General features: G+C 66.2%; 227 protein-coding genes and 6 tRNA genes (2 of these 233 running past the window's edge). 121 read left to right on the forward strand and 112 right to left on the reverse strand.

Features of this window, described 5'->3' with window-relative positions; translation table 11 throughout:
- Positions 1 to 1236, reverse strand: the 5' portion of a protein-coding gene (gene fdhF, locus ATJ93_RS08210) for a formate dehydrogenase subunit alpha (protein ID WP_120245218.1). The gene continues 900 nt to the left of window position 1, outside the view; only the first 1236 of its 2136 coding nucleotides appear in the window; its start codon is at positions 1234 to 1236; the stop codon falls past the left edge of the window.
- A gap of 231 nt (positions 1237 to 1467) precedes the next feature.
- On the opposite strand from fdhF, the gene ATJ93_RS08215 reads away from it, so the two are divergent.
- Positions 1468 to 2058 (forward strand): HhH-GDP family DNA glycosylase, encoded by a 591-nt coding sequence (locus ATJ93_RS08215; RefSeq protein ID WP_120244190.1) that lies wholly within the window; start codon positions 1468 to 1470, stop codon positions 2056 to 2058.
- A 282-nt stretch (positions 2059 to 2340) separates the two neighbouring features.
- Here ATJ93_RS08215 and ATJ93_RS23595 read toward each other — a convergent pair whose 3' ends face one another.
- Positions 2341 to 2514 carry a hypothetical protein gene (locus ATJ93_RS23595; protein WP_170155543.1) on the reverse strand — a complete coding sequence of 58 codons (174 nt, stop codon included), beginning with the start codon at positions 2512 to 2514 and terminating at the stop codon, positions 2341 to 2343.
- Positions 2515 to 2730: 216 nt separating this feature from the next.
- On the opposite strand from ATJ93_RS23595, the gene ATJ93_RS08220 reads away from it, so the two are divergent.
- Positions 2731 to 3039 (forward strand): hypothetical protein, encoded by a 309-nt coding sequence (locus ATJ93_RS08220; protein ID WP_245977533.1) that lies wholly within the window; start codon positions 2731 to 2733, stop codon positions 3037 to 3039.
- A 354-nt stretch (positions 3040 to 3393) separates the two neighbouring features.
- On the forward strand, positions 3394 to 3609 hold the full coding sequence (locus tag ATJ93_RS08225) for a hypothetical protein (RefSeq protein ID WP_120244191.1): 216 nt from the start codon (positions 3394 to 3396) through the stop codon (positions 3607 to 3609).
- Between the two features lie 164 nt (positions 3610 to 3773).
- Here ATJ93_RS08225 and gvpM read toward each other — a convergent pair whose 3' ends face one another.
- The 8 genes from gvpM to ATJ93_RS08265 all read right to left on the reverse strand — a co-directional run bounded on the left by gvpM (position 3774) and on the right by ATJ93_RS08265 (position 8719).
- The gene (gene gvpM, locus ATJ93_RS08230) at positions 3774 to 4118 is read right to left on the reverse strand and encodes a gas vesicle protein GvpM (RefSeq protein ID WP_120244192.1); all 345 of its coding nucleotides are present in this window, start codon (positions 4116 to 4118) and stop codon (positions 3774 to 3776) included.
- Positions 4115 to 5143: a gas vesicle protein GvpL gene (gene gvpL, locus ATJ93_RS08235; RefSeq protein WP_120244193.1), complete on the reverse strand. Its 1029-nt coding sequence runs from the start codon at positions 5141 to 5143 to the stop codon at positions 4115 to 4117. Before gvpL ends, gvpM begins: the two co-directional genes overlap by 4 nt.
- Positions 5140 to 5484, reverse strand: coding sequence for a gas vesicle protein K (locus ATJ93_RS08240; protein WP_120244194.1), 345 nt, complete (start codon positions 5482 to 5484; stop codon positions 5140 to 5142). The genes gvpL and ATJ93_RS08240 overlap by 4 nt, the downstream gene beginning before the upstream one ends.
- A 1-nt stretch (position 5485) precedes the next feature.
- Positions 5486 to 6097 carry a gas vesicle protein GvpJ gene (gvpJ, locus tag ATJ93_RS08245; RefSeq protein ID WP_120245220.1) on the reverse strand — a complete coding sequence of 204 codons (612 nt, stop codon included), beginning with the start codon at positions 6095 to 6097 and terminating at the stop codon, positions 5486 to 5488.
- Between the two features lie 108 nt (positions 6098 to 6205).
- The gene (locus ATJ93_RS08250) at positions 6206 to 7135 is read right to left on the reverse strand and encodes a hypothetical protein (protein WP_120244195.1); all 930 of its coding nucleotides are present in this window, start codon (positions 7133 to 7135) and stop codon (positions 6206 to 6208) included.
- Complete coding sequence (locus ATJ93_RS08255) at positions 7132 to 7785, reverse strand: Hsp20/alpha crystallin family protein (protein ID WP_120244196.1); 654 nt, start codon at positions 7783 to 7785, stop codon at positions 7132 to 7134. Before ATJ93_RS08255 ends, ATJ93_RS08250 begins: the two co-directional genes overlap by 4 nt.
- The gene (gene gvpF, locus ATJ93_RS08260; RefSeq protein WP_120244197.1) at positions 7785 to 8039 is read right to left on the reverse strand and encodes a gas vesicle protein GvpF; all 255 of its coding nucleotides are present in this window, start codon (positions 8037 to 8039) and stop codon (positions 7785 to 7787) included. Before gvpF ends, ATJ93_RS08255 begins: the two co-directional genes overlap by 1 nt.
- A gap of 50 nt (positions 8040 to 8089) precedes the next feature.
- Complete coding sequence (locus ATJ93_RS08265; RefSeq protein WP_120244198.1) at positions 8090 to 8719, reverse strand: GvpL/GvpF family gas vesicle protein; 630 nt, start codon at positions 8717 to 8719, stop codon at positions 8090 to 8092.
- Positions 8720 to 9215: 496 nt separating this feature from the next.
- On the opposite strand from ATJ93_RS08265, the gene gvpA reads away from it, so the two are divergent.
- From gvpA to ATJ93_RS08285, 4 genes are all read left to right on the forward strand, one after another.
- Complete coding sequence (gene gvpA / locus ATJ93_RS08270) at positions 9216 to 9503, forward strand: gas vesicle protein GvpA (protein WP_013878361.1); 288 nt, start codon at positions 9216 to 9218, stop codon at positions 9501 to 9503.
- Positions 9504 to 9508: 5 nt separating this feature from the next.
- Positions 9509 to 10540: a gas vesicle protein GvpN gene (gvpN, locus tag ATJ93_RS08275; protein WP_120244199.1), complete on the forward strand. Its 1032-nt coding sequence runs from the start codon at positions 9509 to 9511 to the stop codon at positions 10538 to 10540.
- Between the two features lie 100 nt (positions 10541 to 10640).
- Complete coding sequence (gene gvpO / locus ATJ93_RS24345) at positions 10641 to 11219, forward strand: gas vesicle protein GvpO, halophile-type (RefSeq protein WP_120244200.1); 579 nt, start codon at positions 10641 to 10643, stop codon at positions 11217 to 11219.
- A gap of 210 nt (positions 11220 to 11429) precedes the next feature.
- Positions 11430 to 11783, forward strand: coding sequence for a CHY zinc finger protein (locus ATJ93_RS08285; RefSeq protein ID WP_120244201.1), 354 nt, complete (start codon positions 11430 to 11432; stop codon positions 11781 to 11783).
- A gap of 27 nt (positions 11784 to 11810) precedes the next feature.
- Here ATJ93_RS08285 and ATJ93_RS08290 read toward each other — a convergent pair whose 3' ends face one another.
- Positions 11811 to 13406, reverse strand: coding sequence for a helix-turn-helix domain-containing protein (locus tag ATJ93_RS08290; RefSeq protein ID WP_120244202.1), 1596 nt, complete (start codon positions 13404 to 13406; stop codon positions 11811 to 11813).
- A 165-nt stretch (positions 13407 to 13571) separates the two neighbouring features.
- Here ATJ93_RS08290 and mutS point away from each other — a divergent pair, with 165 nt between their 5' ends.
- Positions 13572 to 16337 (forward strand): DNA mismatch repair protein MutS, encoded by a 2766-nt coding sequence (gene mutS, locus ATJ93_RS08295; protein ID WP_120244203.1) that lies wholly within the window; start codon positions 13572 to 13574, stop codon positions 16335 to 16337.
- Positions 16338 to 16416: 79 nt separating this feature from the next.
- Here mutS and ATJ93_RS08300 read toward each other — a convergent pair whose 3' ends face one another.
- The 3 genes from ATJ93_RS08300 to ATJ93_RS08310 all read right to left on the reverse strand — a co-directional run bounded on the left by ATJ93_RS08300 (position 16417) and on the right by ATJ93_RS08310 (position 18060).
- Positions 16417 to 16608, reverse strand: coding sequence for a hypothetical protein (locus ATJ93_RS08300; protein ID WP_120244204.1), 192 nt, complete (start codon positions 16606 to 16608; stop codon positions 16417 to 16419).
- A gap of 68 nt (positions 16609 to 16676) precedes the next feature.
- On the reverse strand, positions 16677 to 17198 hold the full coding sequence (locus tag ATJ93_RS08305) for a GNAT family N-acetyltransferase (RefSeq protein ID WP_120244205.1): 522 nt from the start codon (positions 17196 to 17198) through the stop codon (positions 16677 to 16679).
- Between the two features lie 124 nt (positions 17199 to 17322).
- Entirely contained in the window at positions 17323 to 18060 is a 738-nt protein-coding gene (locus ATJ93_RS08310; RefSeq protein ID WP_120244206.1) for a sporulation protein, read from the reverse strand.
- A 285-nt stretch (positions 18061 to 18345) separates the two neighbouring features.
- Here ATJ93_RS08310 and ATJ93_RS08315 point away from each other — a divergent pair, with 285 nt between their 5' ends.
- Positions 18346 to 18807, forward strand: a complete 462-nt coding sequence (locus ATJ93_RS08315; protein WP_120244207.1) for a YbhB/YbcL family Raf kinase inhibitor-like protein — start codon at positions 18346 to 18348, stop codon at positions 18805 to 18807.
- Between the two features lie 267 nt (positions 18808 to 19074).
- Here the strand turns inward: ATJ93_RS08315 and nucS are convergent, their stop codons facing one another.
- Positions 19075 to 19830 (reverse strand): endonuclease NucS, encoded by a 756-nt coding sequence (gene nucS, locus ATJ93_RS08320; RefSeq protein ID WP_120244208.1) that lies wholly within the window; start codon positions 19828 to 19830, stop codon positions 19075 to 19077.
- Positions 19831 to 19955: 125 nt separating this feature from the next.
- On the opposite strand from nucS, the gene ATJ93_RS08325 reads away from it, so the two are divergent.
- Positions 19956 to 20552, forward strand: coding sequence for a hypothetical protein (locus ATJ93_RS08325; protein ID WP_120244209.1), 597 nt, complete (start codon positions 19956 to 19958; stop codon positions 20550 to 20552).
- 36 nt (positions 20553 to 20588) lie between these two features.
- Here ATJ93_RS08325 and ATJ93_RS08330 read toward each other — a convergent pair whose 3' ends face one another.
- Positions 20589 to 21074 carry a hypothetical protein gene (locus ATJ93_RS08330; RefSeq protein WP_120244210.1) on the reverse strand — a complete coding sequence of 162 codons (486 nt, stop codon included), beginning with the start codon at positions 21072 to 21074 and terminating at the stop codon, positions 20589 to 20591.
- 380 nt (positions 21075 to 21454) lie between these two features.
- Between ATJ93_RS08330 and ATJ93_RS08335 the strand changes: the two genes are divergently transcribed.
- Both ATJ93_RS08335 and ATJ93_RS08340 read left to right on the forward strand, forming a co-directional pair.
- A complete protein-coding gene (locus ATJ93_RS08335) occupies positions 21455 to 23389 on the forward strand; it encodes a beta-CASP ribonuclease aCPSF1 (protein WP_120244211.1) in 1935 nt (644 codons plus the stop codon).
- Positions 23390 to 23522: 133 nt separating this feature from the next.
- Complete coding sequence (locus ATJ93_RS08340) at positions 23523 to 23936, forward strand: EamA family transporter (RefSeq protein WP_120244212.1); 414 nt, start codon at positions 23523 to 23525, stop codon at positions 23934 to 23936.
- 99 nt (positions 23937 to 24035) lie between these two features.
- On the opposite strand, the gene ATJ93_RS08345 is transcribed toward ATJ93_RS08340, so the two are convergent.
- Genes ATJ93_RS08345 through ATJ93_RS08360 form a run of 4 tightly spaced genes read right to left on the reverse strand, consistent with a single transcriptional unit; the run spans position 24036 to position 28117 of the window.
- Positions 24036 to 24845 carry an ABC transporter permease gene (locus ATJ93_RS08345; protein ID WP_120244213.1) on the reverse strand — a complete coding sequence of 270 codons (810 nt, stop codon included), beginning with the start codon at positions 24843 to 24845 and terminating at the stop codon, positions 24036 to 24038.
- A complete protein-coding gene (locus ATJ93_RS08350; protein WP_120244214.1) occupies positions 24838 to 25779 on the reverse strand; it encodes an ABC transporter permease in 942 nt (313 codons plus the stop codon). The genes ATJ93_RS08345 and ATJ93_RS08350 overlap by 8 nt, the downstream gene beginning before the upstream one ends.
- A 2-nt stretch (positions 25780 to 25781) precedes the next feature.
- On the reverse strand, positions 25782 to 26921 hold the full coding sequence (locus ATJ93_RS08355; RefSeq protein ID WP_120244215.1) for an ABC transporter ATP-binding protein: 1140 nt from the start codon (positions 26919 to 26921) through the stop codon (positions 25782 to 25784).
- Between the two features lie 23 nt (positions 26922 to 26944).
- Positions 26945 to 28117, reverse strand: coding sequence for an ABC transporter substrate-binding protein (locus tag ATJ93_RS08360; RefSeq protein WP_120244216.1), 1173 nt, complete (start codon positions 28115 to 28117; stop codon positions 26945 to 26947).
- Between the two features lie 265 nt (positions 28118 to 28382).
- Here ATJ93_RS08360 and ATJ93_RS08365 point away from each other — a divergent pair, with 265 nt between their 5' ends.
- The 3 genes from ATJ93_RS08365 to ATJ93_RS23600 all read left to right on the forward strand — a co-directional run bounded on the left by ATJ93_RS08365 (position 28383) and on the right by ATJ93_RS23600 (position 30192).
- Positions 28383 to 29132: a competence/damage-inducible protein A gene (locus ATJ93_RS08365; protein WP_120244217.1), complete on the forward strand. Its 750-nt coding sequence runs from the start codon at positions 28383 to 28385 to the stop codon at positions 29130 to 29132.
- A gap of 132 nt (positions 29133 to 29264) precedes the next feature.
- Positions 29265 to 29975 carry a helix-turn-helix domain-containing protein gene (locus ATJ93_RS08370; RefSeq protein WP_120244218.1) on the forward strand — a complete coding sequence of 237 codons (711 nt, stop codon included), beginning with the start codon at positions 29265 to 29267 and terminating at the stop codon, positions 29973 to 29975.
- Between the two features lie 61 nt (positions 29976 to 30036).
- On the forward strand, positions 30037 to 30192 hold the full coding sequence (locus ATJ93_RS23600; protein WP_170155544.1) for a hypothetical protein: 156 nt from the start codon (positions 30037 to 30039) through the stop codon (positions 30190 to 30192).
- A gap of 65 nt (positions 30193 to 30257) precedes the next feature.
- Here the strand turns inward: ATJ93_RS23600 and ATJ93_RS08375 are convergent, their stop codons facing one another.
- The 4 genes from ATJ93_RS08375 to ATJ93_RS08390 all read right to left on the reverse strand — a co-directional run bounded on the left by ATJ93_RS08375 (position 30258) and on the right by ATJ93_RS08390 (position 35180).
- Positions 30258 to 31334 (reverse strand): GIDE domain-containing protein, encoded by a 1077-nt coding sequence (locus tag ATJ93_RS08375; RefSeq protein ID WP_120244219.1) that lies wholly within the window; start codon positions 31332 to 31334, stop codon positions 30258 to 30260.
- 127 nt (positions 31335 to 31461) lie between these two features.
- Complete coding sequence (gene gcvH / locus ATJ93_RS08380) at positions 31462 to 31845, reverse strand: glycine cleavage system protein GcvH (protein WP_120244220.1); 384 nt, start codon at positions 31843 to 31845, stop codon at positions 31462 to 31464.
- Between the two features lie 15 nt (positions 31846 to 31860).
- Positions 31861 to 32985 (reverse strand): glycine cleavage system aminomethyltransferase GcvT, encoded by a 1125-nt coding sequence (gcvT, locus tag ATJ93_RS08385; protein WP_120244221.1) that lies wholly within the window; start codon positions 32983 to 32985, stop codon positions 31861 to 31863.
- A 134-nt stretch (positions 32986 to 33119) separates the two neighbouring features.
- Complete coding sequence (locus tag ATJ93_RS08390; RefSeq protein WP_120244222.1) at positions 33120 to 35180, reverse strand: S8 family peptidase; 2061 nt, start codon at positions 35178 to 35180, stop codon at positions 33120 to 33122.
- Between the two features lie 304 nt (positions 35181 to 35484).
- Here ATJ93_RS08390 and ATJ93_RS08395 point away from each other — a divergent pair, with 304 nt between their 5' ends.
- From ATJ93_RS08395 to ATJ93_RS08415, 5 genes are all read left to right on the forward strand, one after another.
- Positions 35485 to 35949: an NYN domain-containing protein gene (locus tag ATJ93_RS08395; RefSeq protein WP_120244223.1), complete on the forward strand. Its 465-nt coding sequence runs from the start codon at positions 35485 to 35487 to the stop codon at positions 35947 to 35949.
- Positions 35950 to 36057: 108 nt separating this feature from the next.
- Complete coding sequence (locus ATJ93_RS08400; RefSeq protein ID WP_120244224.1) at positions 36058 to 36837, forward strand: alpha/beta fold hydrolase; 780 nt, start codon at positions 36058 to 36060, stop codon at positions 36835 to 36837.
- A gap of 71 nt (positions 36838 to 36908) precedes the next feature.
- A complete protein-coding gene (locus ATJ93_RS08405; RefSeq protein WP_120244225.1) occupies positions 36909 to 37130 on the forward strand; it encodes a hypothetical protein in 222 nt (73 codons plus the stop codon).
- Positions 37131 to 37406: 276 nt separating this feature from the next.
- The gene (locus tag ATJ93_RS08410; RefSeq protein WP_120244226.1) at positions 37407 to 38060 is read left to right on the forward strand and encodes a helix-turn-helix domain-containing protein; all 654 of its coding nucleotides are present in this window, start codon (positions 37407 to 37409) and stop codon (positions 38058 to 38060) included.
- Positions 38061 to 38161: 101 nt separating this feature from the next.
- Positions 38162 to 38509 (forward strand): DUF7344 domain-containing protein, encoded by a 348-nt coding sequence (locus ATJ93_RS08415; RefSeq protein ID WP_120244227.1) that lies wholly within the window; start codon positions 38162 to 38164, stop codon positions 38507 to 38509.
- 303 nt (positions 38510 to 38812) lie between these two features.
- On the opposite strand, the gene panB is transcribed toward ATJ93_RS08415, so the two are convergent.
- Positions 38813 to 39625, reverse strand: coding sequence for a 3-methyl-2-oxobutanoate hydroxymethyltransferase (gene panB / locus ATJ93_RS08420; protein ID WP_120244228.1), 813 nt, complete (start codon positions 39623 to 39625; stop codon positions 38813 to 38815).
- A gap of 200 nt (positions 39626 to 39825) precedes the next feature.
- On the opposite strand from panB, the gene ATJ93_RS08425 reads away from it, so the two are divergent.
- The 3 genes from ATJ93_RS08425 (at position 39826) to ATJ93_RS08435 (ending at position 41428) form a co-directional block, all read left to right on the forward strand.
- Complete coding sequence (locus tag ATJ93_RS08425; protein WP_147376638.1) at positions 39826 to 40233, forward strand: hypothetical protein; 408 nt, start codon at positions 39826 to 39828, stop codon at positions 40231 to 40233.
- 12 nt (positions 40234 to 40245) lie between these two features.
- On the forward strand, positions 40246 to 41118 hold the full coding sequence (locus ATJ93_RS08430) for an ABC transporter permease subunit (protein WP_120244230.1): 873 nt from the start codon (positions 40246 to 40248) through the stop codon (positions 41116 to 41118).
- A 76-nt stretch (positions 41119 to 41194) separates the two neighbouring features.
- Positions 41195 to 41428: a DUF5822 domain-containing protein gene (locus ATJ93_RS08435; protein ID WP_120245221.1), complete on the forward strand. Its 234-nt coding sequence runs from the start codon at positions 41195 to 41197 to the stop codon at positions 41426 to 41428.
- A gap of 32 nt (positions 41429 to 41460) precedes the next feature.
- Here the strand turns inward: ATJ93_RS08435 and ATJ93_RS08440 are convergent, their stop codons facing one another.
- From ATJ93_RS08440 to ATJ93_RS08450, 3 genes are all read right to left on the reverse strand, one after another.
- The gene (locus ATJ93_RS08440; protein WP_245977565.1) at positions 41461 to 42009 is read right to left on the reverse strand and encodes an HAD family hydrolase; all 549 of its coding nucleotides are present in this window, start codon (positions 42007 to 42009) and stop codon (positions 41461 to 41463) included.
- A gap of 220 nt (positions 42010 to 42229) precedes the next feature.
- Complete coding sequence (locus ATJ93_RS08445; protein ID WP_120244232.1) at positions 42230 to 42907, reverse strand: helix-turn-helix domain-containing protein; 678 nt, start codon at positions 42905 to 42907, stop codon at positions 42230 to 42232.
- A gap of 281 nt (positions 42908 to 43188) precedes the next feature.
- Entirely contained in the window at positions 43189 to 44472 is a 1284-nt protein-coding gene (locus tag ATJ93_RS08450; RefSeq protein WP_120244233.1) for an HAD family hydrolase, read from the reverse strand.
- 187 nt (positions 44473 to 44659) lie between these two features.
- Here ATJ93_RS08450 and gfcR point away from each other — a divergent pair, with 187 nt between their 5' ends.
- Positions 44660 to 45310: a transcriptional regulator GfcR gene (gene gfcR / locus ATJ93_RS08455; protein WP_120244234.1), complete on the forward strand. Its 651-nt coding sequence runs from the start codon at positions 44660 to 44662 to the stop codon at positions 45308 to 45310.
- A 387-nt stretch (positions 45311 to 45697) separates the two neighbouring features.
- Here gfcR and ATJ93_RS08460 read toward each other — a convergent pair whose 3' ends face one another.
- The gene (locus ATJ93_RS08460; RefSeq protein ID WP_006108914.1) at positions 45698 to 46660 is read right to left on the reverse strand and encodes a transcription initiation factor IIB; all 963 of its coding nucleotides are present in this window, start codon (positions 46658 to 46660) and stop codon (positions 45698 to 45700) included.
- A gap of 162 nt (positions 46661 to 46822) precedes the next feature.
- On the opposite strand from ATJ93_RS08460, the gene rnhA reads away from it, so the two are divergent.
- Both rnhA and ATJ93_RS08470 read left to right on the forward strand, forming a co-directional pair.
- Positions 46823 to 47416 (forward strand): ribonuclease HI, encoded by a 594-nt coding sequence (gene rnhA / locus ATJ93_RS08465; RefSeq protein ID WP_120244235.1) that lies wholly within the window; start codon positions 46823 to 46825, stop codon positions 47414 to 47416.
- A gap of 126 nt (positions 47417 to 47542) precedes the next feature.
- A complete protein-coding gene (locus ATJ93_RS08470; protein WP_120244236.1) occupies positions 47543 to 47950 on the forward strand; it encodes a hypothetical protein in 408 nt (135 codons plus the stop codon).
- A gap of 162 nt (positions 47951 to 48112) precedes the next feature.
- Here ATJ93_RS08470 and ATJ93_RS23605 read toward each other — a convergent pair whose 3' ends face one another.
- Entirely contained in the window at positions 48113 to 48253 is a 141-nt protein-coding gene (locus ATJ93_RS23605) for a hypothetical protein (RefSeq protein WP_170155545.1), read from the reverse strand.
- A gap of 227 nt (positions 48254 to 48480) precedes the next feature.
- Between ATJ93_RS23605 and ATJ93_RS24535 the strand changes: the two genes are divergently transcribed.
- Complete coding sequence (locus ATJ93_RS24535; RefSeq protein ID WP_394338796.1) at positions 48481 to 48591, forward strand: phosphohydrolase; 111 nt, start codon at positions 48481 to 48483, stop codon at positions 48589 to 48591.
- Between the two features lie 98 nt (positions 48592 to 48689).
- On the opposite strand, the gene ATJ93_RS08475 is transcribed toward ATJ93_RS24535, so the two are convergent.
- The 3 genes from ATJ93_RS08475 to ATJ93_RS08485 all read right to left on the reverse strand — a co-directional run bounded on the left by ATJ93_RS08475 (position 48690) and on the right by ATJ93_RS08485 (position 50169).
- On the reverse strand, positions 48690 to 49493 hold the full coding sequence (locus tag ATJ93_RS08475) for a hypothetical protein (protein ID WP_120244237.1): 804 nt from the start codon (positions 49491 to 49493) through the stop codon (positions 48690 to 48692).
- 283 nt (positions 49494 to 49776) lie between these two features.
- Positions 49777 to 49851, reverse strand: a tRNA-Val gene (locus tag ATJ93_RS08480).
- Positions 49852 to 49878: 27 nt separating this feature from the next.
- Positions 49879 to 50169 (reverse strand): DUF7553 family protein, encoded by a 291-nt coding sequence (locus ATJ93_RS08485; RefSeq protein WP_120244238.1) that lies wholly within the window; start codon positions 50167 to 50169, stop codon positions 49879 to 49881.
- Between the two features lie 187 nt (positions 50170 to 50356).
- Here ATJ93_RS08485 and ATJ93_RS08490 point away from each other — a divergent pair, with 187 nt between their 5' ends.
- Together ATJ93_RS08490 and ATJ93_RS08495 are read left to right on the forward strand one after the other, a co-directional pair.
- Positions 50357 to 51025, forward strand: a complete 669-nt coding sequence (locus ATJ93_RS08490; RefSeq protein WP_245977535.1) for a helix-turn-helix domain-containing protein — start codon at positions 50357 to 50359, stop codon at positions 51023 to 51025.
- A gap of 63 nt (positions 51026 to 51088) precedes the next feature.
- Positions 51089 to 51397: a DUF7344 domain-containing protein gene (locus ATJ93_RS08495; RefSeq protein WP_120244240.1), complete on the forward strand. Its 309-nt coding sequence runs from the start codon at positions 51089 to 51091 to the stop codon at positions 51395 to 51397.
- 23 nt (positions 51398 to 51420) lie between these two features.
- Here the strand turns inward: ATJ93_RS08495 and ATJ93_RS08500 are convergent, their stop codons facing one another.
- Positions 51421 to 51954, reverse strand: a complete 534-nt coding sequence (locus tag ATJ93_RS08500; RefSeq protein ID WP_120244241.1) for a cob(I)yrinic acid a,c-diamide adenosyltransferase — start codon at positions 51952 to 51954, stop codon at positions 51421 to 51423.
- A 132-nt stretch (positions 51955 to 52086) separates the two neighbouring features.
- Between ATJ93_RS08500 and ATJ93_RS23610 the strand changes: the two genes are divergently transcribed.
- Positions 52087 to 52260 (forward strand): DUF7838 family putative zinc beta-ribbon protein, encoded by a 174-nt coding sequence (locus ATJ93_RS23610; RefSeq protein WP_170155546.1) that lies wholly within the window; start codon positions 52087 to 52089, stop codon positions 52258 to 52260.
- Positions 52261 to 52416: 156 nt separating this feature from the next.
- Here ATJ93_RS23610 and gcvPB read toward each other — a convergent pair whose 3' ends face one another.
- Together gcvPB and gcvPA are read right to left on the reverse strand one after the other, a co-directional pair.
- Positions 52417 to 53952, reverse strand: coding sequence for an aminomethyl-transferring glycine dehydrogenase subunit GcvPB (gene gcvPB / locus ATJ93_RS08505; protein WP_170155547.1), 1536 nt, complete (start codon positions 53950 to 53952; stop codon positions 52417 to 52419).
- Positions 53949 to 55295: an aminomethyl-transferring glycine dehydrogenase subunit GcvPA gene (gene gcvPA / locus ATJ93_RS08510; RefSeq protein ID WP_120244242.1), complete on the reverse strand. Its 1347-nt coding sequence runs from the start codon at positions 55293 to 55295 to the stop codon at positions 53949 to 53951. Before gcvPA ends, gcvPB begins: the two co-directional genes overlap by 4 nt.
- Before the next feature lie 188 nt (positions 55296 to 55483).
- On the opposite strand from gcvPA, the gene ATJ93_RS08515 reads away from it, so the two are divergent.
- Complete coding sequence (locus ATJ93_RS08515) at positions 55484 to 56203, forward strand: DUF2270 domain-containing protein (protein ID WP_120244243.1); 720 nt, start codon at positions 55484 to 55486, stop codon at positions 56201 to 56203.
- A gap of 15 nt (positions 56204 to 56218) precedes the next feature.
- On the opposite strand, the gene ATJ93_RS08520 is transcribed toward ATJ93_RS08515, so the two are convergent.
- The 3 genes from ATJ93_RS08520 to ATJ93_RS08530 form a co-directional block, all read right to left on the reverse strand.
- Entirely contained in the window at positions 56219 to 57541 is a 1323-nt protein-coding gene (locus ATJ93_RS08520; protein ID WP_120244244.1) for an AI-2E family transporter, read from the reverse strand.
- Between the two features lie 102 nt (positions 57542 to 57643).
- Positions 57644 to 60175 (reverse strand): heavy metal translocating P-type ATPase, encoded by a 2532-nt coding sequence (locus tag ATJ93_RS08525; protein WP_120244245.1) that lies wholly within the window; start codon positions 60173 to 60175, stop codon positions 57644 to 57646.
- Between the two features lie 36 nt (positions 60176 to 60211).
- Positions 60212 to 61048, reverse strand: coding sequence for a sulfite exporter TauE/SafE family protein (locus tag ATJ93_RS08530; protein WP_120244246.1), 837 nt, complete (start codon positions 61046 to 61048; stop codon positions 60212 to 60214).
- Positions 61049 to 61372: 324 nt separating this feature from the next.
- On the opposite strand from ATJ93_RS08530, the gene ATJ93_RS08535 reads away from it, so the two are divergent.
- Complete coding sequence (locus ATJ93_RS08535; protein WP_120244247.1) at positions 61373 to 61732, forward strand: DUF7344 domain-containing protein; 360 nt, start codon at positions 61373 to 61375, stop codon at positions 61730 to 61732.
- A gap of 1 nt (position 61733) precedes the next feature.
- Here the strand turns inward: ATJ93_RS08535 and hmgB are convergent, their stop codons facing one another.
- From hmgB to ATJ93_RS08555, 4 genes are all read right to left on the reverse strand, one after another.
- On the reverse strand, positions 61734 to 63071 hold the full coding sequence (gene hmgB / locus ATJ93_RS08540) for a hydroxymethylglutaryl-CoA synthase (protein ID WP_120244248.1): 1338 nt from the start codon (positions 63069 to 63071) through the stop codon (positions 61734 to 61736).
- A gap of 86 nt (positions 63072 to 63157) precedes the next feature.
- On the reverse strand, positions 63158 to 65449 hold the full coding sequence (locus tag ATJ93_RS08545; protein ID WP_120244249.1) for a hypothetical protein: 2292 nt from the start codon (positions 65447 to 65449) through the stop codon (positions 63158 to 63160).
- A 77-nt stretch (positions 65450 to 65526) separates the two neighbouring features.
- Positions 65527 to 66108 carry a DUF2150 family protein gene (locus ATJ93_RS08550; RefSeq protein WP_120244250.1) on the reverse strand — a complete coding sequence of 194 codons (582 nt, stop codon included), beginning with the start codon at positions 66106 to 66108 and terminating at the stop codon, positions 65527 to 65529.
- Between the two features lie 157 nt (positions 66109 to 66265).
- Positions 66266 to 67120: a TatD family hydrolase gene (locus ATJ93_RS08555; protein WP_120245223.1), complete on the reverse strand. Its 855-nt coding sequence runs from the start codon at positions 67118 to 67120 to the stop codon at positions 66266 to 66268.
- A 208-nt stretch (positions 67121 to 67328) separates the two neighbouring features.
- Here ATJ93_RS08555 and ATJ93_RS08560 point away from each other — a divergent pair, with 208 nt between their 5' ends.
- On the forward strand, positions 67329 to 67577 hold the full coding sequence (locus tag ATJ93_RS08560; protein ID WP_120244251.1) for a DUF7127 family protein: 249 nt from the start codon (positions 67329 to 67331) through the stop codon (positions 67575 to 67577).
- On the forward strand, positions 67574 to 69838 hold the full coding sequence (locus ATJ93_RS08565; protein WP_120244252.1) for a CDC48 family AAA ATPase: 2265 nt from the start codon (positions 67574 to 67576) through the stop codon (positions 69836 to 69838). Before ATJ93_RS08560 ends, ATJ93_RS08565 begins: the two co-directional genes overlap by 4 nt.
- A 94-nt stretch (positions 69839 to 69932) precedes the next feature.
- On the opposite strand, the gene ATJ93_RS08570 is transcribed toward ATJ93_RS08565, so the two are convergent.
- From ATJ93_RS08570 to priS, 5 genes are all read right to left on the reverse strand, one after another.
- Positions 69933 to 70265 (reverse strand): HalOD1 output domain-containing protein, encoded by a 333-nt coding sequence (locus ATJ93_RS08570; RefSeq protein ID WP_170155548.1) that lies wholly within the window; start codon positions 70263 to 70265, stop codon positions 69933 to 69935.
- A gap of 123 nt (positions 70266 to 70388) precedes the next feature.
- Positions 70389 to 70889, reverse strand: coding sequence for an Lrp/AsnC family transcriptional regulator (locus ATJ93_RS08575; protein WP_120245224.1), 501 nt, complete (start codon positions 70887 to 70889; stop codon positions 70389 to 70391).
- A 160-nt stretch (positions 70890 to 71049) separates the two neighbouring features.
- Entirely contained in the window at positions 71050 to 71541 is a 492-nt protein-coding gene (gene bcp, locus ATJ93_RS08580; protein WP_120244253.1) for a thioredoxin-dependent thiol peroxidase, read from the reverse strand.
- A gap of 171 nt (positions 71542 to 71712) precedes the next feature.
- Positions 71713 to 72744, reverse strand: coding sequence for a DNA replication complex subunit Gins51 (locus tag ATJ93_RS08585; protein ID WP_120244254.1), 1032 nt, complete (start codon positions 72742 to 72744; stop codon positions 71713 to 71715).
- Positions 72741 to 73916: a DNA primase small subunit PriS gene (gene priS / locus ATJ93_RS08590; protein ID WP_120244255.1), complete on the reverse strand. Its 1176-nt coding sequence runs from the start codon at positions 73914 to 73916 to the stop codon at positions 72741 to 72743. The genes ATJ93_RS08585 and priS overlap by 4 nt, the downstream gene beginning before the upstream one ends.
- A 210-nt stretch (positions 73917 to 74126) precedes the next feature.
- Here priS and ATJ93_RS08595 point away from each other — a divergent pair, with 210 nt between their 5' ends.
- Positions 74127 to 74819 carry a LiaF transmembrane domain-containing protein gene (locus ATJ93_RS08595; RefSeq protein WP_120244256.1) on the forward strand — a complete coding sequence of 231 codons (693 nt, stop codon included), beginning with the start codon at positions 74127 to 74129 and terminating at the stop codon, positions 74817 to 74819.
- Positions 74820 to 74899: 80 nt separating this feature from the next.
- Here the strand turns inward: ATJ93_RS08595 and ATJ93_RS08600 are convergent, their stop codons facing one another.
- Genes ATJ93_RS08600 through ATJ93_RS08610 form a run of 3 tightly spaced genes read right to left on the reverse strand, consistent with a single transcriptional unit; the run spans position 74900 to position 77697 of the window.
- Positions 74900 to 75574, reverse strand: coding sequence for an MAM33 family protein (locus tag ATJ93_RS08600; RefSeq protein WP_120244257.1), 675 nt, complete (start codon positions 75572 to 75574; stop codon positions 74900 to 74902).
- 5 nt (positions 75575 to 75579) lie between these two features.
- A complete protein-coding gene (locus ATJ93_RS08605; RefSeq protein ID WP_120244258.1) occupies positions 75580 to 77478 on the reverse strand; it encodes a heavy metal translocating P-type ATPase in 1899 nt (632 codons plus the stop codon).
- A gap of 6 nt (positions 77479 to 77484) precedes the next feature.
- Positions 77485 to 77697, reverse strand: a complete 213-nt coding sequence (locus tag ATJ93_RS08610) for a heavy-metal-associated domain-containing protein (protein ID WP_120244259.1) — start codon at positions 77695 to 77697, stop codon at positions 77485 to 77487.
- 153 nt (positions 77698 to 77850) lie between these two features.
- On the opposite strand from ATJ93_RS08610, the gene ATJ93_RS08615 reads away from it, so the two are divergent.
- Positions 77851 to 78408 (forward strand): winged helix-turn-helix domain-containing protein, encoded by a 558-nt coding sequence (locus ATJ93_RS08615; RefSeq protein ID WP_120244260.1) that lies wholly within the window; start codon positions 77851 to 77853, stop codon positions 78406 to 78408.
- A gap of 30 nt (positions 78409 to 78438) precedes the next feature.
- Here the strand turns inward: ATJ93_RS08615 and ATJ93_RS08620 are convergent, their stop codons facing one another.
- Positions 78439 to 78915, reverse strand: coding sequence for a GNAT family N-acetyltransferase (locus tag ATJ93_RS08620; protein ID WP_120244261.1), 477 nt, complete (start codon positions 78913 to 78915; stop codon positions 78439 to 78441).
- 267 nt (positions 78916 to 79182) lie between these two features.
- On the opposite strand from ATJ93_RS08620, the gene ATJ93_RS08625 reads away from it, so the two are divergent.
- From ATJ93_RS08625 to ATJ93_RS08640, 4 genes are all read left to right on the forward strand, one after another.
- Complete coding sequence (locus ATJ93_RS08625) at positions 79183 to 79653, forward strand: archease (protein ID WP_120244262.1); 471 nt, start codon at positions 79183 to 79185, stop codon at positions 79651 to 79653.
- Positions 79654 to 79735: 82 nt separating this feature from the next.
- The gene (locus ATJ93_RS08630; RefSeq protein ID WP_120244263.1) at positions 79736 to 80017 is read left to right on the forward strand and encodes a hypothetical protein; all 282 of its coding nucleotides are present in this window, start codon (positions 79736 to 79738) and stop codon (positions 80015 to 80017) included.
- A gap of 186 nt (positions 80018 to 80203) precedes the next feature.
- Positions 80204 to 81241 carry a DoxX family protein gene (locus ATJ93_RS08635; protein ID WP_245977566.1) on the forward strand — a complete coding sequence of 346 codons (1038 nt, stop codon included), beginning with the start codon at positions 80204 to 80206 and terminating at the stop codon, positions 81239 to 81241.
- A gap of 99 nt (positions 81242 to 81340) precedes the next feature.
- Positions 81341 to 82807 (forward strand): RtcB family protein, encoded by a 1467-nt coding sequence (locus ATJ93_RS08640; RefSeq protein ID WP_120244265.1) that lies wholly within the window; start codon positions 81341 to 81343, stop codon positions 82805 to 82807.
- Between the two features lie 5 nt (positions 82808 to 82812).
- Here the strand turns inward: ATJ93_RS08640 and ATJ93_RS08645 are convergent, their stop codons facing one another.
- Complete coding sequence (locus ATJ93_RS08645) at positions 82813 to 83037, reverse strand: hypothetical protein (protein ID WP_120244266.1); 225 nt, start codon at positions 83035 to 83037, stop codon at positions 82813 to 82815.
- Between the two features lie 109 nt (positions 83038 to 83146).
- A complete protein-coding gene (locus ATJ93_RS08650; RefSeq protein ID WP_120244267.1) occupies positions 83147 to 83815 on the reverse strand; it encodes a helix-turn-helix domain-containing protein in 669 nt (222 codons plus the stop codon).
- A gap of 182 nt (positions 83816 to 83997) precedes the next feature.
- Between ATJ93_RS08650 and moaA the strand changes: the two genes are divergently transcribed.
- Entirely contained in the window at positions 83998 to 85032 is a 1035-nt protein-coding gene (gene moaA / locus ATJ93_RS08655) for a GTP 3',8-cyclase MoaA (protein ID WP_120244268.1), read from the forward strand.
- 43 nt (positions 85033 to 85075) lie between these two features.
- Here the strand turns inward: moaA and ATJ93_RS08660 are convergent, their stop codons facing one another.
- Genes ATJ93_RS08660 through ATJ93_RS08670 form a run of 3 tightly spaced genes read right to left on the reverse strand, consistent with a single transcriptional unit; the run spans position 85076 to position 88703 of the window.
- Complete coding sequence (locus tag ATJ93_RS08660; protein ID WP_211334037.1) at positions 85076 to 85735, reverse strand: DUF7519 family protein; 660 nt, start codon at positions 85733 to 85735, stop codon at positions 85076 to 85078.
- Positions 85732 to 87726: a DUF58 domain-containing protein gene (locus ATJ93_RS08665; RefSeq protein ID WP_211334038.1), complete on the reverse strand. Its 1995-nt coding sequence runs from the start codon at positions 87724 to 87726 to the stop codon at positions 85732 to 85734. Before ATJ93_RS08665 ends, ATJ93_RS08660 begins: the two co-directional genes overlap by 4 nt.
- On the reverse strand, positions 87723 to 88703 hold the full coding sequence (locus ATJ93_RS08670; protein WP_120244269.1) for a DUF4129 domain-containing protein: 981 nt from the start codon (positions 88701 to 88703) through the stop codon (positions 87723 to 87725). Before ATJ93_RS08670 ends, ATJ93_RS08665 begins: the two co-directional genes overlap by 4 nt.
- Positions 88704 to 89013: 310 nt before the next feature.
- On the opposite strand from ATJ93_RS08670, the gene ATJ93_RS08675 reads away from it, so the two are divergent.
- From ATJ93_RS08675 to ATJ93_RS24350, 14 genes are all read left to right on the forward strand, one after another.
- Positions 89014 to 89096 (forward strand) — tRNA-Ser (locus ATJ93_RS08675).
- Positions 89097 to 89168: 72 nt separating this feature from the next.
- Positions 89169 to 89690 carry a 30S ribosomal protein S13 gene (locus ATJ93_RS08680; RefSeq protein ID WP_120244270.1) on the forward strand — a complete coding sequence of 174 codons (522 nt, stop codon included), beginning with the start codon at positions 89169 to 89171 and terminating at the stop codon, positions 89688 to 89690.
- Positions 89690 to 90211 (forward strand): 30S ribosomal protein S4, encoded by a 522-nt coding sequence (locus ATJ93_RS08685; RefSeq protein ID WP_013878283.1) that lies wholly within the window; start codon positions 89690 to 89692, stop codon positions 90209 to 90211. The genes ATJ93_RS08680 and ATJ93_RS08685 overlap by 1 nt, the downstream gene beginning before the upstream one ends.
- A gap of 3 nt (positions 90212 to 90214) precedes the next feature.
- The gene (locus ATJ93_RS08690; protein WP_005579703.1) at positions 90215 to 90604 is read left to right on the forward strand and encodes a 30S ribosomal protein S11; all 390 of its coding nucleotides are present in this window, start codon (positions 90215 to 90217) and stop codon (positions 90602 to 90604) included.
- A gap of 3 nt (positions 90605 to 90607) precedes the next feature.
- Positions 90608 to 91357, forward strand: a complete 750-nt coding sequence (locus ATJ93_RS08695) for a DNA-directed RNA polymerase subunit D (protein WP_120244271.1) — start codon at positions 90608 to 90610, stop codon at positions 91355 to 91357.
- A 160-nt stretch (positions 91358 to 91517) separates the two neighbouring features.
- A tRNA-Leu gene (locus tag ATJ93_RS08700) sits at positions 91518 to 91602 on the forward strand.
- A gap of 189 nt (positions 91603 to 91791) precedes the next feature.
- On the forward strand, positions 91792 to 92145 hold the full coding sequence (locus ATJ93_RS08705) for a 50S ribosomal protein L18e (protein WP_120244272.1): 354 nt from the start codon (positions 91792 to 91794) through the stop codon (positions 92143 to 92145).
- Positions 92142 to 92591, forward strand: a complete 450-nt coding sequence (locus ATJ93_RS08710) for a 50S ribosomal protein L13 (RefSeq protein ID WP_120244273.1) — start codon at positions 92142 to 92144, stop codon at positions 92589 to 92591. Before ATJ93_RS08705 ends, ATJ93_RS08710 begins: the two co-directional genes overlap by 4 nt.
- The gene (locus tag ATJ93_RS08715; protein WP_013878279.1) at positions 92585 to 92983 is read left to right on the forward strand and encodes a 30S ribosomal protein S9; all 399 of its coding nucleotides are present in this window, start codon (positions 92585 to 92587) and stop codon (positions 92981 to 92983) included. The genes ATJ93_RS08710 and ATJ93_RS08715 overlap by 7 nt, the downstream gene beginning before the upstream one ends.
- A 12-nt stretch (positions 92984 to 92995) precedes the next feature.
- Positions 92996 to 93190 (forward strand): DNA-directed RNA polymerase subunit N, encoded by a 195-nt coding sequence (locus tag ATJ93_RS08720; protein ID WP_120244274.1) that lies wholly within the window; start codon positions 92996 to 92998, stop codon positions 93188 to 93190.
- 15 nt (positions 93191 to 93205) lie between these two features.
- Complete coding sequence (locus ATJ93_RS08725; RefSeq protein WP_013878277.1) at positions 93206 to 93385, forward strand: DNA-directed RNA polymerase subunit K; 180 nt, start codon at positions 93206 to 93208, stop codon at positions 93383 to 93385.
- Positions 93386 to 93392: 7 nt separating this feature from the next.
- Complete coding sequence (gene eno, locus ATJ93_RS08730; RefSeq protein ID WP_120244275.1) at positions 93393 to 94604, forward strand: phosphopyruvate hydratase; 1212 nt, start codon at positions 93393 to 93395, stop codon at positions 94602 to 94604.
- Positions 94601 to 95401 carry a 30S ribosomal protein S2 gene (gene rpsB, locus ATJ93_RS08735; protein WP_120244276.1) on the forward strand — a complete coding sequence of 267 codons (801 nt, stop codon included), beginning with the start codon at positions 94601 to 94603 and terminating at the stop codon, positions 95399 to 95401. The genes eno and rpsB overlap by 4 nt, the downstream gene beginning before the upstream one ends.
- A gap of 179 nt (positions 95402 to 95580) precedes the next feature.
- Positions 95581 to 95706, forward strand: a complete 126-nt coding sequence (locus tag ATJ93_RS24350) for a hypothetical protein (protein ID WP_281271537.1) — start codon at positions 95581 to 95583, stop codon at positions 95704 to 95706.
- An 11-nt stretch (positions 95707 to 95717) separates the two neighbouring features.
- Here the strand turns inward: ATJ93_RS24350 and ATJ93_RS08740 are convergent, their stop codons facing one another.
- Positions 95718 to 96653: a thiamine-phosphate synthase family protein gene (locus ATJ93_RS08740; RefSeq protein ID WP_120244277.1), complete on the reverse strand. Its 936-nt coding sequence runs from the start codon at positions 96651 to 96653 to the stop codon at positions 95718 to 95720.
- Positions 96654 to 96758: 105 nt separating this feature from the next.
- On the opposite strand from ATJ93_RS08740, the gene mvk reads away from it, so the two are divergent.
- The 4 genes from mvk (at position 96759) to idsA3 (ending at position 101224) form a co-directional block, all read left to right on the forward strand.
- A complete protein-coding gene (mvk, locus tag ATJ93_RS08745) occupies positions 96759 to 97745 on the forward strand; it encodes a mevalonate kinase (RefSeq protein WP_120244278.1) in 987 nt (328 codons plus the stop codon).
- Entirely contained in the window at positions 97742 to 98500 is a 759-nt protein-coding gene (locus tag ATJ93_RS08750) for an isopentenyl phosphate kinase (RefSeq protein WP_120244279.1), read from the forward strand. Before mvk ends, ATJ93_RS08750 begins: the two co-directional genes overlap by 4 nt.
- Before the next feature lie 274 nt (positions 98501 to 98774).
- Positions 98775 to 100127 (forward strand): ribonuclease J, encoded by a 1353-nt coding sequence (locus tag ATJ93_RS08755; protein ID WP_120244280.1) that lies wholly within the window; start codon positions 98775 to 98777, stop codon positions 100125 to 100127.
- Positions 100128 to 100138: 11 nt separating this feature from the next.
- Positions 100139 to 101224: a geranylfarnesyl diphosphate synthase gene (idsA3, locus tag ATJ93_RS08760; protein ID WP_120244281.1), complete on the forward strand. Its 1086-nt coding sequence runs from the start codon at positions 100139 to 100141 to the stop codon at positions 101222 to 101224.
- A gap of 61 nt (positions 101225 to 101285) precedes the next feature.
- Here the strand turns inward: idsA3 and ATJ93_RS08765 are convergent, their stop codons facing one another.
- From ATJ93_RS08765 to ATJ93_RS24020, 3 genes are all read right to left on the reverse strand, one after another.
- Entirely contained in the window at positions 101286 to 101771 is a 486-nt protein-coding gene (locus ATJ93_RS08765) for a TspO/MBR family protein (RefSeq protein ID WP_120244282.1), read from the reverse strand.
- A 61-nt stretch (positions 101772 to 101832) separates the two neighbouring features.
- Positions 101833 to 102147 (reverse strand): TSUP family transporter, encoded by a 315-nt coding sequence (locus ATJ93_RS24015; protein ID WP_245977536.1) that lies wholly within the window; start codon positions 102145 to 102147, stop codon positions 101833 to 101835.
- Positions 102144 to 102581 carry a sulfite exporter TauE/SafE family protein gene (locus tag ATJ93_RS24020; protein ID WP_245977537.1) on the reverse strand — a complete coding sequence of 146 codons (438 nt, stop codon included), beginning with the start codon at positions 102579 to 102581 and terminating at the stop codon, positions 102144 to 102146. The genes ATJ93_RS24015 and ATJ93_RS24020 overlap by 4 nt, the downstream gene beginning before the upstream one ends.
- Before the next feature lie 355 nt (positions 102582 to 102936).
- Here ATJ93_RS24020 and ATJ93_RS08775 point away from each other — a divergent pair, with 355 nt between their 5' ends.
- A complete protein-coding gene (locus ATJ93_RS08775) occupies positions 102937 to 104199 on the forward strand; it encodes an Nramp family divalent metal transporter (protein WP_120244283.1) in 1263 nt (420 codons plus the stop codon).
- 106 nt (positions 104200 to 104305) lie between these two features.
- Entirely contained in the window at positions 104306 to 106033 is a 1728-nt protein-coding gene (locus ATJ93_RS08780; protein ID WP_120244284.1) for a glutamate--tRNA ligase, read from the forward strand.
- Positions 106034 to 106165: 132 nt separating this feature from the next.
- Here the strand turns inward: ATJ93_RS08780 and ATJ93_RS08785 are convergent, their stop codons facing one another.
- The 3 genes from ATJ93_RS08785 to ATJ93_RS08795 all read right to left on the reverse strand — a co-directional run bounded on the left by ATJ93_RS08785 (position 106166) and on the right by ATJ93_RS08795 (position 108532).
- Positions 106166 to 106894, reverse strand: a complete 729-nt coding sequence (locus tag ATJ93_RS08785; protein ID WP_211334039.1) for a cupredoxin domain-containing protein — start codon at positions 106892 to 106894, stop codon at positions 106166 to 106168.
- Positions 106895 to 107062: 168 nt separating this feature from the next.
- Entirely contained in the window at positions 107063 to 107959 is an 897-nt protein-coding gene (locus ATJ93_RS08790; RefSeq protein ID WP_120244286.1) for a carboxypeptidase regulatory-like domain-containing protein, read from the reverse strand.
- Positions 107960 to 108046: 87 nt separating this feature from the next.
- Complete coding sequence (locus tag ATJ93_RS08795) at positions 108047 to 108532, reverse strand: DUF456 domain-containing protein (protein ID WP_120244287.1); 486 nt, start codon at positions 108530 to 108532, stop codon at positions 108047 to 108049.
- A 76-nt stretch (positions 108533 to 108608) separates the two neighbouring features.
- Between ATJ93_RS08795 and ATJ93_RS08800 the strand changes: the two genes are divergently transcribed.
- Together ATJ93_RS08800 and ATJ93_RS08805 are read left to right on the forward strand one after the other, a co-directional pair.
- Positions 108609 to 109346: an SDR family NAD(P)-dependent oxidoreductase gene (locus tag ATJ93_RS08800; RefSeq protein WP_120244288.1), complete on the forward strand. Its 738-nt coding sequence runs from the start codon at positions 108609 to 108611 to the stop codon at positions 109344 to 109346.
- Between the two features lie 158 nt (positions 109347 to 109504).
- Positions 109505 to 109693 carry a hypothetical protein gene (locus tag ATJ93_RS08805; protein WP_120244289.1) on the forward strand — a complete coding sequence of 63 codons (189 nt, stop codon included), beginning with the start codon at positions 109505 to 109507 and terminating at the stop codon, positions 109691 to 109693.
- A 25-nt stretch (positions 109694 to 109718) separates the two neighbouring features.
- On the opposite strand, the gene tmcA is transcribed toward ATJ93_RS08805, so the two are convergent.
- The gene (gene tmcA / locus ATJ93_RS08810; RefSeq protein ID WP_394338798.1) at positions 109719 to 112088 is read right to left on the reverse strand and encodes a tRNA(Met) cytidine acetyltransferase TmcA; all 2370 of its coding nucleotides are present in this window, start codon (positions 112086 to 112088) and stop codon (positions 109719 to 109721) included.
- A 71-nt stretch (positions 112089 to 112159) separates the two neighbouring features.
- Between tmcA and ATJ93_RS08815 the strand changes: the two genes are divergently transcribed.
- The 8 genes from ATJ93_RS08815 to ATJ93_RS08850 all read left to right on the forward strand — a co-directional run bounded on the left by ATJ93_RS08815 (position 112160) and on the right by ATJ93_RS08850 (position 118929).
- Entirely contained in the window at positions 112160 to 112489 is a 330-nt protein-coding gene (locus tag ATJ93_RS08815) for a YbjQ family protein (protein ID WP_120244291.1), read from the forward strand.
- A 233-nt stretch (positions 112490 to 112722) separates the two neighbouring features.
- Positions 112723 to 113085, forward strand: coding sequence for a 50S ribosomal protein L7Ae (rpl7ae, locus tag ATJ93_RS08820; protein ID WP_120244292.1), 363 nt, complete (start codon positions 112723 to 112725; stop codon positions 113083 to 113085).
- Between the two features lie 11 nt (positions 113086 to 113096).
- A complete protein-coding gene (locus ATJ93_RS08825) occupies positions 113097 to 113321 on the forward strand; it encodes a 30S ribosomal protein S28e (RefSeq protein WP_004214009.1) in 225 nt (74 codons plus the stop codon).
- A gap of 3 nt (positions 113322 to 113324) precedes the next feature.
- The gene (locus ATJ93_RS08830; RefSeq protein WP_120244293.1) at positions 113325 to 113696 is read left to right on the forward strand and encodes a 50S ribosomal protein L24e; all 372 of its coding nucleotides are present in this window, start codon (positions 113325 to 113327) and stop codon (positions 113694 to 113696) included.
- On the forward strand, positions 113693 to 114157 hold the full coding sequence (ndk, locus tag ATJ93_RS08835; RefSeq protein WP_120244294.1) for a nucleoside-diphosphate kinase: 465 nt from the start codon (positions 113693 to 113695) through the stop codon (positions 114155 to 114157). The genes ATJ93_RS08830 and ndk overlap by 4 nt, the downstream gene beginning before the upstream one ends.
- A 245-nt stretch (positions 114158 to 114402) precedes the next feature.
- Positions 114403 to 114861 carry a DUF7344 domain-containing protein gene (locus ATJ93_RS08840; RefSeq protein ID WP_120244295.1) on the forward strand — a complete coding sequence of 153 codons (459 nt, stop codon included), beginning with the start codon at positions 114403 to 114405 and terminating at the stop codon, positions 114859 to 114861.
- Positions 114862 to 115074: 213 nt separating this feature from the next.
- Positions 115075 to 115677, forward strand: a complete 603-nt coding sequence (gene sod / locus ATJ93_RS08845) for a superoxide dismutase (RefSeq protein ID WP_120244296.1) — start codon at positions 115075 to 115077, stop codon at positions 115675 to 115677.
- A 171-nt stretch (positions 115678 to 115848) separates the two neighbouring features.
- Positions 115849 to 118929, forward strand: a complete 3081-nt coding sequence (locus ATJ93_RS08850; protein WP_120244297.1) for an FAD-binding and (Fe-S)-binding domain-containing protein — start codon at positions 115849 to 115851, stop codon at positions 118927 to 118929.
- Positions 118930 to 118946: 17 nt separating this feature from the next.
- Here the strand turns inward: ATJ93_RS08850 and ATJ93_RS08855 are convergent, their stop codons facing one another.
- On the reverse strand, positions 118947 to 120728 hold the full coding sequence (locus tag ATJ93_RS08855; protein WP_120244298.1) for a sensor histidine kinase: 1782 nt from the start codon (positions 120726 to 120728) through the stop codon (positions 118947 to 118949).
- Positions 120729 to 120872: 144 nt separating this feature from the next.
- Here ATJ93_RS08855 and ATJ93_RS08860 point away from each other — a divergent pair, with 144 nt between their 5' ends.
- The 5 genes from ATJ93_RS08860 to ATJ93_RS08880 all read left to right on the forward strand — a co-directional run bounded on the left by ATJ93_RS08860 (position 120873) and on the right by ATJ93_RS08880 (position 126522).
- Positions 120873 to 121172, forward strand: a complete 300-nt coding sequence (locus tag ATJ93_RS08860) for a DUF5827 family protein (RefSeq protein WP_120244299.1) — start codon at positions 120873 to 120875, stop codon at positions 121170 to 121172.
- Positions 121169 to 122005 carry an ATPase gene (locus tag ATJ93_RS08865; RefSeq protein WP_120244300.1) on the forward strand — a complete coding sequence of 279 codons (837 nt, stop codon included), beginning with the start codon at positions 121169 to 121171 and terminating at the stop codon, positions 122003 to 122005. Before ATJ93_RS08860 ends, ATJ93_RS08865 begins: the two co-directional genes overlap by 4 nt.
- A gap of 216 nt (positions 122006 to 122221) precedes the next feature.
- Positions 122222 to 123391, forward strand: coding sequence for a thiamine ABC transporter substrate-binding protein (locus ATJ93_RS08870; RefSeq protein WP_120244301.1), 1170 nt, complete (start codon positions 122222 to 122224; stop codon positions 123389 to 123391).
- A gap of 54 nt (positions 123392 to 123445) precedes the next feature.
- Positions 123446 to 125368 (forward strand): ABC transporter permease, encoded by a 1923-nt coding sequence (locus ATJ93_RS08875; RefSeq protein ID WP_211334040.1) that lies wholly within the window; start codon positions 123446 to 123448, stop codon positions 125366 to 125368.
- The gene (locus ATJ93_RS08880) at positions 125365 to 126522 is read left to right on the forward strand and encodes an ABC transporter ATP-binding protein (RefSeq protein ID WP_120244302.1); all 1158 of its coding nucleotides are present in this window, start codon (positions 125365 to 125367) and stop codon (positions 126520 to 126522) included. Before ATJ93_RS08875 ends, ATJ93_RS08880 begins: the two co-directional genes overlap by 4 nt.
- A 28-nt stretch (positions 126523 to 126550) precedes the next feature.
- On the opposite strand, the gene ATJ93_RS08885 is transcribed toward ATJ93_RS08880, so the two are convergent.
- The gene (locus ATJ93_RS08885) at positions 126551 to 127138 is read right to left on the reverse strand and encodes an MBL fold metallo-hydrolase (RefSeq protein WP_120244303.1); all 588 of its coding nucleotides are present in this window, start codon (positions 127136 to 127138) and stop codon (positions 126551 to 126553) included.
- 164 nt (positions 127139 to 127302) lie between these two features.
- Between ATJ93_RS08885 and ATJ93_RS08890 the strand changes: the two genes are divergently transcribed.
- Complete coding sequence (locus tag ATJ93_RS08890; RefSeq protein ID WP_120244304.1) at positions 127303 to 128733, forward strand: helix-turn-helix transcriptional regulator; 1431 nt, start codon at positions 127303 to 127305, stop codon at positions 128731 to 128733.
- A gap of 146 nt (positions 128734 to 128879) precedes the next feature.
- A tRNA-Glu gene (locus ATJ93_RS08895) sits at positions 128880 to 128954 on the forward strand.
- Positions 128955 to 128993: 39 nt separating this feature from the next.
- On the opposite strand, the gene ATJ93_RS08900 is transcribed toward ATJ93_RS08895, so the two are convergent.
- Entirely contained in the window at positions 128994 to 130007 is a 1014-nt protein-coding gene (locus ATJ93_RS08900; RefSeq protein WP_120244305.1) for an SDR family oxidoreductase, read from the reverse strand.
- Positions 130008 to 130219: 212 nt separating this feature from the next.
- Positions 130220 to 130468 carry a hypothetical protein gene (locus tag ATJ93_RS08905; protein WP_120244306.1) on the reverse strand — a complete coding sequence of 83 codons (249 nt, stop codon included), beginning with the start codon at positions 130466 to 130468 and terminating at the stop codon, positions 130220 to 130222.
- 655 nt (positions 130469 to 131123) lie between these two features.
- Here ATJ93_RS08905 and ppc point away from each other — a divergent pair.
- Positions 131124 to 133814 carry a phosphoenolpyruvate carboxylase gene (ppc, locus tag ATJ93_RS08910; protein WP_120244307.1) on the forward strand — a complete coding sequence of 897 codons (2691 nt, stop codon included), beginning with the start codon at positions 131124 to 131126 and terminating at the stop codon, positions 133812 to 133814.
- 108 nt (positions 133815 to 133922) lie between these two features.
- Positions 133923 to 134234 (forward strand): zinc ribbon domain-containing protein, encoded by a 312-nt coding sequence (locus tag ATJ93_RS08915; RefSeq protein WP_120244308.1) that lies wholly within the window; start codon positions 133923 to 133925, stop codon positions 134232 to 134234.
- Positions 134235 to 134278: 44 nt separating this feature from the next.
- Here the strand turns inward: ATJ93_RS08915 and ATJ93_RS08920 are convergent, their stop codons facing one another.
- Complete coding sequence (locus ATJ93_RS08920) at positions 134279 to 135694, reverse strand: tetratricopeptide repeat protein (RefSeq protein ID WP_147376639.1); 1416 nt, start codon at positions 135692 to 135694, stop codon at positions 134279 to 134281.
- Between the two features lie 170 nt (positions 135695 to 135864).
- Positions 135865 to 136821 carry an AAA family ATPase gene (locus ATJ93_RS08925; RefSeq protein ID WP_120244310.1) on the reverse strand — a complete coding sequence of 319 codons (957 nt, stop codon included), beginning with the start codon at positions 136819 to 136821 and terminating at the stop codon, positions 135865 to 135867.
- A 129-nt stretch (positions 136822 to 136950) separates the two neighbouring features.
- Between ATJ93_RS08925 and ATJ93_RS08930 the strand changes: the two genes are divergently transcribed.
- From ATJ93_RS08930 to ATJ93_RS08940, 3 genes are all read left to right on the forward strand, one after another.
- Positions 136951 to 137035 (forward strand) — tRNA-Ser (locus tag ATJ93_RS08930).
- Between the two features lie 344 nt (positions 137036 to 137379).
- Complete coding sequence (locus ATJ93_RS08935) at positions 137380 to 138819, forward strand: 4Fe-4S ferredoxin N-terminal domain-containing protein (RefSeq protein ID WP_120244311.1); 1440 nt, start codon at positions 137380 to 137382, stop codon at positions 138817 to 138819.
- 75 nt (positions 138820 to 138894) lie between these two features.
- Positions 138895 to 139092 (forward strand): hypothetical protein, encoded by a 198-nt coding sequence (locus ATJ93_RS08940; protein WP_120244312.1) that lies wholly within the window; start codon positions 138895 to 138897, stop codon positions 139090 to 139092.
- Between the two features lie 82 nt (positions 139093 to 139174).
- On the opposite strand, the gene ATJ93_RS08945 is transcribed toward ATJ93_RS08940, so the two are convergent.
- From ATJ93_RS08945 to ATJ93_RS08955, 3 genes are all read right to left on the reverse strand, one after another.
- On the reverse strand, positions 139175 to 140707 hold the full coding sequence (locus ATJ93_RS08945; RefSeq protein ID WP_120244313.1) for a (R)-citramalate synthase: 1533 nt from the start codon (positions 140705 to 140707) through the stop codon (positions 139175 to 139177).
- Positions 140708 to 140914: 207 nt separating this feature from the next.
- Positions 140915 to 141283, reverse strand: a complete 369-nt coding sequence (locus ATJ93_RS08950; protein WP_120244314.1) for a DUF192 domain-containing protein — start codon at positions 141281 to 141283, stop codon at positions 140915 to 140917.
- Positions 141284 to 141384: 101 nt separating this feature from the next.
- Complete coding sequence (locus tag ATJ93_RS08955; RefSeq protein WP_120244315.1) at positions 141385 to 144021, reverse strand: methyl-accepting chemotaxis protein; 2637 nt, start codon at positions 144019 to 144021, stop codon at positions 141385 to 141387.
- A 147-nt stretch (positions 144022 to 144168) separates the two neighbouring features.
- Here ATJ93_RS08955 and ATJ93_RS08960 point away from each other — a divergent pair, with 147 nt between their 5' ends.
- Both ATJ93_RS08960 and ATJ93_RS08965 read left to right on the forward strand, forming a co-directional pair.
- Positions 144169 to 144696, forward strand: coding sequence for a DUF7097 family protein (locus tag ATJ93_RS08960; protein WP_120245228.1), 528 nt, complete (start codon positions 144169 to 144171; stop codon positions 144694 to 144696).
- A gap of 78 nt (positions 144697 to 144774) precedes the next feature.
- Positions 144775 to 145935, forward strand: a complete 1161-nt coding sequence (locus ATJ93_RS08965) for a saccharopine dehydrogenase family protein (RefSeq protein WP_120244316.1) — start codon at positions 144775 to 144777, stop codon at positions 145933 to 145935.
- 54 nt (positions 145936 to 145989) lie between these two features.
- Here ATJ93_RS08965 and ATJ93_RS08970 read toward each other — a convergent pair whose 3' ends face one another.
- Positions 145990 to 146784 carry an SRPBCC family protein gene (locus tag ATJ93_RS08970; RefSeq protein WP_120244317.1) on the reverse strand — a complete coding sequence of 265 codons (795 nt, stop codon included), beginning with the start codon at positions 146782 to 146784 and terminating at the stop codon, positions 145990 to 145992.
- A gap of 148 nt (positions 146785 to 146932) precedes the next feature.
- Between ATJ93_RS08970 and ATJ93_RS08975 the strand changes: the two genes are divergently transcribed.
- From ATJ93_RS08975 to ATJ93_RS08985, 3 genes are all read left to right on the forward strand, one after another.
- Entirely contained in the window at positions 146933 to 147454 is a 522-nt protein-coding gene (locus ATJ93_RS08975) for a hypothetical protein (protein ID WP_120244318.1), read from the forward strand.
- Between the two features lie 130 nt (positions 147455 to 147584).
- Positions 147585 to 147938, forward strand: a complete 354-nt coding sequence (locus tag ATJ93_RS08980) for a hypothetical protein (RefSeq protein ID WP_120244319.1) — start codon at positions 147585 to 147587, stop codon at positions 147936 to 147938.
- A 4-nt stretch (positions 147939 to 147942) separates the two neighbouring features.
- Positions 147943 to 148128 carry a hypothetical protein gene (locus tag ATJ93_RS08985; RefSeq protein WP_120244320.1) on the forward strand — a complete coding sequence of 62 codons (186 nt, stop codon included), beginning with the start codon at positions 147943 to 147945 and terminating at the stop codon, positions 148126 to 148128.
- A gap of 41 nt (positions 148129 to 148169) precedes the next feature.
- Here the strand turns inward: ATJ93_RS08985 and ATJ93_RS08990 are convergent, their stop codons facing one another.
- The gene (locus ATJ93_RS08990) at positions 148170 to 148367 is read right to left on the reverse strand and encodes a DUF5800 family protein (RefSeq protein WP_013878228.1); all 198 of its coding nucleotides are present in this window, start codon (positions 148365 to 148367) and stop codon (positions 148170 to 148172) included.
- A gap of 317 nt (positions 148368 to 148684) precedes the next feature.
- On the opposite strand from ATJ93_RS08990, the gene ATJ93_RS08995 reads away from it, so the two are divergent.
- Positions 148685 to 149548, forward strand: coding sequence for a polymer-forming cytoskeletal protein (locus ATJ93_RS08995; protein WP_120244321.1), 864 nt, complete (start codon positions 148685 to 148687; stop codon positions 149546 to 149548).
- A gap of 136 nt (positions 149549 to 149684) precedes the next feature.
- Here the strand turns inward: ATJ93_RS08995 and ATJ93_RS09000 are convergent, their stop codons facing one another.
- Positions 149685 to 150914 carry a mechanosensitive ion channel family protein gene (locus ATJ93_RS09000; protein ID WP_120244322.1) on the reverse strand — a complete coding sequence of 410 codons (1230 nt, stop codon included), beginning with the start codon at positions 150912 to 150914 and terminating at the stop codon, positions 149685 to 149687.
- Positions 150915 to 151053: 139 nt separating this feature from the next.
- On the opposite strand from ATJ93_RS09000, the gene ATJ93_RS09005 reads away from it, so the two are divergent.
- On the forward strand, positions 151054 to 151701 hold the full coding sequence (locus ATJ93_RS09005) for a helix-turn-helix domain-containing protein (RefSeq protein ID WP_120244323.1): 648 nt from the start codon (positions 151054 to 151056) through the stop codon (positions 151699 to 151701).
- A 195-nt stretch (positions 151702 to 151896) separates the two neighbouring features.
- Here ATJ93_RS09005 and phoU read toward each other — a convergent pair whose 3' ends face one another.
- The 7 genes from phoU to pstB (ATJ93_RS09040) all read right to left on the reverse strand — a co-directional run bounded on the left by phoU (position 151897) and on the right by pstB (ATJ93_RS09040) (position 159820).
- On the reverse strand, positions 151897 to 152568 hold the full coding sequence (gene phoU / locus ATJ93_RS09010; RefSeq protein WP_120244324.1) for a phosphate signaling complex protein PhoU: 672 nt from the start codon (positions 152566 to 152568) through the stop codon (positions 151897 to 151899).
- 150 nt (positions 152569 to 152718) lie between these two features.
- Positions 152719 to 153576 (reverse strand): phosphate ABC transporter ATP-binding protein PstB, encoded by an 858-nt coding sequence (gene pstB / locus ATJ93_RS09015; protein ID WP_120244325.1) that lies wholly within the window; start codon positions 153574 to 153576, stop codon positions 152719 to 152721.
- 66 nt (positions 153577 to 153642) lie between these two features.
- Complete coding sequence (locus ATJ93_RS09020; RefSeq protein WP_120244326.1) at positions 153643 to 155460, reverse strand: cache domain-containing sensor histidine kinase; 1818 nt, start codon at positions 155458 to 155460, stop codon at positions 153643 to 153645.
- 274 nt (positions 155461 to 155734) lie between these two features.
- The gene (gene pstA / locus ATJ93_RS09025; protein ID WP_120244327.1) at positions 155735 to 156637 is read right to left on the reverse strand and encodes a phosphate ABC transporter permease PstA; all 903 of its coding nucleotides are present in this window, start codon (positions 156635 to 156637) and stop codon (positions 155735 to 155737) included.
- Entirely contained in the window at positions 156637 to 157572 is a 936-nt protein-coding gene (pstC, locus tag ATJ93_RS09030; RefSeq protein WP_120244328.1) for a phosphate ABC transporter permease subunit PstC, read from the reverse strand. The genes pstA and pstC overlap by 1 nt, the downstream gene beginning before the upstream one ends.
- Positions 157569 to 158546 (reverse strand): PstS family phosphate ABC transporter substrate-binding protein, encoded by a 978-nt coding sequence (locus ATJ93_RS09035; RefSeq protein WP_120245229.1) that lies wholly within the window; start codon positions 158544 to 158546, stop codon positions 157569 to 157571. Before ATJ93_RS09035 ends, pstC begins: the two co-directional genes overlap by 4 nt.
- Before the next feature lie 455 nt (positions 158547 to 159001).
- Positions 159002 to 159820 (reverse strand): phosphate ABC transporter ATP-binding protein PstB, encoded by an 819-nt coding sequence (pstB, locus tag ATJ93_RS09040; protein ID WP_245977567.1) that lies wholly within the window; start codon positions 159818 to 159820, stop codon positions 159002 to 159004.
- Between the two features lie 563 nt (positions 159821 to 160383).
- Here pstB (ATJ93_RS09040) and ATJ93_RS09045 point away from each other — a divergent pair.
- The gene (locus tag ATJ93_RS09045; protein WP_120244330.1) at positions 160384 to 161379 is read left to right on the forward strand and encodes a phosphate signaling complex PhoU family protein; all 996 of its coding nucleotides are present in this window, start codon (positions 160384 to 160386) and stop codon (positions 161377 to 161379) included.
- Positions 161380 to 161524: 145 nt separating this feature from the next.
- On the opposite strand, the gene ATJ93_RS09050 is transcribed toward ATJ93_RS09045, so the two are convergent.
- The 3 genes from ATJ93_RS09050 to ATJ93_RS09060 form a co-directional block, all read right to left on the reverse strand.
- The gene (locus ATJ93_RS09050) at positions 161525 to 161899 is read right to left on the reverse strand and encodes a 30S ribosomal protein S8e (protein ID WP_120244331.1); all 375 of its coding nucleotides are present in this window, start codon (positions 161897 to 161899) and stop codon (positions 161525 to 161527) included.
- Positions 161900 to 162003: 104 nt separating this feature from the next.
- Positions 162004 to 163437: a PQQ-binding-like beta-propeller repeat protein gene (locus ATJ93_RS09055; protein WP_120244332.1), complete on the reverse strand. Its 1434-nt coding sequence runs from the start codon at positions 163435 to 163437 to the stop codon at positions 162004 to 162006.
- Between the two features lie 111 nt (positions 163438 to 163548).
- On the reverse strand, positions 163549 to 165804 hold the full coding sequence (locus ATJ93_RS09060) for an NADP-dependent malic enzyme (RefSeq protein WP_120244333.1): 2256 nt from the start codon (positions 165802 to 165804) through the stop codon (positions 163549 to 163551).
- Positions 165805 to 165937: 133 nt separating this feature from the next.
- On the opposite strand from ATJ93_RS09060, the gene ATJ93_RS09065 reads away from it, so the two are divergent.
- From ATJ93_RS09065 to ATJ93_RS09100, 7 genes are all read left to right on the forward strand, one after another.
- Positions 165938 to 166474 carry a phosphopantetheine adenylyltransferase gene (locus ATJ93_RS09065; RefSeq protein ID WP_120244334.1) on the forward strand — a complete coding sequence of 179 codons (537 nt, stop codon included), beginning with the start codon at positions 165938 to 165940 and terminating at the stop codon, positions 166472 to 166474.
- Positions 166475 to 166530: 56 nt separating this feature from the next.
- Positions 166531 to 166737, forward strand: a complete 207-nt coding sequence (locus ATJ93_RS09070) for a DUF1918 domain-containing protein (protein ID WP_120244335.1) — start codon at positions 166531 to 166533, stop codon at positions 166735 to 166737.
- Between the two features lie 87 nt (positions 166738 to 166824).
- Positions 166825 to 167286 carry an RNA-binding protein gene (locus ATJ93_RS09075; RefSeq protein ID WP_120244336.1) on the forward strand — a complete coding sequence of 154 codons (462 nt, stop codon included), beginning with the start codon at positions 166825 to 166827 and terminating at the stop codon, positions 167284 to 167286.
- Between the two features lie 125 nt (positions 167287 to 167411).
- On the forward strand, positions 167412 to 168065 hold the full coding sequence (locus tag ATJ93_RS09080; RefSeq protein WP_245977568.1) for a TetR/AcrR family transcriptional regulator: 654 nt from the start codon (positions 167412 to 167414) through the stop codon (positions 168063 to 168065).
- Positions 168062 to 169570 carry an MATE family efflux transporter gene (locus tag ATJ93_RS09085; RefSeq protein ID WP_120244337.1) on the forward strand — a complete coding sequence of 503 codons (1509 nt, stop codon included), beginning with the start codon at positions 168062 to 168064 and terminating at the stop codon, positions 169568 to 169570. Before ATJ93_RS09080 ends, ATJ93_RS09085 begins: the two co-directional genes overlap by 4 nt.
- 181 nt (positions 169571 to 169751) lie before the next feature.
- Positions 169752 to 170990 carry a cation:proton antiporter gene (locus ATJ93_RS09095; RefSeq protein ID WP_120244339.1) on the forward strand — a complete coding sequence of 413 codons (1239 nt, stop codon included), beginning with the start codon at positions 169752 to 169754 and terminating at the stop codon, positions 170988 to 170990.
- A gap of 85 nt (positions 170991 to 171075) precedes the next feature.
- Complete coding sequence (locus tag ATJ93_RS09100) at positions 171076 to 172266, forward strand: SPFH domain-containing protein (RefSeq protein WP_170155549.1); 1191 nt, start codon at positions 171076 to 171078, stop codon at positions 172264 to 172266.
- A 26-nt stretch (positions 172267 to 172292) separates the two neighbouring features.
- On the opposite strand, the gene ATJ93_RS09105 is transcribed toward ATJ93_RS09100, so the two are convergent.
- Positions 172293 to 173276, reverse strand: a complete 984-nt coding sequence (locus ATJ93_RS09105) for a calcium/sodium antiporter (RefSeq protein ID WP_120244340.1) — start codon at positions 173274 to 173276, stop codon at positions 172293 to 172295.
- A 145-nt stretch (positions 173277 to 173421) separates the two neighbouring features.
- Here ATJ93_RS09105 and ATJ93_RS09110 point away from each other — a divergent pair, with 145 nt between their 5' ends.
- On the forward strand, positions 173422 to 175200 hold the full coding sequence (locus ATJ93_RS09110) for a YcaO-like family protein (protein WP_120244341.1): 1779 nt from the start codon (positions 173422 to 173424) through the stop codon (positions 175198 to 175200).
- Between the two features lie 4 nt (positions 175201 to 175204).
- Here ATJ93_RS09110 and ATJ93_RS09115 read toward each other — a convergent pair whose 3' ends face one another.
- A complete protein-coding gene (locus ATJ93_RS09115; protein WP_120244342.1) occupies positions 175205 to 175714 on the reverse strand; it encodes a hypothetical protein in 510 nt (169 codons plus the stop codon).
- Positions 175715 to 175863: 149 nt separating this feature from the next.
- Here ATJ93_RS09115 and cmk point away from each other — a divergent pair, with 149 nt between their 5' ends.
- Together cmk and ATJ93_RS23615 are read left to right on the forward strand one after the other, a co-directional pair.
- Positions 175864 to 176481, forward strand: coding sequence for a (d)CMP kinase (gene cmk / locus ATJ93_RS09120; RefSeq protein ID WP_120244343.1), 618 nt, complete (start codon positions 175864 to 175866; stop codon positions 176479 to 176481).
- 149 nt (positions 176482 to 176630) lie between these two features.
- Positions 176631 to 176792: a hypothetical protein gene (locus tag ATJ93_RS23615; RefSeq protein WP_170155550.1), complete on the forward strand. Its 162-nt coding sequence runs from the start codon at positions 176631 to 176633 to the stop codon at positions 176790 to 176792.
- A 38-nt stretch (positions 176793 to 176830) separates the two neighbouring features.
- Here the strand turns inward: ATJ93_RS23615 and guaB are convergent, their stop codons facing one another.
- On the reverse strand, positions 176831 to 178330 hold the full coding sequence (guaB, locus tag ATJ93_RS09130; protein ID WP_120244345.1) for an IMP dehydrogenase: 1500 nt from the start codon (positions 178328 to 178330) through the stop codon (positions 176831 to 176833).
- 264 nt (positions 178331 to 178594) lie between these two features.
- Between guaB and ATJ93_RS09135 the strand changes: the two genes are divergently transcribed.
- From ATJ93_RS09135 to ATJ93_RS09165, 8 genes are all read left to right on the forward strand, one after another.
- Positions 178595 to 179563, forward strand: a complete 969-nt coding sequence (locus ATJ93_RS09135; RefSeq protein ID WP_120244346.1) for an acetamidase/formamidase family protein — start codon at positions 178595 to 178597, stop codon at positions 179561 to 179563.
- Positions 179564 to 179837: 274 nt separating this feature from the next.
- Complete coding sequence (locus tag ATJ93_RS09140) at positions 179838 to 181013, forward strand: bacterio-opsin activator domain-containing protein (RefSeq protein ID WP_245977538.1); 1176 nt, start codon at positions 179838 to 179840, stop codon at positions 181011 to 181013.
- A gap of 47 nt (positions 181014 to 181060) precedes the next feature.
- Positions 181061 to 181393: a HalOD1 output domain-containing protein gene (locus ATJ93_RS09145; RefSeq protein WP_120244347.1), complete on the forward strand. Its 333-nt coding sequence runs from the start codon at positions 181061 to 181063 to the stop codon at positions 181391 to 181393.
- 432 nt (positions 181394 to 181825) lie between these two features.
- The gene (locus ATJ93_RS09150; RefSeq protein ID WP_120244348.1) at positions 181826 to 182770 is read left to right on the forward strand and encodes a DUF5794 domain-containing protein; all 945 of its coding nucleotides are present in this window, start codon (positions 181826 to 181828) and stop codon (positions 182768 to 182770) included.
- Between the two features lie 48 nt (positions 182771 to 182818).
- Positions 182819 to 182992 (forward strand) — tRNA-Trp (locus ATJ93_RS23620).
- Between the two features lie 300 nt (positions 182993 to 183292).
- Positions 183293 to 183535: a hypothetical protein gene (locus ATJ93_RS09155; RefSeq protein WP_120244349.1), complete on the forward strand. Its 243-nt coding sequence runs from the start codon at positions 183293 to 183295 to the stop codon at positions 183533 to 183535.
- A 71-nt stretch (positions 183536 to 183606) separates the two neighbouring features.
- A complete protein-coding gene (locus tag ATJ93_RS09160; protein WP_120244350.1) occupies positions 183607 to 184620 on the forward strand; it encodes a Cdc6/Cdc18 family protein in 1014 nt (337 codons plus the stop codon).
- Between the two features lie 293 nt (positions 184621 to 184913).
- A complete protein-coding gene (locus ATJ93_RS09165) occupies positions 184914 to 185948 on the forward strand; it encodes a tyrosine-type recombinase/integrase (RefSeq protein WP_120244351.1) in 1035 nt (344 codons plus the stop codon).
- Positions 185949 to 186138: 190 nt separating this feature from the next.
- On the opposite strand, the gene ATJ93_RS23625 is transcribed toward ATJ93_RS09165, so the two are convergent.
- From ATJ93_RS23625 to ATJ93_RS09180, 4 genes are all read right to left on the reverse strand, one after another.
- Positions 186139 to 186300 (reverse strand): hypothetical protein, encoded by a 162-nt coding sequence (locus ATJ93_RS23625; protein WP_170155551.1) that lies wholly within the window; start codon positions 186298 to 186300, stop codon positions 186139 to 186141.
- Between the two features lie 97 nt (positions 186301 to 186397).
- Positions 186398 to 186649: a hypothetical protein gene (locus ATJ93_RS09170; RefSeq protein WP_120244352.1), complete on the reverse strand. Its 252-nt coding sequence runs from the start codon at positions 186647 to 186649 to the stop codon at positions 186398 to 186400.
- A gap of 133 nt (positions 186650 to 186782) precedes the next feature.
- Positions 186783 to 186998: a hypothetical protein gene (locus tag ATJ93_RS09175; RefSeq protein WP_120244353.1), complete on the reverse strand. Its 216-nt coding sequence runs from the start codon at positions 186996 to 186998 to the stop codon at positions 186783 to 186785.
- A 145-nt stretch (positions 186999 to 187143) separates the two neighbouring features.
- On the reverse strand, positions 187144 to 187668 hold the full coding sequence (locus ATJ93_RS09180; protein ID WP_120245232.1) for a hypothetical protein: 525 nt from the start codon (positions 187666 to 187668) through the stop codon (positions 187144 to 187146).
- A 234-nt stretch (positions 187669 to 187902) separates the two neighbouring features.
- Here ATJ93_RS09180 and ATJ93_RS09185 point away from each other — a divergent pair, with 234 nt between their 5' ends.
- On the forward strand, positions 187903 to 188643 hold the full coding sequence (locus ATJ93_RS09185) for a helix-turn-helix domain-containing protein (protein WP_120244354.1): 741 nt from the start codon (positions 187903 to 187905) through the stop codon (positions 188641 to 188643).
- A 471-nt stretch (positions 188644 to 189114) separates the two neighbouring features.
- Here ATJ93_RS09185 and ATJ93_RS09190 read toward each other — a convergent pair whose 3' ends face one another.
- Complete coding sequence (locus ATJ93_RS09190) at positions 189115 to 189579, reverse strand: hypothetical protein (protein ID WP_120244355.1); 465 nt, start codon at positions 189577 to 189579, stop codon at positions 189115 to 189117.
- Between the two features lie 191 nt (positions 189580 to 189770).
- On the opposite strand from ATJ93_RS09190, the gene ATJ93_RS09195 reads away from it, so the two are divergent.
- Entirely contained in the window at positions 189771 to 190502 is a 732-nt protein-coding gene (locus ATJ93_RS09195; RefSeq protein ID WP_120244356.1) for a GNAT family N-acetyltransferase, read from the forward strand.
- Between the two features lie 84 nt (positions 190503 to 190586).
- Here ATJ93_RS09195 and ATJ93_RS09200 read toward each other — a convergent pair whose 3' ends face one another.
- Positions 190587 to 191012 carry a DUF2267 domain-containing protein gene (locus ATJ93_RS09200; protein ID WP_120244357.1) on the reverse strand — a complete coding sequence of 142 codons (426 nt, stop codon included), beginning with the start codon at positions 191010 to 191012 and terminating at the stop codon, positions 190587 to 190589.
- Between the two features lie 57 nt (positions 191013 to 191069).
- Positions 191070 to 191441, reverse strand: a complete 372-nt coding sequence (locus tag ATJ93_RS09205; RefSeq protein WP_120244358.1) for a 2Fe-2S iron-sulfur cluster-binding protein — start codon at positions 191439 to 191441, stop codon at positions 191070 to 191072.
- Between the two features lie 136 nt (positions 191442 to 191577).
- Here ATJ93_RS09205 and ATJ93_RS09210 point away from each other — a divergent pair, with 136 nt between their 5' ends.
- A complete protein-coding gene (locus tag ATJ93_RS09210) occupies positions 191578 to 192756 on the forward strand; it encodes a redox-regulated ATPase YchF (protein WP_120244359.1) in 1179 nt (392 codons plus the stop codon).
- 39 nt (positions 192757 to 192795) lie between these two features.
- On the opposite strand, the gene ATJ93_RS09215 is transcribed toward ATJ93_RS09210, so the two are convergent.
- On the reverse strand, positions 192796 to 193185 hold the full coding sequence (locus ATJ93_RS09215; RefSeq protein WP_120244360.1) for a hypothetical protein: 390 nt from the start codon (positions 193183 to 193185) through the stop codon (positions 192796 to 192798).
- 109 nt (positions 193186 to 193294) lie between these two features.
- On the opposite strand from ATJ93_RS09215, the gene ATJ93_RS09220 reads away from it, so the two are divergent.
- On the forward strand, positions 193295 to 194155 hold the full coding sequence (locus ATJ93_RS09220; protein ID WP_120244361.1) for an ArsR/SmtB family transcription factor: 861 nt from the start codon (positions 193295 to 193297) through the stop codon (positions 194153 to 194155).
- 22 nt (positions 194156 to 194177) lie between these two features.
- Here ATJ93_RS09220 and ATJ93_RS09225 read toward each other — a convergent pair whose 3' ends face one another.
- Entirely contained in the window at positions 194178 to 194645 is a 468-nt protein-coding gene (locus ATJ93_RS09225) for a GNAT family N-acetyltransferase (protein ID WP_120244362.1), read from the reverse strand.
- Between the two features lie 180 nt (positions 194646 to 194825).
- Between ATJ93_RS09225 and ATJ93_RS09230 the strand changes: the two genes are divergently transcribed.
- Positions 194826 to 195104, forward strand: a complete 279-nt coding sequence (locus ATJ93_RS09230) for an amphi-Trp domain-containing protein (RefSeq protein ID WP_120244363.1) — start codon at positions 194826 to 194828, stop codon at positions 195102 to 195104.
- A gap of 12 nt (positions 195105 to 195116) precedes the next feature.
- Here the strand turns inward: ATJ93_RS09230 and ATJ93_RS09235 are convergent, their stop codons facing one another.
- Entirely contained in the window at positions 195117 to 195977 is an 861-nt protein-coding gene (locus ATJ93_RS09235) for a UbiA family prenyltransferase (protein WP_120244364.1), read from the reverse strand.
- A 148-nt stretch (positions 195978 to 196125) separates the two neighbouring features.
- On the opposite strand from ATJ93_RS09235, the gene ATJ93_RS09240 reads away from it, so the two are divergent.
- Entirely contained in the window at positions 196126 to 197844 is a 1719-nt protein-coding gene (locus ATJ93_RS09240; RefSeq protein ID WP_120244365.1) for a thiamine pyrophosphate-binding protein, read from the forward strand.
- A 12-nt stretch (positions 197845 to 197856) separates the two neighbouring features.
- Here ATJ93_RS09240 and ATJ93_RS09245 read toward each other — a convergent pair whose 3' ends face one another.
- Positions 197857 to 199290, reverse strand: coding sequence for an FAD-binding oxidoreductase (locus tag ATJ93_RS09245; RefSeq protein ID WP_120244366.1), 1434 nt, complete (start codon positions 199288 to 199290; stop codon positions 197857 to 197859).
- An 82-nt stretch (positions 199291 to 199372) separates the two neighbouring features.
- Here ATJ93_RS09245 and ATJ93_RS09250 point away from each other — a divergent pair, with 82 nt between their 5' ends.
- Positions 199373 to 199672, forward strand: a complete 300-nt coding sequence (locus ATJ93_RS09250; protein WP_120245233.1) for a hypothetical protein — start codon at positions 199373 to 199375, stop codon at positions 199670 to 199672.
- Between the two features lie 14 nt (positions 199673 to 199686).
- Here ATJ93_RS09250 and ATJ93_RS09255 read toward each other — a convergent pair whose 3' ends face one another.
- Complete coding sequence (locus ATJ93_RS09255; protein WP_120244367.1) at positions 199687 to 200652, reverse strand: NADPH:quinone reductase; 966 nt, start codon at positions 200650 to 200652, stop codon at positions 199687 to 199689.
- Positions 200653 to 200918: 266 nt separating this feature from the next.
- Between ATJ93_RS09255 and ATJ93_RS09260 the strand changes: the two genes are divergently transcribed.
- Together ATJ93_RS09260 and ATJ93_RS09265 are read left to right on the forward strand one after the other, a co-directional pair.
- On the forward strand, positions 200919 to 202124 hold the full coding sequence (locus ATJ93_RS09260) for an ABC transporter substrate-binding protein (RefSeq protein WP_120244368.1): 1206 nt from the start codon (positions 200919 to 200921) through the stop codon (positions 202122 to 202124).
- A gap of 1 nt (position 202125) precedes the next feature.
- The gene (locus tag ATJ93_RS09265) at positions 202126 to 203313 is read left to right on the forward strand and encodes an ABC transporter substrate-binding protein (protein WP_120244369.1); all 1188 of its coding nucleotides are present in this window, start codon (positions 202126 to 202128) and stop codon (positions 203311 to 203313) included.
- A gap of 49 nt (positions 203314 to 203362) precedes the next feature.
- Here the strand turns inward: ATJ93_RS09265 and ATJ93_RS09270 are convergent, their stop codons facing one another.
- Positions 203363 to 204484, reverse strand: coding sequence for a pyridoxal phosphate-dependent aminotransferase (locus ATJ93_RS09270; RefSeq protein ID WP_120244370.1), 1122 nt, complete (start codon positions 204482 to 204484; stop codon positions 203363 to 203365).
- Positions 204485 to 204646: 162 nt separating this feature from the next.
- Here ATJ93_RS09270 and ATJ93_RS09275 point away from each other — a divergent pair, with 162 nt between their 5' ends.
- Positions 204647 to 205303 (forward strand): DUF6517 family protein, encoded by a 657-nt coding sequence (locus tag ATJ93_RS09275; protein WP_120244371.1) that lies wholly within the window; start codon positions 204647 to 204649, stop codon positions 205301 to 205303.
- A gap of 185 nt (positions 205304 to 205488) precedes the next feature.
- Here ATJ93_RS09275 and ATJ93_RS09280 read toward each other — a convergent pair whose 3' ends face one another.
- The gene (locus ATJ93_RS09280) at positions 205489 to 206355 is read right to left on the reverse strand and encodes a 2-oxoacid:ferredoxin oxidoreductase subunit beta (RefSeq protein ID WP_120244372.1); all 867 of its coding nucleotides are present in this window, start codon (positions 206353 to 206355) and stop codon (positions 205489 to 205491) included.
- Positions 206352 to 208106 (reverse strand): 2-oxoacid:acceptor oxidoreductase subunit alpha, encoded by a 1755-nt coding sequence (locus tag ATJ93_RS09285; RefSeq protein ID WP_120244373.1) that lies wholly within the window; start codon positions 208104 to 208106, stop codon positions 206352 to 206354. Before ATJ93_RS09285 ends, ATJ93_RS09280 begins: the two co-directional genes overlap by 4 nt.
- A gap of 226 nt (positions 208107 to 208332) precedes the next feature.
- On the opposite strand from ATJ93_RS09285, the gene ATJ93_RS09290 reads away from it, so the two are divergent.
- On the forward strand, positions 208333 to 208989 hold the full coding sequence (locus ATJ93_RS09290) for a ferredoxin--NADP reductase (RefSeq protein WP_120244374.1): 657 nt from the start codon (positions 208333 to 208335) through the stop codon (positions 208987 to 208989).
- A gap of 221 nt (positions 208990 to 209210) precedes the next feature.
- Here the strand turns inward: ATJ93_RS09290 and mce are convergent, their stop codons facing one another.
- The 7 genes from mce to ATJ93_RS09330 all read right to left on the reverse strand — a co-directional run bounded on the left by mce (position 209211) and on the right by ATJ93_RS09330 (position 218038).
- A complete protein-coding gene (gene mce, locus ATJ93_RS09295) occupies positions 209211 to 209594 on the reverse strand; it encodes a methylmalonyl-CoA epimerase (RefSeq protein ID WP_120244375.1) in 384 nt (127 codons plus the stop codon).
- 107 nt (positions 209595 to 209701) lie between these two features.
- Positions 209702 to 210541, reverse strand: a complete 840-nt coding sequence (locus tag ATJ93_RS09300; protein ID WP_120244376.1) for an aldo/keto reductase — start codon at positions 210539 to 210541, stop codon at positions 209702 to 209704.
- A 92-nt stretch (positions 210542 to 210633) separates the two neighbouring features.
- On the reverse strand, positions 210634 to 212895 hold the full coding sequence (locus tag ATJ93_RS09305) for a PQQ-dependent sugar dehydrogenase (protein ID WP_120244377.1): 2262 nt from the start codon (positions 212893 to 212895) through the stop codon (positions 210634 to 210636).
- Between the two features lie 203 nt (positions 212896 to 213098).
- Positions 213099 to 214781 (reverse strand): acyl-CoA mutase large subunit family protein, encoded by a 1683-nt coding sequence (locus ATJ93_RS09310; RefSeq protein WP_120244378.1) that lies wholly within the window; start codon positions 214779 to 214781, stop codon positions 213099 to 213101.
- A gap of 97 nt (positions 214782 to 214878) precedes the next feature.
- Entirely contained in the window at positions 214879 to 215478 is a 600-nt protein-coding gene (locus tag ATJ93_RS09315; RefSeq protein ID WP_120244379.1) for a GNAT family N-acetyltransferase, read from the reverse strand.
- Positions 215479 to 216021: 543 nt separating this feature from the next.
- Entirely contained in the window at positions 216022 to 216987 is a 966-nt protein-coding gene (locus ATJ93_RS09325; RefSeq protein ID WP_120244381.1) for a M48 family metallopeptidase, read from the reverse strand.
- Between the two features lie 124 nt (positions 216988 to 217111).
- Positions 217112 to 218038 (reverse strand): hypothetical protein, encoded by a 927-nt coding sequence (locus ATJ93_RS09330; protein WP_120244382.1) that lies wholly within the window; start codon positions 218036 to 218038, stop codon positions 217112 to 217114.
- A gap of 161 nt (positions 218039 to 218199) precedes the next feature.
- Here ATJ93_RS09330 and ATJ93_RS09335 point away from each other — a divergent pair, with 161 nt between their 5' ends.
- Positions 218200 to 219193: the 5' portion of an aldehyde ferredoxin oxidoreductase C-terminal domain-containing protein gene (locus ATJ93_RS09335; RefSeq protein ID WP_120244383.1), read on the forward strand. It continues 674 nt past the right edge of the window; 994 of the gene's 1668 nt are visible here — the first part of the coding sequence; its start codon is at positions 218200 to 218202; its stop codon lies off the right edge, out of view.

A 219193-nucleotide genomic window follows, 5' to 3' on the forward strand; every position in this document is an offset into this window, starting at 1 on the left:
GTACAGTCCCTTGACCGCCTCGCCGAACTGGTGGGAGATCTCGACGTTCGTCAGCCCCGGCTCGTCGGGAACCTCGAAGCCCCAGACGTCCTCGACGCGCGTGCGCGCCTCGTCGTCGTCGACCAGTTGGTAGCCCGGGAGGACGTTCGGCATCGCGCCGACGTCGCAGGTCCCCTGGACGTTGTTCTGGCCGCGCAGCGGGTTGACGCCCGTGCCGGGCCGGCCGAGGTTGCCGGTGATCAGCGCCAGGTTGATCTCGTTTTGCACGTTGTCGACGCCGCAGGCGTGCTGGCTCATCCCCATGCCGGTGAAGATGGCCGCGTTGTCGGCCTCGGCGTACTTCTTCGCGGCCAGTTCGATGTCCTCGAGCGGGAGGCCACACTCCTCGGCGGCGGCTTCCTTGTCGAAGTCCTCGAGAGTCTCCTGCAGGTGGTCGAACCCCTCCGTGCGGGCCTCGACGAACTCCTCGTCGATCCAGCCGTCCTCCGGATGCTCCTCGTGGTGCTCCAGGATCGTCTTGAGGACGATATTGAGTAGGGGGATGTCGGTCCCCGGATTCAGTTGCAGGTGCTGGTGGCGGTCGGTGTCGTCGATCTGGAACGAGCGGGTCGTCTTGTTGGCGTGAGGGTCGACCTGGATGACGGTCGCGCCGTCCAGCACGGCCTGGCGGAAGTACTGGCTGTTCGCGATGGGGTGTTGTTCGCCCGGATTCGCCCCTTGGATCCAGAACAGGTCGCACTCCTCACGGAGGTCGCGCATGCTGTTGGTCATCGCGCCCGCGCCGAGGCTGGTCCGCAGCGCCCAGACCGTCGAGGCGTGGCACATTCGGGTGCAGTTGTCGACGTTGTTCGTCCCGTACCGGCGGGCGAGTTTCTGGAGGAGGTAGTTCTCCTCGTTCATCGTCTTCGAGGAGCCGAAAAAGCCCGTCGCGTCCGACCCGTACGACTCGCGGATGCGCTCGAGTTCGTCGACGATGTACTCGAAACACTCCTCCCAGGTGGCTTCGCGGAACTCGCCGTCTTCCTTGATGAGCGGGTCGGTCAACCGATCCTCGTGGTCGACGACCTCGGTCGCCGCGCCGCCCTTGATACAGACCCGACCCTCGTTGACCGGGGCCTCGCCCCAGGGCATGAACTGTACGTCGCCCGGTTCCTCACCCTGCCGTACCTGGATTCCACAGCCGACGCCGCAGTACGGACAGATCGTCTTGACAGTGTCTTGGTTGTCGCTGGACATTGGTGTCGCCTCCGCGGTTTGCGGTCGAATCGCGTCACGAACGGTGACTACGTCGACGTCCATGAGTCTTTCTAACACTTATCACGAATATGCGCGGCTGCCGGACGGCTGAGTGGTGCTCGAGTCACTCACATCGCCTCTCCTCCCGCCTGCTTCCTCCGACCCGCTCGCGGTCTGGAAAGGTCGCAAACGGTAACGGCTACGGCGCTGGGTCGCGTGGGAAATCCCACCATGGAACTCACGCGGTCGCTGATCGAGACGAAAGCGGCCGAGTACCGGGCGCAGGAACCGCTCTATCCGGTCGAACGGGAACAGATCGAAACCCTGCCGACGGCGCTCGAGCGCGGCGCGTACGGCCGGCGGGACTGCGAGTGGATCGTCAGGTGGTACTACCGGCGCACGCTCGGTGCCGTCCCGGACGACGAGCGGCGGCCAGCCGAAGAACGGTTCGAGCGAAACGCGTTCGAGACCGTCCGGAGCGCCATTGATGACGTTCTCGAGCGACTGGACTCGGAACGGGACGACGTCGCGACGGTAGTTGATCGCCTCACGGCCCTCGAGGGCGTCGGGGTCGAAGTCGCGTCGGCGTTCTGCTTTTTCCTCGATCCCGACCGGTACATCGTCGTCGGTGAGCGCGAGTGGCGGGTCTTACGGGAGGCCGGTGAACTCGACGCGCCGTATCCCGACTCCGAGCCGTCGGTCGACGCGTACGAGACCTACCTCGAGCGCTGCCGCGACGTTTGCGACCGTTTCGAGTGCGATATGTGGACGCTGTACCGGGCGCTCTGGCGGTGCTGGAAGGAGCAGTTCGAGAAGGCGTGACGCCGCAACTCGGTGCGGCGGAATCGGGCGGGGGCGGGGGCCCGCCCTCATGAGAGACATGAGCGTACTCGAAGCGGGGGCGAGTCCACTTCCGAGCGATCCGGGCACGAACGCACGCAATCGGCTGGTCAGCGCGTCGTCTGGCCAGGCGCGTACCCGACGGGGCGTGTCACCCCGCAGGCCGACGTTTGCAAGGGTGACCCTTTGTTATGGAGCCGGTTTGGCGACCGTAGCGTCACCCCAGCAGTAGCAGGGGCCGGATACTGCGGCTATAGGTCGAAACTACGCGGTCTGGGACGGCCCGTCACCCAGCAGTCGGAGGGAGTTACTGCCACACGAACAGCCGCGGCGCTGGCCGATCGGACTCGCGGTGCCGTCGTTCGATACCCAGACCGCGACCGCCTTCCCGCAGCCCTCACAGACTGCGGCCGTCTTCGAGCCGGTGTGAAGCGTCATCATCGACTCGAGGCCCCGGCCCGAGATAAAGCGAGCGCGAGTAACGCCGCAGTGACGGCCCTGCGGTCACGACCGTAACAACACCCGTTCGGCGCCCACCGGCGAGATCGGCCGCGGAGACATCAGAACGCGACAGCGAACCGTCGGCCGCATTCCAGAAAGCATACGGTGGCCCTCCGTCGACTCGTCTCGACGAATGACTGCCACGGTGAGCGAATGACCGACCACACCGTCCGCCGCGTCGGCTGGACCGTCGCCGGCGTCGGCTACGCCGGCTGGCTCGCGACCACGGCGTATCTCGCCTACCGCGTGCTCGTCGTCGGCCTCTCGCCGGCGCAGCGACGCGCCGCCGAGCAGTTTCCGGCCCGTCCGATCGAGGCAGCCACCAGCGACCCGCTGGTCGCACTGCTGTTCCTGACGTTGGTCGCGGGACTGCTCATCGAGGGCGCAGTGCTGTACTACGGCTACGCACAGTGGCGGGCCGCCCGTCGCCGTCGGATCGAACTCGAGCGCCCCGCCGAATAGCCACAGCAGTGAGGCCGCTCACGATCGTGAAACTGCTCTCTCGAGATCGACCCACGCCCGATCCGGATTCGACCGTCGGACCCCTCCGTAAGCAACTGACTAACCGCAGTTTACCGCCGGTTATGCTTGTGTTTGCGATGCCTACCGACCCGAAATCAGGCGGCGGATGGCTGCCGGTAACGGTCGAGTAAGAGCGCCTTACCGCGTTACGGCCGGTTTTAGAAGTGTGGCAATCATTAACATACATCGTCGATCTTCAGCCACCGGTTTGCCGGCCGGTAATTCGGGCGTAGAACGGGCTGGCTTTCGGTTACAAGCCGGATAACTACAATTGGTGGACGCGACCGGTCGAATATGATCACCTGCACCAACTGCGAAACCCCACAGTTCCTGCAGATCACGCAGAGCCGGGTCTACTTCGAGGACGGTGAGGTCATCAACGAGATCTCCGAGACCTACGAGTGCACCCTCTGCGGATCGACCGGCCAGTACGTCTACGACGACGACCACGACGAGGAGACCGTCACCGGCGACGTCGAACTCACCAAGGAACGACCGAAGTACGCGTGACCGCGACGCACGACTCTACGAGACCACACGACTCGTCTCGATTCGGTCCGAGACAACTCGCCACAGTGTACTCGACTGCTCCGGTGATCGATTGCAGTTCGCGGCTAGTTTCGAAGCGATCGACGTAATTCGAATCCGAACTCGGATGCCGATTCGATTTGCGGTCAGTCCGGCCCGCTTCGCTCTTCCGTCTCCTCGCGACTCCCGTCTTCGCTTTGCTCGAGCGGAACCTGCTCGTCGGTCCCCGTCTCGAGCGGTTTCCGCGCCTTCCGCCGTCCTTTTCCGCGGTGGCGGCGCGTGATCGCCGTCCGCCGGTGCTCGAGGTCCCACTCCTCGAAGAGGCCGTACTCCTGCATCGTTCGCATCCCCGCGATGGCCGCGGTGAGTTTGATCCCGACCAGCGGAATGTCCGCGACCGAGACGATCACGTCGGCTCGCAAGATCGCGCCGTCCCGGAGCAGCACGTCGAGGACGTCCACGAGCGCTTCGTCGTCTTTTCGCGGCCTCATGGCTCTCGTCGTTGCTCCCGACCGCGAGTCTGGCCGTCGCCCGATTCGTCGCCGCCGCCGAGTTCCGGCGCGAACGTGTACGGCGGCCACGGGCCCGTAAACCGAACCTCGAGGCCGTCTTCGGCCGCGACGTCGTCGAGAATCGAGCCGATCTCGCTCTCGGCGTCCTCGTGGGCGAGCAGGGTGAGTCGACAGAGGGTTTCGCCGTCGTTGACGCCGTTGCCGCCCGCTCCGCCCTCGCCGCTCTCGTCCGTCACCGCGTCGTCGAGCGACGCCGTCGGCGACCGCTCGAGCGAGTGGACTTCCCGCGCGGCGTCGGCGAGTCGGTCCTCGAGGTCGGCGGTCAGCGACTCGCGGCGGGCCGCTCGCACTTCCTTGAGTCGCTGGGTGAGTTTCTTCTCGAGCAGGAAGGCCGTTCCCTCCCCGGAGTCGCCGATCTTCGCGTCGAGTTCGCGCAGTCGCTCGTCGCGCTCGATCAGTGTCGCGTCGTCGATCGGGTCGCGCTCGACGACCTCGACGCGGTACTCCCAGTGGTCCGCCAGTCCCGACAGGGCGCGCTCGAGGGTCTCCCGTTCCTCGTGGAGCCACTCGCGGACGCGCTCGTCGTCGCCCCGAAGAATAGTGTCGAACTGGAACGGGATCGGCGTCCCGAAGGCTTGGCCGGCCTCGTCGACGACCGTCTGGTGGCGCACGAGCCACCGCCGGACCTGCGCGAGGTCCGCGGAGTCGTAGATGCCGTCGCAGGCGTGAACGACCGCGCCGATGCCGTCCTCGACGATCACCGAGACGGGTTCGCCGTCGACGCCAGTGGTGTCGAGGGCCGCGGACGGGTCGCCCTCGGAATCGGCATCCTCTGTGTTGCCAGTCTCCACCTGGACGATGCAGTAGAGGTATCGCCCTTCGTCGATCGCCGGCACCTCGCCGGCGTCGGCGTCGCTCCCCTCGAGTCGCTCGTTCGGGTCGACGCGGTCGGCTCGGTCGGTCCGTTCGGATTCGGCCTCCGAGCCGGGGCCGTTCGTACTCACTGTTCCTCACCTCCGAACACGGAGTAGCCGGGTTCGCGGGTCATCGTCGGTTCGCCGTGGAGTTGCTCGATCGCGTCGTTGACCAACCCGTCCAGATCGCCGCGCAGATCCTCGACGCCGTCTTCGATCCCCTCGTCTTCTTTGAGTTGCTCGATCTCCGCCTCGATCGTCGCGAGTTGCTCGCCGAGCCGTTCGATCTCCTCGTCCGCGAGGTTGCCCGACTCCATGCGCCGGACCGCCTCGCGCTCGAGGGCGTCCATCAGGATCTCGACGACGGTGACGACGAGCGTGACGAGTCCCTGCCGGGCGTCCTCACCGTCGCCGACGTCTATCTTGGTCACGTTAGTTCCCCTCCGTTGCGTCGGAGTCGGTTTCGTTCTCGGCGTTCTCGCTCTCGCCGCTCGAATCGCTCGAGTCGCCGTCGGTTCCGCCGTCGTCGCTCGCGTCGTCGCCGCTGATCAGATCGAAGCCGCCGCTGGTCGGCCGGTCGGGATTCGGGCGCGCACCGACGCGTTCGCTGCCGCGGGCCGGCGGTTCGTAGCTCTCGGTGCCGCCGTCTGCGCTCTCCGATTCGCTTGCGCCGTCGGCGTCGCCCTCGCTCTCTCCTTCTCCCGCCCCCTCGAGCCGTTCCTCATCGACGTAGCGCTCGTCGGCCGTCGCGTTGACACCGCGGGTCGGATCGATCGGCGGTTTCGGCCGCTCCATCTCCGCCAGTTCCGGCTCGCCGACGGCTTCGGCGACCCGGCGCATATCCGTTCCCTCGGGGAACTCGAGGCCGTACTTCGCCGCGGTCTCGAAGGAGGCGATCGCGGCCCGCACCTGGACGCCGAGAAGTTGCGTATCGCCGATCGAGACGGCGATGTCGGCGTTGATGACGATCCCCTTGTCGAGCAGCATCTCGACGACTTCGGCGAGGTCGGCCTTCTGTCGGCTGGGCTGGAAGTCGTCAACCACGGTGGTCACCTCCTGCGGTCGTCGTCGCCGTCGGCGCTCGTCGGTCGATTCGCTCGGTCACCTCGTTTACCGCCGTCCGTCGTGCTGGTGTTGGTGCTGGTGGATCGATCATCGTTGAGAGTCCTCCTGATTCCGTCGTCGCTGTTTCTCGCGTTCGATCTCGAACCGCCGGCCGTAGATCCGCTTCCGCGTGGGCGCCGTCGAGTACTTGACCGACTGCGGAACCGTCGAGTACCGAGCGCCACCCCCGAGGTCGCGGCGGTCGACCGGCACCGTCGAGGAGGCCGTCGGATTCCGCGAGTTCGTACTCATGTCCTGCCGCCGCATCCGCTCGCGGTTGAACTCGTAGAGTTGCTCGAACTTCTCGTGCGTCTCGAGCAGCGCCGAACGGAAGGCGTCGATCCCTTCCATCGCCTGCTGCTGGATCGCCACCTGATAGGCCTCCGGATCCCGCGCGATGTCGATATCGCCGAGGGCTTGCTTTGCCTCTTCGGCCCCGAACTCGGTCCCGAGGAAGTCCTCGTCGTCGTCCCCGAGCAGCGACTCGTCGTCGGTGAGATCCGAGATGGCGTCTTCGACCATCCCGGCGTCCTCGCCGTCGCCGAGTTCGTCGATGGCGTCCTCGAGTTCTTGTTTCTCCTGCCAGAGGGCGCTCAAATCCGTCGCGTCCCAGGCGTTCAACAGGTTGATCGCCCGGAACAGCTGGGTGAAATTCACGAGATCGCTGGCCCCGGCATCCTCGTCGGTCAGCACCTCGGGAATCTCGCCGATCTCGATGGCATCGAGGAGTTCGTCGGCGTCGACTGCATCCGGTAGGTCGGTGAAATCGATCGCCTCGATCAGGTCCCCGGTCTCCGTCGCGACTCGCGCGAGGGTCTCGACGTCGCCGATCAGTTCCTCGAGCGTGTCGTTCTCGAGGTTCTCGAGGTTCTCGACGCCGCCCAGACAGTCCTCGACGTTCGTGAGACAGTCCTCGGCCTCCGCGAGGAGGGCGTCGAAGTCGAGTTCGTCGGCGTCGGCGGATTCGGTGTCGCTCATTCGTCCTCGCCTCCGGTTTCGGATTCGTCGTCTTCGCTTCCGGATTCGGACTCGGACGCTGACTTCGGCACAATCTGTACCGCGAGCACGCCGTTTTTGATCGTCGCCCGTGCGCGCCGCTCGTCCCAAGGTACGTCGACGCGCTCGAGTTCGTGATCGGAGACGCCGATGACGAGCGTCGATCCGTCGAAGCCGACCGTCACCTCGTCGGGATCGACGCCGGCGACGTCGGCCGTGACGAGCAGTTCGTCGTCGTAGGCCCGCGTCGTCACGTGGTGGTCGCTCGAGGGGACCGACGAACTGTACCGCCGGCCGGTCGGACCCGCTCGACCGTCGTCGCGGCGACTCGGTCGCTCCCGGTTGCGGTCGCGCCCGAACGGCGCCCGCTCACCGCTGCGCCTCGCATCGTCCAGCAGGTCCTCTCCGGACCGGATCGAGACGTCGTAGTCGATCACGGAGCGATCGCCGCGGCGCCGACCGCTCGATCTGTACTCGTCGTCGCCATCACCCTCGCCCGTCCCCTTCCGGTCGTCCTCGAGCGAGAGCAGGGCGTCGAGCAGGCTCGTGAGCCAGTGGTCGTCGCGCGACGCGTCTCGGTCGGGATCTCGATCTCGGTCCCGATCCCGGTCGTCCGATGGATTCTCGGTCATTACGATTTCACCTCTACGCGGCCGCTCGCGAGTCGTTCGTGGACCTCTTGGGCGAACTCGATCTCCGCCTCGAGTTCCTCCTTGCGGCGCCGGTACTCCTCCTCGGAGCGTTCGCCGAGTTCGTACAACAGTTGGTTCTCCTTGAGGTCGGCTTCCAGCGCCTCGAGGTCGTACATTTCGTCGAGCGCCATCGTGTGGAGCGTGTCGACGATGCCGACGAAGGGCCGGAACAGGAGGTCGTCGAGGATGAACATGGGTTGGCTGTGTGTCTTGAGTCGCGTTCGATCGTTCGGTCGGCTGATCGTTACTGCTGGGCGCCGATTTTGACGTCGACGAAGCTGTACGGCGCGAACGGGCCCGTGTACCGGAACGTCAGGTCCTCGCGTTCCTCTTCCAGTCGCGCGACGGCCTCGTCGAACGCCTCGCGCTCGTCGCGGTCGACGAGGTAGGAGCGGTTGAGCACGAGCCGGTCGCTGAACAGGTCGTTCGGCACCGACTGAGCCGCGATCGGCTCGAGTTCGTCGGCGACGGTCTCTTCGACCGCGTCGGTGTCGACGTCGGCGTCCTCGTCGCGGACGACCTTGAGCCCCAGTTCGAACCGGCCCTCGACGTCGTTCATCGCGCGCCGGAACGCGGGCCGTGCGCCCCGGAGGACGTTCTTCAGCGTGCGGTCGCTCTCGAAGGCCATCCCGAACTGCATCGGCACGACCGATCGGCCGCCGTCGTACTCCATGATCTCTCGGAGAACGTCGTCGTGGCGCTGTGCGTCCTCGTCCGTCTCCTCGGGATCGGTCGTATCGATGTCGGAGACGACGGCCCCGATGCGGCGATGCGAGATCGTGTAGACGCGGTCGGCGCCTCCGACGGCGTCGGTCTCGAACTCGATCGGTTCCGCCGTGCCGTCGATGATGCCGTAGACGTATCGGTTACTCATCGGCGGATCACCCACATCGCGCTGTCGTCCGCGGTCGTCGGCCGCGACCACGCTGTGGTGCGTGCGCGCGACCGACTGTCCCCGCGGCTGCTACCGCTGTGGCTGCTGTCGGTCGGATCGTCGGCGTCGAAACGGATCGGTCGAGCGGATATCATGGGATGGCGAGGGAGTCGAATCGGTGTCGGCGCGACTCGAGGTCGCCGCAGCCGTCGAACGCCACCGCGCAGCACCGACCGGCTCGCGCGGGCGGACCGGCCTGGCGCCACCTGCGGGTAGTCGACCTCGAGCGACCGATCACGGTCGTCGTGTGCGTTTCATCACTCCGGGGTGTCACCGTGGTGCTTGCAGTCGCCGTGTGGGTCCGGGTAACCGCCACAATCGAGACCGCCGAATGCGCCGGGACGGACGACTCGAGGCTCGACGCTCGAGTACGCGGCGTCTAGCTTGCAGACGCAGCGCCAGCCGTGTTACGACCCCGTCGAGAACCATGGGTCGTATGGCACAACCACAACGAAGGCCCGATTCCTCGAGTCTGGCGGAAGTACTGGACCGGATCCTCGACAAGGGCGTCGTCATCGACGTCTGGGCGCGGATCTCCGTCGTCGGGATCGAGCTACTGACGATCGAGGCGCGCGTCGTGGTCGCCTCCGTGGACACGTTCCTGCACTACGCGGAGGAGATCGCAAAAATTGAGCAAGCGACCGCGGAGGGCGACCTCGAAGAACTGGAGGAGCTCGAGGTCGAACCGCGGCCCGAATCATCGCCACAGTCCGCCGCCGAATAATCCACATGGCCGACGACTCCGCGCGCAAGCGCAAGGTCCGCGGTCGGAAGATCAGGGACGACAGGTCCTCGAAGGAGGGACGGCGAGCGAAGAAGGAACTCGCGCGGAAGGCGTCGAACGCTCGGGAGCGCAACGGCGACAGTCCCCTCTCGGATCCCAGCGAGGTCGAACCCGACCCGTTCATCGAAACCGACGCCGTGCAGTCGCTGCGCGGTCGTATCACGGGCTGGCTCGAGGCCGATCAGCCGGTTCACCTGATCGGCCCGACCGGCTGCGGGAAGACGGCGCTCGCGCTGTCGGCCGCCGCCGAGCGCGGCCGACCGGTCGTCTGGATCAACGGTGACGAGGCGGTCGACACCGCAGCCCTCGTCGGCGACCACGCCGGCGGCGAGCGCTACAAGGAGGACGACCGCTTCGTCAGCGGCGTCAGCAAGCAGACCGAGATCGTCCGCGAGCGGTGGGTCGACAACCCGCTGTCCGTCGCCGTCCAGGAGGGCGCGACGCTCGTCTACAACGAGTTCTCGCGCTCGGACCCCGCCGCCCACAACGTCCTGCTGTCGGTCTTCGAGGAGGGCGTCTTAGAGCGGCCGGGCAAGCGCGGCGACGACCGGTCGATCGACGTCCACCCCGAGTTCCGGGCGATCTTCACGTCCAACGACGTGGAGTACGCGGGCGTCCACCAGCAACAGGACGCCTTGCTCGACCGGTTCGTCGGCGTCCACGTCGACTACTACGACGACGAGACCGAACGCGAGATCGTCCGGTCACACGTCGACCTCTCCGACGAGGGCGTCGAGGCGGTCGTCGACGCAACGCGTGCGCTGCGGGACGACCTCGACATCGTCGTCGGGACCCGCGCGGCGATCACGGCCGCGAAGGGGCTGGCGGTTTTCGACGGCGACGGCAAAGAAAGCGAAAACGGCCAGTTCGACGACGACCTGCTCGCGGAGGTCTTCACCGACGTCCTCTCGCCGAAGGTGACCGGCGACCAAACCGACGTCGACGACCTGCGATCGCGGATCCGCGAGGCGATCTGACGACGCGACCGGACTCGAGGCGAGGCGCACAGGTGTGCAAACGACAGCGATCGCGAACCGTACGAAACCCGAGGAAACAGCGACCACCAGGCCCGGACCAATGGCCAACGCCGAAACACAGCAAACGACCGATCAGTGCAAGGCGCTCACCGCGGACGGCGAGCGCTGTTCACGTCCGGCCCAGGACGACGGGTTCTGCTTCCAACACGACGAGAGTGATCCAACCGTGAGCGACAGTCAAGCAGTCGAAGAGGAACAGGCCGACGAAGACGAACAGAGTGAGCAGGCGGCCGACGCCGACCAAGAACAAGAAAGCGGAGAGGAACCCCGAAGCCGCGACCTCGGCGCCGACATGACCGCCGAGGAGAAAACCGACCCCGACGAGGTCGACGCGGACGTCGACACCGATCACGAAGAGATCGAGGGCGTCCTCGCCGTTCGCCGCACCGTCCAATCGTCGGCGGGGGAACTCATCGGCCGCGAGTTCGACGCGGTCAGCGAGATCGCGCCGACCGACGACGGCTGGCGGGCCGTCGTCGAGGTCGTCGAACGCCGTGCCGTCCCCGACACGCAGGACATCATCGGCCGCTACGAGATCGAACTCAACGAGAACGCGACCGTCCACGGCTACCGCCGCCTCGACCGCTACCGACGCGGGGATACGGCGGCGTTCGAGTAGTCACCGGCGGCATCGGACGGAACCGTTCGGTGCTGACTGGCGCTCTCGACCCTCGTCGTTCTCGTCGTCCCGGTAGCGGTCGCTGTCGGTCTCTCGCTGCCTCGATTTTTGCCTTCCGGCCCTCGAACCTCGCCATCGCCCTGCCTTCTGGAGCAGACGAGCTGCGACCGCAACGTCGAAGTTCAACGGCAGCATCGATTCGACCCACCCGTGACCGATCGGTCTCGCTCGAGTTCCGACGCTCCGGCCGTTCGCGGCCTCGAGGTCGACGACGACACCCGCTGCGCGCACTACCACACCGACCGCGACGTCGTCGCCTTCCGGTTCGACTGCTGCGACGGCTACTTCCCCTGTTTTCGCTGCCACGAAGAACTGACCGATCACGAGGCCGTCCCGTGGTCCCGCGAGCGGTTCGACGAGCCGTCCGTGCTCTGTGGCGTCTGCCGGACCGAACTCACCGTGCCCGAGTATCTCGAGTGCGAGTATCAGTGTCCGTCCTGCGGGACTGCGTTCAACCCCGGCTGCGCGGCGCACGCCGAACTATACTTCGAGGTCGAGGAGTGACGAACTCACGAAACGCGAACCGGGCGCTCAGTCGTCCGCCGGCGACGGCATCGACGGCCGCGGCCCGTCGCCCTCCTCGAGCGCGCTGGACTCGCCGCGAATCGCCGCCTCGGCGTCCGCCGCGAGGTCGTTGACGACCGCACGGCCGTCGCGCTCGCGGACCACCAGGCCGTCGTCCTCGAGTGTGGAGAGGTGGTGCGAGACGGTGCTCGGATCGCGCTCGAGTGCCTCGGCGAGTCGGCCGTTGGGGACCGGCCCGAGGTCGGCCAGTGCCTCGAGCACGTCGCGTTTCGCCGAGTCGGCGAGCGCCGCGTGGAGCGCGGCGTCGGCTTCGTCCTCGGCGGTGAAGTACCGCCGCTTGCCGTCGATCGTAACCGAGGCGATCAGGCCTTCCTCCTCGAGAATTCGCACGTGGTGGCGCACGGTCGACAGCGAGACGTCCTGCCGGTCGCTCACCTCGGAGAGGTAGCAGCCGGGTTCCGCTCGGATCAGGTCGTAAATGGACTCACGGCGGTCGTTCTCGAGCGGATCGGAGTCGTCGTACCGGCTGTAGCCGAGGACGGAGAGGAGTTCGGCGGGCGCCAGCGAGAGGAGACGGCGGAGCCACCGCCTCTGGGTCGAGTGCAGCCAGTTCGTCGCGAGGTTGCTCGCGGTGCCGCCGAGGCCCGCGCCTGTTCCGGCGCCAGCCCCAGCGCCAGCTCCAGCGCCTGCTCCGGCGCTCGAGGCCCCCGCAGCGGCCGCACTCGAGGCCGTAATCGTCCCCATGAGTCCGACGAGCACCGCGTCCGCCGCCGTCCCGCCGTTCGACGACGGTGGCGGCGAACCGGCGTCGGACTGCGCGTTCGAATCCGATTCGCCGGTCGACCCCGCCGCAGTCGACCGCTGTCCGGAGCCGGCGGCCGCCGATCCGCGGCCGTTCGCTCCAGTACCCGGCTCCCCGGACTCGAGTCCGGCCGACGCGTTCAGCATCGTGTTCTCGGAACCGATCACGCCGAGCGTCACGCCGACCCGGGCGTCCGTCTCGAGGAGCGCGGTATCGTCGATCGTCGACGTCGTATTCTCAACCTCCTCGACGGAGTCCTCGAGTTCGGCCGTCGTTTCGTTCGTGGTATTCTCGAGCGGCTCGGTGACGTCGTCCGTCGCGTTCTCGAGTCCGTCGGTCGTCTCGTTCGTGGTGGACTCGAAACCTTCGGACGTCTCAGTTGTCGCGTCCTCGAGGCTCTCCGTCGTCTCCTCGAGGTCGTCGAGGTCCGTTTCAGCATCATCGGACTCGGTGTCGCTGCCGTTCGATGAGCTATCGGTATCCTCGAGCGAATCGTCCGGTTCGCTATCGTTGATCGACCCGTCGGTCTCGTCGCTCGTCGTGGTATTGTCGATCGAGCCGTCGGTTTCCGTTTCACCGTCGACGAGCGAGTCGTTGGTATCGCCGTCAGACGCCCCCTCGAGCGTCGTCTCGTCCTCGATCCCATCGGTGAGCGACGCGCTGATCCCGTCGCTCACTGACTCGGTTGACGGTTCACCGTCGGATAACGGAACGCCGGCCGCGGGCGCCGCGAATCCGCCGATCAGGGCGAGGGCAGCGACGACGATCGCGATCGCTCGCGTCGACGGCCTCGAGTACATGGCGTATCCGTCCCTGCGAGAGCGATCGTAATACGCTTTTCCGGTTTCGTGACTGTCAGCAGAGCGAGTAGATTCGACGCGAGAGCCGACTGACCGGCTCCGAAACAGGTCGGCGGAGCGGCCGATCCAGCAAGGTATTTCCGCGTCGGGCGGCGGAATTCGAGTATGGATCCGGCGCTTGGCCCTCCCGAGGAGATGGCCGAGAAACGCGACGAGTTGACGCCGATGATGCGTCAGTACCACGATCTCTGCGAGCGCTACGACGACGCGATCGTCCTCTTCCAGGTCGGCGATTTCTACGAAACCTTCTGCGGTGCGGCGGAGCGAACGGCGCGGGTGCTGGAGGTCGCTCTGACCAGCCGCGAGGACTCGACCGGCGAGTACCCGATGGCCGGCATCCCGATCGACAACGCCGAGTCGTACATCGAAGAACTGCTGGAAGCCGGCTACCGGGTCGCCGTCGCCGACCAGGTCGAAGAGCCCGGCGAGACCTCGGGGGTCGTCGAGCGGGCCGTCACGCGGGTCATCACGCCGGGCACGCTCACCGAGGACGAACTGCTGGCCAGCGACGACAACAACTTCGTCGCGGCCGTCGCCCGCGGCCCCGACAACGGCGACTCGGGTCCCGACGCCGAACTCGCGCTGGCCCTGCTCGACGTCTCGACCGGCGACTTCCTCGCGACGAGTTCGACCTCGAGCGAGTCCATCGCGGACGAAGTGAGCCGATTCGATCCCGCCGAGGCCGTCGTCGGGCCGGACGCGCCGACGGAACTGTTCCCGGCCGAGTGCATGGTCACGCCGTACGACGAGCGGACGTTCGACCGCGAGCGCGCGGGCGAGAAGCTCGCGACGTACTTTCGGAACCCCGACGCCTTGCTGGCCAGCGACGCCGAGATTCGGGCCTGCGGGTCGCTGCTGTCCTACGCGGAGTACGTCCGCGGCGGCGCACACGAGGGCGAGCGCGGCGAGGAGGACGACGCCGAGGAGCGCGACCCGGCTAACGAACCGCAGGACGGCAACCCCCTCGAGTACATCACCCACCTCACGCGGTACGACCCCCGCGAGTACCTCCTGCTCGACGCCGTCGCGCTGCGCAGCCTCGAACTGTTCGAACCCCGGACCGTTCACGGGCGCGACGACGCGACGCTGGTCGGCGTCCTCGACGAGACCGCAAGCGCCCTGGGCGGGCGAAAGCTGCGCGACTGGCTCCGGCGGCCGCTGCTCGAGCCCGAGCGGATCGAGGCGCGGCTCGATGCGGTGGAAGAACTGACGAGCGCCGTCCAGACCCGCGAGCAACTCCACGAACTGCTGCGGGAGGTCTACGACTTAGAGCGGCTGATCGGCCGCATCTCCCGCGAGCGAGCGAACGCGCGGGACCTGCGCTCGCTGCGGGACACGCTGGCGGTCGTCCCCGACATCCGCGCGGAGATCGCCGACGCGGACTGCGAGCGGCTCCGGCGGCTCCACGAGAGCCTCGATCCGCTGGCCGACGTACGCGAACTGATCGACGACGCCGTCGTCGAAGATCCGCCGATCGAGATCACCGAGGGCGGGATCATCGCCGAAGGGTACGACGACGACCTCGACGAGCTACGGTCGACCGCCCGCGACGGCAAGCAGTGGATCGACAACTTGGAGGAACGCGAGCGCGAGCGCACCGGGATCGACTCGCTGAAGGTCGGCCACAACTCCGTCCACGGCTACTACATCGAGGTGACGAACCCGAACCTCGATGCGGTGCCCGACGACTACCAGCGCCGTCAGACCCTGAAGAACTCCGAGCGGTTCGTCACGCCCGAACTCAAGGAGCGCGAGGACGAGATCGTCGGCGCCCAGCAGCGCGCGGACGACCTCGAGTACGAACTCTTCCGAGAGGTCCGCCGCGGGGTCGCCGAGGAGGTCGAGCGCGTCCAGCACCTCGCCGACGCGCTCGCCACCCTCGACGCGCTGGTCTCGCTGGCGACGGCCGCGGCGCAGTACGACTACTGTCGGCCCGACATTCTCGAGCGCGGCGACGGAAGCGACGGCGGTGGTACCGGCGTCGACGGACGCGTCCTCGAGATCGAGGGCGGGCGCCACCCCGTCGTCGAGCGCACGCAGGAGTCGTTCGTCCCGAACGATGCGCACTTCACAGACGACCGCCGGCTGGCAGTCATCACGGGCCCGAACATGTCGGGCAAGTCGACCTACATGCGCCAGGTCGCCCAGATCGTCCTGCTCGCGCAGGTCGGCAGCTTCGTCCCAGCCAGATCGGCCCGATTGACGCCCGTCGACCGGATCTTCACCCGCGTCGGCGCCAGCGACGACATCGCCGGCGGCCGCTCGACGTTCATGGTTGAGATGGACGAACTCGCGACGATCCTGCGCGAGGCCGACGAAAACTCGCTCGTACTGCTGGACGAAGTCGGCCGGGGCACCTCGACCGCCGACGGGATGGCCATCGCACAGGCGATCACCGAACACCTCCACGACGCTGTCGGCGCGACGACGCTCTTTGCGACCCACCACCACCCGCTGACCGAACTCGCCGACGACCTCGAGGGCGCGTTCACGCTCCACTTCGAAGTCGACCAGGAAGACGGCGAGGTCGTCTTCTACCACGAGATCGCACCCGGTGCAGCGACCGGCTCCTACGGCGTCGAGGTCGCGACCGCGGCTGGCGTCCCCGAGGATGTGGTCGAGCGCTCGCGGGAACTGGTCGCCGAAGCGGCTGACGAGGACACGCTCGAGGGGGCGGACGGGACGGCCGACTCGAGTCCGGATGCGCCGATCGAGGCCGGCGACGAAACCGACGCCGCGCCGGCGACCGCCGACGGCGGCGACGTGCCGACCGACGTCGCTGCCGAACTCCGCGGGCTCGACCTCGCTCACCTCACGCCCGTCGAAGCGCTGACGGAACTCGATCGGCTGAAGCGACTGCTCGAGGAGTGAGTCTCACGGCAGAGTGCGATAGCTTCCACGATCCGCCGGTTTCCGGTGATCGCCGTCCCGAAGTGGCGTCCGTTCCGCTCTACTGCTCCGGTCGTAGCCCGGCGACCACCCCGTAGAATCCGATGATGACGCCTCCTGCCATCCACGTCGTCATATTACCTATAAGGTCCCACTCGGAGAGGAAATACGTGTCTGATACCGAATGGAACCCTCCAAACAGCACTAGTGTAATTCCGACAAGCTCGACGAGTATCGCTTTTTGTGTATTCATCTCTGGAACTAATTCAGTAGGTGTTGGTTATCGATCTTCGTACCACGAACCACAGGGGCCGCTCGCAGTTATTTTGTCAGCGATTTTCGGTAGACGAGTAGGTCGAAGGGCTCGTCGAACGCCTCGATCCGTTCTCGGCACCGTTCGTCGAAGCCGTTCGACTCGTAGAGCCCGCGGGCCGCCGTCTGCCTCGCCATCGTATCGAGGACGATCGTCGTATATCCCCGGTCTCGAGCGCGCGCTTCGAGTTCGTCGTAGATTCGCTGTCCGTAGCCCCGCCGTTGCCGCGCCGGCTCGACCCGCATTCGCGTCAGGATGACCGCCGAGTCCGGGAGGGCCGCAAGGAACTGCCGAATGTAGTGATCGTCCGGCACCGGGCGAAACGCGCCCATCGCGACGATCCGATCGTCGACCGTTCCGACGAGGAACTCGCCGCCGCGTTCGAGGTACGTCTCGGTAACGGACTCGAGGTCGTCGTCCGCCGGTTCGTCGGCGTAGGCGCCGACGTCCCGCATGGCGACTTCGTGGAGTTCGTGGATGCGAGGGCCGTCGCCCGGCCGAAACCGGCGGACGGATAACTCGTCGGTCATCGTCGGAGACGAGTTCCACGTCTCGACGCTGCACGAAAATAGTGTCGGTCAGTCATCACGAGGGCGTCGAGCGGCGCCGGGTGGGCACTGACCCGCGACGGGTTCCGTCCTGCTGTGCGGACCGTTAGACGTGCTTCTCGATGAGCGCCGCTAATTCGTCGCGGACCGTTTTTCGATTAGTCGAGCGGATCGTCGTGCGTGTTTTGCGTTCGTCCATGTCGGCCATCTCGCTGAGGAGGCCGCCCCGGCGGTCGATTTCGACGAACAACTCGAGTTCGTCGGGGCCGGGCTGGGCGACGAGTTCGACTTCGTCGAGGTCGCCGCGGAACCGCCCGTCGATCGCGTCGAACTCGAACTCCTGAATGAACCGTCGGCCGACGGCGTACCGGCCGTACGGATCGGCCTCGCACTCCGCCGTTCGCAGCGAAAACCCGAGGTCGTCCATCGCGTCGAAGACGGTCTGCAGGCGCGGCGTCGGCCGAACCTCGAGATAGTCCTTGTCTTCGGGATCGACGGCGAGGTCGATGTCGAGTTCGGTTTCGACCCAGACGTCGATGCCGCCGACCGTGACCGGTGTCTCGTAGGGAATATCGATCGATACCGATCGGGTCTCCTCCTGGTCGGGTTCGATCGTGAGTCCGTCCGTCAGCGTGAACCGGTCGATGTCGACCTCCCGGTACCCGTCGTCGGTCAGGTACCGCGTCTCGAGTTCGAAGCGGATCGTCCCGATCTCCTGTTGCGCGTTCCCGCCGGCGATGTGGACGTCCGCATCGATCGTTTCGCCCGGCCGGACGGTCTCGGACGGGAGGACTGTATCTACGGTCGCGTTACCGATACCGATGCTCGCGAGGACCTTCTTCATGGCTCCAGTCGTACATTTATGAGATAGATTATAAATTTAGTAATATTGATCCGAATTGAACCGGCAGACGCGACGTGCCGACGAGGTCGACTCTCATCGCTCATCGCCCGGAACCGAGTCCGCGACGAGCGGACGGCCGCCGACCGGGACCGCTGTAGTCACTGTAAGGTTATTTTGTATCGCCGTCGAACAGTCGCGTACGACGATTTCGGTCGGTGAACGGCCGATGTATCGGATCCGACGAGTCGCCGTCAACGCACCAAATCACCGCACGGAGGGATACGCATGGCAGATCTCACGCTCACGAGCCCCGAATTCGACGACGGCGAACGGATTCCAGACCGCTACGGTTACGACGCGGATAACGTCAATCCGCCGCTCGAGATCGAGGACGTGCCGGACGACGCCGAGTCGCTGGCGCTCGTCATCGACGACCCCGACGCGGTCGAGCCGGCGGGCAAGGTCTGGGATCACTGGATCGTCTGGAATATTTCGCCAGACCGGACGACGATCCCCGAGGACTGGGATCCCAGCGTGGACGGCGCCGCGGAAGGGACCAACGACTACGGCGAGACCGGCTACGGCGGGCCGAAGCCGCCGGACCGGGAGCACACCTACCGGTTCAAGCTGTACGCCCTCGAGTCGTCGCCGGCGCTCGATTCGGACGCCGGCGCCGACGATCTCGAATCCGCTATCGAGGACGACCTCGTCACGGAGGCGCGCCTCGAGGGGACGTATCCGGCCTAAAGAGCCCTCGGCTCGAGGCGTCGGATTGCTTCGTTTTAGGCGGGAAACAGAGCGGTTGAATCCTGAACTCGAGGGGGACTGAAACGAAAGATCCCGTGCCGTATCGTGGCAACGGGGAGCTGCCACGTCCTCCCCAACCGATTCGCTCGTTGTACTCGTTCATCCCTCGCACAATGGGATCGGCTGTCCTCGCTGTCGCTCGGCCAGCCGTCAGCGCGCGCCACCGCACGATGGATTGGTCGGCGGTTCGACGTCGATTGAGCGGAGTCACTCCGCCGGCGGCTCGAGCGAGACGAACTCGAGGCCGTGTTCGACCAGCAGTCGGTCGGCCCGATCCGTCACCGACGGCGCGACCAGAATTCCGCGAACGGTCGCGTCGGCGTGCAGATCGCGCTCGAGGGCGTCGACGTACCGGCGAAGCTGGCTCACCGCGTCCGGTCCGACGCGGCGTCGCTTTAGTTCGACGACGACCGTCCGCTCCGCCGAGTCCTTGCCGTAGATGTCCACGGCGCCCGCGGGCGTCTCGCGCTCGGTCGCCAGCGGCGTGAAGCCGGGCTCGAGCAGGTCCGGTTCCGTCAGGATGCGCTCGCGGAGGTCTTCCTCGGTGCCGACGAGCGCGAGGTCGTTCTCGTCGGTGCCGGAGAACGCCGACACCTGCAGGACGGTCCCGAAGCTGACCCGCAGGCGCTCGTCGGGCGTCGAGCGCACGCTCTCTATGACGAGCCGGTCGTCCGCCTCGTCGCGGTACACGTCGTGCTCGCAGCCAGGCGGCTGCCAGTTGACCGGCTGCTGGCCCTCGTCGGTGTGGACCAGCGCCGCGCCGTCGGGTTTGAGCATGACGTGTCGATCGCCCGCCTCGAGCCGACTCGAGGCGCGACCCTCGTAATCGACGGTACAGCGGCCGAAGACCGTCACGAGGGCGCCGCGTGCGATGCCGTCGGCGATCGCTTCGCGCGCCGCCGCGAGGGCGGGTCGCTCGAGCGTTTCGACGCGGGTACCGTCACCGTCCGGGAATTCGCTCACCGGATCCAGCTAACGGGGGCGCGGATAAAAGTGGCGCGACGACGCCCGACGGCGGCGCCCGACTCGAGCACACTTGTCCGGATAACAAGGCTTATTCCCCGTCCCGCCCGCGTTCCAAAAACACGATGTCGAATCTGCCCTCGCGCCGTCGCTTTCTCGCGCTCACCGGCACCGGAACGACGGCGGCCCTCGCCGGCTGTTCACAGCTCGAATCGCTGACCCAATCGGACGACGGGACCAACGGCGAGGCAGGCGGTGCGGTCACCGTCGCCGTCTCACCGCCGCAGGAGGAATTGGAGAGTCTCAACCAACAGCTCCAGAGCGGCGAACTCAACCGCACGGAGGCGCTCGACGAACAACAGGCGCTAAACGAAGACGCCACCGCCGCCTTCGAAGACGCCGCAAGCGACCGCGGGATTTCGGTCGAGGACTCCGCAGCCGAGTTCGGTCTCCTTCAGGTCTCCGGCGACGACAGCGCGATCATGGATGCTCTCCGCAACGGCGATATTCAGGGTATCTATCCCGGCGACCAGTACGACGCCTTCGTCCAACAGGAACAGCAACGGGCCCAGCAACAGCGGATGATCGCGGAACAACAGCAACAACAGCAGGACCAGCAGGACCAGCAGACGGACGAAACGAACGACTCCGACGACGACTCCACCGACGACACGTCGGACGCCGACAACACGTCGGAGTCGGGCAACGAGTCCACCGAATAACTCGCGGTCCTTCTCGTCCGTCGATTCTCGCGGTCGTTACCGCTCGACGCTGAACGGACTCTCCCGTTCGGTCCAGTTCCAGCCCGGCAGTCGCTCCTGAAACCCCGCTGCGAGCGCCGCCTCGAGGTCGTCGACGCCGGCGTTCTCGTCCTCGTGACCGTGAACCTGGAGATCCGCGTAGTGGAAGGTCGCCTCGCCGAGCGTCCGCAGCGGTTGGGGCCCGGCGATGGTCGCGGCTAGTTCGCGACCGAGGAGTTCGTCCACGACGAAGCCCGGGTAGTCCCCCTCGACGTCGAGATCTCGCAGGATCGAGACCATCGCAGCGACGTTGACGGCAAGATCGCCGTCGGCGAAGACGGCGTCGACCTCAGCCCGGTACTGGTCCTCGGTGACGCGATCGACGTCCGTCTCGAAAATCTCGCCGAGGTCGTCTCGGACGTCGTTGATGATCGGCACGACGCGGTCGGCGCGGTCGCGAACCCACTCCCGTTCGGCGGCGACGCGGTCCGGTGTCAGACGCATACGGGCCGTCCGTGGTCGACCGCCCTATCGTTTGCGAAGGCTTTTATACCACGCAAAGAATAGCCTCGAGTAAGCGGGTTCTCCCTGGAATCTTCCCGCACGGACCAGGATAACCGCCCTGGGAGCGTGTTCGTCACGGCACGGGATGACATGATACGGAAACGGAGACGGCCGACGGCGTCCTGCGCGGGACGCAGTTCGGCTGGACGATCGGCACAGATACCGATCGAGAGCCGCCACGTCTCGACACCTTCCGTTCGGTTGCGGTCTCGAGTTTCGTTTCCGGTTCCGTTCTCGGTTCCCGTTTCCCTCGGTTCTCGAAGCCGGCCGGGCGCGATCGCTCCCGGGCGACGAGTTCACGCAAGCCAATTCGGCGACATATGAGCACTGTAGAGCAGCAACTCGACGATTTGCAAGCAGAGATCACGAGCGAGTTACCGAGCGATATCTCGGTCTCCTCGGTGAAATACGAAGGCCCCGAACTGGTGGTCTACACGCGCGATCCGAAGAAGTTCGCCCAGCAGGGTGACCTCATTCGGCAGCTCGCGAGCAAACTGCGCAAGCGGATCACCGTTCGCCCGGACCCGAGCGTCCTCTCCCAACCCGAGGAGGCTCGCGAGGAGATCATGAACGTGATCCCCGAGGAGGCCGGCGTCACGGATCTCGATTTCCACGCCGACACCGGCGAGGTCGTCATCGAGGCCGAAAAGCCGGGCATGGTCATCGGCCGCCACGGCTCGACGCTCCGCGAGATAACGAAGAACGTCGGCTGGACGCCCGAAGTCGTCCGCACGCCGCCCATCGAGTCCTCGACGGTCTCGAACGTCCGCAGCTTCCTCAAGCAGGAGCGCGACGATCGCCGCGACATTCTCGAGAAGGTTGGCCGCCAGATCCACCGCGAGGAGATGTCCGACGACGAGTACGTCCGCATCTCCACGCTGGGCTGCTGTCGCGAAGTCGGTCGGGCTTCCTTCATCCTCTCGACGCCCGAGACGCGCATCCTCATCGACTGCGGTGACAAACCCGGCGCCGAGGGCGAGGTGCCGTACCTCCACGCGCCCGAGGCGTTCGGCGCGGGCCCCGAAACCATCGACGCGGTCGTGCTCACGCACGCCCACCTCGACCACTCCGCCTTTATCCCGCTGCTGTTCAAGTACGGCTACGACGGCCCGATCTACTGTACCGAGCCCACGCGGGATCTGATGGGGCTGCTGACGCTCGACTACCTCGACGTCGCCGCCAAGGAAGGTCGCACGCCGCCGTACGACTCCGAGCAGGTCCGCGAGGCCATCAAACACACTATCCCGCTCGAGTACGGCGACGTCACCGACATCGCGCCGGACGTCAAGCTGACGCTGCACAACGCCGGTCACATTCTGGGCTCGGCCGTCTCGCACTTCCACATCGGCGACGGCCTCTACAACGTCTGTTTCTCCGGCGACATCCACTACGAGGACACCCGCCTGTTCAACGGCGCGGTCAACGACTTCCCGCGGGTCGAAACGCTCGTCCTCGAGTCCACCTACGGTGGGCGCAACGACTACCAGACCGATCAGGAAGACTCCGAGAAGAAGCTCAAGGAGGTCATCAACGAGACCTACGACCGCGGCGGGAAGGTCCTCATCCCGGCGTTCGCCGTCGGTCGCTCCCAGGAGATCATGCTCGTCTTAGAGGAGGCGATGCGCAACGGCGACATCCCCTCGATGCCGGTCCACTTAGACGGCATGATCTGGGAGGCGACGGCGATCCACACGACCTACCCCGAGTACCTGCGTGACGATCTGCGCGACCGGATCTTCCACGATGACGAGAACCCCTTCCTCGCCGACGAGTTCAACCACATCGACGGCGGCGAGGAGGAGCGACAGGACGTCGCCGACGGCGAACCCTGCATCATCCTCTCGACCTCCGGTATGGTCACCGGCGGTCCGATCATGTCCTGGCTCTCCCACATCGGTCCCGATCCGGACTCGACGCTGACCTTCGTCGGTTACCAGGCCCAGGGAACCCTCGGGCGACGCATTCAGAACGGCTGGGACGAGATCCCGACCAGCGAAGTCGGCGCCATGGGCGGCGACAACGGCCGCGGCACCCTCTCGCTGAACCTCAACGTCGAGACCGTCGACGGCTTCTCCGGCCACGCCGACCGCGCCGGCCTCGAGAATTTCGTCAAGACGATGAACCCCCGACCCGAGAAGGTGCTCTGTGTCCACGGCGACGAGCGCTCGACGCAGGACCTCTCTTCCGCCCTCTACCACAACTACGACATGCGTACCTTCGCGCCGAAGAACCTCGAGACCTTCCGCTTCCTGTAAAAAGCCCTCACGAGCGCTTGGCAGCGCTCGAGACGGCCGCGCGGCCGATCGGGCAGCGGACTGCGACGTGCCCGGCGGCGGACTGAACTGGAGACCGACGATTTCTTGAAAGGGCCGCAGAGAGGGTGGGCGTATGGCGAGTGTAGCGATAGCGTTGGCACTTGCGACCTTACTGTTGTTCGGCGGCTGGGCGGTCGCGGCGGACGTCGCGACGCGGTCGCTGTCGGCCGTGAACGCGGTCCTGCTGTCGTACGTGGCGAGTATCGGACTCGTCGGCGGATACGCGGTCCTGTCGCGACGTCCGATCGCCGGAACGAGTACCGACATCGCGTTCGCGTTGGGGTCGGGCGTGTTTCTCGCGGCCGGGACCCTCGCGTTCTACGCGGCGCTGACGCGGGGGAGTATGGCGGTCGTCTCGGCCATCGCCGGCCTCTACTTCGTCGTCCCCGTCGTCGTCGGCGTCGTCTACTTCGAAACGGCACTGAGCACCGCGAACGTCGTCGGGTTCGCGCTCGCGGTCGTCGCTGTCGTTCTCATCGCCTCCTGATTTCGGTCGCTCGGCGGTTCGCATCGTCGCGACGGTGTTCTCCGAGTGATGAATCGACGAGCGACGAAAGAACCCGAAAAACAGCGCCGAAGATCGCCGTCAGGACAGTTGCTTCGCGACCCACTGCAGGTTCGTCGCGATGACGGCGACCAGCAGTGCGATCAGCGAGATGAGGATCAGGAACGTCGAGACGACGCTGACCATCGGGTCCAGCGAGTCCCGCAGCGTGTTCCAGGCGACGACCGGGATGGTCGCCGTGCTGTCGCCAGAGAGGAACAGCGCCATCACGAACTCCTGTAAGCTGATGATGAAGGCCAGCAGTGCGCCGACGAAGATGCCGTGCTTGACGTTCGGCAGGACGACGTGGACGAACGATCGAACCGGCCCGGCGCCGAGGTCTCGAGCCGCGTCCAACTGCTGCCAGTCGAAGCGGCTGAACACCGATCGCATGACGAAGTACACGAGCGGCGTCGCCCACAGCGTGTGCGCGAGGATGAGGCTCAGGTAGGTGTCCTGCAGCCCGAGTTCGTTGAAGTAGACCAGCAGCGTGACCCCGAAGATGACCGGCGGGATCAGCAGCGGCAGGAGCACGAGCGGGACCAGCACGCGGCCGGCCGCGCCGTCGTCGAGTTCCTGCCCGAACGCCGCCGTCACGCCGAGGCTCGTCGCGACGACCGTCGTGCCGAGGCCCACGATCAGGCTGTTGTCGAACGCCTCGAGCCACGCGTCGTTTTCGAAGAACGCGAGGTACGACGCCATCGAGTAGCTCTCCGGCGGGAAGACCAGCTGGCTCGAGGCCGAGAACGACGTCACGACGACCACGAGCAGCGGGAGCAGCAGGAACGCCACGATGGCCGCGTAGCCGAGTCGGAACGCGGCGGTACCGAGTCGCTCGCGGGCGTTACGCATAGTCGAACTCACCTCCGAAGCGGCTGAGCACGCCGACGATCGCGGCGATGCTCACGAGCATCAGAACGATCATGATGACCGAGAGCGCCGTCGCCTCGGGCCACTGGAAGTTCTGGAGCAGTTGTTTCTCCACGCGGACGGCGAAGGAGATGTCGCCGCCGGCCAGCAGGAACGGCGCGGCGTAGGCGCCGACGCTCCAGGCGAAAGAAATCACCGTCGCGACGATGATCCCGGGCATGGCGCGGGGGACGACGACCTCGAGAACGGACCGTGGTCGGCTGGCACCGAGGTCGCGGGCGGCCTCGACCAGTTGCCAATCCATCGTCGCCATGACGCTGTAGATTGCCAGCACGGCGTAGGGCAGCACGATGTAGACCTGGCCGATGATCGCGCCGGCCGTTCCGGGGACGATCGAAACGGGTTCCGAGATCACGTGCAGTCCCATCAGCACGTCGTTGAGCGTCCCTTCGGGCGTCAACAGCGGTCGGAACGCGTACGTCTTGACGACCAGCGTGGTCAACAGCGGGAGCACGACGGAAAACAGTAGAATCGACTGGACGACACCGTTGGCTCGCCAAATCGCGTACGCGTAACACAGGCCGAGCGCGATCGTGATGACCGTCACCGCGGCGCCGATCGCGAACGAATACTGGATGACGTCCCACGCGAGGCCGCTCCCGAGCACGCTCGTGTACGCCTCGAGCGACCAGGTGCCGGGCTGGTAGGCCGCGGCCGTCGCCCCCTCGGCGAAGCTGATCCGCAACAGCATGAGGAACGGGACGACGAAGATCAGCGCCTCGAAAACGAGCAGCGGCGCCATCAACAGCAGCGCTCGGCGGGAACTCGGAGCCGCAGCCAGCGGCGCGCGGAGTCGCTCGAGGACGCCGCTACCGGTACCGGCATCCGCGGCCGTGGATGTGTGGGTTCCCGACATCGTTATCCGCGGTGTTCGATGCGGCGCCCGTCCTCGCGGAACGCGAGCACGTCGGTTTCGTCCCACCCGATGCGGATCTCGTCGCCGGCGTCGAACGACCCCGCGTCGGCGACGCTGCGCTCGACGAACAGCGAACTGCCGTCGACGTCGACCGCGTAACGGACCGTCGAGCCGCGGTAGATGACGTTCTCGACCGTCCCGACGGTTGCAGTTTGCGACCCGCCGTCGGCGATCGGCTGTGCCTCGTTCGCGACCGGTGTCGCATCAGCGGCCGCCTCGATCGAGAGCACTTCGGGACGCAGCGACAGCGTTACGCGCTCCCCGCCGGAAAGCGTCTCGTCGCCGGTCGAAATCTCGAGCGTCTCCTCGAGTTCCGTCGCGATGCGGACGCCGTCGGCGGTCGAGTCCGTGACCTCGCCCGAGACGAAGTTGGTGTCGCCGAGGAACCCCTCGACGAACCGGTTTTTGGGGTTCTCGTAGACGTCGTGAGGATCGCCGATCTGGACGAGTTCGCCGTCGGCCATGATGCCGATCCGGTCGGCCAGCGTGAACGCCTCGTCCTGGTCGTGGGTGACGTGGACGAACGTCGTCTCGACGTCCTCGTGGATCTCCCGGAGTTCGATCTGCATGTCCTCGCTGAGCCGCTTGTCGAGGTTCGATAGCGGCTCGTCGAGCAGCAGAACGTCGGGTTCGACGGCCAGCGAGCGCGCGAGCGCGACGCGCTGTTTCTGCCCGCCGCTCAGATTCGTCGGGTCCTGATCGCCGTAGTCGCCCATCTCGACGCGCTCGAGCATCGCTCGGGCTCGCTCGCGACGTTCGTCCTTCGGCACGTCGTGCATCTTCAGCCCGAACGCGACGTTCTCCAGCACCGTCTTGTGGGGGAACAGCGCCCAGTCCTGGAACACCGTTGCGGTGTTTCGGTCGTAGGCGGGCTGGTCGGTCACGTCCTCGTCGCCGATCCGGATCCCGCCGTCGGTCGGTGTCTCGAGGCCGGCGATCATCCGCAGCGTCGTCGACTTGCCGCTGCCGCTCGGCCCGAGCAGACAGAGCAGTTCGCCGTCCTCGATGGTCGCCGAGACGTCCTCGACCGCGAGCGTGTCGCCGTAGCGCTTCTCGAGGCTGTTGAGTTCGATTGTAGCCATTGTCGATAGTAGCGTGTAGTGAACTAGTTGTCCGTCCGAATCGCGCTGTACTCCTCGTCGAACGTCTCGTAGTAGTCCTCGAGGTAGCCCCAGTCGGGGAAGGCGATTTGCTGGGCTTCCTCGCTCGTCGTCGGCAGTTGCTCGCCCAGGTCGTTGGCGTACTCCATCTCCGCGTTACAGAAGAGGGCGGGGCTGGACTCGGACCACGTCGTCTGCGTCTCGGCGGCGAGCAGGAAGTCGAGGAACTCCTCGGCCTGATCGCGGCGTTCGGTCCCGTCGACGACGCACCAGTTGTTCAGGTAGCCGGTCGTCTCCTCGGGGAGCGTGTGGGTGATCCCGTCGTGGTCGTCGATGTCGTAGGCCGTCTGCTCGAAGTACCACTGGGCGACGTCGATGGTGCCGTCGTCGAACGCCTGCCAGATGTCCTGGCCCGAACTGGCCCAGCTGTTGATGTTCCAGCTCCGGAGTTCGTCGAAGACCGCATCGTGGAGCGACTCCTCGTAGAGTTCGCCTGCGAGCTCGCGGTCGTCCATGCCGACCGCGGCGGCGTGGACGGGGAACCACCAGAAGCCGGTGTCGATCCCGATACCCGTGCTGTTATCGACGGGATCGGCGCCGAGATCGGCCCACGTTTCGGGCTCGAAGTCCATGTCCTCGCGGTAGATGATGTTGCAGGGCGCGCCGTCGACCGGGACGCCGTACTCCGTCGTTCGGATCTCGGTGTAGTGGTCGATCGCCGCGTCCAGGTTCGACACGTTGTCCTCGCGGATCGGCTCGAAGAGCCCTTCCTGCCGACCGACGTGGTAGAAGTAGCCGTCCGCGACGGTCACGTCGTACGGCGGTTCGCCGCTCGACTGGCGGATGTCGACGAGAATGTCGTTCCAGCCGCCGTGTAGTTGGACGTCGACGCCGTACTCGTCCTCGTACAGCGGCACGACCGATTCCTCGAACCGATCGTAGTAGTTGCCGCTCCAGACGCAGACGTCGAGCACGTCGTCCGAACTCGTCGTGTCGCTACCGAAGATTTTCGCGCAGCCGGCGAGCGCGGTCATCGATCCGGCGGCAACGCCGGACAGTGCGCGGCGACGTGAGAGAGAGCGAGATGACGATTTAGTACCCGTTTCGACATCAGTTGAAGACTCGTGATTCGACTCGCAGCCGCTGGTTTCTGCAACCCGTGCTGGGTCGGCAGCCATTGGTACCCCGGTTTACTCTGATGCCTACATAAAATCGTTGTGAAGTCCTGAAATCCACCTAGTTATACATGTAAGACAGCGTACGAGCCGATTTGATCGAACTATCGTCTCTGAACCGCTATCCGGACCGCTAAAAGTCTCTCCCTCCTCCGCGCTCGCCGATTTCGTTTCCGGGATCGTTACGACGGTAGTGACCGAGCGCCACAGCAACCGACGAGGCTGCCGCCGGCGGAGCGGCTAACTGCCTCGAGACCCAACCGCGGCCATGAACGTCGCGATCGTCTCGGTCGGCGACGAACTGCTCGCAGGAACGACGACGAACACGAACGCCGCCTGGCTGGCCGGGCGCCTCACCGAGCGCGGCAGCACCGTCGGCCGAATCCTGACGATCCCCGACGACCGCGCCGAAATCGCCGACTACGTCGGCCGGTGGCGCGACGAGTTCGACGCCGTCATCGTCACCGGCGGCATCGGCGGCACGCCCGACGATATCACCGTCGAAGCCGTCGCCGAGGGGCTAGCTCGGGACCTCGTCGTCCACGAGCGGATTTACGACGATCTCCGCGAGAAGGCGGCCGCGTTCCGCGAGGAAAACCCCGAAATGGTCGAAGAGTACGACCTCGAGTTGGATCTCGAGGCCGCCGCCTCCCTCCCTGAAGGCGCGACGCCGATCGTCGTCGACGAGGCGTGGGCGCCGGGGTGTGTCGTCGAGAACGTCTACGTCTTCGCGGGCATCCCCGAGGAGATGCAGGCGATGTTCCGCGAGGTCGAAGCCGAGTTCCGCGGCGACGCGACCGCGCGAACGATCTACACGCCGGCGCCGGAGGGATCGCTCCACGGCGTCCTCGAGCGCGCCGGCGACGAGTTCGACGTAACCGTCGGTAGCTACCCGCGCGGCGAGTCGCGGCCGGGCCGGATCCGCGTTACGGGGACCGACGAGTCGACGGTCGACGCGGCGATCGAGTGGCTGCGCGAGCGCGTCGAGACGACGGCGCCGCCGTCGGAGTCGGACTAGTCCGCTCGCCGTCCGACAGTGAATTCGGTCGCGAGCACGACGAGAGGGGCGATCGAGAGGCACTTCCAGCGCGGCTCGAGAGCGGGATCGGATATTCGGTAGCTACTTGGGTCGACCGTCCAACCGACGTGTATGGGCGGACGTGGGCCGAAACGCGAACTCGCGGAGAAGATAGCCGGGGAGATCACGCTGAGCGACGATCCCGGCGCCACGTTGCGCAAGTGGCGAACCGATTTCGACGTCTCGCAGACAGACCTCGCCGAAGAGTTGGGGGTCTCCTCGTCGGTCATTTCGGACTACGAGAGCGGCCGCCGGGAGAGTCCGGGTATCGGCGTCGTCGGACGGCTCGTCGAGGGACTGCTCGCGATCGACGAACGGCGCGGCGGCGACCGCATTCGCCAGTACGGCCGCGTCCTCTCGGCCGGGTTCGACAGCGACGTCGTCCTCGACCTGCGCGAGTACGCGACCTCGATTCCCCTCGCGACGCTCTACGACGATATCGACGCCACTGAAATCGCAACCGGCGACACCGACCGCGTCAGCGGCCACACGGTCATCGACAGCATCGAGGCGATCACCCGCCTCTCGAGCGAGGAATTCTTCCGACTGTACGGCCAGAGTACGAACCGCGTCCTGGTGTTTACGGGCGTCACTCGCGGCGAATCGCCGCTGGTCGCCCTACGGGTCGTCAATCCGACGCCCAACGCGGTCGTCCTCCACGGCCTCGACGAGGAGGATCTGTGGCCCCACGCGGCCGATCTCGCCCGGATCGACGGCTACTCGCTGGCAGTATCGAACGCGCCGCTCGACGACCTGCTCGATCGGCTCGTCTCGCTCGAGTAATTGCGAGCGACGGACGGCGACCGGGCCGGTTCGTTGCGCCCTCGCCACTCCCTCGACCACTATGGATCGCACAGAACGCAGGACAGTCGTACTGCTCGTCGGCGATCTCGGCACGCTCGCAGCGACGGCCGCGATCGACGAGCCCGCCGTCTGGCTCGCATGGGCGGCCGCAACGGCAGTTGTCGCTGGGGCTGCACTGATCGTATTCAATCGGTAGCCGTCGGTAGTTGGTTGTTCTCGAGTCGAAGGACGCGGAGCCGACGTTGCGTTTCGAGGCGACGGTTAGTATCCTGCAAGCAGCCAGAGGAGTCCGAACCCGCTGCCGATCGAAGCGAGTGCCGCGAGCGCACAGCCGAAGAGGGTCACGAGATAGTGGCGATCGATCCCGTCCGCACGGACAGGGGAGATGATGAACTCGCTCGAGGACTCACCGGCAGTTATCAGCGGCACGTTGCTGTTGTCGCCGCTCTCGCCTGCCACCGCTCGGTCCTCGGGTGCGACCGCGACACCGAGCACGGAGACGGTTGCCCCCGGCTCGAGCACCGCCTCGTGGTACACTCGATCCTGATCGCGTCGCTCGTCACCGTCGTCGACCGCCTCGCGGAGCCGCGTCGCGATCGGCTCCGGTGGCCGTTCATCGGTGGCTACGGGTTGAGACGCGGTCCGCTCGAGGCGCAGTTCGGCCCCGCCCGGATCGACGAGCACGCGGCCAGTGTCGTCCCGGAGCCAGAACGGCCGGCGGCGGTCCGCGACGCGTTCGGTCCCGTCGACCAGCGACGAGAGCAGCCCCGTCGTCGCTGCGCCGGCACCCGCGTCGGTCTCGAGCGAGTCCTCGAACGCGACCTGAGTCTGGGACAGCTGGTAACAGACCGCGTCACTACCCGAGAGCGGCGCCTCGAGCGGGTCGTCTGCCGGTACGATCTCACCCGTTATCCGGACGCGGCTCGAGTCGACTGTCTCGGCGTCGACCGGGTCGGTTAGCCGGAACGCGAGATACGAGCGGACGTTAGTGATGACCCCGCCGAGGAAGTAGAAGCCGCTGCCGACCAGCAATCCGCCGGCCGCGACGGGGATGAGCACGGTTCGCGACCGTCCGAAGGGGTTGTTCGCTCCGAACGGGTAGCCGCCCAGCGTGAAGGGGAGCCAGACGACCACCACCGCGAGGAACATCAACGCGCCGTAGAGCCGGTTGCTCATGTGGATCCGCTGATCGACCCACGCGACACCCGTCTGGGCCTCGTCGTTCCAGACGGCCAGTCCGACGACGAGCAGCCAGAGATGGAGGAGCAAGAGCAAGACGAGCACGTCGATGCCGGTGATCGTCGCAGCAGGGAGCGGCGTCAGCGAGGCGGTCGACATGGAAGCATGCCACCTTCTCCTGTTCTCTACCTAACAGTTTCGGCAGGAGAGAACGCGCGGCAGTCGCTACGCCGTCTCGGACGAGCGCTGTCGAACTGAGAAGCAGCGGTATCGAACGGCGCCGCGATCAGGCGATCTGGTCCTCGTACTCGTCGGCCGAGAGCAGTTCCTCGAGTTCGGCCGTATCGTCCGGCTCGATCTCGAGCATCCAGCCCTCGCCGAAGGGATCCTCGTTGACGAGTTCGGGCGCGTCGAACAGGTCCTCGTGGACCGAGACGACCTCGCCGCTGACGGGCGCGTAGAGGTCGGAGACGGCTTTGATCGATTCGATGACGCCGAACTCCGCCTCCTGTTCGACCTCGTCGCCCTCGTCGGGGAGTTCGACGAAGACCACGTCGCCGAGTTCGTCCTGCGCGAAGTCGGAGATACCGACGCGGACGACGCCGTCAGTCTCGAGTGCCCACTCGTGCGATTCCAGATACCGTCGATCGTCGGGAACGTCGAAGCTCATGTGTTGTGTGCTGTGTTACTGCGTGTCGATAAATGGCGTCTGCTCGACTCGTGCCTTTTTCGACTGGCCGCGGACGACGACCTGCAGCGTCGTGCCCGGGTCAGCGTACTCGACCGGGACGTAGCCGAGGCCGATCGCCTGCTCTAAGGTCGGACTCATCGTGCCGCTGGTGACCGTGCCGATGACCCGACTCTCCGGATTCGTGATGTCGTAGCCGTGCCGTGGAACGCCGCGGTCGATCAACTGGAAGCCGACGAGTTGCTCCTCGACGCCCTCCGCCTCGATCTCGGCGAGGGCGTCGCGGCCGACGAACTCCGTCTCGAGGTCGACCGTGAAGCCGATGCCGGCCTCGTAGGGCGTCCGCGGGTTGTCTTCGGGGTTGAAATCCTGGCCGGCGAGTAGGAGGCCGGCCTCGATACGGAGCGTGTCTCGCGCGCCGAGCCCGCAGGGCTGACAGTCGAAGGCCGACCAGATGCGCTCGGCCTCGGTCCACGGGACGAGCAGTTCGAAGCCGTCCTCGCCGGTGTAGCCCGTGCGGGCGGTCCAGCACTCGACGCCGTCGATCGTCGACTCCGTCGCCTCGAACCGCGAGAGGTCCGTCACCGAGCCGTCGATGGCGTCAGCTGTGTCGGCGGTATCGACGACGTCGTCCACCAGGGTAGCCGCGTTCGGCCCCTGCACGGCGAACATCGCGTACTCGTCCGTTCGGTTGTCGACGGTCGCCTCGAGGTCCCATTCGTTACGGTAGCTGATCCAGCGTTCGTGGGTCGACTCGTCGGTGCCGGCGTTCGGGATGAAGAGGTACGTCGCCTCCCCGCCCTCGTCCGGCAGCCGGTAGATCACCGTATCGTCGATGATGGTGCCGTCCTCGTCGGTGATCGCGGCGTACTGGGCGTCGCCGACGCTGAGGCGGCTCACGTCGTTGGTCGTGAGCCGCTGCATCAGTTCCGTCGCGTCCGGGCCGGTGACGTGAATCTGGCCCATGTGCGAGACGTCGAAGATGCCGACATCCTCGCGGACGGCCGCGTGTTCCGTTCGGATCGAGTCGAACTCGACCGGCATGTCCCAGCCGCCAAACTCCGTAAACTTCGCTCCGCGCTCGTCGTGGATCCCACGTAACGGCGGCGTCTGAAGCGGCATAGTCGGGTGGACACTCCGCTGGTAGTAATGTCTTTTTGTCAGCGCGATTCGGTCGACGCCACAATGGACCCCCGTACCGCTCGAGCGGGTCAAAAAAGGAACAAATTGGGGCCGGGTGTCGCGTACCGAACCGTCTACAGACCGAGTTCTTCGATCGACAGCGTGTAGTCGCTGTTACCCGAGACGGCGTGCACCTGCAGCCCGAACTGCTCGTCGCCTTCGAGCGAGACCGTGATCGGCTCACCGTCGCCGGACGTACTCTCGTCGTAATCCCACCGCGAGGGGCGGCGGCCGTCGAGAGTTACGTAGAGGTTGAACGAGGCCTTGTCGGGCACCTCGAGCTCGAGCGTCGCCGAGCAGGGGTTCTCGGTGTGCAGCGAGTACGTGTACCGGTCGCTCTCGCCCCACCAGCCGCTGCCGTCGAGGGTGCCGTCGGCGCTGGCGGTGATGGTTTCGTCGCCGCAGGTCGGTTCGTCCGTTTCACCGTCGTCTTCGTTCTCGTCCTCGTCAGGTCCGCCGCCCGTCTCCCTGATAACCTCCTCGACCGACTTCTCCTCGCCCTCGAGTTCGACCCACATCACGTCGGGCTGGTCGATATCGATCGAGGTGACGGCGCCGTCGACGCGGAAGGCGTCGCCGTAGCCGCCGCCGGTGAGGCCGCTGACTCGGTAGGTTCCGTCGGACTCGGTGATCGTGTCGTTGCCGTTGCCGCCGATGCTCCGGCCCGATGGGGAGTCGTAGGGCGCGTCGGTGATCTCGACGGGGCCGTCGGCGGTGAACTCGTACTCCGCGAGGGAGGCGTCGGGTTCGGTGACGAACGCGAGGAGGTGCCCCTCGCTCTCGTCGCCGTCGGAGTCGTCGGAGTCGTCGGTATCGTCGTTCTGCTCGTCCTCCTGAGGCTCGTCGCCGGTACCCTGCTCGCCGTCGTAACCGTCCGGGACGGTGTTGACCGCGGCGGCAGCGTTGACTCTGCCGGCACCCTGTGCGTACGACGAGAGCCCGACGTCGACGGCGGTGTCTTTCAGATGCTGGCGGAGTTCGCTACCCGAGAGATCGGGGTAGGCCGACAGCACGAGGCCGGCGACGCCGGAGACCACCGGTGCGGCCATCGAGGTGCCCGACATGCGCCCGTAGCTGTTCCAGGGAACGGCCGAGAGGACCCGCGTCCCGGGGGCGGTGATGTCCACTCGAGAGCCGGTGTTCGAGAACGACGCCAGCGAGTCGTTGCTGGTGACCGCGGTGACGGCCATCACGTCGTCGTAGGCCGCCGGGTAGGCGACGCTGTTGGCGCCCGAGTTGCCGGTCGCACCGACGAGCAGGACGCCGTTGTTGGCCGCGTAGTCGCAGGCCGACCGGAGCGTGTAGTAGCCGCTGGTCGCACCCAGCGAGAGGTTGATGATGTCCGCGCCGGCGTCGACCGACCACTGGATCGCGTCGGCGATATCGGAGAGCGCCCCCTGTCCGCTCCGGTCGAGGGCGCGAGCCGACAGCAGCGAACAGTTGCTGATCCCCGCGTGGCCGGTCCCGTCGTCCGTCCCGCCGGCGGCGATGCCGCCGACGTGAGTGCCGTGTTGCTCGTCGCCGGCGACCGGGTACGGATCGCTGCCGTAGCCGGTGAACACGTTCCCGTGGTTCGGAACGCTGTCGTCCATGTTGTCCGCCAGCGCCGGGTGGTCGTACTGGATCCCTTGGTCGACGATGGAGATCGTGACGTCCCCGTCGCCGTAGGTCGTCTCCCAGGCCTCGCTGCAGCCGATCTGGCTGGGCGCGTGCTGGGAGCCGTAGTAGGGGTCGTTCGGCGTGACGAACGACTCCATCGTCGCGTTCGGTTCCGCGTACTCGACGTACTCGTTGGCCGTGATCGCTTCGATGAACGTCTCGCGGGCGAAATCCGGCGCCTCCGACGGGAAGGAAACGACTGCGTAGTTGATGACCTCGTTCGTGTGTTCGACCCTCGCGTCGCCGGGCACCGCTGCGAGCGCTTCCCGCTCGATGTCCGACGCCGACGGCGAGATGCCGACGATGAGTTCGTCCTCTTTCGGTCCGGGTTCGCGGCCGTTCTCGTCGTCGGCGCTGACGACGCCGCTCGAGGCGAGCAGGCCGCCGATCGAGAGCGACCCGGCACCGGTGAGGATCGTTCGGCGATTGTATTCGCGGTCGGAGTCGGTCCCGTCCCGCGGATCGTTCGGTTGCATGGAACGACAGTCATCAAAACCTGAAATTAGTAAAACTTTATCGAACTTGAAACTATTTATTTAACATTCTAAGCCGGAATTTATGTCAGAAGGGAATGGGATGCGCATATAAAGAGAGAACAATTGAATTCGCCCGGTTAGATACCCCGCCGATCGGGAAAGAAACGCGGCGATAGTTTCCGCCACTCGACGGGGTGCTCGAGTCGAGCGAACCGGAAGCAAATAGCGCGATGCGCGCCGACGCGACCCCGCCACGTCGTCGTGTTTCGTCACACCTATCTCGCGCGCGCAGGAAGTGGGTGGCATGTTCGACAGCGTTCGCGCCCGTCTCGGTCTCGCCCCCGACGGATCGTCGGAACCGACCGTCGGGCTGTTCGTCGACGGGCCGAACGTCTTCCGCGACGAGTTCGACGTCGACCTGAACGACCTTCGGGACGCCGCCCGCGACCTCGGCCGCGTCGGCGTCATCCGCCTCTACCTCGACGAACACGCGACCCCCGGACTCATTCAGGCCGCCGAGGCGCGGGGCTTCGAAGTGATCGTCACCAGCGGCGACGTCGACGTCAAACTCGCCGTCGACGCGACCGCGCTGGGCAGCGCCGGCACGATCGACCGCCTCGCGATCGCCTCCCGAGACACGGACTTCAAACCCGTCCTCGAGCACGCGGGGACCGTCGGCATCGAAACGATCGCGATCGCGCCGGGCTCGTACGGGCGATCGGACGCGCTACAGAACGCGGCCGACGAGGCGATCACGATCGACGAGTGATAGCCTCGGGGTCGGGGCTCGCGGCCCGCCGCGTTCGGTTCGCACCCGAGCGCCACTCCGTGTGAACCGAGTCGAGTCTTTATACGCGCACCTGTCGTTCGACTAGCTATGGAGACGGTCTCTCATCACGGCCGCACCACCGCCTACGAGGTCTCGGACCGCGGTGGCGACGGCCCGACGATCTGCTGCATCCACGGCAGCGGGGGGTCCCGCCACGTCTGGAAGAGCCAGCACCGCCTCGCGGATCGCACGCCCGTCGTCGCGCTCGATCTCAGCGGCCACGGAGATTCGGACGACATCGACGCCTCGCCGGGCTACGCGACGCTCTCGGCCTACGCCGACGACGTGATCGCCGTCGCCGAGGCGACCGACGCAACCGTCCTCGTCGGTAACTCGCTCGGCGGCGCCGTCGTTCTGCACATCCTGCTCGAGCGCGCGGGCGAGTTCGACCCGGACGCGGTCGTCCTGACGGGCGCCGGCGCGCGACTCGGCGTCCTCGAGGACCTCCTGCAGTGGCTCGAGCACGACTTCGAGCGAGCGGTCGAGTTCCTCCACGGCGACGACCGATTCTTCCACGATCCGGAGCCGGAACTCCGGGAGCGATCGATGGAGCGGTTCCACGAGTGCGGGCAGGCGGTGACGAACCGGGACTTCCAGACCTGCCACACGTTCGACGTGCGCGATCGATTGGACGAGATCGACGTGCCGACGCTGGCGGTCTACGGCGAGTACGACCAGTTGACCCCGCCGTGGTTCCACGAGTTCCTCGCGGACGAGATCGGGGACAGCTACCTCGTCGGGATCGAGGACGCCGCCCACCTGGCGATGCTCGAGCGGCCCGCGGCGTTCAACGACGCCGTGCTCGAGTTCGTCGAGGAGAGGACGTGAGCGCGGTGGATCGAAGCCGCGAGCGGCGGATCACGACAAAGGATTTATAGAAGCGACCGGAACCGTCGCGTATGTTCCCCGCTGACGGCGTCCACGGCTTCGGCGGCGTGCAGGTCGCCTTCTACGCCTACGTCGCGCTGACGTGTGCGCTTACGGGCGGGCTGTGGCTGCTCGGCCTACCGACGGAGCTAACGGTGGTCGCGTTCGTCCCGATCGGCGGCCTCCTCCTGATTCCGTTCTGGCCGCTGTTCACGGCCCAGCATCCGGAACACGACGACGAGGCGCCACAGTAGTGCAATCTCGTATTCGGGGGTTAGAACCGAGTCCTTCTGTCGGTGAGGATAGCTGCGAATCTACCGCTGGCCCGTCCATCAGCTTTCGGTGATATTGACGGTGCCGTGCTGAACAGACAGTGCGAATGCACCACCCTCCGTCGATCGAGTATCGCGGAATCACGATCGTTCAGTAGGGAACCGTCGCGAGCGATAGTCGTCCGTTTTCTATTGAAATGACGAACAGTACGGTTTTGTCCCCATCTTCGTTATGTCTCCAGACCATCTAGCAGTAGCATGCTAATTGCGACCTTCCGACTCGAACTCGAGGCAGTCGCACTCGAACAGGCGTTTGATGCGGTCCCGGAGATGACGGTCGAAGCCGAACGCATCGCCGCACACAGCACCCAATGGACGATGCCGTGTCTCTGGATCGCTGCCGATGACTTCGACGCCGTCGATACTGCTCTCGAAAACGACCCCTCGGTAGACGAAATCGTTGGCGGCGACGAATTCGGCGAGGAGAAGTACTATCATATCGACTGGAACGAGGAGACGTACGAACGGATCTCCGCATACATTGATAAAGAGGGATCACTCCTCCAGGCGGACGCGACCGACGACGGGTGGGAGTTAGAGATACGATTCGTCGGCCGTGATCAGTTCGACGAATTCCGGACGATGTTGCACGAACGAGGGTACGCCTTCGAACTGCTGAACCTCTACCAACCGGGTGCCCCGCGGCAGACGGAGGGTGAGGTGACATCCGCTCAACGAAATGCCCTCGTTACCGCCGCTGAGCTGGGCTACTACAAGGTTCCTCGTGAGATCTCCACGAGAGAACTCGCAGACGAACTCGATATCTCTCACCAGACCGTCTCAGAACTTCTCCATAGAGGAACGGAAAACCTCATCACGTCTCATCTCACGACGACTGCCGCCGACGCGTAGTCACTTCTCGTCGACGTTGATCGTTTCCCCCTCATAAAACGACTTAAAAGCCTGACACGGCGGGTCGAAACTCCATACAAGACCATGGCGTATTGTGAAACGTGAGTAACGTACCGTCCGAATCGAGCAAGAACGGAAGTGACACGGTTGACACGGCCTTAGAGGCGCTCTCTCATGTTCACCGTTTTCAGCTTTTACAGTCCCTCTGTGAAGAGGACCCGCAGGAAGCCGTAATCGCTTCCGTCACCGATAGCGTAGAGCGCGGTAGAGACGTGAAATCGGTACAAATTGAACTGTACCATCTTCACCTCCCAAAACTCGAAGAGGCGGGGTTCATCGAGTGGGAGCGAGAGCACGACCAGGTGAGCAAAGGGCCTAATTTCGATACAATCGAGAAGTTACTCGAACGGCTGAGCGAAGGCAGGAACCGCGAACTCCTCTTTAACTAGCGCCGTGTCTGGGATTCGATCCACCGTTATTTATATTAACTGAACATTCCACGATCGATCCGTCCATCTACCGAGCAACTGATTCATCAACGTCGACGCGAACCAAACGGAATCACCGTGCTGAACCCAGCGTCTGTATTCGGAACACGGATCTTGTCAGATACGATATCTACTGCTTCCCATTGCGTTACAGTTACCTTGTGTCCCTGTACTGACCGCGGATTTGCGATCGGTTTTGGCCGAGAAAATCGTGCTACTGGCTGAACGCTGTCCCTGGAATCCGGCGGTCCGAAACTGAGACGGCTAGTAGATATCCTCGAGATCGGCCTCCTCGTGGCTGTGTTCTTCGGCCGGGAACGCGCCGGACTCGACCGCCGAGACGTAGTCCTCGACGGCCGATTTCATCTCTTCGCGAACCGAACCGAACTGCTTCGCAAAGGAGGGCGACCACTCGCTCAGGCCGACCGCGTCGTCGACGACGAGCACCTGCCCGTCGCAGTCCGGGCCGGCGCCGATCCCGATCGTCGGGACGTCGATCGCCTCGGTCACGGCGGCCGCGAGGTTCGACGGGACGTGCTCTAAGACCAGCGAGAACGCGCCGGCGTCCTCGTGGGCCTCGGCGAGTTCGATGATTCGTTCGGCCGCTTCCTCGTTGGTTCCCTGGCGGGGGTAGCCGCCGTACTGGTTGACGTGCTGGGGCGTGAGCCCGAGGTGAGCCATCACGGGGATGCCGAGTTGGACCATCTTCTCGGTCAGGTCGACGGTATGCGGGCCGCTCTCGAGTTTGACGGCGTGGGCGCCCTCCTCCTTGAGCATCCGGCCGGCGTTTTCGATGCTGTCGCTCTCGTCGACGCCGACGGAGAGGAAGGGCATGTCGGCGACGACCAGCGCGTCTTCGGTCGCCCTCGAGACTGCGCCGACGTGGCGGGCCATGTCGTCGACGGTGACCGGCAGCGTCGTGTCGTACCCCAGCGACGCGTTGCCGACACTGTCGCCGACGAGGATGACGTCGACGTCCGCGTCATCGACGATTTCTGCCGTCGGCGCGTCGTAGGCCGTCAGCATCGTGATCGGTTCTTCGCCCGTCTTCGCCGTGAGATCCCGTACCGTGGGCATACGCTGCAGTTCGGGTCCGGCGAGTAAACAGCATCGTTCTGCGTCGCGAACGACTCGCGTCGCCCGAGGCTATCACGGGTCGACCGGGGCGACCGCAGGCGGTGCCTCGAGGCCCCGCCCCGGTTACGATCGTCATCCGGGATTTCTGCCCGCGAAATTCGGAGCCAGCTATTTTGCCCTCTTCGTTAGATGTGTACACAATGACATATGCTAAATCCGAGACCGCGCCCCCACCCGTCCGCCGGTCCCGCTGGTGGTACGTCGCCGCACTGGTGCCGCCGTTTCACGCCCTCGCAGGTGTCGTCTTCCTAACGATCGTCGCTGCCGCCCTCGAGATCGTCGGCGTTCCGTTCGTCCGCTCGGAATCTACGCTCGTGCTCGCGGCCGCGGGTATCACCGTTCCGACCACCGTGCTGACGTTCCTCCTGCCGATCGCGTTGTACCGAGACATCGGCGCCCTCGAAACGGCGGGTGTGCTCGAAGGCTGGGACCCCGACCGCCACCGGTACGCGATCGCCGCGGCCGGCGGCCTCTTTGTTCCGGGCGTCAGTGCCGCCGTCTCAGCGTACTACCTCTACCGCCGTCACGTCCATGTCGGGACGCCGTAGGTGACTCGCAATATGCTCGAGACGACCGACGACGACCGACCGCGGGGCGCGATCGTCATCGCGAAAAAGGAGTTCCGAGACGCCGTGCGATCTCGGGCGCTCCTCGCGCTGACGGCGCTGTTCGCTCTCTTCGCAGCGGGCGGCGTCGCGCTGTTGTCGCTGCTTCCGGCGCCCGCCGACGCGGATTTCGGCGGCGAGTTCGGCGTCGTCTTCGGGCTACTCTCCCCGGCGAGCCTGTTCGTGCCGATCATCGGCCTGCTGGTCGGCTACCGCGCTATCGCCGGCGAGCGCGAGGACGGGAGCATCTATCTGTTGCTCGGGCTCGGCCACGACCGTCGGAGCGTTTTCGTCGGCAAACTCTTCGGGCGGAACGCGGTCGTCGCTACCGCGATTCTCGCCGGGTCCGCGGTCGGCGGCGGCGTAGCGGCCGCGATCACCGACGGGATCACACCTGCGCCGTTCATCGCGTTCACCGCGACGACGATCCTGCTCGGTGTCGTTTTCGTCAACATTGCGATCGGACTGTCCGCGACGACCGCCTCGACGACGTACGCCGCGTGGGGCGGGTTCGGCGTCTTCGTTCTCTTTCAGTTTGTCTGGGGCGTCCTCGCGTTCGGATTGGTGTTCCTCGAGACCGGCTCCTTCCCGGAACCGCCGCTACCGGCGTGGTACCCGTACATCGCGCAGTTGAATCCGCAAAACGCGTACCGGACCCTCGCGACGGCGCCGTTCGAGGCGAACGAGTTGCTCGGAACGATCGCCGGTGCGCCGGGTACGACGTCGACGGTCGCCCTCGAGCCGTGGTTCGCGGGCGTCGTCCTGCTGTGGTGGGGAACGGTGCCGCTGCTGATCGGCTACTATCGATTTCGGCGCGCCGATCTCTGAAGGGACTGCCGGCCGCCGCTCCCGACCGAACGCGTAACCCGCGAGGCTTAAGAGGGCGCGGTATGGAGTGTCTGCCGTGCCGGAACCCGTCGAAACGACCAATCCAGAGGGCGTCGATTACGGGTGGGTGATGCAGGTCACGTTCGTCGCCACGATCCTCGTCGGCGCGCCGATCGTCGCCGTCCTCTCCCTACAGGCCGACCTACCGACCTGGAACGCCCGCGCCGAGTTCGCGATCCGCGTCGGGGCGCTCATCTGGACGGTCACTGCGCTCGCCGTGTTCGCGTACGCGAAGCGGTATCAGGAGTAAGCGTCGCAGTCGCTCGGAACGGAAGACCGCGGTTAGACGCCCGACGGCCCCGACCCGACGTACTCGAAGGCTGTGCCCGCGCGCTCGGCCGTCAGTTCGTCCCGCCGCGAGTCGCCGACGAACACCGCGTTTTCGGGCTCGACGCCCAGTTCCCGAACCGCCTCGAGCAGCGGCGCCGGATCCGGCTTCTGCGTCGCGACGGTGTCCCGACCGACGACGACGTCGACCGCGTCGGCCAGTCCGTGTTTCTCGAGCGCGATTCGACACGCCGCCTCGCAGTTGAGCGAGCAGACGCCGACCGGGACCGTTTGCTCGAGGAGTTCGTCGGCGTGGGCCAGCCGCGGGGCGGCACGAGCCCCGTCGCGCTCGCGGTCGGCGAGCGTCGACTCGACCTCCGCCCGCAGGCCGGCGTCGTCGGCCCCCTCGAGCATGTCCCACAGCTCCGTGCTCGGCGGTTCGACGCCGGCGGTGTCGTACACCTCGCGGACCGCACGCGCGGCGTCGGTCCAGTCGACCTCGAGGTCGACGAGCGTCCCGTCTAGATCGTAGACGACGGCCTCGTACTCGGTCTCAGTCACGATCGGTGATACGAGCGGCGGTCGAATAGTGACTTCGGTTCGGCTGGGAGTGACACCCGTCGGGAACGGAGCGCGGGTAGGCGGATGCGGATGCAGGTAGGTGCGAATTCAGGATGAGACCGGAAACGGAAAACGAGTCCGTCAGTTCCCCTCGAGTCCGATTCGAACCGTCGGTCGACCGTGCAGCGCGGGCGGCCGGCTCCCGCCTACGACGAGTGGTCGCCTATTCGGTCACCATCTCGCTCGCCGCCTCGTCCAGCTGCTCGCTCGCGAGCACGCGGTTGGCCCGGCGCAGCCGCTCGGAGAGCGCCTGGTGGGAGATGTCGAGTTCGTTCGCCAGTTCCTCGAGCGAGATCTCGCGGGGGACGTCGTAGTACCCCTGGCGGTAGGCCTCGGCGATGGCCTCCTTCTGGGGCTCGGTCAGCGCCGCGGTCGTCTCGAGGTCATCGTCGGCGCCGGCTTCGACCATCCGCTTGACGTCGACGCGGACGCCCTGGTCCTCGATATCCGAGACGGCGTCCGAGAGCCCCTCGCGGTGGGGGAAGAGCACGCGAAGCGTCCAGTGGTTGTCCGTGACCTGCGCACCCAGTACCGTGCCGTCGTGGGCGTAGATCGCGCGACAGATCGAGCTGACGTCCTCGCTGTACTCGAGCCGGTAGAACAACTCTCCGTCGTCGGTATCCTCGAGGAGCTGCTGGTGTTCGACGACGGTCGAGTCCGCACGCAGCGTCTCGTCGAGTTCGTCCGAGCCGACGTTGGAGAACCAGACCAGCGGCGTCGTTCGGCCCGGCCCCTCGGCGACGACGCTCTCGACGCGGACCTCCATCGACGGGAGCTGCTGGAACGTCTCCGCGAGGGCGAACTCGTCGGTCGAGACCGAGAGCTCGGCGATCGTCGTCATCGGCGACTCACCTCGCACAATGGGCTCGAGTCCGGTTGGTATCCGACGCTGCTATCGTGCTCGCTGTGGGACTCGAATCGGATCATAGTCATAGTATCGGTGGACGGATGCCTGGGGGTACTCGAGCCACGCGTCGTGGTGTCCCCGCAGGAATCGTGACGGGAAAACAAACGGCGCCGATACCGTTGATGAACAGGCCTTGGTTTTCCAGCGCTTTAAGAGAGCACGTCACGTTTCCCGACGGTCACGGCTCCGCACCCGTCGGAAACGGCCGTTTCAGACTATCGACTATCGCCGAGGCGAGCCAGCCGGTTCAGCGCGTAGACGGTCCGGAGCACGTCGACGCTCTTCCCGCGATCGAAGACGAGTTCGTCCGTCTCGAGGACGTGTTCTAACGTATCCCGCGAGGCGTGTTCCGGAGCGGCCGCGATGCCGGCGTCGTTTTCCTCGACCCACTCCATGACCCGCAGGTCGCTCTTGGAGTCGCCCATCACCAGCGCGAAGGGGTCGTCGATCCCGAGCACGTCGAACGCGCGCTCGACGCCGACGACCTTGTTCAACTCGAGACTGCCGATTTCTGCCGCGTCGGCCTCGTAGTAGGCGACGTCGATCCGCTCTAGGGTGTCCGCGAGCCGGGCCGGTACCTCGTCGGCCTCCCGGTCGGGATAGACGCCCTCGCTCTCGAGGACGGCTCTGATCTCGGGGTCCTGGTCGGCGTAGAACGCGCGGGTCCAGTCGACGACGGTCTCGTCGCTGATCTCGGTCTCGCCGTCGCCGTTGCCGTTCAACTCGAGCGCCGAGCCGACCGCGTCGGCGAGCAGATCGACGAGGTAGACCAGCGCCTCGTCGATGACCGCGCGGGCGTCCGCGGAGCCGGTCTCGTAGTTGGGCTTCATCGTGATGTTGAACTCGTTGCCCTGCAGGTGACAGCCCCGGCGGAGTTCCTCGGGCGCTTCGGGGAGCACCCGCGAGCGCACGTCGTCGAAGACCGCCCGGATCTCCTCGTCTAGGTCCTCGTAGAGCAACTGCTTGGTGTCGGCGCCGTGGCCCGGCGTGAACACGCCCGTCCCGGCCTCGTAGACGATCGAGAGGTTCCCCGAGTGGACGATTTCGCTGCCCAGCCCCTGGATCGCGAATCCCTTGACGTTCTCCAGGGTCTGGCCCGTACAGATGACGATCGGGACGCCCGCTTCGTGGAACTCCGTCAGCACGTGCAGCGTCTCGCGGGGAATCTCGTTGTCCGTCCCGCCGGCCGAGCGCAGCGTCTCGTCGACGTCTAACACGAGCACGTTCACCGCGCGGCCGTACTTGGCCTCGAGGTCCAAGGCGGTGAAGGCCTGATCGCGGTCCGCCCACGAGGCGACCTCAGCGAACGTCTCGCCGGCCGCGAAGTCCGCCCGGATCTCGTTTTTGCGGGCCTCGAGTTCCTCGGTCGCCTCCTGCCAGTGCTCGAGGGCGACCCTCGAGTCGACCGCCGGGAAGACGTCGACGAACTCCTGATACTCGCGCAAGGTCGCCGTATCGTACTCGTCGTAGAGTCGGTAGACGAGATCGTACCGTTCCATGCTAGCTACAGTCACCGGCAGGGAGATAATCGTTGCCTCTGAGGGCGGTCGACGGCGGGTCCCGTTGGGCGGCGCCGCGCCCGCACCGCCCCCGCGGCACCGCGACCGCACCGGCCGCCGCGCGCCACCGCTCGCTGCTCGAGCGACGACGATACGACTATAAAAACGGCGGCCGAATCGGCTGCATATGAAAAACGTTGACGACCTCATCGAGAGCGCGGCGGAGCTCGCCGACCGCGGTCTCTCGAAGGGCGAGATCGCCGACGAACTGAACGTCTCGCGCGAGACGGCCAGTTGGCTCGTCGAGCGCAGCGGGACGACGACCAAGCCGACCAGCCGAGAATCCGCCGAACCGGCGGCCGCGGGCGGCCCGCAGGACATCCACGTCGACTGGTCTGCAGTCGGCCGGGACAGCAAACGGATGGAACACATCTCCGCCGCGATGGCCGACCTGCTGGCCAAGCACGGCGAGGACGTCGACCTGACGATCGGCATCGAGAAGGCCGGCGGCCCCATCGCGACGCTGATCGCGCGCGAACTCGGGACCGACCTCGGCACCTACACCCCGGCGAAACACCAGTGGGAGGAAGGCGACATCGAGGATCTGGGCGGGACCTTCTCCCGAAACTTCGCCGGGATCCGCGACCGCGAGTGCTACATCGTCGACGACACCATCACCAGCGGCACGACGATGCGAGAGACGATCGAAGCGATCCGCGCCGAAGGCGGCGAGCCGCTGGCCTGCGTCGTCCTCGCGGACAAGCAGGGGATCGAAGAACTCGACGGCGTCCCGGTCTACTCGCTGTTGCAGGTCATCAGCGTCGGCCAGGACGAATAACGCCCAGTGCTGGCGGGGCCAGTCTGGAACCCGCTTAGCCGTTCGTCCCGTTTCGTCGCCGTCCGTTCTCGAGCGAGGCGATGGCAGGGACCGCCCTTTTCGCCCGTACCAGTTCACACGCCGAGACGATACCCCGCGGTCACGGCAGCGGACGCGACACCACCGCTCTCGCTCGGCGCCACCTTCGGTGTCGTAGGGCTGGCGGGCTGTACCGACGGCGGTCCGGAGGACGAATAGAGCGGGGAGGGCCCTACCGGCGACGCGGTCCCGAAGTTTCCGAAGTAGTAGGGCCCTCCGTCCTGTAACCGGTTGCGCGAGACCGGTTGCTCCCGGTCCGGGGACGCGATAAAAAGAATCGACGGTGAGTGCGTCGGTGAGCGGACGGCGTTAGCCGTGGATGCCCATCGCTTCGATCTGTTCCTGGTACCGGTTCCGGATCGTCACTTCGGTCACCTGCGCGACGTCGGCGACTTCACGCTGGGTCTTCTTCTCGTTACAGAGCAGCGACGCGGCGTAGATCGCGGCGGCGGCGTATCCGGTCGGCGACTTGCCCGAGAGCAGCCCTTCCTCGGCCGTCTTCTCGATGATCTCGTTGGCCTTGGTCTGGACTTCCTCGGACAGTTCGAGTTCGGAACAGAAGCGCGGGACGTATTTCTTCGGGTCGACGGGTCGCATCTCGAGGCCGAGTTCCTGCGAGATGTATCGATACGTGCGACCGATCTCTTTGCGTTCGACGCGTGAGACTTCCGAAATTTCCTCTAAGCTGCGCGGGATGCCTTCCTTCCGACAGGCGGCGTAGAGCGCGGAGGTCGCGACGCCCTCGATCGATCGACCCCGAATGAGGTCTTCCTTGAGCGCGCGACGATAGATGACCGACGCGACCTCGCGGACCGAACGCGGGACGCCGAGCGCCGAGGCCATCCGGTCGATCTCGCTTAACGCGAACTGCAGGTTGCGCTCGCCGGCGTCTTTCGTTCGGATGCGTTCCTGCCACTTGCGCAGCCGGTGCATCTGGCTGCGCTTCTTCGAGGAAATCGAGCGGCCGTAGGCGTCTTTGTCCTTCCAGTCGATCGTCGTCGTCAGCCCCTTGTCGTGCATCGTCTGTGTGGTCGGGGCACCGACGCGGGACTTCTCCTGTCGCTCCTGGTGGTTGAACGCCCGCCACTCAGGGCCCGGGTCGATCTTTTCTTCCTCCACGACGAGCCCACAGTCTTCACAGATGAGCTCACCCCGGTCGGAGTCCTTGACGAGATTATCCGATTCACACTCGGGACAGGCGCGTACCCCCTCCTGATCCTCGGTCTCGTCCGTCTCACGCGTTCGCTCCCGCTGGCGGGTGGACCGTGTCATCGCACTTTTATAGTAGTAGCACCATTGTATATAAACTCTTGGGAACCGTTTCAGCCGGTAAGGGGAAAATCGCCGAAATCGAACGGTAGGGGCTCTCGGGAGGGATATTTACCATCTGGAACCGGAAAGACTTTATCCGGAACCGGCGGATCACTGGGACGAATGCCGGTCATCGAATGCGACGTCGACGCCGCTCGAGACCGACTCGAGGCGGCCGGGGTGACGGTCGAACCGGGCAACACGGATCACGAGCGCTGGCGGGCGAGCCGCGGGTCGGCGACGGCGGTCGCCTACGACGACAAGGTCGTCGTCCAGGGTGGCAATCCACAGGAGATCGAGGCGATTCTTCGCGAGGCGGGCGGTCGCGCGCACGTCTACTTCGACGGCGGGAGCCGCGGCAACCCCGGCCCCGCGGCGATCGGCTGGGTGATCGTCACCGGCGACGGCATCGTCGCCGAGGCGGGCGAACGAATCGGCCGCGCCACGAACAATCAGGCCGAGTACGAGGCCCTGATCGCGGCCCTCGAGGCGGCCCGCGACTACGGGTTCGACGAGGTGCACATTCGGGGCGACTCCGAACTCATCGTCAAGCAGGTCCGGGGCGAGTACGACACCAACAACCCCGAACTCCGCGAGAAGCGGGTGACCGTCCACGAACTGCTCTCGGCGTTCGACGAGTGGACCTTAGAGCACGTCCCCCGCGAGGTCAACGACCGCGCGGACGGACTCGCGAACGAGGCGCTCGATCAGGGGTAAGGTCGTGTCTCGTGGCACGAACCTTCTAATGCGGGACTCGAGTATCGCTGGGATTCCCGCCGGCGCTCGCGGTCGACGCGCCGGCACTCGTCCGGATTTTTGTACCTCGCGTCCGAAATCGGCCATATGACTGCCGAGGATCGGTTCAAGCTGTTCGGCGTGTACCTCTCGCGGCCGGTCTACGAGGCCCTCGACGACTACGTCTACGAGGAAGCCGGCGTCGTCGATCTCAGTGACTACTTCGACGAGACTGCGTCATCGGTTCCGACGGGCGATCCGGGCGCCGAGGCGACCGACGAACTCGTCTCGGATCTGGTGGCGGAGTTTGCGACACTGTACGACGCGGCCGACTTCGAGGCTGCGACGGCCGTCGACCCGAACGGGTTCGTCCTCACGCATCTCGCCGCGAAACCGACCCGGGTCGCGGCCCTCCGCGAACGCTTCGAAGCGGCGACGACGATTCAGGAGACGGACCTCCGAACCGCCCACACCGCCATCCTGGCTGCGTTTCTGTCGGTCGACCCGCTCGAGTAGTGAGCCGGCGGCTCGTGATCCGACCGGACAGAGTGGTCGCCTCGAGGCCACGCTCGTCACTGTAATTCGACACGTTCCGCAGCTCGGCCCTGCTACTGTCGATCGGGTCATTCCATCCGTCCAAAAATAGCTTCGCGGCGGGGCTGCCAAACGTCGCGCCGCCTACGCCTTCTGTAGGTCCCGAATGGTCACCCAGTGGTCGCCGTATTCGGCTTCGTGCTCGCTCGCGTACCGGTTGGCTTCGGCCCAGTCCGAACACTCGCGGTCGAACTCGCAGCTGTCACAGCGGAGCTGGTACGCCATGCACTGTGAGACCACGCGAACGTGCTTAAGCGTTGAGTTGGCGGTTACAGCGGTGGCTGTGAATTCGTGCGAATCGCCTGCCAGACCGCTGTTGCGGGCCGATTCTGGCGGTCGATCGCAGTCGAATTCGGTCCGCCGATCGGTCTCGGACTCGAGGGGGTTCGAGAGAATTAACTCAGTTCCGTATTCTAGTACCTTTACATGGGTGGCCGTTACAGACACTGGTGATGCCCGAAGTCACGATCTCCGACAACCTGTACTCGAAACTCGAAGAGCAGTGCGACGATGCTATCGAAGACGCCGTGTGGGAGCTGCTGTACCAGTCGCGCCGCGAGTAATCGATCGCTTGTTCTGCCCGCTGATCTCGTCTTGCGTTCACTTTCGGTAGCGTCGTGTCAGTAGCCAATGGCGGGCCAGACCGTTTCGACCGACTACCTTACGGTGCGTCGTACTGCACGCTCTCGATCGAATCGTAGTGGTGCCGGGTCGAACGGCAGCCGAGTTCACGCTCGAGGGACGCATCCGGCTCCGTTCGGAGTTCGACGGTTCGACCGTCGACGGTGGTGATCTCGACGCGCTTCTCCCGCTCGGTAGCGAACTCGATGCCCTCGTACTCGGTCTCGAGCCGAACCCCGTACTCGGCGAGCGCGAGTCCGCCCACCGTGGCGAGTACTAGCAGCCCCGCAAGAGGTCCGGTGGCGGCGAGCAACCACAGGAACGACACCGCCGCGAGCAGGCCGCCGCCGAGTCCACCCAGCACCAGCCGGTCTCGGTCGGATCCCAGATCGAAATCGAAACCGCGATCGCGCTCGAGTCGGCCGAGCGCCTCGCGGACGCGCACGTAGCGCCGACGAGCGAGTTCAGCTGCGCTGCCCCCGGCGACGGTTGCGACCGCGAGCCCGACCGTGGCCATGCCCTCCGCCGCGGGCAGTCGAAGCACGGTCAGGACGAGTGCGATGACGGCGATGACCGCGAGGATGGCGCCGACCCCCGCGACGAGTCGGTCGTCGACGCCGCGAAAGGTGGGACTCGAGTGCAGGTGGCTCCGGATCGAGGTGATATACTCCTGTTTCACGTCGAGGAACTCGCCGTCCGCGGAACGGCCGAGCAGTCGCCGGTCCGTAACCCCGATCGTGACCTCCGCCCGCCCGGTTTCCTCGATCAGGGTCCCCTCGTAGACGGCGTTCAGCGATTCGGTACGGGTGAGATGGGCTCTGAGTGACCGTTCCGGCGGCGTCATCACCTCGAGAGACGTCCTCTTGGCCCAATGTAAAGAGCCGCATTACCGTCGGTTTCGCGGTGTCTCACTTCGGCTGTGCCTGTCGTTATCTCGACTGCCTGGCTTCGAGTTGACCGTAAGGGAGGCGTATTCGGCGGGCTCGAGTAGTGTTCTTTGTAACGAGTAAGGGTAGGGCGGATTTGAACCACGGTCGTTTCGCTCACGCCGTTCGCTTCACTCCCTGATTCAAATCCTCCCAACATCACGACGCTGCCGCTCGCGAATTTGCTCGCGGCAGAAGTAGTGGGTTGGGGCGGATTTGAACCGCCGGCTTCCTCCGTGTGAAGGAGGTATCATAACCGGACTAGATCACCAACCCGCAGGCTGACGTATCGGTGCGTGCGACTTAAGGCTTCCTTTCGTCGGTCGCCGACGCCTCACCGCGGTACGCCGTCACCCGCTCTCGAGCGCTCCCGATCGCCTCGCGAGCTTGGCCTTCGACTTTCCGCTCGAGGCCCGCGACTTCCTCGCGAACCGTCTCGAGGCGATCCGGCTCTGATTCGGGCTCGGACCCCGAACGGCCGAGGCGGTCACGAACTCGGTTGCTGACGGGAGCGAGAGTTTCGGCGATGCCGAGGCGGGCGTGTTCGGCGGCGCGAGTGAGGTAGTACCGGCTGTCGTGGAAGTGTTTGTTCATCGTCGTTCACCATAGAAAGGCGCAGCGGGGATATAGTCCTTTCGTAGGCAACAGAAAACGGCCGGCCGATTCGCGAGGAGTCGTTTCGTCATCTAAAACCGTGAGATGGCGACCGATCGAGCGCGATTGGAGGACCTAAGCGAACGTGTTAGGGCCGTTAGTAGCACTTGTGAACGAACATTCACTTATGAATAAGTACATTAACCGATTAGGGGTGTTGGTCGCCGAGTTCGTCGTCGAGGCGGCGGTCCTCCAGCAGACGTTAAGCGCGTTTCCCGATGTCAGTCTCACGCACGAGGCGCAGTATCTGACCGCTGACGGAACGGTACGGCTGTTCTTCCGGATGGCCGGTGTCGACCCCGCTGCGTTCGAATCGACGCTCGAGGCCGATCCGACGGTGACTAACGCTCGTCGCATCGACCGTACCGACTCCGCGACCCTCTACCGCGTCGATTTCACCGCCGAGGGGCGGGCCAAATCGACGTTTCCTCGCTGGGCGATCGACGACGTCGTCCTCCTCGAGGCGACCGGCACGACCGATGGCTGGCGAATCCGTATGCGCGTTCCCGATCGGGAAACCCTACTCGAGTACCGGGAGGCGTACGGCACGCGGGGCTGTTCGTTCGCGCTGCAGTCGCTCTCCCTCGATCAATCCGACGGCGACGGCCTCGAGTTGTACCTGTCGCCGTCGCAGCGCGACGCCCTCGTGTCGGCCTACGAACTGGGCTACTTCGAGATACCGCGCCGGATTTCACAGGAAGAGCTCGGCGCCGAACTCGGCATTAGCGCGCAGTCGGTCTCGGAGCGACTGCGGCGCGCCGTCTCGTCGCTGGTCGAGTCGCTGCTCGGCAGGTAGCACTTCAAAGCCTGAGTTACAAGGTCGATTACTCACGGTGGTAGCTGCTGGAAATTAAACCGGATGTCCCGATCAACGCACCACGATTTGCTGTTCGAAGCGCTCGCTGACGGCCACCGTCGACGACTGTGCGCGTATCTCGCCGACCGAGACGGGACGGTCGAACTTGCCGACGTCTGCGCGACGCTGTGCGAACGGTCGCAGTGCTCTCGTCGGACGCTCGAGATCGAACTCCACCACGTTCATCTGCCGTTGCTCGCTGACGCGGGTATCATCGACTACGCACGGGGGGCAGACCGCATCGAACCGGCTGGAAACCTTCCGGTTGCGAAGACGATTCTCGAGACGACCGCGGAAGCGACCTGCACGTAGGCGCCGCTCGCTACCGTCGCCAGTCAGTACTCGGGTGCCTCTTCCGGCTCCCCGTCGCGCTTGTTGACGACGCGAGCGAACGTGAATAGGCCGTCCGAGAGCCGGTTGAGGTACTGGACGGCTTGTTCGTTGATCTCCTCAGCCGTCGCGAGGTCGACGGCTCGACGTTCGGCCCGCCGACAGACCGTCCGGGCGTGGTGGAGCCGCGCGCCGGAGTCGCTACCGGTCGGGAGTACGAAGGATGTCAGCGGCTCGAGTTCCTCGTCGTACTCGTCGATCCAGTCCTCGATGGTCTCGACGTGATCGGCCCGGACGGCGGGGTCGTCCTCGTCCGGGTCGGGATTCGCGAAGTCGGCCTGGACGACGTGGAGGTGATTCTGGACGGTCTGGAGTCGCTCGTCGACGTCGTCGTGGCCGGTCGGCCGAATCGTCCCGATGAGCGCGTTGAGTTCGTCGACGGTGCCGTAGGCCTCGATGCGCGGGCTCGACTTCGACACGCGAGTCATGTTGCGCAGGTCCGTCTTCCCGTCGTCGCCGCGACCGGTGTAGATCGACATATCCGACTCGACGGCCGTCGATCACTTAATCCCTGTCGGGAACGGGGCCGAGAATCGCTCGTCGCTCCGAATGCTCTCGCACTCGAGGGCGCAATCAGTACGTTAAACACACTCGGAACACAACCCCCGCGTATGACGATGGAACTCGACCACGACTGTCCCAACTGCGGGGAGGAGAAGACGTTCTACCGCGCCGCGAGTACGACCCTGCACCTCGGGGAGAAGATCAAGTGGCACTGCCCGGACTGCGACTACGGGTTCGTCAAGATCGACGGCGCCGTCGACTCGAGCGCCGCCGAAGCGTAAGCTCGACGATCAGCCGAACCCTGTTTCGTCCCTTCTCTTTACCCGTCCCAGTTCCGTCTCCCGCTCGAGTCGAGCGTCCGGAGAATCGGGCTGAGAGTACCGAACGTCCGGAGAGCTAACCGCGACGCGACGAGCCGAAACCCGACGATAACGGCGCTACGACTCGTCCTCCTCGAGCGCCTGCCACGACAGCCGCGGGTTCCGGGCTGCGCTGGTCTGGTCGATCCGGCGTGCCGTCGTCCGTTCGGGTGCGTTCGCGAGCGTCTCCGAATCCTCGGCCGCGACCGCGTTGAACGCCGCCGCCAACCGGTCCAACGTATCCTTACTCTCGACTTCGGTCGGTTCGGTCATCAGCGCCTCGGGGACGATCTCGGGCCACTTGGTCGTCGGCGGGTGGACGCCGTAGTCGAGCATCCGTTTGGCCACGTCGGCCGCGTCCTGGTCGCCCGCACTGGCGACGAACTCGTGGTGGAACGGTTCGTAGGGGACGTCGTACTCGAGTCGACTCGCGAGGTAGTTCGCGTTGAGTACGGCTTTGGCGCTGGCGTCCGCCAGCCCCTCATCGCCCAGCCGCGCGATGTAGGCGAAGGCCTTGACGAGCACGAGCCAGTTGCCGTGGAAGCCGTGGACCTTGCCGATCGTGTGCTCGGGCTCGAACAGTTCGTACGTGGGTTCCCCGGATTTCGTCCGCTGGTCGCCTTCGCGAACTCGCGGAGCGGGCAGGAACGGCGCCAACTCGTCGACGACGCCGACCGGGCCCGCACCGGGCCCGCCGCCGCCGTGGGGCGTCGCGAACGTCTTGTGGACGTTGTAGTGCATCACGTCGAAGCCCATGTCGCCCGGTCGCGCCCGCCCCAGGAGGGCGTTCAGGTTCGCCCCGTCGTAGTAGAGTAAGCCGCCGACGTCGTGGACCATCTCGGCGATTTCGTCTATATCGCGCTCGAACAGCCCTAGCGTGTTCGGATTCGTCAGCATTAGCGCCGCCGTGTTCTCCGAGAGGGCCGACTCGAGGGCCTCGAGGTCGACCCGGCCGTCCTCGTCGCTGGGCAGGGAAACGACGTCGTAGCCGCCCAGCGCGGCGCTGGCGAAGTTGGTCCCGTGGGCGCTCTCGGGGATGATGACCTCGTCGCGGTGGCCCTCGCCGTTGTGCTCGTGGTAGGCCGCGGCGACGCGGATGCCGACGAACTCGCCGGCCGCGCCGGCGGGCGGCTGGAGCGTGACGGCGTCCATGCCGCCGATCCGGCCGAGGTAGTCCTGCAGCCGGTACATGACCTCGAGGGTGCCCTGGACGGATCGTTCGGAGCGGTCGGGGTGGACCGACGCCGGCGGCAGGGCGGCCACGTCCTCGGTGAACTTGGGGTTGTACTTCATCGTACACGAGCCGAGCGGATAGGGGCCGCTGTCGATCCCGTAGATCATCTGGGAGAGCCGCGTGTAGTGGCGAGCCAGTTCGGGTTCCGAGAGTTCGGGTAACTCGAGCGAGTCGCGGGTGAGGTCGTCGGGGAGCGGCGAGTCGACGGATTCGGCGTCGTCAGGGGCGATTCCGTCGCCACCGTCGCCGATGTCGACTCGAGTCAGGTCTTTCTCCGACAGCAACGGCTCGTACTGGCCGTCCTCGACGTAGCGGGCTTGATCGTATCGAACTTGCGCGTCGTCGTCTTCCATCGAGTCGCGTCCGCTATCGTCCGTCATCGAACCACCCCCTCGAGCGCCTCGGCGAACGCATCCAACCGCTCGTCGGGCACGCCCGCGACGCAGAGCTGAATCTCGTGCTCGCCGACGACGTGCACCGCGAATCCGCGGCGCTCGAGGTCGTCGGCGATCGCTCGCGCGGGCTGGTCGACCCGGGCGACGAACTCCCGGAGGTGGTGGCGGTCGTGAACCGGCGCCTTGACGCCGACGATGTCGTCGACGCGCTCGGCGAGGGTCTCGGCGCGGCGTACGCCTCGGTTCGCGAGTTCGACCATGCCGGTCGGCCCGAGCGCGGCGGCGTGGATCGCCGTCCGCAGGGCGACCCAGGCCTGATTCGTACAGATGTTGCTCGTGGCTCGCTCCCGGCGGATGTGCTGCTCGCGGGTCTGCAGCGTGAGCGTGAACGCCCGGCGGTCGGTCGCGTCCTCGCTCGCGCCGACGAGGCGGCCGGGGACCTGCCGGAGGTAGTCCTCGCGGGTCGCGAACAGGCCCAGCCCCATCCCGTAGCTGGTCGGCAGGCCGAGCACGCTCGCGTCGCCGACGACGACGTCGGCGCCGACGTCCGCGGGGCGCTCGAGCAGCGACAGCGCGACCGGGTCGGAGCCGAGCGTGAACAGCGCGTCGTTGGCGTCCGCGAGGTCGCCGATCGCCGCGAGGTGCTCCTCGATCGTCCCTCGTACCGTCGGGTTCTCCGCGTAGATCATGACGACTTCCTCGTCGACGGCGTCCTCGAGCGCCGCGAGGTCGACGTTGCCGTCCGCGGTCGGATAGGATTCGACCTCGAGATCGGTGCCCGCGACGTAGTTCTCGAGGGTGCTCCGCCGTTCCTCGCGCAGGAGGTCTGCTTCAGGGACGAGCACCCGGTAGCCCGTCGCGTCGCGGACGCGGTCGGCCAGCGTCGCCGCCTCGCCGAGCGCGGTCGCCGCGTCGTACATCGAGCAGTTGGCGATCTCGAGGCCGGTCAACTCGACCAGAAGCGACTGGTACTCGAACAGGGCCTGCAAGAACCCCTGGGACACCTCGGGTTGGTACTGCGTGTAGGACGTGAGAAACTCCGAGCGATCCGCGAGGTGGTCGACCAGCGACGGCACGTAGTAGCCGTAGTGGCCCCGGCCGAGCAGCTCCGTCAGGTCGTCGTTGCGACCCAGGATGGAGCGTACGAGCCGCCTGGTTTCTCGCTCCGTTCGCGCGTCGATACCGAACTCGTCGTCGAACCGGACGGCTCCCGGAATGTCGAACAGTTCCTCGACGGTCTCGGCGTCGACCGCCTCGAGCATCGCCGCCCGGTCCTCGTCCGTGTGGGGAGCGTAGGGGCTCCCTGCGTGTGTTTCGTTTCCGTGCATGCGTATCACCGATCCGCTCGTTGTGCGCCTGTCGCGTGACAGCCGGTCCCGAACACGATATCCAGTGATAACGCCTTGGGGATAATGAACGCACGCTTTTTCGCGGGGGTGTCCCCCTGTCACAGGAAGGCAGTTGCCTGCAGTCGCCGCGCGAATCATTAGGCCGACCGGCCGTGTCCGGAGCCCGAATGCCACCCGATCGCGACGATCCCGAGACGCCGCTCGACCGCGACGACCAGGAGGTCGGTGCGGACGCCGCGGCCGATTCCGACTCCCTGCTGAACATCCTCCCGCACTTCTACCGCGGCGAGGTCAGTCAGGCCAACAGCGCGCAGGATCGCATCGACCGGACGACCGACTGGGCGATCGCCCTGCTGGCCGCCCTCCTCTCGCTCGTCTTCTCGAGTCCGGACATGCCGGCCTTTCTCCTGCTGATCGGCCTGTTCGTCCTCTGTATCTTCCTGTTCTACGAGGTCCGGCGCTACCGCTTCTACGACCACTGGCGGGCGCGAGTGCGGTTCGTTCAGGAAAACGTGTTCGCGAACGCCTTAGAGCCGGTCGGCGTCGAACACCCCTACTGGCGCGAGGAGTTGAGCGACGACCTCCGGAATCCGACGTTCAAGGTCTCGACTCGAGAGGCGCTCACGCGTCGCATCAAGCGCGTCTACGGGCTGCTCTTCTCCGTCGTCGGCGTCGCCTGGATCTTCAAGATCTCCCTGTTCACGCCGGAACAGCAGTGGACGGAGGCGGCCGAACTGCCGGGCGTCCACGGCTACTACGTGGCCGCGGCCCTCGGCGCGTTCTACGTGGCCGTCGTCGTCCTCGCGCTCTGGCCGACGCCGCGGCGAGCGAAAGGAGAGATCTACGGCGAGGAGCCGGGGGATTGGAAGAACGATTCGGACGAGTAGCTCTCGAGTCGCGCGTTACGGTTCCGACCGATCGTCAGTCTCCGTGTCAGCACCCGTTTCGCCGTCGGTTCGATCGTCCGCCGCAGTCTCGTCGCGCTCGTCGGCATCACTGCTGTCGTCACCGTCGTCAGCGCCGTCGACGTGCTCGTCGTTCGCACCCGCGTCGCTCGCATCGGTCTCCGGATCGAGGCCCGTACTGACACCGGCGTCGGACGTATCGACGGCCGGGTCGGCTGCCCGGTCCGGCCGCTCGGTCTCGAGCGTCCCGTCACCGGTCCGTTCGCGGGCGAACACGTCGAGCGTAATCTTCGCGCCGCCGAGCACGACGGGGCCGATGAACAGGCCGACGCCGCCGAAGACGACGATGCCGCCGAAGATTCCGACGACGATGATCGCGGAGTTGAAGGCGCTCGTCCGCCCGATCAGTGCCGGTCGCAGGTACGTGTCCGAGGCGCTGACCAGCGAGCCGTACGCGACGAGGGCGGCGGCGGGGACGAACTCCCCCACCGCGATCAGGTAGACGGAGACGGGGACCCAGACGCCGAACGCGCCGACCAGCGGCAGCAGGGCGAGGACGAACGTTGCGACCGTCAGGAAGACGACGGCGGGGACGTCGAGGATCGCCAGCCCGATCCCCATCATCACCGCCTGAATACCCGCGACGGCGACGTTACCGACGACGGAGGCCCACATGAGCTGGTCGATCTCCACCTGCAGTTCGTCCAGAATGTCGTCTTCGATCGGCAGAACGCGGTGGAACCACCCGACGAGTGCATCCCCGTCACGGAGCAGGGCAAAGAGGACGAACACGGTCACGGTTAACCCGATCAGCAGGCCGGGTACGCCGCTGACGAGTTCGATGCCGCTGGTGGCGAGTCCCTGCAGCCCCGTCTCGATCGGTTCCTGGTAGGCCTGATACATCTCGGTGAGATCGACCGCGTATCCGTTGGACTCGAGGCGGGATTCGATCGCCCCGACGTTGAGATCGCCACCTTCGACGGCGTCCAAAATGTTAAGCGCCTCACGAAGCGCGACCGCGAGGACGTACGACAGCGGTAAGATGATCGTGAGGATCGCGACGGCGACGAGGACGAGCGCCGCGGTCATCGACCGGACGTAGGCCTCGAGTCGCCGCTGGGCGGGCATGAGAATGTACGCGAGCACGACCCCGAGCAACACGTACTGGAGGTAGGGGAGGACGACGAGCAGGCCGAGGAGCGCACTCACGACGGCGAGGACGGTCAGTCCGGTTCGATCGGTGAACCACGAGTCGGATCCGGCCGCCGTGGCAGCATCGGAGGGCGGGTCAGGATCGGGATCGGGGTCGGACGCAGCCATACCCACCGGTACGAAGCCACATGGTATTAGGCCACTGAAATATTTCGGATACTGAATGTCTGCTCGGCCCGGCGCAGAACCGAGCCACGGAACCGACCGGCGTCAGTCCTCGAGCAGCGACCGCGAGGAGTTGGTGACGACCAGCAGGCTGCTGGTGCCCATCGCGACGGCCGCGAACAGCGGGTTGAGCAGCCCGGTCACTGCCAGCGGAATCGCGACGGCGTTGTAACAGAACGCCCAGCCGATGTTGCCCTTCACGCGGCGGTCGGTCGCGCGGGCGAGGTCGAAGACGGTGTCGACCGACGAGAGGTCGTCGTCGACCAGCGCGACGTCGGCGGCGTCGGCGGCCATCGCGGTCCCGCCGCCGAGCGCGATGCCCAGGTCGGCGGCCGCCAGCGCCGGCGCGTCGTTGGTCCCGTCGCCGATCATCACCGTCCGGCCGGTTCCCTTGAGTCGCTCGACCGTTTCGGCCTTTCCCTCCGGTGGGACTCCAGCGAACACCCGATCGACGGCCTCGTGATCGCGGAACCGATCCGCGGCCTTCGCGTCGTCGCCGGTCAGGACGACGACCTCGGCGCCGCCCTCCGAGATCGCCGTCACCGTTTCGCCCCACTCCTCGCGGAGTTCGTCGCCGACGACGATGACGCCCTCGGCGGTCCCCTCGCGGCCGACGGCGACCGGCACGCGGCCGGTCTCGCGGTGGGCCTCGACCCGCTCGGCGACTGCGTCGGGAACCGCCCAGCCGCGATCCCGGAACAGGTCCGGGTGGCCGACGACGATCTCCTCGCCGTCGACGACGCCCGCGACGCCGTTGCGGTAGCTCTCGAAGGACTCGAGGCGGTCGTCGCCGGGTTCGTCCGGTTCGCCGTCCACGTCCGCATCGATCTCGGTCCCTGCCGGCTCGACCGCCCCGCCGTCCGCGACGGCGCCGGTTCCGGTCCCGCTCTCGGCATCGTCGTCGCTCGAGGCCCCGGTCCCGGCCACCGCCGTGATCGCCTGTCCGACGGGGTGTGCGGACCGGCCCTCGAGGATCGCCGCTTTCTCGAGCAGGTCGCCGTCGACGTCGGTATCCGCTTCGACGACGGTCATGTCGCCGGTCGTCAGCGTCCCCGTCTTGTCGAAGACGACGGTGTCGGCAGTGCGGATGCGCTCGAAGACGCTGTCGTCGAAGACGACGATCGAGCGCTCTAAGGCGTCGCGGATGCCGGCGGCGACGGCCAGCGGCGTCGCGAGCCCGAGCGCGCAGGGACAGGAGACGATCAGCACGGTTAGTCCGTCCAGCAGCGCGTCCTCGACCGGCGCGCCGAGGACGAGACGGGCGGCCGTCACGACGACTGCGAGCGCGAGCACGACCGGGACGAAGATCGTCGCCAGCTTGTCCGCGAGCTTCTGGATGCCGTGGGTGCCGCTCTGGAGGTCCCAGACGAGTTCGGTGATCCGATCGAGGCTGCTGGTCGCGTCCTCGCCGACCTCGATGGTGACCGCGCCGTCGGCGACCATCGAACCGCCGACGACGGGGTCGCCGTCCGTTTTCGTTACGGGCAGCGATTCGCCGGTGACGACCGCCTCGTCGACCGCGGCCTCGCCGTCGACGACCGCGCCGTCGACGGGGATCCGCTCGCCGGCCCGGACCAGCACGCGGTCGCCCGCTGCGAGGTCCTCGAGCGCGACGTCCTCGTGACTTCCGTCCTCGCTAACGCGGCGCGCCGAGTCGACCTGAACGCTCGTCAGGTCCGAGAGCCGCTCGGTGGCCTCGCGCTTGATCGTCGACTCGTAGTAGTTGCCCACCGAGACGATGACGATGATCGCGACGGTGACGTCGTAGTAGATGTGCTCGCCGCCGACGGCGATCGAGAGCGTGCTGTAGAGGTAGGCGCTGACGGCCGCGATGGCGACGAGCAGGTCCATGTTCGGCGACCGGGTCTTGGCGCTGACGTAGGCCCCCTGCAGGATCGGCTTGCCGGTGACCCCGAGGATGATCGTCGTCAGCGCGGCGATCATCAGGTAGAAGGGCGTCGCGAGGTCGCTCGCCAGCGTCTCTCGGAAGAACTGCATCGTCCGCTCGTCGTAGAACCAGGCGCCGAAGTAGGTGGGGTAGATGATGACGACGTACTGGAGCATCACCATCATCCCCATGAGGACGCCGACGCCGACGCGGGCCATCTCCCAGTTGTCCGCCTGCCGGCGGCTGAAGGCGTCGTCGCGGTCGTAGGCGCTGTAGCCGAGGCCGCTGATGGCGTCCGCGAGGTCTTCCTGGGTCGCCGTCTCCGGGTCGTGGTCGATCCGCACCGTATCCGTCACGTAGCTCGCGCTCGCGCCGCTGACGCCCTCCGTCTCGGTCGCGACCGACTCGATGAAGGCCTCGCAGGTCGCGCAGTGCATCCCGTCGACCTCGAGGTAGGTGGCCTCGTGGCCGTCGGGAACCGCTCGGCCCGCGTCCGCGTCGTCGGCTTCGCCGTCACGTGCGCTGCGGACGTCTTCGGCGTCGATATCCTCGACGTCGCCGAGCGCGTCGTAGACGTCCCGACAGCCGACGCAGCAGAAGCGATTCCCTTCGTCGTCGGTGACGTCGCTCCCCTCGACGGGGAGGTTACAGAGCGTACACTGCCGTTCGTCGACCGTTGCGTCCGTCATCGTCCAGTTCCTCCGGTTCGTGCGTTCATAGTCCGATCAGTGGTTGTGTCCGCCGCCCATGCCGGCGCCGGCGGTCTCGAGCCCGTCGTAGAACGGCAAGCTGGGGTGGGGAACGTGGATCCCGAGGCTCATCAGCCCGTGGGCCAGCAGCACGTAGCCCAGAACGATGAAGGCGACCCCGAGCAGCCGATGGACCCGCCGGCGGTGTTCGACGTCGACGGCGTCGATGACCGTCCCGTAGGCGAAGACGGCCGGAATCGTCCCGATCCCGAGCGCGGCCAGCGCGAGCGCGCCGCCGGCCGGCGACCCCGTCGCGAACGCGTACAGGAACGCCGGGTAGAGGATCGGACAGGGCAACAGGCCGTGCAGCGCGCCCAACCCGACGATCCCGGGGCCGTTCGCGAGCCGATCGACGTGGGCGGTGAGCCGCGAGACGACGCGCTCGAGGCCCGGAAGCTGGATGCCGCCGGTCGTGCGCCCGAGCAGGTAGTACACGCCGGTGGCGATGACGAACCCGCCGATGACGAGTCCGACGCCCCCGCGGACGGTCTCGAGGACGGGCGTTAACGCGTCGGTCGTCACGAACAGGAGGCTTCCGAGCGCGCCGAACAGCGCGCCCAGCAGCGTGTAGCTGGCTGTCCGGCCGATGTTGAACAGTGCGTGCTGGCGCACCTCGTAGGTCGTGAGGTGGCTCTCGCGGCCGCTGCTGCGCGAGCGAGTCCCAGTCCGGCCGCCGTCGGTCGCGGCGCCGTCCATCCGACTCGCGTAGACCGTCACGAGCGGGCCGCACATCCCGATACAGTGCGCACCGCCCAGTAGCCCGATGACGAGAAACAGCAGGACGTCGACGCCGAGGAGTGTGAAGGGGTCCATGTGTGATCGTGGTCGTGGTCGTCGGATCGCGATCGCGTCCGAGTCCGATCGCAACCGACGTGGGTAGTCTCGAGTAGCCGGGCCGGCTAATTCGACGTTCGGGTTCGCGCCTCGAACGCTCGGCCGTAGTAGTCGCGCTAGTCGCCCGACGGGGTAATCGGTTTCGTCTCTCGAGGCGCGCGGCCGACGCCCCGACCGCGCTGGCGCGTCGAAAAATCGCACGACGGCGAACACGTTCGGGAAGACGGGCGGCGCAACGCGCTCGCGATACCGATAGGATTAGTCGGTGCCGTTTTTAGCCGTAGCCACTGTGGTCTACGCGTGATGGATCGGATGGAGGCATTTCGTATTCTCGCCAGCGCCGATCGACAGCTGGTGCTCCACGAGCTGGTCGAAGCGGAGGATCCGACCCGTATCGGGGCGATTTCTCGCCAGGTAGCTGCGCGCCGGCATCGAACCCCGCCCCAGCAAATCGACGAGGATAAGGTCGAACGGGCGCGTATTCGATTGATTCACAGCCATCTGCCGCGGCTCCAAGAGCGAGGGATCATCGACGTCGATCGAGCCGAAAACGAGATCTCGCTGGCGGAGAGCGACGCGACGGCGCAACTGTTCGACGCCGCCGACGAGCTAGACAGTTGGCCGCCGGACGATCTCCTCGAGCATCCGGCGCGGCGTCGGTAACTTACTCGACGTACCGGTACTTCCGCTCGCCCATCCGACCCCAGCCGTCGAAGACGAACTCCTCGCTCGGCGTCGTGAACTCCTCGACGTCGACGTCCATCTCGTGGTTGTGGGCGTCGTGGATCTCCTCGTAGTCCGCCCAATCCATGTCGTAGCGCTCGGCGAGTTGCTCGTCGACGTTCAGCGCGTCGATCTCTTCTTCCCAGCCGTCTTGAACGATCTCAGCGTGGATCTCGGCCTGCGCGCCGCTGCCGTAGGAGCCCACGAGCAGCCGTTCGCCGGCCATGTCGCGGCCGTCCTCGAGGGCTTCCTTGAGCGCGCTGACGCGGGCGATGTGGACCGAGCCGGTGTACCAGTTGCCGACCTCGCGAGAGATCGACAGCGTCGGGTCGATCGCCTCGGCGTACCACTCCTGATAGCGATCGGTCTCCTTCAGCGAGTCCATGTAGTCCCGCAGGGCGTCGCGGTACTCGTCGTCGGTATCGAACGCCTCGGCGCGAGGCTGGCGGCCGATATCGTCGGCCAGTTCGTCCTCGACGGACGTGTTCCGGATGACGTGCCGGTACGCCAGCAGCGCGGCTTTCCGGACCATGCCGGGGAACGGCGTGTGGAACGGCGCGTACGCGAAGTCGTCGAGGTGGACGTCGCCGGCGACGCTCTCGTAGTCCTCCAAGGCCTCGCGCATGCGGGCGAGGTAGACCTGCACGGAGCGCTTGCCGTCGACGGAGGGGAACTGCTGGTTGGGCTTGAGGAAGTCCGTCTCGTCGGCCGAGCCGTACCCCTGCTCGGCCGAGAGTTCCACGAGGTCGGGGTCCTCGCTGATCAACATCGCGACGGCCCCGGCACCCTGCGTTGCCTCGCCGGCGTCCCCGCGGGCGTACAGCGCCGTGTCGGTCGCGATGACCAGCGCCGAGCGGCCGCGGTTGCGGCCCGCCCGGATCCAGTTGTACGCGTCGTCGAGACTCTGCGTACCCGCGATACAGGCGAACTTCCGCTCGCCCTTGTTCGCGTGGTGGAAATCGCCGTCGTAGACCTGCTCGAGGCAGCCTGCGACGTACGTCGAAACCGGCTTCGAGTTGTCGAACGAGCTCTCGGTCGCGACGTCGATACGGCCGATATCGTCCGGCTCGAGGCCCTTGCGGTCCATCAGCCGGTGGGCGGCGTTGGCGCCCATCGTGACGATGTCCTCGTAGCTGTCGGGGAAGGAACTGGCGTTGAGGCCCAGTCCCTTGGTGTACTTCTCGGGATCCTCGCCCTTCTGCGGGGCGAAGGTACCGGGAAGGTCGAGTTTGAGGTTCCCGGTCCAGATCTCGATCGCGTCGATACCGACTGCAGTCATACCAACACAATATCGGAGGAGCTATATGGTATTGTCGTTCGTCATTTCGTCGATTGACGAAATCAATCGGGGCGAACAGCCGTCGATTACGGATTCGGCTCGTACCAGCGATCGACGACTGCCCCATCGTCGCCGAAGACGAGGAGCGTGATCTCGTAGTCGTCGCCGCCGGTTCCGCCGCCCGGCCTGTGTTCGAACTCGCCGTCCGCAGCCGACTGTTCGTCGATTTCCGTCGCCCACGCGTTGTCGAGGTTACGGAATTCGACCCAGACCGCCTCGAGGTTCGTCCCGTCGTCGACTCGGTAGTCGACGTCGTATCGGGATTGGCCGTTGTTTCCGGTATCCGTGATCGCGACGGACTCGAACTGCGGACTCGTCTCGGTCGCCAGATCGTCGTTCCCGCTGGGGTTGGTCCCGTCGGCCGTGTCCTCGATCGTCCGCCGGTCGACGACGACGCCGTCGGTATCGTAGACGCGGAGTTCGATCTCGAACGGGGCGTCGATCCGGTTCCCGGAGAACTCGACGCGACTGCGGGGGCTGGTCGCGGTTTCGGTCGTGATCGCGCCGCTGTCGCGGTTTCTGAACCGCACCTCGACTCGATCGAACGAGTCGCGGTTCGCGACGTCGTAGGAGACGAAGTACCGGGCGGAGTTGTCGTTGGGCTGGCTCCAGTCGTCGACGCGGCTCCCGGTTAACTGGGGCTCCGAGGGCGACGAGAGATCGTCGTTCCCGTCGGGGTTAGAGCCGTCGGCGGTGTCCGTCGTCGTCTTCCGGTCGATCACCTCACCGGCGTCGTCGTACGCCGTGATCGTGATCTCGTACGTGTCCCCCTCCGCGCCGCCCTCGCTGTACGTGACAGTCCCGCGCGGCTCAGTCCCCTCGCGAACCGCGGTCGTCCCGCTATCTCGGTTCGCGAATTCGACCTCGACGCGGTCGAACGTCGTCGAGTCCGCCGTCGTCACCTCGTATGAGACGTCGTACTGAACCGTGTTCCACGCGGTATCGTCCGTGATCGACCACGCGATTCCGTCGGAACCGCCGTCACCGCCACCGCCGCCGCCGGATTCCGATCGCGACACCTCGAGCGCGAGCCGATCTCCAGTGCCGCCGCTCGCCGTATAGGCCGTGACCGTCGTCCCGTCGCTCGGGACGGCATCGGGGTCGAACTCGAGGATCGTTCGGTTCCGTCCGCTCGCGTTCGTTCGGCCGCGTTCGTCGAACGACGCGACGACGTCGTCGGGATCGGTGATCGCGTACGAGACCCCCGCCCGTTCGACGGGAGCACCCGTGACGTCGTCCGTCGCCCGCATCGTGAGCGATTCGCTCGTCGAACCCGGCCCGACCGTCACTGACCGGGTCGTCTCGTCCCACTCGGTCAGGTACGCCGCTCGGTCGCTGCCGGTCCCGTCGCCGCCGTCCCCGCCGTCGGCCCGCCGGATATCGAACGTCGACCCGCTCGCGTCGTACTCGCCGACGCCGACTCGAGCGATCCGCAGCGACACCGTGTCCTCGCGGAACTCGATCGTCAGCGCGTCGGCGCCGCGATCGTAGCCGACGACGCGGACGCCCGTCTCGCCGACGTCGAATCCGGACCTGCTCCCGCTGGCCGACGCCGAGCCGAGCGTCTCGTTCCACCGCTCCGGGTGGTCGGTCGGAATCGAGACGGTAATGTTCCCGCCGTCGGCCGCGAGTTCGATCGGGTCCGACGGCCCGCTGATCGTTTCGGCGTCGACCGTCACCGCTCCCGACGTCGACTCGGAGAGGTCGCCCTCGAGCAGCGCGACCGTCAGCGTATCGTTGGAAACGAGACGCTGCTCGACGCCCCGCAGCGGCACCGATCGCTCGCCGAAATCGTTGAACGCCAGCGAGTGCTCGAGTCTCGTCGTCGGCGCGTTCTCGTACTCGTTGTAGTCCGGTTCGTAGGCGATCGTCGTCGTGTTGTGGGTCGCGACGATCTCCGAGTCGTCGACGGGTTCGCTGCTCCCGTCCCCTGTCGTCCGATAGTAATCCCCTTCCAGCGACGCGTTCGCGATGCTGAACGGCCGCTCACCCGTCGTCTCGAGCGTTCCCTGGGGATCGGACGGATTGACCGTCATCGTGCGGGTGGGATACTGCGCGCCCAGCGAGATCGACGTCGCGCGGAACCCGTCGGCCGAACCGACGTTTCGAATCGCGTTCCGGAGCTCCTGTAGTTCGTTCTGGACCTGCTGGCTGTGGTCGAACTCGATCGCTTCGTTCTCCGCGGGGACGACGTTGAGCTGGTAGAGCGCGAGCGCCGAAAACAGAATCGCGAGCAGTAAGATCGCGCCGATCTGGACCGTCACAGCGCGGTCGTACCCGTACCCGTCCTCGCCTCCGATCCCGTCCCCACGACGCATTATCGAACACGATAGTCGTAACTACGTATACGCTTGTTGGCTCCAGAGTGAGAATATCGACCGCCGAACGCGCGGAATTACTCGTCGTCCTCCTCGACGACCTCCGGATCGCTCATCGCGCTCTGGAGGCTGTCGAGGCCGTTGATCCACTCCGTTACTAGGCCGTACTCGAGGCCCTCGGCGACCTCCATGTCGAGCTCCTCGCCGTCGATGATGAGCGTCCCGGCCTGGGCGGCGTAGCCGAGCGCCGCATCGAGATCCTCTTCGGCTTCGGCGTCGGCCGCAGCCCCGAGGTAGTCGCCGACGCTGCCGTCTTCGGCCGGGCCGTTGGCGATGTACTCCTCGGCCGCGAAGAAGACGCAGACGAGACTGGTCTGGACGCCGTCGACGAGAATGAGTTTCTCCTCGTCCTCGATGTCGACCTCGCCGAGGACGATCTCGCGGACGTCCTCGATTTCGCCGAGCGCTTCCTCCTGCTCGAGGTCCCCGTCGTCGTAGGCGGAGACGATCTTGGCGACCGCGATCGCCGTGTCGTCCTGCAAATTCAGTAGCAACCGAGCCGACGACTCGTCTTCCGGATCGATGTCTTCGTCCTTGATGCGATCGATCCAGTTCTGCCAGCGTTCCTCCGAGTAGAACTCGGTCGGGGGATTGCTCATACAGACACCTACACCGGCCGCTTGAAATGCCTTTCTCTACACTCACCGCTCTCGGTGACTATCAGCAGTTCCGACGAGTAACGATTGCTTACCGGAATCCGTCCGTCCGGACTCGAGCGCGCCCCTACACCTCTCTTTCGGCGCTGGGGAAACGGCCCTACGATTCGCGCTCGAGCGTCGCTTCCGTGTCGATCCCGTAGACGAGTTCGGGCGTCTCGACGTGGGCGGTGCGGACGGCCTCGTCGTACCCCTCCTCGAGCATCCAGCGGACCCGTCGCGGCACGGTCTTGGGTCCGAGCACGGCGCCCGGCCGGTCGGGATCGTCGACGTAGTCGGTCTCCATCAGGAACGGCTCGCCGCGCCGGGCGGCTCGCTCTAAGCGGTCCTTCTCGCTCATCACGCTCGGAATCGGGCCCTCGACGCGGCCGGCGGCGTAGTGTTTGACGACTTGGTGGCGCTCCATGCCGGCGTCTTCGGCCCACTCCGCGACGGTAGTCATCTCCTCGCTGGCCTCCGTATGGAGTTGGACGGCGCAGTCGAGGTCGCCGCCGAGTTCGAATGCGTGGCGCATGACCTCGTTGGATGCTTCCCAGACGGCGTCGGAGACGTCGTAGTGGGGCCGGCCCGACTTCAGCGCCAGCGCCTCGCCGTCGGCGACGTACGCCGCGGCGACGTCGAGGCCGGCCTGCATGAGATCCCGCGCTTCCTCGGGCTCGAAGCCGCGGTCGTCGACGAGCCGCGAGATCAGGCCCGGATGGACGCCCAGCACGGGCCAGGCGCGGCCCTCGAGTTCCTGGGTAGCCTCCTCGACGATTTCGATCGTGCGCTCGAAGACGGAGCGGAAGTCCTCGCCGGTCTCGGCCTCGACGCCGAGATGCCAGGAGGGTTTGTTGACCACGAGCAGGTGGGTCCCGCCCAGGCGCGCGAAGTCTTTGACGGCGTCGATGCCGCGGTGGTTGTCCGGATCGAGGTGGAGGTGATTGTCGAGTACCGGCGTCTCCTCGTCGAGCATACTCGTGTGTGCGCGATCGGTCGGGGAAAAGTCACCGACTTCTCGCGTCGCTCGGCGTTCGTCGTCGCCGCCGTCTGACCGTGCGCGCCGGCGACCGCCATCGATGTGAACCGCGAACAACGGTCTTTTCGGCTATCCCCACCCCGTCCCGGGGTTGATCGCCGAAATATTTATATAGTATGGTGACTTACCTTGAGTTAGTTGAAGCATGACTCTCGAGCAATTCACCCGGAATGAGGGGCAGGTGGCCCGCCGGTACGAGTACGACGACGGCGCGGTGTTGGTCGTCGACTTCGGGACCGGCGTGGCCGATGCCTCGGTCGATCTCGTCGACGGCACGGTCATCGTGATCGTCGACGATGAGCAATACGAGTTCGAGCTCCCCGAGGGTGCAAGCGACGCGCACACGTTTATCAAAAACGGGGTTCTCACTGTCGAACTGGAGGGCGACCTATGAAACTCACCGTCAAACCACTAAAACAGAAGGACGCAGGGCGCGGACTGGCCGCGATCGACCGCGTTTCCATGCGCGAGCTCGATCTCGAGAACGGCGACTACATCGTCATCGAGGGCTCGGGCGACGGACAGGCCGTCGCCCGCGTCTGGCCCGGCTACCCCGAGGACGAGGGCCGGGGGATCATCCGGATCGACGGCCGCCTGCGACAGGAGGCCGACGTCGGGATCGACGACAACGTCAGCGTCGAGCCCGCGGACGTCAGCCCCGCCAAGTCGGTCACCGTCGCGCTGCCGCAGAACCTGCGCATCCGCGGCGACATCGGCCCGCTCGTCCGCGACAAGCTGAGCGGACAGGCCGTCACGGAGGGACAGACGGTGCCGTTTTCCCTCTCGTTCGGCCCGATGGCCAGTTCCGGCCAGTCGGTGCCGCTGAAGATCGCGAGCACCTCGCCGTCCGGGACGGTCGTCATCACCGACTCGACGACCATCGACATCTCCGAGACGCCCGCCGAGCAGGTCAGCTCCGGCGCCGGTGGCGCCTCGCCCGAGGGCGTCCCCGACGTCACCTACGAGGACATCGGCGGCCTGGACGACGAACTCGACCAGGTCCGCGAGATGATCGAGCTGCCGATGCGCCACCCCGAGCTGTTCCAGCAGCTGGGCATCGAACCGCCGAAGGGCGTCCTCCTGCACGGCCCGCCGGGCACCGGGAAGACCCTGATGGCCAAGGCCGTCGCCAACGAGATCGACGCCCACTTCGAGACGATCTCCGGCCCGGAGATCATGTCGAAGTACTACGGTGAGAGCGAGGAGCAGCTCCGCGAGGTCTTCGAAGAGGCCGAGGAGAACGCTCCCGCGATCATCTTCATCGACGAACTCGACTCCATCGCGGCCAAGCGCGAAGACGCCGGCGGCGACGTCGAGCGGCGCGTGGTCGCCCAACTCCTCTCGCTGATGGACGGCCTCGAGGAGCGCGGTCGCGTCACCGTCATCGCGGCGACCAACCGCATCGACGACATCGACCCCGCGCTCCGGCGCGGTGGCCGGTTCGACCGCGAGATCGAGATCGGCGTCCCCGACAAGGAGGGCCGCAAGGAGATCCTGCAGGTCCACACCCGCGGGATGCCCCTGCAGGACGGGATCGACCTCGACCAGTACGCCGAGAGCACCCACGGCTTCGTCGGGGCCGACTTAGAGAGCCTCGCACGTGAGGGCGCGATGAACGCGCTCCGTCGCATCCGTCCCGACCTCGACCTGGAGGAGGACGAGATCGACGCCGAGGTTCTCGAGACGCTGCAGGTCACCGAGGGGGACTTCAAGGAGGCGCTCAAGGGCATCCAGCCCTCGGCGATGCGCGAAGTATTCGTCGAGGTCCCCGACGTCACCTGGAACGACGTCGGCGGGCTCGAGGACACCAAGGATCGCCTCCGCGAGACGATCCAGTGGCCGCTGGACTACCCCGAGGTCTTCGAGCAGATGGACATGCAGGCCGCCAAGGGCGTCCTCATGTACGGCCCGCCGGGCACCGGGAAGACGCTGCTCGCGAAGGCCGTCGCCAACGAGGCCCAGTCGAACTTCATCTCGATCAAGGGCCCCGAACTGCTGAACAAGTACGTCGGCGAGTCCGAGAAGGGCGTCCGCGAGGTCTTCGAGAAGGCCCGCTCGAACGCCCCGACCGTGATCTTCTTCGACGAGATCGACTCGATCGCGGGCCAGCGCGGTCGCCAGCAGGGTGACTCCGGCGTCGGCGAACGCGTCGTCTCCCAGCTCCTGACCGAGCTCGACGGCCTCGAGGAACTCGAGGACGTCGTCGTGATCGCCACGACCAACCGGCCGGACCTGATCGATCAGGCCCTGCTCCGTCCCGGCCGACTGGACCGCCACGTCCACGTGCCGGTGCCCGACGAGGACGCTCGCAAGAAGATCTTCGAGGTCCACACCCGCGACAAGCCGCTGGCCGACTCCGTCGACCTCGAGTGGCTGGCTGCGGAAACCGAGGGCTACGTCGGCGCCGACATCGAAGCGGTCTGCCGCGAGGCCTCGATGGCCGCCAGCCGCGAGTTCATCAACTCGGTCGACCCCGAGGAGATGGCCGACACGATCGGCAACGTCCGCATCAGCAAGGAGCACTTCGAGCACGCCCTCGGAGAGGTCAACGCGAGCGTGACCCCCGAAACTCGCGAGCAGTACGAGGAGATCGAAGAACAGTTCGACACGGCCGAACCCCAGCAGGAAGAGCAGCTCGGGCGCACCTTCCAGTAAGGTCGCCCGTTTCGTCGTCCCGTTTTCGGCGCCGCTACCGAACGCGGCGTGCGGTCGGTAGGATCAGCGTCGCGTTCTTTTCACCGACAACCTCTTATTCGGTATCCTCGTCACCGGACGACAGCGACGCCCCCTCGAGCGCCAGTTCCGAGGGTAACGCCGTCGACCCGGAATCGGACTGTGGCCGGTCAACGGTGATGGTACCGGCCCCATCGATCGTTACGACGCAGCCTTCGTAGGGGAACTGAACCTGAAGCGACGGCTCGTCGGACGACTGCTGGATTCTTCCGAGCGCGTCGGGATCGACGGCCTCGTAGAGCGGCGTCGAGAGTTCCGACGGCGAAATATCCCGAGTGGCCGCGACGTTTTCAACGATTCGCTGCACGAGTCGCTCGCTACTGGTCGAACTCGGAGAACGCCCCGACATCGAGTACGCGTACTGCTCGGATCCGTCTAAAAACATCGAATTTCAAACAATAATCGGCGAATCCTCGGCGTCGCTCACCATCGTTCGGCAGTGTCGACTATTTGCCGGATATGATGGGGGAATTCAGGAATCAGTCGTATACTTCCGCCCGAAGTGATTGAACGGGCGATCCCGCTGTGCGGTGATGACCCCCGTTTTCGATATCTCGATCCCGATGTCGTTGAGTTCGTCGGCGACGCGTTCGGTCCGGTCCTGCGACTGGCTGACGAGTTCGACGTGGACGTTGTCTTCGTCTACCATCAGCACCGTTACGGAGACGACGTTCTCGATCGCGCTCACCTGATCGACGACGTCCTCGCGGTCGGCGTCTTCGATCGTCCCGACGAGGAGCATCCGGTGCTCGAATCCTGCGGTTTCGTGGTCGATTATCGGCATGTACCCCTCGATAACGCCGCTCTCCTCGAGGTCCGCGATTCGGTTGGCGACGGTACTCGCCGCGAGGCCGACCCGGTCGCCGATCGCTTCGGTCGTAATATTCCGGGCGTCGTCCTGGAGGACGTGGAGAATCGCCATATCGGTGCGATCGAGATCGACGTCGGAGTCGGGGTCGGGTTCGAGAGCCATTACCGTCCGGTAGACCGTCGCTACGTATGGTTCTTTCATGTGTTCGTCGGTTGCGAGGTTACACACGACACCGGGGGTCGACGCGGTGGGATCGTTCCATCGGCCCTTGCTACTCGAGAAACAGCGACTCCGCGGATGGCGTTGAGCTATGCCCTGGAAATCAGTCAGACGCCGTCTCGAGCGGCGTCTCCGCTAAACTCTCGAGTTTCGCCAGGACTTCCTCGGCGTGGCCGTCCGGCGACACGTCCTCGAAAACGGCTTCGATCTTGCCGTCTGGACCGACGACGTACGTGTTCCGGAAGACGCCGTCGAAGGTGTTGCCGAACATCTGTTTCTCGCCGTAGGAGTCGTACAGCGTCGCCACCTCGCCCAGTTCGTCCGAGAGCAGGTCGAACGAGAGGTCGTAGTCGTCGGCGAACGTCTCGAGGTCGTCGACGGGATCGTCGCTGATGCCGACGACCGCCGTCTCGAGGCCGTCGAACTGCTCGAGGGCGTCGTCGAAGCCGCAGGCCTCGGTCGTACAGCCCTCGGTGTTCGCCCGCGGGTAGAAGTAGACGACGAGTCGCTGGCCCTCGAAATCGGACCGGCGGACGGTCTCGCCGTGTTGGTTGGATAATTCGAACTCGGGTGCCGCGTCGCCTACGTCGAGCATACCCCCGTCTTGGCGAGCGCTCGTGTATATTTTATGATTGGCAACGTATCTCGTGGTTCCGGTCGGTAGCTAGCGGTCTCGTCGAGCAGAGAGCGGCCCTGCGAACCGTAATCGAGAGACACCGCTAGAGAACCGAGGGAAACACCTCGCTAGAAAATCGAGGGAAACGCCTCACTCGAGCCGTTCGGCCGCGTCCTGTTCGACGAGGGGATCGGCGTTTTGCTCGGGCAGGGTGACGATGTCGTCGGTCGAGAGCGTGTACTCGCGGTCGTCGATGCCGAGGATGGAGCCGACGTCGCGGGTGATGCGGACGGTCGTCCGGTCGACGTCGTCGTCGGGGGCCGACGAGCCGGTATCGCTGGCGCCGGAAGCGTCCGCGCCGTTCCCGTTCGTCGCCGACCCAGCGGCCGAGTCGGACGGCTCGCTCGAGTCGGCAGGCGGTGATTGGTCGGGCGCTGGCTCGGACGCCGGTACCGGTGTGTCGTCCGGCGAGGGGCCTGCTCCCGATTCGCTCGGGTCGATCGACGACGGCTCGCCGCCCATGACGTCCGCCGGGGAGACGCCGCTCGAGTCGCTCGCGTCGTGCTCGCCGGATTCGACGGCGTCCGGCGGTTCCTGTGGCGGCACCGGCGGCGCGTCGTCGTCCGATCCTGACGCCGGGTCGGCGACGCCGGGTTCGGGAGCAGCGCCGGGATCGGAGCCAGCACTGGGGTCGGCCGTCGGATCCGTGCGGCCGGGTTCGGCACCCGGCTCGCGACCGTGGCCGGCCGCGGGATCGGCGGCACCTGCAGCCGCGCCGCCCGGCTGCTCGGTTTCGACGCCCTCGAGGACGTCGAGGACGCGCGATTTGTTCGACTCGATGCGGTCGACGAGGTCGTCGAACAGATCGGCTTCTTCCGCCGTGAGGCCTTCGTCGTCGGCCGGCATCCCCGCCGCGGCGAGGCTGGCCTGCTTGACGAGTTTGCCCATCCGGCGCTCGTAGATCGCCTCGACGACGTCCTTCGCCGTCTCGATCTCGTCGGTAAGTCGGCCCACTTCGGGCGAGGAGAAGGGGTCCTCGGCTTGCTCGGCGACGCGGTCGCGCTCGTCCTCGAGATCGGCGATGTACTCGCCGACCTCCTGGTAGAACGAGGGGCGCAGGTTCTGGAGGCTGTCCTTCTGGCGCTCCTTGCTCTGGACCGAGCGTAGTTCGTCTAAGTTCATTCTTTCTCCTTTTCTGCCCTGCCGCGAGCCATCAGGAAGACGGCAACGTACTCCGGAAGTGACTGGTTGCCGTCCGTGATTGTAAAGCTATCTCCTCCGAGCTGGACTTCGCCCCCGTCAGTAACGTTGACTGTGATCTCTTGTCCCTTGAAGGTCTCCGGGACGGCGTCGACCAGCGGCTCGAAGTCCGCGATCTCGTCGCGCTCGAGGCGGACGGTCTTGAGCCCGCTGCCGCCGTGGAGGCTCCCGGGCAGGCGAATGAGCCGGTTCGTGTCCGTGGTGACCGGTTCGTCGATCGGCGCGTTGTCCCGCTCGACCGCCGTCTCGGCGAACCGCTGGGCCAACTGCTCGACGGCGGTGTGGACGGTGACGTTGCCCGACTCGAGGCCCTCGCGGTTGTTCCGCGCGGCGTTCAGGGTAGCCTGGGCTTTGCCTTCGCCGATGCCGTCGAACTCCTGGAGGCGCTCGAGGGCCGCGTCCTCCTCCATCGCCAGCAGGTCGTCGACGAAGTCCATGAAGTGGGCGTGGATGCGCTTGCCCCAGCCGCCCTGAATCTGGAGCAGCCGACGTTCCGTCGGCGTCTTTCGACCGAGGCCGGCGACGGTTTCGGTTTCGATCAGTTCCTCGAAATCGAGTCCGATGCCGCGGACGTAGTCGACGATCTCGCGGCGGTGCTCGCGGTCGAGTTCCAGCACGTTCTCGTCGCGCACGTGGACGTGGTACCCGCGCCCGCCAGAGAAGACGATCTCCATATTCCGGAAGGCGAAATCGTTCTCGAGGAAAGCCAGCAGGCGAAGCAGCGCGTCCTTACATTTCGCGAGCATCTCCGCGTACGAATCCTCGCCCAGCGTCACGCTCGGGAGGTGGTCGGCGTCCAGGTCGAAGACGAGGTCGGCCGACTGCCAATCTTTCTCGTGCATCGACTTCGCGCCGGGGTCGCGAAACCGGCCCGCGGAGAAGTAGACGTGTTGCGGGCGCTTCCGGACGAGAAATTCGGAGAGGTCCCCTAACTCGAGCAGCGAACGGTGGCGGACCATCGTCGTGTCGGGTCCCTCGGTCCAGGGGATGTACCCCCACTCGCGTTCGTTGGCCGCGGGCGGCGGCGAAAGCTCCGTGCGACGGTAGTGGTCGCGGAATCGCCCCCGCAGGTAGGCCCTCGTTCGCTCCTCCATACGACTCGAGTAGTCGTGGATCGGTCCGTATAATCCTGCCGAATGGTCGGCCCGACTCGCGCGGGTTCGAGGGGTGCGGTCGAGGGGTTTGGTCGAGATTCGTCTACCGGACGGGCGACGAGCCGATCCGTCGGCCGGATCCTAACCCGAACTCCTGACAGCGAAGAAACGTACTATGGTTATATCTCGTCTCATCACGTACACGACAGTATGTCTACGACGATCTCCCCCCGCCGACTCACGACCAGTCAGTTCCTTTTCGGACTCGTCGTCGTCGTGGTCGGCGTACTGCTCCTGCTCGAGACGACCGGCATCGCGCCGGTGGGGAGCCTGCTGCTGTACGTTCCGTCGCTGTTCGTCGCCATCGGTGCCTGGGCGCTCGTCAGGAGCCGCCTTCGAAACATCGTCGGCCCGATCGTCCTGATCTGTGTCGCGGGCGCGTGGCAGGTCGTCGCGCTCGGGTACGCGACCGTCGAGCAGGTCGTCGTCTTCTGGCCGGTGTTAGTGATCGCGTTCGGCGTGTCGATTATCGCCGGCCAGTTCCGATCGCGCGTTCGCGCCACCGACGACGCCGTCACGTCCGCGTTTGCCGCGTTCGGCGGCGTCGAAAAGCGAAACACCTCTAGGGCGTTCGCCGAAGCCGACCTGACGGCCGTATTCGGCGGCACCGAACTCGATCTGCGCGACGCCGCTATCGAGAGCCGACCGGCTCGGATCAACGCCGTCGCCCTGTTCGGTGGGGTCGACATCATCGTCCCTCGAGAGTGGAACGTGCAACTAGATGTCTTGCCCGTACTGGGGGGCGCCTCCGACGACCGGCCGCGCCGAGAGGTCCACAACGAGGAGGTCGACCTCGTCGTGACCGGGTTCGCCGCGTTCGGCGGCGTTTCCATAACGGACTGAACGGCGGTCGAGCTATGGTCGCCACTGGACGTCACTGCACACCTGATCGCATGACAGCATTGGGACCGGTGTGAATCGTTTCAGCGGCTACTATACGAGTCCGCGCGGTCCGAACGGGTTCTGCGGTCGACAGTCACATATCGCTCACCTTCGAGAATCGCTTCGACGCGACCGTGCCAGTCGTCGGCGAACGCCTCCCGCTCGTCCTCGCTCGCGGTCCCGTCGATCAGTTTCGGCAGGTTGCTCGTCGCGGGGCCGCCCGATGGAATATCTTCGACGTGGTAGGTGACCCGCACCGTCTCGTCGGTATCGGTGCGTGTCAGTTCGACGACGACGCCGTCGGTTCCGATCGCACCGTATTCCAGCAGGTTGCGCCGACCGCCGTGGCCGTCGGCGAGGCCGCCGAAGCCGTCCTCGCCGGCCGCGCCCGTAATATACGAGAGCAGGCGCGCGGTGACGCCGTAGGCCGGATCATTCCGCGGGCCGCCGGCAAGTACCGCGATCTCGCCGCGGACGGGGAGTTCGTCGCCCGGATAGAGCGCCTCGAGGCCGTCCTTCGCGATGCGGTAGGCGCCCGCCGCGGTGGGACAGGAGTGGCCCGCGGCTTTCACCACGTCCCGGTAGCCGACGACGATCGGGTCGCCCGGCTCGAGGACGGCCAGCGCCTCGGCGGCGGGGTCGCGTAGTCGGATCGGTTCGACGTCGGAGTCGACGGTCCAGTTCGTTCGCTCGGTTTCGGTGGTGGATTCGCTCATAGTGGTTAGTATCGCAGTAGTCGCATGCCGTTCAGGATGACGAGCAACACGCTGCCGATGTGGACGAGCATGCCGCTCGCCATGTGGACGTAGCCCGCGAAGACGCCGGCCAGCAGCAGGACGACCGTCGCCACGGCGACGGTGACGTTCTCGGTGACGTTCCAGCGGGTCGCCTTGCTGAGGCCGACGGCGTAGGGGATACGTCCCAGGTCGTCGGCCATCAGCGCCACGTCCGCCGTCTCGATGGCGGTGTCGGTTCCGGCGGCGCCCATCGCGATCCCGACGTCGGCGGTCGCGAGCGACGGCGCGTCGTTGATGCCGTCGCCGACCATCGCGACGACGTGGCCCTCTTCCTGGAACGACTGGATCGCTTCTTGCTTCTCCTCGGGCAGCAGCGCCGCGCGGTAGTCGTCGATCCCGACCGTCTCGGCGACCGCTCGAGCGGTTCGCTCGTTGTCGCCGGTCAGCATCACCGTACGGACGCCGGCCGCTTGCAGCGCGGCGACGACGTCGGCCGCGTCCTCGCGGAGTTCGTCTCGCAGCGAGACGACGCCGACGACCTCGTCCTCGAGGACGACGTAGACCGCCGTCTCGCCGTTCTCCTCGCGCTTGCGAGCGTAGTCTACAACCTGCTCGGAGAGGTCGATACCGCGTTCCTCGAGCAGCGCCCGGTTGCCGACGACGATCGCTCGTCCGTCGTGGCGGGCGACGACGCCCTTCCCGGGGACGACCTCGAACTCGTCGGGGTCGGGTATCCGTTGCTCGAGCGCGAGGCCGCCATCGGTTGCGTACGCTCCGTTCCGGTCGCCGTCGAGGTCCCGAGCGGCCTCGAGGATCGCGTCCGCGAGGTGGTGTTCGCTTCGCTTCTCGGCGATCGCGGCGTACCGTAGCACGTCCTCGCGTTCGGCGTCGAACCCTTCGACGTCCGCGACGGTCGTCTCGCCTTTCGTCAGCGTCCCGGTCTTGTCGAACGCGACGAGGTCGATCTCGCCGGCCGTCTCGAGGTGTTCGCCGCCCTTCATGAGCACGCCCGAGCGGGCCGCGTTGCCGATGGCGCTGACGATGCTGACCGGCGGCCCGATCACGAGCGCGCCGGGACAGCCGATCACCAGCAGCGTCAGGGCCATGACGGCGTCCCCGGTGACGGCGTAGGCGCCGGCCGCCAGCACGACGATCGCGGGCGTGTAGTACTTCGCGAACCGCTCGATGATCGTCTCCGTCGGTGCTTTCGCCTCCTGGGCCTCCTCGACGCGGCGGATGATCCGCTCGAGGGTCGTGTCGGTGCCCGTCCCGGTCGCGACGACCTCGAGGGCGCCCTCCTGGTTGATCGTCCCGGCGTAGACCTCGTCGCCCGCGTCCTTGTGGACGGGCGCGCTCTCGCCGGTGACGGGCGACTGGTCGATCGCGCTCTCGCCGCCCGTGACCTCGCCGTCGACGGGTACCTTCGCGCCGGGTTTAACGACGACCGTCTCGCCGGCCTCGACGTCACGTGCGGGGACCTCGACCTCTTCGCCGTCACGACGAACGATCGCCGTATCCGGCGTCATCTCGAGCAACTCCTCGAGGGCCGCGCGGGTCTTGCCCATCGTCCGCGCCTCGAGGTAGTTCCCCAGCGCGAACAGGAAGACGACGGCCGCGGCCTCCCAGTACTCGCCGATGTAGATCGCGCCGACCGCGGCCAGGGTGACGAGCGTGTTGATGCCCACCGTCCCGCTGCGCAGCGCGTAGTACGCTTTCTTCGCGACGTCGTAGCCGCCGACGACGGCTGCGAGGGTCATCAGCGACGCGCTCAGTCGCGGGACGTCGTGGAAGGTGCCGGCGGCCCACCCGGCCGCCAGCAGCAGGCCGCTGGCGGCGACGACGGCTGGCTGTCGGTGCTTCCGAAGGTGTCGTTTCACGCTCACGTTCGGTCACCGCGGCCGGGGCGTGTACCCCTGGTTCGTGATCGTCCGTTCGAACGTCTCCGGTTCGACCGCGGTCTCGTTGTACTCGATCTCGACGCGGCCCGTCGTGTAGTGGACCTCGACGCGTTCGACGCCGTCAGTCCTCGAGAGCGATCGTTCGACGTTGCTCGCACAGGTCGGGCAGTCGAAGTCGGTAACGCGGTATTCGATCTTGGTCATCGGTTCTCGAGTACGCCTACGGCCCGCCCACCCAAATATATAACTCAAATGACTTGTTTGTATTATGGAACGGGTGATAGAACCGGTGAAACGACTCGTCTAGACGGTCGCGCGGTCTGATCGACTTATACGACACCGCCCCCAACGGCCGCCATGGCCGAATTCACGTCGAACGTGACGATCGAGGACGTCGCCGTCCGCGACACGAACGTCTCGAGCGCCGTCGACGAGCCGATCCGGGCGATGATCCTCGACATGCTCGCGGAGGGCGAGCGGTCCGTCGCGGACCTCGACGAGGCGCTCGCCGAACGCGGCTACGACCGCACGCGCAACACGGTGCGCCACCACGTCAACGAACTCCGGGACGCCGGCCTCGTCGAAATCGCGCGCATGGAGGAGCGAAACGGCGGGACGACGAAGTACTACCGGGCGAATACGATCGTGCTGTCGTACGCCGTTCCCGAGGGCCGTCGGGCGGCCGTCGACGAGATGGCGACGGCGCTCGCCCCGGAGGTGGCGGACCTCGTCGCGACGCTCGAGGGCGACTACGGCGAGACGATCGACGAGATCGTCGACGAGATGGCGCCCTGCGAACACTGCCGGACCCAGAAGTACGAGACGTACCTCCTGTTGACGGTGCTTCGACGCGCGTTCGTCGCGGGAGCGGTGCGGGGGGACGGTGACGTCGACCCCGAGGTATCCGGAGAGTAACTGTCGCTGCGGGTGCTCGAGAACAAGTCGCTACCGACGAATCAGATCAGAAAGGCGGTCGGTGATTCCGACGTCGGCACCGAGTTTCAGGTAGTAGGCGTCGCCGCCGTCCTCGTAGTAGTCGTCGATGCGGCGTTTGATCTCGAACCCGAGGTGTTCGTAGAACTGGAGGGCGTTCTCGTTGCTGGTCCGCGCGTGGCAGGTGATCGTGTCGTGGTCCTCGGCGACGCGGGCGACGAGTCGCTTGCCGATCCCCTCGCCGCGGTAGGCCGGATCGACGGCCAGAAAGAGAATGTAGCCGTCGCGTCGAACGGCCGCGAAGCCGATGAGATCGCCGTCCTGCACGTAACAGTGAACCTTCGAGCGCCGATACGCGTCGGTAAAGAACTTGCGTCGCTGTTTGAGCACCCCCTCTTCGCGGTTGATCCGCTCTTTGAGCTCCCACGCTTCCTCGACGTAGTCGTCACTCCCCGGCGTGACGACCCGACTGTCGATGTTGACGCTCACTACCAGACGGTAACATCGTCGTCAATATAATTCCTCCGGCAGCGATCGCAACCGCCCACGTTCGTGGCTCTCCGTTCCGGTCGGCGCCGAATTCGTCGACCGCAGATTTCGGTGAGTCGGTCCGCAACCGGAGTCCGTACGCGTGACACTCGCTAACGCAGGAAACAGCCGATCTGCCGATCGGAGCCGCAAACCCTCGAGGCGACGACCGCGTGTTCGAAACCGGAAACGACGGGCATACGGCATCGGCCGCCGAACCGCCGAGTAATGGGCTACGAACTGCGCGATCACACGGCCGACGTCGCGGTCGCGGCGACCGGCGACTCGCTCGAGGGGGTCTTCGCGTCGGTTGCGGACGGGCTCGCGGCCGCGTCGTGCGACGAGATTCCGGCTGCGGACGCAGACGAATCCGGCGACCGATTTTCCGTGACCGTCGCCGCCGAGAGCCGCGAGGCGCTGCTGTTCGACTATCTGGACGAGGTGATCTACCTGCGCGACGTGCGCGCGGAACTCCCGGTCGACCACTGCGTCGAGGCGATCCGCGAACCCGGCGAGGCCGCGGACGACGATGGTAACGGCGATGAGCCGGATGACAATCGCTGGTCCCTCGAGGCCACCGCCCGCGGCGTTCCGCTCGCCGAGATCGACGCCCGCGAGGTGAAGGCCGTCACCTACTCCGAGATGGAACTCGAGCGCCGGGACGACGGCTGGGAAGCGTACGTGGTCTTCGACGTGTGATGCGGTCGTGTCCGCCTGCGGCAACGCTACCTGCGCCGGCTTTCACAAATACTTATACAAATAGCATGAGAAGAACGCGGACGTGCCGCCCTCCGTTCCCTTCATCGACCGAGACACCGGGACCCTAGACACGACGGAAATCATACTCGAGGCGATCCCGATCGCCAAACTCGTCGGCGGAATCGTTGCGGTCGCGCTCGTCCCGTTCGCGATGGCGTTTCTGCTTCGCGGATCGGTGCTTCTCAGTGCGCTCCTCTCCGTCGTCGGGCAGTTCGTCCTCGCAGTCGGCTCCGGGGTCGTCCTCATCTACGTGATCGTTCGCGCGCTGCAACTCGCGAACGGACAGTACGCCGACGATCGGTAGCAGTCGTCGCCGTCCGTTCATTCCGGTCGCTCCCCGTACACAACACAGTGGGCCGTGGCTATTTGACGCCGATCCGCGTACCCTCGAGACGTGACTCCGTCCGCACGCTTGCTGTCAACTGATCCCGGTCGAACGCTCTCGAGGGCGAGCCGGTGCGCGCTACTCGCAGTCTGTGTCGCGAGCGCAATAGCCGGTACCGCGAGCGCCCACGAGGAGTACGTCGTCGACGACGAGCACGCGGTCGGCGTCGGGGAGTTTCTGACCGAAAGCCTCACCGACCCGTTCGTCGTCGGACCGCTGCTGGGCGGCGCGCTCGCGGTCCTCGCGCTCGTCGGCGGCTACCTCGCCGTTCGACCGTTCCCGCGGGACGTCGCTGCGTTTCGGACCGCGATGGACGAGTACCGCGGGTACGTCCCCTGGCTGCTGCGAATCTCCTTCGGCATTCCGCTGATCGGGGCTGGCTTCAGCGGCTACTTCATCAGTCCGGCAGTCGAGATCGATCTCCGCCTGGTTCAGGTGGCGCTCGGCTTCCTGTTGCTGTTCGGACTGGCGACGCGGCTCGTCGCGCTGATCGGCCTCGTCGCGTATCTCGTCGGCCTGGTCCGCTGGCCGACGTTACTCCTCCAACTCGAGTTCGTCGGCGGCTTGGCCGCGATCGCGCTGGTCGGGAGCGGCAAGCCGAGCGCCGATCACGTCCTCCAGCGGGTCGCGGGCACGTCGGGGACGGTCTACCGGCAGTTCGATCCGGTCCATCGGCGGGCGCAGGCGTTCCAGGAGTGGATCGGCGCGTACGAGCCCCTGCTACCGACGGTCACGCGGGTGGGACTTGGCGCAACGTTCGTCGTCCTCGGCGTAGGCCAGAAGCTCCTCCGCCCAGGGATCGCCCTCGCGGTCGTCGAGCGGTACGACCTGACGGCGGTCCTCCCCGTCCCGCCGGAGCTGTGGGTGCTCGGCGCGGGACTGACCGAAGCCGCCCTCGGGGTGGCGCTCATCGTCGGCCTCTTTACCCGCGCGACCGCCGGAGTCGCGATCTTCATGTTCACGCTCACGCTGTTCGCGCTGCCCGACGATCCGGTTCTCGCCCACGTCGGGCTGTTCGGGATGGCGTCGGTTCTGCTCATCACCGGCAGCGGGCCCTCCGCCGTCGACGAGTATCTCGCAACGCTCGCGGGCGACGCCGAGCGCGCGGACGCGGCGCGGAGCGAAGCCGTCGACGCGCCCTGAACCGCCGTCGCGGCCTGACCCAGTCCGGCCCGTGCGAATCGGTCCCGACCCACCGCGGGAGACGAACCTTCTTTCACCGTCCGGAGCGGACGTGCACGTATGAGCAACCCCACGTTCGACGCGGACGGCATCACGCTCGAGCAGGTGCGTGAGTACGTCTGGGAGATCCCCCAGGAAGGGGACATGCGCGCCCCCGCTCGCGTACTCGCGAGCGAAGCCCTTCTCGAGGAGATCAAGGAGGACAAGACCTTAGAGCAGATCAAGAACACGACCCACCTGCCGGGGATCACCAACTACGCGATCTGCATGCCCGACGGCCACCAGGGCTACGGCTTCCCGGTCGGCGGCGTCGGGGCGCTCGACGCCGAGAACGGCTGCATCTCGCCGGGCGCGGTCGGTTACGACATCAACTGCGGCGTCCGGATGATGCGGACGAACCTGACCTACGACGAGCTCCAGGGTCGCGAGGAGGAACTGGTCGACTCGCTGTTCGCGAACATTCCCTCGGGCCTGGGCGGCGGCGGCATCGTCGAAGCCGGCGTCGACACCGTCGACGAGATTCTGGAGCGCGGGGTCGACTGGGCGCTGGAGAACGGCCACGCCGTCGAGGAGGACCTGCTGCACTGCGAGGACGAAGGGATGCGCGAGGGCGCCGACGCCGACAAGGTCAGCCAGAAAGCCAAGGACCGCGGAAAGAACCAGATCGGCTCGCTGGGCTCGGGCAACCACTTCCTCGAGGTCCAGCGCGTGACCGACGTCTTCGACGACGATGTGGGGGACGCGTACGGCCTCGAGGAGGACCAGATCGTCGTCCTGATCCACTGCGGTTCGCGCGGGCTGGGCCACCAGACCTGTAACGACTACCTGCGCAAGATCGAACAGCAACACCAGGGGCTGCTGAACCAGCTCCCGGACAAGGAACTCGCGGCCGCGCCCGCGGGCTCGCAGCTGGCCGAGGACTACTACGCGGCGATGAACGCGGCGATCAACTTCGCGTGGGTCAACCGTCAGCTGATCATGCACCGCACGCGGCAGGTGTTCGAGCGCGTCTTCGACCGCTCGTGGGAGGAGATGGACATGCACCTGCTGTACGACGTGGCCCACAACATCGCGAAGAAGGAGACCCACACCGTCGACGGGGAACAGCGCGAACTCTACGTCCACCGCAAGGGTGCGACCCGCGCCTTCCCCGCGGGCCACCCCGAAGTCCCGAAGGCCTACCGCGACGTCGGCCAGCCGGTTATCATCCCCGGCAGCATGGGCGCGGGCAGCTACGTCCTCCGGGGCGGCGAGAACTCGATGGACCTCACGTTCGGCTCGACCGCCCACGGCGCCGGCCGGCTGATGAGCCGTACGCAAGCGAAGAACGAGTTCTGGGGCGGCGACGTCCAGCAGCAACTCGAGGAGCAGGATCAGATCTACGTCAAGGCCCAGTCGGGCGCGACCGTCGCCGAGGAGGCGCCGGGCGTCTACAAGGACGTCGACGAGGTCGTCCGCGTCTCGGACGCGCTGGGAATCGGCGACAAGGTCGCGCGGACGTTCCCCGTCTGTAACATCAAGGGCTGAATCGATTATTTCAGCCGGAACGGATTCTCGTCGCCCTCGTCCGTGCCGTCTTCGCCGTTGTCGTCGCTCTCGTACGGTTTCCGCGCCGTGATCGTCACGGTCGCCTCGGGGTCGTCCTCGTCGGCCCACGGGCTATCGTAGGCCGAAATCTCGAGGTCGGTGACGTCCCAGCCTTCGCTCTCGACGAGTTCGACGAGTCGGCGCTGGTCCGCGAGCATGTCCTCGTCCATGCCTTCCCGTTCGTCGGTAAGCGAGGTAGGTCTTCCGCCGGCGGACGACCAGCCGACGATCCGCCGCGTCGGCGGTGCCGATTGGGAGAGGGAGGGGGAAGGGAGGACGTCACGCCCCCTCGCGTTCCGGGCCGATGCTGACGACCTCCTCGACGAGCGTCCGGTGGGCGCGCCGGAGTCGCTCCGACAGCGCCTGGTGGGAGACGCCGAGTTCGTTCGAGAGGTTCTCCATGTCCATCCCGCGGGGAATCTCGTAGTAGCCGCGCTCGAGGGCCGCGACCAGCGTCTCGTACTGGGCGTCGGTCAGATCGTACCGGTTGTGCCGATCCTCCTCGACGCGGTGGATCTTCTGGATGGAGAGCGACATCCCTTCGTCGGTCGCGAACTCGTAGACGTTCGACAGCGACTCGCGTTCGGGAAAGAGCACCCGAAACTGCCACTGCGTGCCCTCGACCCAGGCGTCGAGCACCGTCGCTTTCTCTTCGGTCAGCAGGTGGATCATCACGGTTACGTCGTCGACCCAGTTCATCCGGTAGAGTCGCTCGTCGTCGAGGTCGGTCAGCAGTTCGAACGCCTCGACGCTCGGGTCGGCCTCGAGGCGCTCGTCGACGGCCGATAGCGTCGATTCGTCGCCGGAAAACCAGACGTAGGGCATGACGTGGTCCGGATCGTAGGCGACGACGCGCTCGATCTCGACGTCGACGTCGCCGCTCTCCTCGAGCGTGTGGCGCAGCGCGAACTCCGCGGCGGGAATGGCGATCTTGGCAATCGTACTCATGGGATTGTGAACCACGTCCTCCCTCAAGAGTGCTGTACCCGTCCGGATACTATTAGATGAATGAACAGTATACTGAAATAACTGGAAGAACGACCGCCCCGGCCGCAATACGAAACTGAAATCGGTTACGGAGGCCGGAAATACCCGGCGAGTTTAAGCGGATCCGACTGCAATTGCGTCACATGCTCACCGACGAGTTCGGACGCGAGGTCACGGGCGTCCGCGTCTCCCTTACCGATCGGTGCAACTTCGACTGCGTCTACTGCCACAACGAGGGGCTGGGTGACACGCGGGGGCCGATGGATCCGCAGGACGACGAGATGGACACCGACGACGTCGTCCGGTTTCTCGAGGTCGCCGCCGAGTTCGACGTCGACGCCGTCAAGTTCACCGGGGGCGAGCCGATGCTCCGTCAGGATCTCGAGGAGATCATCGAACGCACGCCCGACCAGATGGAGGTGTCGCTGACGACCAACGGCACGTTCCTGCCGGGCCGCGCCGAGGCCTTGGTCGACGCCGGCTTAGAGCGGGTCAACGTCTCCCAGGACGCGCTCGATCCCGCCGATTTCGCCGAGATCACGAAAAGCGGCGCCTACGAGAAGGTGCTCGAGGGGGTCGACGCCGCGCTCGAGGCCGGGCTGGACCCGGTCAAGCTCAACATGGTCGTCTTCGAGCACACGGCGGGCTACGTGCCCGAGATGGTCGACCACGTCGCGAAACACGACGGGCTCCAGCTCCAGCTCATCGAGTACATGCCCGAACTGACGGGCAAGCCGGAGTGGAACATCGACATCGAGCGGGTCCACAACTGGCTCGCGGAACGAGCCGTCGACGTCGAACACCGGGAGATGCACGACCGGCGTCGATACTGGATCGCCGAGGGATCGGTCGACGACGAGGACGTCACCGACGTCGCGCTGGACGCCGCGGACCGATCGGAACTCGGCATGGTCGAAATCGTCGACCCCGTCGAGAACCCCACGTTCTGCGCGAACTGCCACCGCGTCCGCGTCACCCACGAGGGCTACCTGAAGGGCTGTCTCAACCGCAACGACGACCTCAAGTCGATGGGCGAGATGTCCAAACCCGAGATTCGCGAGGCCTTCCGCGAGGTCGTCGCGAACCGCGTTCCCTACTACGGCGAGTACATGGTCAAAAACGACGACGGCGAGTGGGTGGTCAACGACGAGTACATCGAGGAGTACGCGCAGGCCTGACCGCTCTTTCTCCGCCGTTTTCACCGCTCTTTCTCCGCTCGAATCAGCGCCGCCGCGACCGACTCGAGCGACCCGAACGCCGCGATCCCGACCGGTCGCGGTCCGACCCGAGCCCGATCGTCACGAGCAACCCGGCGACCAGCAATAGAACGACGGCCGCGACCGGCTGGCTGCCCGCACCGGCGACGTACACCGCGTAGCCGATCGTCCCCGTCACCAGCCCGACCAGCAAACTCGAGACGATCGCAACGGCCTCGAGGCGGATCGTTCGCGCTTCTCGACCGAGTTGGTCGCCGACGTCGATCGCGGTGTGGGCGAAGTCCCACGCCAGCACGGTCGCGATCGTGCCGACGATCGTCACCGCGACGGGCGTCGCCTCGAGGCCGCCGGCGACGACGCCGAAGAAGAGCGCGACCGCGCCGACGTCGGCCGCCGTCCGGTGGCCGAGCACGAGCGCAGCGGCGAGGACGAGCGCCCCGACGGCACCGAACCCGAGACCGGCCGGCGAACCGGCGCCGGCGAAGACGCCGACGAGCGCGGCCAGCCCGGCGGCGACGCTTGCGACGCGGGTCGGTTTGCGCGTGATGTCGATGTTGGCGCCGTCCCCGGCCTCGTCGTCGCCCTCGGTCCCAGTCTCGGCCCGTTCGCGCTCGCCCGCGCTGTCGTCACTCGCTGTCTCGGTCGCTGCTGTTGCACTATTCATGCGCGACCACCTGCGCGCGCGTAGCGCGCGAACACGTCGTCGATCGTCTCGTCGGCCGGCCAGTCGATCACCGGAATCCCGATCCGCTGGAGGTCGAACTGCCGGATCCGGCGGGCGACGGCCGAGAGCTGCTGGCCCGCCGTCCGGTCGGCCGTCGGATCCGGACTCACGACCGTCACGGGGTGGCCCCGCGACTCGAGTCGCCGCGCGATCGTGACGGCGCCGGTGTCACACAGCGGCGTCAGCAGGACGATCTGGGTTTCCGCGGAGAGTCGGCGCCGGATCGTCCGGAGTTGGGGCAGCCAGCGGCTCTCCGAGCGCGGCGGCGTCGAATCGAACTGCGGATGCGTCGCGAGCAGGTCCTGGAAGTGAATCTCGTGGTGGCGACCCGACGCCGGCGCGAGCCAGCAGGGGTCGCCGTCGGTCGGCGCGCCCGCTTCGAACTCCCTGCCGATCGGCCCGAGCGCCGCGAGCCCGACAGTGTCGCCGTCGGCTAGCAGCGAGGCCGCGATCCGCCCCGCGGCGGCGACCGAGCGGTCGACGGCGTGAGTGCCGTCGGGGTCGGGCGCGAGGAACGCCGCTTTCCGCGCATCGATCAGGACGACCACGCGGGCCGCCCGCTCCTCGTGGAACTCGAGGGTCGCGAGTTCGCCCGTCTTCGCGCGACGGTTCCAGTCGACTCGCGAGAGCGGATCGCCCGCACGATACTCCCGCACCGAGTGGAACGTCGTCCCGGCGCCGCCCTCGTCGGTCGTCAGGCGCCCGGCGAACGACGCCGCGGTGGCCCGCAGCGGCACCGGCGCCTCGATCGGCCGCAGCACCGGTTCGCACACCACCGTCGTCTCGCTGCCGACGAGGAACTCCCGTTCTCGCGACCGCGAGAGGTCGCGCACGATCGCGAGCGCGGGATCGAACTCGTGGGTGCCCCGGCGGACGGCGACCGTGTACTCGAGGGAGACCGATTCGTGGGGTCGCAACGCGGTGCCGAGGCGGTTCGAGCCGTCGACGACGGCCAGGCCGGGCGGGACGCCGTCGACGAGGCGGAGATCCGGGACGAACCGCCCGCTCTCGTTCGTGATCGTGACGACGACGTCGATCTCGTCGCCCGGTTCGGGGTCGTCGTCGCTCAGTTCGCGCGCGATGGCGAGCTCCAGTTCCGGGGGTTCGAACGCACGGGAGAATCCCGCGTAGCCGACGCCGACGACCCCGGCGAGCACGACGCCGGGCGATTCCGCGAGCGCGCCGATTCCGACGGCGAAGAGCGCGACGACGCCGATCCCCGTCCAGTAGTTCGTCGGCCGCTGTGTGGTCGATTCGACGCCCGAGATCGATCTGGCGCTCGTCCGCGAGTCCCCGCTGGTGCGATCGATTCGCTCGTCCGCGTAGGCGGGCAGCGACCTCGAGTCGTCGTCGGTGTCCGCGTCCTCGGTAGTGTATCCGATCGCGGCGATGGCGGCGACGGCGTGACGGACGCCCGCCTGGAACGACGTATCGCGCCCGGGGTTCAACAGCCGCGGGAGCCAGTCGCCGAGCGACGCGGACGTGTCCTTTTTCTCCGAGAGGAACGCGGCCGCCGTCGCGTCGTCCGTCCAGGAGCCGTCGTCGATCCGGTCGGCCGCTTCCTCTGCCGAGTATCCGCCGAATCGGGTCAGCGCGGCGATCGCTGCGAGGCGCAGCCCACTGGCGATCCGTCGGCTGCCGGTGGAGTACTCGCCGGCCATCGTTCGGAACTCGCCGATCGCGTCGGAGACCGTCGCGCCGGGTGCGGGAACCGGCGTTCGCTGTTCCGGCGTCGGCGTGTCGGCCTGCCGTCGTACGCCGCGCCGGCGGAACACGGCGACGATGCCGATCCCCGTCGCGAGGAGGCCGACGACCAGGACGACCCAGCCGTCCAGCGGGACGGCGACGACGCCGGCACTGATGGCGATCGCGCCGACGAACGCCAGCACGCCGAAGACGAGCGCGAGCCGGCGGCCGGTGATTGCTGTCATCGGCCACCACCTCCGCTCTCGTCTGTCTCCGTTCCCGAGTCGCTGCTCGTTCCGCCGTCCGTTCGTTCGTCTCCAGATGCGTACTCGTCTTCGATCCGGCGCAACACGTCGACCGCGCGCGTTTCCATCTCGGGCGTCGTCTCGGCGTCGCCGTACCGCACGTCCTCGAACAGGCGCGTGAGTTCGTCGACGTACTCGCGGTCGATTCCCGCCTCGACCGCAGCCGTAGCGAACTCCCGCGGAGTGCTCGAATCCGGCCGGTCGACCTCGAGGAGGTCGGTCATCTCCTTCCAGGCGCGGTAGATCTCGTTGTCGACGTCGGTCGCTGCGCCGTCGATTCGATCGGCAGCGCGACCGGCCGCGCTCCCGACGGCCGCGGCATCGGTTCCGGACTCGTCGGGCTCGTTCTCGACGACGGGTGGCGCGTCCGATTCCGAGTTTCCGCCGCGTCGGCTCACGAGGAGCCCGCCGACGAAGATCGCGGTGATGACCGAGAGGACGAACAACAGCGGGCCGGTCGAGAAGGAGTCGGTCTCGCCCTCGCCGGAGCCGAAATCACCCCCGCCGCTCGAGTTGTTCACCGTCGCCGGCTCCTCGACCGGTTGGGAATCGAGTTCGGGCGAGAACCCCTGGAACAGAACCGCAAACAGGAGGGCGCCGACGAGGCAAACGGCCAGCACGACGGCGATCATCTTGACGGCGTCCCGACGGTACGCGAGCAGGTACCAGACGAGTGCGACTGCGATGATAATTAGTACCGCGTACAGGAGATACTCGAGAAACACCGGCGGATCGCCGCCGACGACGGGTTGGGTGGGCGACGGCTGTTGCCCGGGACCGCCGCCCTCTCCCGGACCGACGCCACCCTCGGCACCGCCGGTCTCGAGCGGATTCTCGATGGTCGCGGCCGCGAGCGCGATCGCAGCGATCGCGCTGACCGCGGCGAGGAGTCGAACGAGACGTGTATCTCTTGACACGTGTTGACACCACGTTATGCCGCTTCACTAATAAGTTGCAATCCTCGAGTAATCGGTGCCGGCTCGTCGGTGGCGATCTGCATCGGTGGAGCGTCGCGTCGGTTCGTTCGGCACGCAGCACTCTGGGTTCGGTCGCTCGCGCCTCAGCGCTCGAGCCCTCGGATCGCGTGAGGGGGCGCAGATCGTGTGGTACCGTCGGCCACCCGTTACTATCATTCGTTGCGCTTAAGTACCAGACGGGGGTACGTTCGAGTGCGATACGTGTAGGGGAGCGATCCCCGAGTCCGGGAGGGCGATGATTGCACACGGTGTCGTGGTAGCCAAGCGGCCCAAGGCGCATGGTTGCTAACCATGTGGCGTCAAGCCTCCGGGGTTCGAATCCCCGCCACGACGTCGGACTTACCGGACTGACGTTTTCCGTCAGTCGTTTGCACCGCACGCAGACCAGACACACATACCCAACATATGAGCGCGGAAGAACCCCAAGAACAAGAAGAGGACGAAGACCTTCAGTACTTCGTCCGTATCGGTCAGACCGACCTTGACGGGACGAAGTCCGTCGAGCGCTCGCTGACGGAGATGAACGGGATCGGTCACCGGACCGCCCGGATCATCGCCCAGGAGGCGGGCGTGGACCGAACGGCGACGTTCGGTCGACTCGACGACGACGTCATCGACGAGGTCGTCGAACTCGTAGAGAACTACGCCGACGAAGTTCCCGACTGGCTCAACAACCGTCCGGAGGACTTCTACACCGGCGAAACGACCCACGAGATCGGCAACGATCTCCAGCTGACCCGCCAGCACGACATCAACCGGATGAAGATGATTGACTCCTACAAGGGCGTTCGCCACAAGCGCGGCCAGAAGGTCCGCGGCCAGCGAACGAAGTCCACCGGTCGTACGGAGGGCACCATCGGGGTCAACGTCGAAGAGATCCGCGAAGAACAGGCCGAAGAAGGCGGCGACGAGGAGGGTGGTGAATAATGCCGCTCGGAACGAAGACCAAGCAGTACGAGACTCCGAATCACCCCTACCAGGGTGAGCGCATCGCCAACGAACACTCCCTTATCGACCGCTACGGCCTCAAGAACAAGGAAGAGCTCTGGCGCGCACAGTCCGAGCTTCGCTCCTACCGCCGCGAGGCCCGCGACCTGCTCGGCCAGGCCCAGGGCGACGAAACCGTCCAACGGCGCTCCGAGGAGTTCCTCGGTCGACTCAAGCGCGTCGGCATCCTCGACGAAGCCGACGAGCTCGGCGCCGTCCTGTCGCTCGAGGTCGAAGACATCCTCGAGCGCCGACTCCAGACGGTCGTCTACCGGAAGGGGCTGGCGAACACGACCCAGCAGGCCCGCCAGTTCATCACGCACGGCCACATCGTGGTCGACGGGCAGCGCCACCGGGTTCCGTCCTACGTCGTCGACGTCGACGAGGAGGACCTCGTCGAGTTCGACGAGACGAGCCCGCTTGCGGACGAACTCCACCCCGAACGAGCGGAGGGTCAGTAAACCATGAGTCAGGACGACGAAAAGTGGGGCATCGCCCACGTGCACGCATCGTTTAACAACACGATCATGACCGTGACGGACCTCACGGGCGCGGAAACGATCGCCAAGTCCTCCGGCGGGACGGCGGTCAAGCAGAACCGCGACGAGGCGTCGCCGTACGCGGCCATGCAGATGGCCGAGTCCGTCGCCGAGGAGGTCAAGGCTGCGGGCATCACCGGACTCCACGTGCGAGTCCGTGGCCCCGGCGGCAACCTCCAGAAGTCCCCCGGTCCCGGCGCGCAGGCGACGATCCGCGCGCTCGCCCGCTCGGGCATCGAGATCGGACGCATCGAGGACGTCACGCCGATCCCGCACGACGGATCGCGCGCACCCAAAGGCAAGGGCGGCTACTAGACCATGAGCGAAGAGTACGACGTCGAGTTCGTCGAACGCGACGACCGCGAGGCGCGGTTCCTCGTCCGCGGCGTGACGCCTGCGTTCGCCAACGGCATCCGCCGCGCGATGCTTGCCGACGTGCCGACGATGGCGATCGATACCGTTCGCTTCGTCGAGAACTCGTCGGTGATGTTCGACGAGCAACTCGCCTTGCGTCTCGGGCTCGTCCCGCTGACGACCCCGCCGGAAGACGAGTTCGGCGAGGACGCCACCGTCACACTCTCGATCGACGTCGAAGGGCCCGCAACCGCCTACTCCGGCGATCTCGAGTCCAGCGACGACCTCGTCCAGCCCGCGGACGAGAACGTGCCGATCATCGAACTCAAGGACGGCCAGCGGCTCGAGGCCGAGGCCGACGCCGTACTCGATCGCGGGAAGGACCACGCCAAGCATCAGGGCGGCGTCGCGGTCGGCTACCGGCACCTCCAGCGGGTCGTCGTCGAAGACGACCTGCCGGAGTTCGAGGAGCCCGAGGCCCAGATCGTCCGCGGCGTCGTCGAGGACGACGGCGAACTCGTTCCCACGAGCGAGTTCGACCACGACCTCTCGAACCGCTACCCTGACAAGCAGGTGTCGGTCGAGGACGTGCCCAACGCCTTCGTCTTCCACGTGGAGACGGACGGCTCCTTTACCGTCGAAGAGCTCGTGACTCGAGCCGCCGAGACGCTCGAATCGCGCGCAACCGAACTCGAAGACGCAGTACAGCTTTAGATAGATATGACCCGACGCCCCCGACCCACCGTGTCTGCGTGTCTGCACGAGGACGGCAGTGTCCGTTCCGGCGCCGTGAGCCGCGAGGCCGGGACGGCAGCCTCCTCGCTCGATGGAATCGAAAGGGGTTTGAAGGGGCGACGGGTACACGGAAGTGCGAGCAGGGATAGCCAAGTCAGGCCAACGGCGCAGCGTTCAGGGCGCTGTCTCGTAGGAGTCCGCAGGTTCAAATCCTGCTCCCTGCATCAACCTCACTTCCGTTTCTCTCACATCGGTACCACGCGACCGACGAGCAGTGTGACCGTCCAGGATCGACGTCGATCCCACGGCCGCAGTGCTCGCGTCGTCGGTCGCCGGTATTGCAGTCACAATCACTACAGTCGCGGTTGCCGCATGACGCGTCGCAACCGCTCGCAGTTATTTGGAGGATACCAATGAGTAGCAAAACGAATCCGAGGCTCAATGATCTCATCGCCGAGCTGAAGTCGACGTCCCGCGAGACGGACGCCGACGTCTGGCGAGACATCGCGGATCGACTCGAGAAGCCCCGGCGTACCCACGCTGAGGTTAACCTGGGCCGCATCGAGCGATACGCACGCGAAGAAGAGACCGTCGTCGTTCCCGGCAAGGTGCTGGGTTCGGGCGCACTGCAGAAGTCGGTCACCGTCGCAGCCGTCGACTTCAGTTCGTCGGCCGAGACGAAGATCGATCAGGTCGGCGAGACCGTACAGCTCGAGCAACTGCTCGAAGAGAACCCCGAAGGATCCGACGTGCGGGTGATCGCATGAGTGTAAACATTTCCGACTTCGACGCCGACGTCGTCGTCGACGCCCGAGACTGCATTCTCGGTCGCGTCGCCAGCGAGGTCGCCCAGCGCGCGCTCGACGGCGAGCGCGTCGCGGTGGTCAACGCCGAGGACGCGGTCATCACCGGCGACAAGGAAGACATCTTCCAGACCTACCGCAAGCGACTCCAGCTCGGCTCCGACAGCGGTCCCTACTACCCGAAGCGACCGGACACGATCTTCAAGCGGTCCATCCGGGGCATGCTGCCGTACAAGAAGCCGCGCGGTCGCGAGGCGTTCGAAAACGTCCGCGTCTACGTCGGCAACCCCTACGAAGACGAGCAGGACGCCCAGATCCTCGAGGGGACGTCGCTGGATCGACTTTCGAACATCCGCTTCGTCCACCTGGGCGAAGTCGCAGACCAACTGGGTGCTAACGTCACATGGTAACCAACACGAGTGGCAAGAAAAAGACGGCCGTCGCTCGCGCCACCGTGCGCGACGGAGAGGGTCGCGTGCGAATCAACTCCAAGCCGGTCGAGCTGGTCGAGCCGGAAATGTCCCGGCTCAAGATGCTCGAGCCGTTCCGCATCGCGGGAGAGGACCTGCGAAGCGAGATGGACATCGACGTCCGCGTCGAGGGTGGCGGTATCAGCGGGCAGGCAGACGCCGTCCGCACCGCGATCGCACGCGGCATCGTCCAGCACACCAACGACGCCGAGCTCCGGGACGCGTTCATGGAGTTCGACCGCTCGCTGCTGGTCAACGACGTTCGCCAGTCCGAACCGAAGAAGTGGGGCGGCCCCGGTGCGCGGGCCCGCTACCAGAAGTCCTACCGCTAAGGTGATCCAATCATGATGGTACCGGTCCGGTGTTTCACCTGTGGCAACGTCGTCGGCGAACACTGGGAAGAGTTCGACGAGCGAGCCAACGAGGGCGACGAGGACCCACAGAAGGTTCTCGACGACCTCGGTGTCGACCGCTACTGCTGTCGGCGGATGCTCGTCAGTCACACCGACCTCGTCGACGTCGTCTCCCCCTACCAGTAACGCACCACCCAACCTATGCAACAGCAACGACACAACCGCTACGAGAAGGCGCGAATCCTCGGTGCGCGAGCGCTGCAGGTGTCCTACGGGGCGCCCGTGCTGATCGAGACGGATCAGACGCAGCCGATCCTGATCGCCGCCGAAGAGTACGACGCCGGCGTGTTGCCCTTTACCGTCAAACGAGGGAACGAGTGAGCGTAGTATGACGCTAATCACCGACATTCGACTCCGACGGATCCTCGACTCGCGCGGCAACCCGACCGTTGAAGCCGACGTCGTCACCGAGAGCGGCGGCTTCGGCCGCGCAGCAGCACCGAGCGGTGCCAGTACCGGCGAGTACGAAGCCGTCGAGCGACCGCCGACCGAGGCGATCGCCGCGGCCCGCGAACACGCCGTCCCCCGCCTCGTCGGGGAGGCCTACGCCGGCAACCAGCGCGAGGTCGACTCGATCCTGCGCGCCGCCGACGGCACGGACGACTTCTCCGAGATCGGTGCCAACAGCGCGGTCGCTATTTCGATGGCCGCCGCAAAGGCCGGCGCCGACGTGCTCGGCGCCCCGCTGTTCCAGCACTTAGGCGGCACCTTCCGCGGAGAGAACTTCCCGACGCCGCTCGGTAACGTCGTCGGCGGCGGCGAACACGCCGCCGACGCGACCGACATTCAGGAGTTCCTCGCGGCACCCGTCGGCGCACCGAGCGTCGAGGACGCCGTCTTCGCGAACGCGGCCGTCCACGCCGAAGTCGCCGACCTGCTCGAGGAGCGCGGACATCCCTCCGGCAAGGGTGACGAGGGCGCATGGGCGCCCTCGATCGACGACAGCGAGGCGTTCGAAATCGTCGACGAGGCGGTGTCGACGGTGCAGGACGACGTCGGCTTCAACATCGGCTTCGGCCTCGACGTCGCGGCCGCCGAGATGTACGACGCCGACTCGGAAACCTACGAGTACGAGTCCGCCGGCGTCAGCCGCGACACCGAGGAACAGATCGAGTACATCGCGGAGCTGGTCGACGAGTACGACCTCGTCTACGTCGAGGACCCGCTCGATGAGGACGACTACGACGCCTTCGCCGAACTCACCGACGAGGTCGGCGACCAGACGCTGATCTGCGGTGACGACCTGTTCGTCACGAACACCGACCGTCTCGTCGACGGGATCGATCGCGGCGCGGCAAACAGCATCCTGATCAAGCCGAACCAGATCGGGACGCTTTCCGACGCCTTCGACGCGATCGAACTCGCCACGCAGAACGGCTACGACTCGGTTATCTCCCACCGCTCGGGCGAGACCGAGGACACGACGATCGCACACCTCGCCGTCGCGACCGACGCACCGTTCATCAAGACCGGTGCCGTCGGCGGCGAGCGAACCGCAAAGCTCAACGAGCTCATTCGAATCGCAGACGACGCGACATGACAGACAACGACACGACCCAAGAAGGGCTCGACGCCGCCGAGGAGGAAATCGACGAGGAGCCAGCCGAAGGGGCTGGCCCCGCCGCCGAGGAGGACGTCGAGCCAGTAGACGAACAGTCCGCAGACGCCGAAGCCGACGAGGCCGAGGCCGACGCCGAAACCGAAACCGAGGAAGACGCCGGTCCCGCCCTCGACGACGACGTGATGTCCGACGAGGAAGCGGACCTGCTGATCCCCGTCGAGGACTACCTCGGCGCCGGTGTCCACATCGGTACCCAGCAGAAGACCTCGGACATGGAGCGGTTCATCCACCGCGTCCGGACCGACGGCCTCTACGTGCTTGACGTCTCCAAGACCGACCAGCGCATCCGTACGGCCGCGGACTTCCTCGCGAACTACGACCCCGAGCAGATCCTGGTCACCTCGAGCCGCCAGTACGGTCGCTTCCCGGCCGAGAAGTTCGCCGAGGCCGTGGGCGCTCGCGCCCGCACCGGCCGCTTCATCCCGGGTACCCTGACGAATCCGAAGTACGACGGCTACATCGAGCCGGACGTGCTGGTCGTCACCGACCCGATCGGCGACGCTCAGGCCGTCAAGGAAGCCATCACGGTGGGCATTCCGGTCATCGCGATGTGCGACTCGAACAACCAGGTCAGCAACGTCGACCTGGTCGTCCCGACCAACAACAAGGGTCGCAAGGCCCTCTCGGTCGTCTACTGGCTGCTCGCCAACGAGGTCCTCGACCGCCGCGGCGCCGAGCCGTCCTACGCCCTCGAGGACTTCGAGAGCTCCGTCTAACGCGGTTTTCATTTCGAACCGTCGGATCACGAATTGCGCCGTTCGTTTTCCGCTGTTCTTCACTACGACAGCCTCGTGTATCCGTCTTCGAGTTGCATCGGCGCTGCCCTTCGCCGATCGCTCGAGCAGTATCGAACCGCGAGCGAAGGAATTACCTCGCGACCGTTCGAAAGGCGGCTATGGACTCCCTACTGTTCGACTTCGAGAAGGAGAAACTCCCCGCGCCGGTCGTCCTCGCGACGATGGGACTGATCGCGCTGTTCGCACTCGGGATTCCGCTTCGGGTGCTGATGACGCTGCTGTAACGGCCGTCCCGTCACTGGTTTTCCGACACGGCCGTAGTTTCCAGTAGCGCCGCGACTCGCTCGGCGGCGTCGACGGCCGTCGAGCCGAAGACGTAGGTCGCCGGCTCGATACCGAACGCGCCCCGGTGGTAGGCTATCCGCGGCACCGTGGACCGCTCGGCGAACCGATCGCGGAGGTGTTCGCCCCGATCCTCGTAGTCAGCGTCGAACTCGAGGGGCTCGATCCCGTGCTCGCGAGCGGCCTCGAGGAGAGCGTCGTCGGTCGCGATGTTGACCGCGCCGCGGACTTCCGGATCGGCATCGCTGGCCGCGAGGACGGCGGTCGCGACGTGTTTCGAGGCCCCGAACTCGGGGTTCGCGGGGATTTCGATCCGGCCGCCCATCGCGTAGATCCGCCCGGGGACGGCGGCGACGTCCGTCACGTCGTCGGCTTCGGGCAGCGCCATCCCGACGTTCGTGCCGACGTTCGGGATATATCGGGCCATTCCCTGTACGGACGCGAGCGTCCGCGCGGCGGTCCGGACGTTCGCCAGGACGTCCCGCTCGGCCCGCACGTCCGGGTCGAGGCCGCGGACGCAGAGGTCACAGCCCAGCCCGCGGAGTTCGGGCATCTCCTCCTCGTGGAGTTCGCAGATCGGGCCCCGATCCTCGAGGCTGCGGATCAGCGAGAGGAGTTCGGCGAGCGCGTCGTAGCCGTCCATATCGCCGCTGGCGAGGCCGTCGGCGATGCGCTCGACGGTCGCGACGGTCTCGGGGTCGTCGCGAAAGCGGGCGTCCCCGCCGCCCTCGCCGCTGACGTACTTGCTGACGGCGGCCTGGGTGACGCCGAGTTCGGCGGCGATCTCCTGTTGGGTCAGGCCGCGGTCGGCGAGTTCGGTCGCGAGCATCGCCCGCACGGTGGGGAGAAAGCGGTCGACGACGAGTTCGCTCGGCAGGACAAGCGACATACGCTCGCGTTCGAGCGATGTCGGCTTAAATCTGTAATTCCCCGGACACCGAGGTATCGGACGCGAGAAGGTAGCTATTAAGCGTCGTCGTCCGAACGCTCGGATATGGCAGTCTCGAGCGCTCCCGGGAAAGTCTACTTGTTCGGGGAGCACGCGGTCGTGTACGGCGAGCCCGCCGTCCCCTGCGCCATCGAGCGACGGGCGCGAGTGGGCGTCGAGCAGCGGGCGGACAGCAAACTACGCGTTCACGCCGAGGACCTGAGTCTGGACGGGTTTACCGTCGAGTACGGCGGGTCGACGGACGACCGGCCCGACGTCGACGTCTCGGAGTCGCTGATCAGCGCGGCGATGGGGTACGTCGACGAGGCGATCGCACAGGTCCGCGACGTCACCGGCGAGGAGGAGGTCGGCTTCGACGTGACCATCGAGAGCGACATCCCGCTCGGTGCGGGACTCGGGTCATCGGCCGCGGTCGTCGTCGCGGCCATCGACGCCGCGGCCCGAGAACTCGGCGTCACCCTCGAGGCCGACGAGATCGCCGACCGCGCGTATCGGACGGAACACGAGGTCCAGGACGGGCAAGCCTCCCGCGCCGACACCTTCTGCTCGGCGACCGGCGGCGCGGTCCGGGTCGAGGGCGAGGATTGTCGCTCGATCGAGGCCCCCGATCTGCCGATCGTGATCGGCTTCGACGGCGGCGCGGGCGACACCGGCCAGCTCGTCGCCGGCGTGCGGAATCTGCGCGAGGAGTACGGCTTCGCGGCCGACACGGTCGAAGCCATCGGCGACGTCGTCCGTCGGGGCGAGGAAGCGCTGGCCGACGGCGACCTCGAGGAGGTCGGCCGGCTGATGAACTTCAACCACGGGCTGCTGTCGGCGCTCGGCGTCTCCTCGCGCTCGCTCGATACGATGGTCTGGGCGGCCCGCGACGCCGACGCCTACGGCGCGAAGCTGACCGGCGCCGGCGGCGGGGGTTGTATCGTCGCACTCGACCCCTCCCCGGAGACCGAGACAGCCCTCTCGTTCACGCCGGGTTGCGAGGACGCCTTCCGCGCCGAACTCGCCGAAACCGGGGTGAAGCGACTCGAATGATCGTCCTGAAGCTCGGCGGTAGCGCGATCACGGACAAGGAGCGGCCCGAAACGCTCGACAGGGAAGCACTCGAGCGGGCGGCCGACGCGATCAGCGGGACACGGGACGGCGCGGCCGGAGCCGAGGACCTCGTCATCGTCCACGGCGGCGGCAGTTTCGGCCACCACAACGCAAGCGAGCACGGGGTGACGACGACTAAGGGGACCCACGACGCCGAAGCGGTCATCGACATCCACGGCGCGATGAAGACGCTGAACCAGTTCGTCCTCCAGCGGCTCCTCGAGCGGGACGTAAACGCCGTGCCGGTCCACCCGTTCTCGACCGCTCACCGCGACGCCGAGGGCGCGCTCGCGCTGCCGACCGGACAGATCGAGACGATGCTGGCGGAGGGGTTCGTCCCCGTCCTCCACGGCGATCTCGTCGCCCACGCCGACGAGGGCGCGACCGTCGTCAGCGGCGACGAACTCGTCGCCGCGCTGGCCCGCGACCTCGAGGCCGATCGGGTCGGCCTCTGTTCGACGGTTCCGGGCGTCCTGGACGATGAAGATGCAGTGATCGACCGCATCGCGTCGTTCGACGATGTCGCGGCCGTCCTCGGTGCGAGTGACGCGACCGACGTAACCGGCGGCATGGCCGGCAAGGTGCGGACGCTGCTCGATCTCGACGCGCCGGCGTCGATCTTCGGCCTCGAAGACATCGAAGCGTTCCTCGAGGGCGGGGAACCGGGGACGACCATCGAGTCCGAGGCGTCGTAACCGAGTCGTCGTAGTCGGAGCAGATCGACCCATTTTCACCTCGAGCATCGGACACGACCAACCCACGGTGTTTTTAACACCCGGGCGTGTAAGGGTACATACCGAGACCCGCGGGCAAGTGCGTTCGGGGCTCACGGTTGTGAGCAACGGCGGATTCGCCGTCCGAGCGCATAGCGGGATGGCCGACGCGCTGTAAGACGCCGGGGCCGGATAACCACTAGTCCGCGGACCGTTTCGATGAGAGTCCATCACGCGGCTTTCAGTACAACGAACCATGGAAATCGAAATCGCAACCATTGGCGGCTACGAAGAAGTCGGACGGCAGATGACTGCCGTCCGCGCCGGCGACGACGTTGTCATCTTCGACATGGGTCTGAACCTCTCGCAGGTTCTGATCCACGACAACGTCGAAACCGAACGGATGCACAGTCTCGATCTGATCGATATGGGCGCAATCCCCGACGATCGGATCATGAGCGACCTCGAGGGCGACGTGCAGGCTATCGTGCCCACGCACGGCCACCTCGACCACATCGGCGCCATCAGTAAGCTGGCCCACCGATACAACGCACCGATCGTCGCGACGCCGTTTACGATCGAACTCGTCAAACAGCAGATCGAAGGCGAGCAGAAGTTCGGCGTCGAGAACGACCTGATCAAGATGGAGGCCGGCGAGACGATGTCGATCGGCGACTCCGGCAAGGTCGACCTCGAGTTCGTCAACGTGACCCACTCGATCATCGACGCGATCAACCCGGTCCTCCACACGCCCGAGGGCGCGGTCGTCTACGGGCTGGACAAGCGCATGGACCACACGCCGGTTATCGGCGATCCGATCGACATGGAGCGGTTCCGCGAGATCGGTCGCGAGGGCAACGGCGTCCTCTGTTACATCGAGGACTGTACCAACGCGAACAAGAAGGGCCGCACGCCCTCTGAGCGGGTCGCCCGCGAACACCTCCGGGACGTCCTCTACAGCATCGAGGACTACGACGGCGGCATCGTCGCGACGACCTTCTCCTCGCACATCGCCCGCGTCAAATCGCTCGTCGAGTTCGCCGACGACATCGGGCGCCAGCCAGTCCTGCTCGGTCGCTCGATGGAGAAGTACTCCGGCACCGCCGAGCGGCTCGACTTCGTCGACTTCCCGACCGACCTCGGGATGTTCGGCCACCGGAAGTCCGTCGACCGCACGTTCAAGCGGATCATGAACGAGGGCAAGGAGAACTTCCTGCCGATCGTCACCGGCCACCAGGGCGAGCCCCGCGCGATGCTCACCCGGATGGCCCGCGGCGAGACGCCCTACGAACTGGACGACGGCGACAAGGTCGTCTTCTCCGCCCGCGTCATCCCCGAGCCGACCAACGAGGGCCAGCGCTACCAGGCCGAGAAGCTGCTCGGCATGCAGGGCGCCCGCGTCTACGACGACATCCACGTTTCCGGCCACCTCAATCAAGAGGGCCACTACGAGATGCTCGACGCGCTCCAGCCCCAGAACGTCATCCCGGCCCACCAAGACATGAGCGGGTTCTCGAGCTACGTCAACCTCTGTGAGAGCGAGGGGTACCAGATGGGTCGTGACCTCCACGTCACGCGCAACGGCAACCTCATCCAGCTCGTGGACTGATACTACTCGCCATGACTACCCCCGAGGCACGAGAGGAGGCGGTACTCGAGGCAGTCCGCAAGCGCCGCGAGCGCGTCAACGACGCGATTCCCGAGGAGTTGCCGATTCAGAAACCGGAGCGGCTCTACGAAGCGTCCCGGTACCTGCTTGACGCGGGCGGCAAGCGACTCCGACCGACCGTCCTGCTGACGGCCGGCGAATCGCTGGTCGACGCCGAGCCGCTGACGACCGATTACCGCGAGTTCCCGACGCTGTACGGTGCCGGCGACGACTCGAGTGCCGCAGCTGCAGGCCCCGATACGATCGACCTCATGGACGCTGCCGTCAGCGTCGAGGTCATCCAGTCGTTCACGCTGATCCACGACGACATCATGGACGACGACGACCTCCGCCGGGGCGTCCCCGCGGTCCACCGGGAGTACGACCTCGAGACGGCGATTCTCGCGGGCGATACGCTCTACTCGAAGGCCTTCGAGATCATGCTCGAGACCGGCGCCGCACCCGACCGCGCGGTCGAGGCGCTTAATATCCTCGCGACGACCTGTACGAAGATCTGTGAAGGCCAGTCGCTGGACGTCACCTTCGAGGAACGCGACGACGTCACGCCCGACGAGTACCTCGAGATGGTCGAGCAGAAGACGGCCGTGCTCTACGCCGCGTCGGCGTGTCTGCCGGCCGTCCTGCTGGGCGCCGACGACGAGACGATCGATGCGCTGTACGGCTACGGGCTCGACATCGGCCGCGCGTTCCAGATTCAGGACGACGTGCTGGATCTGACCGTCCCGAGCGAGAAACTCGGCAAGCAGCGCGGCAGCGACCTCGTCGAGAACAAGCAGACGCTGATCACGGTCCACGCTCGGGAACAGGGCGTCGACGTCGAATCGCTCGTCGATACCGACGACGTCGACGCCGTCACCGAGGCCGAGATCGATGACGCCGTCGCCGAACTCGAGGCGGCGGGCTCGATCGGCTACGCCAATGAGATGGCTCGCGACCTGGTCGCCCAGGGGAAAGAGCGCCTCGAGGTGCTGCCGGACAACGAGGCCCGCGAACTGCTGTTCGACATCGCCGACTACCTGATCGAACGGGGCTACTGAGCCGCGTTTCGGTCCCGACTTTTCGTTTCGTCGCTCGAGCGACCGCGAGCGACGCGTGTCGTCAGCCCGCGGCGTAGATTGCGTAGTTGAGGACGGCCGCGAACGAGACCCAGGCGAGATAGGGAACAAGTAACGCGGCCGCGAGCCGGTCGACGCGGTCGAACGCGACGATCGTGCCCACGATCGAGAGCCAGAGGGCGCCGATCACGACGAGCCCGAGATCGGGCCGCTGCAACCCGAAGAAGACCGGCGTCCACGCGAGGTTCAGCGCGAACTGCACCGCGAACGCGGCGAGCGCGATTCTGACCGGGCGTCGGTGCGTTCCCCGGCGATAGACGAGCGCGAGTGCGATCCCCAGTAACGTAAACAGCAGCGTCCAGACGATCGGAAAGGCGATTTCCGGCGGGAAGAACCACGGCCGGTCGATCCAACTCGTGTCGGAGCCGACGACGAACGACGGCGACGCTCCCAACAGATTGACGCCGAGGATCGCCGCGAGCGCGACCAGGAGATCGCGTCGCTCGAGGCGGCGGAGGCGGGCGTACATAGGTGTCCCTCCGCCGGGAAGACAGGTAGTAATTGCCCCCGCGGGACAACGCCGCGAGCGCTCAGACGAGCAGCGAACCCGCCAGCCCGACCAGCGCGACGCCGAGCGCAAACTTCAGTCGGTCGGCGTCGATGCGGTGGGCGAGCCACCAGCCGAGCGCGACGCCGCCGAGGTACGCGACCGTGATCGGAACGAACAGGCCGAGGCCGACCGCGTCGCGGAGCAGGTAGCTGAGCGACGTAAACAGCGCGGTGAAGACGACGACGATCTGGGTGACCGCGATCGTCACGAGCATCGGCACGCCGACCAGCACGAGCGCCGGGGCCGACAGCGCCGCGCCGCCGATCCCCAGCAGGCCGCCGAAGGCGCCGATCACGAGCCCGATGGCGGCGAACGCGGCGAGATCCGTCCGCGTCCGAGTTCGACGCGCGGCTCGAGACCGCGATACTCCCGATAGATGATATTGCCGCCGACCGACGCCAGCAACGCGGCGAGGACGATGCCGTACGCCGTCCGCGAAAGGGCGGCGTTGGCCTGCACGCCGACCCACGTGCCGACGGCGGCCGCCGCGCTGACCGCGCCCGCGATCGGCCAGTCGATCTCGCCCGAGCGGGCGTAGACGAAAGTCCCGAAGATCGCCCCGACGGTGAAGATCGCGCTCGAGGTGCCCGCGACTTCCGCGCTCGAGAGCGACGTCAGCAGGTAGAGGCCGGTGACGATGAGGATGCCGCCGGGCCCGATCGTCGCGACGATCACCCCGCCGAGGAAAGCCAGTAGGAGGAGGGCGACCAGCGTTTCGGTGGCGACCACGAATCAACTCTCGGCCGGAGGTAGTCGATCCGGTCGGTTAGCTACTTCCCTTGCGGCGTCCGAATTCGACGATCCGTCGCGGGGTCTCGGAGCGCCGCACCGCCGACACGGCCCCGCGGCATCGTCGTCTCGAGCGTGACGCACGGGTTGAATCTTCCGGGCGCAATCACTTCTCCGGCCGTAGCCTCGCTACACTTGTCTTGCTATCAACTATGGTTGGTCACCCACTCGAAATACCCCCTTCCCTGACACGAGCGCGATCCCCGATCGACGCGCAACGGTTCGATATTCCCTGGTCGTCGATCAGCGTCCGTCACCTCCTGCGAATCGATCGCTCCGACGCGAGGGCAGACGAATGAGCATCCGCAACCTCTCCCCGGTCGACTACGTCGCCGGACAGGTACAGCAGTACGGACTGGCGTTCGTCATGGTCGCCAGCTACTTCGGCTCGGGCTCGGTGTTCATCGCCAGCCAGGCGGGCGTGATGCACGGCTACACGTTGCTGTGGGCCGTCGTCGGCGCCGCCCTGCTGGGCTTTATGGCTCAGGACATGAGCGCCCGCCTCGGCATCCACGGTGAGCCGCTGATGATATTCGTTCGGGAGAAACTCGGTCGTCCGCTGGCGACGGCGATCGCACTCTTCCTCTCCGTCGGCTGCGTGGCGTGGACGCTCGGGCTGGTCGCGGCCGTCGGCGCCGGGGTCTCGTTCCTCACCGGCGGCGCGATCCCGTGGCAACCGATCGCCGTCGCGACGACGTTCGTGGCGATCGGCGTCGGCCTGCTGGCCTACGACACCGTCGAGAACGCCATGATCGCGATGATGCTCTCGCTGATGGTCGTCTACGTGATCGTCGCGCTCCCCAGCGGTGCGGACCCCGGCGCGGTCGCAGTCGGGTTCGTTCCGACGGCGGACACCTTCGGCGCGCTGGCGATGGCCGCCGGCCTGCTCGGTACGACCGCGCTCTGGCCCAACTTCTTCCTCGAGTCGATCCTCGTCCACCAGAAGGGGTGGACCGACGAGAGCGACCTGCCCGAGGCGCGGACGGATCTGGCGGTCGGCTACGCCGTCGGCGGGCTGACGACCGTCGCCATCCTGATCGCCGCGGCCGCGTTGCTCCGTCCGATGGGCTTTACGGAACTCGAGACGTTCATGACGCCCGGCGAGGCCTTGGTCGAAGTGCTCGGCGTGTGGGCGATGGTGCTTTTCATCGGCGGCGTGATCGCCGCGGCGTTCAACAGCATCATCCCGATCATGTGGGCGCCGGCCTACATGATCCCGCAGGCCGCCGGCTACGACGTTCGGCAGGGCGACCGGCTGTTCAAGCTCGTCTTCGCCGGACTGACCGGGGTCGGTATCTTCTCGCCGGTGATCAGCTGGGCGCTCGACCTCTCGGTCGTCGACATGGTGATCCTGTTCCCGATGTACAACGGGATCTTCGGGCTGCCGCTTGCGGCCGCGCTTTTGTTCTGGGCGGTCAACGACCGCGAGACCATGGGCGAGTACCGGAACTCGCGCAAGCTCAACGTCGTCAACGCCGCGCTGGTGCTGCTGGCGATCGTGCTGGCCGCGCTGTCCGTCCGGGACTTCCTGGCCCTGCTCACCGGCGGCGGCTTCTGAGGGGCCGACGCCGCTCGCCGGTCGGCGCACGGTCGGGGCTCGGTCACGGCTCGCTCGAGGCGCGAATCCGCGGGGGTTTTGGTCCGGGCACGAATACCGCTGGGTAATGAACGACGACTTGCGCGAACGCGTCGAGCGCGAGGCCGAAAAGCACGCGCTGTTGAACGCCGTCAAACACGAGAGCGACGCCGACGTCGGCGCCATCATGGGGCCGCTGATGGGCGACAATCCCGATTTCCGCCCGCACGGCGACGAGATCCCCGGCGTTATCGGCGGCGTCGTCGGCCGGGTCAACGACCTCGAGTACGAGGAGAAACGCGAGCGCCTCGAGGAACTCGCCCCCGAGGAACTCGCGGAAATCGAGGCCGAGGAGGAAGAAGACGAACACGCCCTTCCCGACCTGCCCAACGCCGACGAGTACGACGAGGTCCGGATGCGCGTCGCGCCGAACCCCAACGGCCCGTGGCACGTCGGCCACGCCCGGATGCCCGCCGTCATCGGCACCTACAAGGAGCGCTACGATGGCTGGTTCTGCGTCCGGTTCGACGACACCGATCCCGAGACCAAGCGGCCGGATCTCGACGCCTACGACGCCATCCTCGAGGACCTCGAGTACCTCGGGTTCGAGCCCGACGACGTCTACCGGGCCAGCGACCGCCTCGAGACCTACTACGACCACGCGCGGGAACTGATCGAGTTGGACGGCGCGTACACCTGCTCCTGTTCGGGCGAGGAGTTCTCCGAGCTGAAAAACAGCGGCGAGGCCTGCCCGCACCGCGACAAGGACGCCGAAACCGTGCTCGAGGAGTTCGAGGCGATGGTCGACGGCGAGTACGAGAGCGGCGAGATGGTGCTTCGGGTGAAGACGGACATCGAGCACAAGAACCCCGCGCTGCGCGACTGGGTCGCCTTCCGGATGATCGACACGCCTCACCCGCGCGAGGAAGCCAGCGAGTACCGCTGCTGGCCGATGCTGGACTTCCAGTCGGGCATCGACGACCACCTGATCGGGATCACCCACATCATCCGCGGGATCGACCTGCAGGACTCCGCGAAGCGCCAGCAGTTCGTCTACGATTACTTCGGCTGGGAGTACCCCGAAGTCGTCCACTGGGGCCACGTCCAACTCGACGCTTACGACGTGAAGATGAGCACCTCGACCATCTCCGAACTAATCGAGGACGGTGAACTCGACGGCTGGGACGACCCGCGCGCTCCCACCATCAAGAGCCTGCGACGGCGGGGCATCCGCGGCGAGGCCATCGTCGACGCGATGGTCGACCTCGGCACTTCGACCAGCGACGTCGACCTCGCGATGAGTTCGATCTACGCCAACAACCGCGACCTGATCGACGACGAGACCGACCGCCGGTTCCTCGTCCGCGAGGGCAACCAGGTGCCGCTGGCCGGCGACCCGCCCGCCGAGGCCAACCCGCCGCTGCACCCCGACCACGAGGACCGCGGCGTCCGCGAGATTCCCGTCGGCGACTCCGTCCTCCTCGAGCCCGACGATCTGCCGGCCGAGGACGCCGAGGACAGCCGCGTCTGGCTGAAGGGCCTGGGCGGATTCCGGTTCGACGACGGCGTCCTCGAGTACACCGACGACGATATCGACGTCGTCCGCGAGGAGGGTGTCGACGTGATCCACTGGGTGCCGGCCGAGGAGAGCGTCCCCGTCCGTATGCGTACGATGGACGGCGACGTCCGCGGGCGCGCCGAACCCGCCGTCGGCGACCTCGCAGCCGACGAGATGGTCCAGTTCGAACGCGTCGGCTTCGTCCGGATCGACCGGCAGGACGACGACGAAACCGTCGTCTACTACGCTCACGCGTAAGCTCGACGGTCGGTTCGTCCGTCGTCGTCCGAAAAAGCGAACTGAAGTTGAATCGAGACGGCTGCCGATCAGATCCGACTATCCGCGTCGGAACCGACGCGGTACAATCGCTAAACTGGATCGTCGGGGATTCTACGTGTCGGACTCGTTGTCGTCGGATTCGTTGTCGGCTGACTCGTTATTATCGGATTCGTTGCCCGCCATCTCGTCGGATTCGTTCCCGTCCGACTCGTTGCCGTCCATCTCGCCGCCACCGCCGTCGCCGCTCTCGAGTTCGATATCGCCGACCATCGTGGAGGAGTGGGGCTCGCAGACGTACTGGGCCATCTCGTCGGTGACCTCGTCGATCTCGAGGGTTGCACTCTCGCCTTCCTCGCTCACCATGTCGGTCTCGTAATCGTCGACGGTCTCCTCGCTGTCGTCCCAGATGACGAGGTTGTGCTGGGCGCCGTCGGCGTTTTCGAACGTGATGTCGTAGGATTCGCCCTCCGTGAGGGTCAGCGTTGGGTTCTCCTCGTCCGCAATAGCTTCGGGTTCGACGCCGGTCCAGGCCTGAGTCGACCCCTCGAGCATGATCTCCGTGCCGGGTTCGATGGCCTCGCCGGAGCCGCCGTCTTCGGCTGATTCGTTGTCGGTTTCGTTGTCCTCAGTTTCGTTCTCCTCCTCGTCTCCCGATTCGGTTTCCGTCTCCGTCTCGTTACCGCCGGTCTCGGTTTCGTCGGTCGTCGCGTTCTCCTCTTCGTCTCCCGATTCGTTTCCTTCGCCACCGGGGCCACCACAGCCCGCAAGCGCCGTCGTGACGCCGGCAACACCGGTGATCTTGAGCACTGTACGACGAGTGATCGGGTCAGCGTCTTTCACGTTCGACCGAACACGACAGAGCGTTATTAAACCACATTTATGGAACATGTGACCTTCTGAGAGGTCAATATCACAGAATATTGGATTAGAGTTAAAATATTAGCGAAATAAGTAACTCACGTCGAGTCGACGGTAACTCGAAACCGACTCACTCGAGCGACGAACTGTTCACGACGATGACTCGAGCGATACCGTTCCCGTCGTCTCGCGAGCGAACCGAACCTCGACGGTTGCTGTCGCGGGTTCGTAGCCGGGCGCGTCGACGGTGACGACGTGGCGGCCGTGCTCGAGTTCGAGTTCGAACGTGCCGTCGTCGGCCGTTCGGACGTACGATCCGTCCGCGCGGACGGTCGCGTCCACGATGGGTCCCCCGTCGTCGACGACGGTGCCAGTGAACCGGCCGAAATCCGGCAATTCGCGGGGTTCGCCCGCCGAATCGGCTTCGCGGAGTTCGACGATCGCGACCTCGGTCTCGTCGGCCGCGACGTACGCCTTCCCGTAGCCGTCGTCGTAACCCTCCGCGTTCGTAACACGAACCTCCCACCAGCCCTCGGCGACGGCGAAGCCAGCGTTCCAGCGCTCGCCGTCCGGGACCGAGCCCCGCGGTGCCGTCAGCCCGTAGCGGGTGTCGCCGTAGATCGTCACGTCGCACGGAATCGTCGGCCCGCCGCCGACCTCGGTCGCGAAGACCTCGAGTTCGCCCTCGCCGGGCCCCCACGCGCGCTCGAGCGAGACGTTCTCCCTCGTCGGGCCGTCCGCGGCGACGTCGACGACCCTCGTCGCGTCCCGGTAGCCGTCGGCCGTCACCGTCCGGTAGTAGGTTCCGGGCTCGAGATCGATCCCGTAGTCGCCGTCCTCGTCGGTGGTTACAGTGTGTGCGTCGATTCCGCCCGCGAGCGTCACCGTCGCGTCGGCGACCGGAACGCCGAAGTCCGTGACCGTTCCCTCGATCCGTCCTGCGGTCGCTTCATCGACTGTCACGGCTCCGACGACACTCGAGCCGGCGAGCAGACTCGTTCCGACGATCCCCGCCTGCCGGAGCAGCGTTCGGCGATTCGCGCTCATTGCTGTCCGCAGGGATCCCACAGTCGAGCATATGTCTTCCGTATTCGGCCTCGAGAGGAGCTGTGTTCAGGAAAATACGAATGTGCGTCAGAAGAGAAAGACGGCGATCAGGAAGCCGAACAGGACCGACGCCGTCAGCAGCGCTTCCACGGCCGTCGAGGCGAGCACGCCGATCGTCGTGTAGATCGCCGACCGCGCGCTGTGATCGACCGTGCGCTCGCGGGCGAACTCGAGGACGAAGACCGTCCCGAAGAGGCCGGCGAGCAGGCCGAGTGGTCCGGTGACGATCATGAGCGCGATGCCGACGACTGCAGCGGCAGCCGTGGTCGTCCACGACGCGCCGCCGGCCCGGGCGGCGATCGACCCGCCGAAGAGTTCGACGAGCATGGCGGTTGCGCCGAGAATCGCCAGCGTCACGACGGTAATCGCTCCCGGTTCGGTGAAGCCGGTGTGCCACCAGTAGAGGAAGACCCCCGCAAGCGAGAGCGCGCCGCCGGGGACCAGCGGGAGGACGGTACCGAGGACGCCGCCGACGAGCAGGGCGACCGCGACGACGGTGATCGCATCGACCATACCGACCCTACGACGGGCCGCGGCAAAGTCGTGCTGTCTTCAGTACCGTTACGTACCGGGCTCCGAACCCCTACGTATGACGCGTGGTGCGATCATCGTCGGCGCGTCCTCCGGCATCGGCGCGGCGCTGGCGCGGGAACTCGCCGACGATGGATACCAGATCGGGCTGGCAGCCCGTCGAACCGAACGCATGCGACGGATCGGCAGCGAACTGCCGACGAAATCCTACGTCGCGACGATGGACCTGCTCGACGCCGAGGACGCCCGCGAGGGCTTCTTCGAACTGGCCGAGGCGATGCCCGCCGTCGATCTCGTCGTCATCAGTTCCGGCGTCGCCGAGATGAACCCCGACCTCGAGTGGGCGGCCGAACGGCGGACGATCGACGTTAACGTCCGCGGTTTCACCGCGATCGCGACGGCGGCGCTCGAGTACTTCGAGAACTCTCCCGACCACGCCAGCGAGGCCGACGGCCACCTCGTGGGCATCTCCTCGGTCGCGGCCCACCTCGGCACCGGCGGCACGCAGGCGTACAACGCCTCCAAAGCGTACGTCTCGCGGTATCTCGAGGGGCTGCGCCACCGCCAGCAGCACCGCGACGCGGACGTGACGATCACGACGATCGAACCGGGCTTCGTCGACACGGACATGTCGATGGGCGGCTTCTGGGAGTGTTCGCCGGAAACCGCGGCCGCACAGATCGTCAATGCGATCCGCAAAGAGAAGAACCACGCCTACGTCACCCGCCGCTGGCGGCTGGTGGTCTGGGCGCTGGCCCTACTGCCGGAGCCGATCCGTCGTCGGGTAATCCCCTGACCGTTACCCGTCGGTGACTCGAGGAATCGGGTGACGCGATCGCCCGCTTCCTATTCGCCCACGACGGGACGTCTCCGTGACGAATTCCGGGCCTCGATCCGACCGGTCCAAATCCTTTCGGAGAACGGTTCAAGCACGCCGCCGAGAAAGGACGCGGTATGCTCACGAACAAGTCCCCGTCCGACGGCGAGACGACCCAGCGATTCCTGGTGACCTGCGACGGCTGTTCGTTCGAACGGACGGCCGACGGCCGCGAGAACGCGGCGGCGATCGGCGACGATCACCGGCGGGAGACGCGCCACGACGTCGTCGCGCTCGAGGTACCGCCGTCGCTCGGGGCGAAGTAACGGATTCCGGATTCGAGAGGTGTACTCATTCGTCGACGAACCGCTCGCGAACCTCGAGCGCCGCGTCTACGCCCGCGTCCGCACCGTAGTAATCCACCAGCGGACAGACGGCGTCGCCGAGCGCCCGCATGCACTGGCCCGATGAAGGGTACTCGAGGCGCTCCGCGACGGTCGGCCAATCGCGACCCTGGAGCGCCCGCAGTACGAACAGTCGTTCCTCGCGAGCGGTCAGATCGATAGCGTCGGGATCCTCGACGAAGTATCGCACGACCAGCCGACGGAACGGTCCGGGGTCGACGTCGAACAGCCCCGGGCCGTAGGCCGCGCCGGCGACGACGCGCCACTCGTGGTCGTCGAGGCCGGCCGGCGGCGCGGCGGCCGTGTCAACGCTTCGGAGTGCTGTGCGGGCTACATCCGGCTCGAGGTCGTCCAGTGCGTCCGAGCAGAGCGCGGCGAATCGGCGGGCGAACCACCGAGCGTGGCGGTCCTGCAGTTCGCGGCCGGTCGCGCTCGTCGGATCGAGCATGAGTGCCGAGTACTCGCCGCTGGCGTCGTTGCGCGTCGTCGAGAGGTGGACCGTCCGGTAGCCGTTCTCGCGCCAGAACTCGAGGAGCCCGGGCGTCGCGCCGAAGCCGGTGCCGAGCCAGTCGACGTCGTCGCCGAATTCCTCGCGCACGCGCTCGAGCAGTCGCGAGCCCAGCCCGCGCGAGCGCGCTTCGTGGTGGGTCGCGATGCGGACGACGCGCAGGCCCGCGGGTTCGCCCGCGGACTCGTCGCGAAGCTGGCTCGTGAGCACGTCGGGGAGCATGTTTCCGCGGACGCGGCCGCCCTCGTACATCATCGCCCGCGTCGCGGGCTCGAGGTTCCCCTCGCGGGCCAGCAGGGCGACGCTGACCACGTGGCCGTCCCGAACCAGCGCGCGGGCCTCGAGGTTCGGCGCGTCGAGCAGGCGCGCGAGGTCGTTTGGCTCGGTCCGGTAGTGCGCGAGGACGAGCAGGCCGAACGCCTCGCGCAGCAGGGTCTCGTCGGCGAGCAGGTCGTCGGGCTCGAGGCGTCGGTATTCGACGGTGTCCGGCGTCGCATCAGCGACGAGCGGCGCGACCGGCGGCCGCGCGTCGAGCAAGAGCGCACGGAAGGCCCACACCTCGACGGGGTCGCCCGCCGCGTACCGGATCGGCTCGACGAGCGTGCGGTCGACCACCTCGTGGTTACTCTCCGCGAGCCGATCCCGGAAGCGGACGGAGAAGCCCCGTCCAGCCCCCTCGTAGCCGTGGATCGTCGTCGCGAACGCGACGCGGTCGGCCGCGAGGAAGGCCTCGAGCCGCGAGACGGGCAGCGCGGCGGCCTCGTCGACGATGACGATGTCAACGGTCTCGAGTTCGTCGACGGCTTCGGCGGGTTCGTGGAACCGGACGCGGCCGCCCGCGGTCGTCTCGAGGCGGCGGGAGTCGGCCGCCGTCAGGTCGACGTCCTCGAGCCCCTCGCACAGTTCCGTGGCGCGCTCGAAGACCTCCGCGGCGTTACGCGCGTTCGGGGCGGTCACGAGCACGTCCTGCCCGTCGGCGGCGAACGCACCCGCGGCCAAGCCGGCGGCGCTCGATTTCCCGCGGCCGCGGTCGGCCTCGAGGACGACGGCGCGCCGGTTGAAATCACCATTTGCGTCCGAGACCAGCGATTCGAACGCCTCGACGGCGTCTATCTGATCACTCGTTAGACAGGCCTCGTAGGCGGCGGTCGGGAACCGACGGGTGTCCGGCGGCTCGAGCGCCGGTTCTTCAACGCGGGGTGCCGGATCGGTCAGCCCGCCGGAGTCGAGTCGCCCGTTCTCGAGGTCGACGATCGAGATGCCCCGGTGGGCCCGCAGCGTCTCGACGAGTCGCCGGCGGAAGCGGCCGGTGACGTCCTCGAGCGCGAACGGCGGAACGGCCAGCGACTCGTCGAACGCGCCTCGCCGGTCCGGCCAGTCCTCGAGCGGCGGCGTCAGGAGCACGAGCAGGCCGCCGCCGTCGACCGCGCCGACGACCTTCCCTAAGGCGTTCGGCCGCAGCCCCTCGTGGGCGTCGAGGATCACGACGTCGCGGGTGGTCCCGAGCAGTTCGCCGGCGTTCGCCTGCGGGAGGTGCTCGCAGCGCAGCCGGTCCGCGGGGCCGACGAGCGTGGTGTCGGTGATCGCGACCGGCAGGGCGTCGAGGACGGCCTCGAGAGCGTCGTACCCCTGTTCGCGATTCCCGGCGAGCACCAGCACTCGGCGTTCGTTCGCTCGCGTCGCCTCGGCGCGGAGCGCGTCGGCGTGCCCGACGACGTCGACGGTCATGTCCGGGTCTTGGGGGCTCGCGAGTAATAGCCTCCGGACTCGAGCGTCCGGGAACGCGGAGCCGCGATTAGCGGCGCACAGCTTGCCAGCGATATCTGGCCCTGAAACTCCGACTTCCGATTTATATCCGTATCGTGCCTATCTGCGGGTACATGGCAGAGATCACGATCACGACCACGGACGGCCTCGAGGGCCGAGAGGTAGTCGAGTACTGCGGCGTCGTCTCCGGCGAGGCGGTCATCGGCGCGAACGTCGTCAGCGACATCGCGGCCGGCATCCGCGACGTCGTCGGCGGCCGCAGCGGCTCCTACGAGAAGAAAATCGAGAAAGGGCGAAAGGAGGCAATCGCCGACCTGCGGGCCGACGCCGAAGAACTCGGCGCGGACGCCGTCGTCGGCGCGACCTTCGACTACGAGGAGATGGGCGAGGGAATGCTCTGGGTCAACCTCTCGGGCACGGCGGTCAAGACGCGTCGCGCGTAACGATCATCGGTCCGGACAGTTTGGACTCGAGGTTGCCGTGCGGACCCATCCCACGGCCCCAGCCGTTTGAACACGCTTTTAAGGGGGGCAACGCTACAGACGTAGTACACCCTACGCGGGGTTGATGATGCTCCTAGCCCCACAGGACTCCCGCCGATTTTCTATCGGCCCGGGCACCCAGTTCCCGGACGGCAGGGGAGCGCGAGCCCACGCGTAGGAGAGGTGAACAACCTATGTCAGTCTACGTCAACACCGACATCCCAGCCGACCTCGCCGACGACGCCCTCGAGGCGCTCGAGGTCGCACGAGACACCGGACGAGTAAAGAAAGGAACCAACGAAACGACGAAGTCGATCGAGCGCGGCAACGCCGAGCTCGTCTACGTCGCCGAAGACGTCTCGCCCGAAGAGATCGTCATGCACATCCCGGACCTCGCCGACGAGAAGGGCATCCCCGTCGTCTTCATCGAGACCCAGGACGACGTCGGCCACGCCGCCGGCCTCGAGGTCGGCTCGGCCGCCGCGGCGATCGTCGACGCCGGCGAGGCCTCCGGCGACGTCGAGGACATCGCCGACAAGGTCGAGGACCTCGACTGAGGTGATTATACATGAGTGCTGAAGAGGAAGAAAGCGGATCAACGCCCGCCGAGGTCATCGAGATCGTCGGCAAGACCGGCATGCACGGCGAAGCCATGCAGGTCAAATGCCGGATTCAGGAGGGCGAGAATCAGGGACGTATCATCACCCGAAACTGCCTCGGGCCGGTCCGCGAAGGGGACGTGCTCCAGCTTCGGGAGACCGCCCGCGAGGCCGACTCCATCGGAGGTCAGTAACCAATGGTCGAGAAACGCACCTGCGACTACACGGGCGAAGAGATCGAGCCCGGCACGGGTATCATGTACGTCAAGAACGACGGCACCGTGCTGCACTTCGTCGACTCCAAGGCGGAGAAAAACTACAAGCTCGGTCGCGAACCGCGCGATCTCGAGTGGACCGAGGAAGGTCGTCGCGGCAAGGGCCCCGCTCAGGCGGACACGCCCGCCGACGAGGAAGCCGACCAGACCGAGCAGGTCGACGCCGCCGAAGACGAGGATGTCGAGGAAGCGACCGAGGTCGCCGAGGACGATGACGAGGACGTCCCTGCCGGGGACGAAACCGTCGACGAGACCGAGGACGCGGAGGCCGAAACCGAGGAGGCCGAACAATGAGCGATCACGAGCGCACCTTCGTGATGGTCAAGCCCGACGCCTTCGCACGCGGGCTCGTGGGCGAGGTCATCTCTCGACTCGAGGACCGCGGGCTCAAGCTCGTCGGCATCAAGGTCGAGAACATGCCTCGCGAGCGCGCTGAGGAACACTACAGCGAGCACGAGGACAAGCCGTTCTACGACGACCTCGTCGATTTCATCACCTCCGGTCCCGTCGTCCCGATGGTCTGGGAGGGCCAGGACGCGACCCGTCAGGTCCGCCAGATGATCGGCGAGACCGACCCGCTCGAGGCCGAGCCCGGAACCATCCGCGGCGACTACGCGCTCGATCTCGGTCGGAACGTCGTTCACGCGGCCGACCACGAGGACGAGGGCGCCAACGAGCGCGAGATCGCGATCCACTTCGACGACGACGAACTGATCGACTACGACCAGCACGACGCCGAGTGGCTCTACGAGTAACGCTCAACGCTTTGACCCGTCGGTTTGCCGACGGTATCCGTGCTGGACTGCGTTCTTCCGTTTTTTACGTTCTCCCCAGTCACGACGCTGTGTTTACGATCACACAATAACCGGCCATTCTATCTTTTGATCTAGTAACGCATTAAAGACAGGTATTGGTCTAGAGAGACGTAACATCTAATGTGTCGGCTAGAGTAGGGGCGGGTGGTGGTTTCGAATGGTAACATACGGTAGGTGGTCTGTGGATGCGTGAACGGGAGCGGGCATCGACGATGGTGGCGACCGACGCGACCCCGTCGCTGGACCTCGTTTTCGATCTCCTCTCGAATCGGCGGCGGCGCTTCGCGCTGTACTACCTCTACGACCAGCCGGATGGCGTCGCGACGATCGACGATCTCACGGACCACGTTGCTCGACTCGAGCGTCGAACGCTCGAGACCGAGGCGGACACCGAGTCCCTCTCGGAATCCGAGATCGAGTCCGACTCCTCCTCCAACTCGACAGGCGAATCCGACGCTGCATCCGTATCGACTGCGACGGGCGACCGACGCCAGCAGATTCAGACGGAACTGCAGCATATTCATCTGCCAAAGCTCGAGGATGCCGGGGTCCTCGAGCACGACCCCCGCAGCGAGACCGTTCGGTACTGGACCCAGCCGTCGCTCGAGGAGTGGCTCGAGCACGCCTATCACAAGGAACTGTAGCTCGGTCGCAACGAACCGACGCCGCTCGAGTGACGTACCGTCTTCTCGCCCGCTCACCGATAAGTGGCGTTGAAAGGTTTAACACGGTGCTCGTGGTGGCATTCGGTACTGTCCCGTGAGCCCGTCACGGGACGAACCCATGAGGTGTGGTACCGTTTCACTCCTCAACGCTTAACAGGCAAGCTGTCGACACGAACCCTGTAGGTGATTCATATGGCAGACCACGAGCTTCCACCACTTCCGTACGATTACGACGCGCTGGAACCGTCGATTTCCGAGCAGGTACTGACCTGGCACCACGACACCCACCATCAGGGCTACGTCAACGGCCTCAACTCGGCTGAAGAAACCCTCGCGGAGAACCGCGAGGAGGGCGACTACGGATCGACGCCCGGGGCTCTCAAGGACGTCACCCACAACGGCTGTGGCCACTATCTCCACACGCTGTTCTGGGAGAACATGTCCCCCGACGGCGGCGGCGAACCCGAGGGCGACGTCGCCGACCGCATCGAGGAGGACTTCGGCTCCTACGAGGGCTGGAAGGGCGAATTCCAGAAGGCTGCCGGCGCCGCCGGCGGCTGGGCCCTGCTGGTGTACGACCCGGTCGCCAAGCAGCTGCGCAACCTCGCGGTCGACAAGCACGATCAGGGCGCGCTCTGGGGTGCCCACCCGATCCTCGCGCTGGACGTCTGGGAGCACTCCTACTACTACGACTACGGCCCGGATCGCGGGGAGTTCATCGACGCCTTCTTCGACGTCGTCAACTGGGACAGCGTCGAAGAGGAATACCAGAAGTGCGTCGACCACTTCGAGTAAGCAGGACGCGACGACTCGGTCAATCCCGATTTTCTTTCGCGCATCCTTCGAGAGCACCGGCGCTCGGCCTCGAGTAGTGCCGTCGACCGCAATCGGTTGCGATCCCCGACAGTTCCGCGAGTGTGAATAACTACCACTATTTATCAGGATGGATGTCGAGTGAGGGCGTACATGGCCGTCGAGGACCGACGGACGACCGGGAGGAATCGATCGATCCAGGGCAGCGACCGCGAGCGGGAACGCGAGGGAGACGCGGGCGACGAGAGCGGGGAGGGCGACGCACGGCTGGCCGCCGCCCTTCAGGCCGCCTGCCGCGGCGACGTCCGGTTCGACGAGTACACGCGCGTGCTCTACGCGACCGACGGCAGCATCTACGGGGCCCAGCCCGCAGGGGTCGTCTTCCCGCGAGATACTGCCGACGTCAAAGCTGCAGTTCGCGTCGCGGCCGACCACGGCGCGCCGGTGTTGCCCCGCGGGGCCGGCTCGTCGCTCGCCGGGCAGGCGGTCGGCCCCGGCTGCGTCGTGCTGGACCTGTCGCGCCACATGGACGAGATCCAGGAGATCGATCCCGACGGGCGGCGGGCCGTCGTCCAGCCCGGGGTCGTCCAGGACGACTTAGACGACGCCCTCGAGCCCCACGGGCTCAAGTTCGCGCCCGACCCGGCCTCCTCGAACCGGGCGACGATCGGCGGCGGGATCGGCAACAATTCGACCGGTGCCCACTCGGTTCGGTACGGCATCACGGACGCCTACGTCGAGGAGTGTACGGTCGTCCTCGCGGACGGCTCGCTGATCCGGACGCGGGACGTCGTCCTCGACAGCGAGGAGTGGGACCGAATCGTCGGAAAGGACGACCGCGAGGCCGCGATCTACCGAACGGTCCGCGCGGTCGTCGAGGACAACGCCGAGGAAATCGAGGCCCGGTATCCGGAACTCAAGCGCAGCGTCAGCGGGTACAACCTGCAGAAGGTGATCCGGGAGGACGAAGACGGAAATCGAGCGATCAACCTCTCGAAACTGCTGGTCGGCGCCGAAGGGACGCTGGGTGTCGTCGTCGAGGCGACGCTCTCGCTGGTCACCCGCCCCGAGGAAACCGCCCTCGTCGTCTGCTGTTACGACGACCTGCTCGAGGCCCTCGCCGCGGTGCCCGACGCGCTCGCTCTCGAGGCAAGCGCCGTCGAGTTGATGGACGAGGAAGTGTTCCGGCTGGCCGCGGACTCCCAGGAGTACGCGGAGTACGCCGAGCCGATTCCCGACGGCACCGCCGCGGCGCTGATGCTCGAGTTCGACGACGAGGTGTTCGACGACCTGCCCGACGCGATCGCGGACGCCCAGACGCACCTCGTCGAGGCGGGCGCCGCGTTCGACTCGATCGAGGCGTTTTCGCCCGCCAAGCAGGAGCGGCTCTGGAAGCTCCGGAAGGCCGCGATCCCGCTGTTGATGAGCATGGAGGGCGATCCGAAGCCGTACCCGTTCGTCGAGGACGCCTCCGTTCCGCCGGACGAACTCGCCGCGTACGTCGACGGCTTTCAGGAGATTCTCGAGGCCCACGACACGACGGCGGCGTACTTCGCCCACGCTGGCGTCGGAACGCTGCACATCCGGCCCGTACTGAACCTCAAGGAGGAAGACGATATCGAGAAGATGCGGTCGATCGCCGCCGACGTGACGGACCTCGTCCTCGAGCACCAGGGATCGTTCTCAGGCGAACACGGCGACGGCCTCGCGCGCACGGAGTTCAACCCGAAGCTCTACGGGCCGGACCTCTGGCAGGCGTTCAAGGACGTGAAATCCGCGTTCGACCCGGACTGGCGGCTGAACCCCGGCAAGGTCGTCTACCGGGATGAGGATCCCACGGACATCCGCGATCACCTCCGGTACGGCGCCGATTACGCCAGCCTCGAGCCCCGGACAGCGCAGCAATTCGACGAGGAAGGCGGCTTCTCGCACCTCGTGGAACTGTGCAACGGCTGCGGGACCTGCCGGCAGACGGATTCGGACGTGATGTGTCCGACCTACCGCGCGACCGAGGAGGAGATCGCGACGACCCGGGGACGCGCGAACCTGCTCCGGGCGGCGATCAGCGGCGAGATCGACCCCGAGGAACGGTTCAGCGAGCGGTTCCAGCGGGAGGTGCTCGACCTCTGTATCGGCTGCAAGGGCTGTCAGAGCGACTGCCCCACCGGCGTCGACCTCGCGAAGCTCAAGGCCGAGGTCAAACACGGCTACCACGAGCGCGAGGGCCTGTCGCTGCGCGAGCGGCTGTTCGGCAACGTCGACCGGCTCGCGGCGCTGGGGAGCGCGGTCGCCCCGCTCGCGAACCGCGCGCCCGAACTGCCGGGCGCCAGGACCGCCCTCGAGCGAACGATCGGCATCGCGGCTGACCGGACGCTGCCGACGTTCCGGCGCGAGTCGCTCGTGGACTGGTTCGCCGATCGAGGCCCGCAGGTCGATCCCGACGAGGCGACGGCGGGCGTCGTCCTCTACCCCGACACGTACACGAACTACTCGAACCCGGCGCCGGGGAAAGCCGCCGTCGAGGTGCTCGAGGCCGCCGATATCCACGTCGCAGTTCCCGACCTCGGGCCGACGGGCCGTGCGGCCTACTCCCAGGGGATGCTCGATGTCGCCGCCGAACGGGGTCGGGCGCTGCTCGAGGACGTGGCGCCGTACCTCGAGAGGGGCTGGTCGGTCGTCTTCGTCGAACCCTCGGACGCGTCGATGGTCGTCGACGAGTACCGGTCGCTGCTGGGCGGCAGTGCGGATCGAGGCGCGGACGGCGTCGAGACTGATCGCCTCGAGAGACTCGCGGCCAACGCCTACGGGATCTGCGAGTACCTCGACGAGCACCGGCTGGACGAAGACCTCGCCTTCCGCGACGAGACGGCCGGCGAGCGGCTGACGGTCCACGGCCACTGCCACCAGAAAGCCCGCGGCGCGGACCATCACGCGGTTGGCGTGCTCCGCCGGGCGGGCTACCGGGTCGACCCGGTCGATTCCGGCTGCTGCGGGATGGCCGGCAGCTTCGGCTACGAAGCCGAGCACTACGACCTCTCGACCGCCATCGGCGACCTGCTTCGGGAGCAACTCGAGACCCTCGCGACGAACGCCGCCGACGCCGATACTGACGCGGCCGACGACCCGACGGTCGTCGCCCCCGGCACCTCCTGTCGGACCCAGATCGGCGACTTCGACGGCTACGACCGACCGCCCCACCCGGTCGAACTGCTCGCTCGAGGGCTCGCGGAGTAAGCCGCTGCGACGGTCGCTCACTTTGAGGAAGAATCGACCCGGTTCGCCCGAGCGCGTTCGCTTTCGATGCCGGTCATTTCGAATCGGGCACCGCCGGCTTCGCTCTCGGTCGCCGCGACGGTCCAGCCGTGGGCCTCGGCGATCCGCTCGACGATGCGTAGCCCGAGGCCCGTACCGTCCCCGTCGCCGGTGTAGCCGCTCTCGAAGATGCGATCGCGCTGTTCGGGCGCGATACCGCGCCCGTCGTCTTCGACGTAGAACCCCTCGAGCGCACCTTCGTCGCCGATCGTCCCGACCGTGATTTCGATCGTGCTCGATCCATCGGCGTCCGGATCGTCGGCCTCGTCTGAGCCGTCAGCGGTCTGGGGCTCCGGCACGGCGGCCGGCCGACCGTGCTCGATCGCGTTGCGAAACAGGTTCTCGAGGAGACGGGTCGTTCGATCCGCGTCGGCGCGGATCGTCGCGGTCGCGTCGACCGTCAGCGTCGCAGCCGCCGAGTCGACGTGCTCCCAGGCCCGCTCGGCGAGGGACTCGAGCGCGACCGGTTCCGGGTCGGTGACCTCCTCGCCGTCGCGGGTGAGCGCGAGCACGTCGTCGATGATCGTCTCCATGCGCTCGAGCGACCGTTCAGCGTCCTCGAGGTGGGACGTGTCGCCGGTTTCTCGCGCGAGCGAGACGTAGCCGTCGGCGACGCTCAACGGATTCCGCAGGTCGTGCGAAACCATGCTCGCGAACTGATCGAGACGCTCGTTCTGGCGCTCGAGTTCCCGCTCGTGGCGTTTTCGCTCCGTGACGTCCGATGCGACGACGATCCAGCCGACGTGGCGGCCCCGGCCGTCGTCGACCGGCGTCACCCGGACGTCGTAGTACGAGTCACCCACGGAGAGGACGTCTCGGCTCTTGTCCGGAGACGCCGTGAGCGCTTCGTACAGGTCGATCGAAGCGGGGGAAAAGAGCGACTCGATGGGTCGGCCGACGAGCGTCTCGTCCTCGTTGTCGATGAACCGACGACCGGCGGAGTTGACGTCGACGAGTCGATCGTTGCGGTCGACGACGAACACGCCTTCGGCGATCGTATCGAGAACGTGGTGGCGAGCGATCGGAACGATGTCGATCAATCGGTAGCGGCCGATCGCGACTGCGAACAGCGCGCCCGCGACGACGAAGCCGATCGGCGTCGTATCGATGTCGCCCAGTCCGAAGAGTTCGAGCGTGTGGACGGCGTTCGCGAGGAGCGGCGCCGTCGTCGCGCCGAGGAGGGTTGCGGCCTGACCCCGGTAGAGCGATCGGGCGGCGTACAGCGACTCGACGACCATCGCGGTGCCGACGAGCAGGAGGAGATACGAGTAGACCAGGTGGACGTCGAACGCGAACCCCATCTCGACCGAAATCCCGCCCGGCGTCGTCGGGTCGGGTTCGATAGATTCGAAGAACACGCCTCCGGGATTCGCAAACGCGAGCGCGACGACGAGGACGGGTTCGATCGAGAGCAACGCGACGGTCCTCGGGGTGACGAGGTGTTCGCGACCGGTGTACTCGAGGATGAACAGGAACAGGCCCAGAACGCTGACGACGACGCCGACGTAGAGAAACCGGAGCAGGAACGTCGAGACCACGACGCTGTCGACGGCGACCAGTGCAAACAACGATCCCGCCCAGAGTGCCGCCCCCGCGATCGCCGCCGCGAGCGCGACGGCCCCACACCGTTCTCGCCGCCGCCAGACGACGCCGGCGAGAACGGCGGCACTGACCGTTGCGACGGCGTAGGCGGCGAGAACGAGGTCGTTCCCGATTGGCATCGATCCGTATCTAGTAGCTGGGTAATAAGTCCCTGTGGCCAATGGTATTCGTGTTGACAGTTCCGCCTCCGTCGCCACGCCGGAAACGCGACGGCGCGACCGGTATCGGTGCGGTCTTGTGGCGCCCCGCCGATACGTCCGACTATGCCCGTTCCGAAATCCGAGTTCGACAGCCTGCCACCCTGTGACTTCTACACGCCCGAGGAGCTCCTCGAGGCCGACCAGATGTACACCGTCTACGAGATCGCCCGACTGCTGCAGGGTCTCGAGCCCGACGCGGAGATCGAGGAGGAAACCGAAGCTATCCTGCTAGACTGGGCGATTCCGTGGATTATGACGAACTCTGACGACCTCGTGGTCGCGGAACCGCGCAGCGACGACGAGCCCGGCTACTACGGGCTCAAGGAAGACGAGGCCGACGACGCCGACGACGCCGACGCATGATCTTCCTCGTCGTCGGCGCCGACCGCGTCGACGCCGGCAAGACCACCTTCTCGGTCGGCCTGCTCGAGCGGACCGGCGCGGTCGGCTACAAGCCCCGCGCGGGCAACGACTACTGGTTCGACTACGACGACTGCCGGCGGGCGCTGTCGGACGGCCGCCTCTACGGGAAGGACGCGAAGCGACTCGCCGGTGCCGAGAACGGCGCTCGAGCGCCCGAACAGTTGAATCCGGTCCACCGACTGTGGCGACCGGCGCCCGACGGCGGCACGGGGCTGCTCGGGCGCGCCGATCGGGAGTTCGTCGTCGATCGCGTCGGCCGCCCAAGCGAGGACGAGTCTCCGACGTTCGTTCGCAACGCTACCGCGGACGTTCCCGAGGCGGTCGCCGAGGCGCTGCCGCTCGAGGACGCCGTCGCCGTCGAGACGGTCGCGGAGTTCAACGAAATCGCCGAGCAACGCTACGTCCCGGCCTTCGAGTCGCTGGCCGCCGAGATCGAATCGGCGGACGTCGCCGTCGTCGAATCCTACGGCGACATCGCCCAGCCGCTCCAGTCGCTCGATCCGGCCGCCGTCGCCGCGGTCGCGGCCGTCGAACCGGGCCGTGCCCGAATCTACCCCGGCGACCGCTACTGTCGCGCCTGCGAAATCGCGAGCTCGAGCCCGCAGGACGGTCGCCTCGAGAAGCGCGTGCCCGACGTGCTCGAGTATCTCGACCCGCTCGAGCGGGTGCAGTTGCCGCCGCTGAGCGACGTAGGGCGTGAGGATCCGGCGCGGATCGCCGAGGCGTACGCGGACGCGTACGACGCGCTGTTGGCCGCCGCGAAGAACGTCTGATCGGTGCGCGGCGACAGGCCGCCGGTTCGATTCCGCCGTTCGGCCGGTTGCATCCACTTTTTCGTTTTGCTGCCCGCGGTCGCGTTTGGCCGCTCGAGAGGCCAGTCGCGTCGTCTCTGCCTACCGAGTACCGGCCTCGAGACTCGCATTGGCAGGGATCGACACGGCCGTCTCACGATCACAGCGGTTAAGACCACTCAGTAGAACAACCGCGTAATGAGACGACGAACCTTCCTCGGGACCGTCGGTAGCGGGACCGTCATCGGCGTCGCCGGCTGCCTGACGCAGGAGAACGAGAGCGGAAACGGCGGCGGGAACGGTGACGGTGGAGACGGAAACGGTGCCGGCAACGGCACCGACTCGAACGACGGTGACGACTCCGACGCATCGACCCTCGAGGGCACGCTCGAGGTCGTCACCTACGAGTCGATGATCGACACCGAGAACTCCGCCGGGCCGTGGCTCAAGGAGGCCTTCGAGGCCGAGTACCCCGACGTGACCCTCGAGTGGACGCGTCTGCCCGAGCAGGGCATCAACTACTACATCGAGCGAGCGTCCCGGGACGTCGAGATCGAACCCGACGTCTACCTCGGGCTGAACGTCGACGACCTCGTCCTCGTCGACGACAATCTGGGGGACGGCGGCCTGTTCGGCGAACTCGAGCGCGACCGCCTCGAGCACGCCGGACGGGTCCGCGACGGCCTCGACATGGGTGACCCCCACGACCGCGTACTGCCCTACGACACGGGGTACATCAGCCTCGTCTACGACGAGAACGAAGTCGACGAACCCCGGACCTTCGAAGATCTGACCGAACCCGCCTACGAGGACGCGCTGCTGGCCCAGAACGCCCAGGCCTCCGACCCCGGGCAGGCGTTCCTCCTGTGGACGATCGACGCTTTCGGCGAGGACGGCTACCTCGACTACTGGCGGGAGTTGGACGACAACGGCGTCCGCATCCTTGACGACTGGACCGAGTCCTACTCCGGCGCGTACATGGAGGGCGAGCGGCCGATGGTCGTCTCCTACTCGACGGATCAGGTCTACGCCAACGAGTACGACTACGACTTCTCGCGCCACCAAGTCGCCTTCCTGAACGACCAGGGGTACGCGAACCCGGAGGGGATGGCGATCTTCGAGGACAGCGACAACGCCGATCTCGCGAACGCGTTCTTCGATTTCGTCCTCTCGAACGAACCACAGGCCGAGATCGCCCAGCGCAACGTCCAGTTCCCCGCCGTCGCGGACGACCACGTCGATCTGGACGAGGAGTTCGACCAGTACGCCCACGTCCCGCCGGAGCCGGTGACGGTCGGCTACGACCGGCTCCGCGGGAACCTCGATCAGTGGGTCGACGACTGGGCCCGCGAGTTCGCCAGCCAGTAACGGAATCGCCCATCTTACCGTCCCGTACCGCGACACCTGTCTCTCGACCGAACCGTGTCCACCGCCTCAGACGATCACAGCAGTGCCGCGCTCGAGCGCGTTCCCGACGCCGTGAGCGGCTGGCTCGAGCGCCGCGGACTCCACCTCGCGGCGATCGTCACGGCGGTAATCCTCGTCGTCGTGCTCTACGTCCCCGTCGGCGTCGTCTTCGTCAACGCCGTCGGCGAGGAGGGAGCGGCGACGCTCGCCAACTTCCGCGCGGTGCTAACCGACCCGTTCTACTTCGGGGTCCTCGCGGAGGTCTTCGCGGATCCGCTCGCGATCGGACGCCACCTCGAGGGACTGGTCGGCTGGCTCGCGGCGATTTCTATCTCGCCGTCGCTCGAGGGGGTCGTCGTTCCCGGCGTCGGCCTCGAGGTGCCGGTGCCGCGGCTGGGCCTCGACGCGCCCGCCGTTCGCAAGGGTCTGTTCGGCTTTACGACCTACCAGGCCGTTCTCTCGACGGCCGCGAGCGTCGCCCTCGGACTGCCGGCCGCGTACGTCCTCGCGAACTACGAGTTCTACGGCCGGCGGACGCTGCGCTCGCTGACGATCCTGCCGTTCGTCCTGCCGGGGATCATGGTCGCGGTCGGCTTCTACGCGATGTTCGGCCGCGCGGGGACGTTAAACGGCCTGCTCGGGCTGGTCGGCGTCGGACCGATCGCGTTCATCGAGTCGAACCCGCTCGCGATCGTCATCGTCGCCCACGCCTTCTACAACGCGCCGCTGGTCGCCAGGCTCACCGTCGCCGCCTGGGAGTCGGTGGACATCCGGGCCGTCGAAACCGCCCGCAGCCTCGGCGCCGGCCCGCGGCGCGCGTTCCGGGACGTCGTCGTCCCCCAGCTCGCGCCGGCCGTCCTCACCGGCGCCCTGCTGACCTTCGTGTTCACGTTCATGACCTTCCCTATCGTGCTCGCGCTCGGGGGGCTCCAGTTGGCGACCGTCGAGGTCTGGATCTACGACCGCATCCAGCAACTCGACTACGCCGAGGCCGCCACGCTCGCGATCCTCGAGACGACCTTCTCGCTCGGGCTGACCTACGCCTACCTCCGGTACGAATCCGCCCAGGCGGGCTTCTCGCAGGCCGCGTCGCCGCCTCCGAAGGAGCCGCTGTTTCCGGACCGGCGGACGGTACTGACCGCCCGACGACTCGCGATCGCCGCCTACGGGCTCGTCGCCGTCGTCGTCTTCGTCGGCCCGCTGGCGAGTCTGGTGGTGGGCAGTCTCACCGACGGGAGCGGCCTGACGCTGCGCCACTACGCCTTCCTCCTCGAGCGCCAACTCGAGGGCGCGAGCTTCCAGACCCAGCCGCTGCCGGCGATCCGCAATTCCTTGCTGTTCGGCGTCGCGACGCTCGCCGTGGCGGTGCCGATGGGCGTCGTGATCTCGGTGCTGACGGTGCGGGCCGGCCGGCTCGGCACGGCGATCGACACGCTCGCGATGCTTCCCTTAGCGGTCAGCGGCGTCGTCTTCGGGATCGGCCTCCTGCAGGGGCTGGTCTTCGGTCTCTCGCTACCCGGCGGGTGGCGGCTCCAGCTGACGGGCCCGATCGCGATCGTCGTCGCGCACGCGGTCGCAGCCTACCCGTTCGTGACGCGTAACGTCTCCCCGCTGCTCTCGAGTCTCGATCCGGCAATGGTCGAGTCCGCCCGCGCCCTTGGCGCCTCGCGGCTGCGCGCGCTGGTGGACGTCGAACTGCCGCTGGTCGCGACCGGCATCGTCGCCGGCGCGGCCTTCGCCTTCGCCATCTCGATCGGCGAGTTCTCGTCGACGGTGATTTTGGCCAGCGGCTCGGAGAGCTACACGATGCCCGTCGCCGTCGAACGCTACCTGGGTCGTCGTTCCGGGCCCGCGATCGCCATGGGCACGCTGCTGCTTATCGTCACCGCAGCGAGTTTCGTCGTCGTCGACCGCGTCGGCGGGAGGTACGAACCGTGACCGAACTCCGCCTCGAGGGCGTCTCGAAGCGCTACGGCGGCAGCGGCGACGGGATGGAGACGACAGAGACCGTCGGGGACGCGACCGTCGCCCTCAGGGACGTCGACCTGACCGTCCGCGACGGCGAGTTCTTCACGCTCGTCGGCCCCTCCGGCTGCGGGAAGACCACCACCCTGCGGACGATCGCCGGCTTCGAGGAACCGACCGCCGGCCGCGTCGCGTTCGACGGCGACTCGATGGCCGGCGTCCCGCCCGAGGAGCGCGACGTCGGGATCGTCTTCCAGAGCTACGCGCTCTTTCCCCACATGAGCGTCGCCGAGAACGTCGGCTACGGGCTCCGGTTCCGCGACCCGCCCGCCGGCACGACCGCCGACGAGCGCGTCGCCGACCTGCTCGAGCTGGTCGACCTCGAGGGGATGGGCGAGCGCTCGCCCGACCAGCTGTCGGGCGGTCAACAGCAACGCGTCGCGCTGGCTCGCGCGCTCGCGCCCGAGCCGGACCTGCTCCTGCTCGACGAGCCGATGAGCGCGCTCGACGCGCAACTGCGCGAGTCGCTGCGGCGGCAACTCGTGCGGATCCAGTCGGAACTCGAGATCACGACCGTCTACGTCACCCACGATCAGGCGGAGGCGCTGGCGATCTCGGATCGAGTGGCGGTGATGCGCGACGGTCGGGTCGAACAGGTCGGCCGGCCCCAGGAAATCTACCGCGAGCCAGACACGCGGTTCGTCGCGGAGTTCGTCGGCGACAACAACGTTTTCGACGGCGAGATCGTCGCTCGCGACGGCGACCGAGCACAGGTGTCGATCGACGGGACCGAAACGACCGTCGAACTCGCCGGGCTGCCGGGGGCGGATGCGCGCTCGGACGGTTCGGGGGCGACCGCGGCAGGAGCGACGGACCGACTCGAGAGCGGCCGCATTTGTTTCTGCGTGCGGCCTGGCGCGCTCTCCCGCACCATCGAGCAGAACCAGTTCGTCGTAACCGTCGAAACCGCCGAGTTCCTCGGGGAGCAGGTGCGAGTCCACGGCCGCTGGAACGACGTGCCGATCGTGTTACGACTCGCGGACGTCCCGGACGAGGGCAGCGAGTTGACGGTCGGATTCGCCCCCGAGGATGCACACGTCGTGGACCTGGATGTGGAGCGTGCGTGAGCGGACCGGCGCGTGACCGCGTCGCCGCTCAGGCCTGTCGGGCCATCCGCGACGCCAGTTCCACGTGCTCGTACGGGTCGTCGGTTATACTCGGGCCGTGGCCCGCGTGCAGCGCCGTCAGCTCCTCGTCGATCCGCTCGAGCACGCGATCGATGCTCTCGATCAGCGTCGCCCGGTCCCCCTCCTCGAGATCCGTCCGGCCGAAGCTGCCGTTCTGGAAGACGAGATCGCCCGCGAAGAGGATACCCGGCTCGTCGGCGTAGAAACAGAGGTGGTCGTCCTTGTGCCCGGGCGTGTGAAGGGCGACGTACTCGTGGTCGCCCAACTGAACCGTCTCCCCGTCCGCGATCTCGTGATCGATCGCCACGCCCTCGATTTCGGCGTCGTACCCCCACACCTCGACGTCGAACGCGTCCGTGACGGCCTCGAGGTTGCCGACGTGGTCCGGGTGCGTGTGGGTGAGCACGACCGCCTCGAGGTCGTCCTCGAGAGTGGATCGGATCGAATCGACGACGTCGAAGTTCGCGCCCGGATCGACGAGGACCGTTCGCTCGCCCTCGACGAGAAAGACGTTGCTCGTGAACGCCTGCACATCAGCCGCGAGATTGGTGATCATGCCCGTCGGTAGGCGGTCGCCCCGTTTTGCGTTTGCGTCTCCGCGCCGTTCGGCTGCAGCGGTCGTCGCTCTGTGCGACCGGACGCGGCGATAGCTCCAACCTATCACGCCATTGACTAGCATATTCACAAGCATTTTTAGCCCCCGCGCGTAGTTCCAAACCAATGACCCGGCCGGGCCCCGTTGGAGTGCTCATCGTCGTTCTGGTCCTTACTGTCTCGGCCGTCGGAAGCGGGCCGATACTGCTCGCCGGTGCGACGACCGGATTCGGCCCCGAGCCCGGCTCCGACTCCGTACTCGAGTCGAGCGCGGACACTGGGCCCGCTACCGGAAGCGCTGTCGCCGGCACCGACAGTAGCGGCACGACTCACACCCTCGAGTCGTCGCCACCGGCGGCGACAGTTGGAACAGCAGATCCTGCCACAGTCAGCCCGTTTACGGTGAGCGTCGAGGATTTCGACAAGACGACGTTCGAGATTACCGTCCACGAGAACGGCTCGGCGACGTGGACGTTCAGCTACGAGCAACAGCTCGGCCAAGGTGACAACGATACGTCGGAGGAGAGCTTCGAGACGTTCGCCGAGGAGTTCGAAGGGTCGGAAACCGAACTCTACACGCTCTTTACCGAGCAGGCCCAGGCGATGGTCGAGTCCGGCACCGAACTCACCGGCCGGGAGATGGCGGCGACGAACTTCAATCGCTCCGCGCGGATCGACGGCCCGCTCAATCCGGTAGGCGTCGTCGAAATGTCGTTTCGCTGGGACGGGTTCGCGGCCACCGAGGATGGCGAGGTCATCGTCGGCGACGTCTTCCAAAATCTCTACCTGACTGCCGACCAGTCCATGGTCATCGCCGCCGGCGACGGCCTCACCTTCCAACACGTCGAACCCGAAGGCGACTACACCTACCAGTACGACAGCCGTAGCTCGGACACCGAACTCGAGGAAGCCGAATCGGTGCGCTGGCGCGGCGAGCGGGAGTTTTTCGACGGCCGGCCGCGGGTCGTCTTCGATCGAACTGCCGCCAGCGGCGGCGTCCTGTCATCGGTACCGGATGCAGGCCCGTCGCTGCCGGTCGTTACGGCCGGCCTCGCCGTGCTACTGGCTGTCGGCGGCGCCGTCTGGTATCGGCGCCGCGACGGTTCGGGTGCTGACGGCGGCTCGAGTGAGACGCCTGCAGCAGCGGTCAGCAATTCTTCCCGGGAACGGACCGGGACCGACGCGGCCACCCCGACGGGTGCAGCCGACTCGGAGCACCCCGCTCCGTCGGCTACATCGGCGGCCACAGCCCCAGCGGGCTCGAGCAGCGACGCTGCCGATTCCGCGGCTGGGTCCGGTTCTCGAACGGACCCGCTCTCCGACGAGGAACTCCTCACCGACGAGGACCGCGTCGTCAAACTCATCCGCGAGAACGGCGGCCGCATGAAGCAGGTCAACATCGTCGAGGAAACCGGCTGGTCCAAGTCCAAGGTGAGCATGCTCCTCTCGGACATGGAAGACGAGGGCCTCATCAGCAAGCTCCGCGTCGGCCGCGAGAACATTATTAGCCTCGACGGGTTCGAACCCGAAGCGACGAAGTCGCCGTTCGACGAGTAGCCGGTCGCGTCCCCGCCGGATTCGTCGTTCCAGTTTACCGTTAGTGGCCACGTCCTCCCGTGGTACGGCGAATCACTCCCGAATCGAAACGGAATGCTTAAACATCCGACCGCGTTACGATTGAGTGCAGACGCGACGTGCGGTGCGCTCCGATAGTGTAGTCCGGCCAATCATATTGCCCTCTCGAGGCAATGACCGGGGTTCAAATCCCCGTCGGAGCATCCTTCCTCTCGAACCAAGTTCAGTAGCTGAGCGTAGTGCTACCGACGGAGTATCTTATAACCCGCATACAGCGCCGTCGCGGCGAGACCGGCGACGACGGTCGACGGCACATTACGTCGCTGGCGGAGCCGCGTGTACAGACTCGAGTCGGCGACGTAGCCCTCGTACCCGCCGCGTTCTTCGAGGTCGTCGGTCGGCTCGTCCAGCCCGTTGCGGTCGCTCGGCGGCGCGTCCTTCTGCTGGAGGTCGACGAACAGCGTTTCCATGATCGTATCCATCACTCCTGAGGCGGTCCGCCCGAGCACGGTCATGTTCTTGCCGCCCCCGCCGACGGTGATCTCGCGCTCGGGATCGGGCGCTTCGGCCGCGTGGAGAATCGTTCGCGCGGCGGTCTCGGGCGCGTAGACGGGCGCGGGGAGTTTCGCTGCCTCGTTCATGTAGTTTTTCGCGTGCTCCGCAAACGGGGTATCGATCGCGCTCGGTTTGACCAGCGTCACCGAAACCGGGGCATCTTCTTCCTCGAGTTCCATCCGGAGCGCGTCGGTAAAGCCCTTGACGGCGTGTTTGGAGGCCGAATAGCTGCCCTGCAGGATGACCGCTCGATCGGAGACGATGCTCCCGATGTTGATGAGTCGCCCGCCGCCACTTTCCTTGAAGTGGCCGACGGCCTCGAGCGAGCCGTACAACAGTCCCCAGACGTTGACGTCGAACTGCTCGCGCATGTCCTCGACGGGGACGTCCTCGAGTGTGCCGTAGATGGAGACGGCGGCGCCGTTGATCCACGTGTCGAAGCCGCCGTAGGTTTCCTCGGCGACCTGCGCGAGTTCACGGACGTCGTCGCGGTCGCTCACGTCGGCGACGACGTACTCGGCGTCGCCGCCCGCAGCGGTGATTTCTTCGGTCGCCTCCTGCAGCGCGTCTTCGCTCCGGGCTGCGAGGACGACTCGCGCGCCGCGGTCGGCGGCCGTGCGTGCGGTTGCGAGACCGATTCCTGACGATGCACCGGTGATGACGATCACCTGCTCTTCGAGGGGTTTCGTTGGCTGAACCATAGTGGAAGTAGCGGTCGTCTTCCGTTCGGCCGTCGGTCGAACGCAGTTGTATCCGCAGCATCGAACGGGATGACAGCCGACCGACGAAGTGGCGGGCAGTCGCCCCGCCACGATCGACAACTGGAATGCTGGTCCCGATGCGTTGCTACTTGACGCCTGTATACGCCGGCCGCGTCCCGCCACACTACCGTCCGCTCGAGGGGACCGACCCCTCACATCGAGCGGCCGTCACCGCACGCCGGACACCGCATCGTGTTGTTCATGACCAGCACGTACGACCGACCGCAGCGAGAGCACGGGCCGCCGATCGTGACGCCGGTTTCGCGACCGATCGCACACGTCGCCGTCCGCAACAGTCGCTGCTCCCGCTCGAGCGCGGTCACTCGTGCGCGGAGGGCGTCGATCGCAGCCGCCGTTTCCCGGTTTTCCCGGGACAGTCGAGTCGAAGTCGCTCGTTTCATCACGTGCTGTAGGGGCCACTGCGAGAAAACGATATCTCCGAATATCGCCGGTTCGACGGCCGTCGTTTTCGATACGACGTCGGCATCTGCTCGAGCAGCGGGCCGCGACCGAATCGCGACTCGAGCCACGCTGCGGTAGTGATCCAGCAGCGCACGCCTGAAGACATCCGATATGCTGGTTCGGGATCGCGACCTACCGCAATTCAGCATACAGATCGATGTCATTTTCAGCTCCTACAGCCGTTTTCAGCTGATGTAGACCTCGATATCAATTATACAGAACGTCATTCTTGATAGACGTACTGTCGTTGTTGAACGGCCGACCGATGTTCAGGGCGGTCGGTCAACGGCCAACGCGATTACATCGGCCCGTTGGCGGGCACGGTTCCACACGCCCGACTGACTCGAAATCCGCTGTCGGGGCCGAATATGTGGGTGGTTCAAAACGAGAACACGGTAGAATTATTACGATGTGAGTGAATGTCTGGATCAGCGGATGGTTTACGTTGACACGATTCGGACAGCGAACCCGCCGTCCGAAGCGCTGCGAACGTTCAGCGTTAACCACGTTGGATCGACTATCACAGAAAGAAACGTATCGAATAGAGAATCGGCCTACTAGGGATTTTTGGACCCCCGACTCAATCCACGTGATATGCAACTTCATAACAGAGACGTTCGGCAGGACGTCCGCGAGCTCGGCGCGCTGCTCGGGGACGTCATCGAGGAACAGACGTCGCGAAAATCGTTCGAGACGGTCGAATCGTGTCGACGCGCCGCGATCGACTACCGCTCGGGCGATCTCGAGTCACGACAGCCGCTCATCTCCGAACTCGAGAACCTCTCGCCCCATCAACAGCGGATCGTCGCGCGGGCGTTTACGAGCTACTTCGAACTGATCAACCTCGCGGAGGAACGCGAGCGCGTCCGGACGATTCGAACCGAATCCCAGGAGGGCACGCTCGAGGACAGCCTCGAGACGGTGGCCGAACAGCTCGGCGAGGACGACGTCGAGACCGTCGAGCAGGTCCTCGACGACGTCCTGATCGAGCCGACGTTTACGGCCCACCCGACCGAGGCCCGGCGCAAGACCGTCAAATCGAAGCTTCGCGCTATCTCCACCTATCTCGAGACGCTCGACGAGCGCCTCCTGACCGACAAGGAGAAGTCCCAGGTCTGGCGGGACGTCGACGCCGAGGTGACGAGCCTCTGGCAGACGCCCCAGGTTCGCAACCGCCAGCCCGAGCCGGAAGACGAGGCGCGCAACGTCCAGTGGTACCTCGAGAACACGCTGTTCGACGTCGTCGGCGAGGTCTACGACGAACTGGCCGACGCCATCGACGAGGAGGTCGACGGCGACCTCGAGATTCCGAAGCTGTTCGAGTTCCGCTCGTGGGCCGGCAGCGACCGCGACGGCAACCCCTACGTCACGCCCGAGGTGACGGCAAATACCTTGGAGCGCCAGCGCTCGGTCATCCTCGAGCAGTACCGGCGCCAGCTCAAGCGCCTCTCGGGCGTACTGAGCCAGGACGGCAGCCGGATCGAAACGGACTCAGCGTTCGAGGCGTCCCTCGAGCGCGACCGCGAGCGGCTGCCCGGCAGCGCTCGCACCGCCAAGGAGCGCTACCCGGACGAGCCCTACCGCCAGAAGCTCAAGCTCATGCGCGAACGGCTCGACCGCGTCGGCGACGTCCGACCCGGCGGCTACGACGACGCCGACGAACTCCTCGAGGACTTGGAGATCATCGCCGAAACGCTTCGCGATAACGGCGCCGAGAGCGTCGTCGACGCCCACGTCGATCCGATCCGGCGTCGCGTCGCCACCTTCGGCTTCTCGCTTGCTAGCCTCGACCTGCGCGACCACCAGCAGAAACACACCGACGCCATCGCCGAGGCCCTCGAGAGCGAGGGGATCGACTACCACGCGATGTCCGAGGAGGAGCGCGCCGAGTGGCTCACCGACGCGGTCCTGCAGGACGAGCCCGTGATCGACCTCTCGGACACCGAGGACCTCTCGGACGACTCGTCCCGCGTACTCGAACTGTTCGACAGCCTCGCCGAGTGGCAGACCGAGTACGGCGTCGAGGCGATCGACACCTACTGCATCTCGATGACCGAGGAGCCCAGCCACGTCCTCGAGGTCCTGTTCCTCGCGGATCAGGCCGGCGTCGTCTCCCTGCCCGAGCACTGCGGGATCGACATCGTCCCGCTGCTCGAGACGGAGTACGCCCTCTCGGGCGCCCGCCGGATCATGGGCACGCTGTTCGAGAACGAGGCCTACTCGCAGGCCCTCGAGGCCCGCGGCCAGACCCAGGAGATCATGCTGGGCTACTCCGACTCGAACAAGGAGAACGGCTTCCTCGCGGCGAACTGGTCGCTGTACAAGAACCAGCGCCGCCTGGGCGAGATCTGCGACGACTTCGACGTGACGATGCGGCTGTTCCACGGCCGCGGCGGCTCCATCTCCCGCGGTGGCGGGCCGATGAACGAGGCGCTGCTGGCCCTGCCCAACAGCACCGTGACGGGGCAGGTCAAGTTCACCGAGCAGGGCGAGGCGATCGCCGAGAAGTACGCCAACCCCCGCATCGCCGAGCGAAACATCGAACAGATGCTGAACGCGCAACTGCGCGCCCGCCACAACGCCATCCACCAGCCCGAGGAGGACGTCCCCGAGGAGTGGATCGACGCGATGGAGACGATGGCCGACGCGGCTCGGCAGGAGTACCGCGACCTCTTAGAGAGCGACGGCTTCGTCCAGTACTTCGAGCAGGCGACGCCGATCACCGTCATCGAGGACCTCAACCTGGGCTCGCGACCGGCCTCGCGGTCGGGTGAGCGCACCGTCGAGGACCTGCGGGCGATCCCGTGGGTGTTCTCCTGGACCCAGTCCCGGTGTATCCTGCCGGGCTGGTACGCCATCGCGACCGGCGTCGACGCCTACCTCGAGAACGGCGGCGACGTCGAGACGCTCCAGGAGATGTACGACGAGTGGCCGTTCTTCCAGACGACGCTGGACAACGCCGCGCTGTCGCTGTCGCGGACGGAACTCGAGATCGCCGAGCAGTACGCCGATCTGGCCGACGAGGAACTGCGCGAACAGTTCTTCCCGCGGCTCACCGACGAGTACGAGCGCGCGACCGAACTGGTCAAGACGATCGGCCAGCGCGACCAACTGCACACTCGCGACTGGCTCGGCGAGAACTTGGAGCGCCGGAACCCGTACGTCGACCCGCTGAATCTGCTTCAGACGTACCTGCTGGATCAGACTCACCGGACCGACGTCGAGGAACGGACGCTCCGACTCACGGTGAAGGGAATCGCTGCCGGCATGAAGAACACCGGATAACGCGGTCCGGTCTCGAGGCGACCGCGTACCGGTTCGAACCGGTCGCCGAATACCGACGGAACCGAGTCGGAGAAATACTCTTCTCTCTCGGGCGCGCTACGTAGTCACATGATCGACCTCGCGTCGATCCCGCTCGCCTATCGACTCCTCATCGCCGGGGGCGTGATGATCGGCCCGACGCTGCTGTTTCTCGGGCTCTGTCGCTTCCTCGAGTGGCTGCGCGACGACGCCCTGCTCGAGCGGGTCGCCGAGCGCGAGGAGTACGCGGACGGACTCGAGCCGACGTTCAGCGACGTGCTTCCGGGCGAGGCGGGGCCGTCCGCGTTCGGGGACGGATCCGTAATCCGCTGTTCGCACTGCGGCGCGCCGACGCTCGCGGACGCGTCGGCGTGTCTCGAGTGTGGCCGATCGCCGTCGTGATGATTTCGAAGCACAGACACCATCCCCACGGATAAGAAAGCGAATCACCCCCGGGAATCGACCGTATTCTCGTGACGTACTGCCACGTCAGCACTATCGGCACCGTGAGTACTATCGGTTCGGTCGGCGTACCGTTGTGCCTCCTCGGACCGGCCGCGATCTTCGAGGAACGTCGCGTAGCCGTCGGTCGCCGGCTTACAGTCGGGATTTAGTTCGAGCGCCCGCTGGAACTGATGCTCAGCGGCTCTATCGTCGCCGTGATCGGCGAGGAATTCGGCGTACCCTGCCCGAATGACCGCTGTCTCCGGCCCCAACTCGAGTGCCCGTTCGTACCGGCGCTCTGCATCGGAAATCTGCCCGCGCTCTGCACAGAGTTCAGCGTAACTGGCGTGGGCGTGTGCTTCGTCCGGATTCATCTCGAGGCCGCGGTGGCAATGATCCTCGGCCTCGTCGAATCGGCCTTGCTCGCGGAGCACTTCTGCGTAGTTGACGTGTGCCTTCGCTCTGTGATAGACCCGCTCAATATCCTCATCGATAGTCAGTTCGAGGGCCCGTTTACAGTGGCGCTCAGCCTCGTCATAACGCTCCTGACGGACGAGGATGCCTGCGTAAGTAATGTGAGAAGGGACGCACTCCGGATCAATTTCAATTGCGTGCTGACAATAGTCCGTGGCCGCTTCGGTTTGCCCGCGTTCGAAGAGAAGACCAGCGTATGACGTGTAGACTGTCGTATGTTCGATGCCGTGTTTCTCAACAATGTCAATTGTACGGAGGAACTGACGGTTCGCTTCCTCGTCGTTATTCTGGTACCAACAGAGCCCAGCATACTGGCTCCGAAGATCGACTTCTGCGCGGTAGATCGCTTCCATATCGATATCAGGTCCGAGTCCAATGAGAATAGAGAACCCAGTAGCTCCGATAACCATGATTACCGTGTCGAGCGGCGGCGCTGACCATCCACTACCGACTACGTATCCGTATGTAACGATGAGCCACAGGAATAGTCCCGAAAACTGAACGGTATTGATTCCGACGACCGAAAGCCACCAGAGTCGGCCATCGAAGACGGTACACTGGACGAATAGGGCTTCCAGATCGGACTCCGACGGGACCGCACTCAGACAGATTCCGATCCCTTGAACGACTAGAATCAGCGCAAGGATGGTACCAGCCATCGATCCGAATTCGAGCGCGATACCGACCAGCATCGTCACCAAAAGCGCCGGTGCGATGAGACTGAACGGTGAAATGCTGATAAGAACTGCCATCACCGTTGACGTGACGACTTGCGGGAAGAGCAGATGCGACCGTCCCGCGTTGGCATCTAGAAACGTCAACCGCATTCGATACTCGACGTCAAAGGCTCGACAAACGACTGCGTGGGAGAGTTCGTGAAGTACGACACCGGTGAAAAATACGATTTCAAAGAGTCGTTGCGCGTTCCACTCGTTCGTCCCCATTCGTTTGATAACCACCAGAAATTCTCATAAGCAATATAAATTAGTTATCGAATAGGCGCGCTACTCTTCCGTCATCAGCCGTCGAGAAATATCCCCACTACTACCTCGTCGCACTGACCGCGAACCGCTGATCGGTGCGGGCTGTCAGTCTATCAATCCATTCAACGAGTTCAGTTAGACTCGAGCGTCGGCACCGGCACCGACTCGAGGACGGCGTCGATCACCTGCGATTTCTGCACGTCGTTGACCGTCGCGTCGGGCGTCAACACCAGCCGGTGCGCGAGTACGGGCTCGGCGACGCGCTTGATGTCGTCGGGCGTGACGTACTCCCGGCCGACGACCGTCGCGTAGGCCCGAGCCGCTTCGAACAGCCGCTGGGTGCCGCGCGGCGAGACGCCGACGTCGACCCGGCCGTCGGTCCGCGTTTCGCGGGCGATGTTCGCGACGTACTCGAGGAGATCTTCGTCGACGCGTACCGATTCGGGCACCTGTCGGAGCTGTGCGACTCGCTCGGGCTCGAGGACGCGTTCGACGGACGGACTCCCGGTCTCGCGGCCCGCGCGTCGGCGGAGGAGTTCGACTTCGCCTTCTTCGTCGGGGTAACCCATCGAGGTCTTGACGAGGAAGCGGTCCACCTGCGCTTCGGGCAGCGGGAAGGTTCCCTCCTGTTCGACCGGGTTCTGCGTCGCGATGACGAAGAACGGGTCCGGCAACTGGCGCGTCTCGCCGTCGACGGTGACCTGGCCCTCCTCCATGGCCTCGAGCAGGGCGGCCTGGGTTTTGGGCGGCGCGCGGTTGATCTCGTCCGCGAGGACGATGTTAGCGAAGATGGGGCCCTCGTTGAACTCGAACTGGCGCTCGCGCTCGTTGAACACGTGCGTGCCGGTCACGTCCGCGGGCAGGAGGTCGGGCGTGAACTGGATTCGGGAGAAGGTGAGGCCGAGCGCGTCCGCGACGCTGCGAGCCGTCAGCGTCTTGCCGGTCCCGGGCACGTCCTCGAGCAGCACGTGGCCCCGAGCGACGACGCCGACGAGGATCTCCTCGAGGAACGAGCGGTCGCAGATGACCGCGTCGCCGACTGTCTCGAGGACGGTCTCGCATTCGCCGCTGGCCTGAGTGACGTCCATGGGGACGCCGTCGGCGCCTCGTGTCAAATCGTTTTCGCTACCGGCACTCGATACTCGATACGATACCACGGTACAGGAGCCGAGAAAAATCGAAACCGGTAAAAACGTCTCCCGGGTACATTGGAGTGAGCCGAGATAGCCTAGCCCGGCCAAGGCGGCAGATTCGAAATCTGCTGTCCTCACGGACTCGGGAGTTCAAATCTCCCTCTCGGCGCTTTTGCGGCAACTAACCGATGAGCACCGCGTAGCGGTGCGAATCAACCCTCGTCGCTGCGAAACGACGTCGGAGATTTGAACGAGGTCAGACGCGCAACGAAGTGAGTACGTCTGGCCGCTTCCACGAACAACGTCCTCGAGCAGCGCAGTACGGACAAAACCGGTTCAGCGGGGAGTCTCTCTCGACTTCCGAAATGTCTCGAGAGATTACTCGGAATCGTGGTTTGCCCATCACTCGCAGGCCTGTTTTTTATCGAAGTCGGTGTGGTCGGCTCACACGTTCGTGACTACTATGGGACTGAGTGACATTCGACCGGCCGGAGTGCGGGGTGACGGGGAGAAATGAGTCCTCGCGACGAGGACACAAGCGACGACGGGTTCCATCCACTCGGCGAAGCGGCCGAAGAAGAATTCGAGAAGATGCTCGAGGACACCGAGTACGACGCCGAACTCGGGATGGAGATGGCGAAAGACGCCATGCGGGTGACGAAGGGAGAACTCAGCGACGAGGCGTTCTACGATCGGTATCACGAGGACGTGATGGACGAGTTCGGCGAGGACTCCCGTCCGATGGCCGAGGAAATCGAAGCGAAGCGCGAGGAGCAGAGTCCGTTCGAGCGGACGCTCTCACGGTTTGGTCTCGGTGACGAATCCCGGCGCGATATGATGAAGAAGATGGGCGCCGGCGCCGGCATCTTCGGCTTCGGCGCGTGGAGCGCGACCAGCGACGGCGCCGACGCGGAGCCCAACGTGGCCGCTCAAAACGAGAGCGGTAACGAAAGCGGAAACGAGAGCGAGGGTGGCGAGGGAGAGGGCCACGGCGGCGACGAAACCCAGTGGGGCATGGCCATCGACCTCGAGTCCTGCGACGGCTGTCTCTCCTGTGTCGTCGCGTGCAACGCCGAGCACAACTGGGACGAGGGCGCCAACTGGATGTACGTGCTGGCCTACGAGGACGGGACCGTCGAATCCCCGGAGCCGGACGACTTCGAGTCGACGCGCGATTTCAACTACATCGTCCGGCCGTGCCAGCACTGCACCGACGCACCCTGTGAGAAGGTCTGTCCGACGACGGCGCGCCACACGCGAGATCAGGGCGGGCTCGTCCTGACCGACTACGACGTCTGTATCGGCTGCCGGTACTGCCAGGTCGCCTGTCCCTACGGCGTCAACTACTTCCAGTGGGACGAGCCGAACGTCGATGCCGAGGAGATGAGCGAGGAGATGATGTACGACCAGCGCGACCGCTGGGTCAGCGGTCGCGGTCCCCGCGGGGTCATGCAAAAGTGCGTCTTCGATCCGGCCCGCCAGGACGGCCAGATGGGCGAAGATCTGGTCGGGACGACCGCCTGCGAGCAGGCCTGTCCGCCGGGCGCGATCCAGTTCGGGGACATGAACGACCCCGAGAGCGATCCCCAGCAGTATATCGAGGACATCCCACTCGCTCGGGCGCGGAATCAGGCGACCGACGACAACGAGGAGGTCCAAGAGGCGATCGCGATCCTCGAGGGGGAACAGGAGCCGGCCGACGAAGAGGGCGGCGACGGCATGACCGAGGAGGAAGCATCGCAGCTCCTGCGGGCCGAGTTCGGCGACACCGACTCGTCGTACAGGCTCCTCGAGGAGTACGACACGCATCCGAACGTCCTCTATATCGGGAACGAGCCGGGATCGGAGGCCGAGCAGGTTCCCGGTCCGGTCTCCTACGAGGAGGTCGGGATGGTCGACAACCGCCACGACGTCCTCGAGGAGGAGACGGTCGACGGCGGCCTCGAACTGTAGCGTCGCGGTCGGCTCGGAGCGCGGCCGAGCGGGGCAGGACGCGACCTTCATAACCGTCCGGTCGAACACTCGGGTATGAACGCTCGCGATCGTATCGTCGTCGGCATCATCTGGATCGCCGTCGCCGGGCTGATGGCGACGACCCTCGAGTTGGACGGCGGCCTGTCGGCCGGGCTGATCGCGCGGCTGCTCGTGGTTCTCGTCGCGCTGTTTCTGGCCGGCGTCTACCTGTTCGATCCCTGGGGTCTGCTCAGTCGGCAGCCGTTCCACTGACGCTGGTTCGTCGTTTCCGATTCCAGAACCGCAAAAACGAGGGGAGAGCGGCGGCGCCGTCGCCGCAGCCGCTGCAATCGCTTCAGTCGTCGGCCGGCGCGAGCGGCTCCCGATCCGTCGCGAGCAGCCGGTCGAGCGCGTCGACCATCGCCTCGACGCTCGCGCGCGTGATGTCGGCCTCGCTGCGGGCGACGGTCACCGAGCGGTCGTTGCGCGCCATCGTCACTTCGACGGTGACGACGGCGTCGGTACCGCCCGTGACGGCGTCGACGTGGTAGGACTCGAGTTCGGCGTCGGCCATCGACCCCAGCGCCTCCCGAACGGCGGAAACGGCGGCGTCGACGGGCCCTGAGCCGGTGCCGCTGGCGACGCGTTCCTCGCCGTCGACCTCGAGGCGGATGCTCGCGGTGGGGACGGAGCCCCCGCTCGTGGCGTTTAAATCGAGAAGTTCGACGACGCGCTCGCGGTCGTCCCCGGTGACGTCTTCGGCGATCGCCAGCAGGTCGGCGTCGGTGACGCGGCGACCGCGATCGCCGAGTTCGGTCACGCGGGTTGCGATCTCGGCGATCTCGTCGCCCGTCGCCTCGACGTCGTGTTCGTCGAGCGTCGCCTTCACGCCCGCGCGGCCGGTGTGTTTGCCGAGCGCGAGCCGGCGCTCGCGGCCGACCGTCTCGGGCGCGTAGGGTTCGTACATCTTGTCGTCTTTCAGCGTGCCGTCCGTGTGGATGCCGCTCTCGTGGGTGAAGGCGTTCTCCCCGATGACGGCCTTGTTCGGCGGCAGTTGGACGCCAGTCGCCCGCGAGACGATCTGTGCGAGGTCGTACAGCTCCTCGAGTTCCAGCGTTTCGACGTCGTAGACGTGCGAGAGGGCGATCGCGACCTCCTCGAGCGCCACGTTCCCGGCGCGTTCGCCGAGTCCGTTGACCGTGCAGTGCACGAGGTCGGCGCCCGAAGCCACGGCCGCGATGGCGTTGGTGACGCCCAGCCCGAGGTCGTCGTGAGTGTGAGCGCTGACAGGCCCTAACTCGGCAAGTCGGGAGACCGCCTCGGCGGTGCGCTCGGGCCCCGTGTGGCCGACGGTGTCGGCGAAGCAGGCCCGGTCTGCGCCCGCGTCGAGGGCAGTCGCCATGAGCTCCTCGAGGTAATCGAGGTCGGCCCGGGAGCCGTCCTCGCCGATAACCTCGACCCAGAGGTCGTGGTCGGTGGCGTACTCGACGAGTTCGGCGGTCGCCGCGAGGTTGTCCTCGCGGGAGGTGCCGACCTTCTCCTCGACGTGGCGGTCGCTGGCGGGAACGACGATGTGAACCCCGTCGACGTCACAGTCGAGCGCGAGGTCGATGTCGTGCTCGAGGCCGCGACAGAAGCTCGTCACTCGCGCGTCGAGGTCCAGATCGGTGACCCGCGAGATCGCCTGCCGCTCACCCGCGCCGGTACAGGCGCTGCCCGCTTCGATGACGGCGACGCCCGCGCGCTCTAACGCTCGGGCGATCTCTACTTTTTCGTCGGGCGACAGCGAGACGCCCGGCGCTTGTTCGCCGTCACGAAGCGTCGTATCGAGAAGGCGGACTGTACGATCCGATGGAATCGTCTGTTCGGTGGAGTGATTGACAGGCAAGAGTGTTGAACTGCGACTACGTTCGTCGCGGAATTTCACGCCCAGCCGGGTTGCCCCGACTTCCTCTATCCTCGTCCGGCGTTGAGAACGAATCTCGCGCCATTGTATCTCGTCCTATCGGAACACCTCGTCTTAAATGCGCCGGTTCCGTGCGGTGGTGTCCCGTGGCACGTGGTGGGGCGCCACGAATCCAGCAGCCGACGGCGGTCACTCGTCTGCGGCGTCCGAACCCACGAACAGCAACCTATCGCCGGGTTCGACGTCGTCTGCGGTGCCGGCGGGAAGTTCGATGATGGTGTCTGCCTCGCCCCGCTCGAAGCCGAGCCAGGGCCGCAGCCGCTCGACGCGCTGGACGGTACCGTCGACGAGCCAGACGACGTCGATCGGGAAGAAGACGAACAGCATGTGGACGTCTTGGGTCTCGACCGACCCGAATCGGAACGCCAGCGCGTAGTCGTCGGGAATCGAGCGGCGGAACATGAGCCCGCGCAGTTGGCTCAAAACCGAGTCCGCGAAATCGACCGTCGTCGCGAGAACCGTCGAGGAACCGTTCTCGGGCCTGTGAACGAGCTGCACTGCCGATCACTCGGCGCGGCGCCGTCAAAAAGGTCACGCCCGCGACGGGAACGAGACGGGCCGGGGATCACCGCGATCGGCGACCGCGCCCCGTCGATCGCCTACTCGTTCGCGGCGTTTCGCGTCTCGTCGTCCTCGTCGGCCTCCTGGGACTCGTTGTCCGCGTCCGAACTCGCACTCGAGGTCGGACCCTGGAACTCGAACGTTTCGCCGGCGCCGTCGGCCGGCTCGGCGTCATCGAGTTCCGCCGCGTCGTCGGACTCGAGGTCGGCCTCGTCCGTCGTCTCGACGAACGCGAGTGGGTCCTCGTCGTCGGTCTCGCCGTCTTCGGCCGTCGGTTCGGCGTCCGTGATCGGCGCGTCAGTCGGCTCTGACGCGGCCGGCTCGTTCGCCCCGTCGACCGCAGCCGCGCCGCCGGACTCGAGATCGGCGTCGAACTCGAGACCGTCGCCCTCGACGTCGGTCTCGAATCGGTCGAGCGCACCGGAGAGGCGCGTCGCCTGGTGGCTGAGCCGATCCGCGGAGGCCGACACCTCCTGCATGGAACTGGTCTGTTCCTCGGCGGCCGCGGCGACGGTCTGGGCCTCGGCGGTCGTCTCCTCGGAGATCGATGCGACTTCGTCGACCATCGCGACGACCTCCTGGGTGGCCGCCGCCTGCTCCTCGGTGGCCGAGGAGATTTCCTGCACGCCGTCGTTGGTCTCGGCTGCGTACTCGGCGATGTCGTCGAGCGCCGCGACCACGTCGGTCACGAGGTCGTTGACGCGTTCGATTTCCTCGCTGGTCCGGTCGACGACGTCGGCCGACTCCTCGGTCTGGCTCTGCAGCGCGTCGAGGCGTTCGTCGATCTCCGCGGCGGCCTCCTTCGTGTCCGCAGAGAGCTGTTTCACCTCGGACGCGACCGCGGTGAACCCTTCCGCGTCGGCGCCGTCGGCCGAGCGCGACGCCTCGATGTTGGCGTTCAGCGCGAGCATGTTCGTCTGGTCGGCGATCTCGGCGATCGTGTCGGTCAGCGACTCGATCTGGTCGATCTGGTCGCGAAGTTGCTCGAACTCGGCGACGACGTCCTCGTACTCCGTCTCGAGGTCGTCGAAGGCGTCGATCGCCGCTTCGGCCGTCTCGCGGCCGCCGCGTCCGGTTTCGGCCGTCCGCGCCGCGACGTCCGCGACGTCGTTCGAGGAGGCCGCGATCTCCTCGGTCGTCGTCGACAGCGTGTTCATCTCGGAGTCGATCGACTGCAGCGACTGGTGTTGCCGGTCGGCGCCGTCGGAAATCTCCTGGACCGACTCGCTGACCTCGCGGCTGGCCCGCTGGACCTCCTCGCTCGAGGCGGTCACTTCCTCGGAAGCCGTCGCGACGTCGGTCGCGAACTGGTTCAGGCCGGCGACGGTCGCCTCGAGGTCGGCCAGCATCGCGTTGAACTCCTCGCCGATCTCGGTCAGGGCCTCGTTCTCGCTCTCGGGCGCCATCCGGACGGTCAGGTCGCCGTCCGCGGCGTCCTGCATCACGGCGCTGTACTCGTCGGCCTTCGCCTCGAGGTGGTCGTTCATCCGCTCGACGCGCTCGCGTTCGCGCTCGGCTTCCTCGCGGGCCGCTTCGGCGTCTTCGATCTGTTCGCGAAGCGCGACGCGCATCGAGTCGAAGCCGTCGTAGAGCTGGCCGATGCTGTCGATCCGCTTCGTCTCGAGGTCGACGTCCAGGTCGCCCTCCTCCATCGCGGCCGCCTTGGACTTCAGGCGGTCGATCGACTTCGAGGTGTTGCGTCCGAGCACCGCGCCGACCGAGCCGATCAGCAGGACGACCACGGCGGTTACGCCGATCCCGTACTGGTTGACGGCATTGACGAAGCCGAAGGCGTCGGCTTCCGAGGTGTGGACGAGGACGGTCCAGCCGGCGTCGGTCGTCGCGTAGCCGACGACGTAGCTGTCGGGCGTGAACTCGTAGGGCGCACCCTGTAAGGTCTCGCTCGGCGCTCGATCGATCACGGTGGCGCCGGTGCCGCCGTTGGCCGCGGTCTCGAGGACGGCGTCGTCGCCGTAGGGTTCGAGGAAGACCGGGTCGCCCGTGTTGTACCCCAGGAAGGAGCTGTCGCCGACGATCCGTCCCTCGCCGTCGACGAGCGTCACGACGCTCGAGGAACTGTACAGGAGTCGCTCCGAGGGATTGACCGTGTAGACGAGCGCGCGGTCCTCGCTGGTCGCGACGTAGTAGGAGATCGCCGGTCGATCGGAGCGGTCACTATTGCCGAACAGTTTGTAGGGTTCGGTTCGCTGAACCTCGCCCATCAGGAGGTCGTCGTCGAGGCGGTCCCCGTCGGGGAAGTTGACCTCGTTGACGTTCTCGATGCCGACGTCTTGGCCGGTGTCAGCGATGACCTCGCCGGATGTCCGGTCGACGTAGAGGACGTGTTCCGCTTCCTCGGGAACTTCGCCGCGGAGTGAGAGCAGGTAGTCGTTGATGGCCGTTTCGTTCCCGTTCTGGACGACGGGCGCCGTCGCCGTCGACGAGAGGAACCGTTCGTGTTCCGCGATCCAGTCGTCGAGCGCCGACGCCTCCTGGCGCGCGGTCGATTCCTGATCCTCGAGGACGGAACTCTCGACGCTGTCGGTGAGCGCCCCCGTCGCAATGAGTCCCATCGCCCCGACCGAGAGGCCGAGGACGAGTAGTGCAATGCCGAACTTGAGTGCGTACCGCCGTCGAACAAATGACGGGATTAATCGCCGAAGTGGCCCGAGCATACTCACGGAAGGTAACCAATTGGTAATAGTTATGTTGGTACCCCCACTCGTTATCAGACTCGATATTCGGGCGCTGCTGCCGGCGAGTAGCGATCGGGGCAAACGAAACGATTGAACATCGTCCGCGCCGTAGATCGGGCGACCGCAATGGAGAAAACGCCACGCGGGACGCCGGTCGGCGTCGACGACCCCTACGAGTTCGCCGGCGTTTGCGACTACCTCACCGGCGAGGGGACGTGCCGCTACGCCTTCGATCACTACGAGCACGATCCCGAATTCGCCCGCGAACGCGCCAGCGACGACTACGAGTGTCCCGTCGTCGATCCCGAAACCGACTGGTCGTGGGCCGACTGTCCCCACTTCCGGTCGCGCAATCACGACCGGGAGTGCGTCCGCTGCGGCCTCGAGGAAAAGCGGATGGCCCACGACGACGAGCGGCCGCTGCTCGAGGAGCACCACCTCTCCTACGATCGGGACGGCGAGACGCTCTCTCACGAGATCACGATCTACCTCTGTCGGTGGTGTCACGCCAAGGTCCACAACTCGTGGGCCCGGATCACCGACGACGCCGCGCCCGAACCGGACGCGATCGCCGCGCTCGAGCAGCGCCGCGGCCGCGAGCAGGACGAACTGGGATTCGAGTCGGCTGCGGAGCGGTACGACGAGGACGACTAACCGGAGCGGCGGTGACCCTCGGACCGGGCGGCACTCGCTGGGCGACCGCTTACCCGCCGGCCAGCCGCACCTGTTCCTATGCAATCAGTGCTGCTCTACGGGTCCTACGGGTTCGTCGGGAACCTCGTGGCCCGAGAAGCGATCGACCGCATCCGCGACGGCGACCCCGACTTCGAGCTCCTCCTTGCGGGCCGCGACCCCGAACGGCTCCGCGAGCAGGTCGACGACCTCGGGCGCCCCGGCTACCGCTTCGCGCTCGACGATCCCGACACCGTCGCCGAGGCGCTCGAGCGAGCGGACCCCGACTGCGTGCTGAACTGCGCCGGGCCGTTCTCGAACACGGCCGAACCGCTCGTCGAGGGCTGCATCCGAACCGGCACCGACTACGTGGACATCACGGGCGAGATTCCGGTCATCGAATCGATCCGAGAGCGCGACGCCGATGCAGCGGATGCTGACGTCACGCTGCTGCCGGCCGCCGCGTTCTCCGCGGTGCCGATGGACTGTCTCGCCGCCCACCTCGTGGACCGACTCCCCGAGGCCGATACCCTCGCCGTGGGCGTGGACTCGCTGCGCCCGCCCTCCATCGGCACCGTCAGGACGGTCATCGGGGGCCTCGAGGACGGCGGCGCTATCTACCGCGACGGCCGCCTCGAGCACGTGCCGACCGCGTGGCGGACCCGCCGCATCGATTTCGGACGCGGCGAGCGCCCCGCGGTCACGATGCCGATGGGCGACGTGTCGACGGCCCACTACACGACCGGCGTGCCGAACGTCGAAGTCTACGCGCTGATGCCACAGCCCGCCCGCATCGCGCTGAAAGCACACCGCTATCTGGCGCCGCTGCTCGAACCGACGCCCGTCCGCGAGGGGCTGAAGTGGCTCGCGGGGCTGGTTCGGGAGGGCCCGGCGTCGTGGTCGCGAAAGCGGGGTTCGGCGTACGTCTGGGGCGAAGCGCGCGTCGAGGACGACGGCAGTGAGAGCGAGTTCGGCGACGACAGCGAGCCGACCGACCGCGTCGTCTCCCGACTGCAAACGCCGGACGCCTACGTCGTGACCGTCGACGCCGCGCTGGCGGCTACCGAACGCGTTCTCGAGGGCGACGCCGACGACGGATTCCGGACGCCGGCCGGCGCGTTCGGGCCGGAGTTCGTCCTCGCGCTCGAGGGCGTCGAGGGGTTCTTCGACGAGTCGAAACCGGAGTCGGAGCCGCCGGCAGTCGACGTGTCGGCGCCCTAACCCTAACCCTACTCGGGCGGCGACGAGACACCGGACGAGCGACGGGTCCCGCCGTCAGACCAGGTCTCCCTGCCCGCGAGCGGAGATGCTGTCCTCGGTCGTCGGAATGTCGCCCGTCTCCACGAGGCTCTTGAATCGACCCAGAATCCGTCCGGCGATGATCTCCGGGGCGAAGCCGAGGCGATCCATCGCCACGTCGCCGACCGCCCCACCCGGCGGCTCGTACTCGACCTCGAGCGTGGCAATCGTGCCCCGACCGCCCGGCTCCGGCTCGAACGAGATCGCGTACTCGTGGGGGACCGACGCACCTTCGCGGGCTTCCCACCGTAGTTCATCATCCTCGTCCTCGACGAGTTGGGTGTCCCACTCGAGGGTCCGGTCGAGGGGGCCCTGTACCCGCCAGCGGTGGCCGTCGCCGCCGGGGATGTCGGCAATGTCGGCGAACTCGCCGACGATACGGCTCAGCCGGTCCGGATCGCGCCAGTACGCCGCGAGCTCGTCGGCTGATTCGCCGACCGTGATGGATCGGTCGACCGTCGGCCGCTCCGCCTCGGCTGCCAGTTGCGGTTCCAGTTGGTCCGTATCGACGGCGCGGGACTCGAGCATCCGGTAGAGCCGGCTCCGGCCCGTGAGCCCCCGATAGACGAGCGCGCCGCCGGCGAATGCGGCCGCCGCACCGCCGAACGTTTCTCGTCGAAGGCCGTGCAGGACGAGCAATCCGCCCAGTGCGGCCGAGGCGACGCGCTCCCCGCGCCCGACGTTCGTCCGGGACTCCGATTCCCCCCCATCCGACGCGGTCGTTATATCCGGTGCCTCGTCGCCCGTCCGTCGATCGTGCGAAGAACTCATAGACTGTCCGCTCCGCTACGTACTCGAGCGAACATCGGCATTGGATGTTGGGGCTGCGAATGCGGGCCGTCAGTCCCGTTTACCGCTGTGCGGGCGGGGTGCTGCTGCAGGCAACAGCGGCTTTCCCCGCGGGCGCCGCTCCTCGAGTATGTGCGCCACGTTTACCGAAGACGACGTCGGCAAGACAGTCGAGGACCCCAACGGAACGGCGATCGGCGTCGTCGCAGCCGTCGAGGACGACCACGCTCTCGTCGAACCGGATCCCGGCGCCGTCGACTCGATCAAGGCGGCGCTGGGCTGGGAACAAGAGGCCGACGAGACGGTTCCGATCGCCCCCGACTCCGTCGACGTGATCACCGGCGAGGTCGTGCGCCTCGAGAGCGATCCGGCGCCGTCGTCACCGACTGACGAAGCGACGGTAACGAACGAAAGCGACGGGGACGCGGACGAGCCGGTAATCGAGCAGGACGAGGAGACCGACGGCCAGCGAAGCGCCGGCGCGTCCGGCGGCGAAGCCGACGACGCTTCCGAGCACCACGTCGGCGCCGGGAGCCCGCAGCCACAGGTCGAGGGCGAGGCCGGTGCAGATCGCCACGAGGACAACGAGGATGCGCCGCCGCACGGCGATCGAACGGTGACGCGGGAGCGCGGCGAGGAAGACGACCGCTAACAACCGATAGACGAGCGGCAGTCCCACTCCGACGAGAGTGGACGAAATCGGACCGGAAAAAGCCTCGAGACGGCTATTCTTCCCGTCATCTGGCAAGATGGCTTTTCGTCGGGTCTCGCGAGCCACTCTCATGGCAAGTGGACTGTCCGCACTCGAGCCGGGAGAATTCATCCTGCTGATCGTGTCGATCGTCGGATTGGCGCCGATACTGCTCAGGTACACGTCGGAAGCGAAGTGGTTCGCCGTCGGATACGGCTGTATCGTCGTCGGGCTTATCGCGACGAACGCGGAGGGGATCGCACTCGGTGGCGTGTTCAACGGCATCGAACACAGCGTCGGCATTATGGGTGCCGGCATCACGTTCGCGTACGCCGTCTACGACCGCCGGCAAACGCTGGTGGCCGCCGCGGATGACGCGGCCGCTGAAAGTGAGACGAACGACGGGACCGCCGCAAGCGTCGGCATCGACGCCCCGGAGGCGTAACGCGATGGTCGCAATCACCGCCCTGTTCGACGTCGTCGGCGCCGGTGCGTTCGCTATCGGGGGCGTGCTCGCAATCCGCAACTACCTCGAGTTCGAACTCGAGGACCGCCTCGACGCGTTCGAAATAATCGACGCGGCCGGCGGGGCCGCGGTCGCGACCGACCGCGGGGATCGGCGGCGTCGCGACTGACGGCGTCAGTATCGAGCGACGAACGGCCACCGGCCGACCGCTCAGTCGAGAATGTCGCCAACGCGGCGTGGTTCACCTTGCAGATTCGGCTGCTCGGCGACGATCTTCAGCACTTCGTGGTCGGTGACGTCGTAGTAGGACTTCTCCGTCGCCTCCTCGATCAACTCCCGCTCGAGGCGGAACTCGGTCCCTTCGTACACGACATCGACGCCGTCATCGTCGAACGCGAGGGTTGTCATGTCCGCTGGTACGAGATGGGGTCCTAAAAACGGGTCGGCTGGGATCGACGGGTGAAACCGCGAGACGGGTCGCCGTCCCTTGTGTCGGTCGGCCCGTTCTCGCCCCGATCGTCGAACGGCCGAGGGACGAACGAGTCACCTGTCATATGTCTGCTCTTTTGGTTGAATATCACCGAAATCGCCTACCCCCCTCAGTGGCCGTAGACACGCAATAGACGCTGTCGGGAACGTGAGCTGTAAACCAGCGAATAGTACTGTCCGTCACGCGTCAGACGACGCGCGAAGTTTATTACTGGGGGGCCATATTGGATGCGAGTGTGGCATTCAGTACGGATCCGCTAGACGAACTCGTCGTCCCCGACGGCACCGAAGCGAAGGAAGTCGCCCTCGAGACCGACGGCGACGTGCTCGTCGGCAGTCGATCGACGGTCGAGTTCGGCGTGCGCGGCCGAAACGTCATCGCCGGGGAGAGCGTCGAGTTCGGCGGCGACATCGAGGCCGAGGGCGACTGCCGACTCGACATGTGGTGTGACGTCGCGGAGAACGTGCTGGTCGGCCAGGACGCCTACATCGGCGAGCGGGTCCACATCGCCGGCAAGCTGAAAGTCGCCGGCGACTTAGACATCGGCGACGACGTCGACATCGAGGAGGGGTTCGAGGCCAACGGCTGGATCGTCATCCGGAACCCGATGCCGACGATCGTCTTCCTGTTCGTCTACCTCAAGCACCTCCTGCTCATCGGCGAGGAAGACACCGCCCAACAGCTCGTCTCGGAACTCGTCGACGACGAGGAAGCGGACGACGAGCCCGACGCGGAGCCGCTCGTGATCCCCCGAAACGCGACGGTCGGCGACGACGCCTGGCGGGTCTCGACGCCCGCGACGATCGGCGACGACTGCCGGCTCCACGGGAACGTCCGCGCCGAAACCATCGACGTCGGCGCGGACTGCAACATCTTCGGCAGTCTCCGCGCCCGCGGCGACGTTTCGGTCGGCCGTGGAACCCGAATCCACGGCGACCTCACCACGCGCGACGGCGACGTCGTCATCGACGAGGACGCCCGCGTGCTCGGCGACGTCTCCTGTCAGGATCTCACCCTCGAGCCCGGCGCCGAGGTCGACGGTACGATTCGGGCCGACGGCGAGATTACGATGGGGACGACGGAACGCGAGCAGGAGTAGGCCGAGTCGACGCTCGAGCGGGGTTTGATTCGACCGCTGGTTCGGAACTGCAACTCGAGGACGAGCGACTGCGGGCTCGAGGCTCGATTTGGAATCCCAACGGATTGGGTGACAGCGGTTAGAACGTGACTGGGGCTTATTCCCGGTCGGACTCGGAGTACGTGAGTTCGTCGCCAGCGCCGGCTACCGTCGCACTGCCCTGTGCCGGCCCGGCAGCGTCGGGGAGCCGGAACCCGCCTTCCGGCCGCGCACTGAGTTCCCGCTGGGGGTACGGAATGGCGATGTCCTCGCGATCGTAGGCCGCTTTGAGTTCGTGGACCGCCTCCCGCAGCGTCGTCCACTTCTTGTGGGCGTTCGGCTGGCGGATCCAGAACCGACACTCCAGGGTGATCGCCGAGTCGCCGAACGCCGTCGGAACGATCTGCGGTTTGGGCGCCGGTGCCACGTCGTCGACGCCTTCGATCGCCTCGAGCGCGATTTCCTCGGCGCGCTCGAGATCCGTCTCGTAGTCGACGCCGACCTCAAGGCGCAGCCGCAGCCGGTTTCGTTTGCTGCGGTTGACGACGGTGCTGCTCGAGACGTGATCGTTCGGCAGGACGATGATCTCGCCGTCGAAGCTCCGCAGGCGCGTGTTGATGATCGTGATGTCGACGACCGTCCCTTCCTTGTCGCCGATCTCGACCCAGTCGCCGATCTCGAACGGCCGCGCGAACATCAGGACGAAGCCGGCGATGAGCGAACCCAGCGTCTGGCGGGCGGCCATACCGACGACGATGCCGAGGAAGCCGGCCCCGACGAGCAGCCCGCCGAGGTCGATCGGCCACAGCGAGAGCGCGGCCAATCCGGCCGCCAGAAAGATCGTTACCTGCAGCACGCGGAAGACGACCCCCTCCTGGTGGGCCGTCACGTAGGTCGCGTCCGCGAGCCACTCGTCCAGACGCTGCTCGAGGTATCGGGTGCCGACGATGGCGCCGGCCAGCAGGCCGATCGTCAGGACGAGACGACCGAAGACGGGGAAGACGGTCGCGAGTAGATCGAGCGCCCGATCCGCGAGGTCCGGTCGGTCCCAGACGAACAGCAGGAGCAGTCCGGTCGTCCCGAGGACGACCGCCTGCAGCGTCCGAATCACCGCCCGCATCGGGAACGGAACGTCGGTCACCTCGTCGATCGTCTCGAGGATGCTGCCGGCCTCGCTCTCTCGGAGCCGCCGACCGACGTACCCTACCGTCCGGCGGACGGCGATCGGCGCGACGACGAACCCGGTCACGAGGGCGAGCGCGATGACGCCGGCGCTGACGGCAAGCCGCCCCTCGGTCGAGGTGATCGCCTCGAGCGTCGTCTGAATCGTCTCGACGTGTTCGAACACTGGTGACAGTCGTCCGGACCGTACGGGCGGCCGGTATATCTGACTGGTGGCCCCATCGAAGGAGTCGGTAGGGCGGCCCCGGCCAAACTGCGTTATACAATCACTAACAATGATTACGGTCGAGCGCGTACCGTCTCCAGTGGCGCTCATCGTCGAGTTCGAGCTCCGGACGCCCATTCTGCGGGAAGCGGCGCAGGCAGCCCGGAAGCTCCGCCTCGAGGAGGTGTACGGCACCGAGTCCGGAGAGCCGAAACTGCTCTTCTGGGCGACGGTCGACGACAGCGACGCCTTCGAGGCAGCGCTGGACGACGATCCGAGCGTTCGGCGAGACACGCCGCTCGAGACGGCGTCGGACCGGCGTCTGTACAGCGTCGCGTTGACCGACGACGCGGCGGCGCGACTCACCTATCCTGCCGCGGCCAAACACGACGTTGCGATCCTCGAGATCGTCGTCACCGACGAGACGGTCGTGCGCGCCCGCGTCCCCTCCCGCGACGCGCTGCAGGCCTACCGCGACCGCTGTCTCGAGCGAGGCGTCGGCTTCCGCCTGCAGCGACTGTATCCCGAACGGGATCCCGACGCCGACGGCGACCGCTACGGGGTTACCGAACCACAGCGCGAGGCGCTCCGTACCGCTCACTCGGCGGGATACTTCACCGTGCCGCGGGAGACGACGCTGTCGGAGCTCGCACCGGAGTTCGACATCACCGATCAGGCGCTGTCCGCGCGGCTTCGTCGCGGGCAGGCGAACCTGCTCGAGAACACGCTGGCCGACGACACTACGTAACGGATTGCGGGTCAATGCGATCCAGCGCGCTGGACGCGCTGTTCGCCGCGCCTGACGCAGCCGATTGCGCCGCGCGACGATCGGCGCCGTGACCTTCACTTATGCGGACCGGCGCATCACCGTCGAGACGCCCGGCCGAATCGAACTGATTCCTCTCGAGTCGTCTCCTCTCGATCGGCAAAAACGGCTGCGGCGTTAGTAAATCAGTTCGTCGTCGTTTTCGGCCATGTACAGCGTCCGCGCGGCGATGTTGACCGCGTGGTCGCCGACCCGCTCTAGGTCCCGAATCGTCAGCAGGAGCCGTGAGACGTCCTGCAGCAGCCGTTCGACCTCCTCGGGCTCCTCGAGTTCCCGCTCGATGAGGTCGCGGACGACGATCTCGCTCGCCCGTTCGGCGAACTGGTCGAGGTCGTCGTCGCGGGCCGCGATTTCCCGGCAAGTATCCGTGTTTTCGGTGTCGTAGGCTAACATCGCCTCCTCGATCATGTCGAGGGTCATCTCGCCCATCTCCTGGACGTCGACGTCCGGGAAGAGGTTCTCCTCGGCCTCGAGGGTGTACTCGCCGAGATTGACCGCGAGGTCGGCGATCCGCTCCAAGTCCGTCGTGATCTTGAACGAGGCTGCGATAAACCGCAGGTCGCTCGCGACGGGCTGCTGGAGCGCCAGCAGGTCGATACAGTCCTGCTCGAGGTCGAGGTACATTCGGTTGATCTCGCCGTCGCCCTCGATGACCTCCCGGGCGAGGTCTTCGTCTTTCTGCTCGAGCGCGTCCAGTCCCATGCGGAGCCGTTCCATGACGACTTCGCTCATGTAGAGGATATCCTCGCGGAGTTCCGCGAGTTGTTCCTGATAAGATTTCCGAGCCATAGTCCAGAAACGGCGGGCGTCACTGATAAAGGTTGTAGGCCGAACCGACGACGGAGTGGCGAGGAGGGGGCCGATGATCGACGGTCGACGATCGGCGACGACGAGCCGGCAAGTCATCGAGCCGACAAGCCGTCGAGCCTGCGGGTCCGGCTACCCGAATTTCCCGGTGATGTAGTCCTCGACGCGGTCGCTCTCGGGGTTCTCGAAGATCTTGTCCGTGTCGTCGAACTCCACGAGGTGGCCGCCGGTCAGGAAGACGGCGGTCTTGTCCGAGATTCGGGCGGCCTGCTGCATGTTGTGCGTGACGATGATGACCGTGTACTCCTCGGCGAGTTCCTCGACGAGGTCCTCGATCTTCGAGGTCGCGACGGGGTCCAGCGCCGAGGCCGGTTCGTCCATGAGGATGACCTCCGGGTCCGGTGCGATCGCGCGAGCGATGCAGAGACGCTGTTGTTGCCCGCCGGAGAGATCCAGCCCGCTCGAGTCGAGTTGGTCCTCGACTTCCTCGAGCAGCGCCGCCCGCTCGAGGGCAGTGTGGACCTTCTCGTCGAGGTTCTCGTCCTGACCCTGAACGCGGAGGCCGTAGGCGACGTTGTCGTAGATGCTCTTCGGGAAGGGATTCGGTTTCTGGAAGACCATGCCGATCTTCCGCCGCAGGGCGACGGGATCGACGTCCTCGTCGTAGACGTTCTTCTCGCGGAAGAACAGGTCGCCCTCGACGCGGGCGATGTCGATGAGGTCGTTCATCCGGTTGATCGAGCGCAAGAACGTCGACTTTCCGCAGCCGGAGGGGCCGATCAGCGCCGTCACCTGCTCCTCGGGGATCTCGAGGTTGATCCCGTGGAGGGCCTGATCGTCACCGTAGTAGACGTCGAGATCCCGCGCCTCGATAACGGGGTCGACGATGTCTGGTGAGCCAAGCGGCGCGTCGCCGGTCGTCGATTCCGTCCGAGCGCCGTCGGACTCGGACGTCGATACGGTTCGTTGGCCGCCGCCGTTCGCGGTCATATGGGGTACCTGAAGCTTGGGCGTCGGGCAGTTACCAGTTCCGGAATCCGTCTCGGCCGTCTCGACTCAGACGCCCGCAGGGACCGAACTGCCGGCACGGTCGGCACCGTCACCGGGAACGAGCGGGAGCTCGAGTACGACCGTCGCGCCCTGGAGCCCGCCGCCGCTGATTGCGTCGCGGTCGCCGGCGTCGTCGGTGCCGACCGCATCGGCGTCGACGGCGGAGCCGTGACCGCTGCCGTCCGCAGCCGTTCCGCACGGAATGACGAGCCGACCGTCGTATCGGCTGCAGATCCAGTCGACCAGCCACAGACCGATGCCGCCGGTATGATTGACCTGCGACATCGCGCGCTCGCCGGTGATAACCGACACCTCGTCCGCCGTGATGCCCGGGCCGTCGTCGGCGACGATGACCAGAATCCGGTCGGTTTCGATATCGACGTCAATCGTTACGACGACGGTCGGCGACGCGCCGGCGTGATCGACGACGTTCGCGAGCAGTTCGTCGATCGCGATCGCGATCTCGTCGCCGCAGGCCGCGACCGCCCGATCCGGGCCGCTGACGGTGACGTTCTCGAGCGATCGTCGTGGATCATCCTCTTCAGCGCTGTCGGCGAATTCGGCGACTCGCTCGCGGACGAGCGTCGCAACGTCGGTTCGTGGGGGCTCGTCTTCTGCTGCGACTGCGACCGGATCGAGTAACCCCTCGGTCAGTCGCGCCCGGTCCCCGAGTTCGAGCAGGTCCCGGGCCGTTCGCCGGATCTCCGCCGCTGCTTCCCGGTCGTCGTCCGCGAGCGACGCCTCGAGATCGCTCGCGCGGCCGATAACGATGTTTAAGTTATTGCGCAGGTTGTGCCGCAGGATGCGGTTGAGCACGAGCAGCATCTGCTCGCGGCGGCCGAGGGCCGCGCCGAGCCGGGCCAGCGCGTCGTCGATCCGGCGCCACTCGGCGGAACCGCTGATGGACGGTCCCGCCTCGTACTCCCGTCGCTCGAGCGCGTGGACCCGCTCGAGGAGCCGACCGATCCGGCGCACCTGCGAGCGGTAGATCCAGACGCCGAACGCGATTACCGCCCCAAGCAGCGTCACACCGGAGACGACCTGCAGCGTCACGAGATTGATACTGGGCGACACGATCGCTGCCCGGTCGCGATATGTGGTGACCGTCCAGTCGACGCTCTCGAGGTCGGCCTCGGCGCTGATGGTTTCGCTCGGGTTCTCGATTTCGGCGTCCGTTCCGCCGTCGATCCCCTCGCCGGCCTCACCTTCGCCCTCGACCGTCGAAAACAGGACCTCGCCGTTCGCGCTGACCGTCGTTGTAGCCCGCTCGTCGCGGAGCGGGTCGAACAGATCGGTCCCGTGAAGGTGGTACGTTCCGGTCAGCGCACCGACGACCTCTCCGTCCGAACGGATCGGCGCGGTGATCGCCACGACCCGATTTCCCGTTTCGGCGCGGAACGGCTCGCTGACGTACTGTTCTCCCTCGAGCGTTCGCTGCACGTACTTCCTGTCGCCGATGTCCATTCCCATGACGTCCATCGACTCGCCGTGGTCGGTGACGAGCCACTGGACGCTGCCCGTTTCATCGACGACCGACGCCCCCTGGAAATTCGAGTGGTCGACGAACGCCTCGAGCGATTGCCGCTGTTTGGTGCTTCCGTGGGCCGTAAACGCCGGATTCGTCGCGCCGACTGCCACCGTTCGCCGGTGGGTTCGTATCCGATCGTCCAATATCGCCGCCGAGCGGTCAGCGCGGTCGGCAACCGCCGCTTCCTGACTCTCCGCGACGTCCGTTCGATGGGCGGTAAACGTCACCGCGAGTACGGCTCCCGATACGAGTAGCACGAAGAGAAACGCGACGACGTACCGGTGAGCCAGTCTCATGCGTGCGTACTCCGACCGTAGTTATCAAGCCCACATTATATTTGTGGCTATGCTGATAACTGCTTGGCAGATACGATCACACCGAAGTTCGGCTCGAACGGAGTGTACCGACACCCGATCGAAACGAATCGATGACTGTCGAAAAGCAGCGGCCCGACTGATGGACAACGGCTCGTCCGATGAACAGCGACCTGTCGATGGACAGCGACCGGTCCGATGAACAACGGCCGCCGACGCTATCCGTTAGCCGGCAACGCGGCTCTCGATTGCGGGCCTACCCCCGCGTATCGTACCGGTTTCGGAGGAGGATCGCAATCGAGTTGATCGTCAGCAGGACGACCAGCAGCGTGACGACGCCGGCCGCGACGACACCGTACTGGAATTCGGTTTCGGGGTACGACGCCCAGTTGTAGATCTGCAGCGGCATCGCGCTGACCTTGCTCAGGAGGCTGTTGGGCACCCCGAAGACGGTCGTCGGCGCGGCGATCATGATCAGCGGCGCCGTCTCCCCGATTGCGCGCCCGAGCGCGAGGATCGTCCCGGTCAGGATACCGGGCATCGCCCGCGGGAGGACGACGTTACGGATCGTCTGCCACTTCGTCGCACCCATCCCGTAGGAGGCCTGGCGCTGGGAATCCGGTACCGAGCGGATCGCCTCCTGGGCCGAGATAATCACGATCGGCAGGATGAGCAAGGCGACGGTAAACGCCGCGACGAACACCGTCCCGTAGCCGAGGCCCAGCAGGCTGACGAACAGCCCCAGCCCCAACAGGCCGTAGACGACCGACGGCACGCCCGCGAGGTTCGCGATGTTGAGCTGGATGAACTTCGTGAGGTAGCCGTCGTCGGCGTACTCCTCGAGGTAGACGGCGGCGCCGACGCCGAGCGGGAACGTGATCAGCGCGATCAGCAGCATGATCGCGATGGAGCCGACCAACGCCGGCAGGAACCCGGCCTCGTACGGATCGGGATGGGGCGGGTTCGTGAGGAAGCCCCAGTCGAGCCAGCCGATGGCGTCGACGGCGACGTTCGCCAGCAGGGCCGCAAGCGAGACGATGCCGATCAGCGTCGCCGCCAGCGCGAGGAGGCGGAAGGCGACGTCTTTCGTGCGGCTCACCTGCCCGAATCCGGACTGGGAGCCGGCACTGGCGCCGGCCTCGGACGTATCGGCGGCCATCAGCGGTACACCTCCCGGTAGCGCGACGCGACGAGTTCACTGATCAGATTCATGGCGAACGTGATGACGAACAGCGTCAATCCGACCGCAAAGAGGCTCTTGTACGCCGGTCCCTGTCCGACGAGGTCGCCCGTCCCGATCTGGACCATGGCGGCGGTCATCGTCTGGACCGAGTTCGTGAACAGGCCCGCCGGATCGGTCAGATCGATCAGCCGCGGCGTCTGGCCCGCGGCGATGGCGACGATCATCGTCTCGCCGATCGCCCGCGACAGTGCGAGGATGAACGACGAGAAGATCCCCGACAGCGCCGCCGGCACGACGACGGACGTCGAGACGGTGAACTTGGTCGCGCCGAGGCCGTAACTGGCCTGTCGGAGCGAATCCGGAACGGCGCTCATGGCGTCCTCGCTGATCGAGGAGACCATCGGGATGATCATGATCCCGACCATGATCGACGCCGACAGCGCGTTAAACGTCGACAGGTTGACCGGCAGGACCGTATCCAGCGCCGGCGTCACGTAGACGAGCGCGAAGTAGCCGTAGACGACCGTCGGCACGCCCGCAAGCACCTCGAGCGCAGGTTTGAGGTAGGAGCGCTGGCGATCGGAGGCGTACTCGCTCAGGTAGATCGCCGTCAGCAGCCCGATCGGCAGCGCGACCAGCGCCGAGCCGACGGTGATGACGAGCGTCCCCGAGACCAGCGGCAACACGCCGAACGAAACCGGATCGTGCGTCGGGTTCCACTCCGTTCCGGTGAGGAACTCGACGAGCGAGACCTGCGCGAAGAAATCAACCGCGTCGACGAGCAGCGTGAGGACGATCGCCGCCGTCGTCATGATCGACAGCAGCGCACACAGCAGGAAGAGATAGCGGAAGACGGTCCCGCGGAGCGTTCGAATATTGTCGTGCGAGAAATCCGGTTGTGGCTGGCTCATGCGGTCACCTCCGCGATCGCATCCTCGAGGCGCTCGAGGTTTTCGTCGCGCTTGTCCTCGGTGATCGGTACGTAGCCGACGTCGGCGACGAGATCGGTCGCGGCCCGTTCCATGTAGAAGCGAGCGAAGTCGCGGACCGCGGGTTCGGTCAGCGATTCCTTCGCGACGTAGATGTACAGCGGTCGCGAGAGCGGGGTGTACTCGCCGCTCATGGCGGTCTCGAGCGAGGGCGGGGTACAGCCATCGCCGTCGTCGATCGCGATCGCTTTGATCGAATCGGGGTTTTCACTGTAGTACGAGAAGCCGAAGTATCCCATCGCGGCTTCCGAGCCCTGGACCCCCTGAACGATCGTGCGGTCGCGCTCGGTTGCGTAGTAGTCGCTCCGGTGATTGGCCTCCTCGCCGAGAACGGCCTCGTTGAAGTAGTCGAACGTCCCCGACGTCGTCGCGGCGCCGTACAGTTCGACTTCCTGGTCGGGCCAGTCGTCGTTAACGTCGCTCCATCGCTCGACGCTGCTATCGGCGCTCCAGATCTCGCGGAGTTCCTCGACGGTGAGACAGTCGATCCAATCGGCGTTCGGATTGACGACCACCGTCAGCGCGTCCGTTGCCACCTGAAACTCCATCGGTGTGATCTCGTTTTCCCCACACTGTTCGATTTCGGCGTCGGCGATCGCCCGGCTCGCGTTGTTAATGTCGGTCCGACCCGCACAGAAGAAGTTCCCGAACCCGCCACCGGTACCGGTCTTACTGATCGAGACGTTGATGGTCGGGTTTTCTTCCGAGAAGGCGGAACCGACGGCCTCGGTCACGGGGAAGACCGTACTGCTCCCCGCGATGTTTACCTGGCTGCCCTCGGCGGCAAACACTCCGGAACAGCCCGCGAGGCTGCCGGAAAGGGCAACGCTCGCCGCGGCGAGAAAATCACGCCGACCGAGATCGGTCGGCAGCGACGCCGTGGTTTCTCTCGACATCATCGGATCGAAGAGCTACAGTAGGTAAGTAGACTACTATGATTGCTATATAGTGGTATGTAACACATGGAGCGAGTGTCAGCACCGCGACTGGTACCCGTTTCAGGATAGTCAACGGGTACGTGTGATAATTGTCGACACAGGTGTCGAGAAAATGTGGGTCGCCCAGGAGGCAGAACGGTACACTCACGGATTGCACGACGATAGCGCCCTTCAGAGCGACAAACGACCGCATACAGAGCAAAGAGTGTCCTCAGAGGGCGACGCTACCGAGGGATGTGACGAGACGAAGACGCGAACTCAGAGTCAGCTCCGTTCGAGAAGAAGATGTTGGCTCGAGAGGAACGATATCGGCTCGAGAGGGAAGATGTTGGCTCGAGAGGAACGATATCGGCTCGAGAAGATTGGTGTCGGCTCGCGTCCTACTCGCTATCCGACCGGGAGAGTGTCAGCCGTTATCCGAACTTGCCGGTGATGTAGTCCTCGACGCGGTCGCTCTCGGGGTTCTCGAAGATCTTGTCCGTGTCGTCGAACTCCACGAGGTGGCCGCCGGTCAGGAAGACGGCGGTCTTGTCCGAGATTCGGGCGGCCTGCTGCATGTTGTGAGTAACGATCACGACCGTGTACTCCTCGGCGAGTTCCTCGACGAGGTCTTCGATCTTGGAGGTCGCGACCGGGTCGAGTGCCGAGGCCGGTTCGTCCATCAGAATGACTTCCGGATCCGGCGCGATCGCCCGAGCGATGCAGAGACGCTGCTGTTGGCCCCCCGATAGGTCTAGGCCGCTCGAGTCGAGTTGGTCCTCGACTTCCTCGAGCAGCGCCGCCCGCTCGAGGGCGGTGTGTACCTGTTCATCGACGTCGTCTTCCATGCCCTGAACGCGGAGGCCGTAGGCGACGTTGTCGTAGATGCTCTTCGGGAAGGGGTTGGGCTTCTGGAAGACCATGCCGATCTTCCGCCGCAGGGCGACGGGGTCGACGTCCTCGTCGTAGACGTTCTTCCCGCGGAAGAACAGGTCGCCCTCGACGCGGGCGATATCGATGAGGTCGTTCATCCGGTTGATCGAGCGCAGGAACGTAGACTTTCCACACCCGGAGGGGCCGATCAGTGCCGTCACGCCCTTCTCGGGAATGTCCATATTGATGCCGTGAAGCGCTTGGTCGTCCCCGTAGTAGACGTCGAGATCTCGCGCCTCGATGACGGCGTTGTCGACGCGCGGCGAGCCGAGCGGCTTGTCCGTGTTCGGCATTTCCACGCCGCCGCTTCCCGCCCCCATCGTCGAAGACTGCCCTGTGGTTTCGGCGGTGGATTCCTCGCTACTCGCGTGAGCGCCGGCCGCCTCAGCGGTCGCGCCGAGAACGTTCCCCTGTCCGGACGTGACCGACGCGAGTGCCGATTTCAGTCCGCCGAGTCGATCGTTCCGTTCGTCGCTCATTGTCGGCATCGAATGCCGGACGCCGTAAATAGGATACTATGTCTCCTATATAGGTCTATAGTGTGTTACTGTCCCCGTCCGCTTGCTGGCGATTGGCGGAGACAGTGACTAGTATCGCACCCGTTCGTTCATGTTTACCGCCGTTCACGATCCCTCCGTGGCGATTCGGTCGACGGCAGGGTTCGTCGGCTCGAGCCAGAAGGCGGTTGGGACGGCAACAACGGTTCCACTACCGGAGCGTGTCGCTTTCTATATACTGGTCCGCGAGTCAACAGGTATATTTCGGTCGGTCGTCGTATCGTCCGCTGGACCGCCTCAATACCCGATCCGTCCACCCCGAATGCGACACGGAGTCTCTATAGATTGTACTACGCTTATGGTCGTGGGACTCTGACAGCCAGGTTATGGAGACGCGCAAGGTACAGGTCACGGGCGGGTCGACCTACACCGTCTCGCTGCCGAAGGATTGGGCGACCGACAACGGCGTTAGTTCCGGAACGACCGTCGAGTTTTACCCCGAAGACGATTCGCTACTGCTGACGCCCCAGAGCGAAAGCGAACGCCAGGAGGGGACCCTCGACGTGTCCGATCTCGAGGGAGAGCGACTCACCCGGGCCGTGATGACGATGTACGTCAGCGGCTTCGATATCATCCGCCTCGAGGCGGGCCGGATCACGACCGACCAGCGCCGGGCGATCCGGGACGCAACCCAGAGCCTGGTCGGCGTCGAAGTGCTCGAGGAGACCAACGACAGCGTCGTTATCCAAGATCTGCTCGATTCGTCGGAGTTGTCGATCGTCAACGCCGTCTCCCGGATGCGCCTGATCGCAACCTCGATGCTCGCCGACGCGGTCACCGCCCTCGTCGAGAACGACGACGACATCGCCCTGGACGTCATCGAGCGCGACGACGACGTCGACCGGCTGTGGCTCGTCGTCTCCCGTATCTTCCGGGCAACGCTGCGCTCGCCCCGCGCCGCCGAGGAACTCGGCGTCCCCCGCGAGGACTGTTTCGACTTTCACTCCAGTGCCCGCCAACTCGAGCGCGTCGCGGACCACGCCGCCAAGATCAGCAACCTCGCGCTCAAACTCGACGAGATTCCCGAAGACGTCGCCGAGGCGCTGACGGCGCTGCACAACGACGCCTCGGACGTTCTCGAGAAGTCGATGGACGCACTGTTTGCCGACGACAGCAGCGAGGCGAACGAACTCGGCCACGCGGCCCGGCAGGCCGTCCTCGAGATCGACGAACACACGCGCCGAATCGACGATATGCTTCGGGACCTCGCACCCGTGCAGGCTCAGTCGCTCGGGCTGATCGTCGACTCGCTCTCTCGCAGCGCCGACTACGGCGGCAACATCGCCGAGACGGCACTGCAGAAAGCGGCCCCGCGCCCCTGATTCGAAAATCGCTCGGTTGAGTAGGACCTCGAGCGACGATGAGATAATCCGATTTATCGACTCTCTCGAGAACCGCCGTCGCGTCCGCTATCGAGTCGAGAACTGATCCGTCGCGAAGCGAGCGGATCGGAGAAGTGAGTGGTCGTTACTCGTCGAGGAGCACGGCGTTGACCTGACCGGTCTGACCGGGACGGGAGGTCACGCGGGCGCGGCCCTCGGAGGTTTCGATGACGGCGCCTTTCGTGATGATGTTCCGTCGGACGTAGTTGGGGTTGGCCTCGTTCTCGACGACGTCCTCGATTTCGGCGGAAACCGTCTCGCCGCCCTTGTTGACGCTGGCGACGTCGGTCGCGAGCGCACGGGTCTTCGTGCCGTTGCCGTGGACGTCGATGGTTCGGAAGCGGGGTTCGCCGACCTGCGTTTCGGTCGGCAGGCGCCCGAGTTCGTCCTTGCGGCGCTTGCGAACGTTCTTCAGTCGACCGCCGGTGCGCTTGCGCGTAGAGCGTCCCTGGTCTTGCATACGCGGGAAAAGTCTCGGCGAATACTTGAATGCACGCTTTCCGCTCGAGCGGGGCGACTCGAGTAGCGGATGTCGAGAGACGACGTCGGAACTGAGGCCGACGCTCACTCGTCGGCGACTAAACAGTAGGCGTGGCCGGGCGTCTCGAGCACGGTCTCTTCGTCATCGTCGTAATAGTTCGAGAAGGCGCCCCGCTCGGCGTAGTAGATCCGGCCGTCGCGGGGAATCGCGCCGCCGGTGACGTGCCCCCGGTTTTCGACGCGCCATCGGCGCTCGCCGGTTTCGCGGTCGAGTGCGTAGAGGTGGGTGTCGTAGGAGCCGACGAGGATCGTCTCGGCGGTAGCCGTAATTGAGCCGATGACGCGACCGTTGACGTCCGCCGACCACAGCTCCTCCCCGGTGTCGGTATCGAGCGCGTAGACGTGGTGGTCGTCGCTGCCGACGTAGACGATCCCCTGCTCGGGATCGATCGCCGGGTTCGACATGATCACGCGGCCGGTCTCGAAGGACCACTCCTCGCTGCCGTCCTCGAGGTCGAGCCGGTAGAAGCGGCCGTCCCACGAGCCGGCGAAAGCCGCGCCGTCGTAGACCGGAATCGTCCCCTTGATCTGGGCGCCGAGGTGGAACCGACCGTCGGCCACCGGATCGCCGTCCGGGCCGTCCTCGCCGCCGGCCTGAAACGTCCAGGCGCGCTCGAGCGAGGGGAACTCCCAGGCGTAAACGACGCCGTCGTTCGAGCCCGACACGAGGCGGCCGGCGTCGCAGTCGATCGCCGGTGAGGGGTGGGGCATCCCCCAGATATCGTCGTCGTGCCAGGTCGGCCGACCGGTTTCGGCGTCGACCTCCCAGAGCGCGCCGCTGTTCGGGTTGCTGTACTCCGCCATGATGTACAGCGTCCCGTCGATGTAGGCGGGACTCGAGCCGATGGCGATCGAACCGTCGAAATCGCGGGGATTGGTCTGCCAGATCAGCTCCCCTGCGTCGATGTCGACGGCGTAGAGCGCGCCGTCGTAGCCGCCGATGTAGGCGGTGTCGCCGACGATCGCCGGCGTGCCGTGGAAGCCGAGACTCGTTCCGGCGTCCGTCTCGAGCATCCACCGGCGCTCGCCGTCGGGAGTCACGGCGTGGATTCGGCCGGTATCGCTGGCGATCAGGATCGTCTCGCCGTCGGGAGTCGGCCGCGGCGTGGACTTGGCCGCGGTGTGGCCGATCCGGTTGACCGGGAACTCCCAGTTGACGCTGACCGCGTCCGGCACCGTCTCTTCGGGGTAGTAACCGTACCGGCGCAAGCCGCGGCGAAACATCGAGATATCGTCGTCGACGGGACGGGGAACGGTCGGATCGCCGTCGTCGGCCGTCGCTCCCGCGCAGTCGGGGGTCGACCGGCCGTAGGCCGCACTACACCCGGCGAATCCGGCGATGCTGCCGGCGCCGACGGTCGCGAGCAGTTGTCGTCGCGTCGGTCGGTCCCCGGTAGCGCCGCACTCGCTAGAGTCTTCGTCGGTTTCGACCCCGATCCCGTCGCCGTCTCCGTCCATCGTGTCGAGGCGACGAACCGTTCCCCTATAGTGGTTCGGATCCCGCGGCTCACTTCTCGAGTCGACCGAGCCGCCAGAAAACCGTCCGGTAGGTCGTTTGAAGTCGTTACGTCACTCCTGCTGGGCGTCGACGACCGCCACGCCCGCCAGATTGACGATGTCCTTGACCTCGTCGCCGCGCTGGAGGACGTGGACCGGCTTGTCCATCCCGACCAGCATCGGGCCGATGGCGTCGGCACCGCCCAGCCGCTGGAGCAACTTGTAGCCGATGTTGCCCGACTCGAGGTTCGGGAAGACCAGCACGTTCGCGGGCTCCTCGAGTTCGGAGAAGCCGTAGGTGCCCTCGAGGATGTCCTCGACGACGGCGGTGTCGGCCTGCATCTCGCCGTCGACGGGGAAATCGGCCTCGGGATCGTCCTGGAGCATGCTCGCGGCGCGGCGAGGCTTGCGAGTGGCCTCGTTGTTGACGCTGCCGAAGTTCGAGTACGACAGCAGGGCCGCGCGCGGTTCGATGTTGAACCGGCGGGCGAGCTCGCCCGTCTGCTTGGTGACTTCCGCGAGCACCTCCTCGTCGGGGTTCTGGTTGACCGTCGCGTCGGCGACGAAGATCACGCGGTTCTTGAACGTCAGCATGTAGACCCCGGCGGCGTAGTCGACGTCCTCGGCGGTGCCGATGACCTGCAGCGGCGGACGCAGGGCGGAGGGGTAGTGGTGCGAGAGGCCGGTCAGGAGGGCGTCCGCGTCGCCCTGTTCGACCATCACGCTGCCGAAGTAGTTCGAGTCGCTCTCGATGAGTTCGCCGGCCTCGGTGCGGGTGATCCCCTTGCGCTGGCGGAGTTCGTGGAGCCGATCCGCGTACGCCTCGTAGTCGCCGACGGAGGGATCGGCGACCTGGGGCTCGAAGTCCAACCCGAGGTTCGCGGCCGTCGAGCGGATCTCGCTCTCGTCGCCGATGAGGATCGGCGCCGCGATGCCCTGCTCCTGGATCTGGTAGGCCGCGCGGATCATCTTCTCGTTTTCGCCCTCCGCGAGTGCGACCGTCTTGGGGTCGCTCTTGGCCTTGTTGAGGACGACGCGCATCATCTCCCGGGACTTGCCGAGGCGCGCCTCGAGTTCCTCCTCGTAGGCCTCGAGGTCGATCTCTGCGCGGGCGGCGCCGGACTCCATCGCGGCCTCGGCGATCGAGGGCGCGACGCGGAAGAGGACGCGCGGGTCGACGGGCTTGGGAATGATGTAGTCGGGGCCGTACTGCAGGGGTTCGTCGCCGTAGGCCTTGACGACGGCGTCGGGGACGTCCTCGCGGGCGAGTTCGGCCAGCGCCTCGGCGCAGGCGACTTTCATCTCCTCGTTGATCTCGGTGGCGCGGACGTCCAGCGCGCCGCGGAAGATGAACGGGAAGCCGAGGACGTTGTTGACCTGGTTCGGATAGTCCGAGCGCCCGGTGGCCATGATGACCGTGTCGTCGCGGGCGTCCTTGGCCTCCTCGTAGCCGATCTCCGGATCGGGGTTGGCCATCGCGAAGATGATCGGGTTGTCCGCCATCGAGCGGACCATGTCCTGCGAGACGATGCCGCCGACCGAGAGACCGACGAACACGTCGGCACCCTCCATCGCATCCGCGAGGTCTCCCTCGGGGAGATCGCGGGCGAACTGCCGCTTGTACTCGTTGAGGTCGCCGCGCTCGGCGCGCTCGGTCGTAATAATCCCCGAGGAGTCACACATCGTGATGTTCTCCTTCTCGACGCCCAGCGAAACGTAGAAGCGGGCGGAGGCGATCGCGCTCGCGCCGGCGCCGGAGAAGACGACCTCGAGGTCCTCGAGGTCCTTCCCGGCGATGTCGGCCGCGTTGATGAGCGCGGCGCCGGAGATAATCGCGGTGCCGTGCTGGTCGTCGTGGAAGATCGGGATGTCCGTCTCCTCGCGCAGGCGCTCCTCGATCGTGAAGCACTCGGGGGCCTTGATGTCCTCGAGATTGATCCCGCCGAAGGTCGGCTCCATCATCTTGACGGCCTCGACGAACTTGTGGGGGTCGGCCTCGTCGAGTTCGATGTCGAAGACGTCGATGTCGGCGAAGCGCTTGAACAGCACTCCTTTTCCTTCCATGACGGGTTTGGAGGCCTGCGCGCCGATGTCTCCGAGGCCGAGCACGGCCGAGCCGTTCGAGACGACGCCGACGAGGTTGCCCTTCGCCGTGTACGTGTAGGCGTCGCTCTCGTTCTCGTCGATCTCGAGGCAGGGTGCGGCCACGCCGGGCGAGTACGCCAGCGAGAGGTCCCGCTGGGTGTTCGTCGGCTTGGTCGTCGAAATCTCGATTTTACCGGGCGGATCCGTGCGGTGATACTCGAGTGAGTCCTCGTCTAGTCCCATATACCGTGACAGCGACGGCCACCATTAAAAATAATGTGGAGGAAGGGTTCGACAGATGTCGATACATTCGGGCGACCGACGGCCGATTCCCGGAGTCGACCGTTTTATACGCGCCGCGCCAGTGACGTGGGATATGGACGTCGCGCTTGGTGGGACGTTCGACCCCGTTCACGACGGCCACCGCCGGCTGTTCGACCGGGCGTTCGAACTCGGAGACGTGACCGTCGGGCTGACGAGCGACGACCTCGCGCCGAAGACGCGACACGTCGAGCGACACGTCAGACCGTACGCGGAACGAGAGGCGGCGCTCGAAGACGAACTCGAGGCCTTCGCCGCGGAGTACGACCGCGAGTTCGAGATTCGTCCCCTCGAGAATCCGACCGGAATCGCGACCGAACCGCAGTTCGACTACCTCGTCGTCTCGCCGGAGACCCGCGACGGCGGCGAACGGATCAACGAACTCCGTCGGGAACGGGGCCACGAGCCGCTCGAGGTCGTCGTCGTCCCCCACGTCGAAGCCGAGGACGGAGACGTCATCTCGAGCACCCGGATCGTGAAGGGGGAGATCGACGAGCACGGAAACGTGCTCGAGGACGCAGACGACGAGAGTGACAGTGACGGCATTCGAGCGGGTGATCCAGACGCCGAAGAAGGCACAGACAACACCTGACCGCCGACGGCTTCCGAATCAGTTCCTTTTTACGCGACGGCGGGGAATTCCAGCACATGAGCTTCGAGGAAGACGATCGCGTCGTTCTGCACGACGAGCACAGCGAGTTCGACGGCGAGACCGGTACCGTCACCCAGACGATGGAATCGATGTTCGGCGACGTCACCTACACCGTCAGCTTCGAGGACGGACAGGAGACCGGCATCCCCGAGGACGCCCTCGAGGCGGCCGAGGAGGACGCCGACGACGAAGACGAGGAATAACGACCGCCGAGACGCGACCGGCTCCGACCGTCCGCCTCGCGTCGTCGGTAGCGGACCGCATTGACGCTCACAGTTCCCGAATCGTAGATGCCACAGATACCGCTTCACTACGTCGACTTACGGACGTTCTGCTACGCCACTGAGGACGAAAAGCGCGTCGAGGAGGCGCTGCGAACCTTCCTTCCCGACCGCGAGGACGACGACGAGCCGTTCCCGATCGAGCGCGCCGAGAGCGAGGGCCACTACGGCGACCGCATCCTCGTCCTCTCGGCCCGCGTGGAGAACGCCGACGACATCCGCCACGTCCTCTCGCGGCTCGCCGACCTCGAGTCGTTCGACGACCTAATGGACGAACTCGACGAGCGGGTGACCGAGAACACCGAACTCTTCCTGCGACTGGACAAGCAGGCCGCCTTCGCGGGCGACGTGCGACTCGGCGACGGCATCACCTTCCGCGGGAAGGTCGAGGCCTACCCCGCCAAGAAGGAGAAAGCCGTCGCGAACGCCGAGGAGGTCCTCGAGCGACTGCGCGAACAGACCCACGACTAGACCGGGTCGCCGTCGACTGTTTTCGGATACTGTCCGTCCGGTGCCGCTGCGAGCCACACACCGCACCTTCCGGTGTCGAAGCTCTTTTGACTGGCCAGTCAGTAAGTCAGATGGACTCGAGCCGAATGAGCGAGGAGACGATCGACGGCATCATGGACGCGACGTACCGGGCGCTCTGCGAGCACGGGTACGCGGAGTTGACGATGCAGGATATCGCCGCGAAATCGACCAAGAGCAAGGGGACGCTTCACTACCACTTCGACGGCAAGCAGGAGTTGCTCGAGGCTTTCCTCGAGCACCTGCTCGAGCGGTTCGAGGAGCGAACCGAAACGGTCCCCGGCGAGACGCCCGCCGAGCGACTCCACGCGTTCGTCGACGAACTGCTGTCGTCCGCGGACGACGACTCGGCGACGGCGTTCCGGACGGCGATGCTGGAGATCAAGGCCCAGTCGCCGTACGACGAGGCCTATCAGGAGCGACTCGCGGCGTTCGATCAGCGGCTCCGCGATCGGATCGCCGGCTTCGTCGCGGACGGCGTGGCAGCCGGCGAGTTTCGCGATGACGTCGACCCCGAAGCGACGGGCGAGTTTCTCGTCACCGTTTTCCACGGCGCCCAGACGCGGGCGGCGGCGGTCGATCGGTCGCCGGAGCGGACGAAGGAGTACGTGCACGCGTACATCGACGAAGCGCTCTGTGCAGACGACGGCGGTAGCGGTGGCGCCAACGGCGACGATACGGACGACTCAGCCGCGATCGGCGAACCGGAGGGATCACGATGAGTCTCCTCGGGCGCCTGCTCGCATGGGTCCGGGCGCAGGTCGAACGCGTTTCCGGGCTGTTCAAGGGACCCGACGAGGTCGATCTGACCTCCGGCGGAATCGCCAAGCCACTCTTCTTCCTCTCGCTGCCGATCGTCGTCACGAACCTGCTACAGACCGCCTACAACCTCATCGACACCTTCTGGCTCGGCCAGTACAGCACGACCGCGCTGGCGGCGATCAGCTTCGCGTTTCCGATGGTCTTCCTGCTCATCTCGGTCGGGATGGGGCTGTCGGTCGCCGGGAGCGTCCTCGTCGCCCAGCACATCGGCGCCGGCGAAGAGGCAGAGGCGGAGTACGCCGCGTCCCAGACCGTCGTGCTGTCGATCGTCGGCGCGACGCTCATCGGGCTCGTCGGCTACGGGCTCGTCGACGACCTGCTCGCACTGCTCGGCGCGTCCGAGGCCGTCCTACCGCCCGCGACCGCGTACATGCAGGTCATCTCGCTCGGGATGGCCTTCATGTTCGGCTTCTTCGTCTTCATCGCGCTCATGCGCGGGTACGGGGACACCGTCACGCCGATGCTCGTGATGTTCGGCTCGGTGGTGCTCAACGTCGTCCTCGACCCGTTCCTGATCTTCGGCTGGGGGGTGTTCCCCGAACTCGGCATTCAAGGTGCGGCCGTCGCGACCGTCTTCTCGAGGGCGCTCGCGCTCGTCGTGGGGCTGGCGATCATGTTCCGCGGCCGGCGGGGGGTTCAGATCCGGCTCGAGCAGATGTGGCCGGATCTCTCGTTCGCGAAAAAGCTCGTCGGAATCGGCTTCCCGGCGTCGATCGAGGGAATGGGCCGCGCACTGTCGATCAATCTGCTGCTGGTGATCGTCGCGCTCTTCCCGGATACGGTCGTCGCTGCCTACGGCGTCGGGACGCGCGTGTTCTCGGTCATCTTCCTCCCGGCCGTCGCGGTCGCCCGCGGCGTCGAGACCATGACCGGGCAGAACATCGGCGCGGGCGAACCGGACCGCGCGAAGGCGGCAGCCGATTTCGCCGCCCGAACGATGTTCCTCATCCTCGGCGCGCTCGGCGTCGTCGCGTGGGTCGCCGCGGATCCGATCATCGCCGCGTTCACCGACAACGCCGAGGTCGTCGACATCGGCGTCACCTTCCTCCGATACGTCGCGCCGACGTTCGGGTTCATCGGGATCATGCGCTCCTATAACGGGAGCTTCCGCGGCGCCGGCAAGACCCTCACCGCGGCGGGAATCGTCATCGTCATCTACGCGCTGATCCGGCTCCCCGTCGCTGCCGGCCTCGCGCAGACGGGGCTCGGATCCCGCGGCATCTGGATCGCCTTCGCCGTCTCGAACGTCCTCGGCGCCGGACTCGCCTACGCCTGGTACCGCCGCGGCACCTGGCGCGACGCCGACGTCAGAGGCTCCGCACCCGGCCCGGGGCCGGGCCTGCAGGTCGGCGACGACCGCGACCTCGAGGCCGACGCGGACGCGGAGGTCGGTGCCGATGACTAACTCGAAGGGGAACGCGGCGACGACTGCCAGCCCCGCACCACTAAAGTATCTCTGCCGCGACAGCACCGAGCACCGGACCATAATGGAGAGCGACAGCTCGAAGCAAAGGCGTCGGGGGATCGAGACGGACGACCAGCGGCGCCGTTCCGCTCTGCGGGTTCGCGACGCGAGGTGGTAACCGATGGTCGAAGCCGTCTCGATCGACATCCTGAGCCTCCTGCTGGTGCTCACCGTCGCGTGGATCTTCGGCGCGGTCGCCGAGCGGCTCGGTTACCCGACGATGATGGGCGAACTGTTCGCCGGCATCGTCTTCGGCCCGCCGCTGCTGGGACTGCTCCACGGCTCGGCGCTGTTGAGTAATCTCGCGGATCTGGGCGTGTTCCTCCTGATGGTCTTCGTCGGGATGGAGGTCGACCTGCGCGAGCTGTTCCGGCTCGGCCCCCAGTCGCTGCTGATCGCCTTCGGCGCGTTCGTCATCCCGTTCGGGCTGGGCTACGTCGCGGGCGTCTGGCTCGGCGTCTCTACGGGCGCAGCGCTGTTTTTGGGCCTCGCGATGGCCGCCACCTCGCTGGCCACGAAGTCGCGCATCCTCGCCGACCTCGATTTGCTCGACACGCGGATCGCGAACGTGCTCCTCGGCGGCGCGCTGGCTTCCGACGTGGGCGTCCTTGTCGCCTTCGCGGGCGTCGACAGCTACGTGACGGCGGGGGAACTCGACCCGACCGAGATCGCACTGATCCTCGGACAAACGCTCGCTTTCTTCGTGATCACTCTCGTCATCGGCTACCGGTTCCTGCCGGTCGCGTGGCACTTCATCGAGCGCCAGCGCGAACGGTACGGGTTCGTCGACCGGACGACCGCGTTCACCTTCGCCCTGCTGGTCTCGCTGCTGTTCGCGCAACTCGCCACGCTCGCGGACCTGCACATGATCATCGGCGGCTTCATGGCGGGGATGTTCCTCCGACAGGCCGACGTCGAGCCCGATCTCTACGAGCACATGCACACCGTCATGTACGACCTCGCGATGGGGTTGTTCGCGCCGATCTTCTTCGTGACGGTCGGGTTCGAGATCGGCTTCGGCGTCTTCGTCGACTCGTTCGGCATCCTCGCACTGCTCGTCGCCATCGCCTTCCTCGGGAAGATCGTCGGCTCGTGGCTGTTCGCGCTCCCGACGTCGCTGACCTCCCGCGAGGGATTGGTCGTCGGCTTCGGGATGAACGGCCGCGGCACCGTCGAGATCATCATCGCGACCGTCGCGCTCGAGGCCGGCGTCATCGATCAGTCGATGTTCTCGATCCTCGTGTTCATCGCCATCTTCACGACCGCGCTCGTCCCCGTCACCGTCACCTGGGGCGTTCGCCTGCTCGAGCGGGCTGACGAACTCGTCTACGTCGACGCATCGGCGACGGCCCACGACTGAGACGGGTCGTCCCCGTCCCTCCTCGTTCGCCGACCAAAACTATGCACTGCCAAGTCTTATTCGGCCAGCGAACGTACCGTGCGTAATGGTATCACTTGTATCCGCGCTCGCGCTCGGGGCCGGGGGTGGCCCCCTCCAGTTGCAGCAGCAACTCGAGGACCCACTGTTGGTCATCGGGGCGCTCGTGCTCGTCCTCGCGGTCGCGACCGTCTGGTCGATGATCGAGATCGTCGACGCCTACGACCGGGGCGCACTGACCGTCTTCGGGGAGTACCGCAAGCTGCTCGAGCCCGGACTGAACGTCGTCCCGCCGTTCGTCTCGCGGGTCTACACGTTCGACATGCGAACGCAGACGATCGACGTGCCGAGCCAAGAGGCGATCACCCGCGACAACTCGCCCGTCACGGCCGACGCCGTCGTCTACATCCGCGTGATGGATGCCACGCGCGCGTTCCTCGAGGTCGACGACTATCAGCGGGCCGTCTCGAACCTCGCCCAGACCACGCTGCGCGCTGTGATCGGCGACATGGAACTCGACGACACGCTGAGCCGCCGCGAGATGATCAACGAGCGGATTCGCCAGGAACTGGACGAACCCACCGACGAGTGGGGCATCCGCGTCGAAAGCGTCGAGGTCCGCGAGGTTACGCCCTCCCGGGGCGTCAAGGGCGCGATGGAGGAACAGACCTCCGCCGAACGGCGCCGCCGTGCGATGATCCTCGAGGCCCAGGGTGAACGCCGCAGCGCCGTCGAGCAGGCCGAGGGTGACAAGCAGTCGAACATCATCCGCGCCCAGGGTGAGAAGCAGAGCCAGATCCTCGAGGCCCAGGGTGACGCGATCTCGACCGTCTTGCGCGCCCGCTCCGCCGAATCGATGGGCGAACGCGCGATCATCGACAAGGGCATGGAAACCCTCGAGGGAATCGGCCAGAGCGAGTCGACGACGTTCGTCATGCCCCAGGAACTCACCTCGCTGGTCGGCCGCTACGGCAAGCACCTCTCCGGCAGCGACGTCGAAACCGACGGCACCGACCTCGAGAGCCTCGAGTTCGACGAGGAGACCCGCGAACTGATCGGCCTTGACGACATCGCCGACATCATCGGCGACATCGAGGACGCCGAACTGGACGTCGAGGCGATGGAGGAGGAAGCCCAGGCGATCCAGGAGGGCGAGGACATGGCACCCGAGTCCACGGGTGAGGTCATCGACATTTCGGAGACGCGCCAGCGGGACGAAGCGGATACCGACACCGACGGCGGGACGGAACAGGACTAGCGACCGACGCCGGGTCGCACGAAACGCTAGCCGCTCACGCCGAGGAGCCCCAGTATCCACCGCGCGATTTCGGAGGCCGCGAACAGGGCGCCCTCCAGACGAGAGAGCACCCGATCCGTCCGGAGCGCGGCGACCACCAGCAGCGCAACGCCGGCCAGCCACGCGAGCGTCTCGAGCGACGCGGCGCTGGTCGCGAGCGGCCGGACGACCGCCGCGACGCCGAGGATACCCGTGAGGTTGTAGATGTTACTGCCGATGACGTTCCCGACCGAGACGCCGAAACTCCCCCGCTGGATCGCCACCAGCGAGACGGCGAACTCCGGCGTCGAGGTTCCCGCCGCGACGATCGTTCCGCCGATGATCCACTCGGAGATGCCGGCGTTGCGGGCTAACTCCGAGGAAGCCACCACCATGTAGTCGCCGCTCACCAGTACCAGCGCCAAGCCGCCCACGAGGAAGGCGGCGTCTCGCCCGCGAAAGGAGCCCCGTACGGTCACCGTCGGAACCGCTTCGCCGTCTCCCAGCGATTGGTCGGCGGTTTCTTCGGCCGTCTGGGTAGCGCGGAGCAAATAGACCGTGTAGGCGGCGAACGAGCCGGCCAGGAGGAGCCCCTCGAGCCTCGTTACCCGGAGATCGAACAGGACGAGTCCGCCGAGGAGGGTGCTCGCCAACAGCGCGGCCCCGTCTCGACGAACGACCGAGTCCGCGACCGGGATCGCGGTCACCAGCGCGACGACACCCAGAATGAACGCCAGATTGTAGATGTTCGAGCCGAGGACGTTCGCGACCGCGATGTCGCCCAGCCCTTTGAACGCGGCGTCGATCGACACCGAGAGTTCCGGCGTCGACGTCCCCATCGCGACGACCGTCAGCCCGATGGTGAGGTCCGAGAGCCCGAACCGACGGGCGAGTCGAACGACGGCGTCGACCAGAAGCCGCGCGCCGACCCACAGACCCAGCACCGAGACGAGTATGACGCCGATCTGGAGCACCGGACCGCCTTGAACCATGATTCGGGGATACCGCTGACCGGTCAATCAACGTTGGGATATCCGGCCGTCTCCCGCCCCCTTGCGATCAGCCGCCCCCTCGATTCGACGACGCCCCGCCGCCTCGAGCGCGGCGCTTTTACTCGCGGCCTGTGACGGTTCGGGTATGCAAGTCCACGTCGTCGGCGACGACCCGGTCCGCGAGGCCGTCGTCGCCGCGCTGGGAGACGTCGATATCGACGTCGCGGACGCCGAACCGGCCGCCCTCACCGACGCCCGGTTCGGCGTCGTCAGCGGCGTCGCCGGCTCGGACGTATTCGAACGGGCGAACGACGCCGCTCGAGCGGGATCGACGCCCTGGGTCGCCGTCGAGATCGGCGGCGTCGGCGGCTACCCCCTGTCGGCGGTCGACGCCGCGGTGTCGGGATTCGCGCCGGGAGCGGGGACCGGCTGTTTCGACTGCCTGCACGATCGCGTCGCGTCGAATCTCGAGGACGACGAAATCGCTGACGGGCCGCAGGCCGAACGGGCTGCAGCGCGCCTCGCCGGCGCGGTCGCCGGCCGGGAGTGCGTGCGCGTCCTCTCGGGCGCTGAGAAATCGATTATCGGCCACGTCGTCGAACTGCCCCACCAGCGCCGGCGCCTCCTCCCCGTTCCCGGCTGTGAGTGTGCGGATAGTGAGCGAGATCGGGCGCTCGAGCGCGACGACGACACGCTCGAACTCGAGGCGGCAGTCGACCGCGCGGAGGCGGCCATCGACGACCGCGTCGGCGTCGTCGCGAGCATCGGCGAGGTCGAGTCGTTCCCCGTCCCCTACTACCTGGCGACGAACGCGAACACGACCGCCTTCAGCGACGCCAGCGCGCCCCGCCAGGCCGCCGGCGTCGCCGACGACTGGAACGCCGCGCTGATGAAGGCCGTCGGCGAGGGCCTCGAGCGCTACTGCGCCGGCGTCTACCGGGACGCGGAGTTCGTCCGCGCCAGCGAGGCCGACCTCGCGAACGCCGTTTCGCCGACCGACCTCCTCCGGCCGGACGACGCGCCCGCGTACGACCCGAGCGACGAATACCGCTGGGTACCCGGCGAGAACCTCGTCACGGGCGAACAGGCCCACCTCCCCGCGGATGCGGTGCAGTTCCCCCAACCCGGCCCGGGGCTCGTCCCCGCGATCACGACCGGGCTCGGCCTGGGCTCCTCGACGGTCGACGCCCTGCTGTCTGGGCTGACGGAGGTCCTCGAGCGCGACGCGACGATGCTCGCGTGGTACTCGACGTTCGAACCGCTCGAACTCGCCGTCGACGACCCGGCGTTTGCGACGCTCGAGCGCCGGGCCCGCAGCGAGGGGCTCGACGTAACGGCGCTGCTGGTCACGCAGGACGTAGACCTGCCGGTAGTCGCGGTTGCGGTCCACCGCGATCCGGACGACGTCGACGGTGATGAAGAAATCGACCCCACTGATGACGACTGGCCCGCCTTCGCAGCCGGTTCCGCTGCCGACCTCGACGCGACGGCCGCCGCGACGGCGGCGCTCGAGGAGGCGCTCCAGAACTGGATGGAACTGCGGAATCTCGGTCCGACCGAAGCAGCCGACCAGTCGGGCGCGATCGGCGAGTACGCCGCGTTCCCGGCGCCGACCCGGGAGTTCGTGTCGGTCGACGCCGGTCAGGTGCCGGCCGAAAGCGTCGGCCCCGACCCGGTTCCGTCGGGTGTGGACGCCCTCGAGTCGCTGCTCGAGCGCGCGGGCGACGCCGGCCTGACGCCGTACGCGGCGCGGCTCACGACCCGCGACGTCGAGTCGATCGGCTTCGAGGCGGTGCGGGTCGTCGTTCCCGGCGCGCAGCCGCTGTTCACCGACGAGCCATTCTTCGGTGAGCGAGCCCGGACGGTGCCCGACGAAATGGGGTTCGAACCGCGCCTCGAGCGGCCGTTCCACCCGTACCCCTGAAAACTCAGCTAGCGGAGTCGGCGTCGGAATCGGTTGTTTCGTTCCCCGCGGTAGTCGGTTCGGTCGACCCGTTCGCGGCGCTCGAGTCGTTCGTCGCGTTCGTCACGGTTTCGTTCGCCGCATCGTCCGCCCGGTCGACTTCGATCACCATCCCGGCATCGGTGAGTTCGATCGAGACGAATTCGGTATCGGACGTGATCGACACCGCCTCGACCTGCTCCTGTTCGTTGTCCTCGTCGAACAGGACGACCTGCAGGCTCTGCTCCGTTCGCCCGAGATGGGGCGGATACGCGGTTTCGTTGGGCGAGACGGAGTACTGCTCGTTGTAGCTCCGACGGTCGTTCCCCAGTTCGCGAGCCTGCAGTTGGATCTTGTACGACTGACTCCCGGAGTTGTGGATCTCGACCGGGACGACCCCCTGCAGTCCGAAGTGTTCCTGAACTCCTTGAATGCAACCCGCGAGCCCCACCGTCGCGAGCACGCTCGCGGATCGAAGTACCGTTCGGCGGTTCACAGTCGGCACTCGGGACCGGACGACCGTAGGCGTTGCTCTTCCCGGCCGTCGTCCCCGCGAGCGGGCCCGACTCGAGTGGGATACTGTCACCAACTATCACTCGGGTCGAGAGTCGGACACCTTTTCAAATCGCGCGTCCTTGCACCGACATGGCAACGACCGAGTCCGCGACGGGCGACCCCGAGATCGAAACGACACTGTTTATCACCGTCTCCGGCCCGCCGGGCTGTGGCGCGACGACGCTGTGTGAGCGCCTCGCCGACGCGATCGGCTGTCCGTACGTCTCCGGCGGCGACATCTTCCGCGAGCTCGCCGACGACCGCGACATGAGCCTCAACCAGCTCACCGCAAAGGCCGACGAGTCCGACGAGATCGACCGCGCGCTCGATCAGCGGCTCCAGCAGATCGCCGAAAAGTGGGGCATGGCGAACAAACCCTTCATCCTCGAGTCGCGCCTGGCCGGCTGGCTCGCCGGCGACCGCGCCGACCTCCGAATCTGGCTCGACGCGCCGGAAGACGTCCGCCTCGAGCGCATCGAGGAGCGACTGGAGACCGAAGCCGAGATGCGGGTCCGCGAGGTCAGCGAGGCCGGCCGCTACCAGTCGTACTACGATATCGACATCGACGACCGCGAGTTCTACGACCTCAACATCAACACCGCTCGCTGGGGGAAGGCGGGCGTCTTCAACCTCGTCCGAACCGCCATCGAGGAGTACGATCCCGCGATCGACGAGGGTGCGTTCCGGACGCCGGAAGTGGACGTCTAGTCCCCGCCGAGTTGGAACCGTTTCTCGAGTGCGACGTTCGAAAGTCGGTCGGGTCGGCGATCGCGAGCCGCTCGCGCCGCCGTCGCGCGGGACGCGAACCGGGCGTCGCAGGCACGGCTTTTGAATACGTCCGCGGCAATCCGGACCGTATGGACGATAACGGAGACGCCCGAATCGACCGGCCGGAGCTGCTCTGCGACGCAATTGTCGGGCTCGTCGACGACCTCGAGAGTGACGGGACGCTCAGCGAGGAGCGGGCCTCGGAGTTACGGTCGGACATCTACCGATCGATCGACGTGCCGGAGGAGTAGCGGTAGCGGAAATCGGTTCGTCGCCGGAGCCGATCAGTTCAGTTATCGGGCGAGTAGTTCGGCGCTTCGTCGGTGATGACGACGTCGTGGGCGTGGCTCTCGGCCTGCCCGGCCGAGGAGACGCGGACGAACTCCGAGCGCTCCTTGAACTCGGGGATCGTCTCGGCGCCGACGTAGCCCATCCCCGACTGCATGCCGCCCGCGAGCTGGTGGAGCTCCGACTGCAGCGAGCCCTTGTACGGCGTCGCGGCCTCGACGCCCTCGGGGACGTACTCGTCGTCCTCGTCGGGCTCTTCTTTCAGGTATCGGTCGCTGTCGCCGGATTTCATCGCGCCGACCGATCCCATGCCGCGGTACTGCTTGTACTTCTTGCCGTTCATCGTGACGACGCGGCCGGGGGCCTCGTCGGTGCCGGCGAAGTAGGAGCCGAGCATGACCGCGTCCGCGCCGGCGGCGATCGCCTTGATCGCGTCGCCGGAGTACCGGATGCCACCGTCCGCGATGACCGGGACGTCGTGTTCGGCGGCGACGTCCGCGACCTGCGCGACGGCCGTGATCTGGGGCATGCCGGCGCCGGAGACGACGCGGGTGGTACAGATCGATCCCGGGCCGATGCCGACCTTGATACCGTCCGCGAAGTCGACCAGTTCGGCCGCGGCCTCGCGGGTGCCGACGTTGCCGACCACGACGTCCGCCTCGACCGACTCCTTGATCTCGCGTGCGCCCTCGATGACGTTCCGGTTGTGCGCGTGCGCGGTGTCGATGAACAGGATGTCGGCGCCGGCTTCGTCCGCGGCTTCGGCCCGGTCGTCCTCGAAGGGGCTGACGGCGACGCCACAGCGAAGCTTCCCGTCCTCGTCGCGGACGGCCTCCCCGTACTCGCGGCGCTGGAGGATGCCCTGCATCGTGACCAGTCCCACGAGGAGGTTCTCGTCGTCGACGACCGGCACGCGCTCGATCTTGTGCTCGTACATCAGGTCGAACGCCTCGCGAGCGTCGACGTTCTCGGGCGCGGTGATGACCTCGTCGGTCATCGCTTCCGTGACGGGGTCGTCCTCGTTGACCTCGAGGTGCGGGCGGATGTCCGTGCTCGAGATAATGCCGAGCACTTCGCCGTTGGTGTTGATGACGGGGGCGCCGCCGACGCCCTCGCGGGCCATCAGTTCGTCAACCTCGCGGACGGTCATCTCGGGGCTGGCGGTGACGACCGATTCCTGGGGGATGATGAGTTCGTCGGCGCTCTTGACGCGCTCGATCTCCTCGACCATCTCGTCGATGTTCATGTTCCGGTGGAGGACGCCGAGGCCGCCGTGGCGGGCCATCGCGATGGCCATGTCGCTCTCGGTGACGGTGTCCATCGCCGCCGAGAGGATGGGCAGCGAGACCTCGACGTGTTTCGAGACGTGCGAGGTGAGGTCGGCGTCGTCGGGTTCGACGCGGCTCTCCTTCGGGCGCAGAAGGACGTCGTCGAAGGTTAGCGCTTCCGGTACCTGCAGTTTCGAGGAATAGGGCTCGTGCTCGGGAACGTCGTTCGCCATGTAAACCGTCGGTCCCCGCCCGCAAAAAGCGTTGCGAGATAGACGCGGGTGAGAACCCGTGACGAGCCCCGCATCGCCGGATTCGGCCGTGTCGGAATTATCGCGTCCGCGGGCGGTGAACGCGGTATTCGTCGGGAGTACCTTCTGATAATCGGTCGCGTAAGTAGTGCTTCGAGAGCCGACGACGCACCGGCGATGATCGGCGGCAGCGATCGAGGCCGCGGCTGCGCAATTTATCTACACCGACGTCGTCTACTACAGCATATGTCAACTCACGGTCGGGTAGACCACGAGATCGACGCCACGGACGAGACCGTTCACAGCGACTGGAACAGAGGTCGCGAGCCGGTTCGGACGATCGAATCCGGCGACGTCGTCCGGTTCGAGTGCCGGGACGCGGCGAACGGTCAACTCGGTCCGGACTCGACGGTAGCGGACCTCGCCGAACTGGACGTTGAGCAGGTACACACGCTGACCGGCCCGATCGCGATCGACGGCGCCGAGCCGGGCGACGTGCTGCAGGTCGACGTCCTCGAACTCGAGCACCGCGGCTGGGGGTACACCCTCGTGCTGCCCGGCGAACTGGCCATGGGACTGTTGCCCGAGGAGTTTCCCGAGCCCGCACTACACATCTGGGACCTCGAGGACGGCGTCGCGCGCTTCGTAAACGGGATCGAGGTACCGCTGCACCCGTTCCCCGGCACCCTCGGCGTCGCGCCGGCCGAGCCGGGCGAACACGATACGAACCCGCCCCGACCCGTCGGCGGCAATCTGGACATCAAGCACGTGACTGCCGGATCGACGATGTACCTCCCGATCGCAGTCGAGGGCGGGCTGTTCAGCATCGGCGACTGCCACGCCGCCCAGGGCGACGGCGAGGTCTGCATCTCGGGTATCGAGGCCCCGATGTCGATCACCTGCCGCTTCGAACTCCGCTCGGAGATGGACCTCGAGCAGCCCCAGTTCGAGACCGACGGCCCGTTTACGCCGACTGGGCGCGACGAACCGATGTACGGCACGACGGGAGTCGGCGACGACGTGCGCGAGGCGGCGAAAGACGCTATCCGCGGAATGATCGATCACTGCCACGCCGAGCGGGGACTCACGCGCGAAGAAGCCTACATCCTGTGTTCGGCGGCCGTCGATCTGAAGCTCAATCAGGTGGTCAACGCACCGAACTGGACGGTCTCAGCCTACCTGCCGGAGGGGATCTTCCCCGACGCGGACGCGTGAGCGGCGGCTGCTGACGGCAGTAGTGCAGCCGATAGAACGTGAAAACTGACAATCAGACGCACGTTCGCGAGGCACACTTATTCGTGGGCGCCGTACGCGAGCCCATGAATCGAGGGGCACTCGAGGGGGACCCGGTTGTTTCGGGCACTGGTCGGGACCGTTGCGGGCGAAAATGGACGCGTGAGTCTGCGGATGGAGACACGAATCTGCGGCGGGCTGTCGATCGGTCCGGGTCCGACTGCCGCGACCGCAACATCGGCCGTTTCGGGGGACAATGACGGGATCGGAGCCGACGGAGGTCGCGTTCTTCGAAACGGGGACGGACGCGGCGGACGGAGTGCAGGACCGATCGCAGTCGGATCCTGCAGACGACGACCGACGCCTCCCGCCGCCGGACCTCGCCCGGCGCATCTTCGACGTCAGTCCGATCAGCACCGTCGTCATCGATTCGGCAGGTGCGATCGTCTACGCGAACGAACGGGCGATCGAGACGCTCCGCCTCTCGAGCGACGAAATCGCAAAGCGATCGTACGAGCCGTCCGAGTGGAACATCTCCTACGAGGACGGAACGCCCATTCCGGTCGACGAACACCCCGTCGCGCGCGTCTTCGAAACTGGCGAACCCGAGTACGGGTTCGAACACTGGCTCGAGCTGCCCGATGGAACCGAACGCTGGCTGGTGACCAACTCCCGGCCCGTCGCGAACGACGCCGACGAGGTCGAGTACGTCGTCGTCGCGTTCGAGGACGTCACGGATCTGAAGCGCCGCGGCGAGCGGCTGCTCAGCGACCACATGCGGCGCCTCGAGTTCCGCGCGGATCAGGCCGCAGTGCCGCCGTCGCTGCGCGTCGAAGAGGGAGAGTGGCGGATCGAGGTCGAATCGGTCGTCTCACTGCCGGACGATGCGACGATCCAGTACATGGGCACGTCGGACCTCTCGGCGAACGATTTCGTTACCGCCGTCGAGGAGGTGCCCCACTACGTCGACGTTCGCCTTCTCAGCACGTCCGAGGGGTACAGCCGCATCGAAGCCCGTGCCAAAGAGGCGACGGTCGCCGAAGTGTTTCAGTCGCTTGGCGGCCAGCCGCGTGCCGTCATCATCGCCCACGACGAAGTTCGATTCCTCGGCGAGTTGCCCGGCGACGTCGATCACCGGCTGGCGGCGGAGGGCATTCGTCGGTTCCACGACAACGTCGAATTGGTCTCCGAGGACCTCGTCTACTCGCCGCACCTGCTGTACGACATCGTCGCCGACGCGCTCACCGACCGACAGCTTGCAACCCTCGACGCCGCGTACTTCAGCGGCTACTTCGAGACGCCCCGTACCAGCACCGGCGGCGAGCTAGCCGACCGCTTCGGTGTAACCCGGCAGACGTTCAACCAACACCTCCGAAAGGCCCAGCAAACCGTCCTCGAGCACCTCTTCGAGGAGATCGACCGGAACCACTGACTAGTCAGCGTCCACCCTTACCACGGTCGCACCCGTTCAGAATAGTAATGAGCGACAACACGACTCACTCGGATTCCTCCTCGTTCCGGCATATTGAGATCGGAACCGACGGTGACAACGCCCCTGCGGTCCTCCACACCAGTTTCGACGGCGGTTCCGATTCGATCGTCGTGGCGATCGTCGAAGCCGTCGCGACCGTAACCGGCGAGGACCCGATCGATATGCCGCCCCTGTTCGACACCATCAATCCCGAGGCCCTCAACCAGCTCGTGACCCCGTCGACCCCTCGCGACCACCACGTCGAGATCAGCTTCGAGTATCAAGACTGCCAGATAACCGTCTCGAGCGGCGGCGATACGGTCGTCGTCCCGGACCAGTAATCGCGGCGGCCGGCCGTCGTTTTTCCTCTCTCGCGTCGGCAGCGCGCTCGTTCGATCAGCCACGCGGCCGTCGTCGCCTCTGTTCGCTCGACAACTGCCCATATCGATCGTTACAGATCCGTACACTAGCGTTCGATCGTGGGCGCTAGTGTCGGGAAACATATGGATCGTGGAACCGCGTCTCACACAACGCTTATTGACAATCCCAACCTTTGGCCGAGTATGAACGCTGTGAGTTCCAGCGAATCCCGAATCGCCGGTCGGATGACGACTACCTCCGACTCCAGCTTTACATTCGGGAATCCCTTCAAATACAAACTCACAGCGCGAGGCCCTAATCGGACGAATTGGTGGCCCTTCGCACGTCACCAATTACGGTATCGTCCGCCTCATTACCCATCGGCCTCGGGTCATGGCCATCGTCCCTGACCAATGAGTACCTCTCAGCACCCGGTTGCCCTCCGCTTAGAGCGGTTAGTCGGTGGTGACGCCAGGCTGTTGGCGGTCGTGATGATGCTGCCGCTGATCGACGGCGTCTTCCCGGCGCTGATCCTCGCCGGCGCGTTGAACGATCCGGTAAACGCCGTGCAGGTCGGCCTCCTGATCTTCGGCGGCAGCGCAACCGTCGCGGTGATCCTCGCCGAGATGGACGGGACGGCCCGCGAGCAGGCCGCGATCGTCCTCCTGGTCGGAATCCCGCTCATACTACTGGCGGCCGCCCAGGCCGTGCTGGCGCCTGCGATCGGCAGCATGCTCGAGGACGCGATCATCACGCGGTTCGCCGCGCTGGTGATCCTCGCGATCGCCGCCCAGACCGCCAGCGCGACCATCGGCGACTACCTGCCCAACCCCGCCGTCATCATCGGCCTCGGGCTGGTCGCGAGCGTCGATCTCACCGACGTGAGCTTCACCCTGATGACCGACCCCGAACTCGTCGCGCACGCGGCGCTCGCGGCCGGCGTCGGCGTCGGGTTCGCGCTCTCGGTCGCGCTCGGGGGGCCGTTCCTCCGGGAGTACATGGATATCGATCGCTTCCGCTTCGGCAGCGCCGTCGCGCTCGGCCTGCTGCCGCTGTCGCTGCTCGGGATGGCCTTCGGACAGGCGCCGCTGGCCGCGCTGCTGGTCGCCGGCCTGTTCGCGCTCGATCTGCCGCTCGAGCGCGGCTCCGACGCTGACGCCGATGCGGATGCGGATGTCGAACCGGAATCGCCGCCTACGCCCGCGGTCGGAACCGGCCCGCTAACTGATGGCGGCGCAGCCGACTCGAGCGAGGAGGCCGAGCCGTCGCCGACTACCGTCGAGCCCGATTCCGACCCCGAAGACGCGTACCCGAGCGACGAGGCGAGGGACGCCGACGAGCGGGCCCCGTGGCTGTAGTGCGAATCGAAACCGATTTAGGGTCCATCCCCCAACTGGGAAACGCACGGGGTTGTGGCCAAGCCAGGCATGGCGACTGACTCCAGAGGCACGCGCCCGGGACGACACTCCAGACTGATATACTGATCGAGCACCTGATCAGTGCTCGTGTGATGACCCTCTGGAGTTCCGAGGCGCACCGGAGATATCAGTCGATCGGGGGTTCAAATCCCTCCGACCCCATTTTCTCGCGACGAACAACATCGTGAGTCGCGAATATCGGACGAGGAGGATTTGAGCTCAGCGGACGAGCGAAGCGACGTCCGCGCGGTTCAAATCCCTCCGATCCCTCCGTGTCGCGTTCGCTGTTGTTCAAGCCAGCGCCCACTCCACCCTCCTACGACGAACACGTCCCTCGAGCAGGCTATTCGAAAGTCGGCAGCGAACCCAGCCCTCGAGCGGTCCATCGACTCCCCTGCCGCCCGACCCGAAGCGACAGCCGGTCGAGCGTTCAGGAGCGAGTCGTCGTCTCGAGGCGCTGCATTGACCGACTGGACGGTGATCGACTGGCTGAACACAGCGATCGCAGCCGGCCCGATCATCGCTGGACGAGTCCTCCGGCAAACTCGCCTCGCTCGCCTTCGGCCCCGCGCTCGCCGCCTCCTCGCTCGAGTGTTCGTCGTGGCGCTCGTCTACTGCGTCGTCGGAGAACTCGCGGCCGCGACCGGAATCACGGCGTTCGTGATCGAACTCGGCAGATTGCTATTGACGAGGCGCCAGTCGTAATGCACACCGTCGAGAGATCGCGAGTCGACACTACCATCAGTAATTAATAGCGTTGCGACGAGTGATGGCGTATGATCACGGACGCTCGAGCGCTCGCGACGACCTACGTGCCCCAGGACCTCGAGCACCGTGACGGCCAGATCAGCCAGCTCGCGGCGGCGCTCGAGCCGATCACGGACGGAGTCGGCGGGGACCACTGTCTCATCTTCGGGCCCGCGGGCTCGGGGAAGACGACCCTCGCGAAGTACGTCGTCCGCAAGCTCCGCCAGGAGTCGTTCGGCGTCCGCCGGGCCTACTGGAACTGCATGTCCGGCTCCGCGAAGACCGACGTCCTCCACGGGCTCGCGCAGGATTCGGGGATCGGGAACCACCTGCCGCGGGACGGGACCGGCGCCAGCGCCTTTATCGACGCCTTTCGCGGGACGGACGACCACGTCGTCGCGATCATCGACGAGGTCGACGTTTTGGAGGACGAGACGCTCCTGCTGGGGCTGGGCGACCTGCCGAACGTGACGATCGTCGGGATCACGATCGACGAGGACGACTTCTTCGCATCTCACCGACTGAACGGCCGCGTCAAATCCCGGTTCTCGAGCGCCGAGACGCTCCGGCTCCGGAAGTACACCCACGAGGAGGTCGTCGACATCCTGCTGGCGCGGATCGACGCCGGGTTGCGACCCGACGTGATCGACGAGCCGGTCGTCGAGTACATCGCCGACCTCGCCGCCGGCGACGCGCGCGAAGCGATCAAACTCCTCGAGAAGGCTACGCGCCGCGTCGCTCGGACCGATCGGTCGCAAATCGAACTCGCTGACGTCGACGCGGTCCACGACAAAGCCCGGCGGGACCTCCAGCAGGATCGGATCGACGCGCTGGGGACGCACAAGCGACTGCTGTACGACATCGTCGCCGACGCCGGCGAGATCGGCGCGACCGAACTCCACGCGACCTACGAGGAGCGGGCCGCCGAACCGAAGACGAACCGGACGCGACGGCGGTACCTCGCGACGCTCGAGGATAAGTACGGGCTGCTCGCGTCGACTGGGTCGGGCCGCGGGAAGACGTACTTCGTTCCGGAACCCTGATTCGGCTGTTTTGAGCCACCAGTTGTCCGCTGACGTTTCTTTCGACTGCCTTTCGATTCCGGTTCGTCGCATTCCGGACACGCTAACCGTCTTCCGGACACGTTCCGGACACATTCCGGACACGCTCCAGACGCCGCGGACGGGGCTTCTCGAGAGCGTTTTCCCGACATCGCTCGCGCATCCGTCGCTTCCGGTCATCGCCGCTGTAGCGATATACCACGGTCGGTCGTTGTCTCCGATATGTTCGCCATTGCAACTGACCCGGCCAAGCCAAGCGGTGGTGTCGAGCGGCCATGAGCGGGCGCGACCTCTCACCCCGGGCGGCCCGCGACCGCTTTCTGGCCCGGCGCAAGCAGGAAAACACCGCGAACACGGTTCGTAGCTACCGGAACCGGCTCACGCGCTTCGTCCGCTGGGCCGAGGACGAGGGTATCGAGTCGATGAGCGACCTCTCCGGCTGGGACCTCGACGAGTACCGCGCGGCACGGGAGGCCGCCGGTATCGCGCCGGCGACGCTGAACGGGGAGCTGACCGCCCTCAAGCAGTTACTCGAGTACTGCGCGGCGATCGACGTCGTCGACGACGCGCTCCACGAGACGGTGCACGTGCCGACCCTCAGCCGCGAGGAAGAGTCCAGCGACGTCCGGCTCGCGGTCGACCACGCCGAGACGCTGCTGTCGACGTTCCGGTCGTCGCCCGCCCTGTTCGGCCGGCCGGAACACGCCTTCCTCGAGGTCGCCTGGCACGTCGGCGCGCGCCTGAGCGGGATTCGCGCCCTCGACTTGCGGGACTTCGACCCCGAGCGGCGGACGCTCGAGTTTCGTCACCGACCGCCGACGCTGCTGAAGAACAAGGCGGCCGGCGAGCGCGTCGTCGGCGTCTCGAAACCCGTCGGGCGGGCGCTTCGGGCGTACGTCGCCCGCGAGCGCTGCGACAAGCGCGACGACGAGGGGCGCAAGCCCCTGTTCTGCGGGCGGCAGGGACGACCCTCGCCGACCACGTTTCGGGCGTGGTCCTATCGCGGCACGCAGCCGTGTCGCGCCGTGGCGTGTCCGCACGGCAACGAGCGGGAGTCCTGCGAGTACACCCACCGGAACCACGCGAGCAAGTGTCCCTCCTCGAGAAGTCCCCACGCGATCCGAACCGGCTCGATCACCTGGCAGTTGCTCCGCGGCCTCGAGATCGAAACCGTCGCGAAGCGGGTCAACGCCCGCCCCGAAACGATCCGGCGTCACTACTACAAGGCCGGTGAGCGCGAGGAGTTCGAGGAGCGCCGCGCCGATCGAACGCTGACGCTGGATATCCAGACCGGTGATGCCGATGTGTGACGACGAGCGAAAGTTGGCGTGTGACGGCCGCTGTCCGTATCGAACGCCACTAGTGGAAGTCCCTCCGAGTTACCGTCCCGCGCGGCTATCGAGGTCTCGAGCCTCGAGCAGTTTCGATAGGCCGGTGGATATCGATCGTCGGACGGCGATCGACGGGCACCGGAATCGGCGGTGACCGACAGCGAAAGAGCTACTCGGCGATGTCGCCCTCGCGCAACGCTTCGGTTTCAGACACGACGAACTTCGCCAATTTTCGCTTCGAGTGCGTTCCAACCAGATGATCCTCGAGGCGCCGCTCGCGCGGGAGATCGTCGTGGCAGATGGGACACTCGATCGGGGGTCGGGTGGCCATACACGATACAGTGCAGTGAGGCCCAAAAATATCCGGCCGGCATGTTCGATGTTCGACCGCGAGTGACGGCTATCGATCCTCTCGATCGCCGTTTCGATCAGATCGTCCGCTTGTACTCACACTGCGGGCAGTAGATCACGCGCTGGCGAATCAGGAGCAGACTCTGGCCGCACGAGCAGGGACCGCCGACCGAAATGTCGTTCGCATCCCGGACGACGCCTCGAAGCGTGTTCTCCAGTTGATCGATGTGTTGTTTGGTTTCCTCGAGTTCCGCCTCGAGGGCCGCCAATTCACGGGAAAGCGACCGACGGAAGGGTCTCGACGGTCCCGCCCGATTTTTGCGACGCATATCCGGATAGACAGGTGAACCCCGAATAAGCGTGTGGGGGAGACTTGCAAGGTTCGTCGGCCGTGAGTTACACGGGTCCCAGTACCGATCGAAAATAGGGGACAACGCGGCCGCAGCGCCCAATACCGGCGAATCAGCGGTCGCCGCGCTCCTCGTCGATGCGGCTGAACTGGTACCAGATGCCGGCGATCACGACGAGGAAGACGGCGGCGAGTCCGATTTGGAGTCCGAGTTCGTTCAGGCCGACGGCTTCGGCTTCGACGAGTCCACCGGCCCAGCCGACGAACAGGACGGCGAACGCGGTGACGACGACGACCATGATGAGGAGCCGGTCGGTGGGGATATTCATCACTGACGTTTGGCTACCGATTCGGTTAAACAGAACGCCTGAACTGGCCGACACGGCTGGATACGGCATCTCTCAGCCGATTTCTCGAGTTAGCGCGCAGCGACCGGAACGTACTGTCAGTCGCTGCGGTTCGGGCCGGCCAAACTCAGTGCAGCGTCCCTTCGCGAACGTCGGCATCGTACGCGAACAGCGCGTAGCCGACTTCGGCGGCGGTGTAGCCCGTCTCCGCGGCGATCTCGCGGATCGGCTCGATCATCGCGACGTAGTCGGCCGCATCGAACGACTCCTTGCGTCCCTCGAGACGGTCCAGTCGCTCGAGGGAGGCCCAGACGCGGGTGTCGACGACGGCGTGGCGGTCGGGGTCGAACGCGGTCAGCACGCACGAGGCGGTCGGCGCCTTGAACCCGGAGAGGCCGGTCAGCAACTGGATCTTCGAAAAGTCGTCGTCGACCGCGAGGACGTTCGCGGTGACGGTGCGACACCGCTCCGGCGGGTTCCGCTCGACGTGGTAGGCGCTGCGGGTCGAGGATTCGTAGGCGATGTCGTACAACTGCTCCCGGGTGAGATACCCCTGCTCCCGATAGGTTGCGCCGAATTCCGCGAGTCGCTCGGGCAACACGCCCTGCGTGTCCGCGTAGCGCTCGAGGTTCGTGGCGATGAACGATTCCAGATCCGCCTCCGCGTCCACGTCGGCGGGTACAGCCGTCTCCGCGTCCGTGTCCGGCTTCATAGCCGTGCGTTCCGACGGCTCCCACTCAGCCGTTGCGATTCCGCTCACACGGTGATTCAGTGACCGGTTATCTGACCGAAATGTATCGATAGACCGACTCTCACGGCGATTGGATGGCGGGAAAGGCTACCGGAAACCCAACGCGTCTATACGTCTTCGTGGTGGGTTTCGGTGATGACGACGGTCGTCGAACTCGACGTTCCGGCTGATCGCCTCGGACTCGCCCGCGCGTTCGATCGGGTCCCGACGTTCGAGTGCCAGATCGGCGGCATGATCGGCGACGGGCCGCCGCTCGTCCGCGTCTCAGGGCCGGACCGACGAACCGTCGCGCACGCACTCGAGGCGGATCCGTCGGTCGAAGTCATCGCGACCGTAACCGGCGACTCCGGGACGGAGGCAAGCGTCGAGACTGGGACTAACACCGGCGACGGCACGAACACCGACGCCGACGATGACGGCGGCACCGACCGCAACCGCTGGCTCTTCCGACTCGAGTTCGGCGAGCGCCTAAAACTGTTCGAGGAGATCGTCTCGGAGAACGACGGCGCGATCCTCTCGGCCAACGGCCGGGACGGTCGGTGGGCCCTCCAGTTACTGTACCACGATCGAGAGGCAGTGTCGACGGCGCATCGGCTGCTCGAGCAGTACGAGTACCGCGTCGAAGTCACACGCGTCAGCGGGACGGAAGACCTTGCCCGGGTTCGAACGCCGCTGACCGAGATCCAGTACGAGACGATCGCGAAGGCCCACGAACTGGGCTACTTCGACGTGCCGCGGCAGGTGACCCTCGAGGAACTCGCCGCCGAACTGGGAATCTCCCATCAGGCGCTTTCAGAGCGGCTACGACGGAGTCACGCCGCGCTCATTAGCGCGGAGCTATCGGACCACTTGACGCCGCTCGCGATCGACCCCTGAGCCGCCGGGGACCGAATACCCGGTTGGCGACGGTTCCCAGACGATTCTACCGCAGTATTCCGCTTCGATACCAGCGCGCTCGAGATCCGATCGCTACGCTTAAGCTCAGAAGCAAACCAAATGACCGGTATCGAATCTGTTTGTCCAGCAAATATCCGAATCGCACTATGATTGCACCAACAGATAGCTTTATTATTCGATAGTATGTAATACGGATGTCGGCGTGATCGCCGACCCGCGACGTATCGACACCCGAACGACCCCTGTGAGCGCCGGTGGATCACTCGTGCTCAAGCAGCGCTTGCGGTCACTCGTGGCTGTGTGACCCGCTCGCTGGTAGATCCCCGCGGGCCAGTTCACTCATTTCCCATGGCCCGCCCGAATTTTCCGCGCTGCTGTCCGTCGATCAGGCGCTAGACAGTTATAGGTCCTCGAGAAACGCGAGCACGGAGCGGTACAGCCCGGCGACCGTCAGTCGGCACGGGAGAACGACACCGCTGCGTTCGCCGCGTCCCGCGTCTCGGCGAGGAGTCGGTGGGCGTAGAACGCGACCGAAAAGTCCTGCGGGCTGGGAATCGAGCAGGCGAGCCAGCCGATCGCGACCGCCGACAGGACGGGCGTCTCGGCGGTGAGATCCATCGTCAGGCCGGCCGCGAGGACGGGGAGGGCCAACAGCGTCGGGGCGAGCGCTGCGAGGCGAAGGATCCACGCCGGCTCCCGGCCGGTCGGGGTCGGCTCGACGACGGCCCACGGACAGCTGGCCAACCGGCCGAGCACACCGTCGCGGCCCGGAAAGTAGGAGACGGTGTACTCGACGCGGGCGAGGCGAAGCACCAGCGCGTGGGCTGACTCGTGAGCGACCAGCCCGACCGCAGCCGAGAGGGCGAGTGCGCATCCAGCAACCACCACAGTCAGAGCCGGATCAATCCCGATCATAGCGCGCGCGAACCGGCTCGACGGCTGCGTTCCCGTCGACGCCACCGCGCACTCGTCTCGTCGGCCTGCCGGTGCAAGTTCGGCGGGCTGTACGGATTGACGCATTAAGACGGCACCCGTCCCACCCGCTTGCAAGAGCGCTCATCCACAGCGCTCTAACCATTAAATAGGCTGCCGTGGTTTGTTATAGCATGACACAGAAAAACGCACTCGAGTTCGAGCACGCGGACCGGCGGACGATCTACGAGTTCGTCGAGCGACGGGGCGCCGTCGACGCCGAAGACGCCCGCGAGGAACTCGCTATCGAGCCGGCCAGGTTCAGACACCACGTTGCCATCCTCAAACGCGACGGCCGCCTCGAGGAGCGCGACGACACGCTGCAGGTCGCGATCGACGCCGGCACCGAAGAGGAGTACGTCGCCGACGACCTCGAGTTCCACATTCGGCCGGCGCGCCAGGGCGATCTGACGGGGATCGTCGGCGCGATCCGTGCGGTCGCCGCGGAGAAGACCTACATCGAGGCCGAGACCGTCGCCGACGAGATCGACCACGAGAACGCGCTGCTCCGGCACAACGACCTCGAGTCGCGGCTGTTCTTCGTCGCAACCGTCGAGGACGAGGTCGTCGGTTGGGTCCACCTCCACGCGCCGGAACTTGACAAGCTGAGCCACACCGCCGAGTTGACCGTCGGCGTCCTCGAGGCCTACCGCGGCCACGGTATCGGCTCACACCTCCTCGAGCGGGGGCTGGAGTGGGCGGCGTCCAACGGCTACGAAAAAGTCTACCAGAGCGTGCCCGCTACCAACGCGGGCGCGATCGGGTTCCTCGAGGCCCACGACTGGGAGACCGAAGCCGTCCGCGAGGACCACTACAAGCTCGAGGGCGACTACGTCGACGAGGTGATGATGGCGGTCGAACTGTAGCGTCTCACGACGGCGGTCGCGGCAGCAAAGAAACGGCGTCGGCGACTGCCGTCGGAAGCGGTCGACGGTCGAAAAACGAACGCGTTAGTCCTGCGAGTCGGGCGCCGGACTCTCCGCTCCCGCCGCGATTTCGAACAGCGTCTCGTAGCCCTCGTCGTCCGGCAGTTGTTCCTTGATATCGTCGATCGCGCCCTCGGTGACCGCTTCGTCGACGACGTCCACGACGACCTGCGCGTGGAACGCCGCGTCGGCCGGATCGCCCTCGCCGATCTCCTGGCGTTCGGCCACGCGATCGACGAACTCGTCGAACTCGAACCGCTCGACGTCGTCGACCTCCTCGAGGAAGCGGCCGAGTTCCTCGGGAAGTTGGGCGCCAAGGTTCTCGGCTTCGCCCGGCTGGATGCGCTCGGAGAGAGTCGTCAGGGTCGCACGGGAGATGCTCAGCGCGGCCTCGCGGGAGTCGAGTTGTGCGCGGTGCTGGACTTCACCGATGAAGTCGTCGTACTGCATATCCGGTAGTGGCGCCGTCGCGCGGAAAGCCGTGGGCCCTTCAGACGAAGGGGCCGCTCAGCGCTCGTCCTCGGACGAGGTCGGTTCCGCCGGACTCTCAGCTGCGTCGGCGTCGGGAACCCGCTGCCCCCAGAAGCCGTCGTACTTCCGAACCTCGAGGTCGCCCTCGACCCGCGTCTGGCACGAGAGCCGGAGCCCGGAATCCGGGTCGTGCGGCGGGATGGAGAGACGGCGTCGTTCGGCTGCGGTCGGGTCGCTCACGTCGCCCTCGATCGCGACGGCACAGGTTCCGCAGGTGCCGTGTCCGCGACAGTTGAGCCAGTTCGCACGGCCGTTGTGGGGCGACTCGCCCGCTTCCAGGAGGACGTCACGGAGGACGCGTCCGCGTTCGCACTCGATTTCCCGTCCGCGAAACTCGATCGTCGGCATACTAGCGCGTTCGATCCGCGGGACCTTCGTTCTTCGCCGCCGGTGGTCGTGCGGTTCGGCCGCGTCCCGCCGGCCGACACCCGCGGCGGGTCACTGAATCGAAAGACAGTTTGAAACCACGGTGCTACGGGACAGCATGCTTTCGATCGCGCTTGCCGGAAAGCCAAACGCCGGCAAGTCCACGTTCTACACCGCGGCGACGATGGCCGACGTCGACGTCGCCAACTACCCCTTCACGACGATCGACGCCAACCGCGGCGTGAGCTACGTCCGGACCGACTGTCCCTGCCTCGAGCGCGAGGAGCGCTGTAACGCCGACAACTGCGAGGACGGCAAGCGCTACGTCCCGATCGAACTGCTCGACGTCGCCGGCCTCGTCCCCGGCGCCCACGAGGGGAAGGGGCTGGGCAACCAGTTCCTCGACGAACTGACCAACGCCGACGTGATCGTCAACGTCGTCGACGCCTCCGGCGGCACCAACGAGAAGGGCGAACCCGTCGACATCGGCGAGCACGACCCGCTCGAGGACATCGACTTCATCGAGGAGGAGATGGACCTCTGGCTGGCCGGCATCGTCGACCGCAACTGGGAGTCCGTCGAGCGAAAGTCCCGCTCGCCCGATTTCGACATCGACGACGCCTTGGCGGACATGCTCTCGGGCTTCGGCGCCTCGCCGAAACAGATCGCGACCGTCCTCCGAGAACTCGACTACCCCGAGGACCCGATCCAGTGGGAGGACGAGCACCGCGAGGAACTCGCGCGCCTGGTCCGCGAGCGCACGAAGCCGATCGTCGTCGCCGCGAACAAGATCGACGTCGCCCCCGAGGAGAACGTCGAGCGCCTGCTCGAGCTCGACAAGCCCGTGATTCCGACGACCGCGGAGGGTGAACTCGCCCTGCGCCGAGCCGCGGACAACGGCCTCGTCGACTACGACCCCGGCGACGAGACGGTCGAGATCGGCGACGACGTCAACGACGCCCAGCGCGAGGCCCTCGAGGATCTGGCGGACACGATGGCCGAGTGGGGCGGCACGGGCGTCCAGGGCGCGCTCAACCACGCCGTCTACGACCTGCTCGAGCACATCACGGCCTACCCCGTCGAGGACGCCGCGAAGTGGTCCGACGGCAGCGGGAATATCCTGCCCGACGCGCACCTGTTGCCGGACGGCTCGACGCCGGTCGATCTGGCCTACGCCGTCCACTCCGACATCGGCGACGGCTACCTGCACGCGGTCAACGCCAAGTCGAACCGAGAGGTCGGGGAGGACTACACGCTCGAGGAGGGCGACGTGATCAAGATCGTGAGCACCAACTGACGGTACGGGACGAATCGAATCGCTGTCGTCGGCGTTGTTTCAGATATTCGCACCGATAATAACGGCTTGAGCGACGAGAACGGAGACCAACGCGGTGAGTACGAGCAGTGTATAGGCCGTCGAGCGACCGGCGAACTCGTCCGTCCGCTCGAGCCGGGCGGCGATTTGTCGCGCGCCGATTGCGAGGATGCCAACGAACGCTGGAAATGCTAGCAGAACCAGCGCGGTCGGTGCGTGCTCCGGGCCGTAGTACGGACCCCCACCCAGCGTCCAGTGAATTCGAACGGTTCCCGGCAGGATACCGTATGCCACCAGACTGCCTGCGATACTGAGTCCCGTCGCCGCGACGCCGCCCGCCGTCAGCACGGTCGACGTTCCGTCGCCGGACCTGTCCGAGCCATTGCGTTCGAGCGCCTGTCGAATCGACATATTTCACTGAACGCCCCGCCGGCTGATATATCGTTCCAGCAATCGATTACACCAACCGGATTGATATGTCTGGCGCGGGACGGTTAATCGAGAACGGACCGAATCGAAGATGGTTGACACAGACCTCGATGAGTCCGGCTTCGAGATTCTGGCGCATCCGACGCGACTGCGTATACTGGCCGTGCTCGTCGACCGACGGAAGACGTCGACCGAGCCGCTCGACTTCGCCGAACTCCGCCGCCGGGTCGGCATGCGAGACTCGGGGAACTTCAACTACCACCTCGAGAAGCTTCGCGGCCGATTCGTCAAGGGGACCGACGACGGCTACCGAATAACCGCGGCGGGATTACAAGTGGTGGCGGCGGCGCTGGCCGGCGAGTACGACGCGGGGGAACCGCTGGGGCCGACGCGACTCGAAGACGAGTGTCCGGTCTGTGCGGAACCGCTGACCGCGCGCTACGCCGACGGAATGCTCACAGTTTCGTGCTCGAACGAGCACGGCTTTCGGAACGCGGTCGCCCGGCGAACCGTCGAAGAGCGAGGACTAGTCGACGCCGTGGAGGTGCTCACGATCACGACGCACAAGGACCTGAAACTGGCCTGCGACGGACTCTGTCCTGTCTGTCACGGCCCGCTCGAGTGGGCCGACGAGCGGGTGACCGCGGAGGGACTCGATCCGGACTTTCCGCACTTCTCGACCCGGTGCGATCGATGCGGCGCGAGCGCGGACGTGCCCGTCGTTTTTCCGCTGCTCTCCCGTCCGGCCGTCATCGCGTTCTATCACGAGCGCGAGATCGATATCCGCCGGCGACCGGTGTGGGCGTCCGAATTTTACGACGGCGTCGACGTGGCCGACCGCTCCGACGCGACCGAATCGCGGCTCGCAGTGACGGTCTCGGTCGACGGGGACGCGCTAACCGGTATCCTCGACGAGCACCTGTCCGTCGTTTCGATCGACATCGACGGCTGATCCTGTACCCTCACCGCCTACGTCACTCGAGCGGCTGCGCGTAGTCGACTTGCTTCGGCTGGAAACCCGCATCGCGATAGAACCGACGGGCGCCCTCGTTGTGCCACTCGCAAGAGACCTTGAGGTGGTCACACCCCTGCTTGCGAGCCATCGATTTCACGCGCTCGAGGACCGCCGTGCCGTGGCCCCGATTCCGACGGTCCTGGTCGATCGCGAGGTTCACGACACGAAGGTACTGCGAGTACTGCCGGGACGGATGGCGACCCTCGCGGAGCGTGACGAAGCCGATCGTCTCGCCGTCGTGAACGACGAGGTAGTCGGTGATCGCCTCGTCCGCGAAGTGATCCCGGAAGCCGTCTTCGATGCGCTCGTCGGTTCCCTCTACCGCGAGTTCGTTCAGTCCGGAATACTCTTCCATCGCTTTTGCGAGGGCATACCAGCGATCGACGAGCGCCTCGAGGTCGTCGTCGGTGGCTTCGACGAGTTCCATAGAGCCACTCTCGACCACTTCCCCTTCAGATTTCGTTTGGTGTGGCATACTGTAACACGATACGAGTCGGTGGCTGCGAGTAGAACAGTGCTCAATCAACGAATACGCTCCGATGACCGTTCAGAACCGATACTATCGTTAGGCAGACGCCTTTTTCGGCGGTTCGTGGTACGGCCGGCTATGGTGGAAACAGTCTCCGCCGAGAAACTCGACCGCGAGGAGGCCGCCGAACAACTCCGTGAACTAGCCGACGAACTCGAGAACGGCGACGAATCGACGGTCAGAGCGGGGAACAAGACGGTCGCCCTTCGGCCGCCGTCGTCGATCGCGTACGAGGTCAGCGTCCGCGAGCGGTCGTCGATCCTTCGAGGGCAGCGCGAGTCGGTGACCATCAAGATGGACTGGCGCCCGTCGAACGTCTCCGAAGCGGGTGACACCGCGGGCGCCGAAGCCGAGTAGCTCGTCGGCCGCTCACGCGAACCCGGCGAGCGGTTCGAACCAGACCGCGGCCACGAGCACGGCCAGAAAGACGTACGAGCCGCGGATGAGCAGCATGGTCGCGAGTTCCGGTCCCGCACGCCGGGCGGCGAGCGCGACCGCCGCGAACGCGAGCGCTGCCAGCACCGCGGTCGGCGGAAAGAGGCGCGCGACCGCGAGGGCGACGACGAGCAACAACGCCGTCACCATTAGCCCGTACGCGAGGTCGTAGGCGCGGGACGGGCCGACGGTGACGGCGACGGTACGCTTCTCGATCGAGCGGTCGTAGTCGTAGTCCTGGGCGTCGTCGATCACTTTGATTCCCGACAGCAGAACGAGGAAGACGGCGGCGAAGCCGAGCGGGACGGCGGCGAACGCCGCGGCCTGCACGTAGAAGCCACCCAGTAGCGAGAGCGCGATTCCCAGCGGGTAGCCCGTCGTCGCGGTGACGGGATTCGTGTCGAGTTGCGGGGCGTGGTGGTAGGCGATTAGCCACGTCGGGACCGTCAGCGCGACGGCGATCCAGTTGACGAACGCGAACAGCAGTGCACAACACAGCGCGAACAGCCCCGTCGACAGCGCGAGCGCGACGCGACACCCACGCTCGGTCAGCGGATGGTCGTCGTCCTCGCCGCGGACGTAGAAGTCGACGTAGCCGTCCTTGACGTGGGCGGTGTAGACCGCCGCGAACATCGCGACGACGTGGATCGCCGCGACCGTCGGCGCGATATCGCCGGCGAGGATCCCACCGAACAGCGACGCGGCCAGCGGCGGCGTCATGAAAACGGGATGGACCTGCGACCAGACGGCTCGAGCCGTCGCGTCGATCCCGGTCCCGTCTCTCGCGAGGGCCATGTTTCGGGCGACAACGAACTGATATATAATACCCGGGTCGGCTACGAGTTGGAGTGACCGAGAGCGGACGCCAGGACGCCGGGTCGTAGGCGCCCACCCTTCGACGGCCGGCCCACCATTTGATTGGCTGGGTCGTTGAGGACGACCTATGTCAAACGGCTCCAACGACGGCTCCGACGGCTACACCGGCGCGGACCTCTTCGTCGACGCCCTCGAGTCCTACGGCATCGAGTACGTCTTCGGCAACCCCGGGACGACCGAACTGCCGGTCATCGACGCGATCGGCGACAGCGACCTCGAGTACGTGCTCGGACTCCACGAGGACGTCGCGGTCGGGATGGCCGGCGGCTACGCCCAGACCCGACGGTACCACGCCCATCACGACGATTCGGTCAACCCCGTCGGCGTCGCGAACCTCCACGTCGCGCCCGGGCTAGCCCACGGGCTAGGGAACCTCTACGCGGCTAAGCGCGCGGGGGCACCGGTCGTCGTTACGGCGGGAAACCACAGCACCGACTTCCGCCACGAGGAGCCCGCGCTGGCGGGCGATCTCGTGGATCTGGCCGACCAGTTCTGCAAGTGGTCCGCCGAAGTGCTGAACGTCGAGGCGCTGCCGACGATGCTCCGGCGGGCCGTCCGCGTCGCCTTGACGCCGCCGACCGGTCCCGTCTTCCTCGGCCTCCCGCTGGACGTGATGATGGCCGAAACCGACGCCGAACCCGAGCGACTCGGCGAGATCCCCAACGCGGGGAGCGGCGATCCGACCCAACTCGAGGGCGCCGCCGACCTCCTGACCGACGCCGACGACGAGGACGTGCTGATGGTCGTCGGCGACCACGTGGCCCGCTCGGGCGACGAGGCCGTCGCCGCGGCGGTCGAACTCGCGGAGGCGATCGGCGCCCGCGTCCACGGCGAGGTCCACGTCAGCGAGATCGACTTCGCGACCGATCACGACCAGTGGGTGTCCTACGTGCCGCCGGACGAGGAGCGCGCGGCGGAACTGCTGGACGCGGATACCATCCTACTGGTCGGCACGTCGACGAACACGACGCTGACCCGCCACGAGGGACCGTTGTTCGATCTCGACGCGACCTTCGTCCACGTCAGCGACGACCCCTGGGAGGTCGGGAAGAACCAGCCCGCCGACGCGGCCGTCGTCGGCGACACCGGCCTCGTCCTGCAGGAACTCATCGAGCGCGTTCAGCCGAAGATCGACGACGGAACCGTCGAACAGCGCCTCGAGTCGGTCCGTGACCTGAAGTCGACGGTCGAGGACCGGCTGGCCGACATCGGCGAAGGTGAGATGCAGGACGACCCCCGCGCCTCGAAGGCGGAACTGATCGACGCGATGCGATCGGTCGCCGAGGACGCCTACGTCGTCGACGAGAGCGTCACCTCGAAGTACCCGATCATGACCCGCTGGGACTTCGCGCCCGAACAGTTCGTCTCGAACAAGGGCGGCGGCCTCGGCTACGGGCTTCCCGCGTCGGTCGGCGCGGCCCTCGCCGAGGATCGCCGCGGCGACCCGCGGGACGTGATCTGCTTCGTCGGCGACGGCTCCTACCTCTACTACCCCAACTCGATCTACAGTGCGGTCCGCGAGGATCTCGATCTCACGGTCGTCATCCCCGACAACCGCAACTACCGCATCCTGAAGGACAACACGCTGAAACTACTGGGCGGCGACGAGGACGACCACGAGTTCGTCGGCATGGACTTCGAACCGCCGGTCGACATTCCGAAAAACGCCGAGAGCCACGGCGCCCGCGGTCACCTCGTCGAGGACCCCGACGAGATCGAAGGGGCGCTCGAGGACGCCCTCTCGAGCGAGGGCGTCGACGTGCTCGACGTGCTTGTGCACGATTGAATCCCGAAACGGTCACGTGCGGTTGTCCGATCTCTCTCGAACCCGCTGGCCGTCGGCCGTCTCCGGAAAGATCTTCCCCGGATTCAGCGTGTCCGTCGGATCCAGCGCCCGCTTGACCCGCCGCATCGCGTCGACCGCGCCCGCGCCGTGCTCGGCCTCGAGGAACTGTCGCTTCCCCTCGCCGATGCCGTGCTCGCCGGTGACCGTGCCGCCGAGTTCGATGGCTTTCTCGACCGTCTTTCGGTAGACTTCCTCGCCGCGCTCGACCATCTCCGGATCGTCCGTGTCGACCAGCACGTTGTGGTGGAGGTTGCCGTCGCCCGCGTGGCCGTAGCAGGGCGCCAGCAGGTCCTGCTCCTCCGCGAGACGCTTCGCTTCGCGGACCATCTCGGGGTACGCGCTGATCGGCACCGTCACGTCGCCGGGATGCAGGGTGCTCAACTCGGGCTCGTAGTTCTCGACCGCGAAGGCGATCTCCCGCCGAGCCTCCCAGAGTTCGTCCATCTCCTCGTCGTTCGCGCTGATCTCGAACTCGAGGACGTCGTGGTCCTCGAAGATCGTCCGGCAGAGGTCGATCTCCTCCTCGATGCCGTGGTTGGCGTGGAACTCGAGGAACACCGTCGGCGCGTCCGGCAGGCCGGTGTCGAGGTAGTCGTTGGTCATCCGGACGCTCAGTTCGTCGAGCAGTTCGATCCGCGCGACGGCGACCTCCGTCCGGACGGCCTCGGCGATCGCGGCGGTGGCGTCCTCGAGCGTCTCGAAGACCGCGCGTCCGCCGCGGATTTGGTGGGGGCGGCCGGCGAGTTCCAGCGTCGCCTCGGTGACGACGGCCAGCGTGCCCTCGCTACCGACCAGCAGGTCGGTCAGGTTGTAGCCGCTCGAGGTCTTGGCCGCCCGCGAGCCCGTTTGAACGACGGTCCCGTCCGCGAGGACCGCCTCGAGGCCGAGCACCCAGTCCGCAACTTCGCCGTAGCGGACGGTCTGCATCCCGCTGGCGTCGGTCGCGATCATCCCGCCGATCGTGGAGATGTCGCCCGAGGACGGCAAGGGCGGGAACATCAGCCCGTCGCGGGCGACGCGCTCGTCGACCTCGCTGCCGATGATCCCCGGCCCGACGTCGATCTGGAAGTCCTCGGGCCGGTAGTCGACGACGGCGTCCATCCGCGTGAGATCCAGGCTGATCCCGCCGTGGGCCGGCACGGCGTTACCTTCGAGGCTCGTCCCCGCGGCGTAGGGCGTGACCGGCACGTCGCGCTCGGTCGCCGCCTCGAGGATAGTCGACACGTCTTCCGTGCTTTCGGGCCAGACGACGGCGTCGGGCAGCACCTCCCGGCCGCGCTGTTCCGACCCCCAGTCGGCGGCGCGGTCCTCGCGCCGGCTCTCGGCGAACGAAACCTGATCGTCCTCGAGCGGGAGTTCCTCGAGGAACGAGCAGTCGTGCGTCATATCCGTACGTCGACCACGTCGCGTATCAACGTTTGGCCGCATCGCAGGAACGCTCACGGTGCTCGAGACCGTCCCTGCGAGCGTGCCCGACGACCAGCCCCGCGACCGACTGAACGACCGAACGCGACGACTTCACGATCACCTCGAGGCGACGGCCGAACTGCCGCTCGACCGGACGGCGAGTCGCTGGATCGGCGAGGCGGAAGCCGTCGCCCGCGACGTCGCGACGAACGACCTCGACGCCGAGACGACCCGCGACCGCGTCGCAAAGGTTCGCGAACTGCTTTCGGAAGTCGGCGATACCGGCGACGAGGCGGTCGACGAGCACCTCGAGGCGGCCCGCCGGTGCTGCGACGAGGTGCTCGAGGTCGAGGATCGGTGAGCGGCGACGGTTCCTCAGGGCTCGAGGACGAGTTTCCCGAAGACGCTGTCCTCCATGACCGCCCGCTGGGCCTCGCCGGCGTCCTCGAGGTCGTACCGCTCGTCGAGCTCGATCGAGAGTCGGCCGGCGTCCATGAGGTGGGCGACGCCGCGCAGCGGCACCCGGAGATCCGGCGTGTTGAACATACTCATGAACTGGTAGCTGACGTCCTTCGAGCGGGCGGCGCCGTCGTTCGTAAAGCCTGGATCGGGGCTGTTCTCGCCGATGCCGACCACGCGGGCGCCCGTTGCGGCCACGTCCGCGTCGAACTGCAGGTAGTCGTCCAGCCGGTGGTCGAGGACGACGTCGACCCCGCCGTCGCTGGCCTCGAGGACGGCATCCGCGAGGTCGTCGCGAGCGTAATCCAGAACGGTGTCGGCGCCCATCGCCTCGAGGTCGTCGTGGTACTCCTCGGCGGCGGTGGTGATGACGCGAGCGCTCACCGCGTCGGCGATCTGGACGGCGGCGTGGCCGACGCCGCCGGAGCCGCCGTGGACCAGGCAGTACTCGGCGGGCTCGAGGTCCGCGTGATCGATCAGGGCGCGCCAGGCGGTGACGGCGACGACGCCCGCCGCGCCGGCTTTGGTGAGGTCCGCGCCGTCGGGGAGCGCGACGACGCGGTCCGTCGGGACCGTCGCGTATTCGGCGTACGCGCCCTGATACGAGCCGTTGCCGATGCCGGTTCCGTAGACGCGGTCGCCTTCGGAGAAGGTCTCGACTGCATCACCCGTTGCCGCGACGGTGCCCGCGAAATCGACGCCGGGCGTGAACGGGACGTCGACCGGGTCGTACGACCCGTCGCGGAAGTAGGTGTCGACGGGGTTGACCCCCGCCGCAGCGACCGCAACGAGCAGTTCGTCGTCGTCAGGTTCGGGACGATCGACTTCTTCGACCTGCAGTACGTCCGAACCGCCGTGTTCGTGAAGGCGTACAGCGCGCATCTCGGTCGTCGTACGCGCTACAGCACCGTATAAATCGGTGTCGGACGATCGACGATCGACCGATCTCTGGCAGGTCTCGCAATAACTGCGCCATCGATGTACTCGAGATACCCAGTCCACCGCTGACAGTGGCGTGGACGTATACGGGGCTCGATCAGCGAGAGGGCAGTCCAGAGCCGTTTCTGCGCCGCAAATTCCTGTCGTTCAGTTTTTAGGCGCGCCTAAGATTCGAAAATCCTTTATTGTTTTAGGCGAGCCTAATTCCCATGCCCGATGAATCACGACGGGACAGCATAACGCGGCGACGATACATGCGGTACGGCGGCACGGTCGCGGCCGGCGGGTTGCTCGCCGGCTGTACCGGTCCTGAATCAGAAGGGAACTCGTCCGTCGACGTCGAAACGGACGACGACAGCGACTATTCAGTCGAGATCTCGCCCGTCGGCGAGGTCACGTTCGAGGAGGTGCCGACCGACGTAATGTCCTACAGTCCGCAGTACGCGGACATGCTCGTCGCGCTCGGCCACGACGAGTCGCTCAACTCGATCGGCTTCGCCGACTACGGGGAGACGCTCTCGTATTTCTTCGATCCGCTCGAGGGTGTCGACTTCGACGCGGAGGGACTGACGGAGCTGTTTTCCAACGGGTCGTTCGACAAAGAGGTCCTCTACGAACTGGACAGCGACGTCCACCTGATGGATCCGGCCTGGACCTCGACGTTCGACGGCTGGTCGAAAGACGACACCGACGAAATTCGCGACAACGTCGGCCCCTGGTTCGCGAACAGGTACAGTCGACAGCACGCCAGTCCGCCCGAGGAGTGGGCGGCGGACTACCAGTTTTACACCATCTGGGAACTCACCGAGAAGGTCGCGCAGGTGTTCCAGGAGGAAGAACGATTCGCGGCGCTACAGGAGGTGTACGACGACATGTACGGCACGATCCGTGCGAACCTGCCGCCGGCGAACGAACGGCCGACGGTCGGACTGGTAACCTACTACGACGACCAGTTCCACCCCTACCGAATCACGGGCCCCGGCTTCGGCAAGGCACACGTCCGCCCGCTCGAGGCCCGCGACGCGTTCGCCGACAGCAACAAAACCTACGCGGAGAACTACGAGGCCGCCTACGACTTCGAAGGCATGCTCGAGGTTGATCCCGACGTGATTCTGCACAACTTCGCCGTGACGCCGTTTTACGACTGGGGAGAGATCACGGACACGCTCGAGGACCACCCCCTCGGACAGAAGCTAACGGCGATCCAGAACGACCGATTCTACGCTTCGGGGCAGTCGTTCCAGGGGCCGATTCAGACGCTGTTGCAGCTCGAGATGACGGCGAAACAGCTCTATCCAGACCAGTTCGGCGAGTGGCCCCGATACGAACCGGGCGACAGCTACCCCGACTTCGACGAGGACGAACGGCTGTTCGATCACGAACGAGTCGAGGAGATCGTCGCAGGTGAGCTCTAAGATGAGCGACGAGAACGACGCAGCCGGGACGACGCGGAGAGACATGGTCGAGTACGGCGGTGCGATACTCGCCGGCGGACTGCTCGCCGGGTGTACTGGCGCCGAATCCGACTCCGACGCCGAGTCGACCGCAGCAGCCGACGGCGAAGACGACGCGGGCGACTCGAGCGCCTACGAGGTGTGCATGGAACCCGCCGGCTGCCTCGAGTTCGACGAGGTCCCCGAAACGTACGTCACCTACAAGGAAGCCTGGGCCGAGATGGGCGTCGCGCTCGGCGTCGGCGACCGACTGGCCGCGACGGACCTCGGGTACGGCGCCGTCGACCGGCTCAACGAACTGTTCTACGAGCAGTTACCCGGTGTCTCGTTCCCGACCGCCGGGGACGGCGTCGTCGACATTCGCGGCGGTGGTGACGCCGTCGACAAGGAGGTGTTCTACGAAATCGACGCGGACGTCCACCTGATGGACCCGAATCTGCCGCGCGTCTATTTCGACTGGTCCGACGACGAGACGGCGGAAATCGACCAGAACGTCGCACCGTTCTTCGGGAACTTCATCCGGCGAGAGCGCGACGACGCCTGGGGAGACGACTACGAGTTCTACACGCTCTACGAGGCCTTCGAGACGGTCGCGAAACTCTTCCAGCGCGAAGAGCGCTACGAAGCGTTCGCGACGCTGCACGACGAGATGCTCGAGACGATCGACGCGCGGCTCCCGCCGGAAGACGAACGGCCGGCGATCGGACTGCTCAACGGCGGTTCCGATCCGGCCAACGGGACGTTCTACGTGATGGACATCGCCGATGCGGGGTACGAGATGAAACAGTACCGCGACCTGGGAATCAAGAACGCGTTCGAGGGCGCCGAAACAGGCGAGCACGGGAAAGTCGACTACGAAACGCTCCTCGAGTACGATCCGGATCAACTGTTCATCCACTGGGGGATCACGCACTCGGAGTCGGAGTTCTACGAGACGTACGTCCGGCCGATGGAGGAGGGGTCGACCGGGCAACAACTCACCGCGGTCCAGAACGACGCGGTGTACCCCGCCGGCACGGCCGAACAGGGGCCGATCACGAACCTCTTCCAGACGGAGATGCTGGCCCGCGATCAGTACCCCGAGGAGTTCGGCGGCGAGCAACTGTTTGACCGACAGCGCGTGGCGGATATCGTCACCGGCGACCTGTAGCGCGCGCGTTGTTGCGCCCCAACTCCCCAATTGTGGCGGCGTTCGACTCTTAGCGGACGGCCCGCGTCGCGTCGTCCATGATCTCGAGGGCTTCCTTCAGATCCTCCATTCCGGTCGCGTACGACAGTCGCGCGTACCCCTCGCCGTTCGCGCCGAAGGCGTCGCCGGGGACGACGACCACGCCGCGCTCGAGCACTTCGTCGACCCACCCCTCGGGAACCTTCGGCATCGCGTAGAACGCCCCCTCCGGCGTCGGCACCTCGAGCCCGGCGTCCTCGAGGCCGTCGAGGACGACGTCGCGCCGTTCTTCGAAGGCGTCGACCATCTCGTCGACGGGATCCTGCGGCCCGGTCAGCGCAGCTTCGGCGGCGTACTGGGCCGGCGCGGAGGCGCAGGCTTGGCCGTACTGGTGGACCCGAAGCATCCGCTCGATGCGGCGATTGGAGCCGACGACCCAGCCCAGTCGCCAACCGGTCATCGAATAGGTCTTCGAGCAGGCGCTGACGACGACCACGTTGTCCGTCTCGGCGAACTCCATCGGCGAGCGGTGAACGCCGTCGAAGACGATCTTCTCGTAGACCTCGTCGGAAATACAGAGCACGTCGTGTTCGTCGGCGATGCGGGCGAACTCGCGCACGTCGTCCTCGCTCTGGACCGCGCCCGTCGGGTTGGCGGGGCTGTTGACGACGAACGCCGCAGTATCCTCGGTGATGTTCTCTTCGACTGTGGCGGGATCGAGCGTCAGATCCTCGCGCAGACCGACCGGCTTCGGCGTCCCGCCGGCGAGTTTCGTCAGCGCGTCGTAGGAGACGAACCCCGGATCGGGGAAGATTACCTCTTCGCCGGAGTCGACGTGGGCCTCGAGCGCGATGTGCAGGGCCTCGCTGCCGCCCGCGGTGGCGATGATGTCGCGGGGTTCGATCTCGAGGCCGTAGTCGCGGTCGTACTTCGCGGCGATGGCCTCGCGGAGGCTCTTCGTCCCCTTGTTGGAGGTGTAGGCGTCGGTCAGCCCGTTCTCGATCGCCTCGATCGCCCCGCGTCGGGCGTGGGCGGGCGTCGGGAAGTCGGGCTGACCCAGCCCGAGGTTGATCGCGTCGTCGCCCGCGGCCTCGAACACCTCTCGGATGCCGCTGATCGACACCTGTTCGACCCGCTGTGAGAACTCCGTCATATGCTACACCCGCGCAGTCGATCCCGATAACGCTTGCTGTGTTCGTCTCAGCGCCGAATCGAGACCGTTCGCACTACGTGATAATCAGGCGATAGAAACCGTCTTGACTACGAAATCACAGAAGCCGCAACTAATATACGGCTCCTGTCGAACTACTCGAGCATGACTCCCTCTCGCCGTTCGCTACTCGCCGCGGGCACGACGGGTGCGCTCGCACTGACCGCCGGTTGTCTCGACTTCGTTCTCGGGAACGGGCCCCTCGAGTTCGACGCCCGACGCGCCGCACCGACCGACGCGGCGCTCGCGGAGACGGGCTACGAGGAAACCCAGGTCGAAGAGCAGTCGATCGACGAGACGATTCAGGCCGGCGTCGAACGCGACGTGCGCGCCTCGATGTGGCTCTCGCTGTACTCGAAGGCGCGCAACCTTCAGGGCGAGACGATCGACGCGAGTGTCTTCGCGGCCGTCTCGATTCCCGCGATCGAAGTCGCCGGCCGCTCGTTCAACCCGATCGAGAACATGAGCAACGAGGAGCTGCTCGAGGAGGTCATGAACCGCGCGGGCGACGACTTCGGCTCGGTCAAGAACATCGGTCACGAGGAGTCGTTCGGCCTCGATATCCTGGGCGCCGGCCGCGAGGTCGACGTCTTCTCCGGTGAAACCGAGTACAACGGCCGCACGGTCGAGGTCGAAATTTCGCTGGCGTCGTTCGCCCACGAGGAGGACCTGCTGATCCTCGTCGGGAGCCACCCGAAACCGTTCGCCGAGGAGTCGGCGAACGTCGAGGTGCTGATGGAGTCGGTCGAACACCCGGTCTAAGCCGCACTGACGAGCACTCGGTCTAAGTCTAAGTCACACTGACGCTGTTGGATTCTTTCCCCGCCCACTCCGTAATCCCTGCACAGCAACGGGACTCGCCAGTCTCGCTCGAGGGCGTCGAAATCGAACCGCGAACCGAAGAATCGACGTAAAAACGGGACCGCGAACGGTGGCGGTGGCGACGCTCAGTAGAACTCGCGAACGAGGTCCATCGCGTCGTCGGGCGCACCCTCGGGAATCTCGGACATGTCCTCGGTGACGCCGTGTTTCTCGTGGTACGGCACCGAGTTCTCGTCCTTGTACATCACGCCCTGGTACTCCTTGTCGCTGTCGAGGATGACTTCCTTGGCGGCCTCGTAGTCGTTGGGGTCGTGGTCTTCGTCTTCCTGCAGGTCCACGAGGTTGTCGCGGAAGTAGTCGTAGGTGTCGACGTCGTTGAACGTGACGCAGGGGCTGAAGACGTTGACGAAGCCGAAGCCGTCGTGCTCGATGGCCTCCTGGACGATCTCCTGGTGGCGCAGCGCGTCCGAGCTAAAGGACTGGGCGATGAAGGAGGCGCCCGAAGCCAGCGCCAGTGCGAGCGGGTTGACCGGCGGCTGTTTGGGCCCCTCGGGGGTCGTCGAGGTCTCGAAGTCAGACCGCGAGGTCGGCGAGGCCTGGCCCTTCGTCAGGCCGTAGATGCGGTTGTCCATGACGACGTAGGTCATGTCGACGTTCCGGCGGACGGCGTGGACGAAGTGGCCGGCACCGATCGAGTAGCCGTCGCCGTCGCCGCCGGCGACCATCACTTCGATGTCGGGGCGGGCCATCTTGACGCCCTGGCCGACCGGGAGCGCGCGACCGTGGACCCCGTGCAGCGCGTAGCTGTGCATGTAGGTCCCGATCTTGCCGGAACAGCCGATCCCGGCGACCACGAACGTGTTGTCGGGGTCGTTGCCGGTCTCGGCGAGGGCTTTCATCATGCCGTTCATCGTCCCGAAGTCCCCGCAGCCGGGACACCAGGTGGGTTGCTTGTCGGATTTGAAGTCGGTGAATCGAACGTCGGAGCTCATTGTGCAGGCACCTCCGCGGAGAGTTTGTCGGTGATCTGTTCGGCGAGTTCGTCCGCCTTGAAGCGGACGCCGGTGTACTTGTTAATGCGCTTGAGACGGGTAAGTGCGTCGTGCTCGAGCAGGTCCGCGAACTGTCCCGTCGCGTTACACTCGACGACGATGACCTCGTCGGCAGCCTCGATCTCGTCGGAGAGGTCCGGACGCGGGAAGATGTAGGGCACCGAGATCACGCGCAGGTCGATGTCGTCCTCCTCGAGGTACTCGAGCGCTTCCCGCAGTGCGCCCTCGTTCGATCCCCAGGAGATGACGAGGTTGTCGGCGTCGGAATCGCCGAACTCGCGGTAGTCCCAGTCCTCCTGTTCCTCGGCGGTTTCGACCTTGCGGTAGCGCTTGTCGACCTGCTGGACGCGCTCGTCCTCGTCCTCGGTCCGGCGGCCGAGCTCGTCGTGCTCGAGGCCGGTGGACATGTGAGCGCCGTCGGTGGTGCCGGGGATGGCACGGGGGCTGACGCCGTCCTCGGTGACGGCGTGGGCGCGGAATCGGCCCTGGGCGTCGAGCCACTCGTCGACTTCGTCCTCGTCGACCAGCTTGCCGCGGTCGATCTCGACTTCGTCCATGTCGAAGGTTTCGGGCCGGAACGTCTGTTCCGTGACCGACATCGCCAGGTCCGACACGAGGAAGACCGGAATCTGGTACTTCTCGGCGAGGTTGAACGCCTCGATGGTCTTCCAGAAACACTCGGCGATCGACGTCGGCGTGACGACGAACCGCGGGATCTCGCCGTGACCGCCGTACAGCGCCATGTTGAGGTCGCCCTGTTCCTGCTTGGTCGGCATCCCGGTCGACGGACCCGAGCGCTGGACGTCGGTGATGACGAGCGGCGTCTCGCTCTGGGCGACGAGGCCGAAGGTTTCGGTCATGAGGTCGATCCCCGCACCCGAAGTCGCGGTCATCGCTCGTGCGCCGCTGCGTGCGGCGCCCAGGGCCATGTTGATCGCCGAGAGTTCGTCCTCGGCCTGGACGACGTGACCGCCGTAGTCCTCGATCCGGCCGGTCAGGTACTCCATGATGGAGGTCGCGGGCGTGATCGGGTAGCCTGCGTAGAACCGGCAGCCGGCCGCGAGCGCGCCCATCCCGATCGCTTCGTTCCCGTTCAGCAGGACGTAGTCCTCGTCGGTCGTATCGAGATCGTAGTCGAGATCCAGATCGTAGTTCTCCTGGACGTACTGCTGGCCGAGGCGAGCGGCTTCCTTGTTGTTCTCGACGATTTTCGAGCCCTTGCCGCCGAAGCGCTTCTCGAGGGCTTCGTCGAGGTACTCGACGTCGAAGTTGGTGATCTCACAGGCGGCCCCGAGCGCGACGATGTTGCGCATGATCGCGCCGCCGGCGTCTTCGGCCAGCGACTTCAGCGGAACGTCGACCGCCGTCATCTCGTCGGGGATGTCGGCTTCCCAGGAGCGTTCGCCGTCGTAGATGATGGCGCTCTCCTCGTGGAGTTCGTCCAGATTCTCGTCGATCGTCCGCTGTGTCAGCGCGACGAGAATATCGAGTCGGTCGACGACGCTTTGGACGCGATCGACCGACGTGCGGATCTTGTAGGCGGTGTAGCCGCCGCGGATCCGCGACGCGAAGTCCTTCGAGGTGAACACGTGTCGCCCGGCTCTGGACAGGGCCTGAGCAAAGATTTTTCCGGTGGAGTCGATACCGTCTCCGGCCTCGCCTCCGACCGCCCAGTTGAGGTCCTCAGCCATGTTATGCCGCACCTTGCCTCCAGTAAATGAAAAGGCTTCTGAAACCCTCACCGGGTCACCCCAACGGAGGCTGATATGTCTGGTCCTCGACTGTCTACGGTTCCGTTCGCTCGGCCCCGTCAGAATCGGCTGGAACGACGGACCCGACGGGCCGGACGAACCTGTCGGGCCGGACGAAACGACCGCGAACGGAACGCCTTTTCGACCCCCGCCCGAACGCCGTCGTATGGATGGGACCCCAGTAACCGTCGAATCGGTACGCGACGTCGGTCCGGACACCGTCGCGCTCGAACTCGAGACGCCCGACGCGTTCGATGCGCTGCCGGGCCAGTTCGTCCTGCTTCGGGCGAGTCCTGACGGCACGGACGACGCCGACGACGAGGTCGTCGAACGCCACTACACGCTCTCCTCGCCGGCTGTCGACGACACGTTCGAGATCACGGTCGGCGTCGATCCCGACGGCGACCTCTCGCCCTGGCTCGCCGACCTCGAGGGCGGCGAGACCGTCTACATCGACGGCCCCTACGGGGCGATCACCTACGAGCGAGACGCCGACGTCGTCGCGATCGCGGGTGGGCCCGGCGTCGGCCCCGCAGTCGCGATCGCCGAGGCAGCCCGCGACGCGGGTCACGAGGCGGTCGTCATCTATCAGGACGACGAGCCGGCACACCGCGAGCGCCTCGAGGCGCTCGAGGACGACGGCGCAGCGGTCACGACCGTCGACGACGATGCTGACGAGGCCCTCGCAGCCGCGATCGAAGCCCACGTCGACGACGGCCGGATCTACGCGTTCGGGTTCGACGAGTTCGTCACGTTCGTCGCCGAGTCCATCGACGAGGCCGGCGGCGATTCGGACGAGGCGCTGATCGAGAGCTTCGGGTAACCAGACCCGGACCCGGACCCGGACCGGCTGTGCAACGTACCCGAAAGGTTACAGGAAAAGATTACTCGACAACTCAGTAAGCGTTTCGTGCGCCGTCCGTCCTCTCGATTTTCAGTATCGAGTATCTGACTATCGCCGTTCCCGGCGATCGGTCGCTACGGCCACCCTCGTGACGATCCGTTAGCTGCGGCGGACGAGTCGCTGCCGATCGCGGGTGGCGCTCAATGCTCGACGAATTCGATCAGTACGCCGCCCGTATCCGCCGGGTGGAGAAAGGCGACCGTATGTCCCCACGCGCCCGGTCGCGGCTCCTCGTCGACGAGTCGCACGTCGTTCTCGCGCGCTCGCTCGAGCGCACCCTCGATGTCGTCGGTCGCGAGCGCGAGGTGGTGAATCCCCGGCCCGCGGTCGTCGAGGTACCGCGCGATCGTCCCGTCCTCGAGCGGCTCGAGGAGTTCCAGGTAGCCGTTCCCGCAGTCGAGGAAGACGACGCGCATGCCGTCGAACGTCTCCTCGTGGGCGATCTCGAGGTCGAACAGGGTTTCGTACTGGTCGGCGAGTTCGGCCGCCTCGTCGGTCGCGATGCCGGCGTGATCGAACTGCATGGCTGAGAGATTCGTCGATCGGTGACAAATATCGTGGGGGTCGCTGCGTGCGGGTAGGGTAGCGCCGCCCCAATCGCTCGAGCGGCGACGGACTGCTCCGCGATCGGTCACCGTAGGCCGAGTTTGACGGCCAGCCGATCCCAGACGCCGTCGCCGACCTCGGTGACGGCCGCCATCTCCTCCTCGGAAAGTTCGAAGTCGAAGACGTCCGCGTTCGCCTCGATGTGTTCGCGGCTCGCCGCTTTCGGAATTGGTGCGACCGACGGCTGCTGGAGCAGCCAGCGCAGGGCGACCTGGGCGGCGGATTTGCCGTACTCCGCCCCTATCTCCGCGAGCCGATCGTCGCCCGGTACGGCGCCCTCCGCGAGCGGGCTGTACGCCGTCAGGCAGACGTCGTTTTCGACGCAGTACTCGAGGAGATCGTCCTGGTGGTGGTAGGGGTGGTACTTCACCTGGTTGGCGACGATCGGCGTCTGCGAGAGGGCGATCGCGTCCTCGAGTTGCCCGACGGAGAAGTTGCTGACGCCGATGTGATCGACGGCGCCGTCCGCTTGGAGTTCGTTCATCGCGTCGATCGTCTCCTCGAGCGGCGCTCGGTCGCTGGGGGCGTGTAACAGAAGCAGGTCGACGGTCGACAGTCCCAGGCGCTCGAGGCTCGCGCGGGTCGTCTCGAGGACGTCGTCGAAGGCGGCGTTGTCGGGGTGGACCTTCGTGACGACGAAGATTGCCTCGCGGTCGACGGGACTGTTTGCGATGGCCTCGCCGACGGCCCGTTCGTTGTCGTACATCTGCGCGGTATCGACGTGGCGGTAGCCGACCTCGAGGGCGGTCTCGACCGCCTGTCGGCAGTCGTCGCCGGTCATCCGTGCAGTGCCGAATCCGAGCGCCGGGATTTCGGCGCCCCGTGCGGAAACCGTCGTGGTGGCGATAGCGCTGGCGTCGCTCATAGCGGTCGTTCACCGGCGATCGGTATCAAGGTCGGGCCGGCGGCCGTTCGACCGGTCGAAAAGAACTCGAGAGCGCGGCTCTCGAGGCGTCGCTACAGGTCGGTTTCGTTCGTTCCGTCGTCCTCGACCGTCGCGTTGTCGTCGGTTACGTTGTCGGCCGTCTCGTTGCCGTCGGTCTCGTCGATCGGCTCGTCCTGCGTGTCCTCGGTCGCGTTCTCCTCGTCCTCGACGTCCTGCTCGTCGGCACCGCCGTCGGCGTCGTCCGTCTCGGGCGCCTCGAGTTCGTCGCCCTCCTCGGGCGGCACGATCTGCATCACCGCGCCGGTGTCGCCCTCCGGGACGCCCTCCTGGTTCGCGAGCACGTAGACGTTGCCGTCGGCGTCCTGCCCGAACTGGCGGACGAAGTAGGGGAACGAGCCGTCTTCGGTGCCCGAGACCTGGAGTTCCTCCATCTCCCAGAGTTCGTCGCGCGGGACGACCTGGTCCTCGTCCGCCGGCTGGGTCTGCCCCATGTCGGCCGTCGTCTCGTCGCCGTCGCCCGTTTCGTTCGTGGCGTTATCGAACCCGCCCTCTTCGATGCCGTTCTCGTCCGTTTCGTTGCCGTCGGTCTCGTTGATCGGTTCGTCCTGCGTATCCTCGGTCGCGTTCTCGGGTGTCCCCGACTCCTCGGGGGCTGCGCCTTCGGTCTGTTCGGTGCCGTCGCCGCCGTCCCCCTCGCGCTCGGACGCGGCGAGGAGTCGCCCGTTCGGCGACTGTCGCGCCGGGTCCGACGTCCAGTCGCCGAAGACGTACTTCCCCTCGAGGTCGCTGACATCGCCGGCCTCGTAGACGTGGCCGCCGATGATCGTGATGCCGACGACCTCCTCCTGGTAGATGTGGGGGTACTCGACGATGGGGTCCTGCAGTTCCTGGCCATTGTAGGGCGGTTCGTCGGGCGCCGAGTCCGGACAGTCCTCGGGCGGATCGCCGGGACTGTCGGTGCTGAAGCAGTGGGTGCCCTCCTTGACGTTCCAGCCGTAGTTACCGCCGGCTTCGACGATGTTGGCCTCCTCGAAGAGGTCCTGCCCGGCGTCGGAGACGAACAGCCGGTCCTGGCTGTCGAAGGAGATGCCGAACGGGTTGCGAAAGCCCCACGCGTAGTACTCGTCGAGTCCCTCGTCGGAATCGACCAGCGGGTTGTCCTCGGGGATGCCGTACGGCCGGTCGCCGTCGCCCTCGCTGTCGACGTCGATCCGGTGGACGCCGCCGAGCAGGGTGTCGGTGATGTTCTGGCCGTTCCCGCCCTCGTTGTCGTCGTACCAGTCGTCGAGGTGGCCCAGCATGTCGTCGTTCGCACCGCCGCCGTCGCCCATCGGCACGTAGAGGTAGCCGTCGGGCCCGAACGCCATCGGCCCGGCGTCGTGGTTGTACTGGGGCTTCTGGAACGCCATGAGCACCTGCTCCGACTCGGGGTCGGCGCTCCCGTCGTCGGCCTGGAACTCGGAGACGACCTCGACGTGGCTCCAGCCGTCGGGCGTCTCGTCGTTCGGCGGCGCGCTGTAGTGGACGAAAAAGCGGCCGTTATCCGAAAATTCGGGGTGCAGTTCGACCCCGAGGAGCCCGCGCTCGTCGTAGTCCTGATTCTCGTCGGCGTACTGCCCCTGGAACGTCCCGAGTTCGACCATCCGATCGCCGACGTCGAGGAACGGTTCGTCCTGCAGGTCGCCGTCTTCGACGACCCACAGTTCGCCCGTCTGGTCCGCGACGAAGTACCGGTTCCCGTCGGCCTCGGCGGCGAAGTCCGTCGGCGCAGTCATCCCGTCCGCGACCGTCTGCAGGCCGATCTCGGCACCCGCCTGGAAGAACCCTTCCTGCGCCTGTTGGTCGGCCTGTTCTTCCTGCTGGCCGCCGCCGTCGCCGCTACTGACCGAAATGTCACCGTTCATAGTCGGCCGATGGGGTTCACAGAAGTACGTCGCCATATCGCTCGTCGCTTCGAACTCGAGGGTCTGAGTCTCGCCCTGCGAACTCATGATCTCGGTGCGCTCGAGTTCCTCGCCGTCTTCGCTCTCGATGACGACGTTGTGCGGCGCCCCGTCGATGTTCTCCCACGTGAGTTCGTACGTCGTTCCCTCCTGGAGCTCGAGTGTCGGGTTCGTCTCGTCGGCGATCGCGTCGGGCGCGACGCCCATCCAGCCGCTCGTCTCGCCGCCGAGTTCGATCGTCTGGGAGTCGAACTGGGCGAGGGCGGGGCTGGCTACCCCAGCCACGCCCGCGGCCGCGGCCACCTGCAGGATGCGGCGACGGGAGGTCGGGGAATAGCCCTCGGCCGATTCGGAACCGCGCGTCGATCGCTCGTTTGGCGTATCGCTCATGTGATGCTCACGGCCCGCCGTCGGGCGATATGCGGATAAACCGAGCCGACCGTTCCACCGAGTTCTCCGATCAACAACGGCTTTGCTGGAAACCACCCGACACAACCGGCTGTAACTGACTTTTACTCCCTTCGGTCGGTGGCGTTGTGGAGCCCTAATCCGCGGTTTCTCGGAGGTATTCGCCGGTCAGAGGGCTGTTCAGGCTACAGCGCACTGCCGGGTTGGTACTCGCCGAACTCGTCGCGCAACACGTCACAGATCTCGCCGACCGTCGCGTAGGCCTTCACCGCCTCGATGATCGGCGGCATCAGATTCGCGTCACCCTGGGCCGCTTCGCGCAGCGCCTCGAGCGCCGCGTCGACGGCTTCGTCGTCCCGACCCTCGCGAACCGTCTCGAGGTTGTCGATCTGCCGTTGCTGGTCCTCCTCGGTGACCTCCTCGACGTCGACCGTTGGATCTTCGTCGACCTCGAACTCGTTGACGCCGACGATGATGCGCTCTTTCTCTTCGATCTCTTTCTGGCGGTCGAAGGCGGTGTCCTGGATCTGGCGCTGGACCCACTGCTGCTCGACGGCCTCGAGCATACCGCCGCGCTCGTCGACTTCCTCGAGGATTTCGTAGGCCTCCTGCTCGACCTCGTCGGTGAGAGATTCGACGTAGTAGCTACCGGCCAGCGGGTCGATGGTGTCGGCCGCACCGGACTCGTGGGCGAGGATCTGCTGGGTTCGCAGGGCCGTTCGGACGGATTCTTCAGTGGGGAGCGCGAGCGCCTCGTCCTTCCCGTTGGTGTGGAGGCTCTGGGTGCCGCCCAACACGGCCGCCAGCGCCTGGTAGGCCACCCGAACCACGTTGTTCTCGATCTGCTGGGCAGTCAGCATCGAACCCGCGGTCTGGGTGTGGAACTTGAGCTGCTTCGATTTGGGGTCGTCGGCGTCGAAGCGCTCGTCCATGATGTCGTGCCACATTCGCCGAGCGGCCCTGAATTTCGCCACTTCCTCGAAGATGTTGTTGTGTCCGTTGAAGAAGAAGGAAAGCTGGGGGGCGAACTCGTCGACGTCCAATCCCGCGTCGAGAGCGGCTTCGACGTACTCGATGCCGTTACCGAGCGTGAAGGCGAGTTCCTGGGCCGCCGTCGACCCGGCCTCGCGGATGTGATACCCCGAGATGGAGATGGTGTTGAACTTCGGGGTCTCCTCGGCGCAGAACTCGAAGATGTCCGTGATGATCCGCATCGAGGGCTCGGGCGGGTAGATGTAGGTGTTGCGCGCGATGTACTCCTTCAGGAGGTCGTTTTGAATCGTCCCGCGGAGTTCCTCGCGGTCGACGCCCTGCTTGTCGCCGACCGCGATGTACATCGCCAGCAGCACCGAGGCCGGCGCGTTGATCGTCATCGACGTCGAGACCTCGTCCAGCGGAATGCCGTCGAAAACGGTCTCCATGTCGTCCAAGGAGTCGATCGCGACGCCGGCCTTGCCGACCTCGCCGGCCGCCATGTCCGCGTCCGAATCGTACCCCATCTGCGTCGGCAGGTCGAAGGCCATCGAGAGCCCGGTCTGGCCCTGCTCGAGCAGGTAGTGGTACCGCTCGTTGGTGTCCTCGGGCGTCGAGAAGCCGGCGTACTGGCGCATCGTCCACAGCCGGCCGCGGTAGCCCGTCGAGTAGACGCCTCGGGTGTAGGGCGGTTCGCCCGGGTAGCCCAGATCCTCCTCGTAGTCGAGGTCGGCGACGTCGGCTGGCGTGTAGAGGCGGTCTACCTCCTGACCGCCCGTATCGGTGGTGAAGGTCTCCTTGCGCTCGCCGAAGCGCTCGACCACGGGCTCGACTGACTCCGCCTCCCACTCCTCGTGGCCCTCCCGGATCGCCTCGAGATCGTCGGGATCGAACATTATAGATCACTACGATCGGGCGGGGCTTGAAGATTGATATCCGGTCCAGCATTGCCCGCCGGAGTCGACGCTCGAGGCGACCGTACGCTCCGCCGCCTCAGCGCCCCGTATCGTACTTGTACGTCGTCGACTCCGGATCGATCCCGAAGTCCTCCGGCGTCTCCGTGTTCGAAACTTCGTCGCGGCCCTCCGGGGCCCGCTTGAACGCCTCGCGGAGCCGCTCGGGCATCCGGAATCGGTCCACCTCGAGCGCGTAGGGGACCGCCTCGGGGTCGACGCCGTCGCGCTTCTCCGAGAGTCGGTCCTGCAGCGGTCCCGGTAACTTCGATTCGTCGATCCGCCGGAAGCCGAACTGCGCGAGGTAGGCACCCTCGCCCGTCAGCGCGTAGACGGTGTCGAACCCCTGATCGCCGGCGTACTCGACGAGCCGTTCGACGACGTGGGCGCCGACGCCCTGGCCGCGCCACTCCTCGAGGACGCCGATGCTGGTCAGTTCGCAGACCTCGTCGGGTTCGTCCTCGCGCTCGCTGTCGGTCTTGTGAATCCGGATTCGGCCGAAGCCGGCCTTCTCGTCGGATACCTCGTCGACGGCGAGGACGTAATCGCGCGAGCGGAACGCCGTCTCGTCGAGCCCCATCGACTCGATGTGGTCGAGCAGCCAGACTTCCTCCCTGTTTTTCGCGTCCCGCACGTACATGCCGCCACGTAGGTCGCGTACGGCCAAAAGCGTTTGTGGGTTGCCACAATTTCGGGCCGCGGGTCTGTCCCGTCGGATCGATCCGCGCGTCTCGAGTGGGTTCTCGCCGCAGCTCTCTGTCGGGATTCACCGCGCAACTCACAGCTGCTGATCGTTTGTCCACTAGCGGCGGGATTTAGTCGAGTAGAAGCACGACAATTGCACAGTTTGAGACCATACGGGCAAACTATTTGCCACTTCGTGGTAGTGGTTATCACACTATGGCCGAATGCGACCGCTGCGGCGACGAGGTACCGCGCCTGTTCGAACACCACACTCGCACCGAAACCATGACGCACCGCCGAACGCGACGCGTCTGCGCGGACTGCCACCCATCGGTTTCGAACGCGTCTCGGATTCCCGTTCCGGATGGCGGTATCCGTGGCGCGATCTGCCCGACGTGTTCCGGCGCTACCATCGAGCACGACGGCGTCTACACCTGCCTCGAGTGTGGTTGGACGGGCTCGAGCTGATTGCCGGGCTCCGTCCCGGCACCGCCGTCGATCACTGAACGTCGATCCGCCGTCCCGTTCCACCGCCCGATTTTCGCGCCCGATCGACCAGCCGTTCGATTCGGTCGTCGGTCGACGGGTGTGTCGAGAAGAGTCGTGACCAGGCGTCCGCTCGCTCGTCCGTGTGGACGTACAGCGGCGAGAGCAGCCCGCGCTGGGTATCCGCAACGCGCTGAATCCGACGGAGTGCACGGGCGAGCGCGAGTGGATTGCCAGTTACCGTTGCGGCACGGTCGTCGGCAGCGTACTCCCGGCGTCGCGAATGGGCCCGAACCAGCGCCGTAACTGCGAGCAAAGCGACCGCGACGCCGCGCTCGGCCCCGCGCACCACGCGCCCGAAGATCGTCTCGGGCCAGGCCTGCGGGCGGCCCCGCATCCACGCGATCGAACGGGCGAGGCCCCCGATCAGGAGCAACGCCGGCAACAGTACCATGACGGCGAGCCCCGCAATCGTCCGGAAGACGCTGTACGCGAGCGTCTGGACGAAGGCATCGTACCCCTCGAGGTGGGCGAGTTCGTGGGCGACCAGCGCCTCGAGTTCCGCGGACGACAGCAGGCGAAAGAGCGAGCGATCGAGGACGACGATGCCGCCGGTCGCGCTCCCCAGCGCGAAGGCGTTCGGCGTCGGCAGTTGCGCGACCATCACGGTCGGCGGGTCGACGTCCATTCGCTCCGCGAGTCCGTCCAGCCGCCGATACAGCGTCGGCGCGCGCGATCGCGGGAGTTCGACGGCCTCGAGTTGCGAGAGCAGTTGGGTCCGTCCGAAGCGATAGCTCAGGTAGCCGACGACGAGTCCGACCGCGACGACGATCGCGAGCGTCGTCACCGGATCCGGCGCGGAGAGCCACAGCGTCGCGAGACCGAGGTAGGTCAGCGCCGCCAGCCCGGCGTAACAGCACAACACCGCGAGGCCGACCAGTACGAGGAGCACTCGCGGCGCCGCCCGGGTTGCACTCATCGCGTGAACGTAGGGACGGGCGTCGCAAACGCGTTTCCGTTCACGTTCGGGACGAACGCGGGCACGGTCGACGCGTCGGCGTCCGCCGTTCTCGAGAGGGGACCTACCGAACCCGCAGAGCGCGTTAGTCGGCCGACAACGCCTCCTCGAGTCGATCCTCGATCCGCTCGAGTTCGGTCTCGAGGGCCTCGCCCTCGGCACCCTCGAGGTCATCGATTCGGTCGGCGATCCCCTGCAGCCGCGAGTACTTCTCGTCCTCGTCGACGCCGGTCTTTTGCACGTAGACGTCTTCGTCGACGTCGTAGACCGCGTCCTCCTCGAGGTCGGTCACCGACAGCACGACGTCGAGTTTCTCCGCGTCGACGCCGAGCACCCACTCCCGGGGAATCCCGTGCTCGTCGAGGGCGTCCAGCACCGTCTCGTCGTCCTTCGGTCGCCGGCGCTCGCGGACCGTCCGCCGAACGGTGCCGTACCGACCGTGCAGCTCTTGGTCCGGCCCGAGCCGCTCGAGCAGCGGCTCCCGCGCCGACTTTCGGAGCCGATCGGCACCCCGCTGGACGTCCGAAGAGAGGACGTAGAGGTCCGTCAGCGGGTCCGTTTCCAGGGAGTCGGGGTCGTCGGGATCCGCGAGGCGCTCGAGGAGGGTCGCGAGCAACAGCGCATCGTCGTGGACGCGCTCGGCGCGCGTGCGCGCTTCGGCCGACGGGATGAGGTACGGACTCTCGCCGGCCACGGCCGCGTCCGGGTCGCGCGTGATGAGATCGTTGACGACGGTGAACTCGTCGGCCAGCGTGAGCACGACGGCGTAGGGTTCGACCCCAGGTTGCAGATCGTCGACGGCGATCTGTCCCGCGTCGAGGCCGTCGACGAACACCTCGAACTGCTCGCGCCAGAGCGGCCGCTCCTCGTCGCTGTCGTCGAAGCGAACGATGATCCGATCGTCGGCCGACCTTACGACGTGAAACCGGCGTTCCGATACCGGCGTTTCCAGCGCTGCGCCCGCCTCGAGGTTCGCACACTGTCGCGTGAGTGTCTCCCAAATGCCTTCCATACGCCGGCTCTCGCCGTATAGAATCAAAAATCAGCGGCACGCAAGTGCGGCTCACAGCGGCCACGATCGCGGTTAGCCCTGATGCGCTCTCGGTGACGGTCACAGTTGCGACCTCAGTACCGGGTCACAGAACTAAGGCCAAGCATGTGGTCCGTGTGCACATGCTTCACTCGGTGGGTCCGATGCGCACCGTCGACGTCGGCGAGCGAACCACGCGCGAAACGTCGATCGACGACCTACTCGAGCGCGTCATCGGTGGCCGAGCAGCGGCAACTGCGCTTGCACACGATCGAATCCCCTTCGACGCCGAACCGTTTGGCCCCGAAAACCGAGTCTACCTCTCGACCGGTCCGCTCCAGCAGTCCCGGATGTCCTTCACGGGTCGAATGAACATGACCGGGCTCTCGCCGCTAACCGACGGACTGCTCTCGGCCAACGCCGGCGGCTACCTCTCGCGCAACTTCGTCGGCACTGGCCTCAGCGTGCTCGAGATCGTCGGTGAGAGCGACGAATTGCTCGCGATCCACGTACGGGACGACGGCGTGACGTTCGAAGCGGTCCCAGAACTCGAGGGGGCGACGGTTCCCGAGACGTCGGACTACCTGCGGGAACAGCACGGCCTCGGCCCCGAACACTGCGTTGCGATCGGTCCGGCGGGAGAGAATCGAGTACGGTTCGCGGCGGCGATGACCTACGACTCGCGGGCCTTCGGTCGGGGCGGCCTGGGCGCGGTGCTGGGCGCGAAGAACGTCAAGTGCGTCACGTTCGAGGGCGACGTCGACCCACCGGTCGAAATTCCGGGTGCGCCACAGACCGAGATCCACCGCGCGGCGGCGCAATCGGACGACCAGCGGCGACGGCAGGGGACCGCCGGGAGTACGGAGTTCATCAACGACCACTTCTCGCTGCCCACGCGGTACTTCGCCGAGTCCGAGTTCGAGGGCGCCTCGAGCATCGGCGGCGAGGCGGTCGAGTCGAAGAAGTACGAGAAGGGGGCCTGTTCGGCCTGCGCCTACGCCTGCAAACTCCCGACGCGGGACGAGGAAACCGGTCTCGAGACCGAGGGGCCGGAGTTCGAGACCGTCTATTCGTTCGGGTCGCTGCAGGGGGTCGACGACGTCGTCGACGTCATGCGCGCGAACGAACTGTGCGACT

The organism is Halopiger aswanensis, from assembly GCF_003610195.1.
In the GTDB taxonomy this organism is placed as follows: Archaea; Halobacteriota; Halobacteria; order Halobacteriales; family Natrialbaceae; genus Halopiger; species Halopiger aswanensis.

What these genes read in the sequence shown, in the direction of transcription:
- ATJ93_RS08215 (WP_120244190.1), top strand. Translation starts at nt 1,468, where the DNA reads ATGGAACTCACGCGGTCGCTGATCGAGACGAAAGCGGCCGAGTACCGG.
- ATJ93_RS23595 (WP_170155543.1), bottom strand. Translation starts at nt 2,514, where the DNA reads ATGACGCTTCACACCGGCTCGAAGACGGCCGCAGTCTGTGAGGGCTGC.
- ATJ93_RS08220 (WP_245977533.1), top strand. Translation starts at nt 2,731, where the DNA reads ATGACCGACCACACCGTCCGCCGCGTCGGCTGGACCGTCGCCGGCGTC.
- ATJ93_RS08225 (WP_120244191.1), top strand. Translation starts at nt 3,394, where the DNA reads ATGATCACCTGCACCAACTGCGAAACCCCACAGTTCCTGCAGATCACG.
- gvpM (WP_120244192.1), bottom strand. Translation starts at nt 4,118, where the DNA reads ATGAGGCCGCGAAAAGACGACGAAGCGCTCGTGGACGTCCTCGACGTG.
- ATJ93_RS08250 (WP_120244195.1), bottom strand. Translation starts at nt 7,135, where the DNA reads ATGAGCGACACCGAATCCGCCGACGCCGACGAACTCGACTTCGACGCC.
- ATJ93_RS08255 (WP_120244196.1), bottom strand. Translation starts at nt 7,785, where the DNA reads ATGACCGAGAATCCATCGGACGACCGGGATCGGGACCGAGATCGAGAT.
- gvpF (WP_120244197.1), bottom strand. Translation starts at nt 8,039, where the DNA reads ATGTTCATCCTCGACGACCTCCTGTTCCGGCCCTTCGTCGGCATCGTC.
- ATJ93_RS08265 (WP_120244198.1), bottom strand. Translation starts at nt 8,719, where the DNA reads ATGAGTAACCGATACGTCTACGGCATCATCGACGGCACGGCGGAACCG.
- gvpA (WP_013878361.1), top strand. Translation starts at nt 9,216, where the DNA reads ATGGCACAACCACAACGAAGGCCCGATTCCTCGAGTCTGGCGGAAGTA.
- gvpN (WP_120244199.1), top strand. Translation starts at nt 9,509, where the DNA reads ATGGCCGACGACTCCGCGCGCAAGCGCAAGGTCCGCGGTCGGAAGATC.
- gvpO (WP_120244200.1), top strand. Translation starts at nt 10,641, where the DNA reads ATGGCCAACGCCGAAACACAGCAAACGACCGATCAGTGCAAGGCGCTC.
- ATJ93_RS08290 (WP_120244202.1), bottom strand. Translation starts at nt 13,406, where the DNA reads ATGTACTCGAGGCCGTCGACGCGAGCGATCGCGATCGTCGTCGCTGCC.
- mutS (WP_120244203.1), top strand. Translation starts at nt 13,572, where the DNA reads ATGGATCCGGCGCTTGGCCCTCCCGAGGAGATGGCCGAGAAACGCGAC.
- ATJ93_RS08300 (WP_120244204.1), bottom strand. Translation starts at nt 16,608, where the DNA reads ATGAATACACAAAAAGCGATACTCGTCGAGCTTGTCGGAATTACACTA.
- ATJ93_RS08305 (WP_120244205.1), bottom strand. Translation starts at nt 17,198, where the DNA reads ATGACCGACGAGTTATCCGTCCGCCGGTTTCGGCCGGGCGACGGCCCT.
- ATJ93_RS08310 (WP_120244206.1), bottom strand. Translation starts at nt 18,060, where the DNA reads ATGAAGAAGGTCCTCGCGAGCATCGGTATCGGTAACGCGACCGTAGAT.
- ATJ93_RS08315 (WP_120244207.1), top strand. Translation starts at nt 18,346, where the DNA reads ATGGCAGATCTCACGCTCACGAGCCCCGAATTCGACGACGGCGAACGG.
- ATJ93_RS08325 (WP_120244209.1), top strand. Translation starts at nt 19,956, where the DNA reads ATGTCGAATCTGCCCTCGCGCCGTCGCTTTCTCGCGCTCACCGGCACC.
- ATJ93_RS08330 (WP_120244210.1), bottom strand. Translation starts at nt 21,074, where the DNA reads ATGCGTCTGACACCGGACCGCGTCGCCGCCGAACGGGAGTGGGTTCGC.
- ATJ93_RS08335 (WP_120244211.1), top strand. Translation starts at nt 21,455, where the DNA reads ATGAGCACTGTAGAGCAGCAACTCGACGATTTGCAAGCAGAGATCACG.
- ATJ93_RS08340 (WP_120244212.1), top strand. Translation starts at nt 23,523, where the DNA reads ATGGCGAGTGTAGCGATAGCGTTGGCACTTGCGACCTTACTGTTGTTC.
- ATJ93_RS08345 (WP_120244213.1), bottom strand. Translation starts at nt 24,845, where the DNA reads ATGCGTAACGCCCGCGAGCGACTCGGTACCGCCGCGTTCCGACTCGGC.
- ATJ93_RS08350 (WP_120244214.1), bottom strand. Translation starts at nt 25,779, where the DNA reads ATGTCGGGAACCCACACATCCACGGCCGCGGATGCCGGTACCGGTAGC.
- ATJ93_RS08355 (WP_120244215.1), bottom strand. Translation starts at nt 26,921, where the DNA reads ATGGCTACAATCGAACTCAACAGCCTCGAGAAGCGCTACGGCGACACG.
- ATJ93_RS08360 (WP_120244216.1), bottom strand. Translation starts at nt 28,117, where the DNA reads ATGGCTGCCGACCCAGCACGGGTTGCAGAAACCAGCGGCTGCGAGTCG.
- ATJ93_RS08365 (WP_120244217.1), top strand. Translation starts at nt 28,383, where the DNA reads ATGAACGTCGCGATCGTCTCGGTCGGCGACGAACTGCTCGCAGGAACG.
- ATJ93_RS08370 (WP_120244218.1), top strand. Translation starts at nt 29,265, where the DNA reads ATGGGCGGACGTGGGCCGAAACGCGAACTCGCGGAGAAGATAGCCGGG.
- ATJ93_RS23600 (WP_170155544.1), top strand. Translation starts at nt 30,037, where the DNA reads ATGGATCGCACAGAACGCAGGACAGTCGTACTGCTCGTCGGCGATCTC.
- ATJ93_RS08375 (WP_120244219.1), bottom strand. Translation starts at nt 31,334, where the DNA reads ATGTCGACCGCCTCGCTGACGCCGCTCCCTGCTGCGACGATCACCGGC.
- gcvH (WP_120244220.1), bottom strand. Translation starts at nt 31,845, where the DNA reads ATGAGCTTCGACGTTCCCGACGATCGACGGTATCTGGAATCGCACGAG.
- gcvT (WP_120244221.1), bottom strand. Translation starts at nt 32,985, where the DNA reads ATGCCGCTTCAGACGCCGCCGTTACGTGGGATCCACGACGAGCGCGGA.
- ATJ93_RS08390 (WP_120244222.1), bottom strand. Translation starts at nt 35,180, where the DNA reads ATGCAACCGAACGATCCGCGGGACGGGACCGACTCCGACCGCGAATAC.
- ATJ93_RS08395 (WP_120244223.1), top strand. Translation starts at nt 35,485, where the DNA reads ATGTTCGACAGCGTTCGCGCCCGTCTCGGTCTCGCCCCCGACGGATCG.
- ATJ93_RS08400 (WP_120244224.1), top strand. Translation starts at nt 36,058, where the DNA reads ATGGAGACGGTCTCTCATCACGGCCGCACCACCGCCTACGAGGTCTCG.
- ATJ93_RS08405 (WP_120244225.1), top strand. Translation starts at nt 36,909, where the DNA reads ATGTTCCCCGCTGACGGCGTCCACGGCTTCGGCGGCGTGCAGGTCGCC.
- ATJ93_RS08410 (WP_120244226.1), top strand. Translation starts at nt 37,407, where the DNA reads ATGCTAATTGCGACCTTCCGACTCGAACTCGAGGCAGTCGCACTCGAA.
- panB (WP_120244228.1), bottom strand. Translation starts at nt 39,625, where the DNA reads ATGCCCACGGTACGGGATCTCACGGCGAAGACGGGCGAAGAACCGATC.
- ATJ93_RS08425 (WP_147376638.1), top strand. Translation starts at nt 39,826, where the DNA reads ATGACATATGCTAAATCCGAGACCGCGCCCCCACCCGTCCGCCGGTCC.
- ATJ93_RS08430 (WP_120244230.1), top strand. Translation starts at nt 40,246, where the DNA reads ATGCTCGAGACGACCGACGACGACCGACCGCGGGGCGCGATCGTCATC.
- ATJ93_RS08445 (WP_120244232.1), bottom strand. Translation starts at nt 42,907, where the DNA reads ATGACGACGATCGCCGAGCTCTCGGTCTCGACCGACGAGTTCGCCCTC.
- ATJ93_RS08450 (WP_120244233.1), bottom strand. Translation starts at nt 44,472, where the DNA reads ATGGAACGGTACGATCTCGTCTACCGACTCTACGACGAGTACGATACG.
- gfcR (WP_120244234.1), top strand. Translation starts at nt 44,660, where the DNA reads ATGAAAAACGTTGACGACCTCATCGAGAGCGCGGCGGAGCTCGCCGAC.
- ATJ93_RS08460 (WP_006108914.1), bottom strand. Translation starts at nt 46,660, where the DNA reads ATGACACGGTCCACCCGCCAGCGGGAGCGAACGCGTGAGACGGACGAG.
- rnhA (WP_120244235.1), top strand. Translation starts at nt 46,823, where the DNA reads ATGCCGGTCATCGAATGCGACGTCGACGCCGCTCGAGACCGACTCGAG.
- ATJ93_RS08470 (WP_120244236.1), top strand. Translation starts at nt 47,543, where the DNA reads ATGACTGCCGAGGATCGGTTCAAGCTGTTCGGCGTGTACCTCTCGCGG.
- ATJ93_RS23605 (WP_170155545.1), bottom strand. Translation starts at nt 48,253, where the DNA reads ATGGCGTACCAGCTCCGCTGTGACAGCTGCGAGTTCGACCGCGAGTGT.
- ATJ93_RS24535 (WP_394338796.1), top strand. Translation starts at nt 48,481, where the DNA reads ATGCCCGAAGTCACGATCTCCGACAACCTGTACTCGAAACTCGAAGAG.
- ATJ93_RS08475 (WP_120244237.1), bottom strand. Translation starts at nt 49,493, where the DNA reads ATGACGCCGCCGGAACGGTCACTCAGAGCCCATCTCACCCGTACCGAA.
- ATJ93_RS08485 (WP_120244238.1), bottom strand. Translation starts at nt 50,169, where the DNA reads ATGAACAAACACTTCCACGACAGCCGGTACTACCTCACTCGCGCCGCC.
- ATJ93_RS08490 (WP_245977535.1), top strand. Translation starts at nt 50,357, where the DNA reads ATGAATAAGTACATTAACCGATTAGGGGTGTTGGTCGCCGAGTTCGTC.
- ATJ93_RS08495 (WP_120244240.1), top strand. Translation starts at nt 51,089, where the DNA reads ATGTCCCGATCAACGCACCACGATTTGCTGTTCGAAGCGCTCGCTGAC.
- ATJ93_RS08500 (WP_120244241.1), bottom strand. Translation starts at nt 51,954, where the DNA reads ATGTCGATCTACACCGGTCGCGGCGACGACGGGAAGACGGACCTGCGC.
- ATJ93_RS23610 (WP_170155546.1), top strand. Translation starts at nt 52,087, where the DNA reads ATGACGATGGAACTCGACCACGACTGTCCCAACTGCGGGGAGGAGAAG.
- gcvPB (WP_170155547.1), bottom strand. Translation starts at nt 53,952, where the DNA reads ATGACGGACGATAGCGGACGCGACTCGATGGAAGACGACGACGCGCAA.
- gcvPA (WP_120244242.1), bottom strand. Translation starts at nt 55,295, where the DNA reads ATGCACGGAAACGAAACACACGCAGGGAGCCCCTACGCTCCCCACACG.
- ATJ93_RS08515 (WP_120244243.1), top strand. Translation starts at nt 55,484, where the DNA reads ATGCCACCCGATCGCGACGATCCCGAGACGCCGCTCGACCGCGACGAC.
- ATJ93_RS08520 (WP_120244244.1), bottom strand. Translation starts at nt 57,541, where the DNA reads ATGGCTGCGTCCGACCCCGATCCCGATCCTGACCCGCCCTCCGATGCT.
- ATJ93_RS08525 (WP_120244245.1), bottom strand. Translation starts at nt 60,175, where the DNA reads ATGACGGACGCAACGGTCGACGAACGGCAGTGTACGCTCTGTAACCTC.
- ATJ93_RS08530 (WP_120244246.1), bottom strand. Translation starts at nt 61,048, where the DNA reads ATGGACCCCTTCACACTCCTCGGCGTCGACGTCCTGCTGTTTCTCGTC.
- ATJ93_RS08535 (WP_120244247.1), top strand. Translation starts at nt 61,373, where the DNA reads ATGGATCGGATGGAGGCATTTCGTATTCTCGCCAGCGCCGATCGACAG.
- hmgB (WP_120244248.1), bottom strand. Translation starts at nt 63,071, where the DNA reads ATGACTGCAGTCGGTATCGACGCGATCGAGATCTGGACCGGGAACCTC.
- ATJ93_RS08545 (WP_120244249.1), bottom strand. Translation starts at nt 65,449, where the DNA reads ATGCGTCGTGGGGACGGGATCGGAGGCGAGGACGGGTACGGGTACGAC.
- ATJ93_RS08550 (WP_120244250.1), bottom strand. Translation starts at nt 66,108, where the DNA reads ATGAGCAATCCCCCGACCGAGTTCTACTCGGAGGAACGCTGGCAGAAC.
- ATJ93_RS08555 (WP_120245223.1), bottom strand. Translation starts at nt 67,120, where the DNA reads ATGCTCGACGAGGAGACGCCGGTACTCGACAATCACCTCCACCTCGAT.
- ATJ93_RS08560 (WP_120244251.1), top strand. Translation starts at nt 67,329, where the DNA reads ATGACTCTCGAGCAATTCACCCGGAATGAGGGGCAGGTGGCCCGCCGG.
- ATJ93_RS08565 (WP_120244252.1), top strand. Translation starts at nt 67,574, where the DNA reads ATGAAACTCACCGTCAAACCACTAAAACAGAAGGACGCAGGGCGCGGA.
- ATJ93_RS08570 (WP_170155548.1), bottom strand. Translation starts at nt 70,265, where the DNA reads ATGTCGGGGCGTTCTCCGAGTTCGACCAGTAGCGAGCGACTCGTGCAG.
- ATJ93_RS08575 (WP_120245224.1), bottom strand. Translation starts at nt 70,889, where the DNA reads ATGGCTCTCGAACCCGACCCCGACTCCGACGTCGATCTCGATCGCACC.
- bcp (WP_120244253.1), bottom strand. Translation starts at nt 71,541, where the DNA reads ATGCTCGACGTAGGCGACGCGGCACCCGAGTTCGAATTATCCAACCAA.
- ATJ93_RS08585 (WP_120244254.1), bottom strand. Translation starts at nt 72,744, where the DNA reads ATGAACTTAGACGAACTACGCTCGGTCCAGAGCAAGGAGCGCCAGAAG.
- priS (WP_120244255.1), bottom strand. Translation starts at nt 73,916, where the DNA reads ATGGAGGAGCGAACGAGGGCCTACCTGCGGGGGCGATTCCGCGACCAC.
- ATJ93_RS08595 (WP_120244256.1), top strand. Translation starts at nt 74,127, where the DNA reads ATGTCTACGACGATCTCCCCCCGCCGACTCACGACCAGTCAGTTCCTT.
- ATJ93_RS08600 (WP_120244257.1), bottom strand. Translation starts at nt 75,574, where the DNA reads ATGAGCGAATCCACCACCGAAACCGAGCGAACGAACTGGACCGTCGAC.
- ATJ93_RS08610 (WP_120244259.1), bottom strand. Translation starts at nt 77,697, where the DNA reads ATGACCAAGATCGAATACCGCGTTACCGACTTCGACTGCCCGACCTGT.
- ATJ93_RS08615 (WP_120244260.1), top strand. Translation starts at nt 77,851, where the DNA reads ATGGCCGAATTCACGTCGAACGTGACGATCGAGGACGTCGCCGTCCGC.
- ATJ93_RS08625 (WP_120244262.1), top strand. Translation starts at nt 79,183, where the DNA reads ATGGGCTACGAACTGCGCGATCACACGGCCGACGTCGCGGTCGCGGCG.
- ATJ93_RS08640 (WP_120244265.1), top strand. Translation starts at nt 81,341, where the DNA reads ATGAGCAACCCCACGTTCGACGCGGACGGCATCACGCTCGAGCAGGTG.
- ATJ93_RS08645 (WP_120244266.1), bottom strand. Translation starts at nt 83,037, where the DNA reads ATGGACGAGGACATGCTCGCGGACCAGCGCCGACTCGTCGAACTCGTC.
- ATJ93_RS08650 (WP_120244267.1), bottom strand. Translation starts at nt 83,815, where the DNA reads ATGAGTACGATTGCCAAGATCGCCATTCCCGCCGCGGAGTTCGCGCTG.
- moaA (WP_120244268.1), top strand. Translation starts at nt 83,998, where the DNA reads ATGCTCACCGACGAGTTCGGACGCGAGGTCACGGGCGTCCGCGTCTCC.
- ATJ93_RS08660 (WP_211334037.1), bottom strand. Translation starts at nt 85,735, where the DNA reads ATGAATAGTGCAACAGCAGCGACCGAGACAGCGAGTGACGACAGCGCG.
- ATJ93_RS08665 (WP_211334038.1), bottom strand. Translation starts at nt 87,726, where the DNA reads ATGACAGCAATCACCGGCCGCCGGCTCGCGCTCGTCTTCGGCGTGCTG.
- ATJ93_RS08680 (WP_120244270.1), top strand. Translation starts at nt 89,169, where the DNA reads ATGAGCGCGGAAGAACCCCAAGAACAAGAAGAGGACGAAGACCTTCAG.
- ATJ93_RS08685 (WP_013878283.1), top strand. Translation starts at nt 89,690, where the DNA reads ATGCCGCTCGGAACGAAGACCAAGCAGTACGAGACTCCGAATCACCCC.
- ATJ93_RS08690 (WP_005579703.1), top strand. Translation starts at nt 90,215, where the DNA reads ATGAGTCAGGACGACGAAAAGTGGGGCATCGCCCACGTGCACGCATCG.
- ATJ93_RS08695 (WP_120244271.1), top strand. Translation starts at nt 90,608, where the DNA reads ATGAGCGAAGAGTACGACGTCGAGTTCGTCGAACGCGACGACCGCGAG.
- ATJ93_RS08705 (WP_120244272.1), top strand. Translation starts at nt 91,792, where the DNA reads ATGAGTAGCAAAACGAATCCGAGGCTCAATGATCTCATCGCCGAGCTG.
- ATJ93_RS08710 (WP_120244273.1), top strand. Translation starts at nt 92,142, where the DNA reads ATGAGTGTAAACATTTCCGACTTCGACGCCGACGTCGTCGTCGACGCC.
- ATJ93_RS08715 (WP_013878279.1), top strand. Translation starts at nt 92,585, where the DNA reads ATGGTAACCAACACGAGTGGCAAGAAAAAGACGGCCGTCGCTCGCGCC.
- ATJ93_RS08720 (WP_120244274.1), top strand. Translation starts at nt 92,996, where the DNA reads ATGATGGTACCGGTCCGGTGTTTCACCTGTGGCAACGTCGTCGGCGAA.
- ATJ93_RS08725 (WP_013878277.1), top strand. Translation starts at nt 93,206, where the DNA reads ATGCAACAGCAACGACACAACCGCTACGAGAAGGCGCGAATCCTCGGT.
- eno (WP_120244275.1), top strand. Translation starts at nt 93,393, where the DNA reads ATGACGCTAATCACCGACATTCGACTCCGACGGATCCTCGACTCGCGC.
- rpsB (WP_120244276.1), top strand. Translation starts at nt 94,601, where the DNA reads ATGACAGACAACGACACGACCCAAGAAGGGCTCGACGCCGCCGAGGAG.
- ATJ93_RS24350 (WP_281271537.1), top strand. Translation starts at nt 95,581, where the DNA reads ATGGACTCCCTACTGTTCGACTTCGAGAAGGAGAAACTCCCCGCGCCG.
- ATJ93_RS08740 (WP_120244277.1), bottom strand. Translation starts at nt 96,653, where the DNA reads ATGTCGCTTGTCCTGCCGAGCGAACTCGTCGTCGACCGCTTTCTCCCC.
- mvk (WP_120244278.1), top strand. Translation starts at nt 96,759, where the DNA reads ATGGCAGTCTCGAGCGCTCCCGGGAAAGTCTACTTGTTCGGGGAGCAC.
- ATJ93_RS08750 (WP_120244279.1), top strand. Translation starts at nt 97,742, where the DNA reads ATGATCGTCCTGAAGCTCGGCGGTAGCGCGATCACGGACAAGGAGCGG.
- ATJ93_RS08755 (WP_120244280.1), top strand. Translation starts at nt 98,775, where the DNA reads ATGGAAATCGAAATCGCAACCATTGGCGGCTACGAAGAAGTCGGACGG.
- idsA3 (WP_120244281.1), top strand. Translation starts at nt 100,139, where the DNA reads ATGACTACCCCCGAGGCACGAGAGGAGGCGGTACTCGAGGCAGTCCGC.
- ATJ93_RS08765 (WP_120244282.1), bottom strand. Translation starts at nt 101,771, where the DNA reads ATGTACGCCCGCCTCCGCCGCCTCGAGCGACGCGATCTCCTGGTCGCG.
- ATJ93_RS08775 (WP_120244283.1), top strand. Translation starts at nt 102,937, where the DNA reads ATGAGCATCCGCAACCTCTCCCCGGTCGACTACGTCGCCGGACAGGTA.
- ATJ93_RS08780 (WP_120244284.1), top strand. Translation starts at nt 104,306, where the DNA reads ATGAACGACGACTTGCGCGAACGCGTCGAGCGCGAGGCCGAAAAGCAC.
- ATJ93_RS08790 (WP_120244286.1), bottom strand. Translation starts at nt 107,959, where the DNA reads ATGAGCGCGAATCGCCGAACGCTGCTCCGGCAGGCGGGGATCGTCGGA.
- ATJ93_RS08795 (WP_120244287.1), bottom strand. Translation starts at nt 108,532, where the DNA reads ATGGTCGATGCGATCACCGTCGTCGCGGTCGCCCTGCTCGTCGGCGGC.
- ATJ93_RS08800 (WP_120244288.1), top strand. Translation starts at nt 108,609, where the DNA reads ATGACGCGTGGTGCGATCATCGTCGGCGCGTCCTCCGGCATCGGCGCG.
- ATJ93_RS08805 (WP_120244289.1), top strand. Translation starts at nt 109,505, where the DNA reads ATGCTCACGAACAAGTCCCCGTCCGACGGCGAGACGACCCAGCGATTC.
- ATJ93_RS08815 (WP_120244291.1), top strand. Translation starts at nt 112,160, where the DNA reads ATGGCAGAGATCACGATCACGACCACGGACGGCCTCGAGGGCCGAGAG.
- rpl7ae (WP_120244292.1), top strand. Translation starts at nt 112,723, where the DNA reads ATGTCAGTCTACGTCAACACCGACATCCCAGCCGACCTCGCCGACGAC.
- ATJ93_RS08825 (WP_004214009.1), top strand. Translation starts at nt 113,097, where the DNA reads ATGAGTGCTGAAGAGGAAGAAAGCGGATCAACGCCCGCCGAGGTCATC.
- ATJ93_RS08830 (WP_120244293.1), top strand. Translation starts at nt 113,325, where the DNA reads ATGGTCGAGAAACGCACCTGCGACTACACGGGCGAAGAGATCGAGCCC.
- ndk (WP_120244294.1), top strand. Translation starts at nt 113,693, where the DNA reads ATGAGCGATCACGAGCGCACCTTCGTGATGGTCAAGCCCGACGCCTTC.
- ATJ93_RS08840 (WP_120244295.1), top strand. Translation starts at nt 114,403, where the DNA reads ATGCGTGAACGGGAGCGGGCATCGACGATGGTGGCGACCGACGCGACC.
- sod (WP_120244296.1), top strand. Translation starts at nt 115,075, where the DNA reads ATGGCAGACCACGAGCTTCCACCACTTCCGTACGATTACGACGCGCTG.
- ATJ93_RS08850 (WP_120244297.1), top strand. Translation starts at nt 115,849, where the DNA reads ATGGCCGTCGAGGACCGACGGACGACCGGGAGGAATCGATCGATCCAG.
- ATJ93_RS08855 (WP_120244298.1), bottom strand. Translation starts at nt 120,728, where the DNA reads ATGCCAATCGGGAACGACCTCGTTCTCGCCGCCTACGCCGTCGCAACG.
- ATJ93_RS08860 (WP_120244299.1), top strand. Translation starts at nt 120,873, where the DNA reads ATGCCCGTTCCGAAATCCGAGTTCGACAGCCTGCCACCCTGTGACTTC.
- ATJ93_RS08865 (WP_120244300.1), top strand. Translation starts at nt 121,169, where the DNA reads ATGATCTTCCTCGTCGTCGGCGCCGACCGCGTCGACGCCGGCAAGACC.
- ATJ93_RS08870 (WP_120244301.1), top strand. Translation starts at nt 122,222, where the DNA reads ATGAGACGACGAACCTTCCTCGGGACCGTCGGTAGCGGGACCGTCATC.
- ATJ93_RS08885 (WP_120244303.1), bottom strand. Translation starts at nt 127,138, where the DNA reads ATGATCACCAATCTCGCGGCTGATGTGCAGGCGTTCACGAGCAACGTC.
- ATJ93_RS08890 (WP_120244304.1), top strand. Translation starts at nt 127,303, where the DNA reads ATGACCCGGCCGGGCCCCGTTGGAGTGCTCATCGTCGTTCTGGTCCTT.
- ATJ93_RS08900 (WP_120244305.1), bottom strand. Translation starts at nt 130,007, where the DNA reads ATGGTTCAGCCAACGAAACCCCTCGAAGAGCAGGTGATCGTCATCACC.
- ATJ93_RS08905 (WP_120244306.1), bottom strand. Translation starts at nt 130,468, where the DNA reads ATGAAACGAGCGACTTCGACTCGACTGTCCCGGGAAAACCGGGAAACG.
- ppc (WP_120244307.1), top strand. Translation starts at nt 131,124, where the DNA reads ATGCAACTTCATAACAGAGACGTTCGGCAGGACGTCCGCGAGCTCGGC.
- ATJ93_RS08915 (WP_120244308.1), top strand. Translation starts at nt 133,923, where the DNA reads ATGATCGACCTCGCGTCGATCCCGCTCGCCTATCGACTCCTCATCGCC.
- ATJ93_RS08920 (WP_147376639.1), bottom strand. Translation starts at nt 135,694, where the DNA reads ATGGGGACGAACGAGTGGAACGCGCAACGACTCTTTGAAATCGTATTT.
- ATJ93_RS08925 (WP_120244310.1), bottom strand. Translation starts at nt 136,821, where the DNA reads ATGGACGTCACTCAGGCCAGCGGCGAATGCGAGACCGTCCTCGAGACA.
- ATJ93_RS08935 (WP_120244311.1), top strand. Translation starts at nt 137,380, where the DNA reads ATGAGTCCTCGCGACGAGGACACAAGCGACGACGGGTTCCATCCACTC.
- ATJ93_RS08940 (WP_120244312.1), top strand. Translation starts at nt 138,895, where the DNA reads ATGAACGCTCGCGATCGTATCGTCGTCGGCATCATCTGGATCGCCGTC.
- ATJ93_RS08955 (WP_120244315.1), bottom strand. Translation starts at nt 144,021, where the DNA reads ATGCTCGGGCCACTTCGGCGATTAATCCCGTCATTTGTTCGACGGCGG.
- ATJ93_RS08960 (WP_120245228.1), top strand. Translation starts at nt 144,169, where the DNA reads ATGGAGAAAACGCCACGCGGGACGCCGGTCGGCGTCGACGACCCCTAC.
- ATJ93_RS08965 (WP_120244316.1), top strand. Translation starts at nt 144,775, where the DNA reads ATGCAATCAGTGCTGCTCTACGGGTCCTACGGGTTCGTCGGGAACCTC.
- ATJ93_RS08970 (WP_120244317.1), bottom strand. Translation starts at nt 146,784, where the DNA reads ATGAGTTCTTCGCACGATCGACGGACGGGCGACGAGGCACCGGATATA.
- ATJ93_RS08975 (WP_120244318.1), top strand. Translation starts at nt 146,933, where the DNA reads ATGTGCGCCACGTTTACCGAAGACGACGTCGGCAAGACAGTCGAGGAC.
- ATJ93_RS08980 (WP_120244319.1), top strand. Translation starts at nt 147,585, where the DNA reads ATGGCAAGTGGACTGTCCGCACTCGAGCCGGGAGAATTCATCCTGCTG.
- ATJ93_RS08985 (WP_120244320.1), top strand. Translation starts at nt 147,943, where the DNA reads ATGGTCGCAATCACCGCCCTGTTCGACGTCGTCGGCGCCGGTGCGTTC.
- ATJ93_RS08990 (WP_013878228.1), bottom strand. Translation starts at nt 148,367, where the DNA reads ATGACAACCCTCGCGTTCGACGATGACGGCGTCGATGTCGTGTACGAA.
- phoU (WP_120244324.1), bottom strand. Translation starts at nt 152,568, where the DNA reads ATGGCTCGGAAATCTTATCAGGAACAACTCGCGGAACTCCGCGAGGAT.
- pstB (WP_120244325.1), bottom strand. Translation starts at nt 153,576, where the DNA reads ATGACCGCGAACGGCGGCGGCCAACGAACCGTATCGACGTCCGAGTCC.
- ATJ93_RS09020 (WP_120244326.1), bottom strand. Translation starts at nt 155,460, where the DNA reads ATGAGACTGGCTCACCGGTACGTCGTCGCGTTTCTCTTCGTGCTACTC.
- pstA (WP_120244327.1), bottom strand. Translation starts at nt 156,637, where the DNA reads ATGGCCGCCGATACGTCCGAGGCCGGCGCCAGTGCCGGCTCCCAGTCC.
- pstC (WP_120244328.1), bottom strand. Translation starts at nt 157,572, where the DNA reads ATGAGCCAGCCACAACCGGATTTCTCGCACGACAATATTCGAACGCTC.
- ATJ93_RS09035 (WP_120245229.1), bottom strand. Translation starts at nt 158,546, where the DNA reads ATGTCGAGAGAAACCACGGCGTCGCTGCCGACCGATCTCGGTCGGCGT.
- pstB (WP_245977567.1), bottom strand. Translation starts at nt 159,820, where the DNA reads ATGGGGGCGGGAAGCGGCGGCGTGGAAATGCCGAACACGGACAAGCCG.
- ATJ93_RS09045 (WP_120244330.1), top strand. Translation starts at nt 160,384, where the DNA reads ATGGAGACGCGCAAGGTACAGGTCACGGGCGGGTCGACCTACACCGTC.
- ATJ93_RS09050 (WP_120244331.1), bottom strand. Translation starts at nt 161,899, where the DNA reads ATGCAAGACCAGGGACGCTCTACGCGCAAGCGCACCGGCGGTCGACTG.
- ATJ93_RS09055 (WP_120244332.1), bottom strand. Translation starts at nt 163,437, where the DNA reads ATGGACGGAGACGGCGACGGGATCGGGGTCGAAACCGACGAAGACTCT.
- ATJ93_RS09060 (WP_120244333.1), bottom strand. Translation starts at nt 165,804, where the DNA reads ATGGGACTAGACGAGGACTCACTCGAGTATCACCGCACGGATCCGCCC.
- ATJ93_RS09065 (WP_120244334.1), top strand. Translation starts at nt 165,938, where the DNA reads ATGGACGTCGCGCTTGGTGGGACGTTCGACCCCGTTCACGACGGCCAC.
- ATJ93_RS09070 (WP_120244335.1), top strand. Translation starts at nt 166,531, where the DNA reads ATGAGCTTCGAGGAAGACGATCGCGTCGTTCTGCACGACGAGCACAGC.
- ATJ93_RS09075 (WP_120244336.1), top strand. Translation starts at nt 166,825, where the DNA reads ATGCCACAGATACCGCTTCACTACGTCGACTTACGGACGTTCTGCTAC.
- ATJ93_RS09080 (WP_245977568.1), top strand. Translation starts at nt 167,412, where the DNA reads ATGAGCGAGGAGACGATCGACGGCATCATGGACGCGACGTACCGGGCG.
- ATJ93_RS09085 (WP_120244337.1), top strand. Translation starts at nt 168,062, where the DNA reads ATGAGTCTCCTCGGGCGCCTGCTCGCATGGGTCCGGGCGCAGGTCGAA.
- ATJ93_RS09095 (WP_120244339.1), top strand. Translation starts at nt 169,752, where the DNA reads ATGGTCGAAGCCGTCTCGATCGACATCCTGAGCCTCCTGCTGGTGCTC.
- ATJ93_RS09100 (WP_170155549.1), top strand. Translation starts at nt 171,076, where the DNA reads ATGGTATCACTTGTATCCGCGCTCGCGCTCGGGGCCGGGGGTGGCCCC.
- ATJ93_RS09105 (WP_120244340.1), bottom strand. Translation starts at nt 173,276, where the DNA reads ATGGTTCAAGGCGGTCCGGTGCTCCAGATCGGCGTCATACTCGTCTCG.
- ATJ93_RS09110 (WP_120244341.1), top strand. Translation starts at nt 173,422, where the DNA reads ATGCAAGTCCACGTCGTCGGCGACGACCCGGTCCGCGAGGCCGTCGTC.
- cmk (WP_120244343.1), top strand. Translation starts at nt 175,864, where the DNA reads ATGGCAACGACCGAGTCCGCGACGGGCGACCCCGAGATCGAAACGACA.
- ATJ93_RS23615 (WP_170155550.1), top strand. Translation starts at nt 176,631, where the DNA reads ATGGACGATAACGGAGACGCCCGAATCGACCGGCCGGAGCTGCTCTGC.
- guaB (WP_120244345.1), bottom strand. Translation starts at nt 178,330, where the DNA reads ATGGCGAACGACGTTCCCGAGCACGAGCCCTATTCCTCGAAACTGCAG.
- ATJ93_RS09135 (WP_120244346.1), top strand. Translation starts at nt 178,595, where the DNA reads ATGTCAACTCACGGTCGGGTAGACCACGAGATCGACGCCACGGACGAG.
- ATJ93_RS09140 (WP_245977538.1), top strand. Translation starts at nt 179,838, where the DNA reads ATGACGGGATCGGAGCCGACGGAGGTCGCGTTCTTCGAAACGGGGACG.
- ATJ93_RS09145 (WP_120244347.1), top strand. Translation starts at nt 181,061, where the DNA reads ATGAGCGACAACACGACTCACTCGGATTCCTCCTCGTTCCGGCATATT.
- ATJ93_RS09150 (WP_120244348.1), top strand. Translation starts at nt 181,826, where the DNA reads ATGAGTACCTCTCAGCACCCGGTTGCCCTCCGCTTAGAGCGGTTAGTC.
- ATJ93_RS09160 (WP_120244350.1), top strand. Translation starts at nt 183,607, where the DNA reads ATGATCACGGACGCTCGAGCGCTCGCGACGACCTACGTGCCCCAGGAC.
- ATJ93_RS09165 (WP_120244351.1), top strand. Translation starts at nt 184,914, where the DNA reads ATGAGCGGGCGCGACCTCTCACCCCGGGCGGCCCGCGACCGCTTTCTG.
- ATJ93_RS23625 (WP_170155551.1), bottom strand. Translation starts at nt 186,300, where the DNA reads ATGGCCACCCGACCCCCGATCGAGTGTCCCATCTGCCACGACGATCTC.
- ATJ93_RS09170 (WP_120244352.1), bottom strand. Translation starts at nt 186,649, where the DNA reads ATGCGTCGCAAAAATCGGGCGGGACCGTCGAGACCCTTCCGTCGGTCG.
- ATJ93_RS09175 (WP_120244353.1), bottom strand. Translation starts at nt 186,998, where the DNA reads ATGAATATCCCCACCGACCGGCTCCTCATCATGGTCGTCGTCGTCACC.
- ATJ93_RS09185 (WP_120244354.1), top strand. Translation starts at nt 187,903, where the DNA reads ATGACGACGGTCGTCGAACTCGACGTTCCGGCTGATCGCCTCGGACTC.
- ATJ93_RS09190 (WP_120244355.1), bottom strand. Translation starts at nt 189,579, where the DNA reads ATGATCGGGATTGATCCGGCTCTGACTGTGGTGGTTGCTGGATGCGCA.
- ATJ93_RS09195 (WP_120244356.1), top strand. Translation starts at nt 189,771, where the DNA reads ATGACACAGAAAAACGCACTCGAGTTCGAGCACGCGGACCGGCGGACG.
- ATJ93_RS09200 (WP_120244357.1), bottom strand. Translation starts at nt 191,012, where the DNA reads ATGCAGTACGACGACTTCATCGGTGAAGTCCAGCACCGCGCACAACTC.
- ATJ93_RS09205 (WP_120244358.1), bottom strand. Translation starts at nt 191,441, where the DNA reads ATGCCGACGATCGAGTTTCGCGGACGGGAAATCGAGTGCGAACGCGGA.
- ATJ93_RS09210 (WP_120244359.1), top strand. Translation starts at nt 191,578, where the DNA reads ATGCTTTCGATCGCGCTTGCCGGAAAGCCAAACGCCGGCAAGTCCACG.
- ATJ93_RS09215 (WP_120244360.1), bottom strand. Translation starts at nt 193,185, where the DNA reads ATGTCGATTCGACAGGCGCTCGAACGCAATGGCTCGGACAGGTCCGGC.
- ATJ93_RS09220 (WP_120244361.1), top strand. Translation starts at nt 193,295, where the DNA reads ATGGTTGACACAGACCTCGATGAGTCCGGCTTCGAGATTCTGGCGCAT.
- ATJ93_RS09225 (WP_120244362.1), bottom strand. Translation starts at nt 194,645, where the DNA reads ATGGAACTCGTCGAAGCCACCGACGACGACCTCGAGGCGCTCGTCGAT.
- ATJ93_RS09230 (WP_120244363.1), top strand. Translation starts at nt 194,826, where the DNA reads ATGGTGGAAACAGTCTCCGCCGAGAAACTCGACCGCGAGGAGGCCGCC.
- ATJ93_RS09235 (WP_120244364.1), bottom strand. Translation starts at nt 195,977, where the DNA reads ATGGCCCTCGCGAGAGACGGGACCGGGATCGACGCGACGGCTCGAGCC.
- ATJ93_RS09240 (WP_120244365.1), top strand. Translation starts at nt 196,126, where the DNA reads ATGTCAAACGGCTCCAACGACGGCTCCGACGGCTACACCGGCGCGGAC.
- ATJ93_RS09245 (WP_120244366.1), bottom strand. Translation starts at nt 199,290, where the DNA reads ATGACGCACGACTGCTCGTTCCTCGAGGAACTCCCGCTCGAGGACGAT.
- ATJ93_RS09255 (WP_120244367.1), bottom strand. Translation starts at nt 200,652, where the DNA reads ATGCGCGCTGTACGCCTTCACGAACACGGCGGTTCGGACGTACTGCAG.
- ATJ93_RS09260 (WP_120244368.1), top strand. Translation starts at nt 200,919, where the DNA reads ATGCCCGATGAATCACGACGGGACAGCATAACGCGGCGACGATACATG.
- ATJ93_RS09265 (WP_120244369.1), top strand. Translation starts at nt 202,126, where the DNA reads ATGAGCGACGAGAACGACGCAGCCGGGACGACGCGGAGAGACATGGTC.
- ATJ93_RS09270 (WP_120244370.1), bottom strand. Translation starts at nt 204,484, where the DNA reads ATGACGGAGTTCTCACAGCGGGTCGAACAGGTGTCGATCAGCGGCATC.
- ATJ93_RS09275 (WP_120244371.1), top strand. Translation starts at nt 204,647, where the DNA reads ATGACTCCCTCTCGCCGTTCGCTACTCGCCGCGGGCACGACGGGTGCG.
- ATJ93_RS09280 (WP_120244372.1), bottom strand. Translation starts at nt 206,355, where the DNA reads ATGAGCTCCGACGTTCGATTCACCGACTTCAAATCCGACAAGCAACCC.
- ATJ93_RS09285 (WP_120244373.1), bottom strand. Translation starts at nt 208,106, where the DNA reads ATGGCTGAGGACCTCAACTGGGCGGTCGGAGGCGAGGCCGGAGACGGT.
- ATJ93_RS09290 (WP_120244374.1), top strand. Translation starts at nt 208,333, where the DNA reads ATGGATGGGACCCCAGTAACCGTCGAATCGGTACGCGACGTCGGTCCG.
- mce (WP_120244375.1), bottom strand. Translation starts at nt 209,594, where the DNA reads ATGCAGTTCGATCACGCCGGCATCGCGACCGACGAGGCGGCCGAACTC.
- ATJ93_RS09300 (WP_120244376.1), bottom strand. Translation starts at nt 210,541, where the DNA reads ATGAGCGACGCCAGCGCTATCGCCACCACGACGGTTTCCGCACGGGGC.
- ATJ93_RS09305 (WP_120244377.1), bottom strand. Translation starts at nt 212,895, where the DNA reads ATGAGCGATACGCCAAACGAGCGATCGACGCGCGGTTCCGAATCGGCC.
- ATJ93_RS09310 (WP_120244378.1), bottom strand. Translation starts at nt 214,781, where the DNA reads ATGTTCGATCCCGACGATCTCGAGGCGATCCGGGAGGGCCACGAGGAG.
- ATJ93_RS09315 (WP_120244379.1), bottom strand. Translation starts at nt 215,478, where the DNA reads ATGTACGTGCGGGACGCGAAAAACAGGGAGGAAGTCTGGCTGCTCGAC.
- ATJ93_RS09325 (WP_120244381.1), bottom strand. Translation starts at nt 216,987, where the DNA reads ATGAGTGCAACCCGGGCGGCGCCGCGAGTGCTCCTCGTACTGGTCGGC.
- ATJ93_RS09330 (WP_120244382.1), bottom strand. Translation starts at nt 218,038, where the DNA reads ATGGAAGGCATTTGGGAGACACTCACGCGACAGTGTGCGAACCTCGAG.